This is a genomic window from Enterobacter cloacae complex sp. ESBL7, from assembly GCF_041679625.1.
In the GTDB taxonomy this organism is placed as follows: domain Bacteria; phylum Pseudomonadota; class Gammaproteobacteria; order Enterobacterales; family Enterobacteriaceae; genus Enterobacter; species Enterobacter asburiae_B.
This window is the reverse complement of record NZ_JBGORN010000001.1, coordinates 1819309-2049994: the sequence shown is the minus strand read 5'-3', so window position 1 is coordinate 2049994 and position 230686 is coordinate 1819309. Positions and strand designations below refer to the sequence as shown.

Annotated in this window: 210 protein-coding genes, 2 tRNA genes, 1 other RNA gene and 3 pseudogenes (2 of these 216 running past the window's edge); 135 read left to right on the top strand and 81 right to left on the bottom strand. The window is 56.0% G+C overall.

The features are described from left to right. The 3 genes in view from ACERY3_RS09995 to cheZ are tightly spaced (at most 17 nt apart) and all read left to right on the top strand, a layout consistent with a single transcriptional unit that may run on beyond the window. Positions 1 to 908, top strand: partial view of a chemotaxis response regulator protein-glutamate methylesterase gene (locus ACERY3_RS09995; RefSeq protein ID WP_029741783.1) — the 3' portion only. 142 nt of this gene lie to the left of the window's left edge; only the last 908 of its 1050 coding nucleotides appear in the window; its start codon lies beyond the left edge, outside the window; its stop codon occupies positions 906 to 908. Between the two features lie 17 nt (positions 909 to 925). After that, the gene (cheY, locus tag ACERY3_RS09990; protein ID WP_008500431.1) at positions 926 to 1315 is read left to right on the top strand and encodes a chemotaxis response regulator CheY; all 390 of its coding nucleotides are present in this window, start codon (positions 926 to 928) and stop codon (positions 1313 to 1315) included. 10 nt (positions 1316 to 1325) lie between these two features. Then, entirely contained in the window at positions 1326 to 1970 is a 645-nt protein-coding gene (gene cheZ / locus ACERY3_RS09985) for a protein phosphatase CheZ (protein ID WP_023312251.1), read from the top strand. Between the two features lie 48 nt (positions 1971 to 2018). Here cheZ and ACERY3_RS09980 read toward each other — a convergent pair whose 3' ends face one another. The 4 genes from ACERY3_RS09980 to ACERY3_RS09965 all read right to left on the bottom strand — a co-directional run bounded on the left by ACERY3_RS09980 (position 2019) and on the right by ACERY3_RS09965 (position 7176). Continuing rightward, positions 2019 to 3182 (bottom strand): fimbrial protein, encoded by a 1164-nt coding sequence (locus tag ACERY3_RS09980; protein ID WP_373225530.1) that lies wholly within the window; start codon positions 3180 to 3182, stop codon positions 2019 to 2021. 4 nt (positions 3183 to 3186) lie between these two features. After that, a complete protein-coding gene (locus ACERY3_RS09975; protein WP_373225529.1) occupies positions 3187 to 5727 on the bottom strand; it encodes a fimbria/pilus outer membrane usher protein in 2541 nt (846 codons plus the stop codon). 9 nt (positions 5728 to 5736) lie between these two features. Continuing rightward, a complete protein-coding gene (locus tag ACERY3_RS09970) occupies positions 5737 to 6429 on the bottom strand; it encodes a molecular chaperone (protein WP_319876260.1) in 693 nt (230 codons plus the stop codon). 129 nt (positions 6430 to 6558) lie between these two features. After that, a complete protein-coding gene (locus ACERY3_RS09965; protein WP_310590834.1) occupies positions 6559 to 7176 on the bottom strand; it encodes a fimbrial protein in 618 nt (205 codons plus the stop codon). Between the two features lie 463 nt (positions 7177 to 7639). Here ACERY3_RS09965 and flhB point away from each other — a divergent pair, with 463 nt between their 5' ends. The 5 genes from flhB (at position 7640) to ACERY3_RS09940 (ending at position 14240) form a co-directional block, all read left to right on the top strand. Beyond that, the gene (flhB, locus tag ACERY3_RS09960) at positions 7640 to 8788 is read left to right on the top strand and encodes a flagellar biosynthesis protein FlhB (protein ID WP_033145863.1); all 1149 of its coding nucleotides are present in this window, start codon (positions 7640 to 7642) and stop codon (positions 8786 to 8788) included. Next, entirely contained in the window at positions 8781 to 10859 is a 2079-nt protein-coding gene (gene flhA, locus ACERY3_RS09955; RefSeq protein ID WP_033145862.1) for a flagellar biosynthesis protein FlhA, read from the top strand. Before flhB ends, flhA begins: the two co-directional genes overlap by 8 nt. Beyond that, positions 10859 to 11251 carry a flagellar protein FlhE gene (locus tag ACERY3_RS09950; RefSeq protein ID WP_033145861.1) on the top strand — a complete coding sequence of 131 codons (393 nt, stop codon included), beginning with the start codon at positions 10859 to 10861 and terminating at the stop codon, positions 11249 to 11251. Before flhA ends, ACERY3_RS09950 begins: the two co-directional genes overlap by 1 nt. A gap of 261 nt (positions 11252 to 11512) precedes the next feature. Then, on the top strand, positions 11513 to 13096 hold the full coding sequence (locus ACERY3_RS09945; protein ID WP_373225528.1) for an MFS transporter: 1584 nt from the start codon (positions 11513 to 11515) through the stop codon (positions 13094 to 13096). A 4-nt stretch (positions 13097 to 13100) separates the two neighbouring features. After that, complete coding sequence (locus ACERY3_RS09940) at positions 13101 to 14240, top strand: glycoside hydrolase family 105 protein (RefSeq protein WP_373225563.1); 1140 nt, start codon at positions 13101 to 13103, stop codon at positions 14238 to 14240. A 77-nt stretch (positions 14241 to 14317) separates the two neighbouring features. On the opposite strand, the gene argS is transcribed toward ACERY3_RS09940, so the two are convergent. After that, positions 14318 to 16051, bottom strand: a complete 1734-nt coding sequence (gene argS, locus ACERY3_RS09935) for an arginine--tRNA ligase (protein WP_373225527.1) — start codon at positions 16049 to 16051, stop codon at positions 14318 to 14320. A 239-nt stretch (positions 16052 to 16290) separates the two neighbouring features. Between argS and ACERY3_RS09930 the strand changes: the two genes are divergently transcribed. Continuing rightward, positions 16291 to 16851 (top strand): VOC family protein, encoded by a 561-nt coding sequence (locus tag ACERY3_RS09930; RefSeq protein ID WP_047061097.1) that lies wholly within the window; start codon positions 16291 to 16293, stop codon positions 16849 to 16851. A gap of 78 nt (positions 16852 to 16929) precedes the next feature. After that, positions 16930 to 17673 carry a copper homeostasis protein CutC gene (cutC, locus tag ACERY3_RS09925; RefSeq protein ID WP_058841399.1) on the top strand — a complete coding sequence of 248 codons (744 nt, stop codon included), beginning with the start codon at positions 16930 to 16932 and terminating at the stop codon, positions 17671 to 17673. Between the two features lie 144 nt (positions 17674 to 17817). On the opposite strand, the gene cmoB is transcribed toward cutC, so the two are convergent. From cmoB to ACERY3_RS09900, 5 genes are read right to left on the bottom strand one after another with little or no spacing between them, the layout of a single operon-like run. Continuing rightward, positions 17818 to 18789 carry a tRNA 5-methoxyuridine(34)/uridine 5-oxyacetic acid(34) synthase CmoB gene (gene cmoB, locus ACERY3_RS09920; protein ID WP_039263658.1) on the bottom strand — a complete coding sequence of 324 codons (972 nt, stop codon included), beginning with the start codon at positions 18787 to 18789 and terminating at the stop codon, positions 17818 to 17820. Further along, positions 18786 to 19529: a carboxy-S-adenosyl-L-methionine synthase CmoA gene (cmoA, locus tag ACERY3_RS09915; protein ID WP_029741772.1), complete on the bottom strand. Its 744-nt coding sequence runs from the start codon at positions 19527 to 19529 to the stop codon at positions 18786 to 18788. Before cmoA ends, cmoB begins: the two co-directional genes overlap by 4 nt. 40 nt (positions 19530 to 19569) lie before the next feature. Beyond that, entirely contained in the window at positions 19570 to 19965 is a 396-nt protein-coding gene (locus ACERY3_RS09910) for an MAPEG family protein (RefSeq protein ID WP_021240443.1), read from the bottom strand. 51 nt (positions 19966 to 20016) lie between these two features. After that, entirely contained in the window at positions 20017 to 20835 is an 819-nt protein-coding gene (locus ACERY3_RS09905) for a DUF72 domain-containing protein (protein WP_373225526.1), read from the bottom strand. After that, the gene (locus ACERY3_RS09900) at positions 20832 to 21398 is read right to left on the bottom strand and encodes a hydrolase (RefSeq protein WP_048979930.1); all 567 of its coding nucleotides are present in this window, start codon (positions 21396 to 21398) and stop codon (positions 20832 to 20834) included. The genes ACERY3_RS09905 and ACERY3_RS09900 overlap by 4 nt, the downstream gene beginning before the upstream one ends. 263 nt (positions 21399 to 21661) lie before the next feature. Here ACERY3_RS09900 and aspS point away from each other — a divergent pair, with 263 nt between their 5' ends. From aspS to ruvB, 6 genes are all read left to right on the top strand, one after another. Then, entirely contained in the window at positions 21662 to 23434 is a 1773-nt protein-coding gene (gene aspS, locus ACERY3_RS09895) for an aspartate--tRNA ligase (RefSeq protein WP_023312238.1), read from the top strand. Between the two features lies 1 nt (position 23435). After that, complete coding sequence (gene nudB / locus ACERY3_RS09890; RefSeq protein ID WP_033145850.1) at positions 23436 to 23879, top strand: dihydroneopterin triphosphate diphosphatase; 444 nt, start codon at positions 23436 to 23438, stop codon at positions 23877 to 23879. Positions 23880 to 23906: 27 nt separating this feature from the next. Then, positions 23907 to 24647: a YebC/PmpR family DNA-binding transcriptional regulator gene (locus ACERY3_RS09885; protein ID WP_008500447.1), complete on the top strand. Its 741-nt coding sequence runs from the start codon at positions 23907 to 23909 to the stop codon at positions 24645 to 24647. Between the two features lie 34 nt (positions 24648 to 24681). After that, positions 24682 to 25203, top strand: a complete 522-nt coding sequence (gene ruvC, locus ACERY3_RS09880) for a crossover junction endodeoxyribonuclease RuvC (protein ID WP_003859749.1) — start codon at positions 24682 to 24684, stop codon at positions 25201 to 25203. A gap of 80 nt (positions 25204 to 25283) precedes the next feature. Then, entirely contained in the window at positions 25284 to 25898 is a 615-nt protein-coding gene (gene ruvA, locus ACERY3_RS09875; RefSeq protein WP_023312236.1) for a Holliday junction branch migration protein RuvA, read from the top strand. 8 nt (positions 25899 to 25906) lie between these two features. Beyond that, positions 25907 to 26917, top strand: coding sequence for a Holliday junction branch migration DNA helicase RuvB (gene ruvB, locus ACERY3_RS09870; protein ID WP_023312235.1), 1011 nt, complete (start codon positions 25907 to 25909; stop codon positions 26915 to 26917). 59 nt (positions 26918 to 26976) lie between these two features. Here the strand turns inward: ruvB and znuB are convergent, their stop codons facing one another. Together znuB and znuC are read right to left on the bottom strand one after the other, a co-directional pair. After that, positions 26977 to 27762 carry a zinc ABC transporter permease subunit ZnuB gene (znuB, locus tag ACERY3_RS09865; protein WP_029741768.1) on the bottom strand — a complete coding sequence of 262 codons (786 nt, stop codon included), beginning with the start codon at positions 27760 to 27762 and terminating at the stop codon, positions 26977 to 26979. Next, positions 27759 to 28514 carry a zinc ABC transporter ATP-binding protein ZnuC gene (znuC, locus tag ACERY3_RS09860; protein ID WP_373225525.1) on the bottom strand — a complete coding sequence of 252 codons (756 nt, stop codon included), beginning with the start codon at positions 28512 to 28514 and terminating at the stop codon, positions 27759 to 27761. Before znuC ends, znuB begins: the two co-directional genes overlap by 4 nt. A gap of 77 nt (positions 28515 to 28591) precedes the next feature. On the opposite strand from znuC, the gene znuA reads away from it, so the two are divergent. The 3 genes from znuA to lpxM all read left to right on the top strand — a co-directional run bounded on the left by znuA (position 28592) and on the right by lpxM (position 31964). Continuing rightward, complete coding sequence (gene znuA, locus ACERY3_RS09855) at positions 28592 to 29536, top strand: zinc ABC transporter substrate-binding protein ZnuA (protein WP_058841590.1); 945 nt, start codon at positions 28592 to 28594, stop codon at positions 29534 to 29536. Positions 29537 to 29551: 15 nt separating this feature from the next. Then, positions 29552 to 30871: a murein DD-endopeptidase MepM gene (gene mepM / locus ACERY3_RS09850; protein ID WP_024909694.1), complete on the top strand. Its 1320-nt coding sequence runs from the start codon at positions 29552 to 29554 to the stop codon at positions 30869 to 30871. 121 nt (positions 30872 to 30992) lie between these two features. Then, the gene (lpxM, locus tag ACERY3_RS09845) at positions 30993 to 31964 is read left to right on the top strand and encodes a lauroyl-Kdo(2)-lipid IV(A) myristoyltransferase (RefSeq protein ID WP_029741765.1); all 972 of its coding nucleotides are present in this window, start codon (positions 30993 to 30995) and stop codon (positions 31962 to 31964) included. A 45-nt stretch (positions 31965 to 32009) separates the two neighbouring features. On the opposite strand, the gene pyk is transcribed toward lpxM, so the two are convergent. Then, positions 32010 to 33452: a pyruvate kinase gene (gene pyk, locus ACERY3_RS09840; RefSeq protein WP_008500455.1), complete on the bottom strand. Its 1443-nt coding sequence runs from the start codon at positions 33450 to 33452 to the stop codon at positions 32010 to 32012. Positions 33453 to 33592: 140 nt separating this feature from the next. Next, positions 33593 to 34462, bottom strand: coding sequence for a MurR/RpiR family transcriptional regulator (locus ACERY3_RS09835; RefSeq protein WP_023312229.1), 870 nt, complete (start codon positions 34460 to 34462; stop codon positions 33593 to 33595). A 356-nt stretch (positions 34463 to 34818) separates the two neighbouring features. On the opposite strand from ACERY3_RS09835, the gene zwf reads away from it, so the two are divergent. The 3 genes from zwf to kdgA all read left to right on the top strand — a co-directional run bounded on the left by zwf (position 34819) and on the right by kdgA (position 39020). Then, the gene (zwf, locus tag ACERY3_RS09830; RefSeq protein ID WP_023312228.1) at positions 34819 to 36294 is read left to right on the top strand and encodes a glucose-6-phosphate dehydrogenase; all 1476 of its coding nucleotides are present in this window, start codon (positions 34819 to 34821) and stop codon (positions 36292 to 36294) included. Between the two features lie 233 nt (positions 36295 to 36527). Next, the gene (gene edd / locus ACERY3_RS09825; protein ID WP_045404461.1) at positions 36528 to 38339 is read left to right on the top strand and encodes a phosphogluconate dehydratase; all 1812 of its coding nucleotides are present in this window, start codon (positions 36528 to 36530) and stop codon (positions 38337 to 38339) included. A 39-nt stretch (positions 38340 to 38378) separates the two neighbouring features. Then, complete coding sequence (kdgA, locus tag ACERY3_RS09820; RefSeq protein ID WP_014884307.1) at positions 38379 to 39020, top strand: bifunctional 4-hydroxy-2-oxoglutarate aldolase/2-dehydro-3-deoxy-phosphogluconate aldolase; 642 nt, start codon at positions 38379 to 38381, stop codon at positions 39018 to 39020. 41 nt (positions 39021 to 39061) lie between these two features. Here kdgA and purT read toward each other — a convergent pair whose 3' ends face one another. Continuing rightward, entirely contained in the window at positions 39062 to 40240 is a 1179-nt protein-coding gene (gene purT, locus ACERY3_RS09815) for a formate-dependent phosphoribosylglycinamide formyltransferase (protein ID WP_045888028.1), read from the bottom strand. Positions 40241 to 40410: 170 nt separating this feature from the next. Here purT and ACERY3_RS09810 point away from each other — a divergent pair, with 170 nt between their 5' ends. Both ACERY3_RS09810 and ptrB read left to right on the top strand, forming a co-directional pair. Further along, positions 40411 to 41058: a tellurite resistance TerB family protein gene (locus tag ACERY3_RS09810; RefSeq protein ID WP_058841396.1), complete on the top strand. Its 648-nt coding sequence runs from the start codon at positions 40411 to 40413 to the stop codon at positions 41056 to 41058. 85 nt (positions 41059 to 41143) lie between these two features. Continuing rightward, positions 41144 to 43204: an oligopeptidase B gene (gene ptrB / locus ACERY3_RS09805; protein ID WP_058841395.1), complete on the top strand. Its 2061-nt coding sequence runs from the start codon at positions 41144 to 41146 to the stop codon at positions 43202 to 43204. Here the strand turns inward: ptrB and exoX are convergent. The 3 genes from exoX to ACERY3_RS09790 all read right to left on the bottom strand — a co-directional run bounded on the left by exoX (position 43201) and on the right by ACERY3_RS09790 (position 44879). Next, the gene (gene exoX / locus ACERY3_RS09800; protein ID WP_373225524.1) at positions 43201 to 43863 is read right to left on the bottom strand and encodes an exodeoxyribonuclease X; all 663 of its coding nucleotides are present in this window, start codon (positions 43861 to 43863) and stop codon (positions 43201 to 43203) included. The two genes, ptrB and exoX, sit on opposite strands and share 4 nt — an antisense overlap. Before the next feature lie 24 nt (positions 43864 to 43887). After that, positions 43888 to 44538 carry a carbon-nitrogen hydrolase family protein gene (locus tag ACERY3_RS09795; protein WP_058841394.1) on the bottom strand — a complete coding sequence of 217 codons (651 nt, stop codon included), beginning with the start codon at positions 44536 to 44538 and terminating at the stop codon, positions 43888 to 43890. Between the two features lie 110 nt (positions 44539 to 44648). Next, positions 44649 to 44879, bottom strand: a complete 231-nt coding sequence (locus tag ACERY3_RS09790; protein WP_013096102.1) for a DNA polymerase III subunit theta — start codon at positions 44877 to 44879, stop codon at positions 44649 to 44651. 136 nt (positions 44880 to 45015) lie between these two features. On the opposite strand from ACERY3_RS09790, the gene yobA reads away from it, so the two are divergent. From yobA to ACERY3_RS09775, 3 genes are read left to right on the top strand one after another with little or no spacing between them, the layout of a single operon-like run. After that, positions 45016 to 45387, top strand: a complete 372-nt coding sequence (gene yobA / locus ACERY3_RS09785) for a CopC domain-containing protein YobA (protein WP_058841393.1) — start codon at positions 45016 to 45018, stop codon at positions 45385 to 45387. A gap of 1 nt (position 45388) precedes the next feature. Continuing rightward, positions 45389 to 46258, top strand: coding sequence for a copper homeostasis membrane protein CopD (gene copD / locus ACERY3_RS09780; RefSeq protein WP_058841392.1), 870 nt, complete (start codon positions 45389 to 45391; stop codon positions 46256 to 46258). A gap of 16 nt (positions 46259 to 46274) precedes the next feature. Next, the gene (locus ACERY3_RS09775) at positions 46275 to 46613 is read left to right on the top strand and encodes a YebY family protein (protein ID WP_048977623.1); all 339 of its coding nucleotides are present in this window, start codon (positions 46275 to 46277) and stop codon (positions 46611 to 46613) included. Between the two features lie 439 nt (positions 46614 to 47052). Here ACERY3_RS09775 and ACERY3_RS09770 read toward each other — a convergent pair whose 3' ends face one another. Beyond that, entirely contained in the window at positions 47053 to 47949 is an 897-nt protein-coding gene (locus ACERY3_RS09770) for a benzoate transporter (protein ID WP_039263645.1), read from the bottom strand. 173 nt (positions 47950 to 48122) lie between these two features. Continuing rightward, positions 48123 to 49064 (bottom strand): VirK/YbjX family protein, encoded by a 942-nt coding sequence (locus ACERY3_RS09765; protein ID WP_033145838.1) that lies wholly within the window; start codon positions 49062 to 49064, stop codon positions 48123 to 48125. 166 nt (positions 49065 to 49230) lie between these two features. Here ACERY3_RS09765 and pphA point away from each other — a divergent pair, with 166 nt between their 5' ends. Further along, positions 49231 to 49875, top strand: a complete 645-nt coding sequence (gene pphA, locus ACERY3_RS09760; protein ID WP_033145837.1) for a protein-serine/threonine phosphatase — start codon at positions 49231 to 49233, stop codon at positions 49873 to 49875. A gap of 34 nt (positions 49876 to 49909) precedes the next feature. Here pphA and ACERY3_RS09755 read toward each other — a convergent pair whose 3' ends face one another. The 4 genes from ACERY3_RS09755 to yebS form a co-directional block, all read right to left on the bottom strand. Further along, positions 49910 to 50149 (bottom strand): YebV family protein, encoded by a 240-nt coding sequence (locus tag ACERY3_RS09755; RefSeq protein ID WP_008500472.1) that lies wholly within the window; start codon positions 50147 to 50149, stop codon positions 49910 to 49912. Positions 50150 to 50255: 106 nt separating this feature from the next. Further along, positions 50256 to 51698, bottom strand: coding sequence for a 16S rRNA (cytosine(1407)-C(5))-methyltransferase RsmF (gene rsmF / locus ACERY3_RS09750; protein WP_058841391.1), 1443 nt, complete (start codon positions 51696 to 51698; stop codon positions 50256 to 50258). A 77-nt stretch (positions 51699 to 51775) separates the two neighbouring features. Then, positions 51776 to 54409, bottom strand: a complete 2634-nt coding sequence (locus tag ACERY3_RS09745) for a PqiB family protein (protein WP_039263642.1) — start codon at positions 54407 to 54409, stop codon at positions 51776 to 51778. Beyond that, entirely contained in the window at positions 54378 to 55661 is a 1284-nt protein-coding gene (gene yebS / locus ACERY3_RS09740; RefSeq protein ID WP_023312213.1) for a membrane integrity lipid transport subunit YebS, read from the bottom strand. Before yebS ends, ACERY3_RS09745 begins: the two co-directional genes overlap by 32 nt. Before the next feature lie 132 nt (positions 55662 to 55793). Here yebS and ACERY3_RS09735 point away from each other — a divergent pair, with 132 nt between their 5' ends. The 4 genes from ACERY3_RS09735 to htpX all read left to right on the top strand — a co-directional run bounded on the left by ACERY3_RS09735 (position 55794) and on the right by htpX (position 60217). Further along, entirely contained in the window at positions 55794 to 56291 is a 498-nt protein-coding gene (locus tag ACERY3_RS09735) for a GAF domain-containing protein (RefSeq protein ID WP_008500476.1), read from the top strand. A 96-nt stretch (positions 56292 to 56387) separates the two neighbouring features. Further along, positions 56388 to 57074 carry an RNA chaperone ProQ gene (gene proQ / locus ACERY3_RS09730; RefSeq protein WP_014884292.1) on the top strand — a complete coding sequence of 229 codons (687 nt, stop codon included), beginning with the start codon at positions 56388 to 56390 and terminating at the stop codon, positions 57072 to 57074. Positions 57075 to 57093: 19 nt separating this feature from the next. Next, positions 57094 to 59142 carry a carboxy terminal-processing peptidase gene (prc, locus tag ACERY3_RS09725; protein ID WP_029741991.1) on the top strand — a complete coding sequence of 683 codons (2049 nt, stop codon included), beginning with the start codon at positions 57094 to 57096 and terminating at the stop codon, positions 59140 to 59142. 193 nt (positions 59143 to 59335) lie between these two features. Continuing rightward, positions 59336 to 60217 (top strand): protease HtpX, encoded by an 882-nt coding sequence (gene htpX / locus ACERY3_RS09720; RefSeq protein ID WP_014884290.1) that lies wholly within the window; start codon positions 59336 to 59338, stop codon positions 60215 to 60217. Between the two features lie 50 nt (positions 60218 to 60267). On the opposite strand, the gene ACERY3_RS09715 is transcribed toward htpX, so the two are convergent. After that, on the bottom strand, positions 60268 to 61641 hold the full coding sequence (locus ACERY3_RS09715) for an MFS transporter (protein WP_373225523.1): 1374 nt from the start codon (positions 61639 to 61641) through the stop codon (positions 60268 to 60270). A gap of 179 nt (positions 61642 to 61820) precedes the next feature. On the opposite strand from ACERY3_RS09715, the gene kdgR reads away from it, so the two are divergent. Further along, positions 61821 to 62612: a DNA-binding transcriptional regulator KdgR gene (kdgR, locus tag ACERY3_RS09710; RefSeq protein ID WP_023312208.1), complete on the top strand. Its 792-nt coding sequence runs from the start codon at positions 61821 to 61823 to the stop codon at positions 62610 to 62612. A 68-nt stretch (positions 62613 to 62680) separates the two neighbouring features. On the opposite strand, the gene ACERY3_RS09705 is transcribed toward kdgR, so the two are convergent. Then, positions 62681 to 62920, bottom strand: coding sequence for a YobH family protein (locus tag ACERY3_RS09705; protein ID WP_033145832.1), 240 nt, complete (start codon positions 62918 to 62920; stop codon positions 62681 to 62683). 162 nt (positions 62921 to 63082) lie between these two features. On the opposite strand from ACERY3_RS09705, the gene mgrB reads away from it, so the two are divergent. The 7 genes and pseudogenes from mgrB to rlmA all read left to right on the top strand — a co-directional run bounded on the left by mgrB (position 63083) and on the right by rlmA (position 68314). Then, positions 63083 to 63226 carry a PhoP/PhoQ regulator MgrB gene (gene mgrB / locus ACERY3_RS09700; RefSeq protein ID WP_006175995.1) on the top strand — a complete coding sequence of 48 codons (144 nt, stop codon included), beginning with the start codon at positions 63083 to 63085 and terminating at the stop codon, positions 63224 to 63226. Between the two features lie 74 nt (positions 63227 to 63300). Next, on the top strand, positions 63301 to 63591 hold the full coding sequence (locus ACERY3_RS09695; protein ID WP_008500484.1) for a YebO family protein: 291 nt from the start codon (positions 63301 to 63303) through the stop codon (positions 63589 to 63591). A gap of 21 nt (positions 63592 to 63612) precedes the next feature. Beyond that, positions 63613 to 64602, top strand: a complete 990-nt coding sequence (locus ACERY3_RS09690; protein ID WP_039263639.1) for an MBL fold metallo-hydrolase — start codon at positions 63613 to 63615, stop codon at positions 64600 to 64602. A gap of 525 nt (positions 64603 to 65127) precedes the next feature. Further along, a pseudogene (locus ACERY3_RS09685) lies at positions 65128 to 65272 on the top strand (DUF2627 domain-containing protein). A gap of 13 nt (positions 65273 to 65285) precedes the next feature. After that, positions 65286 to 65495: a transcription antiterminator/RNA stability regulator CspE gene (gene cspE, locus ACERY3_RS09680; RefSeq protein ID WP_001062678.1), complete on the top strand. Its 210-nt coding sequence runs from the start codon at positions 65286 to 65288 to the stop codon at positions 65493 to 65495. Between the two features lie 219 nt (positions 65496 to 65714). Beyond that, complete coding sequence (gene ftsI, locus ACERY3_RS09675; RefSeq protein ID WP_373225522.1) at positions 65715 to 67433, top strand: peptidoglycan glycosyltransferase FtsI; 1719 nt, start codon at positions 65715 to 65717, stop codon at positions 67431 to 67433. A gap of 65 nt (positions 67434 to 67498) precedes the next feature. After that, positions 67499 to 68314, top strand: a complete 816-nt coding sequence (rlmA, locus tag ACERY3_RS09670) for a 23S rRNA (guanine(745)-N(1))-methyltransferase (RefSeq protein WP_373225521.1) — start codon at positions 67499 to 67501, stop codon at positions 68312 to 68314. Here the strand turns inward: rlmA and mntP are convergent. The 5 genes from mntP to manX form a co-directional block, all read right to left on the bottom strand. After that, positions 68311 to 68877, bottom strand: coding sequence for a manganese efflux pump MntP (mntP, locus tag ACERY3_RS09665; protein WP_029741998.1), 567 nt, complete (start codon positions 68875 to 68877; stop codon positions 68311 to 68313). The genes rlmA and mntP overlap by 4 nt on opposite strands. A 398-nt stretch (positions 68878 to 69275) precedes the next feature. Next, complete coding sequence (locus ACERY3_RS09660) at positions 69276 to 69734, bottom strand: DUF986 family protein (protein WP_111964794.1); 459 nt, start codon at positions 69732 to 69734, stop codon at positions 69276 to 69278. Between the two features lie 54 nt (positions 69735 to 69788). Beyond that, positions 69789 to 70640, bottom strand: a complete 852-nt coding sequence (locus ACERY3_RS09655) for a PTS mannose transporter subunit IID (protein WP_006810994.1) — start codon at positions 70638 to 70640, stop codon at positions 69789 to 69791. Positions 70641 to 70652: 12 nt separating this feature from the next. Continuing rightward, positions 70653 to 71453, bottom strand: coding sequence for a PTS mannose transporter subunit IIC (manY, locus tag ACERY3_RS09650; protein ID WP_008500490.1), 801 nt, complete (start codon positions 71451 to 71453; stop codon positions 70653 to 70655). A 46-nt stretch (positions 71454 to 71499) separates the two neighbouring features. Further along, positions 71500 to 72465 (bottom strand): PTS mannose transporter subunit IIAB, encoded by a 966-nt coding sequence (gene manX, locus ACERY3_RS09645; protein WP_032658500.1) that lies wholly within the window; start codon positions 72463 to 72465, stop codon positions 71500 to 71502. Positions 72466 to 72731: 266 nt separating this feature from the next. Between manX and ACERY3_RS09640 the strand changes: the two genes are divergently transcribed. Further along, positions 72732 to 72941 carry a hypothetical protein gene (locus ACERY3_RS09640; protein ID WP_072210823.1) on the top strand — a complete coding sequence of 70 codons (210 nt, stop codon included), beginning with the start codon at positions 72732 to 72734 and terminating at the stop codon, positions 72939 to 72941. Next, positions 72929 to 74488: a CNNM family cation transport protein YoaE gene (gene yoaE, locus ACERY3_RS09635; protein ID WP_033145827.1), complete on the top strand. Its 1560-nt coding sequence runs from the start codon at positions 72929 to 72931 to the stop codon at positions 74486 to 74488. The genes ACERY3_RS09640 and yoaE overlap by 13 nt, the downstream gene beginning before the upstream one ends. Before the next feature lie 6 nt (positions 74489 to 74494). Here yoaE and ACERY3_RS09630 read toward each other — a convergent pair whose 3' ends face one another. From ACERY3_RS09630 to pabB, 4 genes are all read right to left on the bottom strand, one after another. After that, complete coding sequence (locus ACERY3_RS09630) at positions 74495 to 76093, bottom strand: EAL domain-containing protein (RefSeq protein ID WP_373225520.1); 1599 nt, start codon at positions 76091 to 76093, stop codon at positions 74495 to 74497. 130 nt (positions 76094 to 76223) lie between these two features. Continuing rightward, on the bottom strand, positions 76224 to 77588 hold the full coding sequence (gene sdaA, locus ACERY3_RS09625; RefSeq protein WP_039263633.1) for an L-serine ammonia-lyase: 1365 nt from the start codon (positions 77586 to 77588) through the stop codon (positions 76224 to 76226). Positions 77589 to 77772: 184 nt separating this feature from the next. Further along, complete coding sequence (locus tag ACERY3_RS09620) at positions 77773 to 78351, bottom strand: CoA pyrophosphatase (protein ID WP_373225519.1); 579 nt, start codon at positions 78349 to 78351, stop codon at positions 77773 to 77775. A 6-nt stretch (positions 78352 to 78357) separates the two neighbouring features. Continuing rightward, the gene (pabB, locus tag ACERY3_RS09615; RefSeq protein ID WP_373225562.1) at positions 78358 to 79683 is read right to left on the bottom strand and encodes an aminodeoxychorismate synthase component 1; all 1326 of its coding nucleotides are present in this window, start codon (positions 79681 to 79683) and stop codon (positions 78358 to 78360) included. A gap of 61 nt (positions 79684 to 79744) precedes the next feature. On the opposite strand from pabB, the gene ACERY3_RS09610 reads away from it, so the two are divergent. Continuing rightward, positions 79745 to 79936, top strand: coding sequence for a YoaH family protein (locus ACERY3_RS09610; RefSeq protein WP_033145823.1), 192 nt, complete (start codon positions 79745 to 79747; stop codon positions 79934 to 79936). A 6-nt stretch (positions 79937 to 79942) separates the two neighbouring features. Here ACERY3_RS09610 and ACERY3_RS09605 read toward each other — a convergent pair whose 3' ends face one another. Further along, positions 79943 to 80287, bottom strand: a complete 345-nt coding sequence (locus ACERY3_RS09605; protein ID WP_023312193.1) for a RidA family protein — start codon at positions 80285 to 80287, stop codon at positions 79943 to 79945. A 133-nt stretch (positions 80288 to 80420) separates the two neighbouring features. Between ACERY3_RS09605 and ACERY3_RS09600 the strand changes: the two genes are divergently transcribed. The 5 genes from ACERY3_RS09600 to rnd all read left to right on the top strand — a co-directional run bounded on the left by ACERY3_RS09600 (position 80421) and on the right by rnd (position 86800). Further along, on the top strand, positions 80421 to 82331 hold the full coding sequence (locus tag ACERY3_RS09600) for an ATP-dependent DNA helicase (protein ID WP_202773231.1): 1911 nt from the start codon (positions 80421 to 80423) through the stop codon (positions 82329 to 82331). 66 nt (positions 82332 to 82397) lie between these two features. After that, positions 82398 to 83093 (top strand): tRNA (adenosine(37)-N6)-threonylcarbamoyltransferase complex dimerization subunit type 1 TsaB, encoded by a 696-nt coding sequence (gene tsaB / locus ACERY3_RS09595; RefSeq protein ID WP_373225518.1) that lies wholly within the window; start codon positions 82398 to 82400, stop codon positions 83091 to 83093. Positions 83094 to 83130: 37 nt separating this feature from the next. Further along, positions 83131 to 83712, top strand: coding sequence for a Slp family lipoprotein (locus ACERY3_RS09590; RefSeq protein WP_033145820.1), 582 nt, complete (start codon positions 83131 to 83133; stop codon positions 83710 to 83712). A 203-nt stretch (positions 83713 to 83915) separates the two neighbouring features. After that, positions 83916 to 85601: a long-chain-fatty-acid--CoA ligase FadD gene (gene fadD, locus ACERY3_RS09585; protein ID WP_373225517.1), complete on the top strand. Its 1686-nt coding sequence runs from the start codon at positions 83916 to 83918 to the stop codon at positions 85599 to 85601. Positions 85602 to 85672: 71 nt separating this feature from the next. After that, positions 85673 to 86800 (top strand): ribonuclease D, encoded by a 1128-nt coding sequence (gene rnd, locus ACERY3_RS09580; protein ID WP_115504063.1) that lies wholly within the window; start codon positions 85673 to 85675, stop codon positions 86798 to 86800. Between the two features lie 75 nt (positions 86801 to 86875). Here rnd and minE read toward each other — a convergent pair whose 3' ends face one another. Genes minE through minC form a run of 3 tightly spaced genes read right to left on the bottom strand, consistent with a single transcriptional unit; the run spans position 86876 to position 88692 of the window. After that, positions 86876 to 87145: a cell division topological specificity factor MinE gene (gene minE, locus ACERY3_RS09575; protein WP_008500504.1), complete on the bottom strand. Its 270-nt coding sequence runs from the start codon at positions 87143 to 87145 to the stop codon at positions 86876 to 86878. A 3-nt stretch (positions 87146 to 87148) separates the two neighbouring features. After that, entirely contained in the window at positions 87149 to 87961 is an 813-nt protein-coding gene (gene minD / locus ACERY3_RS09570; protein WP_029742160.1) for a septum site-determining protein MinD, read from the bottom strand. Positions 87962 to 87984: 23 nt separating this feature from the next. Then, positions 87985 to 88692, bottom strand: coding sequence for a septum site-determining protein MinC (minC, locus tag ACERY3_RS09565; RefSeq protein WP_023312186.1), 708 nt, complete (start codon positions 88690 to 88692; stop codon positions 87985 to 87987). Between the two features lie 123 nt (positions 88693 to 88815). Between minC and ACERY3_RS09560 the strand changes: the two genes are divergently transcribed. The 3 genes from ACERY3_RS09560 (at position 88816) to ACERY3_RS09550 (ending at position 90332) form a co-directional block, all read left to right on the top strand. Then, positions 88816 to 89091, top strand: coding sequence for a YcgL domain-containing protein (locus tag ACERY3_RS09560; protein ID WP_029742143.1), 276 nt, complete (start codon positions 88816 to 88818; stop codon positions 89089 to 89091). Positions 89092 to 89138: 47 nt separating this feature from the next. Beyond that, positions 89139 to 89798 carry a fumarylacetoacetate hydrolase family protein gene (locus ACERY3_RS09555; RefSeq protein ID WP_039263627.1) on the top strand — a complete coding sequence of 220 codons (660 nt, stop codon included), beginning with the start codon at positions 89139 to 89141 and terminating at the stop codon, positions 89796 to 89798. A 93-nt stretch (positions 89799 to 89891) separates the two neighbouring features. Further along, positions 89892 to 90332 (top strand): YcgN family cysteine cluster protein, encoded by a 441-nt coding sequence (locus ACERY3_RS09550; RefSeq protein ID WP_033145818.1) that lies wholly within the window; start codon positions 89892 to 89894, stop codon positions 90330 to 90332. A 123-nt stretch (positions 90333 to 90455) separates the two neighbouring features. Here the strand turns inward: ACERY3_RS09550 and dsbB are convergent, their stop codons facing one another. Together dsbB and nhaB are read right to left on the bottom strand one after the other, a co-directional pair. Further along, complete coding sequence (gene dsbB / locus ACERY3_RS09545; protein ID WP_087822769.1) at positions 90456 to 90986, bottom strand: disulfide bond formation protein DsbB; 531 nt, start codon at positions 90984 to 90986, stop codon at positions 90456 to 90458. 143 nt (positions 90987 to 91129) lie between these two features. Then, positions 91130 to 92668 carry a Na(+)/H(+) antiporter NhaB gene (nhaB, locus tag ACERY3_RS09540; protein WP_373225516.1) on the bottom strand — a complete coding sequence of 513 codons (1539 nt, stop codon included), beginning with the start codon at positions 92666 to 92668 and terminating at the stop codon, positions 91130 to 91132. Positions 92669 to 92868: 200 nt separating this feature from the next. Here nhaB and fadR point away from each other — a divergent pair, with 200 nt between their 5' ends. Next, entirely contained in the window at positions 92869 to 93588 is a 720-nt protein-coding gene (gene fadR, locus ACERY3_RS09535; RefSeq protein ID WP_023336056.1) for a fatty acid metabolism transcriptional regulator FadR, read from the top strand. Positions 93589 to 93659: 71 nt separating this feature from the next. Here the strand turns inward: fadR and ACERY3_RS09530 are convergent, their stop codons facing one another. Continuing rightward, positions 93660 to 95192: a SpoVR family protein gene (locus ACERY3_RS09530; RefSeq protein ID WP_023293929.1), complete on the bottom strand. Its 1533-nt coding sequence runs from the start codon at positions 95190 to 95192 to the stop codon at positions 93660 to 93662. 321 nt (positions 95193 to 95513) lie between these two features. On the opposite strand from ACERY3_RS09530, the gene ACERY3_RS09525 reads away from it, so the two are divergent. Beyond that, positions 95514 to 96812 (top strand): D-amino acid dehydrogenase, encoded by a 1299-nt coding sequence (locus tag ACERY3_RS09525; protein ID WP_032658462.1) that lies wholly within the window; start codon positions 95514 to 95516, stop codon positions 96810 to 96812. Positions 96813 to 96821: 9 nt separating this feature from the next. Next, positions 96822 to 97892: a catabolic alanine racemase DadX gene (gene dadX / locus ACERY3_RS09520; protein ID WP_373225515.1), complete on the top strand. Its 1071-nt coding sequence runs from the start codon at positions 96822 to 96824 to the stop codon at positions 97890 to 97892. Positions 97893 to 97989: 97 nt separating this feature from the next. On the opposite strand, the gene ACERY3_RS09515 is transcribed toward dadX, so the two are convergent. Then, complete coding sequence (locus ACERY3_RS09515; RefSeq protein ID WP_045887993.1) at positions 97990 to 99723, bottom strand: potassium/proton antiporter; 1734 nt, start codon at positions 99721 to 99723, stop codon at positions 97990 to 97992. Between the two features lie 97 nt (positions 99724 to 99820). After that, a complete protein-coding gene (gene ldcA / locus ACERY3_RS09510) occupies positions 99821 to 100735 on the bottom strand; it encodes a muramoyltetrapeptide carboxypeptidase (RefSeq protein WP_373225514.1) in 915 nt (304 codons plus the stop codon). A gap of 107 nt (positions 100736 to 100842) precedes the next feature. On the opposite strand from ldcA, the gene emtA reads away from it, so the two are divergent. Further along, complete coding sequence (emtA, locus tag ACERY3_RS09505; protein WP_023312175.1) at positions 100843 to 101454, top strand: membrane-bound lytic murein transglycosylase EmtA; 612 nt, start codon at positions 100843 to 100845, stop codon at positions 101452 to 101454. A 37-nt stretch (positions 101455 to 101491) separates the two neighbouring features. Here the strand turns inward: emtA and ACERY3_RS09500 are convergent, their stop codons facing one another. Next, positions 101492 to 102223, bottom strand: coding sequence for a flagellar brake protein (locus ACERY3_RS09500; RefSeq protein WP_023312174.1), 732 nt, complete (start codon positions 102221 to 102223; stop codon positions 101492 to 101494). A gap of 208 nt (positions 102224 to 102431) precedes the next feature. Between ACERY3_RS09500 and ACERY3_RS09495 the strand changes: the two genes are divergently transcribed. Together ACERY3_RS09495 and ACERY3_RS09490 are read left to right on the top strand one after the other, a co-directional pair. Beyond that, the gene (locus tag ACERY3_RS09495) at positions 102432 to 102686 is read left to right on the top strand and encodes a GlsB/YeaQ/YmgE family stress response membrane protein (RefSeq protein WP_008502662.1); all 255 of its coding nucleotides are present in this window, start codon (positions 102432 to 102434) and stop codon (positions 102684 to 102686) included. Between the two features lie 113 nt (positions 102687 to 102799). Further along, a complete protein-coding gene (locus ACERY3_RS09490; protein WP_373225513.1) occupies positions 102800 to 104902 on the top strand; it encodes a TonB-dependent siderophore receptor in 2103 nt (700 codons plus the stop codon). A 496-nt stretch (positions 104903 to 105398) separates the two neighbouring features. On the opposite strand, the gene ACERY3_RS09485 is transcribed toward ACERY3_RS09490, so the two are convergent. After that, the gene (locus ACERY3_RS09485) at positions 105399 to 107084 is read right to left on the bottom strand and encodes an alpha,alpha-trehalase (protein WP_373225512.1); all 1686 of its coding nucleotides are present in this window, start codon (positions 107082 to 107084) and stop codon (positions 105399 to 105401) included. A 102-nt stretch (positions 107085 to 107186) separates the two neighbouring features. Further along, positions 107187 to 108143, bottom strand: a complete 957-nt coding sequence (locus ACERY3_RS09480; RefSeq protein ID WP_087822764.1) for an AraC family transcriptional regulator — start codon at positions 108141 to 108143, stop codon at positions 107187 to 107189. Between the two features lie 115 nt (positions 108144 to 108258). Between ACERY3_RS09480 and ACERY3_RS09475 the strand changes: the two genes are divergently transcribed. After that, complete coding sequence (locus tag ACERY3_RS09475) at positions 108259 to 109446, top strand: MFS transporter (protein WP_373225511.1); 1188 nt, start codon at positions 108259 to 108261, stop codon at positions 109444 to 109446. A 47-nt stretch (positions 109447 to 109493) separates the two neighbouring features. Here ACERY3_RS09475 and gap read toward each other — a convergent pair whose 3' ends face one another. Together gap and ACERY3_RS09465 are read right to left on the bottom strand one after the other, a co-directional pair. Beyond that, positions 109494 to 110504: a type I glyceraldehyde-3-phosphate dehydrogenase gene (gap, locus tag ACERY3_RS09470; RefSeq protein ID WP_063408587.1), complete on the bottom strand. Its 1011-nt coding sequence runs from the start codon at positions 110502 to 110504 to the stop codon at positions 109494 to 109496. A gap of 78 nt (positions 110505 to 110582) precedes the next feature. Then, positions 110583 to 111563, bottom strand: a complete 981-nt coding sequence (locus tag ACERY3_RS09465) for a GlxA family transcriptional regulator (RefSeq protein WP_373225510.1) — start codon at positions 111561 to 111563, stop codon at positions 110583 to 110585. Positions 111564 to 111712: 149 nt separating this feature from the next. On the opposite strand from ACERY3_RS09465, the gene ACERY3_RS09460 reads away from it, so the two are divergent. Together ACERY3_RS09460 and ACERY3_RS09455 are read left to right on the top strand one after the other, a co-directional pair. Further along, a complete protein-coding gene (locus ACERY3_RS09460; protein ID WP_373225509.1) occupies positions 111713 to 112684 on the top strand; it encodes a fatty acid desaturase in 972 nt (323 codons plus the stop codon). Beyond that, positions 112677 to 113435 carry a phosphate/phosphite/phosphonate ABC transporter substrate-binding protein gene (locus ACERY3_RS09455; RefSeq protein ID WP_373225508.1) on the top strand — a complete coding sequence of 253 codons (759 nt, stop codon included), beginning with the start codon at positions 112677 to 112679 and terminating at the stop codon, positions 113433 to 113435. The genes ACERY3_RS09460 and ACERY3_RS09455 overlap by 8 nt, the downstream gene beginning before the upstream one ends. On the opposite strand, the gene ACERY3_RS09450 is transcribed toward ACERY3_RS09455, so the two are convergent. Both ACERY3_RS09450 and ACERY3_RS09445 read right to left on the bottom strand, forming a co-directional pair. After that, a complete protein-coding gene (locus tag ACERY3_RS09450; protein ID WP_373225561.1) occupies positions 113414 to 114310 on the bottom strand; it encodes a LysR family transcriptional regulator in 897 nt (298 codons plus the stop codon). The genes ACERY3_RS09455 and ACERY3_RS09450 overlap by 22 nt on opposite strands. Before the next feature lie 22 nt (positions 114311 to 114332). Continuing rightward, positions 114333 to 116621 (bottom strand): FdhF/YdeP family oxidoreductase, encoded by a 2289-nt coding sequence (locus tag ACERY3_RS09445; RefSeq protein WP_373225507.1) that lies wholly within the window; start codon positions 116619 to 116621, stop codon positions 114333 to 114335. A 1001-nt stretch (positions 116622 to 117622) separates the two neighbouring features. Between ACERY3_RS09445 and ACERY3_RS09440 the strand changes: the two genes are divergently transcribed. The 36 genes and pseudogenes from ACERY3_RS09440 to comJ all read left to right on the top strand — a co-directional run bounded on the left by ACERY3_RS09440 (position 117623) and on the right by comJ (position 159471). Next, entirely contained in the window at positions 117623 to 118117 is a 495-nt protein-coding gene (locus ACERY3_RS09440; RefSeq protein ID WP_033145802.1) for a hypothetical protein, read from the top strand. 23 nt (positions 118118 to 118140) lie between these two features. Further along, positions 118141 to 118644, top strand: a complete 504-nt coding sequence (tssJ, locus tag ACERY3_RS09435) for a type VI secretion system lipoprotein TssJ (protein ID WP_373225506.1) — start codon at positions 118141 to 118143, stop codon at positions 118642 to 118644. 28 nt (positions 118645 to 118672) lie between these two features. Then, positions 118673 to 120016: a type VI secretion system baseplate subunit TssK gene (gene tssK / locus ACERY3_RS09430; RefSeq protein ID WP_024909829.1), complete on the top strand. Its 1344-nt coding sequence runs from the start codon at positions 118673 to 118675 to the stop codon at positions 120014 to 120016. A 17-nt stretch (positions 120017 to 120033) separates the two neighbouring features. Further along, the gene (locus ACERY3_RS09425) at positions 120034 to 121272 is read left to right on the top strand and encodes a DotU family type VI secretion system protein (RefSeq protein WP_029740100.1); all 1239 of its coding nucleotides are present in this window, start codon (positions 120034 to 120036) and stop codon (positions 121270 to 121272) included. A gap of 2 nt (positions 121273 to 121274) precedes the next feature. Beyond that, entirely contained in the window at positions 121275 to 124895 is a 3621-nt protein-coding gene (gene tssM, locus ACERY3_RS09420; protein WP_373225505.1) for a type VI secretion system membrane subunit TssM, read from the top strand. A 16-nt stretch (positions 124896 to 124911) separates the two neighbouring features. Then, on the top strand, positions 124912 to 125628 hold the full coding sequence (gene tagF, locus ACERY3_RS09415; protein ID WP_033145799.1) for a type VI secretion system-associated protein TagF: 717 nt from the start codon (positions 124912 to 124914) through the stop codon (positions 125626 to 125628). 11 nt (positions 125629 to 125639) lie between these two features. Further along, on the top strand, positions 125640 to 126656 hold the full coding sequence (gene tssA / locus ACERY3_RS09410) for a type VI secretion system protein TssA (protein WP_058841366.1): 1017 nt from the start codon (positions 125640 to 125642) through the stop codon (positions 126654 to 126656). A gap of 75 nt (positions 126657 to 126731) precedes the next feature. Beyond that, positions 126732 to 127256, top strand: a complete 525-nt coding sequence (gene tssB, locus ACERY3_RS09405) for a type VI secretion system contractile sheath small subunit (protein WP_008502644.1) — start codon at positions 126732 to 126734, stop codon at positions 127254 to 127256. Between the two features lie 3 nt (positions 127257 to 127259). Further along, a complete protein-coding gene (tssC, locus tag ACERY3_RS09400; RefSeq protein WP_014884232.1) occupies positions 127260 to 128759 on the top strand; it encodes a type VI secretion system contractile sheath large subunit in 1500 nt (499 codons plus the stop codon). A 367-nt stretch (positions 128760 to 129126) separates the two neighbouring features. After that, positions 129127 to 129516, top strand: a complete 390-nt coding sequence (locus ACERY3_RS09395; RefSeq protein ID WP_048980953.1) for a T6SS amidase immunity protein Tai4 family protein — start codon at positions 129127 to 129129, stop codon at positions 129514 to 129516. Positions 129517 to 129696: 180 nt separating this feature from the next. Continuing rightward, positions 129697 to 130179: a type VI secretion system tube protein Hcp gene (locus ACERY3_RS09390; protein ID WP_008502640.1), complete on the top strand. Its 483-nt coding sequence runs from the start codon at positions 129697 to 129699 to the stop codon at positions 130177 to 130179. Between the two features lie 593 nt (positions 130180 to 130772). Then, the gene (locus ACERY3_RS09385; protein ID WP_058841364.1) at positions 130773 to 131762 is read left to right on the top strand and encodes a hypothetical protein; all 990 of its coding nucleotides are present in this window, start codon (positions 130773 to 130775) and stop codon (positions 131760 to 131762) included. Then, a complete protein-coding gene (locus ACERY3_RS09380) occupies positions 131756 to 132172 on the top strand; it encodes a hypothetical protein (RefSeq protein ID WP_080352855.1) in 417 nt (138 codons plus the stop codon). Before ACERY3_RS09385 ends, ACERY3_RS09380 begins: the two co-directional genes overlap by 7 nt. A gap of 87 nt (positions 132173 to 132259) precedes the next feature. Continuing rightward, a complete protein-coding gene (tagH, locus tag ACERY3_RS09375) occupies positions 132260 to 134017 on the top strand; it encodes a type VI secretion system-associated FHA domain protein TagH (protein WP_058841363.1) in 1758 nt (585 codons plus the stop codon). Next, a complete protein-coding gene (locus tag ACERY3_RS09370) occupies positions 134014 to 134811 on the top strand; it encodes a PP2C family serine/threonine-protein phosphatase (protein ID WP_014884226.1) in 798 nt (265 codons plus the stop codon). Before tagH ends, ACERY3_RS09370 begins: the two co-directional genes overlap by 4 nt. Before the next feature lie 16 nt (positions 134812 to 134827). Continuing rightward, positions 134828 to 135826: a hypothetical protein gene (locus tag ACERY3_RS09365; RefSeq protein ID WP_033145791.1), complete on the top strand. Its 999-nt coding sequence runs from the start codon at positions 134828 to 134830 to the stop codon at positions 135824 to 135826. Positions 135827 to 135835: 9 nt separating this feature from the next. Beyond that, positions 135836 to 136648: a type VI secretion system accessory protein TagJ gene (locus tag ACERY3_RS09360; RefSeq protein ID WP_058841362.1), complete on the top strand. Its 813-nt coding sequence runs from the start codon at positions 135836 to 135838 to the stop codon at positions 136646 to 136648. Further along, positions 136641 to 137204, top strand: coding sequence for a type VI secretion system baseplate subunit TssE (gene tssE / locus ACERY3_RS09355; RefSeq protein ID WP_033145789.1), 564 nt, complete (start codon positions 136641 to 136643; stop codon positions 137202 to 137204). Before ACERY3_RS09360 ends, tssE begins: the two co-directional genes overlap by 8 nt. A 2-nt stretch (positions 137205 to 137206) precedes the next feature. Next, positions 137207 to 139078, top strand: coding sequence for a type VI secretion system baseplate subunit TssF (gene tssF, locus ACERY3_RS09350; RefSeq protein WP_063440441.1), 1872 nt, complete (start codon positions 137207 to 137209; stop codon positions 139076 to 139078). Beyond that, positions 139075 to 140118 (top strand): type VI secretion system baseplate subunit TssG, encoded by a 1044-nt coding sequence (gene tssG, locus ACERY3_RS09345; protein ID WP_048980921.1) that lies wholly within the window; start codon positions 139075 to 139077, stop codon positions 140116 to 140118. The genes tssF and tssG overlap by 4 nt, the downstream gene beginning before the upstream one ends. A 38-nt stretch (positions 140119 to 140156) precedes the next feature. Next, positions 140157 to 142772, top strand: coding sequence for a type VI secretion system ATPase TssH (tssH, locus tag ACERY3_RS09340; RefSeq protein ID WP_058841360.1), 2616 nt, complete (start codon positions 140157 to 140159; stop codon positions 142770 to 142772). 24 nt (positions 142773 to 142796) lie between these two features. Further along, positions 142797 to 144215, top strand: a complete 1419-nt coding sequence (locus tag ACERY3_RS09335) for a serine/threonine-protein kinase (RefSeq protein WP_058841359.1) — start codon at positions 142797 to 142799, stop codon at positions 144213 to 144215. A 65-nt stretch (positions 144216 to 144280) separates the two neighbouring features. Continuing rightward, positions 144281 to 146986: a type VI secretion system tip protein TssI/VgrG gene (gene tssI / locus ACERY3_RS09330; RefSeq protein WP_373225504.1), complete on the top strand. Its 2706-nt coding sequence runs from the start codon at positions 144281 to 144283 to the stop codon at positions 146984 to 146986. 11 nt (positions 146987 to 146997) lie between these two features. Further along, positions 146998 to 147573, top strand: a complete 576-nt coding sequence (locus ACERY3_RS09325; RefSeq protein ID WP_319876225.1) for a hypothetical protein — start codon at positions 146998 to 147000, stop codon at positions 147571 to 147573. A gap of 3 nt (positions 147574 to 147576) precedes the next feature. Then, positions 147577 to 148653 carry a hypothetical protein gene (locus ACERY3_RS09320; protein WP_373225503.1) on the top strand — a complete coding sequence of 359 codons (1077 nt, stop codon included), beginning with the start codon at positions 147577 to 147579 and terminating at the stop codon, positions 148651 to 148653. A gap of 75 nt (positions 148654 to 148728) precedes the next feature. Next, positions 148729 to 149169 carry a DcrB-related protein gene (locus tag ACERY3_RS09315; protein ID WP_319876223.1) on the top strand — a complete coding sequence of 147 codons (441 nt, stop codon included), beginning with the start codon at positions 148729 to 148731 and terminating at the stop codon, positions 149167 to 149169. Between the two features lie 3 nt (positions 149170 to 149172). Then, entirely contained in the window at positions 149173 to 153546 is a 4374-nt protein-coding gene (locus ACERY3_RS09310; protein ID WP_373225502.1) for an RHS repeat-associated core domain-containing protein, read from the top strand. Continuing rightward, positions 153531 to 154001 (top strand): Imm26 family immunity protein, encoded by a 471-nt coding sequence (locus tag ACERY3_RS09305; protein ID WP_319876221.1) that lies wholly within the window; start codon positions 153531 to 153533, stop codon positions 153999 to 154001. Before ACERY3_RS09310 ends, ACERY3_RS09305 begins: the two co-directional genes overlap by 16 nt. Positions 154002 to 154187: 186 nt before the next feature. Next, a complete protein-coding gene (locus ACERY3_RS09300) occupies positions 154188 to 154316 on the top strand; it encodes a DUF6386 family protein (RefSeq protein ID WP_373225501.1) in 129 nt (42 codons plus the stop codon). Positions 154317 to 154468: 152 nt separating this feature from the next. Beyond that, a complete protein-coding gene (locus ACERY3_RS09295) occupies positions 154469 to 155035 on the top strand; it encodes a hypothetical protein (protein ID WP_233423511.1) in 567 nt (188 codons plus the stop codon). Positions 155036 to 155130: 95 nt separating this feature from the next. Then, positions 155131 to 155574, top strand: coding sequence for a hypothetical protein (locus ACERY3_RS09290; protein WP_233423232.1), 444 nt, complete (start codon positions 155131 to 155133; stop codon positions 155572 to 155574). Between the two features lie 89 nt (positions 155575 to 155663). After that, on the top strand, positions 155664 to 156146 hold the full coding sequence (locus ACERY3_RS09285; RefSeq protein ID WP_319876220.1) for an SMI1/KNR4 family protein: 483 nt from the start codon (positions 155664 to 155666) through the stop codon (positions 156144 to 156146). A gap of 172 nt (positions 156147 to 156318) precedes the next feature. After that, the gene (locus ACERY3_RS09280; RefSeq protein WP_058841352.1) at positions 156319 to 156789 is read left to right on the top strand and encodes a hypothetical protein; all 471 of its coding nucleotides are present in this window, start codon (positions 156319 to 156321) and stop codon (positions 156787 to 156789) included. A 211-nt stretch (positions 156790 to 157000) separates the two neighbouring features. Next, positions 157001 to 157994, top strand: a pseudogene (locus tag ACERY3_RS09275) (RHS repeat domain-containing protein); the annotation flags it as partial. 419 nt (positions 157995 to 158413) lie between these two features. Continuing rightward, the gene (locus ACERY3_RS09270; RefSeq protein ID WP_319876219.1) at positions 158414 to 158845 is read left to right on the top strand and encodes an immunity 26/phosphotriesterase HocA family protein; all 432 of its coding nucleotides are present in this window, start codon (positions 158414 to 158416) and stop codon (positions 158843 to 158845) included. A gap of 143 nt (positions 158846 to 158988) precedes the next feature. Further along, positions 158989 to 159471 carry a competence protein ComJ gene (comJ, locus tag ACERY3_RS09265; RefSeq protein ID WP_373225500.1) on the top strand — a complete coding sequence of 161 codons (483 nt, stop codon included), beginning with the start codon at positions 158989 to 158991 and terminating at the stop codon, positions 159469 to 159471. A gap of 76 nt (positions 159472 to 159547) precedes the next feature. Here the strand turns inward: comJ and ychF are convergent, their stop codons facing one another. After that, positions 159548 to 160642, bottom strand: a complete 1095-nt coding sequence (gene ychF / locus ACERY3_RS09260; RefSeq protein ID WP_010432886.1) for a redox-regulated ATPase YchF — start codon at positions 160640 to 160642, stop codon at positions 159548 to 159550. A 126-nt stretch (positions 160643 to 160768) separates the two neighbouring features. Further along, positions 160769 to 161353, bottom strand: a complete 585-nt coding sequence (gene pth, locus ACERY3_RS09255) for an aminoacyl-tRNA hydrolase (protein WP_023336005.1) — start codon at positions 161351 to 161353, stop codon at positions 160769 to 160771. Positions 161354 to 161627: 274 nt separating this feature from the next. Between pth and ychH the strand changes: the two genes are divergently transcribed. Together ychH and ACERY3_RS09245 are read left to right on the top strand one after the other, a co-directional pair. Then, a complete protein-coding gene (gene ychH / locus ACERY3_RS09250; protein ID WP_039263594.1) occupies positions 161628 to 161903 on the top strand; it encodes a stress-induced protein YchH in 276 nt (91 codons plus the stop codon). Between the two features lie 122 nt (positions 161904 to 162025). After that, positions 162026 to 163084, top strand: a complete 1059-nt coding sequence (locus ACERY3_RS09245; RefSeq protein WP_373225499.1) for a MerR family transcriptional regulator — start codon at positions 162026 to 162028, stop codon at positions 163082 to 163084. Here ACERY3_RS09245 and dauA read toward each other — a convergent pair. From dauA to lolB, 4 genes are all read right to left on the bottom strand, one after another. After that, complete coding sequence (gene dauA, locus ACERY3_RS09240) at positions 163070 to 164749, bottom strand: C4-dicarboxylic acid transporter DauA (RefSeq protein WP_373225498.1); 1680 nt, start codon at positions 164747 to 164749, stop codon at positions 163070 to 163072. The genes ACERY3_RS09245 and dauA overlap by 15 nt on opposite strands. Positions 164750 to 164873: 124 nt before the next feature. Beyond that, entirely contained in the window at positions 164874 to 165821 is a 948-nt protein-coding gene (gene prs / locus ACERY3_RS09235) for a ribose-phosphate diphosphokinase (RefSeq protein WP_003856663.1), read from the bottom strand. A 125-nt stretch (positions 165822 to 165946) separates the two neighbouring features. Then, the gene (ispE, locus tag ACERY3_RS09230; RefSeq protein ID WP_373225497.1) at positions 165947 to 166816 is read right to left on the bottom strand and encodes a 4-(cytidine 5'-diphospho)-2-C-methyl-D-erythritol kinase; all 870 of its coding nucleotides are present in this window, start codon (positions 166814 to 166816) and stop codon (positions 165947 to 165949) included. After that, positions 166813 to 167424: a lipoprotein insertase outer membrane protein LolB gene (gene lolB / locus ACERY3_RS09225; protein ID WP_023312128.1), complete on the bottom strand. Its 612-nt coding sequence runs from the start codon at positions 167422 to 167424 to the stop codon at positions 166813 to 166815. Before lolB ends, ispE begins: the two co-directional genes overlap by 4 nt. A 201-nt stretch (positions 167425 to 167625) precedes the next feature. Here lolB and hemA point away from each other — a divergent pair, with 201 nt between their 5' ends. Genes hemA through kdsA form a run of 6 tightly spaced genes read left to right on the top strand, consistent with a single transcriptional unit; the run spans position 167626 to position 172929 of the window. Next, complete coding sequence (gene hemA / locus ACERY3_RS09220) at positions 167626 to 168882, top strand: glutamyl-tRNA reductase (RefSeq protein ID WP_023335999.1); 1257 nt, start codon at positions 167626 to 167628, stop codon at positions 168880 to 168882. Positions 168883 to 168923: 41 nt separating this feature from the next. Then, positions 168924 to 170006: a peptide chain release factor 1 gene (gene prfA / locus ACERY3_RS09215; protein ID WP_021240360.1), complete on the top strand. Its 1083-nt coding sequence runs from the start codon at positions 168924 to 168926 to the stop codon at positions 170004 to 170006. Continuing rightward, entirely contained in the window at positions 170006 to 170836 is an 831-nt protein-coding gene (gene prmC, locus ACERY3_RS09210) for a peptide chain release factor N(5)-glutamine methyltransferase (RefSeq protein ID WP_373225496.1), read from the top strand. The genes prfA and prmC overlap by 1 nt, the downstream gene beginning before the upstream one ends. Beyond that, positions 170833 to 171225: an invasion regulator SirB2 gene (gene sirB2, locus ACERY3_RS09205; RefSeq protein WP_058841347.1), complete on the top strand. Its 393-nt coding sequence runs from the start codon at positions 170833 to 170835 to the stop codon at positions 171223 to 171225. Before prmC ends, sirB2 begins: the two co-directional genes overlap by 4 nt. Before the next feature lie 3 nt (positions 171226 to 171228). Beyond that, complete coding sequence (sirB1, locus tag ACERY3_RS09200) at positions 171229 to 172038, top strand: invasion regulator SirB1 (protein ID WP_023312124.1); 810 nt, start codon at positions 171229 to 171231, stop codon at positions 172036 to 172038. Between the two features lie 36 nt (positions 172039 to 172074). Beyond that, positions 172075 to 172929, top strand: a complete 855-nt coding sequence (gene kdsA / locus ACERY3_RS09195; protein ID WP_023335996.1) for a 3-deoxy-8-phosphooctulonate synthase — start codon at positions 172075 to 172077, stop codon at positions 172927 to 172929. 88 nt (positions 172930 to 173017) lie between these two features. Here kdsA and chaA read toward each other — a convergent pair whose 3' ends face one another. Beyond that, the gene (chaA, locus tag ACERY3_RS09190) at positions 173018 to 174118 is read right to left on the bottom strand and encodes a sodium-potassium/proton antiporter ChaA (protein ID WP_023312122.1); all 1101 of its coding nucleotides are present in this window, start codon (positions 174116 to 174118) and stop codon (positions 173018 to 173020) included. Positions 174119 to 174388: 270 nt separating this feature from the next. Here chaA and chaB point away from each other — a divergent pair, with 270 nt between their 5' ends. Beyond that, the gene (gene chaB / locus ACERY3_RS09185) at positions 174389 to 174619 is read left to right on the top strand and encodes a putative cation transport regulator ChaB (protein ID WP_023312121.1); all 231 of its coding nucleotides are present in this window, start codon (positions 174389 to 174391) and stop codon (positions 174617 to 174619) included. A gap of 177 nt (positions 174620 to 174796) precedes the next feature. Beyond that, positions 174797 to 175492: a gamma-glutamylcyclotransferase gene (locus ACERY3_RS09180; protein ID WP_047061041.1), complete on the top strand. Its 696-nt coding sequence runs from the start codon at positions 174797 to 174799 to the stop codon at positions 175490 to 175492. A gap of 30 nt (positions 175493 to 175522) precedes the next feature. Here ACERY3_RS09180 and ACERY3_RS09175 read toward each other — a convergent pair whose 3' ends face one another. The 3 genes from ACERY3_RS09175 to ACERY3_RS09165 all read right to left on the bottom strand — a co-directional run bounded on the left by ACERY3_RS09175 (position 175523) and on the right by ACERY3_RS09165 (position 178218). Continuing rightward, entirely contained in the window at positions 175523 to 175762 is a 240-nt protein-coding gene (locus ACERY3_RS09175) for a DUF1883 domain-containing protein (RefSeq protein ID WP_010432930.1), read from the bottom strand. A 211-nt stretch (positions 175763 to 175973) separates the two neighbouring features. Further along, positions 175974 to 177758 carry a methyl-accepting chemotaxis protein gene (locus tag ACERY3_RS09170; protein ID WP_224979066.1) on the bottom strand — a complete coding sequence of 595 codons (1785 nt, stop codon included), beginning with the start codon at positions 177756 to 177758 and terminating at the stop codon, positions 175974 to 175976. A gap of 106 nt (positions 177759 to 177864) precedes the next feature. Beyond that, a complete protein-coding gene (locus ACERY3_RS09165) occupies positions 177865 to 178218 on the bottom strand; it encodes a DsrE/DsrF/TusD sulfur relay family protein (RefSeq protein WP_008499522.1) in 354 nt (117 codons plus the stop codon). A gap of 72 nt (positions 178219 to 178290) precedes the next feature. Between ACERY3_RS09165 and nasR the strand changes: the two genes are divergently transcribed. The 7 genes from nasR to ACERY3_RS09130 all read left to right on the top strand — a co-directional run bounded on the left by nasR (position 178291) and on the right by ACERY3_RS09130 (position 190609). Next, complete coding sequence (gene nasR, locus ACERY3_RS09160; protein WP_058841345.1) at positions 178291 to 179475, top strand: nitrate regulatory protein NasR; 1185 nt, start codon at positions 178291 to 178293, stop codon at positions 179473 to 179475. A gap of 231 nt (positions 179476 to 179706) precedes the next feature. After that, positions 179707 to 180954 (top strand): CmpA/NrtA family ABC transporter substrate-binding protein, encoded by a 1248-nt coding sequence (locus ACERY3_RS09155; protein ID WP_058841344.1) that lies wholly within the window; start codon positions 179707 to 179709, stop codon positions 180952 to 180954. Positions 180955 to 180956: 2 nt separating this feature from the next. Beyond that, positions 180957 to 181835 carry a nitrate ABC transporter permease gene (gene ntrB, locus ACERY3_RS09150; RefSeq protein ID WP_033145770.1) on the top strand — a complete coding sequence of 293 codons (879 nt, stop codon included), beginning with the start codon at positions 180957 to 180959 and terminating at the stop codon, positions 181833 to 181835. 9 nt (positions 181836 to 181844) lie between these two features. Next, the gene (locus ACERY3_RS09145; RefSeq protein WP_033145769.1) at positions 181845 to 182633 is read left to right on the top strand and encodes an ABC transporter ATP-binding protein; all 789 of its coding nucleotides are present in this window, start codon (positions 181845 to 181847) and stop codon (positions 182631 to 182633) included. Positions 182634 to 182646: 13 nt separating this feature from the next. Then, a complete protein-coding gene (nirB, locus tag ACERY3_RS09140) occupies positions 182647 to 186633 on the top strand; it encodes a nitrite reductase large subunit NirB (protein WP_373225495.1) in 3987 nt (1328 codons plus the stop codon). Further along, a complete protein-coding gene (locus ACERY3_RS09135; protein WP_373225494.1) occupies positions 186630 to 189155 on the top strand; it encodes a molybdopterin-dependent oxidoreductase in 2526 nt (841 codons plus the stop codon). The genes nirB and ACERY3_RS09135 overlap by 4 nt, the downstream gene beginning before the upstream one ends. A 47-nt stretch (positions 189156 to 189202) precedes the next feature. Further along, complete coding sequence (locus ACERY3_RS09130) at positions 189203 to 190609, top strand: YchO/YchP family invasin (RefSeq protein ID WP_373225493.1); 1407 nt, start codon at positions 189203 to 189205, stop codon at positions 190607 to 190609. 3 nt (positions 190610 to 190612) lie between these two features. Here ACERY3_RS09130 and narL read toward each other — a convergent pair whose 3' ends face one another. Both narL and narX read right to left on the bottom strand, forming a co-directional pair. Continuing rightward, positions 190613 to 191263: a two-component system response regulator NarL gene (gene narL / locus ACERY3_RS09125; protein WP_008499531.1), complete on the bottom strand. Its 651-nt coding sequence runs from the start codon at positions 191261 to 191263 to the stop codon at positions 190613 to 190615. After that, on the bottom strand, positions 191256 to 193052 hold the full coding sequence (gene narX, locus ACERY3_RS09120; RefSeq protein WP_033145766.1) for a nitrate/nitrite two-component system sensor histidine kinase NarX: 1797 nt from the start codon (positions 193050 to 193052) through the stop codon (positions 191256 to 191258). The genes narL and narX overlap by 8 nt, the downstream gene beginning before the upstream one ends. A 309-nt stretch (positions 193053 to 193361) precedes the next feature. On the opposite strand from narX, the gene ACERY3_RS09115 reads away from it, so the two are divergent. The 5 genes from ACERY3_RS09115 to narI all read left to right on the top strand — a co-directional run bounded on the left by ACERY3_RS09115 (position 193362) and on the right by narI (position 201799). Next, a complete protein-coding gene (locus ACERY3_RS09115) occupies positions 193362 to 194759 on the top strand; it encodes a NarK family nitrate/nitrite MFS transporter (protein WP_033145765.1) in 1398 nt (465 codons plus the stop codon). Between the two features lie 380 nt (positions 194760 to 195139). Further along, positions 195140 to 198883 carry a nitrate reductase subunit alpha gene (locus ACERY3_RS09110; RefSeq protein WP_058841341.1) on the top strand — a complete coding sequence of 1248 codons (3744 nt, stop codon included), beginning with the start codon at positions 195140 to 195142 and terminating at the stop codon, positions 198881 to 198883. Further along, entirely contained in the window at positions 198880 to 200415 is a 1536-nt protein-coding gene (narH, locus tag ACERY3_RS09105; RefSeq protein WP_039263580.1) for a nitrate reductase subunit beta, read from the top strand. The genes ACERY3_RS09110 and narH overlap by 4 nt, the downstream gene beginning before the upstream one ends. Further along, complete coding sequence (narJ, locus tag ACERY3_RS09100) at positions 200412 to 201122, top strand: nitrate reductase molybdenum cofactor assembly chaperone (protein ID WP_047741766.1); 711 nt, start codon at positions 200412 to 200414, stop codon at positions 201120 to 201122. Before narH ends, narJ begins: the two co-directional genes overlap by 4 nt. Beyond that, complete coding sequence (narI, locus tag ACERY3_RS09095) at positions 201122 to 201799, top strand: respiratory nitrate reductase subunit gamma (protein WP_023312107.1); 678 nt, start codon at positions 201122 to 201124, stop codon at positions 201797 to 201799. Before narJ ends, narI begins: the two co-directional genes overlap by 1 nt. Here narI and ACERY3_RS09090 read toward each other — a convergent pair. Next, a pseudogene (locus tag ACERY3_RS09090) lies at positions 201796 to 202691 on the bottom strand (DMT family transporter). The gene narI and the pseudogene ACERY3_RS09090 sit on opposite strands and share 4 nt — an antisense overlap. Positions 202692 to 202799: 108 nt before the next feature. Here ACERY3_RS09090 and ACERY3_RS09085 point away from each other — a divergent pair. Next, a complete protein-coding gene (locus tag ACERY3_RS09085) occupies positions 202800 to 203243 on the top strand; it encodes an Lrp/AsnC family transcriptional regulator (protein ID WP_029740417.1) in 444 nt (147 codons plus the stop codon). Positions 203244 to 203358: 115 nt separating this feature from the next. On the opposite strand, the gene ACERY3_RS09080 is transcribed toward ACERY3_RS09085, so the two are convergent. From ACERY3_RS09080 to ACERY3_RS09060, 5 genes are all read right to left on the bottom strand, one after another. Next, positions 203359 to 203489, bottom strand: a non-coding RNA gene (locus ACERY3_RS09080) — RtT sRNA. A 45-nt stretch (positions 203490 to 203534) separates the two neighbouring features. Continuing rightward, a tRNA-Tyr gene (locus ACERY3_RS09075) sits at positions 203535 to 203619 on the bottom strand. Positions 203620 to 203654: 35 nt separating this feature from the next. Further along, positions 203655 to 203739, bottom strand: a tRNA-Tyr gene (locus tag ACERY3_RS09070). A 158-nt stretch (positions 203740 to 203897) separates the two neighbouring features. Next, positions 203898 to 204740: a formyltetrahydrofolate deformylase gene (purU, locus tag ACERY3_RS09065; RefSeq protein ID WP_023312104.1), complete on the bottom strand. Its 843-nt coding sequence runs from the start codon at positions 204738 to 204740 to the stop codon at positions 203898 to 203900. A gap of 46 nt (positions 204741 to 204786) precedes the next feature. After that, a complete protein-coding gene (locus tag ACERY3_RS09060) occupies positions 204787 to 205245 on the bottom strand; it encodes a YchJ family protein (protein WP_045888025.1) in 459 nt (152 codons plus the stop codon). Between the two features lie 114 nt (positions 205246 to 205359). On the opposite strand from ACERY3_RS09060, the gene rssA reads away from it, so the two are divergent. The 3 genes from rssA to galU all read left to right on the top strand — a co-directional run bounded on the left by rssA (position 205360) and on the right by galU (position 208476). After that, the gene (gene rssA / locus ACERY3_RS09055) at positions 205360 to 206262 is read left to right on the top strand and encodes a patatin-like phospholipase RssA (RefSeq protein WP_023312102.1); all 903 of its coding nucleotides are present in this window, start codon (positions 205360 to 205362) and stop codon (positions 206260 to 206262) included. A gap of 91 nt (positions 206263 to 206353) precedes the next feature. Next, positions 206354 to 207367, top strand: a complete 1014-nt coding sequence (gene rssB, locus ACERY3_RS09050) for a two-component system response regulator RssB (RefSeq protein WP_033145760.1) — start codon at positions 206354 to 206356, stop codon at positions 207365 to 207367. 200 nt (positions 207368 to 207567) lie between these two features. Next, complete coding sequence (galU, locus tag ACERY3_RS09045) at positions 207568 to 208476, top strand: UTP--glucose-1-phosphate uridylyltransferase GalU (protein ID WP_008502780.1); 909 nt, start codon at positions 207568 to 207570, stop codon at positions 208474 to 208476. Positions 208477 to 208677: 201 nt separating this feature from the next. On the opposite strand, the gene hns is transcribed toward galU, so the two are convergent. Next, positions 208678 to 209091, bottom strand: coding sequence for a histone-like nucleoid-structuring protein H-NS (hns, locus tag ACERY3_RS09040; protein WP_008502781.1), 414 nt, complete (start codon positions 209089 to 209091; stop codon positions 208678 to 208680). Between the two features lie 549 nt (positions 209092 to 209640). On the opposite strand from hns, the gene tdk reads away from it, so the two are divergent. After that, the gene (tdk, locus tag ACERY3_RS09035) at positions 209641 to 210255 is read left to right on the top strand and encodes a thymidine kinase (RefSeq protein ID WP_058841338.1); all 615 of its coding nucleotides are present in this window, start codon (positions 209641 to 209643) and stop codon (positions 210253 to 210255) included. 65 nt (positions 210256 to 210320) lie between these two features. Here the strand turns inward: tdk and adhE are convergent, their stop codons facing one another. Continuing rightward, entirely contained in the window at positions 210321 to 212999 is a 2679-nt protein-coding gene (gene adhE, locus ACERY3_RS09030) for a bifunctional acetaldehyde-CoA/alcohol dehydrogenase (RefSeq protein ID WP_023312099.1), read from the bottom strand. A gap of 478 nt (positions 213000 to 213477) precedes the next feature. Between adhE and ACERY3_RS09025 the strand changes: the two genes are divergently transcribed. From ACERY3_RS09025 to ACERY3_RS08995, 7 genes are all read left to right on the top strand, one after another. Further along, the gene (locus ACERY3_RS09025) at positions 213478 to 214125 is read left to right on the top strand and encodes a YchE family NAAT transporter (RefSeq protein ID WP_023312098.1); all 648 of its coding nucleotides are present in this window, start codon (positions 213478 to 213480) and stop codon (positions 214123 to 214125) included. Positions 214126 to 214895: 770 nt separating this feature from the next. Then, positions 214896 to 216527: an oligopeptide ABC transporter substrate-binding protein OppA gene (oppA, locus tag ACERY3_RS09020; RefSeq protein ID WP_033145757.1), complete on the top strand. Its 1632-nt coding sequence runs from the start codon at positions 214896 to 214898 to the stop codon at positions 216525 to 216527. Positions 216528 to 216611: 84 nt separating this feature from the next. After that, positions 216612 to 217532, top strand: a complete 921-nt coding sequence (gene oppB / locus ACERY3_RS09015; RefSeq protein WP_008502786.1) for an oligopeptide ABC transporter permease OppB — start codon at positions 216612 to 216614, stop codon at positions 217530 to 217532. Between the two features lie 14 nt (positions 217533 to 217546). Continuing rightward, positions 217547 to 218455 carry an oligopeptide ABC transporter permease OppC gene (gene oppC, locus ACERY3_RS09010; RefSeq protein ID WP_023312096.1) on the top strand — a complete coding sequence of 303 codons (909 nt, stop codon included), beginning with the start codon at positions 217547 to 217549 and terminating at the stop codon, positions 218453 to 218455. Between the two features lie 11 nt (positions 218456 to 218466). Then, entirely contained in the window at positions 218467 to 219480 is a 1014-nt protein-coding gene (locus ACERY3_RS09005) for an ABC transporter ATP-binding protein (RefSeq protein WP_058841337.1), read from the top strand. Further along, positions 219477 to 220481, top strand: a complete 1005-nt coding sequence (gene oppF, locus ACERY3_RS09000; RefSeq protein ID WP_023312094.1) for a murein tripeptide/oligopeptide ABC transporter ATP-binding protein OppF — start codon at positions 219477 to 219479, stop codon at positions 220479 to 220481. The genes ACERY3_RS09005 and oppF overlap by 4 nt, the downstream gene beginning before the upstream one ends. Before the next feature lie 14 nt (positions 220482 to 220495). After that, positions 220496 to 221365: an ion transporter gene (locus ACERY3_RS08995; RefSeq protein ID WP_058841336.1), complete on the top strand. Its 870-nt coding sequence runs from the start codon at positions 220496 to 220498 to the stop codon at positions 221363 to 221365. Positions 221366 to 221396: 31 nt separating this feature from the next. Here the strand turns inward: ACERY3_RS08995 and ACERY3_RS08990 are convergent, their stop codons facing one another. Together ACERY3_RS08990 and cls are read right to left on the bottom strand one after the other, a co-directional pair. Then, the gene (locus ACERY3_RS08990) at positions 221397 to 221726 is read right to left on the bottom strand and encodes an HI1450 family dsDNA-mimic protein (RefSeq protein ID WP_006810881.1); all 330 of its coding nucleotides are present in this window, start codon (positions 221724 to 221726) and stop codon (positions 221397 to 221399) included. Positions 221727 to 221759: 33 nt separating this feature from the next. Further along, a complete protein-coding gene (gene cls / locus ACERY3_RS08985) occupies positions 221760 to 223220 on the bottom strand; it encodes a cardiolipin synthase (RefSeq protein ID WP_029741729.1) in 1461 nt (486 codons plus the stop codon). A 144-nt stretch (positions 223221 to 223364) separates the two neighbouring features. On the opposite strand from cls, the gene ACERY3_RS08980 reads away from it, so the two are divergent. The 3 genes from ACERY3_RS08980 to ACERY3_RS08970 all read left to right on the top strand — a co-directional run bounded on the left by ACERY3_RS08980 (position 223365) and on the right by ACERY3_RS08970 (position 225331). Further along, on the top strand, positions 223365 to 223538 hold the full coding sequence (locus tag ACERY3_RS08980) for a YciY family protein (RefSeq protein WP_086379783.1): 174 nt from the start codon (positions 223365 to 223367) through the stop codon (positions 223536 to 223538). 109 nt (positions 223539 to 223647) lie between these two features. Next, on the top strand, positions 223648 to 224283 hold the full coding sequence (leuE, locus tag ACERY3_RS08975) for a leucine efflux protein LeuE (RefSeq protein WP_023312092.1): 636 nt from the start codon (positions 223648 to 223650) through the stop codon (positions 224281 to 224283). 94 nt (positions 224284 to 224377) lie between these two features. Next, positions 224378 to 225331, top strand: a complete 954-nt coding sequence (locus tag ACERY3_RS08970) for a helix-turn-helix domain-containing GNAT family N-acetyltransferase (protein ID WP_058841308.1) — start codon at positions 224378 to 224380, stop codon at positions 225329 to 225331. 41 nt (positions 225332 to 225372) lie between these two features. Here ACERY3_RS08970 and ACERY3_RS08965 read toward each other — a convergent pair whose 3' ends face one another. Then, a complete protein-coding gene (locus tag ACERY3_RS08965) occupies positions 225373 to 225669 on the bottom strand; it encodes a YciI family protein (RefSeq protein WP_029741731.1) in 297 nt (98 codons plus the stop codon). A gap of 220 nt (positions 225670 to 225889) precedes the next feature. Between ACERY3_RS08965 and tonB the strand changes: the two genes are divergently transcribed. After that, positions 225890 to 226612, top strand: coding sequence for a TonB system transport protein TonB (tonB, locus tag ACERY3_RS08960; protein ID WP_058841307.1), 723 nt, complete (start codon positions 225890 to 225892; stop codon positions 226610 to 226612). 39 nt (positions 226613 to 226651) lie between these two features. Here the strand turns inward: tonB and yciA are convergent, their stop codons facing one another. From yciA to ACERY3_RS08940, 4 genes are all read right to left on the bottom strand, one after another. Continuing rightward, positions 226652 to 227047 (bottom strand): acyl-CoA thioester hydrolase YciA, encoded by a 396-nt coding sequence (gene yciA / locus ACERY3_RS08955; protein ID WP_008502796.1) that lies wholly within the window; start codon positions 227045 to 227047, stop codon positions 226652 to 226654. A 104-nt stretch (positions 227048 to 227151) separates the two neighbouring features. Next, positions 227152 to 227691, bottom strand: a complete 540-nt coding sequence (locus ACERY3_RS08950) for a septation protein A (protein ID WP_025756566.1) — start codon at positions 227689 to 227691, stop codon at positions 227152 to 227154. Positions 227692 to 227747: 56 nt separating this feature from the next. Next, entirely contained in the window at positions 227748 to 228491 is a 744-nt protein-coding gene (locus tag ACERY3_RS08945; RefSeq protein ID WP_058841306.1) for a YciC family protein, read from the bottom strand. 25 nt (positions 228492 to 228516) lie between these two features. Next, positions 228517 to 228921, bottom strand: coding sequence for a YkgJ family cysteine cluster protein (locus ACERY3_RS08940; RefSeq protein ID WP_058841305.1), 405 nt, complete (start codon positions 228919 to 228921; stop codon positions 228517 to 228519). A 282-nt stretch (positions 228922 to 229203) separates the two neighbouring features. On the opposite strand from ACERY3_RS08940, the gene ompW reads away from it, so the two are divergent. After that, positions 229204 to 229836 (top strand): outer membrane protein OmpW, encoded by a 633-nt coding sequence (ompW, locus tag ACERY3_RS08935; protein ID WP_058841304.1) that lies wholly within the window; start codon positions 229204 to 229206, stop codon positions 229834 to 229836. 46 nt (positions 229837 to 229882) lie between these two features. Here the strand turns inward: ompW and ACERY3_RS08930 are convergent, their stop codons facing one another. The 3 genes from ACERY3_RS08930 to yedE all read right to left on the bottom strand — a co-directional run. Next, the gene (locus ACERY3_RS08930; RefSeq protein ID WP_058841303.1) at positions 229883 to 230221 is read right to left on the bottom strand and encodes a hypothetical protein; all 339 of its coding nucleotides are present in this window, start codon (positions 230219 to 230221) and stop codon (positions 229883 to 229885) included. 126 nt (positions 230222 to 230347) lie between these two features. Beyond that, a complete protein-coding gene (gene yedF, locus ACERY3_RS08925; protein WP_003856774.1) occupies positions 230348 to 230581 on the bottom strand; it encodes a sulfurtransferase-like selenium metabolism protein YedF in 234 nt (77 codons plus the stop codon). Then, positions 230578 to 230686, bottom strand: the 3' portion of a protein-coding gene (gene yedE, locus ACERY3_RS08920; protein WP_058841302.1) for a selenium metabolism membrane protein YedE/FdhT. 1103 nt of this gene lie beyond the right edge of the window; only the last 109 of its 1212 coding nucleotides appear in the window; the start codon falls outside the window, past its right edge; the stop codon is at positions 230578 to 230580. Before yedE ends, yedF begins: the two co-directional genes overlap by 4 nt.

The window sequence follows — 230686 nt, the reverse complement described above, 5'->3', positions numbered from 1 at the left end:
ATAACCCCGACGTGCTAACGCTGGATGTCGAGATGCCGCGCATGGATGGCATTGATTTCCTCGAAAAATTAATGCGGCTTCGGCCCATGCCGGTGGTGATGGTCTCCTCCCTGACCGGAAAAGGATCGGAAATCACCCTGCGCGCGCTGGAGCTGGGGGCGGTGGATTTTGTCACCAAACCGCAGCTCGGCATTCGCGAAGGGATGCTGGCCTACAGCGAAATGATCGCGGAGAAGATCCGCACCGCGTCGCGGGCGAAGCTTGCTGCCCATACGCCATTGGCCGCGCCTGCGACCCTGAAGGCCGGTCCCTTACTCAGCTCGGAAAAACTGCTGGTTATTGGGGCGTCAACCGGAGGAACAGAGGCAATTCGTCATGTACTCCAGCCATTGCCGCTTTCAAGTCCGGGTATTCTGATCACTCAGCATATGCCGCCAGGCTTTACCCGTTCGTTCGCCGAACGCCTGAACAAGCTGTGCCAGATCAGCGTGAAGGAGGCGGAAGACGGCGAGCGCGTGCTCCCGGGCCATGCCTATATCGCCCCGGGCGACAAGCATATGGAGCTGTCGCGCAGCGGTGCTAACTATCAAATCAAAATTCATGACGGACCGCCGGTCAACCGGCACCGTCCGTCGGTGGATGTGCTGTTTCATTCGGTGGCGAAACATGCGGGGCGCAACGCCGTTGGGGTGATCCTGACGGGGATGGGCAACGATGGTGCCGCCGGAATGCTTGCAATGCACCAGGCTGGCGCCTGGACGATTGCGCAGAATGAAGCAAGTTGTGTGGTGTTCGGCATGCCGCGCGAGGCCATCAATATGGGTGGCGTGAGCGAAGTGGTCGATCTTAGCCAGGTAAGCCAGCAGATGCTGGCGAAAATCAGTGCCGGACAGGCAATACGTATTTGACTCAGGAGTATTATTTTATGGCGGATAAAGAGCTTAAGTTTTTGGTTGTGGATGACTTTTCCACCATGCGTCGCATCGTGCGCAACCTGCTGAAAGAGCTGGGCTTCAACAACGTTGAAGAAGCAGAAGACGGCGTTGATGCGCTGAACAAACTGCAGGCTGGCGGGTTTGGTTTTGTTATCTCCGACTGGAACATGCCAAACATGGACGGTCTGGAACTGCTGAAAACCATTCGTGCCGATGCCGGAATGGCGTCTATGCCGGTTCTGATGGTTACTGCAGAAGCGAAAAAAGAGAACATCATTGCCGCTGCACAGGCGGGCGCAAGCGGCTATGTGGTGAAGCCATTCACCGCGGCAACCCTGGAAGAGAAGCTCGGTAAGATCTTCGAGAAACTCGGCATGTGAGGTGATGGAAATGTTGCAACCTGCTATGAAACCCGTTGAAGAACACTCGCCGAGCGATATCATCGTCCGCATCGGCAGCCTGACGCGCATGCTGCGTGACAGCCTGCGCGAGCTGGGTCTGGATCAGGCGATTGCCGAAGCGGCGGAAGCCATTCCTGATGCCCGCGATCGTCTGGACTATGTTGTGCAGATGACCGCTCAGGCCGCGGAACGTGCGCTGAACAGCGTTGAAGCGTCACAGCCGCACCAGGATGCGATGGAAAAGGGGGCGAAAGCGCTGAGCAAACGCTGGGACGAGTGGTTTGAGAACCCTATCGAGCTGGCGGATGCCCGCGAGCTGGTGACGGATACCCGTCAGTACCTGGGTGATGTGCCGGGCCACACCAGCTTCACCAACGCCCAGCTGCTGGACATCATGATGGCGCAGGATTTCCAGGACCTGACCGGTCAGGTGATCAAGCGCATGATGGATGTTATTCAGGAGATTGAGCGTCAGCTGCTGATGGTTCTGCTGGAGAACATCCCGGAACCGGCGGCCCGTCCAAAACGCGAGAACGAAAGCCTGCTCAATGGTCCACAGCTCGACGCCAGCAAGGCGGGCGTTGTGGCAAGCCAGGATCAGGTAGACGATCTGCTCGACAGCCTCGGCTTCTGATTGTTCTGATTACCCTCAGGCTGCGGCCTCAACCTGAGGGTAGTTCGGTTAGCGAAGATCCATCTTCACCGTCACGTTACCTTCAAAGCGGCCCGGGGCCGGAGAGGCATTGGTCGTGCTGACCGGTACAGCCTGAATTTTGACCACACCGTTTCCCTGCGCGTCCATCGTCACCGGAAACTCATAGGTCCCGTCCAGCGCGACGTTCTGACTGTTTTCATCATATACACGCACCCCGAGGTCGTCCCTGTCCAGAAGTTTTGCAATGTACGGCGTACTGCTGTCTGCGACCCCCTGATCTGCGGTCAGCGTGAGCTTTATCCGGTCCGTGTTTCCCACCGCGTTATCATCACAGTGGTAGGCAATATCAACGTTTTTGATGGCATAACGTTTTGGCGGTTGCCCCTTGATGACGAATTGCTTGCTGACGATGCTGCCGAACTCAACCTCAATGGTGCTGCCTTCGTTGATAACGCAGCTTAGCGGCGCAGAAAGCGTGCCGCTAAACCAGATATCAGAGACCTGATCTGCCTGCCCGGAATCGCAGCTTCCCCCCGAGCCGAAATAAAGACAGGCATAGTTTTGCGCGACGATCGTCGAAGGGATCATCTCTTGACCCAGGATGGGTTTTTTAATGTGAAGAAGGATCGCAACGACGTTCCAGCGGAAATTACGCTTTACTGTAGCGGCGTTGCTCGGCTGGGTGCCACTACTGCAAACGTTGGCATCTCCCTCCGTTTTGGCGAGTGCATTCTCGGTCGTGTTACGCATATTAGCTCTGGATGTCGGGTATTCATTGACAGCTATCGGGGTCAAAGAAGTGCCGTCCGGAGAGTTAATTGCATCAGCGTAGGCGGTGATATCGGCATCGATCTTTTCGGTCAAATAGCCGTATCCGCTTGTTCCCGGTTTCAACGGGCTTCCGGCGAAGGTTTTTTCATAAACCATGCTCGAAGAAAATATATTTCCGGGACAGCTGCAGTTGGCCACTATCACCGGGCCATTGCCGACCAGATGATTTGGCACATCATAGTCATGATTGGCGATATTTTCGCTGGACGAAAACTCATGATCGAACGTCGTGGTGTAGGCTTGTGGCGCACCGAAGCAGTCATGAAGTAAAGTCGCGGCCCTGCTCGGGCTGGTTGCGGTCAGGCTCAGTGCCGAGGCCAATGAAGCCCAGACGGCCCGTTTCTTGAATATAGTTGTCATGTGCTTATTCCTGCTGACAAAGCTCGCTAACCGAGCGAATACCGTTAGGGCTTTCGGTTTGGTTGGCTGACTGTTGCGTAATGCTGGCGCGGCACTGTTGGCCCATGCCGTTGCCCCATTTCACGGTGAGCTGCGCGGTCTCTCCAATGCCTGCCAGATAGACGGTGCCGGTTTCATCGACAATGCCGCTCATCACCGGGTCGCTACTGGTCGCGATGGCGCCGAACGGAACGGGGAGACCGTTTGGACGCTTCAGGGTGATCAGCATCCGGTAGCCTGTGTGGGCGTCAAATCTGGCCAACACTGCCGCGTTGCGCGAGGGAATGACGGTGATGGCGGTATCGCTGCTGTCCACATTTTCCGGCAGGCTCGAGGTATCAATACGAATATTGTTCTCCTGGTACGGAGTGAGCGATGGAATGACTGCGTTACCCTGCCAGTCGGTCTGAATACCCCGCTGGTTCAGGAAACGGACGCCGGAAGCGTCGTTGGCGTTGACGATAGCAAACTGGCTTCCTAAAGGTTGAGCCAGCGTGATGCCCTGAGGATGGGCAACAATACCGCCGCTAATGCCGTAGTTAAGCTGCTGAGAGTGATCGGTGGAAGCGTAATAGCCTGCGGTCAGATTGGCGTACTGCGAGCGGTAGCTGCCATAGACGCTGCTGATATCTTCCCCGTCGTGGTTGGAGTGGCTCTGCTGCAACGAGTAGCTCAGACGCTCATCCTCCAGAAGCGTGCCGCTGAGGCCCACGTTGTGCCGCGTATAGCCATTTTTAGTGTTGCTGATGTTATAGCTACTCCAGGCGCGTGGCAGCCATCTGGCGAGAGGAATGCTAAATCCCAAAGAGACCATCCTGTCAGACTCGTCGCCGTTGGTTTTGCTGTACGTATAGGCAATGTGATAGCTCGTGCCGGCAACAACGGTATTGAATCCCAGAGACAGGCTGCGCTCTTTTTTAGAGGTGCCCCAGTAATCCTGCTGATAACCGTTAAGATACAGACTCACCCCAGCAACGGTTTGGCTAACGCTGGCCTGAATGCGGTTGCGTTTATTGTAACGAAACTGCAGATCGTCTTCGTGGCCGTCATGCTTTTGGTTGGCGTCGGCAAAGCTGTAATACCCGCGGCTGGAGTATCGGTAGCTGCCGAGGCTGAAGTTGGTATCGGTCGAATCCAGCTTACCGGTATAAAGCAAACGCCATGACTGGCCGGTATGCTGGCTGTTATCGTCTAGCCGGGTGTCGGCCATGGTAACGTCAGCGGACAGCGAGCCCAGCGGCCCGAGCGCCAGACCGGCACCGGTATTGGCTGCGTTATAGTCTTTCGAGAGCGTCAGCCCTCCAAACCAGGTGAGAAGGTTATTTAAACCGTAAATCATGCTGCCCTGGAAAAAATCGGGTTCCTTTTGGTCGCTCCCGCTTTCAGCACGATAACGGCCTGCTGTCATTTCGTACTTCATACGCCCAGGCCGCAGCATAACCGCGATACTGGAGTAGGGCTGCGTAAAGCGATGCTCGGTGCCGTCAGCCTCTTTCACCGTAACGTCCAGATCGCCGCTGTTGGTCGTGGAGTAGAGATCGTCGATTTCGAACGCGCCCGGCGCGACATTTTGCTGATAGATGAGGTAGCCATTCTGGCGCACCGAGACTTCCGCATTTGAACTGGCGATGCCGCGTATGACAGGGGCATAGCCGCGTTGGCTGTAGGGAAGCATCTCTTCATCCGACGCAAGGTTAACGCCCCGGTACTGTAAGCTATCAAATACCTCGCCCCGCGTGTTGCTTTCTCCCGCCGTGAACTGTGCCTTGAGGGCGTCAACGTCATGCTGGAGGAAGGTATTGATGTTTTCCCACAGGTTTTCATTCTCTGAATTGCTCCACGTTGAATAGTTGCGCACTCGCCAGCCACCCAGGTTGGCGCCGGTGCGCAAATTCAGATACTGACTGGTGGCGCTGTTGTCGCCGCTCTCCTTATTTTTTGATCCTGAGAAAGCGTAGTCACTGAACAACACGGGAACACCGTCGTCCCAGCGCGAGGGATCGATGTAATCGCGACCGGTACTTCTTAACGCGGCCTGAGGAATACTCAACGCTAATGTCATGGTTGAAAAATCAAGCCGCGCGGAGGCCTGGGGGATATAGTTGCTGATATCTTTGGGTAAAGCCTTATTGCCTGGTAACGCAAGCAAGGCGGGATACTGGTCGATAGCAACCCCCCATGCCCGCAGCATATCCGGTGTGAGCTGCGGTATCAGTGACCCTTCCGGAGAGCTGACGTAAGCGATGTTGGTGGTGCTCAGACGGTGTTCGTTCACCTGCACTCGTGAAGAATAGGTGCCGGGTAGCTGAGCATTCGACTTTGAAAAGAGTGAAAGGTCGATCTCCTGCTGGGCCAGCATGTCTCCTTCAAGCGATGAGGGAGAGAAACGATACTCACGGGCCAGCGTCGAGAAGCTCGCGATGAGCAAGACACCGCCAAGGCAGCGAAGAAGCGGATTCGGTCTAAAGAGCCGCTCGTATGACATATCATTACGTCCTGTCATCATCGCGGTTTTTTAATCCTGCGCCAGGGAGGCGGTGTATTTTTCGGAAGCATTGCCGTAATCGGTTATGCAGCGCCAGGTGACGCTCGTTCCCTGAGCATTGTCAGGGAGAGGAATGTCAGCGCGGGATTTAGGGGCAACCATGTCGGCTTTCTCCACTTTGTGCGCTCCCAGCGCAAGTGAATCAAAGACGCTGTAGAACGCCCCCTCGTTGATGACAGTGAGCTGCTGACCATGACGCGCGAAGCGCAGGTTTTTGCAGGATTTAGAGGGCGTACCGCTCAGTCCGACAGGGCGCCAGAACAGTTTCAGACGCGTTTTATAGATTAACCGCAGGACGTTTTTGTCTCCCTCATCCGTAGCCGTGGCAGGAACGGTTCGTACGTTCATATAGAACAGAGACTCTTTATCGCCTGCTAAGGTTGTCCCGTTCCAGGTAATACGTAGGCTTTGCTCTTTTTGCGGATCGAGCCGAAAGAGAGGCGGTGTCACGATAAACGGTCCGTGCGTTTTACCATCACCTGTATCCGTCCATGACTGTATTAACCATGGAAGCTCTTTATCATTATTTTGTAAGGGCAGGGCAACTTCCTTTTTCGCGGCATCGTAGATTATGCGTGTGCGACCGATCTGAATACCTGCTGCGTGACAAAAGGTGCTCGCAATAACAGGAATGCATAATAAGACCCGGAGTAAAATGCGCATAGTGAAACCTTTAATAAAGGAGGTTGAAGGGAAATGATAATAGTCCGAGTCCGGACTATTATCAGATCATGACTCCTTAAACGTCATGACGCCTAAATATATATATTATGAATATCAGTAATACGATTATTAACGGTAAAGAATATTTACCGTCATATCAGCATCTGCCGGACCGGCGGTAACCGCATCTGCAAATGATTTATAGCGGGCATTAAAATCAGCTTTAATCGTATCTTCGGATTTTGTCGCCAGTTCGATATAGATCTGCCCTTCAGCGCCATCCATCGTGATGAGCTTATCATCTTTACCCGCCGGGCTGACGGCAATGCCGATACCGGTGGCCGCGGTTTCGCCCGTGGTGGTAATTTTACTGACGTCCAGCAGCGTCTTGGTCTTGGTCAGGGTCGTTGGGCCGTTAAAGGTCAGCTGAACAGCCGGAAGCCCAGCGCTTGTTAACGGGCAGTTCGCCAGCGTAATGGAGAACTCCGTAAGTGCGGTCTCCTTCCCAACGGTATTAAACAATGATGTAGGATAGGTACCCAGTGGGATAGTACTGTCTGTACCGTCGTCACCCTGAATGGTACAGCTTGATTCGATAATTTCACCCGTAAAGTGAATAGTGCCGGCATTCATTTCTGCGGCGAAACCATTCATCGACAGTGTTGCAAGGGCTAAGCCCGCAATAATATTCTTTTTGAAATCCATATTAAATGTCCCTTTAAGTAAAAAGAAATATCTGGCATACATTTTGCTTTCTGGTGAAAAGTAAATTATGTCGCGTGAAATTATAACATTTAATTTTGTGTGGGTAAGGGAGTCTCAGGATTAATGTTATGCAGATTCATCCTTTTTAGGATTGTGCGGGGTAATGATTTATATGGTATCGATTGCTCTGAATTATTGAATTTACATGGTTATATCATTCCTGCAATACCGTCTGGTTAAAATCGACGATTATGTTAATTTTCTTTCGGGATATTTTAGAGTAAATGTTCTTTAAAACTGCGCTTAATTCATTTTGTAATATGAAACACATCACAAAAGCTGGAGAATGTTCGTTCGAACATTTCTTGCCCTCTTTTCACTCACCCGAATTGCAGGGGGGGGGGCTTAAACTGGATAAAAAGACCCGGTTATAGGGGTTTTTCAGCCCATTGATCAAAGGCGGTGCTGGCATGATACCCGTGACGTAATGGGCTGAGCATGCACTGTGGCAGAAGAGAACGACGACAAAACGGAAGCCCCCACACCCCACCGACTAGAAAAAGCGCGTGAGGAAGGGCAGATCCCCCGATCCCGAGAATTGACCTCCCTGCTGATCCTTATCGTAGGGGTGTGCATTATCTGGTGGGGCGGGGAGTCGCTCGCCCGCAAGCTGGCGGGAATGTTGTCCACCGGCTTACGTTTTGACCACAGCATGGTCAACGATCCGAATCTGATCCTCAGCCAGATTATTCAGCTTATTAAGGGGGCCATGGTCGCGCTGCTGCCCCTGATAACCGGGGTCGTGCTGGTCGCGCTGGTCTCTCCGGTGATGCTCGGCGGTCTGGTTTTCAGTGCCAAATCGCTGCAACCGAAATTTTCCAAACTGAACCCGCTGCCGGGTATTGCGAAAATGTTCTCTGCGCAGACCGGGGCTGAGCTGCTCAAAGCCGTTCTCAAATCGGTGCTGATGGGCAGTTCCGCAGGCTTTTACCTCTGGTACCACTGGCCGGAAATGATGCGTCTTATCAGCGAATCGCCGCTCACCGCGATGAGCAACGCGCTGAATCTGGTTGGGCTTTGCGCGCTGCTGGTGGTGCTCAGCATTATCCCGATGGTGGGTTTTGACGTGATCTTCCAGCTTTATACCCACTTCAAAAAGCTGCGCATGTCGCGTCAGGATATCCGTGACGAATATAAGCAGATGGAAGGTGACCCGCACGTGAAAGGGCGCATCCGCCAGATGCAGCGTGCCGCCGCCCGTCGCCGGATGATGGACGATGTGCCGAAGGCCGACGTCATCGTCACCAACCCGACACACTATTCCGTTGCGCTGCGCTATGACGAAAACAAAATGAGCGCGCCGAAAGTCGTTGCGAAAGGGGCGGGGCTGATCGCACTGCGTATCCGGGAAATTGGCACGGAAAACCGCGTACCGATCCTGGAAGCCCCTCCGCTGGCGCGTGCCCTGTACCGCCATGCGGATATCGGACAACAGATCCCGGGACAACTCTACGCCGCCGTGGCGGAAGTGCTGGCCTGGGTGTGGCAGTTGAAGCGCTGGCGTCTGGCTGGCGGTCAGCGGCCTGTGAAACCTGAAAACCTTCCGGTGCCTGCCGCGCTGGATTTTATGAACGAGAAGGACACTGATGGCTAATCTGGTGGCAATGTTGCGCCTGCCCGGCAACCTGAAATCGACCCAATGGCAAATCCTTGCCGGGCCGATTCTGATCCTGCTAATTCTGTCGATGATGGTACTGCCGCTCCCGGCGTTCATCCTCGATCTGCTATTCACTTTCAATATTGCGCTGTCCATCATGGTGCTGCTGGTGGCGATGTTCACCCAGCGTACCCTGGAGTTCGCCGCATTCCCGACCATTCTGCTGTTTACCACCTTGCTCCGACTGGCGCTGAACGTGGCGTCCACGCGTATCATCCTGATGGAAGGCCACACCGGTGCGGCAGCGGCAGGTAAAGTGGTGGAGGCGTTCGGCCACTTCCTGGTAGGCGGCAATTTCGCTATCGGTATCGTGGTGTTCGTTATCCTCGTTATCATCAACTTTATGGTTATCACCAAAGGTGCAGGGCGTATCGCGGAAGTGGGCGCGCGTTTTGTGCTGGACGGGATGCCGGGCAAGCAGATGGCGATCGACGCCGACCTGAACGCCGGCCTTATCGCCGAAGATGAAGCCAAAAAACGCCGTTCGGAAGTGACGCAGGAGGCGGACTTCTACGGCTCCATGGACGGTGCGAGCAAGTTTGTGCGCGGTGACGCCATCGCGGGCATTCTGATCATGGTGATTAACGTGGTTGGCGGCCTGCTGGTGGGGGTATTGCAGCACGGGATGGACATGGGCCACGCGGCGGAAAGCTATACGCTGCTGACCATTGGTGACGGTCTGGTTGCGCAGATCCCGGCGCTGGTTATCTCTACTGCGGCGGGTGTGATTGTGACCCGCGTAAGTACCGATCAGGACGTTGGCGAGCAGATGGTGGGCCAGCTCTTCAGCAATCCGCGCGTTATGCTGCTGGCCGCTGCCGTTCTGGGTTTGCTCGGCCTGGTGCCGGGGATGCCAAACCTGGTGTTCCTGCTGTTTACGGCGGGTCTGCTGGGGCTTGCCTGGTGGATGCGTGGCCGTGAAATCAAACCGGCAGCGGAACCTGTTCAGGTAAAAATGCCGGAGAACACCCAGGCCGTCGAAGCGACCTGGAACGACGTTCAACTGGAAGATTCTCTGGGAATGGAAGTAGGCTATCGCCTGATTCCGATGGTCGATTTCCAGCAGGATGGCGAGCTGCTTGGCCGTATCCGCAGTATCCGTAAAAAATTCGCCCAGGATATGGGCTTCCTGCCGCCGGTTGTACACATCCGCGACAATATGGACCTGCCGCCCGCGCGCTATCGCATTCTGATGAAAGGGGTCGAAATTGGCAGCGGTGATGCCTATCCGGGCCGCTGGCTGGCGATTAACCCCGGTACCGCCGCGGGCACGCTGCCGGGCGAGCAAACCATCGATCCAGCTTTTGGCCTGGCCGCTATCTGGATTGAAAGTGCCCTGAAAGAGCAGGCGCAAATCCAGGGATATACGGTTGTTGAAGCCAGTACCGTGGTGGCGACCCATCTTAATCACCTGATCGGGCAATTCTCGGCAGAGCTGTTTGGCCGTCAGGAAGCGCAGCAGCTGCTTGACCGCGTCACGCAGGAGATGCCGAAGCTGACGGAAGATCTGGTCCCGGGCGTGGTGACCTTAACCACGCTGCACAAGGTGCTGCAAAACCTGCTCGAAGAGAAAGTGCCGATCCGCGATATGCGCACTATTCTGGAAACCCTTGCCGAGCATGCGCCGATACAAAGCGATCCGCACGAGCTGACGGCGGTGGTACGCGTGGCGCTGGGTCGTGCGATCACCCAGCAGTGGTTCCCGGGAACCGGAGAAGTGCAGGTCATTGGCCTCGATACGCCGCTTGAACGTCTGCTGCTGCAGGCCCTGCAGGGCGGGGGCGGCCTGGAGCCGGGCCTGGCGGACCGTCTGCTGGCGCAAACGCAGGAGGCGCTGGCGCGCCAGGAGATGCTGGGCGCGCCGCCGGTGCTGCTGGTGAACCATGCGCTGCGTCCGCTGCTGTCGCGCTTCCTGCGTCGTAGCCTGAACCAGCTGGTCGTGCTGTCGAATATGGAGCTGTCGGATAACCGTCACATCCGCATGACCGCGACGATCGGAGGAAAATAATGCGTAAATGGCTCTGGATTTTGTTCTTCCCGCTGGCGGCGCACGCTGCCGGGGAAGGCACCTGGCAGGCAAGCAGCATGGGAGTGACCCTCAGCAACCGGGGCGTTGCTATGTCATCTAACCCGCTGTCGCCTTCTGAAGGCGTTTCCGGTCAGATGGGCCTTGTGGTCTGGAATTACCGGCTGATTGGCCCAACGCCCGCAGGGCTGCGGGTGCGCCTCTGTTCTCAGACGCGCTGCACGGAAATCGATGGCGAAAATGGCACGACACAGGCGTTCAACGGCGTACCGGCCATTGAACCTTTGCGTTTCATCTGGGAAGTGCCGGGCGGGGGACGTTTAATCCCGGCGCTGAAAGTACAGAGTAATTCTGTCATCGTGAACTACCGCTAACACCCTGCCTTTTCACCAGCCATCAGCAATTTTGATGGCTGGCTCTCAAAACTGACCTCACCTTTTGTTCAAATAGAAACGCTGTTTTATAAATCAGTGACGCGTGTGACGGTACTCTTTGCATTATTGCCATTGACCCTCTTAGTGATGGCAGAAACAGAAAGGTATCAACCGGTCGATGCATTTACTGTAGCCGTCTAAAAGCTCCCGGAAGACGCTTGCTTGCAGGGAGTCTCCCAAAACTGATTAGGGGTGACGGCAATGAGAACACGTAAAATTGGGCTCGCAAATTATCTCGCTTACGGGTCAGGCGATTTCCTCGGGGCGGGTACCACCGCCCTGACGGCGGCCTGGCTTTTATATTTTTATACCACCTTCTGCGGGCTCTCACCGATCGAAGCAACGTTTATCTTTGCCGCTGCAAGGGTGCTGGATGCCGTCGTTAGCCCGTTAATGGGCTTTTTAACCGATAACTTTGGGACAACCTGGCTCGGTAAGCGCTTCGGCCGTCGTAAGTTTTTTATCCTGCTGGGGATTCCGTGCGTGTTCAGCTACTCGCTGATGTGGGTTGGGGACATGAGCTTCTGGTACTACCTGCTGACCTATCTGGTGTTTGATATTGTCTACACCATGATTCTGGTGCCGTACGAAACGCTGGTACCGGAAATGACCGATGACTTTAAACAGAAAACCAAGTTCTCCGGGGCGCGTATCTCAATGGCGCAGATGTCCGCCATTCTGGCCTCCTTCCTGCCGGGGATCCTGTTAACCCACTTCGGGAAAGAAAACGCCATCTCCTTCTTCTACGCAAGCCTGGTCTTCTCCTTGCTCTGCGCGCTGATGCTAACTTTCGTCTGGTTCTTTACCTGGGAACGCCCGCGCGAAGAGTGGTCAGAAGCGGCGCTGCGTGCTGAAGAAGAGAAGAAGAAGCTGACGCTGGGGCAGAGCCTCAACCGCCTGATCGTTGAGTTAAGCTCCACGCTGCGCATCAAGATTTTCCGTCAGCATCTGGGCATGTACCTTGGCGGCTATATCGCGCAGGACGTGTTTAATGCGGTATTCACCTACTACGTGGTGTTCGTGCTGATGCAGGAAGTGTCAATGGCGTCCAATCTGCTGGGCACGATGGCTATTTTCCAGTTCTTTGCGGTTATCGCCATGATCCCGCTGTGCATCCGTTTCGGGCCTGCACCGTCCTACCGCATGGTGGTGGTGCTGTTTGGTCTAGCGTCTCTCTCTTACGCCATGCTCTATTACGCGGGCCTGAGCGACGTCTACGCTCTGCTGTTGCTGATCTCAGCGGTTGCCGGTCTCGGTCGCGGCGGTATCAACTACGTGCCGTGGAACACCTATACCTACATTGCTGACGTGGATGAAGCGATCACCGGCCAGCGCCGCGAAGGGATCTTCGCGGGCATCATGACCCTGACCCGTAAGGCGTCACAGGCCGGTGCGGTGATGCTGGTGGGTATCGTGATGCAGATGTCCGGCTTTGTCAGCGGTCAGAAAGTACAGCCTGCGGAAGTGAGCCACACCATTTTGACGATCCTGAGCGTGGGCACCATCCTGGTGCTGTTCTGCGGCTTCCTCGTTTCCCTGCGCTTCAGGCTCAATTTGCAGACCCACAGCACGCTGCGCGAGGAGACCGCGAAAATGCGTGAGTGTGGTCATGCGATGCCTGAGTCAGCGACGCCACACGCCCGCGCCACCGTCGAGATGCTGGCCGGTATGCCTTATGAGTCACTGTGGGGCAATAACAACATCGGTTATCTGAATCGCAATAAGCCAGCGGCACCCTCGCTGAAGGATCGCGCGGTACTGAATTCGACATACAACAGAGGTTAAGATGATGAAAGTTTGGCCTGTCAAACATAGCCCGTTATTACGTCAGCCAGAGCGCTTTATCGCCCGGGACGAACTGAAATCGCTGATTCAAAAGGTGACGCATAGCCTGGTCAATATCCACGACAAAACGGGTGAATTTTTGCTGCGGCTGGACGACGGGCGCGTGATCGACACTAAAGGCTGGGCCGGATGGGAGTGGACGCACGGCGTTGGCCTGTACGGTATCTGGCAATATTACTGCCAGACCGGCGACGAAGGTATGCGAGACATCATCGACAGATGGTTTGCCGACCGCTTTGCGCAAGGCGCGACCACCAAAAACGTAAATACCATGTCGCCGTTCCTGACGCTGGCTTATCGCTACGAAGAGACCAAAAATCAGGCCTGGCGGCCGTGGCTGGAAAGCTGGGCGGAATGGGCGATGGCCGAGATGCCGCGCACGGAACACGGCGGGATGCAGCACATCACTCTGGCGGAAGAAAACCATCAACAGATGTGGGATGACACGCTGATGATGACGGTGCTGCCGCTGGCGAAAATCGGCAAGCTGCTCAACAAACCGGAATACGTTGAAGAGGCGGTGTATCAGTTCCTGCTGCACGTGCAGAACCTGATGGACCGGGAGACCGGGCTGTGGTTCCACGGCTGGAGCTACGACGGCAACCATAACTTCGCCCGTGCCCGCTGGGCGCGGGGCAACAGCTGGCTCACCATCGCGATCCCGGACTTCCTTGAGCTTGTGGATCTGCCGGAAAACAGCGCCGTGCGCCGCTACCTGGTGCAGATATTGAATGCGCAGATTGCCGCGCTGGCGAAATATCAGGACGACAGCGGGCTATGGCATACGCTGCTCGACGATCCACATTCTTATCTTGAGGCGTCCGCCACGGCAGGGTTTGCCTACGGCATTCTGAAAGCCGTGCGCAAGCGCTACGTTGGCGCGGAGTATGCCGAAGTGGCAGAAAAAGCGATTCGCGGTATCGTCAAAAATATTTCGCCGGAAGGCGAGCTGTTGCAAACGTCGTTCGGCACGGGCATGGGCAGCGATCTTGAGTTTTATCGCCAGATCCCGCTGACGTCGATGCCGTACGGACAGGCGATGGCGATACTGTGTCTGACGGAGTATTTGCGGAAATACTTTTGAACCTGCGGATATCCCCGGTGGCGCTGCGCTTACCGGGGCTACAAAATAAAACCCGGCTTGCGCCGGGTTTTTTTGTATTACATGCGTTCTACGGTTTCGATACCCAGGGTATCCAGACCCAGCTTCAGGGTCTTCGCCGTGAGCTGCGCCAGCTTCAGGCGGCTGTTGCGGACCGATTCGTTTTCCGCTGACAGAATAGGGCAGTGTTCGTAGAAGCCGGAGAACAGACCCGCCAGATCGTACAGGTAAGCACACATCACGTGCGGCGTGCCGTCACGCGCGACAACCGTCAGCGTCTCTTCAAACTGCAGCAGGCGCGCCGCCAGCTGCGCTTCACGATCTTCCGTGATGGTCACTGCCGCATTAGCCAGTACGCTTTCATCAATGTTCGCCTTACGGAACACCGAGAGCACGCGAGTGTAGGCATACTGCATGTAAGGCGCCGTGTTGCCTTCAAACGCCAGCATGTTATCCCAGTCGAAGATATAGTCGGTGGTACGGTTCTTGGAGAGATCCGCGTATTTCACCGCACCGATACCCACGGCGTTGGCCAGTTTTTCCAGCTCATCGGCAGACATGTCCGGGTTCTTCTCGGCCACCAGACGGCGGGCGCGTTCCAGCGCTTCGTCCAGCAGGTCGGACAGCTTCACGGTACCGCCCGCACGGGTTTTGAACGGCTTGCCGTCTTTGCCCAGCATCATGCCGAACATGTGGTGTTCCAGCGGCACGCAATCCGGCACGTAACCGGCTTTACGCACGATGGTCCACGCCTGCATCAGGTGCTGGTGCTGACGGGAGTCGATGTAGTACAGCACGCGGTCAGCATGCAGCGTCTCGTAACGGTATTTCGCACAGGCGATGTCAGTGGTGGTGTAGAGGTAGCCGCCATCCTTTTTCTGGATGATTACGCCCATCGGTTCGCCTTCCTTGTTTTTATACTCATCAAGGAACACCACCGTTGCGCCTTCGCTCTCTACCGCCAGGTTTTTGGCTTTCAGGTCAGCCACAATGCCGGGTAGCATTGGGTTATAGAGGCTTTCACCCATCACGTCGTCACGGGTCAGGGTGACGTTCAGACGGTTATAGGTCAGCTGGTTCTGAGACATGGTAATGTCGACAAGCTTGCGCCACATCTCGAGGAAGTATTGGTCGCCACCCTGCAGTTTAACCACGTAGCTGCGCGCGCGCTCGGCAAAGGCTTCGTCTTCGTCGTAGTGTTTTTTGGCTTCGCGGTAGAACCCTTCCAGGTCCGCCAGCGCCATTTCACCCGCGTTTTCCTGCTGCTGTTTTTCCAGGTAAGCAATCAGCATGCCGAACTGGGTACCCCAGTCGCCCACGTGGTTCGCGCGGATCACCTTGTGACCGAGGAACTCGAGCGTGCGCACCGCGGCGTCACCGATGATAGTGGAGCGAAGGTGGCCAACGTGCATCTCTTTCGCCACGTTCGGGGCAGAGTAGTCGATCACGACGGTCTGCGCCTCCGGCTGGGAAACGCCCAGACGGTCAGATTTCAGCGCCGCGTCAACGTGGCTTGCCAGGAATGCAGGCTCAAGGAAGATGTTGATAAAGCCCGGACCGGCGATTTCGGTTTTGCTGGCAATGCCGGAAAGATCCAGATGCGTCAGTACCTGCTCAGCGAGCTGTCGCGGCGGCATGCCCAGTTTTTTAGCCACTGCCATCACGCCATTAGCCTGATAGTCGCCAAACTGTACTTTTGCTGACTGACGAACCTGCGGTTCGCAATTCGCAGGCGCGCCTGCGGCAATCAGTGCCTGACTGACTTTTTCGGAGAGAAGAGCCTGAATATTCACCTGGATACCTTACGTTTTTGATGCGGGCTTACAGCCGCCCGCGCCAGTTAAAGAATTTAGGGCGGGAGTATACTGCAAATGCCTTCTGGCGTCAGCATTGCGGGGCCTGAAGATTGCTCAGAATCCAGGCGGTGAAGGTGTGCATAATCATGCAGTCATAAAAAGCCAGATTCTGCGGTTGGTCAAAACAGGGCAACAGAGTAAATTAGCGGCTTTGCGACATGAAAAGAGAGTGACTTATGGCGAACTGGCAATCCATTGACGAACTGCATGATATTTCCGCAGATTTACCGCGCTTCACCCAGGCGTTCACAGAACTTGCCACCCGTCTTGGTCTGGATATCGCGCCGCTTGAGGCCGATCACATCTCTTTGCGCTGTCATCAGAATGCCACGGCCGAGCGCTGGCGTCGCGGGTTCGAACGGTGCGGCGAGTTGCTCTCCGAGAACATCATCAATGGCCGCCCCATTTGCCTGTTCAAACTGTATGAACCGGTGAACGTGGCGCACTGGCAATTCACCGTGGTTGAACTGCCGTGGCCGGGCGAGAAACGCTATCCGCACGAAGGCTGGGAGCATATCGAAATTGTCCTGCCGGGTGAGCCGGAAACGTTGAACGCACGCGCGCTGGCCCTCCTTTCTGACGAAGGCTTAAGCAAGCCGGGAATTTTTGTGAAGACGAGTTCACCCAAAGGCGAGCGCGAGCGGTTACCAAACCCGACGCTGGCCGTTACGGACGGACAGGTCACGGTGAAGTTTCATCCGTGGACCATTGAGCAGATCGTTGCCAGCGAAGCGTAAGAGATGTGAGTTCACGCCGGGACTGAAAACGGACGGCGTGGCATGATGTTTCGTTTAGTGGAATTTCAGGAGGATTAAATGGCGCTGCTGGAGATTTGTTGTTACAGCGTGGAGTGTGCCGTGACCGCGCAAAAGCACGGGGCTGACCGCATTGAACTGTGCGCGGCACCCAAAGAGGGCGGGCTGACGCCGTCTTACGGCGTGTTGAAGTCTGCCCGTCAGGCCGTCACCATTCCCGTACACCCGATTATTCGTCCGCGCGGCGGTGATTTTTGTTACACGGCGGGCGAGTTCAGTGCCATGCTTGATGATATCGCACTCGTTCGGGACCTGGGGTTTCCGGGGCTGGTGACCGGCCTGCTGAATGAAGACGGCAACATCGATATACCGCGCATGCGTCAGATTATGAGCGCCGCGCAGGGGCTGGCCGTCACTTTTCATCGCGCATTTGATATGTGTAAAGATCCGCTTCAGGCCTTTGAAACGCTTGGTGAACTTGGCGTGGCGCGCGTCCTGACATCGGGTCAGCAGGCGTCAGCTGAAAAAGGACTGCAATTAATTACGGAACTAAAAGCACATTCCGGTGTTCCAATAATAATGGCGGGTGCGGGAGTCCGCGCCAGCAATCTGGAACGGTTTTTAAACGCAGGGGTAGAAGAGCTGCACAGCTCCGCGGGTAAATGGATACCTTCGCCCATGCGTTATCGCAATACAGGATTGTCAATGTCGACGGATGCTGAAGCGGATGAGTATTCACGCTATGGCGTAGAGGGAGAGTCGGTTGCGGAAATGAAGTCGCTGATTGAGCGCCATCACGTGTAGCAACGTACCGATTTTTACCGCGCATCATGTCGCCCAATATGATGCTTGCTTGTACCAGGCCCCTGCAATTTCAACAGGGGCCTTTTTTTATCCCCTCACCCTAACCCTCTCCCCATAGGGGAGAGGGCCGGGGTGAGGGGAAAACTACGGCTTAGTCGCAATCAACACCGCACGCATCGGGGCCGGATAGCCTTCGATGGTTTTGCTGTGGTCGGCCGGGTCGAGGAACTGCTCCAGCGATTCGGTGATCATCCAGTCGGTGCGGCGCTGTTCCTCAATTGAGGTCACGCTGACGTCGGCAATCCGCACATCCACAAACCCGCACTTCTCCAGCCAGTTCTTCAGCGCCAGCGCGGAAGGGATGAAGTAAACGTTGCGCATCTGCGCGTAGCGATCGCCCGGCACCAGAACGGCATGTTCATCGCCTTCAATCACCAGCGTTTCCAGCACCAGCTCGCCGCCGCTGACCAGCTGATCCTTCAGTTGCCACAGGTGTTCCAGCGGGGAACGACGGTGGTACAGCACGCCCATGGAGAAGACGGTATCAAAGGCTTTCAGGGCAGGGAGTTGTTCAATGCCCAGCGGCAGCAGGTGCGCGCGCTGGTCGTTACCCAGCAGCTTGCGCACCGCTTCAAACTGGCACAGGAACAGCTGCATCGGGTCAATACCTACCGCCAGATGCGCCCCCGCGCCAATCATGCGCCACATGTGATAACCGCTGCCGCAGCCTACGTCCAGAATGGTACGTCCGGTCAGGTCGGAAAGGTGGGGCAGCACGCGATCCCATTTCCAGTCCGAGCGCCATTCGGTATTGATGTTCACGCCGTAAAGTGAAAACGGCCCTTTGCGCCACGGCATCAGGTTACGCATCAGCGTTTCGATGCGGTTGATCTGCCCGGCCGGGAGCGGCTCTTCACTCTCGGCGGTTACGCTGTGCAGAAGATCCAGACGATGCGGGGTCAGTTCGGGCAGATACTCCACCGCGTTTGACCACTGCTTTAACAGGCCGTGCTGCTGATCGCGCTGCCAGGCGGCAATCTGCGCGGGCAAGGTTTCCAGCCAGTGGGAGAGCTGGTTTTTGGCAATCAGCTGATAGAAGTTGCTGAATTCGATCATGCGGATTCTCCCGCTTTCAGCGCCACCAGAGAGCCAAAGTTAAAGCACTGGAACCACAGTTCGCTGTGCTCAAACCCGGCTTTGCTAAGACGCGCTTTGTGGGTTTCTACGGAATCCGTCAGCATCACGTTTTCGAGCATGCTGCGCTTCTGGCTGATCTCCAGCTCGCTGTAGCCGTTCGCCCGTTTGAAATCGTGGTGCATATTGAACAGCAGTTCGCCAACCTCGGCATCTTCGAAGCTGAATTTCTCCGAGAGCACCAGCGCGCCGCCGGGATTCAGCCCCTGATAAATTTTGTCCAGCAGCAGCTGGCGGTCTTCAGGCACCAGGAACTGCAGGGTGAAATTCAGCACCACCATCGAGGCGTTATTGATCTCAATCTCGCGGATATCGCCTTCCACCACGTCTACCGGAACAGGGGCTTTGTACGCGTCGATATGGCGACGGCAGCGCTCAACCATGGCCGGGGAGTTATCGACGGCAATGATTCGGCAGCCTTCGTGGTGAACGTTACGACGAACCGACAGCGTTGCCGCGCCGAGCGAGCAGCCCAGGTCATAGACCTGCGTGCCGGGTTGAACGAAGCGCTCAGCCAGCATGCCGATCATAGAGATAATATTGGAATAACCGGGAACAGAGCGCTGGATCATATCCGGGAAGACTTCGGCTACCCGTTCATCGAAGGTCCAGTCGCCCAGGCTGGCGATAGGCGCGGAAAAAAGCGTGTCGCGATCTGACATAACGTAAAAATCCGGGAAAAATAAAGTGGCGTATTGTGCGCTAATGGAGGGAGAAAACCAACTCCCACGGCATATACCACAGGTTAGCCAGCACCATCAGCAAAAGCGAACACCAGGTCGCGCTCATGCCGGAACGACGCCAGCGGATTAAGCGGTGGTGAAAACCGTAATAGTGCATCAGGCGGCCAGCAATAAGAAGCAGGCCACAGATGTGCACCATCCAGGTTTCTGCGCCATTCATCTCCATAAAAAGCAGCAGGATTAAGGCTGCGGGGATGTATTCGACCGCATTGCCGTGAATGCGGATAGCGCTTTGTAGCTCGGAAAATCCGCCGTCACCGTAAGAGACGCGGTACAGCGTTCTGAGGCGCACAACATCAAATGAAAACTTAATCAGCAGTAATGCACCTAACACCGCATACAGCGCGCTGACCATACAAACTCCCTGTTTTTGGCAGATGGCACTTCACTATGATAGGGGGTGATATCATAAAAGAGAAGATTGTTGTGGGATGGAAGGGGCGCTGCCCACGGACGGCACCGCAGCCTGCAAGGCCTGCCACAGAGCATCGACCAGTTCGGGCGCCTGGGCGATATCTGGCGTGTGCAAAAAGAGATACGGCGTGGTGGTGTGTTCCCACTTCGCTAACGTTTGCAGCCAGACGGCGAACATCGCCTGATTTTGCTGCATGTTATCGCTGCCGATATACCTGACCATTGGGTTATGCGCGGTCACGATGGCATGGACCGGCACTTTCGGTTTTTTACGCTGAGCTTCAACGATGGCTTCGCTATGGGGGACAGCGCTGTGCACCGGCCGGCTATCGAGGATCACCCGGTTAACGGAACGCTCAAGCAGGCCGCGATTGAGCGCTTTTTCTGCTTCGCCCTTCGCAAAAAATTCAGGATGCCTGACTTCAACGCCGTAGGCGAATTCACGGGGCAGGGCATCCAGGAACTGCCAGAGCGCAGGTAAATCGCGCGGGCCAAACGTGGCGGGCAGCTGGATCCAGTACTGACCGATGCGGTTCGCCAGCGGCGACATGCGCGTAAAAAACTCTTCGGTCAAATCCCCGCAGTTGCGCAGCGCGGCCTGATGGGAAATGGTGGCCGGAAACTTAAAGCAGAAGCGGAAGTCGTCGGTCGTTTGTTCCCGCCAGCGCGTAACAATCTCGGCTTTGGGGAGCGCATACAGGGTGGTGTTACCCTCGACGCAGTTGAAGTGCCGGGCATATTCCTCAAGGCTGGTGATGCCAAGGCGCACCCATTTCGGGTGCGACCACTGGGGCAGGCCCACGTACATCATAGCGCGCTGACAATCTCATCCGTGCTGCGCACGCGGCCGATGCGCGGGAATATATGGGTCATGCTGCCCTGGTGCTGTTCCGCGGAGGCCGCGCTGCAGGCATCTTCGGCGATCACCAGGTTAAAGCCCAGCTCCCACGCGTTGCGGGCGGTAGACTCCACGCCGATGTTGGTGGAAATGCCGCACAGGATGATGGTGTCGATGCCGCGACGGCGGAGCTGCAGCTCGAGATCGGTACCGTAAAATGCGCCCCACTGGCGTTTGGTCACTTCGATGTCGCTGTCGCGTTTGCCGAGTGCGGCCGGGTACGTCCACCAGTTTTCAGGCAGGGCGCGTGCGGAAGCCTTTGCATCAACGGGCTGTTTTAACGCTTCGGCGTAATCCGCAGACCAGCCGACGCGCACCATGACAACAGGCGCACCGCTGGCACGACATGTTTCCGCCAGGCGAGCTGCGCGGCTGACCACATCATCCGCGGTATGCGGGCCACCGGCGAAGGGCAGAATGCCTTCCTGTAAATCAATCACGACAAGTGCGGTTTTACTGGCATCAAGTGTTAACATCGTTACTCCCGTTAAATGAATCACTTCCGGACACCATACGACGTCATGGCCTGTTCCTGGGCGGATAATTTTGTTAATTTTTGTGAGAATGCGCAATAAGAGTGCACCAAACGACCGCCTGGCCGTGGTTCGCTCTTATCGTCCGGCGGAATTTCCAGTATAATAGCCGCCTTTTTTCATCCAGTTGTGACATACAGAAAGCTGCGACATAGTAGCCTGCATACCAGGCGACATTTAGCCTGCGGCTAATTAAGGGATATCTCATGCGTACAGAATATTGCGGGCAGCTGCGTCAGTCCCACGTCGGACAGCAGGTCACCCTGTGTGGTTGGGTCAATCGTCGTCGTGATCTTGGTAGCCTTATCTTCATCGATATGCGCGACCGCGAAGGTATCGTTCAGGTGTTCTTCGATCCGGATCGCGCAGATGCGTTGAAGCTGGCCTCTGAGCTGCGTAATGAGTTCTGCATTCAGGTTACCGGCACCGTGCGTGCGCGTGACGAGAAAAACGTCAACGCCGACATGGCGACGGGTGCCATCGAAGTGCTTGCGTCCGATCTGGTGATTATCAACCGTGCAGAAGCGCTGCCGCTGGACTCCAACCACGTCAACACTGAAGAAGCGCGTCTGAAATACCGCTACCTGGATCTGCGTCGTCCGGAAATGGCTCAGCGCCTGAAAACCCGTGCGAAAATCACCAGCCTGGTGCGTCGCTTTATGGATGACCACGGTTTCCTCGACATCGAAACCCCGATGCTGACCAAAGCCACGCCGGAAGGCGCGCGCGATTACCTGGTCCCATCCCGCGTTCATAAAGGCAAATTCTACGCGCTGCCGCAGTCTCCGCAGCTGTTCAAACAGCTGCTGATGATGTCCGGCTTCGATCGCTATTATCAGATCGTGAAATGCTTCCGCGACGAAGACCTGCGCGCTGACCGCCAGCCAGAATTTACCCAGATCGACGTGGAAACCTCCTTCATGACTGCCGAGCAGGTGCGTGAAGTGATGGAAGCTCTGGTGCGTAGCCTGTGGAACGACGTGAAAGGCGTTGAGCTGGGCGATTTCCCTATTATGACCTTCGCTGAAGCCGAGCGTCGTTACGGCTCCGACAAACCCGACCTGCGTAACCCTATGGAGCTGGTGGACGTAGCAGACCTGGTGAAAGGCGTTGAGTTTGCCGTCTTCGCTGGCCCGGCTAACGATCCTAAAGGCCGCGTAGCAGCGCTGCGTGTACCGGGCGGTGCGGCACTGAGCCGCAAGCAGATCGACGACTACGGCAACTTCATCAAGATCTACGGCGCGAAAGGTCTGGCCTATATTAAAGTGACCGAGCGTGCGAAAGGTCTGGAAGGCATCACCAGCCCGGTAGCGAAATTCCTGAACGCGGACATCGTGGAAGCGATCCTTGAGCGCACCGGCGCGCAGGACGGCGACATGATCTTCTTCGGCGCAGACAACAAGAAAGTCGTGGCGGATGCGATGGGCGCGTTGCGTCTGAAGCTTGGCAAAGACCTGAGCCTGACCGACGAAAACAAATGGGCGCCGCTGTGGGTTATCGACTTCCCAATGTTTGAAGACGACGGTGAAGGCGGCCTGACCGCAATGCACCACCCGTTCACCTCGCCAAAAGACATGACGGCGGCAGAGCTGAAAGCGGCACCGGAAGATGCGGTCGCGAACGCTTATGACATGGTGATCAACGGCTACGAAGTGGGCGGCGGTTCCGTGCGTATTCACAGCGGCGAAATGCAGCAGACCGTGTTCGGCATTCTGGGCATCAACGAGCAGGAGCAGCGCGAGAAGTTTGGCTTCCTGCTGGACGCCCTGAAATACGGTACGCCGCCGCACGCGGGCCTGGCCTTCGGTCTTGACCGACTGACCATGCTGCTGACCGGCACCGATAACATTCGTGATGTTATTGCCTTCCCGAAAACCACTGCCGCAGCGTGTCTGATGACCGAAGCGCCAAGCTTTGCCAACCCGGCCTCTCTGGCCGAGCTGGGCATTGAAGTGGTGAAGAAGGAAGAGAAAAACTGATATGGCATATAAGCTTCCCGTTTCGGTCCTGGTGGTCATTTATGCAGAAGACACGAAGCGGGTGCTGATGTTGCAGCGGCGCGATGACCCTGATTTCTGGCAGTCGGTTACCGGCAGTCTGGAAGAGGGGGAAACCGCGTCGCAGGCCGCCGCGCGCGAAGTAAAGGAAGAGGTCACCATTGACGTTGCCCGCGAGCAACTGACCCTGAAGGACTGCCAGCGCACGGTGGAGTTTGAAATTTTTAGCCATTTACGTCATCGCTACGCGCCGGGTACCGAGCGCAATACGGAGTCGTGGTTCTGTCTCGCGCTCCCCCATGAACGGGAGATCGTGTTTACCGAACACCTGACCTACCGCTGGGTGAATGCGGCGGATGCCGCCGCACTGACCAAGTCGTGGAGCAACCGGCAGGCGATTGAAGAATTTGTAATTAACGCAGCCTGAGAAGGCGCGATTTTTGGAGAACTTTTTATGGCAGGTCATAGTAAGTGGGCCAACACCAAACACCGCAAAGCGGCACAGGATGCCAAGCGCGGTAAGATCTTTACCAAAATCATTCGCGAGCTGGTGACAGCAGCGCGTCTGGGCGGCGGCGACCCGGCATCTAACCCGCGTCTGCGCGCGGCGGTAGATAAAGCGCTGTCAAACAACATGACGCGTGACACCCTGAACCGTGCAATCGCACGTGGCGTGGGCGGTGACGAAGACGCGAACATGGAAACCATCATTTATGAAGGTTACGGCCCTGGCGGTACTGCGGTGATGGTTGAGTGTCTGTCCGACAACCGTAACCGTACCGTTGCGGAAGTGCGCCACGCGTTCACCAAAACCGGTGGCAACCTAGGCACTGACGGTTCCGTTGCTTACCTGTTCAGCAAAAAAGGCGTCATCTCCTTCGAGAAAGGCGACGAAGATGCAATCATGGAAGCGGCGCTCGAAGCCGGTGCGGAAGACGTGGTGACCTTCGATGACGGCGCTATCGACGTTTATACCGCGTGGGAAGAGATGGGTGCCGTGCGCGATGCGCTGGAAGCGGCTGGCCTGAAAGCGGACAACGCTGAAGTGTCCATGATCCCGTCCACCAAAGCGGACATGGATGCGGAAACTGCACCGAAACTGCTGCGTCTGATCGACATGCTCGAAGACTGCGACGACGTTCAGGAAGTGTACCACAACGGTGAAATCTCTGATGAGGTTGCAGCGACTCTCTGATGAGAGCCTGTAAACCGTTTACGGGAGACGCGTGATGTCGATTATTCTCGGGATTGACCCAGGCTCACGCGTCACCGGTTATGGCGTTATCCGTCAGGTGGGACGCCAGTTAACCTACCTGGGCAGCGGCTGTATTCGCACCAAAGTGGACGATCTTCCTTCGCGCCTGAAGCTCATTTATGCGGGCGTGTCGGAAATCATCACCCAGTTTCAGCCGGACTATTTCGCCATCGAGCAGGTCTTTATGGCGAAAAACGCCGATTCAGCGCTAAAGCTCGGTCAGGCGCGCGGTGTCGCCATCGTCGCTGCCGTGAACCAGGATTTGCCGGTATTCGAATATGCGGCACGTCAGGTCAAGCAGACGGTGGTGGGCATTGGGAGCGCGGAGAAAAGCCAGGTGCAGCATATGGTGCGTACCCTGCTGAAGCTTCCCGCGAACCCGCAGGCCGACGCCGCCGATGCGCTGGCGATTGCGATTACCCACTGTCACGTCAGCCAGAACGCGATGCAAATGAGCGAGTCGCGGCTCAATCTGGCGCGAGGCAGGTTACGATAATCAGAAATCAGGCTGGATAAACATCCAGCCTTTTTTTATTATGTCGGCAGTTAATTTCTCCCAGAACGCAGGAGCGTCACGTGATAGGCAGACTCAGAGGCATCATCATTGAAAAACAACCCCCGTTAGTGCTGCTGGAAGTAGGTGGCGTGGGCTATGAAGTCCATATGCCGATGACCTGCTTCTACGAGCTGCCGGACGCGGGCAAAGAGGCGATTGTCTTTACCCAGTTTGTGGTGCGTGAAGATGCCCAACTGCTGTACGGATTCAATAACAAGCAGGAACGCACCCTGTTCCGCGAGCTGATTAAAACCAACGGCGTCGGTCCGAAGCTGGCGCTGGCGATTTTGTCCGGCATGTCGGCACCACAGTTCGTGAATGCCGTTGAGCGCGAAGATCCTGCGGCGCTGATTAAGCTCCCGGGCATTGGTAAGAAAACCGCCGAGCGCCTGATTGTCGAAATGAAAGACCGCTTTAAAGGTCTGCATGGCGATCTGTTCACTCCGGCTGCCGATTTGGTACTGACCTCTCCCGGTGGCCCTGCGACGGATGATGATGCCGAGCAGGAAGCGGTTGCCGCGCTGGTGGCGCTGGGCTATAAACCTCAGGAGGCCAGCCGAATGGTGAGCAAAATTGCCAAACCGGACGCCAGCAGTGAAACCCTGATTCGTGAAGCGCTGCGCGCTGCATTGTGAGGTAAAGGATGATTGAAGCAGACCGCCTGGTGTCGGCAGGCACTATTCAGGCAGATGACGTGGTGGATCGCGCGATCCGCCCAAAACTGCTTGATGAGTATATCGGCCAGCCGCAGGTTCGTTCCCAGATGGAGATTTTCATCCAGGCGGCAAAGCTGCGCGGCGATGCGCTCGATCACCTGCTCATTTTTGGCCCTCCGGGTTTAGGCAAAACCACGCTGGCGAATATCGTTGCCAATGAAATGGGCGTTAACCTGCGCACCACTTCCGGCCCTGTGCTGGAGAAGGCGGGCGATCTCGCGGCGATGCTGACCAACCTCGAACCGCATGACGTGCTGTTTATCGATGAGATCCACCGCCTGTCACCGGTGGTGGAGGAAGTGCTCTATCCGGCGATGGAAGATTACCAGCTGGATATCATGATCGGTGAAGGCCCGGCCGCGCGCTCCATCAAAATCGATCTGCCGCCGTTTACCCTGATTGGCGCCACCACCCGCGCCGGGTCGTTGACCTCTCCGCTGCGCGACCGTTTCGGCATCGTGCAGCGTCTCGAGTTTTACCAGGTGGCGGACCTCCAGCACATCGTTGGCCGTAGCGCCCGCTATATGGGGCTCGAAATGAGCGAAGAGGGCGCGTTTGAAGTGGCGAAGCGTTCCCGCGGTACGCCGCGTATCGCCAACCGCCTGTTGCGCCGGGTGCGTGACTTTGCCGAGGTGAAGCACGATGGCTCGATTTCCGCGGAGATCGCCGCTCAGGCGCTGGATATGCTTAACGTCGATGCCGAAGGCTTTGACTATATGGACCGTAAACTGCTGCTGGCGGTGCTGGACAAGTTCTTTGGCGGCCCTGTCGGGCTGGATAACCTGGCTGCGGCTATTGGGGAAGAGCGTGAGACGATTGAAGATGTGCTGGAGCCGTATCTGATCCAGCAGGGCTTCCTGCAACGCACCCCGCGTGGACGTATGGCAACGGTGCGGGCGTGGAATCATTTCGGCATTACGCCACCGGCAATGCCGTAATGTTGTGTTCCCTCTCCCTGAGGGAGAGGGGCAGGGTGAGGGCCTCAGCGCCCTCCATGTTAGTTCGCGGTCTTTTTCATCATACTGAAGATAAACAGCACCGCCGCACTGAGCACCACTGACGGCCCCGCTGGCGTGTCATAGAACGCCGAGAAGGTTAATCCCCCCGTTACCGCAATCATTCCGATAATCACGGCTACGCCGGCCATCTGCTCCGGCGTACGGGCAAAACGACGCGCCGTGGCGGCAGGGATGATCAGCAGCGACGTAATAATCAGCGCGCCGACAAACTTCATTGCGACACCAATCGTTAACGCCGTCACGAGCATCAGTAGCAGTTTTACGCGCTGCAGCTTCACGCCGTCGACAAATGCCAGATCCGGACTGACGGTCATGGCCAGTAAATTCCGCCACTGCCAGAGCAGAATAGCGAGCACTACCACCACGCCAACGGCGATAGCGATGAGATCTTCCGGCGTCACGGCCAGCAGGTCGCCGAAGAGGTAGGCCATCAGATCCACGCGGATGTTCGACATCAGGCTGACCACCACCAAGCCCAGAGACAGGGCACTGTGCGCCATAATGCCAAGCAGCGTATCAATGGCGAGGTGAGGGCGTTTTTCGAGCCAGACCAGACCGGCGGCCAGCAGCAGCGTGACCACAATCACCGCGTAGAAGGGGTTCACATCCAGCAGCAGACCAAAGGCAACGCCCAGCAGAGACGCATGCGCCAGGGTATCGCCAAAATAGGACATTCTGCGCCAGACAACAAACGAGCCGAGCGGGCCCGCGGCGCAGGCAAGCATAATCCCGGCCAGCCAGCCGGGCAGTAACAGTTCAATCATGAGTGTCCATTTCCCCGACGCAGTAAGATTCGTCCCTGTAAATCATGGCGATGATTATGATGATGACGGTAAATACCCAGCTGTTCAGCGCCGCGTGGGCCGAACATGGAGATAAACTCCGGGTGCATTGACACCACTTCAGGCGTACCGGAGCAGCAGATATGGTGGTTGAGGCACAGCACTTCGTCGGTTTTTGCCATCACCAGATGCAGGTCGTGCGACACCATCAGCACGGCGCAATCAAGCTCCCGACGGAGCTGGTCGATCAAATCATAAAGCGCAACCTGACCATTCACATCCACACCCTGAGTTGGTTCATCCAGTACCAGCAGCTGCGGGCTGCTCAGCAGCGCGCGGGCAAGCAAAACACGCTGAGTTTCACCGCCGGACAGTTTTTGCAGCGGCGCATCGACAAGATGGCCCGCCTGCACGCGTTTCAGCGCCGGGAGAATATCGGCTTTACGGGTGCCGGGGCGCAGACGCAGGAAACGGCTGACCGTCAGCGGCAGCGTGGCGTCGAGATGAAGTTTTTGCGGCACATAACCAATACGCAATTTTTCCTCGCGCTTAATCACGCCTTCATCGGGTGCGACCAGACCCAGCACCACGCGCACCAGGGTGGATTTGCCTGCGCCATTGGGGCCGAGCAGCGTCAGAATTTTGCCGGGCTTCAGATCGAGCGACACGTCAGAGAGGACGCGGCGCTGCCCGAATGAGACCGAAATATTTTCAAGAGAAACCAATGTCGTCATGTCATTTTAAGCTTGAAGAAGTCAACGAATGTTATAATATCACATTCCACGCATTCACTACGATGATTAGTCGCATTATGTTACATAAAAATACGCTTCTTTTCGCAGCATTATCCGCTGCCCTTTGGGGTACAACCGCACAAGATGTTAACGCGGCGGTTGTCGCTTCGCTTAAACCACTCGGATTCATCGCGTCGGCCATTGCCGACGGGGTAACGGAAACCCAGGTTCTGCTCCCTGATGGTGCATCTGAGCATGACTATTCCCTGCGCCCGTCAGATGTAAAACGCTTACAAAACGCGGACTTAGTCGTCTGGATTGGTCCTGAAATGGAAGCGTTTATGCAAAAGTCAGCAAAACAGGTCGCTGGCGAAAAACAGGTCGCGATTGCCGAACTCTCCGGCGTGAAACCGTTGCTCATGAAAGGGGCGGATGACGACGGCGACGGACATGACCATCATGCCGCAGACGGCGAAAAAGGTGATGGAGATCACCATCACGGCGAGTACAATATGCATCTTTGGTTATCCCCAGACATAGCGCGGCTTTCAGCGGTTGCAATCCACGACAAATTAGTGGAACTTATGCCGCAAAGTCGAGCCAAACTAGACGCCAACCTGAAGGATTTTGAGGCACAATTAGCCGCAACCGATAAGCAGGTTGGTAATGAGCTCGCACCGTTGAAAGGTAAAGGGTATTTCGTTTTTCATGACGCCTACGGCTATTACGAAAAACACTACGGTTTGACCCCACTGGGCCACTTCACCGTCAACCCTGAAATTCAGCCTGGTGCGCAGCGTTTACATGAAATCAGAACACAGTTGGTTGAGCAGAAAGCGACATGCGTTTTTGCTGAGCCACAGTTCAGGCCAGCGGTCGTAGAAGCCGTGGCCAGGGGAACATCCGTGCGCATGGGAACCCTTGACCCGCTAGGTACGAATATCCAGTTGAGCAAAGCGAGCTATTCGCAGTTCCTCAGCCAACTGGCGAACCAGTATGCGAGCTGCCTGAAAGGAGATTAACGAGGAAGTGAATACGTGCAACAGATAGCCCGCTCTGTCGCCCTGGCATTTAACAATCTGCCACGACCCCACCGCGTTATGCTGGGGTCGCTTACAGTACTCACCTTAGCGGTCGCCGTCTGGCGGCCCTATGTTTACCACCCGAGTTCTGCCCCTATCATAAAAACCATTGAGCTTGAAAAGAGCGAAATCCGTTCTTTGCTGCCTGAAGCCAGTGAGCCTATCGACCAGGCGGCTCAGGAAGATGAAGCCATCCCGCAGGATGAGCTGGACGATAAAACCGAGAACGAGGCGGGTATCCACGAATATGTTGTCTCTACCGGGGATACGCTGAGCAGCGTGCTGAACCAGTACGGCATCGACATGGGCAATATCAGCCAGCTGGCGGCTGCGGATAAAGATCTTCGTAACCTGAAAATCGGACAACAGCTCTCCTGGACTTTAACGGCGGATGGCGATCTCCAGCGTCTGACCTGGGAAATGTCCCGCCGCGAAACCCGCACCTACGATCGCACTGCAAACGGTTTCAAAATGACCAGCGAAATGCAGAAGGGCGACTGGGTTAACAGCGTTCTGAAAGGTACCGTGGGCGCGAGCTTTGTCTCCAGCGCGCGAGATGCAGGCCTGACCAGCGCTGAAATCAGCTCGGTGATCAAAGCCATGCAGTGGCAGATGGATTTTCGCAAGCTGAAGAAGGGCGATGAGTTCTCCGTCCTGATGTCCCGCGAAATGCTGGACGGCAAGCGCGAGCAAAGCCAGCTGTTGGGCGTACGTCTGCGCTCCGAAGGCAAAGATTACTACGCAATTCGTGCCGAAGACGGTAAGTTCTATGACCGCAGCGGTACGGGCCTTGCAAAAGGTTTCCTGCGCTTCCCGACGGCAAAACAGTTCCGCGTCTCCTCTAACTTTAACCCGCGTCGTCTGAACCCGGTAACCGGGCGCGTCGCGCCGCACCGTGGCGTTGACTTTGCCATGCCGCAGGGCACGCCGGTACTGGCGGTTGGAGATGGCGAAGTGGTGGTGGCCAAGCGTAGCGGTGCCGCCGGATATTATGTCGCGGTACGTCATGGTCGTACTTATACGACCCGCTACATGCACCTGCGTAAGCTGCTGGTGAAGCCGGGCCAGAAGGTGAAGCGTGGTGACCGTATCGCGATCTCCGGCAATACCGGACGCTCTACCGGCCCGCACCTGCACTATGAAGTGTGGATCAACCAGCAGGCCGTGAACCCGCTGACGGCGAAACTGCCGCGCACCGAAGGCCTGACAGGTAAAGATCGTACTGATTATCTGGCGCAGGTGAAAGAGGTGATGCCGCAGCTGAGCTTAAACTAAGCCCTCTGTTTTTGTTAAAAAAGCCGGCGCACACTGACGCCGGCTTTTTCTTTTGTGCGTGGACGACTGCCTCGCTACACTATCTGAATAAAATTTTGCGTCATCAGACCCTGGATCCAGCATGGAAACCAAAAAAAACAATATTGAATACATTCCTGAGTTTGAAAAATCCTTCCGCCATCCGCGCAACTGGGGCGCCTGGCTTGGTGTCTACGCCTTTGCGGGGATGGCGTTGCTGCCGGCTTCCGTCCGCGATCCCGTTCTGGGGAAAATTGGCCGTCTGGCCGGGCGTTTAGGCAAGAGCGCCCGCCGCCGCGCGCAGATCAACCTCTACTACTGTTTTCCTGAGAAAAGCGACGCCGAGCGCGAGGCAATCATTGATGAGATGTATACCACCGCGCCGCAGGCAATGGCGATGATGGCTGAACTGGCGCTGAAAGGGCCGGATAAAATCGTCGATCGCGTTGACTGGAAAGGGCTGGACATCATCGAGGAGATGCGCCGCAATGACGAGAAAGTCATTTTCCTCGTCCCCCACGGCTGGGGCGTTGATATTCCGGCGATGCTGATGGCGTCTCAGGGCCAGAAAATGGCGGCGATGTTCCATAACCAGGGAAATAAAATCTACGATTTTGTCTGGAATACGGTGCGTCGTCGTTTTGGCGGACGTTTGCATGCGCGTAACGATGGCATTAAGCCCTTCATTCAGTCGGTGCGTCAGGGGTACTGGGGCTACTATCTGCCGGATCAGGACCACGGCCCAGAGCACAGCGAGTTTGTCGATTTCTTTGCGACCTATAAAGCGACGCTCCCCGCGATTGGTCGCCTGATGAAAGTCTGTCGTGCCCGCGTGATCCCGCTGTTCCCGGTCTATGACGGCAAAACGCATCGCCTGAGTATTGAGGTCCGTCCGCCGATGGATGATCTGCTGACCGCGGACGACCACACCATTGCGCGTCGAATGAACGAAGAGGTGGAAATCCTGGTGGGGCCGCATGCCGAACAGTACACGTGGATCCTGAAGCTGCTTAAAACGCGTAAGCCGGGTGAAACTGAGCCCTATAAACGCAAAGAGCTTTATCCGCGGAAATAATAAAAGCCCTCTCCATCTGGAGAGGGCTTTTTAACACAGACATTATTACTCGACGGTCATAACGCGCGTGGTGTTGGTTGAGCCGATGGTGCTCATCACGTCGCCCTGGGTCACAATGACGATATCACCGGACACCAGATAGCCTTTGTCGCGCAGCAGGTTTACGGCATCGTGCGCCGCAGCTACGCCGTCATTGGTGCTGTCGAAGTGAACTGGCGTCACGCCGCGGTACAGCGCCGTCAGGTTCAGGGTACGTTCGTGACGGGACATGGCGAAGATCGGCAGACCAGAGCTGATACGAGAGGTCATCAGCGCGGTGCGGCCAGATTCGGTCATGGTGATGATCGCGGTAACGCCCTTCAGATGGTTTGCCGCATACATCGCAGACATCGCAATCGCTTCTTCCACGTTGTCAAACTGCACGTCCAGACGGTGTTTAGAAACGTTGATGCTTGGGATCTTTTCAGCGCCCAGGCAGACGCGCGCCATAGCGGCCACGGTTTCTGCCGGATACTGGCCCGCAGCGGTTTCCGCAGAGAGCATCACCGCATCGGTACCGTCCAGCACGGCGTTAGCCACGTCCATGACTTCTGCGCGGGTTGGCATTGGGTTGGTGATCATCGATTCCATCATCTGAGTGGCGGTGATCACCGCGCGGTTCAGCTGACGTGCGCGACGAATCAGCGCTTTCTGGATCCCTACCAGCTCAGGGTCGCCAATTTCCACGCCCAGGTCACCACGCGCAACCATTACCACGTCGGACGCGAGGATCACATCGTCCATGGCATCCTGATCGCAAACGGCTTCCGCGCGTTCAACTTTCGCGACGATTTTAGCATCGCAGCCTGCATCACGCGCCAGACGACGCGCATAGTTCAGATCTTCACCGCAGCGCGGGAAGGAGACCGCCAGGTAGTCAACGCCGATCAGCGCAGCCGTCACGATGTCCGCTTTGTCTTTATCGGTAAGCGCTTCTGCAGAGAGGCCGCCGCCCAGTTTGTTGATGCCTTTATTGTTGGAGAGCGGGCCGCCGACGGTGACTTCGGTGAACACTTTCATGCCCTGAACTTCCAGCACCTTCAGCTGTACGCGACCGTCGTCGAGCAGCAGGATATCGCCCGGCACCACGTCAGCCGGCAGGCCTTTATAGTCGATACCGACTTTCTCTTTATCGCCTTCGCCTTTGCCCAGGTTGGCATCAAGCAGGAATTTGTCGCCGATATTGAGGAAAACCTTACCCTCTTTAAAGGTCGATACACGAATTTTTGGACCCTGCAAATCGCCGAGGATAGCAACGTGGCGGCCCAGTTTGGCTGCGATTTCACGCACTTTATCGGCACGTAACTTATGGTCTTCTGGCGTACCGTGAGAGAAGTTCATACGCACCACGTTGGCGCCGGCGGCGATAATTTTCTCAAGATTATTATCGCGATCGGTGGCCGGGCCTAAGGTGGTTACGATCTTGGTTCTGCGAAGCCTTCTGGACATGTAATACTCCGTTGACTGAAACAACTTTGGTGTTGCGTGAACATTGAATCGGCCTTCATCTGCTGCAAGGCAGCGGAGAGGGGACCGAATGCCGTAAATCGTTACATCGTAATTATTGGTTACGTCTTCGTTATCAACTATCAGGGAACATCGCTCTTTATAAGCAATTCTTTATCAAAACGCGATTCCTTCAGCGCTTCCTTGACCCGCTTCAAGTTATCCCGGAATTTTGCGCCCCGACGTAAGGTAAAACCGGTTGCCAGCACGTCAATCACGGTGAGCTGCGCCAGTCGGGAAACCATCGGCATATAAATGTCGGTGTCTTCCGGCACGTCGAGGGTGATCGCCAGCGTCGCTTCACGCGCCAGCGGCGTGCCTGCCGTGGTGAGGGCAATCACCATGGCATCGTTTTCACGGGCCAGCTGCGCCAGCTCTACCTGACTCTTGGTGCGCCCGGTGTGCGAAATCAGTACCACGACGTCATCTTCACTGCAGTTCATACAGCTCATGCGTTGCAGCACAATGTCATCGGAATAAATAACCGGGACGTTAAAGCGGAAAAATTTGTTCATGGCGTCATGCGCCACGGCCGCCGACGACCCGAGACCAAAGAATGCAATCCGCTTGGCCTGGGTGAGCAAATCCACCGCGCGATTCACGGAACTCATGTCCAGCGACTGGCGCACGTGGTCAAGCGAAGCCATAGCCGATTCAAAAATTTTCGCGGTATAGGCATCAACGCTGTCGTCTTCATCCACATTACGATTAACATATGGGGTGCCGTTAGCCAGACTTTGTGCCAGATGCAGTTTAAAATCAGGAAAGCCGCGCGTTTCGAGGCTGCGGCAAAAGCGATTGACCGTCGGTTCGCTAACACCCGCTTCCTGTGCCAGAGCGGCGATGCTCGAATGAATCGCCTGAGCGGGGGAGGCGAGAATGACCTCGGCCACTTTTCGCTCGGATTTGCTAAGGTGTTCCAGTTGAAACTGGATTTTTTCCAGCATGTTCATGTTAACAGGAGGCTCATGGGTGTAAACGATTTCATAAATTGATGAAATCGTGATTCGATTTAGCCGATATTACCCTTGTGGCTTCCATTAAGGGTAACAATCGACAAGATAATGTTGTTGTTTTTTTTCATTACTTGATCGGTGTCGGGTTTTGCTGTGACCCTGTTGCGCAAAGAAACGGCGGTTGTTGCGTCATTGCGCCGTCGTAATCCTCCAGAGAGGGAAAAATCGCGTTATCGCACGCGACGATAAGCGCTAATGGTTTCGGGAATGACGTAAAAGCAGTACAGTGCATTGTAATAAAATTACAACGATACCTGGCAGAAGTACCAGGTGATCCAACTGAGGAGAATGACATGGCGGTAACGCAAACAGCCCAGGCATGTGACCTGGTCATTTTCGGCGCGAAAGGCGACCTTGCACGCCGAAAATTGCTGCCTTCCCTGTATCAACTGGAGAAAGCGGGCCAAATTCATCCGGATACCCGTATCCTGGGTGTCGGGCGCGCCGACTGGGATAAGGACGCTTATACCAAAGTCGTCCGCGAGGCGCTCGAAACTTTCATGAAGGAAAAAATTGATGAAAGTTTGTGGGATACCCTGAGTGGACGCCTCGATTTCTGCAACCTGGACGTCAACGACGTCAGCGCGTTTACCCGCTTAGGCGCGATGCTGGATCAGAAAAACCGTGTCACCATTAACTATTTCGCCATGCCGCCAAGCACCTTCGGCGCCATCTGCAAAGGTCTGGGTGAAGCCAAACTGAACGCCAAACCGGCGCGCGTCGTGATGGAAAAGCCGCTGGGTACGTCGCTGGCAACCTCGCGTGAAATCAACGACCAGGTGGGCGAGTTCTTTGAAGAGTGCCAGGTCTACCGTATCGACCACTACCTCGGTAAAGAGACGGTACTGAACCTGCTGGCGCTGCGTTTCGCTAACTCCCTGTTTGTGAATAACTGGGACAACCGCACTATCGACCACGTGGAAATCACCGTGGCGGAAGAGGTGGGGATTGAAGGTCGCTGGGGTTACTTTGACCAGGCCGGTCAGATGCGCGACATGATCCAGAACCACCTGCTGCAAATTCTGTGCATGATTGCCATGTCTCCACCGTCTGACCTGACGGCTGACAGCATCCGTGACGCAAAAGTGAAAGTGCTGAAGTCATTGCGCCGCATCGATCGCTCCAACGTGCGTGAGAAGACCGTCCGCGGCCAGTACACCGCCGGGTTTGCGCAAGGCAAAAAAGTGCCGGGCTACCTGGAAGAAGAGGGCGCGAACAAGTCCAGCAACACCGAGACGTTCGTGGCGATCCGCGTGGATATCGACGACTGGCGTTGGGCGGGCGTTCCGTTCTACCTGCGCACCGGTAAACGTCTGCCGGCCAAATGTTCCGAAGTGGTGGTTTACTTCAAAAACCCGGAACTGAACCTGTTCAAAGAGTCCTGGCAGGAACTGCCGCAGAACAAACTGACTATTCGTCTGCAGCCGGACGAGGGCGTGGATATCCAGATCCTGAACAAAGTGCCGGGGCTGGATCATAAACACAACCTGCAGACCACCAAGCTGGATCTGAGCTACTCCGAAACCTTTAACCAGACGCACCTGGCCGATGCTTACGAGCGTCTGCTGCTGGAAACCATGCGCGGTATCCAGGCGCTGTTCGTGCGCCGCGACGAAGTGGAAGAGGCGTGGAAATGGGTCGACTCCATCACCGAAGCCTGGGCGGCCGATCAGGATGCGCCAAAACCGTATCAGGCGGGTACCTGGGGACCTGTCGCGTCGGTGGCGATGATCACCCGCGATGGCCGCTCCTGGAACGAGTTTGAGTAAGATAATCCTCTAGCTCGAAAGTGTTATTTTACCGGTAACATGATCTAACACAGCTAGTGGCACAATTTTCAACTTTTAAGCTCCGCGTGGATTCACCCGCGGAGCTTTTTTTATTACACTGCCGGAAGTGATTTTGCCCCTGAGCTCCGGACAGCAAGCGTTTCAGCGTTGTTAACAACTGCCAGCGACTTTGTAAACTCCCGAGCCCGGACAGATAATTTAGAGGAGCTTTTATGAATCCGACATTGTTACGCGTAACACAGCGCATTATCGAGCGCTCGAAAGAGACCCGTTCGGCCTACCTCGCCCGGATTGAACAGGCAAAGAGCAGCACCGTCCACCGATCTCAGCTGGCCTGCGGGAACCTGGCGCACGGCTTCGCCGCCTGCCAGCCTGATGATAAAGCGTCGCTGAAAAGCATGTTGCGTAACAATATCGCCATCATTACCTCCTATAACGATATGCTTTCCGCCCACCAGCCGTATGAGGTTTATCCCACTATCATCCGTAACGCGCTGCACAGCGTGAATGCGGTGGGCCAGGTGGCGGGCGGCGTACCTGCCATGTGCGACGGCGTGACGCAGGGGCAGGACGGTATGGAGCTGTCCCTGCTGAGCCGCGAAGTGATTGCGATGTCTGCCGCGGTGGGCCTGTCACACAACATGTTCGATGGCGCGCTGTACCTCGGCGTGTGCGACAAGATTGTCCCGGGCCTGGTGATGGCGGCGCTGTCGTTTGGGCATCTGCCTGCGATTTTCGTCCCGTCCGGCCCAATGGCGAGCGGTCTGCCGAACAAAGAAAAAGTGCGTATCCGCCAGCTGTACGCGGAAGGGAAAGCGGACCGTCAGGCGCTGCTGGAGGCGGAAGCCGCGTCCTATCATGCGCCGGGGACCTGTACGTTCTACGGTACGGCTAACACTAACCAGATGGTCGTGGAATTTATGGGGATGCAGCTTCCGGGCTCGTCCTTTATCCAGCCGGATGCGCCGCTGCGCAAGGCGCTGACCGAGGCCGCGGCCCGTCAGGTCACGCGTCTGACCGGCAACGGCAACGAATGGATGCCGATGGGCAAAATGGTCGACGAAAAAGTCATCGTCAACGGGATTGTCGCGCTGCTGGCAACCGGGGGGTCAACCAACCACACCATGCACCTGGTGGCCATGGCGCGAGCGGCGGGCATTCTGATTAACTGGGATGACTTCTCCGAGATCTCTTCCGTGGTGCCGCTGATGGCGCGCCTGTACCCGAACGGTCCGGCGGATATCAACCACTTCCAGGCCGCAGGCGGCGTACCGCTGCTGATGCGCGAGCTGCTGAAAGGCGGACTGCTGCATGAAGACGTGAATACCGTGGCGGGCTTTGGCCTTCAGCGCTACACCCAGGAGCCGTGGCTGAACAACGGCGAGCTGGACTGGCGTGAAGGGGCGAGCGCGTCTCTTGATGCGCAGGTGATTGCCACGATCGACAAACCGTTTTCTCCTCATGGCGGCACCAAAGTGCTGAGCGGCAACCTCGGTCGTGCGGTAATGAAGACCTCTGCCGTACCGGAAGAGAACCAGGTTATCGAAGCGCCGGCGGTGGTGTTTGAAAGCCAGCACGACGTGTTACCCGCCTTTGACGCCGGTCTGCTTGATAAAGACTGCGTGGTGGTGGTGCGTCACCAGGGGCCTAAAGCCAACGGGATGCCAGAATTACATAAACTTATGCCACCACTTGGTGTATTATTGGACCGCCGTTTCAAAATTGCGCTAGTCACCGATGGACGCCTCTCCGGGGCATCCGGTAAAGTGCCTTCAGCCATCCACGTGACGCCGGAAGCCTACGACGGTGGTCTGCTGGCGAAAGTACGCGACGGTGACATGATCCGCGTGAACGGTCAGACGGGCGAGTTAACCCTGCTGGTGGATGACGCCGAGCTGGCGGCACGTCAGCCCCATATTCCTGACCTGAGCGCATCGCGCGTGGGGACCGGACGCGAAATGTTCAGCGCGCTGCGTGAGAAACTCTCCGGTGCGGAGCAGGGCGCAACCTGTATTACGTTTTAAGACGACTTGATTTTAACGATCTGGCGAGAGAAAACTCTGATGAAAAACTGGAAAACAAGTGCAGAAGCAATCCTGACCACTGGCCCTGTCGTGCCGGTTATCGTGGTAAACAAGCTGGAGCACGCTGTACCGATGGCGAAAGCGCTGGTTGCGGGCGGCGTTCGCGTTCTGGAAGTGACCCTGCGCACCGCCTGTGCGATGGATGCTATCCGCGCTATCGCCAAAGAAGTGCCGGACGCCATCATCGGTGCGGGCACCGTTCTCAACGCGCAGCAGCTGGCGGAAGTGACCGAAGCGGGCGCGCAGTTCGCCATCAGCCCTGGCCTGACCGAGCCGCTGCTGAAAGCTGCCACCGAAGGTACCATTCCGCTGATCCCAGGCATCAGCACCGTCTCTGAACTGATGCTGGGCATGGACTACGGTCTGAAAGAGTTCAAATTCTTCCCGGCTGAAGCGAACGGCGGCACCAAAGCGCTGCAGGCGATTGCGGGTCCCTTCTCTCAGGTACGCTTCTGCCCGACGGGCGGTATCTCTCCTGCCAACTACCGTGACTACCTGGCGCTGAAAAGCGTGCTTTGCATCGGCGGTTCATGGCTGGTTCCGGCGGATGCGCTGGAAGCGGGCGACTGGGATCGCATCACCAAACTGGCTCGCGAAGCGGTTGAAGGCGCGAAGCAGTAAGCCATTCGCCATATGAAAAACGGGCCTTCTGGCCCGTTTTTTTATCCTGCAACCTTAACGCTCGCAGCGGCCGCTTTCGCTCTCGCCACGGCGTCGTCAACGTTATCCCCGGTGGCTAAGGCCACGCCAAGACGGCGAGTTCCGTCGATCTCCGGCTTGCCGAACAGACGTACCTGCAATCCTGCGCCCACCGCCCCGTCGACGTTATCAAACGTGACGTTCTGGCTGGTTAACTGCGGCAGGATCACCGCCGAGGCGGCAGGGCCATACTGACGAACACCGCCGACGGGCAGGCCGAGGAAGGCGCGCACGTGCAGGGCGAACTCGGAGAGATCCTGCGAAATCAGCGTGACCATGCCGGTGTCATGCGGGCGAGGGGAGACTTCGCTGAAAATCACCTCATCACCGCATACAAACAGCTCCACGCCGAACAGGCCATACCCGCCCAGCGCCAGGACGGTTTTACGGGCGATCTCCTGAGCACGCTCCAGCGCCAGGGCGCTCATCTGCTGCGGCTGCCAGGATTCGCGGTAATCGCCATCTTCCTGACGGTGACCAATCGGGTCGCAGAAATGGACGCCGTCAACGGCGCTGACGGTCAGCAGGGTGATTTCGAAATCAAACTTCACGACGCCTTCGACGATTACGCGACCGGCTCCGGCACGGCCACCCTGCTGGGCATAATCCCACGCGTTATCCAGGGTACCGCTGTCGCGAATAAAGCTCTGTCCTTTTCCGGAGGAGCTCATCACCGGCTTAACGATGCACGGGTAGCCAATTTCCTCGACGGCCTGCAGGAACGCGGCCTTATCGCCAGCAAAACGGTAGCTCGAGGTGGGCAATCCCAGCTCTTCCGCCGCCAGGCGACGAATGCCTTCGCGGTTCATGGTCAGCTTTGCGGCTTTCGCACAGGGCACCACGCGCTGGCCTTCCTGCTCCAGGGCGATCAGCGTATCGGTGGCAATGGCCTCAATTTCCGGCACGACAAAATCGGGTTTTTCGCGCGTAATCAGCTCGCGAAGGGCATCGCCATCCAGCATGTTAATCACATAAGAACGATGGGCGACGTGCATGGCGGGTGCGTCGGCGTAACGGTCTACGGCAATGACTTCCACACCTAAACGCTGGCACTCAATGGCGACCTCTTTCCCCAGCTCGCCCGATCCCAACAGCATCACTCGCGTCGCCGCAGGTCGCAGCGCAGTTCCTAAACGAATCATAACAATCCCCCTCAAAAAGTTGCGCGCAGTATAAACGAAAACGTTTGCGTCTGTCTCGTGCACGGCTAAGCGAGGGGACAGAAATTTGCGCTTCTTTAGCCCGACCAGACATTTCCTGACGCCCGCTCGCTTACGCTGTGAAACATGTTCACCGTTAAGTGAGAGAAATCATGTCTGGCTGGTTAAATCAATTGCAATCCCTGTTAGGGCAGAAAACATCGTCTGGCGAACGGGACCTCAGCAAACTGCTGGTACCCGGAGCGCTCGGCGGGCTGGCAGGCCTGCTGGTCGCGAATAAATCCTCACGCAAGCTGCTGGCAAAGTATGGTACAGGCGCGCTGCTGGCCGGCGGCGGCGCCATCGCGGGCACCGTGCTGTGGAATAAATACAAGGACAGAATACGGACCGCGCACAGCGATGAACCGCATTACGGCGAGCACACCTCGCCGCTGGATCTGCGTACCGAACGGCTCATTCTTGCGCTGGTTTTTGCCGCGAAAAGCGACGGGCATATTGACGATAAGGAACGATCGGCCATCGAGCAGCAGCTGCGCGAGGCCGGTGTTGAAGAGAAGGGAAGAGTGCTGGTGGCGCAGGCGATTGAACAGCCGCTCGATCCGCAGCGTCTTGCGCAAAGTGTGAAAAATGAGGAAGAGGCGCTGGAGCTCTATTTCCTCAGCTGTGCCGCCATCGATATCGATCATTTTATGGAGCGGAGCTACCTTAACGCCCTGGGCGATGCGTTAAAGATCCCTCAGGACGTGCGCGAGGGCATTGAGCGGGATATCCGGGAACAAAAACAGGCGTTACAGGGATAGCCGTCGCCGTCGCGACGCTGTTTCGCTTGCATCATGCGTGGGTTTTGCCAACCTTATAGGGTGTAAAACTTAAAAGAATGATGACATGCCACCGAAAGCCCGACGTACTCCTTATGCGATCACCACGCATGGCGATACGCGTATAGATAACTATTACTGGCTGCGGGACGATTCGCGCTCCCGGCCAGAGGTACTCGACTACCTGCACGAGGAAAACGACTATGGCCGCAAGGTCATGTCCAGCCAGCAGACGCTTCAGGACCAGCTCCTGAATGAAATGGTGCAGCGTATTCCCCAGCGCGATATCTCCGCGCCCTGGACCAAAAACGGCTATCGCTATCGCCATATTTACGAGCCCGGCAATGAGTATCCCATCTACCAGCGTCAGTCGGTGTTAAGCGCCGAATGGGATGAGTGGGATATTCTGCTGGATGCCAACCAGCGCGCCGCCCACAGCGAGTTTTATACCCTGGGCGGCATGTCCATTTCCCCTGACAACGCGGTGATGGCGCTGGCGGAGGATTATCTCTCCCGCCGCCAGTACGGCCTGCGGTTTCGTAATCTGGAGACCGGCAACTGGTATCCGGAAATGCTGGAAAACGTCTCCCCGGATTTTGTCTGGGCGAATGATTCCGAGACGGTTTACTACGTCAAAAAGCACGCGTCGACGCTGCTGCCTTACCAGGTGTGGCGACATGCCGTGGGAACGGACTCCGCTGACGACGAACTGGTTTATGAAGAGAAAGACGAAACGTTCTATGTCAGCCTGCATAAAACCTCCTCACGCCACTATGTGATTATCTTCCTTGCCAGCGCGACGACGTCGGAAGTCCTGCTGCTGGATGCCGAACTGCCGGACGCCCAGCCGCTCTGTTTCCTGCCGCGCCGCAAGGATCACGAGTACAGCCTGGATCACTTCCAGCACAGCTTTTATTTGCGCTCCAATCGCGAGGGCAAAAACTTTGGTCTCTATAAAACCAAAGTGCGCGATGAGCGAAAGTGGGAGGTGCTTATCCCCGCGCGGGATCAGGTGATGCTGGAAGGGTTCACCCTCTTTACCGACTGGCTGGTGGTGGAAGAGCGTCAGCGCGGGCTGACCAGTATCCGGCAAATCAACCGAAAAACCCGGGAAGTGGTGGGGATTGCGTTCGATGACCCGGCCTACGTGACGTGGATTGGGTTCAACCCTGAACCCGAATCGTCGCGGTTGCGCTACGGCTACTCCTCCATGACCACGCCGGACACCCTGTTTGAGCTGGATATGGATACCGGGCAGCGCCAGGTGATTAAACAGACCGAGGTAAAAGGGTTTGAGTCCGAAAACTACCGCAGCGAGCACCTGTGGGTCACCGCCCGTGATGGCGTGGAGGTGCCGGTCTCTCTCGTTTACCATCGGGCTCATTTCCAGAAAGGCAAAAACCCGATCCTGGTGTACGGGTACGGCTCGTATGGCTCAAGCATGGACGCTGATTTCAGCAGCAGCCGGCTAAGCCTGCTCGATCGCGGTTTTGTTTTCGCCATCGCCCATATTCGCGGCGGCGGTGAGCTGGGCCAGCACTGGTATGAAGACGGGAAATTCCTGAAGAAGAAAAACACCTTCAATGACTACCTCGACGTCTGCGATGCGCTGATTGAGCAGGGATACGGCGATCCGCAGCTCTGCTTTGGGATGGGGGGCAGCGCGGGCGGCATGCTGATGGGGGCGGCAATCAACCAGCGTCCCGACCGTTTTAAGGGGATTGTCGCGCAGGTTCCCTTTGTCGATGTGGTCACGACCATGCTCGATGAATCCATTCCCCTTACTACCGGGGAATTTGAGGAGTGGGGGAATCCGCAGGATGAGATGTACTACCGCTATATGAAAGAGTACAGCCCGTACGATAACGTGGAGGCGAAAGCCTACCCGCATATGCTGGTCACCACCGGTTTGCATGATTCTCAGGTGCAATACTGGGAGCCGGCAAAATGGGTGGCAAAACTGCGTGAGCTGAAAACCGATGACAATCTGCTGCTGCTGTGTACCGATATGGATTCCGGACACGGAGGGAAATCGGGGCGATTTAAATCGTACGAAGGGGTTGCGCTGGAATATGCCTTTTTAATAGGCCTGGCGCAGGACACGCTGCCAGGCCGTGCGGAGCGTTAAGCGTCGCCCAGATAATGTTTTAGTGTTAAGCGCAGCTCCGGGCTCATTCTGTCGAGGTTGTTATACAGCCAGCGCAAATAGCCCGGGTCTTTATCCGCCACCTCGGACACCGGCTTCCCGCGATATTTACCAAAGGTAAACGTGGTCAGCAGCGCGGGACGTCCGGTGATCGTCGCCATGTCATCCGGCGTCCAGCCAGAGATATTCATAATATCCATCAGCAGCGCGGCGGTGATATAGCAGTCATACAGGGCGCGGTGATGGTGAAGCCCCTCAGGGGTACGAACGCTGAGCTTGCGGGACTTGTACAGCGCCATATTGCTGTATTTAATCCCCGGCCACAGACGACGCGCCAGCTTCATGGTGCAAATCCATTCCCCCGGCATTTCAGGCAACACCCGGCGGTCAAAGCTGGCGTTATGCGCGACGTACCACGGGCTACCGTAGTAGTGCGGAATAATCTCTTCGATCCACGGCTTATCCGCCACCATCGATTCGGTAATGCGATGGATAGCCATCGCCTGTGGGCTGATGGGGCGATCGGGACGCACCAGATGGCTCATGGGGTTGACGATTTTACCATCAACCACGTCGACAGAGGCCACTTCCACTATTCCGCCCTGAAGATCGCAAGTTTCGGTATCGATGACGCGCAGCATTGAAAACTCCTGAGCTTAAAACGCCTAGCCTAAAGGAATGATATCGCCTTGCCAACCCTCTCCGCCGAGCGTGCCGGTCACCAGAAGCTCGCCCTTATCCGCGCGCACGATCAGCTGGCCTTTTTCATCCCACAGCGCGCTGCCGCCGCAGGCGTTCGCCATCAGCACCGCAATGGCATATTTATGCGCGAAGCGCTGCAGGTTACTGATGGACTGCCGCCAGCGATTATCCCCCACCGACTGGCAGCTGGTAACAAGCGTTGCCCGGGGATCGAGATTGGGCGAATCGGGATGTGCATCAAGGATGGTAAGGTGTTTATCCCCCGGCACGAGGCTGGCACCGCGCCCTTGCGGATAGCGCAAAATGCGATGGCGAGCGGGCGATAACAGCACAAGGCCTTTCTGGCGCTGGCCATTCTGCTCCAGGGGGAGCCCGGCAATAACGGTGATCTGGTGTTGATGTGCCGCGTTGAGCAGCGGCTCCAGCTGCGCGTCATCGGGCGGGGGAGGTAACGTCGGCGAGCCAGAGCCCGTTAATGAGAGCTCAGGGAAAACCAGCAGATCGCACCGCTGCCGTGCTGCTTCGGCGATGAAGCGCAGGTGGTGCTTAACATGGTCATCTACAGTCTGATGCAGCCCGCCATACTGGGCTGCCGCTATATTCCAATGTGACATCGTGACTTCCTTATACACTGAGTCGCAGAGATTTAAGAATACACCTAAAATAATCAGGGTTTTCTTATCCTGCCAGATTCAGCGTAAGGAAGTGTAACGACTCGTTAAGCTTATTTAACTTTAGGCTCGTACGGTAAACGGGAGAGGTTGACCGAGGCGAGGCGGTGGGCGATGAGTCTTTCGCGAAACCAGTCGCGCAGATGGGCGGGCTGTTCCCGTTCCACGACTTCTGCCACGATGGGCATGTTGTAACGCTCTTTGAACGCGACGCCAGCGGCAGCGAGATCGACATTCACTTTATCCATCTCGTCCTGCGGAAGGGCGGCCAGATTGATCTTCATTACCTTCTCCTTTTTATGCGGCGGCAACGTTACCGCGATTGCACGAAGATGACAAGCTGAGGCAGGATGATCCTCGACTCGTTTATTATACAGCGTTATTCTTTAGCACACAGACATAACAAAAAGGAATGATAGGATGGGTTTCTCCGCTTCCCGCGCGGTCTGCGCACTGGTTTTTGTGGCCTCGACAATGATGACGCCTTCCGTGCTGGCACATGCGCATCTTAAACAGCAGATCCCGGCAGCAGACAGCGTGGTGACCGCACCGCAGACACTTACGCTGAATTTTTCGGAAGGTATCGAACCTGGATTTAGCGGTGTAGTGGTAACGGATGCGCAAAAGCAGGTCATCAAAACGGGAACCGCTACGCGCGACGAAAAGAACAAGGCTCAGCTCACCGTGCCGCTGGAACAAACGCTGGCGTCAGGGACTTACCAGGTGGACTGGCATGTGGTCTCCGTGGACGGCCATAAAACCAAAGGCAGCTATCACTTTAGCGTGAAATAGAATGCTGGCGCTGTGTTATATCGGGCTACGCTTTATCCATTTCGGGGCGCTGATGCTGGTGTTTGGCAATGCGCTTTACAGCGTCTGGTTTGCGCCTTCGTCTCTCCACCGTCTGCTGTCCCGGCGTTTTCAGTCGCAGCAGAAAGTGGCGGCCTTAGTGAGCCTGGCGGCTGCGGTCCTGATGTTTGTGCTGCAGGGTGGATTGATGGGCAACGGCTGGGGAGATGTGTTTGCGCCACAGGTCTGGTTCAGCGTGATGGGTACCCGGTTTGGCGGCGTCTGGCTGTGGCAAATAATTCTCGCTGCGCTGACGGTCAGTGCGGCATGGCTCGCGCCGCTGAAAGGTTCGCGTCTGCTGCTGCTCGCAATGGGCCAGCTTATCCTGCTGGCTGGGGTAGGGCATGCGGCGATGAACGACGGTCCGATGGGGGCGCTGCAGCGTCTTAATTATGCTTTTCACCTGATATGTGCCGCCACCTGGCTTGGCGGATTACTGCCCCTGCTGTTCTGCATGCGTCTGGCGAAAGGGCGCTGGCAGAATGCCGCCATCTTTACCATGATGCGCTTCTCGCGCGTGGGGCATTACGCCGTTGCGGGCGTCCTGCTCTCCGGGGTGATAAATGCGCTCATGATACTGGGCCTCGATATTCCCTGGCAGGCTGGCTACGTGCGGTTTTTGTTGTTCAAATGTGCGCTGGTGGCGTTGATGGTGGTAATTGCGCTGGCAAATCGGTATTTTCTGGTGCCACGGTTTCGTCCGGAGAGCGGGCGAGCACAACAGATTTTTATCAGGATGACACAGGCAGAAGTGGTGCTGGGAGCGCTGGTGCTGGCAACGGTCAGTCTGTTCGCCACCTGGGAACCCTTCTGACAAGGTTAAATATCATATGAAAAAGACAGTATTTTCTCTCTTATTGCTGGCCTGTACGGGGAGCGCGCTTGCCGCACCGCAGGTCATCACCGTGAGTCGTTTTGAAGTGGGTAAGGACAAATGGGCGTTCAATCGCGAAGAGGTAATGCTGACCTGCCGTCCAGGCCATGCGCTGTATGCGATCAACCCGAGCACGCTGGTGCAATACCCGCTGAATGATACCGCAGAGCAGCAGGTAGCCAGCGGCAAGAGCAGCGGCCAGCCGATTAGCATTATTCAAATCGATGACCCGGCGCATCCGGGGCAAAAAATGAGTCTGGCACCGTTTATCGAGCGCGCCGACAAGCTCTGCTAACGTTCGGGTTTCCAATAAAAAACCGCAGATGCTTGCGAAAGCACTGCGGTTTTTCACTTTTAATGATGCTCTGGCGCTTTTTTTCCGACCGCTTTTGCTGTGGACTGGAAAACCTGGCGTCGTCATCTATTCTTAAAAGGCAAGGCGACTTAGCCTGCATTAATGCCAACTTTTAGCGCACGGCTCTCTCCCAAGAGCCATTTCCCTGGACCGAATACAGGAATCGTATTCGGTCTCTTTTTATCTGTATGTTTTTCAAAGCGTTGTTCGGTGTTGATTCTAAATCACCCGAAACTTTCTCGAACATTCCATATCCTGTCTAAACCATAACATACTCAGGACCGCGTGCGTCCAGGGTTTTTTGGGATCTATGTTAAAATTTTGTGGCCGAGCGACCGCTGAGCAAACGCCCTCTGGCGAGCAAAAGGGCATCCCTAAGCTAAATAATGAACGCGCTGAATTTGTCTTTGTGGCGGACAATGTACTCCGGGAAGTTTTCAACCGTTAGCTCTTGCTTGATTAACGTCCTGTCCCGCCCCCAGATATCTTCCGCATTTTTAATGACCTTCATGATGTGTTCCGGGTTGTTAAACTCAGGAAGATCGTATTCAGTATGGGATATGGTCGACATTTTTTCTGAGATGCGCTCGGGTGTCATTACCCACGAGAAGTGCCAGCCACCATTGTCAATAATGCTGTTGTTAATCTTGAACCAGTTCCACTTTAGCCAGGACCAGTTTTTAACGCTTCGGGTGCGTTTAAGATTCCTGAATGATTCAGGTTCGCCGCCAAAGAAACTAACGAGATTTTTATATTGTGTGGCTCTCGGTAATTTACATTTTCTTGGCGTGTTGTCAGTATTAAAAACCTGCAGGTTGAACTGATAATTATAGAAATTCTGATAAATAGTGGTGCAGAGCTTTTTGGGATTTATCGATGCTACCACCTGTGGTGAAAATATCTCATCGACATCGGAAACTAAAATCAAATCATCATCGTTGGCATGCGTCAAACCCTGCATGATGGCATTCCTCTGCGCGGCTTCATTTGCCCACGCATCCACCACCATTCCCTCTGGCAGACCCGGAATCACCTCCCGAGCAGGGTGTGATTCTTCAGCGGCTTTCGTAATCGGTTCTTTATCATGAACAACGTAGATAATTTTATCTTTAAACTGGCTGTATTTATTAATGTCAAAATGCAGCGGCCTCTTTTTACCGGTAAAGGTATGCGTTGACTCAACGATAACGAAGCGATCGACAACGTCCGCGAGCGTGTTTAGCCTGATTTCGAGAAGCATATCTTCATCGTAATATAAGAAGCAGTCATAGATCATTACCGAAGTCCCTCATTTTTGCGCCCACATTGCGCTCTTCCCAACGCATTCGCCGGTTTCATTTCGCGCAATGCTAACTGAGCGCCCTCGCCCTGTGCAATAGTGGGCTGCTTTATCATTCTTTTTTAAACGGAATGCATCCGCTATGCAGTGAGCGAAGACGCTGGCCAGGCTTAAAAGTGGGACTTAACGGATGCCTCTATTTCATCGAGTAGCTCAAAGCGACGGCGGTATTCGGCGCGTTTTTTACTGGCAATTTCTTCAAGGGATTTACGCTCCATCTGCAGCGGCAGTTGCCAGCAGAAGCTTGAAAGTTTTTTACCGTCCAGAGACGCCCAAAATTCATCGTAGCTGGCGTGGAAATGGCGGCCTTTGCTCAGGCGATATCGCAACGCGCGGAAAACGTGCCCTTCATCGCTGACGGCAAAAATCGCCCGGACAGATGACTGTGCAGCCAGCTGAAAAAGAACTTCCATTAACACGCGCTTAGGGAACAGGCCGTGACAGGCGCGGGTGGCCTGCTTAATGACGTCTCGCGATACGCTGCGGCGGGGCCCCTGAAGCCCGCCGATGACCATGACTTGCTGACCGTTACTGCGCGCGACGCTAAAGGTCAGGCTGGCCAGCAGCGTATCCTCGTTGTCGCGTAGCCACAGCGTGCTTTCGCCTTCGCGCTCGGCTTTCCCCGCAGAGGAGGCATTGACCGTATAGGTTACGCCGTCTTTGGCGTGGAACTGCACAACGGTTTGCTCCTGCGGGCTGCTCAGGGCCTGAGCGAGACCGCTCTCTCTCAGGCTATCAATCCAATAGTAATGGTTGACGATAGCGTCGGCGCGATCGTTAGCCGTCAGGCCGCGCATCAGATACTGTCGGTGGGTCTTGCTGGGCAACGTAATTTGAGAGGCCAGCAGCCTGTCGAAATCGTCGCGACCCGAAAGGGCTTCCAGCATGCGATGGGTAGAAGACCAGAACAGAAGCGAGCGTAAAAGGAACTTCAGGCGATATTCGCGTTTACGCCAGATTGGACCCGGCACGCGTTTGCCGTTCACCAGCTCGGAAATAATATTTGTGCGATGCGGATAGAAAACATCGTTATGCAGGTGCGTATTAGACACGTGAAGACCCCTCTTTTTTTATACCCTTATTCTAAAGAGCCAATAAAAAGGGATTAATAGCGCGAGGATCTTTATTTCTGTTTGGTTTACCGTTTGTTTCACTTCGTGACGACCGCGCCGGTCTGTCGCCTTTTCTGCGGCGGCTATTCTGTTTAAAGGAGGTTCTATGTATCAGCGAATTGAAGGTGGGATGTGGCGTCACGTCTGGGTTGTCAGCGATATACACGGTTGTTACCAGTGGCTTATGGATGAGCTTAAACGCCGTCACTTTAACCCGTATGAGGATTTACTTATTTCGGTCGGGGATGTGATCGATCGTGGCCCTGATAGCGTTAAATGCCTGCAGTTAATTCATGAAAAATGGTTTCGTGCCGTGCGGGGAAACCATGAGCAAATGGCTCTCGACAGTCTGGATAATAACGATTTTTCACTCTGGACGATGAATGGCGGAATATGGTTTTCGCATCTTGAACGCGACCAGCAACAGCTGGCCCTGTCGTTGCTCGACGCCTGTCGCGATTTACCGCATATCATCGAGATAACCTGTGCGAACGGTCTGAATGTGATTGCCCATGCGGATTATCCAGCCGCGGAATACCGGTGGCAAAAACCGGTTAGCGCCCAGCGCGTCTTATGGAACCGCGACAGGCTGATGGGATTTATGGTGGGCAAAGGAGAGGGCATCAGCGGCGCGGATCATTTCTGGTTTGGGCATACGCCTCTCGACAGAAGATACGATTTTAATAATCTTCACTACATTGATACGGGGGCTGTTTTCGACGGTTACTTCACGCTGGCGCAGCTGCAGTAATAAATAACCCGCCTTCGGGCGGGTTCTCTTTAGGTCAGGCAAGACGCATGACCCAGGCATCGGTTTTACTATCGTAATGCTCGCGGTAAAGGACAGAATGTTCGCCATCAAGTATTGCCGGGACGCTGGTGTCTGCATCCCATGCATCAAGCTGCATGCACAAATCCGGGTCGGATTTGCAGGGAATACTTAACGTTCGATCGCCTTGTGCTTCGCCGCGCAGCTCTGCGTCGTCGATCTCAAAAGCGCCAATACGCACGCTGGTTTTCGTCATAGTGCTCTCCGGGTCGGTTGTCAAAATCTGGTATGACCAGTGCGATCACCCATTTTTGATCGTAGACAAGGAGAGCAAAATCGCCAGTAAAAAAATGCGCTTTTTTTCAGGCTGTGCGATCGTTACCGGTAAACAGACGGCCGTCCCGAACCAGCTCGCGCGGATAGCTGTTTTTCAGCCTTGAGCCGACCTTTTTTGCCAGCCCCAGCGGATATCCCTGATACGTCACTATCACTTCATCGCCTGATGGCGTGCTGTCCGGATAGACATCGCGGCCACGGTACCACTCTTCGGCTTCCTGATGCGTCAGGGCAAAGGTATTCTCGCGTCCGGCAAGGGCGATAACGGCCTCATGCTGCCAGCGATACCCTTTATTATGCACTTCCGCCAGGCGGATCCCGATTCGCGAAAAACGGACCTTTCCGATGAGCGGCTCGATCTGTGCCGGGAACAGCCATATCTCTTTATCACGCATCCAGGGGCGCAGGCTCTCATCCCAGACCAGCCCAACCTTTTTGGCGGCGGCTTCAAGCTGTGCTGCATCGCGGCCTTTAAGAGGGGAAAACGGGAAGTTGCCGACCTTGAATTTAGGTGTGGGCAGGGGAGCAACTGCCTGCGTTTTACGCAAACGCGCCACAAAAAAACCTTCGCAGTCGTAAATCTGCGGGAACACGTGAAGGAAACCCTCCGGCGTGACCGCCTCCTGTGCCGAGGCGAACAGGCCGTTAAGCGGCAGGAACTCAACTGCCTCCGGGTAGTTCGCTTTCAGCCACAGGCAGACGTCTTCGTTTTCATCGCGGTTTAAGGTGCACGTTGAATAGACCAGCGTGCCGCCAGGGCGCAACGCGTGAAATGCGCTGTCGATCAGCTCGCGCTGCGTGGCGGCGATCTCAAGGTTGCTCTCAACTGACCAGTTTTTTAACGCGTCGGGATCTTTACGCACCACCCCTTCGCCGGAGCAGGGGGCGTCCAGCAGAATGGCATCGAAGGCTTCCGGTAAAGCGGCGCCAAACACGCGTCCGTCGAAGTGCGTCAGGGCAACATTATGAATACCGCAGCGGCTGATGTTGGCATGCAGCACCTTCACGCGGCTGGCGGAAAACTCGTTGGCGAGGATCGCCCCGTGGTTACCCATTCGGGCGGCAATTTGCGTGGTTTTTGAGCCGGGCGCCGCGGCAACATCCATCACGCGTTCAGGCGCATTGCCATCGGCGAACAGGGCGACCACCGGCAGCATCGAGCTGGCTTCCTGAATATAGAACAGACCGCTCAGATGTTCAGCGGTACTGCCCAGCGGCAGCGAGGCTTCGTCATCGCGTTCGATCCAGAACCCCTCGGCGCACCACGGGACCGGCGTAAGCTGCCAGCCGTACGGCGAGACCAGCGCCAGAAAATCCTCGACGCTGATTTTCAGCGTGTTGACGCGAATACTTCGGCGTAACGGACGCTGGCAGGCGGCGATAAAATCGTCTAACGACAGGTGAGAAGGAAGCGCCTCGCGCATCTGCGCCAGGAATTGTTCAGGAAGAAATACGGAGTTTTGAGCCACGGGCACACCACAGGGAAAAGTTCAGGTGCGCAGTGTAACATAAAGGCTCCGGTGCGTTGACACCGGAGCCTGTCAGATTAACGCGGCAGGGCGGTTCCCCATTCGCGCCACTCTTTCGGTTCGCTTTCGAGCAGCAGGAAGTGTTTACCCGGCTGCGCTTTCGGCGCCAGCGGCGTGCCCGGCGGCGTGGCAAACGCGATACCGCCGCGAATGAACTGGTTGAAGGTGCCGGTTTTCACCACGCCTCCCGTCAGGCCAAAGTCCAGCGAATAGCCTGATGCCAGCCAGAATACCGAGTTATTACGGACCAGGTGCTGGTAGCGTTCGCTGATGCGTAACGCCACCATCACGCGGTCGGAGAGCGTACCGAGCGTCAGGCCCGTGACCGTACCCACTTCAATGCCGCGGAACAGTACCGGGGTGCCGATGCTCAGCGAGCCCGCTTCCGGCACTTCCACCACGATGCTCAGGCCGCCAAGATAGCGCGAGTCGGTGATCGTGGCTTCCTGCAGCTCGAAATCACGACGGGCATTGCCCTGGCCCGGCTCAACGTTGATGTACGGCTGCAGGATGGTGTCGAGATGCTCAACGCCTGCGGCCGAGATCTGCGGCGTCACCACCGAGAAGCGCGAACCCGTCCGGGCGAAGGTCTGCACATATTCCGGGTACAGCACGGCGGTGGCCTGCACCTCGTTGCGCGAGGTAATCAGCGTCAGCTTCTGGATCTGTCCGATATCAATGCCCAGATAGCGGATTGGCATGCCTTCCGCCAGTTTGCCGGCATCAAACGCGTGCAGGGTAATCTGTCCACCCACGGCACGCGCGGCGGTTTCGGACGGGAAGAGAATACGCTTATCGCCTTTGCGCAGATTCGCGCCCGCGCCGCTAAGATTATCGAAGCTAATTGCCCCGCGCAGCGCGCGAGAGAGCGGTGAGGCCTGCACGGTCAGCCCGTTGCCGTTAAGCTGGACTTTCGCGCCGCCTTCGGCCCAGAAGACGCTGTTTGGCGTCAGCAGCTTGCGGTACTCCGGCTTGATATGCAGTTCGATATCAAACGCGTCCGCACGCGGGCGAACGGCGATCACTTCCCCAACTTCAAACTTGCGATACAGCACCACGGATCCTGCCTGTACGTCCGGCAGCGTCTCGGCGCTTAATGTCAGCGTGGTGGTAGGGAGATCGCTCAGGCTGTTTTCAACCGCTTTCTCCAGGTTGGCATACAGCGGATAGCTGTCGCGAACGGGGCCTTTATCACCGGGCAGAATGCGGATGCCGCCGTTAACCCATTCGCTGGCGCTGGCGCCGAGGAATTCCACGCCGTCCAGTCCCACCTTCACATCGACGCGACTGTTCACCACGAATTTGCTGTCACCGTGCACCAGGTCGCTGTACTGCGGATCGATGGCGACCGAGAAGGTCACGCCATTCGCGGAGAGCTTACGCTCCAGCACCTGGCCGACCTGCACGCCGTGTAAAATTAACGGCTGGCCGGCTTCGATTCCGTAACTTTCTGGCGCATTCAGCGTGACGGTCACTACGCCCGGCTTTTGCAGCAGGGATTTATCCGCCGGGGCAATCACGAAGCTATTGCTGGGCTCACCTTCGCCGGGGATGAGTTCAAACGTATTGCCGGTCAACAGCGTGCTGAGGCTGGCATCGTTCAGGGAGAGCTTTGGACTGCGCATTTCGATACGCGTTTTCTCGCGCAGGAGGTCGACCACGCTCGGGTCGACAGTCATTTCTCCTGTGACCGAGCCGCCCGGGTTGAGCGTCATTTTGGTGAGCTGACCAACCTGCAACCCCTGATACATCAGCGGCGTTGAACCTGCTTTTAGCCCCTTAGCATCGGGCAGAGCGAGTTTGACGATCACGCCGCGCTGGCTGTGCGCCAGGTCAGCGTACAACCCAAATGAGTCATCCGCGGTGGCAGGGCTTGAGTTTTCCGGGGAGTCAAAGGCAATGGCACCATTCACCAGCGCGGCCAGACTCTCCAGCTTCACTTTCGCACCGCTAAGGCTGAGGTCCGCATCCACGCCGGAGACGTTCCAGAAGCGGCTGCCTTTTTTCACCAGATTGGTGAAGCGACGCTCGATCAGCACGTCGATGGTGACGCCCTGTTTATTCGGGTTGATCGCGTAATCGTACACGCGGCCAACCGGGATTTTGCGGAAATAGACCAGCGAACCGCTGTTCAGAGAACCGAGATCCGGCGCCTGCAGATGAATCATTAAATCGCCGTTGTTGAGGCGGTACTTGGGCTGTGTATCCAGGGCCACAAAGTGATCCTGCGGCTCTCCTTTACCCGGCATCATGCCTATATAGTTACCGCCCACGAGCGCATCCAGCCCTGACACGCCCGCCAGAGACGCTTTTGGCGTGACCAGCCAGAACTGCGTTTCGCTGCGCAGGGCATCCTGCATGTCAGATTTAATACTGACCCGCACCTGAATCTTGTTCAGCCCTTTTCCAAGGGAGATGTCCTGAACCGTACCCACTTCAACCCCCTGGAAGCGAACGGGCGTTCGCCCGGCGACGATGCCGTCGGCGGTCTGGAAATCAATGGTGACGGTACTCCCGCGATCTTCATAGCTCGTCCAGATCAGCCAGCCTGCAATCATCAGGGCGATGACGGGCAGCAACCAGAATGGCGAAATGCGGCGTTTTGTTTTAATTCTCGCTTCAGTCGGCGAAGCGGGGGTTTCCTGACTCATGTGCATCCCAAAGTAAGCGGCTATCCAGCCATTCCACAGCAAGAATAGTCAATATCACCGCAGAGCCGAAATAAAAAGCCGCGGGTCCCATTGTAAAAGCAAGTAGCTGGTCGCGATTGATGAGCGACATCATCAGCGAAATCACGAACAGATCTAACATTGACCAGCGGCCAATCCAGGTGACGAACCGCAGCAGCAGAATGCGGGTCCGTAAGCCTTGTTCACACTTAAAGTGAATGCTGATGAGCAGGGTAAACATCACCACCACTTTGGTAAAGGGAACCAGGATACTGGCAATAAAGACGATCGCCGCCACCCCGACGTTGCTGTGCGCAAGGGAGATAATCCCGGAGAGGATAGTATCCTCCTGACGCCCGCCATTCACGTAAATGATGGAAATCGGCAGCATATTGGCTGGGATCAGAAACACCAGGGAGGCGATCAGCGCGGCCCAGCATTTTTGCAGGCTGTTGTTGCGACGCAGTCTCAACGGAATGTGACACCGCGGGCAGCGCCCACGCGCGTCGGGCAAGCCGGTATAGTGGCATCCCAGACAGACGCGCAGATTTTCATCAGGACGCGTGGCGGGGCGCTGAGGGTAAAATCGCTCCCAGAGCTGTTCAACGTTCAGGTGGATCAGCGTCAGGATGCTCAGCAATACCAGGCTGATGAAAGCAAAGAGTCCGATGCCGGGCTGCAAAAAGGCGTAGTCCTGCACCTTTATTGACGCAACGCCCACGCCGACCAGATAAATATCCAGCATCACCCACTCTTTGAGCTTATCCAGCATCAGCAGCACCGGGCGAAGGTTCATGCCGAGAATATTGCCAAACCACAGATAGGCAATGGCGGCGACCAGCACCAGCGGCGCGCCAACGGTGCAGAACAGCACCATGGCAGCGGTGATGGGATCCCCCTGACGGGTCATCTGCCAGATACCCTGCAGCACGTTGGCGTCAATGCGTACGCCAAGCAGGTAGAGTTTCAGCAGCGGTTCGCTCCAGGCGAAGGGCATCAGCAGCAGCATGGTGACGGCCATGGCGGCGAGGCGGGTGAGCGACCAGTCGCGGCCATCGCGAATTTTGGCGTCGCAGCGGGGACAAAAGGCACTTTGGTGCGATTTCATCTTCGGCAACATAAAAAGCGTATCGCACTGGGGGCAACGCTGATAATGTGCACGTGGCAAAGCTTCGCTTACCGTATGGACAGTTATCTTTCTTGTCGGCGTAATTTTGGTTGTTTTTAAGGCCATCAGCTGCGCACAAATAAGTATTGTTGAAAGTTATAATAACTCATGAACGGATTCATCTTGAGCATGAGCGCATTTAATGCTTATTTTAATAGGCTATGCGGTAAATTTGTAAGACAACTAAGTGATTGAATAATGAACAAAACAGAATTCTACGCGGATCTGAACCGCGATTTTAAGGCATTGATGGCGGGTGAGACCAGCTTCTTAGCCACTCTGGCAAATACTAGCGCATTGCTGTTTGAACGTCTCTCTGACGTGAACTGGGCCGGCTTTTACCTCCTGGAAGGTGAAACGCTGGTGCTCGGCCCGTTCCAGGGCAAACTGGCCTGCGTGCGTATTCCGGTAGGGCGTGGCGTATGCGGCACGGCGGTGGCCGAAAATCAGGTCCAGCGTGTGGAAGACGTTCATGCGTTTGACGGGCACATTGCCTGTGATGCCGCCAGTAATTCTGAAATCGTTCTGCCGCTGGTGGTCAAAAATCAGATTATTGGCGTTCTGGATATCGACAGTACGGTCTTCAGTCGCTTTACAACCGAGGACGAACAGGGGCTGCGCGAGCTGGTGGCGAATCTGGAAAACGTACTCGCTGCAACCGATTATCAAAAATTCTTTGCGAGCGTCGCAGGATAATCAACGGATAACGTAGCATTTACTGATAGCGTCATTATAATGACGCCTGTTCATGCCTGCGCTTGTTGGCAACGTCCGTTGTAATCAGGAAATTTCATGGAAAATCAACCTAAGTTGAATAGCAGTAAAGAAGTTATCGCATTTCTGGCCGAGCGTTTCCCGCAGTGCTTCAGCGCGGAAGGTGAAGCTCGTCCCCTGAAAGTCGGTATTTTTCAGGATCTGGTGGCGCGTGTTGAAGGGGAAATGAACCTCAGCAAAACTCAGCTGCGTTCCGCCTTACGTCTTTATACTTCGAGCTGGCGCTACCTGTACGGTATCAAACCTGGCGCGACCCGCGTGGATCTCGACGGCAACCCGTGTGGTGAGCTGGACGAGCAGCACGTTGAGCACGCGCGCAAGCAGCTTGAAGAAGCCAAAGCACGCGTTCAGGCACAACGTGCAGAACAGCAGGCGAAAAAACGCGAAGCCGCAGCGGCAAACGGCCAGGAAGAAGCGCCTCGTCGTGAGCGTAAACCACGCCCTGCGCCGCGCCGTCACGATAATAACGATCGCAAACCGCGTGCAGACAAACCAGCAGCAAAAGCCCCGCGTGCCCCTCGTGAAGAGCCGCGCCATACGCCGGTTTCTGACATTAACGCCCTGAGCGTAGGTCAGGCGCTGAAGGTAAAAGCGGGTAACAATGCTATGGACGCCACCGTACTGGAAATCACCAAAGATGGCGTTCGTGTACAGCTGACTTCTGGTATGTCAATGATTGTACGCGCAGAACACTTGTTGTTCTGAAACGGAGGCCAAGCCTGGCATGAACACTTTTTTTAAGCTCACCGCGCTGGCGGGCCTGTTTGCCATAACAGGTCACGCTTTTGCAGTGGACGATATCACGCGTGTTGATCAAATTCCGGTTCTCAAGGAAGAGACGCAGCACGCGACGGTGAGCGAGCGCGTGACCTCACGTTTTACCCGCTCGCACTATCGTCAGTTCGATCTCGATCAGGCCTTTTCGGCCAAAATCTTTGACCGCTATCTGAACTTGCTGGATTACAGCCATAACGTTTTGCTCGCCAGCGATGTCGAGCAGTTCGCTAAGCGCAAATCCGAGGTGGGTGACGAGTTGCGTTCTGGCAAGCTGGATCTGTTCTACGATCTCTACAACCTGTCGCAAAAGCGCCGCTTTGAACGCTATCAGTACGCGCTGAAAGTGCTGGAACGTCCGATGGACTTCACCGGTACTGACACCTTTAATCTGGATCGCAGTAAAGCACCCTGGCCGAAAGATGAAGCCGAGTTGAATGCGCTGTGGGACGGTAAAGTTAAATACGACGAACTGAGTCTTAAGCTGACCGGCAAAGACGAAAAAGAGATCCGTGACACGCTGACGCGTCGTTACAAATTCGCCATTCGTCGTCTGGCGCAGACCAACAGTGAGGATGTTTTCTCACTCGCGATGACCGCCTTTGCGCACGAAATCGATCCGCACACCAACTATCTCTCTCCACGCAACACCGAACAGTTCAATACCGAGATGAGCCTGTCTCTGGAAGGTATCGGCGCGGTGCTGCAGATGGATGATGATTACACGGTGATCAATTCCATGGTCGCGGGTGGCCCGGCATCCAAAAGCAAAGCGATTAGCGTAGGCGATCGCATTGTGGGTGTAGGACAAACAGGCCAGAACATGGTCGACGTGATCGGCTGGCGTCTCGATGACGTGGTTGCGCTGATCAAAGGTCCGAAAGGCAGCAAGGTTCGTCTGGAAATTCTGCCTGCCGGTAAAGGCACCAAAACCCGTATCGTTACCCTGACCCGCGAGCGTATCCGTCTGGAAGACCGCGCGGTGAAAATGTCGGTGAAAACCGTGGGTAAAGAGAAGGTGGGTGTTCTGGATATTCCTGGCTTCTACGTGGGCCTGACTGACGATGTGAAGGTTCAGCTGCAGAAGCTTGAAAAGCAGAACGTCAGCAGCATTATCATCGACCTGCGCAGTAATGGCGGCGGGGCGCTGACGGAAGCGGTTTCACTCTCCGGTCTGTTCATTCCATCTGGTCCGGTGGTTCAGGTGCGCGATAACAACGGTAAAGTGCGTGAAGATGCCGACAACGACGGTGTGGTCTACTACAAAGGCCCGCTGGTGGTCCTGGTTGACCGCTTCAGTGCTTCCGCGTCTGAAATCTTTGCCGCTGCAATGCAGGACTATGGCCGCGCGCTGATCGTCGGTGAGCCAACCTTCGGGAAAGGCACCGTTCAGCAGTATCGCTCTCTGAATCGTATTTACGATCAGATGCTGCGTCCGGAATGGCCTGCGCTGGGCTCGGTTCAGTACACCATTCAGAAATTCTACCGCGTGAACGGCGGCAGTACGCAGCGTAAGGGCGTAACGCCGGACATCATGATGCCGACAGGCACGGAAGAGACCGAAACCGGCGAGAAGTTTGAAGATAACGCCTTGCCGTGGGACAGCATCAATGCCGCGACCTACGTGAAAGCGGGTGATATGACGCAATTTGGCCCTGAACTGCTGAAAGCGCATAACGACCGCATCGCGAAAGATCCGGAGTTCCAGTACATCATGAAGGACATTGCACGATTCAATGCCCTGAAAGATAAGCGGAATATCGTTTCTCTGAACTACGCACAGCGTGAGAAAGAGAATAACGAAGACGATGCAACCCGCCTGGCGCGTATCAACGATCGCTTCAAGCGCGAAGGTAAGCCTCTGCTCAAAAAACTGGACGATCTGCCAAAAGATTACCAGGAGCCGGATCCGTATCTGGACGAGACGGTGCATATCGCTCTCGACCTGGCGAATCAGGAAAAAGAGAAACCTGCCGTACAGCCCGCTCCGGCAAAATAATCACCCAACAGGCACAAGGAATTGTGCCTGTTTCTTTTTGTTCTTCATCCTTCCGTCAGCCAGATTTCCAATTGTGTAAAGTTGTGTCTTTCTGGTGACTTACGCCCGCCGGATGCTTGAAAATAGCCGCAATACCCATACGATGTGGGTAATCGCATAGTGCGTTTTGTTAAACTGAGGTAAAAAGAAAATTATGATGCGAATCGCGCTCTTCCTGCTCACCAACCTGGCGGTCATGGTGGTTTTCGGGCTCGTGCTAAGCCTGACAGGAATTCAGTCGAGCAGCGTTCAGGGTCTGTTGATTATGGCGCTGCTGTTTGGTTTTGGTGGCTCGTTCATCTCCCTGCTGATGTCGAAGTGGATGGCACTGAAATCGGTGGGTGGTGAGGTTATTGAACAGCCGCGTAACGATATGGAACAGTGGCTGATGAATACGGTGGCTCAGCAATCCCGTCAGGCCGGGATCGCCATGCCGCAGGTGGCGATTTACCATGCCCCGGACATCAACGCTTTCGCGACGGGCGCCCGTCGCGATGCGTCACTGGTTGCCGTCAGCACCGGATTGCTGCAGAACATGAGCCGTGACGAAGCCGAAGCGGTTATTGCCCACGAAATCAGCCATATCGCCAACGGTGACATGGTGACCATGACCCTGATTCAGGGCGTGGTGAACACCTTCGTGATCTTCATCTCCCGTATTCTGGCGCAGATCGCGGCAGGCTTTATGGGCGGCAACCGTGACGAAGGTGAAGAGAGCAACGGCAACCCGCTGATCTACTTCGCCGTTTCGATGGTTCTGGAACTGGTATTCGGTATTCTGGCCAGCATCATCACCATGTGGTTCTCCCGCCACCGTGAATTCCACGCGGATGCCGGCTCGGCGAAGCTTGTTGGTCGTGAGAAGATGATTGCCGCGCTGCAGCGTCTGAAAACCAGCTACGAGCCGCAGGAAGCGAACAGCATGATGGCCTTCTGCATTAACGGTAAATCCAAATCGCTGAGCGAGCTGTTTATGTCTCACCCGCCGCTGGATAAACGTATCGAAGCGCTGCGCAGTGGGGAATACCTGAAGTAACGCTAAGAACCCTAATAAGCCGGGCAGGAGAACACTCCGCCCGGTTTTTTTTATGCCTGAACTTTGGGCTGGGTCACCCGCAGGCCGCTGATGACCGCCGCGAGGGAAGCAAGGGCTCCCGCGGTGAGAAGCGCAACGTGGTTGCCGTTTTGTCCGGCGAGGTTAAACATCAGGGCAACCAGTGCCGCACCTGTGCTTTGCCCCAGAAGGCGCGCGGTCCCCAGCATGCCGCTGGCACCACCGCTGCGATGGCGCGGCGCGGAGGTGATAATGGTGTGATTGTTAGGAGACTGGAACAGGCCAAACCCTGCGCCGCACAGGATCATGCGCCAGATGATGTCCAGATCGGTTGGCGATGACGGTAGCAGAGCCAGCGCGAACAGGCCTGTCGCCATCACCGCCAGCCCCAACGCTCCCAATAAACCGGCATGGACGCGTTCAATTAAGTAACCTGCCAGCGGAGCCATCACCATGGTCGCCAGCGGCCAGGGGGTTAACAGCAGGCCGGTCTCCACTTCTGAACGGCCGATCGCGCTCTGCAGAAAGAAGGGCAGAGAAACCAGAGCCAGCATCTGGGCGCAGAACGAGCAGACGGACGTGCAAATGGAGAGGGAAAAGAGGGGAATACGCAGCAGATCGACCGGCAGCAAAGGCACGGGGAGAGTGAGCTGGCGGCGAACAAAGAAGAAGCCGATCGCCAGCAGGGCGATGAGCTCCGCGGCGGTAAGCATCAGAGACTGCCCCTGCGCAAAGCCGCTCAGCGCCGTAATCAGCAGGCCAAAGGTCAGGGCATTCATCACTGCACTCGCCACATCGAAGCGCGGCATGGTGCTTTTGGGACCGTTAGCGGGAAGAAAGCGCAGGGCAAAGAATATAGCGACAATGCCCAGCGGCACGTTAATAGCAAACAGCCATTGCCATGACGCAACGGAAAGGATCGCCGCCGCTATGGTTGGCCCGGCGGCGGAAGAGACGGCCACGATGAACGAGTTAATCCCCATGCCGCGCCCCAGATGACGCTGCGGATAAATTAAGCGGATCAACGCCGTGTTTACGCTCATGAGCGCCGCGCCGCCAAAACCCTGCGCAATGCGGGCAAGCGTCAGGGTATGCAGTGAATCTGAAAGGGCGCATAACAACGACGTGAAGGTGAAAACCACCAGACCGCATTGATACACCCGACGGTAACCGAACATATCGCCCAGGAAAGAGAACGAGAGCAGGGAAACCACAATCGCAATCTGATAGGCGTTAACGATCCATATCGAACTGGCGGGAGAGGCATGCAGGTCGCTGGCGATGGTTGGCAGGGCAACGTTCGCGATTGCGCCGTCAAGGACGGCCATTGAGATACCAATAATGATGGTCGCTATAGCGCCATACCGCTGGGGTAAAGGCAGGCCATCGGAAAGGGTCTTTTCCATTAGGATTAAAAAAGCTCAGCGTGAAATTATTCTCAGGGTAACTATTTTAGCATTGTTACAGCCGCGATATGTCGCAGATTTGTAACGAAGTAAACGCGGATTGATTGCAGGTGACATGACGGGAACTTATAATAAAAACCGGTTCTGATTTTTATAAAACACTCTCTATGAGGTGGTAAATGGCTATTGCGGATTTGGATAAACAGCCAGATTCTGTTTCTTCCGTGCTGAAGGTGTTTGGCATCTTACAGGCGCTGGGGGAAGAGCGTGAAATAGGTATTACAGAGTTGTCGCAGCGCGTGATGATGTCTAAAAGCACCGTATATCGCTTTTTGCAAACCATGAAGTCGCTGGGCTACGTAGCCCAGGAAGGCGAATCTGAAAAATACTCTCTGACGCTGAAGCTGTTTGAGCTGGGCGCCCGTGCGCTACAAAATGTTGACCTGATCCGCAGCGCTGATATTCAGATGCGTGAAATCTCTCGCCTGACCAAAGAGACAATCCATCTCGGCGCGTTGGATGAAGACAGCATTGTGTACATCCATAAAATCGACTCCATGTACAATCTGCGCATGTATTCGCGCATTGGTCGTCGCAACCCGCTCTACAGTACCGCGATTGGTAAGGTTCTGCTGGCGTGGCGCGATCGTGAAGAAGTGAAGCAGATCCTCGAAGGCGTGGAATACAAGCAAAGTACTTCCCGAACCATTACCAGCACGGACGCGCTGTTAACGGTGCTCGATCGCGTACGCGAACAGGGGTATGGCGAAGATAACGAGGAGCAGGAAGAAGGGCTGCGCTGCATCGGCGTTCCGGTATTTGACCGCTTTGGGGTTGTGATCGCGGGCTTGAGTATCTCCTTCCCGACCTTACGCTTCTCCGAAGAGCGCCTGCATGAATATGTGGCTATTCTGCACACTGCCGCACGTAAGATTTCTGAACAGATGGGTTACCACGACTACCCGTTTTAACCTCTGCTCGTATAAAAAAACGCCGCATCTGTTGCGGCGTTTTTTTTGCCAGTCATTTCACCGGCCGATTAGCCATTATCAATCACGACGGATGTCTTACGCAGGACCGGACAGTGGGTCAAGCCAACGATCCCGCTGTCAGTATGCAAATATTGCGCAGTGCTCACGCCCTGTGCTGTTAAATATTTACATTGAATCCCTAACCCGGCTGCGTTCTCGGTGCTTCCCACGAGCACACCGTAACCCGTGAGCAGAAGGCCAATCCAGACGATGGCCAGCGCAATAATTGTTCGAATGATGAAGCGCATCATTAACCTCTTTTGTCGTTGTTATCATAAAGCTAGCGTAAACGGTTTACACGATGAAACAAGTGCAGGATTCTGAAAAAAAGCGCGATGGCGGTACAGTTAGTCCTTGTTTAAGATAAGCGTGATAACCTCGTTACATCAGGTTTTTAGACGGAGTGTGGAGTGAAAAAAATACGCTGGGTAATTCTGATTATCGTGCTGATAGCGTGCGTGGTGTTATGGACGCAGACGATCAACGTGATGTGCGATCAGGATGTACAGTTTTTTAGCGGCGTTTGCGCAATCAATAAGTTTATTCCGTGGTAATACGCATTTTTTCTCAAGGTGATTTCCTTCCTTCGCGCCAGTGGTAAAATAGACGTTTTTATTGAGGTGGTGAAATGGGTGAGTTACTGAATTCAGGGCTGCTGAATATGGCATCCCTGATGATTTCTTTGGTTGTTCTGCTTGTGGGCCTGGTCATCTGGTTTTTCGTGAACCGCGCCAGTTCCCGTACTAACGAGCAGATTGAACTGCTGGAAGCGCTTCTCGATCAGCAAAAACGTCAGAATGCGCTGCTGCGCCGTCTGTGTGAGGCTAACGAACCGGAAGAGAAAGACGCGCCGAAAGACGCGGTCGCTGAAGATAACAAAGACGAAGACGACTTTATCCGCCTGGTGGCTGAGCGTTAATCTTTTGTCCGGGAGGTGGCTGTGGTCTGGAAAAATCCCTGGTATGACCCCTCCCTGAAACATCACACTCCGAATGGTTTTCGTAATACCGATCCTGTTGGACATCAACCCGGCGACCTTGACCGTTGGCGCAAAGCCCGTAAAGAGGCCGGTTTACCGAAGCCACCCGCGCTGGGTTATGAAGACTTTATCCAACAGTGGTGGCAACCGGTTGAGCTTACGCAACCTCATGAAGATGGGGTATGGTGGCTGGGACACGCCAGCGTGATGCTGCAGCTGGACGGCAATATCATCCTTACCGATCCGGTTTTTTCACGGCGCGCTTCTCCACTCCCTTTCCTGGGACCACAGCGCAAAACGCCCCCCGCGCTGTCAGTCGATCAACTCCATCAGCTTGATGCGGTCGTCATCTCCCATAATCATTACGATCATCTTGATGACGCGACCATTCGCCGTATTCTCAAACGCTTCCCCGAGGTCAGTTTTTTTGTTCCGCTGGGCCTGGCCGGCTGGTTTCGCCGCCGGGGGGCAAAACGCGTGGTTGAGCTCGACTGGTGGCAGAGCTTCACCTGGCAGGGGATGACGCTAACCGCCGTACCGGCACAGCACTGGAGTATGCGCACGCCATGGAACCGCAATCGCTCATTATGGTGCGGCTGGGTTATGGAAGGTCGACATCATCGTTTCTGGTTCAGCGGAGATACGGGGTATTCGCCAGAGCTGCTGTTGATACCTGAACGTCTGGGCCATATAGATGCTGCCGCGTTACCGATTGGAGCCTATGCCCCACGCTGGTTCATGGCTGTCCATCATATGGATCCGCAATCTGCGGTGGCATTGTGGCAGCAGCTGGGCTGCCCTCTGGCGTTTCCCATTCACTGGGGCGTGTTTGAACTGGCAGATGAATCCCTGGATGAACCTGTGCGGGAGTTAACTGACGCGCTAGATAATTTAGCACCGGTTAATCATTCTTTCAGGATACTGAAAGTTGGTGAATATTTATCCTTATAAACGAAGCGATAACGTAGTGCATATATTCTGTCTGTAAACGCGTTCAGGAATGTTTTATTTTTATCGAAACGTTTTGCTTGCCTTCTTTTGATGCAGAGTCATAAAAATTTCATTATTTTGGTGCATAACACTGTTTATTAGTTGGTGCATTTTAATACAGGTCGGCGCGGGTTATTAACAGTGTTTTTTGTCTGAAACAATTTGGTCGCGTTACAATGATTTAAGCATAAGTTTTCACAAATTGTTCTAACTCAATCAGGACGTAAGATTTCTTTTCCCGGTTGCTGGACGCTTCGTAATGATTGAGCTATGTTAAAAAAGTCTTAGATTACAGCGCTTGTGAAAGCAACGCTGGGTCTTTGTTACGCAGCAGAGATGTCTGTAAGTGATGCGCATAATTGTGCAAAACCTGACAGGCACTGTTCGAATTTGTGCGGCGGATCGAGACATGTTTAAAAATGGCTTGCCATATTAAACATAGTGTGTGATAACACGTTTTGGGTCAAACGAGGTACAGTTCTGTTTATGTGTGGCATTTTCAGTAAAGAAGTCCTGAGTAAACACGTTGTCGTTGAATACCGCTTCTCTGCCGAACCTTATATTAGTGCCTCATGCAGTAATGTCTCAGTTTTATCTCAGTTAATGCCTGCGGGCTAAGAAAACACTCTAAGGAATTTTGCAAAATGGCAAAGATTAAAGGTCAAGTTAAGTGGTTCAACGAGTCTAAAGGTTTTGGTTTCATTACTCCTGCTGACGGCAGCAAAGACGTGTTCGTACACTTCTCTGCAATCCAGGGTAACGGCTTCAAAACTCTGGCTGAAGGCCAGAACGTTGAGTTCGAAATTCAGGACGGCCAGAAAGGCCCAGCTGCAGTTAACGTAACTGCTATCTGATCGAACCGCTGCTGACTGAAGCGCTTAGCACTTCAATCTCAGACATAAAGCCTCGCATAACGCGGGGCTTTTTTATGTCCTTTATCTTTCAAAATATTACCATTTGCGGTCTTGTTAGTAACTTGTTGCAAAGCTGCGAGGTTAGTAGCACTGTTTTGCCACCTTAACCCCATCTTTTCCCGTTAAATCAGGGCGTTGTTTAACAGTCCTGGGGTTCAGGTGAAGAAGAAATTGATAACGACCGCTGGCAATTTCACGCCGGCGCGTTTTGTGCTGCTCTGTTTAGCTATTTTTTGTAGTCTGGCTTTTTTGCTGGGCCGCGTTGCCTGGCTGCAAATCATCAAGCCTGACAATCTGGTGAAGCAGGAAGATATGCGATCCCTCCGCCAGCTGGCGATTGATGCGCCGAGGGGCATGATAATGGATCGCGAAGGTCGCCCCCTGGCGGTGAGCGTGCCCGTCCGGGCCGTCTGGGCCGATCCTAAAACGGTGCTGGCAAAAGGGGGCGTTGGCGTTGATGAACGCTGGCAGGCGTTGGCAAATGCGCTGCATCTCTCCCTGGGCACACTTTCGGCGCGAATCAACGCCAACCCGCAGGGGTGTTTTATTTATCTTGCCCGTCAGGTCGATCCCGCACAGGCGAAGTGGATCGATAAGCTGAATCTGCCCGGCATCAATTTACGCGACGAGTCCCGCCGTTTTTATCCTGCCGGCCATGTGGCAGCGAACCTGATTGGCTTCACCAATATTGACGGGCAGGGCATTGAAGGCGTGGAAAAAAGCTTTAACGCTCAGCTGACCGGCAAGCCGGGTGTGCGGCAGGTAAGGGAAGACCGCTACGGTCGCGTGGTTGAAAACCTGACGGAAGTGGCGCCTGCACCGGCGCATAACATCCAGTTAAGTATTGACGAGCGGCTGCAAACCATCACCGAAGATGCGCTCGATAATGCCGTGGCCTGGAACAAGGCCGAGTCTGGGGCATCGGTGCTAATTAATATTCCAACCGGGGAAATACTCGCCATGGCGAGCTATCCGGATTTCAACCCCAATAATCGGGAAGGCGCGACGATAAACGATTTCCGCAATCGCGCCATCAGCGATACGTTCGAGCCCGGTTCGACGGTCAAGCCGCTGGTGCTGATGACGGCCCTGCAGCAGGGCCTGGTCCAGCCAGACAGCGTGATTGACACTCACCCGTATACCCTTGACGGGCATCGTATCCGCGACGTGGGCTATTATCCTGAACTGACGATGACCGGGATCCTGCAAAAATCGAGCGACACCGGCGTGTCCCGACTGTCCCTGGCAATGCCTGTCCAGCATCTTATTGATACCTATCGAAACTTTGGGTTTGGCACGAATACGGGGCTTGGCTTAACGGGCGAAAGCGCGGGGCTGTTGCCAAATCGTAAATACTGGAGCCAGCTCGATCGCGCGACCTTTGCTTTCGGCTATGGGCTGATGGTGACGCCGCTCCAGCTGGCGCACGTCTACGCCACGATCGGCGGCTTCGGGCTTGAGCGACCTCTCTCGATTACGCGTATCGATCCACCCGTTATCGGGCACCGCGTCATGCCGGAAGTGATCGCGCACGAGGTGGAACACATGATGGAGAGCGTTGCGCTGCCCGGCGGCGGGGGCGTTAAGGCCGCCGTTCGTGATTACCGGGTGGCGGTGAAAACCGGTACGGCGAAGAAAATTGACGACAGCGGAAAGTACGTCGATAAATACGTTGCCTATACGGCCGGCGTTGCGCCCGCCAGCGATCCGCGCTTTGCCCTGGTGGTGGTGATTAACGATCCGCAAAATGGTGCCTATTACGGCGGTGCCGTTTCCGCACCTGTCTTCAGCGAGATTATGGGCAACGTGCTGCGTCTGGAGAATGTGAAACCTGACGGGTTACCGGCGGGTTCCGATCGCCTGATCGTTATGCGTTAACCGGGCGTTTATAACCAGGGCGAATAGCGGTACACTTCGCCCTTTGATTATGCTCCGGAGTCACCATGTCCTTCAGCTGTCCTCTTTGCCACGCCCCCCTGACGCATTCAGATAAAAGCTATACCTGTCCGCAGGGGCATCAGTTTGATATGGCAAAAGAAGGCTACGTGAATCTTCTGCCCGTGCAGCATAAGCGCTCCCGCGATCCAGGCGACAGTGCAGAGATGATGCAGGCGCGTCGTGCGTTTTTGGATGCCGGGCACTATCTGCCGCTGCGGGAGACCGTCGCGCAGATGCTGAATGACATCCTGCCGGGTTCAGCCACCGCCATGCTCGATATCGGCTGCGGGGAAGGGTACTACACCGCACGGTTTGCCCAGATCGCCCGTGAGAAGGGCGCGTTGACATTCGGTCTGGACGTGTCGAAAGTGGCCATTCGCGCGGCGGCAAAGCGTTACGCTGACGTGACGTTCTGCGTGGCATCCAGCCACCGGCTGCCGTTTGACGATGCCAGCATGGATGCGGTTATCCGCATTTACGCGCCCTGCAAGGCGGAAGAGCTGGCTCGCGTGGTGAAGCCGGGCGGATGGGTAGTCACCGTAACGCCGGGCCCGCGTCATCTGATGGAGCTGAAAGGGCTGATCTACGACGAAGTGCGTCTGCATGCACCTCATTCTGAACAGCTGTCCGGTTTTACCCTTAAGCAGGAGCAAACCGTGGCTTATGAAATGACGCTGAAAGGCGAAGAGGCCACCGCGCTGCTGCAGATGACGCCGTTCGCATGGCGGGCAAAACCGGAAGTATGGGAAGCGCTAGCTACACACTCTACATTTGACTGCCAGACGGATTTCAGTATCCACGTCTGGCAGCGCGAAGATTAACCGGCGAAGTGTGCCCAGAGGATCTGGGCACCAATGCCAATCAGCACAATTCCACCCAGGATCTCGGCGCGTTTACCCAGCAGCGGGCCGATAAACCGTCCAACCATCATGCCCAGCGTGGACATAATCAGCGTTGCGCAGCCGATGGCCAGCGCGGTGGCGATAATATTGACCTGCAGGAATGCCAGACCGACGCCGACGGCCATCGCATCAAGGCTGGTGGCAATCGCCGTGGTGACTAGCAGCCAGAACCCGTGACGGTGCTGCGGCTCTTCGTCTTCATCATCACCGCCGCGAAAACCTTCAATCACCATTCGGCCACCGAGAAACACCAGCAGTACGAAGGCAATCCAGTGGTTCCACTCCAGCACGAACTGGCTGGCAAGCATGCCAAGTCCCCAGCCGATAAGCGGCGTCAGCGTTTCGATAGCGCCAAAAATAAGGCCGGTACGCAGGGCTTCTGAAAACTTAGGTTTGTGGAGCGTGGCGCCTTTTCCGATGGAAGCCGCAAAAGCGTCCATGGACATGCCAAAAGCGAGGAGGATCGTAGCGGAGATATTCATAACAGCGTCCAGACCGGGGATATCCATATGACACATCACTGCCCCCAGTAAACAGCAGTTGATGTATCTATGGTCTCGCCTGATCGCGCTGCACATAAGATGTGCTGTCAGCGATCCGTACGCGCCACGTTTTTCAACGAGTATGTTGACACGTACATTTCCTGCGAGCAGGAAATCGGCTACTCCCCAACGACGGGCGCAACCTTAACATATTTTGAGAATATAAAACAACAATGGATAAGCATTATTTAAAATGCTTGTTGATAACGATTTTCATTTGTCTTTAAGCGTGAAATTATCGTTAAAAAATAGAGAGCAAATTAACGAAAAGGATATAGCTTAGGCTATATTTCTTGCGCAAGATAAACACAGAGTATAGCCATTGCTATATATTTAACTCATTGAGTTTTAAGAAGTAAATTGTATATTTTTTCCAGATCGTCAATATTCTTCACCCGAATAAGCAGGCGGCGTTGTTCTAATTGCATCACCAGCACACCGTCTTCGGATAAATTCATCTCTTTAATACGGTTATATTCTATCCACACATTGGCGAAGAAAAATCCGCGGGATTTAAAAATGATTTTCGGCGTGCGGATCCAGAACAGATAAACCGCCATTAATGCCAGCGCACATAATAACCATGTGGTTAATATTGCACCATGACTGGTGACGTTATTGTAAATAAGGATAACGATGAGACCCGCGAAGATAAACGCATCCACGCGCCCGCGTCGCAGAAGGGGAAGGGAGAGCAGCGTCTCGCCGTGACGGCGGGGCATGATGAACTCGTCATAGATCGCATAAGCCAGAAGGGCAGCAATAAATAAAACCAGTACGATGTCCGTGACAGTCATTCATCCTCCAGATAAAAAAACCGGGGGCAAGCCCCCGGCCTATAGCATTAAAACTTACAGACCCAGCAGGCCGACAGCGTAGCCCGCGATACCGATGACGAAGAAGCCAACGATAATCCACAGCGGGTTCACTTTCTTACGCAGCAGCCACATGCAGGCGAAGGTCAACAGCAGCGGCACCAGGCCCGGCATCAGCTGGTCCAGAATCGTCTGCACGGTGGTGACGCGGGTTTGACCATCCTGACCGGTGATGGTCGATACCACCAGCGGGATGTTCACGTGCGTCCACTTGTTAACCAGCGCCCCCATAACAAACAGGCCGAGGATTGACGCCCCCTCAGTCAGTTTCTGCAGGAAGCCGCCGCCCATGTCCTTAACGATGTCCACCCCTTTACGGTATCCGTAGGCCACACCGTAGTAACGGGTCAGCAGGCGCACGGCGTTGAACAGGATGAAGAACAGCAGCGGGCCAAGCAGGCTGCCGCTCATCGCGATACCGGCACCCAGCGCTGCGAAGACCGGACGCACGGTACCCCAGAAGATTGGGTCACCGACACCGGCCAGCGGACCCATCAGGCCGACTTTGATACCGTTGATGGCACCGTCGTCAATCTCTGCGCCGTTCGCACGCTGTTCTTCCATCGCCAGCGTTACGCCCAGAACCGGAGCGGCTACGTAAGGATGGGTGTTAAAGAATTCCAGGTGACGCTTGATCGCCTGACGGCGCGCTTCGTTATTTTCCGGGTACAGGCGCTTGATCGCCGGCACCATGGAGAAGCAGAAGCCCAGCGCCTGCATACGTTCGAAGTTCCATGAACCCTGAAACAGGTTAGAACGGATGAACACGCCACGAATATCACCCGGAGTGAGTTTTTTCTCGGTGGTAGTTTTTGTCATATCAACCATTTCGCTCACCTGTTAGTCCAGTTCGTTATCGAGATCGTTGTTACCAGCAGCCTGCGCTGGGGCACCCGCGACGCGGTTATATTTCGGGCTGAGCTGGATGTAGAGAATCGCCATTACCGCACCAATCACACCCAGTGCAACCAGGTTGAAGTTGGTGAAGGCAGCGGTCACGAAGCCGAGGTAGAAGAACGGCATCAGATAGCCTGCGCGCATCATGTTGATGACCATCGCATAACCGACGACCACGATCATGCCGCCCGCGATGTTCAGACCGCCGGTGACCACTTCTGGAATGGCGTTCAGCATGCTCTGCACTTCACTGGTACCAACAGAGATCGCCACGATAACCGCCGGGATCGCGATACGCATCGCCTGCAGGAACAGGGATGAAACGTGGATCCACGACAGTGCCGTGAGGTTGCCGTTTTCGGCCGCCTTATCCGCCGCGTGCTGGAAGGCAACGGTGATAGTACGAACGATGATGGTCAGAACCTGGCCAGCTGCAGCCAGCGGGATCGCCAGAGCGATACCGGCACCAATACTCTGGTGACCGGCAATAACCAGAACGGTCGAAATGATAGAGGCCAGCGCGGCATCGGGCGCAACCGCCGCGCCGATGTTCATCCAGCCCAGGGCGATCATTTCCAGGGTACCACCGATGATGATACCGGTTTTCATGTCACCCAGAACGGCCCCAATCAGCGTACAGGCCACCAGAGGGCGGTGGAACTGAAATTCATCAAGTACGGATTCCATACCCGCAATACATGCGACGACGAACACCAGCACAATCTGAAGAGTGGTAATCTCCATTGCACTTCTCCTATTACATAAACTTTATATGAGAACCGGCGCGGGCTTATTTCCCAACTTTGCCGATCAAATCCATCATTTTCAGTTTTTGATCCGTAGAAACCTTACGGGCTTCCAGTTCAATACCGCGCGCATTCAGCTTGTTGAATGCCTCGATATCTTTCGCATCGACTGAAATGGCGTTGTTGACCTGCGTTTTGCCCTGACGGAATGCCATACCACCGATGTTCACGGAGGTGATTTTCACGCCGCCTTCAACAATGCGCTCAACGTCTGTCGGGTTAGTGAACAGGAGCATTACGCGTTCACCCGCGTATTTCGGGTTGTTGTAAACGCGGATCATCTTGGCGACATCCACGACGTGCGCGGTAACGCCAGGAGGAGCAACCTGAGTCAGAAGGGTTTTACGAACGGTATCGGCGGCAACTTCGTCGCTGACCACGATAATGCGTCGAACGTTGGTCTCTTTGGTCCAGCGCGTGGCGACCTGGCCGTGGATTAAGCGGTCATCAATACGCGCAAGGCCGATGACCATGTAATCGTTCGGGCCCATCGGTTTTGCCGGTGCAGCCGCTTTTGGTGCCGCTGCGGGAGCAGGGGCAGGTTTTTCAACCGGCTGCGCCTTCAGGGCTTTTACCCCTTCGCGACCGGTTTCAACGGCCAGCGCCACCAGCTCATCGAACGCCGGATTGTCGTCGCGCGCCATGAAGGTTTCCACCAGCATGGGAATATTAACCCCGGCGACAACTTCATAGTGCTCTTTATCGACGACAATGCGGCTGGCGGCATTGAACGGGCTGCCGCCCCATGTATCAACGAGAAACAGCACGCCTTTGCTGGTATCCAGCTTCGCGAGTTGAGCGTTGTACTTCTCTATCAGCGTCTCGGCGTTTTCACCGGGAACGAAATCGATCCAGCCGACGTTTTCCTGCTCGCCCAACAGCATCTCTGCCGTTTTGAGTAGCTGCTCAGCAGCCCAACCATGTGTGCCTATGACAATAGCAATGGTCACTTGCTACCTCCTTTTATTATCATTAATACGTCTGCCAGGCAGTCGTACTGAGAATCGTATTGGCGAACCGAATCGATTCAGATAAGGGTTAGAGTTCAAAAAAACTAAGACTTCCGCGATTTATTTTAGATAGTGAAAAAATAATTTATGTGATGAAGATCCGTAATTTAGCCACGCGTTACAGATTTATCTGTAGCGTAAAGCCGCTGTGTTACAGAACTTTGCAAAGGAACGTAAATCTTTGCTAAAAACACAGTGTCTCTGATATGTTTAGCCTCCGTTTAATAGTTCAGGAGTATAGGGCTAAAGCCCACTATATGGACCGTCACCGACGTCAGTCATCAACCAGGCCATTTCGCGCCTTATTCACCGGCGAACCTCGCCACGTATCGACTCTGTTTGCCTCTGTTTTGCCCACGTTGAGTGGGGCACCGTTTCGTCATTCCTTTAGCAGGAGCTTGTCATGGAATTCTTAATGGACCCGTCAATCTGGGTGGGATTGCTCACGCTGGTGGTGCTGGAGATTGTTCTCGGCATTGATAACCTGGTGTTTATCGCCATCCTTGCGGACAAGCTGCCGCCAAAACAGCGTGATAAAGCGCGTCTGATTGGTCTCTCGCTGGCGCTGGTTATGCGACTGGGGCTGCTCTCCGTCATCTCCTGGATGGTCACGCTGACCAAACCGCTGTTCTCCGTCATGGATTACACCTTCTCCGGGCGTGATTTAATCATGCTGATCGGGGGGATATTCCTGCTTTTCAAAGCGACGACGGAGCTACACGAGCGGCTGGAAAACCGTCAGCACGATGATGGGCACGGTAAAGGCTATGCCAGCTTCTGGGTGGTGGTGCTGCAGATTGTGGTGCTTGATGCAGTCTTCTCGCTGGATGCGGTGATCACGGCGGTCGGCATGGTGAATCATCTGCCGGTAATGATGGCGGCTGTTGTCATTGCGATGGCGGTCATGCTGCTGGCCTCGAAGCCGCTGACGCGCTTCGTCAACCAGCATCCGACGGTGGTCGTGCTGTGTCTGAGCTTCCTGCTGATGATTGGTCTGAGCCTGGTGGCGGAAGGTTTTGGCTTCCATATTCCGAAAGGCTACCTGTACGCCGCGATTGGCTTCTCGATTCTGATCGAGCTGTTCAACCAGATTGCGCGCCGTAACTTTATTAAGCAGCAGTCGAATCAGCCGCTGCGCGCCCGTACCGCAGACGCGATTCTGCGCCTGATGGGCGGCCGTCGTCAGGTGAACGTCCAGTCTGATTCCGAAAACCATAACCCGGTTCCGGTCCCGGAAGGGGCGTTTGTGGAACAAGAGCGCTACATGATTAACGGCGTGCTCTCCCTGGCCTCCCGTTCGCTGCGCGGCATCATGACGCCGCGCGGGGAGATCAGCTGGGTTGATGCTAACCTGAGCGTCGATGAAATTCGCCAGCAGCTGCTCTCTTCTCCGCACAGCCTGTTCCCGGTGTGTCGCGGAGAGCTGGATGAGATCATCGGCGTCGTGCGGGCAAAAGAGATGCTGGTGGCCCTGGAAGAGGGCGTGAACGTGGAAGCCGTTGCTGCTGCGTCGCCTGCGATTGTCGTGCCGGAAACGCTGGATCCTATCAACCTGCTCGGGGTGCTGCGCCGCGCTCGCGGTAGCTTTGTTATCGTCACCAACGAGTTTGGCGTGGTGCAGGGGCTGGTCACGCCGCTGGACGTGCTGGAAGCGATTGCCGGTGAATTCCCGGATGCCGACGAAACGCCTGAGATCGTTGCCGACGGTGAAGGCTGGCTGGTTAAAGGTACCACCGACTTGCACGCGCTCTCGCACACGCTGGGGCTGGAAAACGTGATCAACGATGAAGAAGACATCGCGACCGTTGCCGGTCTGGTTATCGCCGTTAACGGGCAAATCCCGCGCGTCGGCGATGTGATCGAGCTGGCGCCGCTGCACATTACGATCGTTGAAGCCAACGACTATCGCGTTGATATGGTTCGTATTGTTAAAGAACAATCAGCCCACGACGAAGATGAGTAAGCCGGCTTAGCGCAGCGGCATTAAGGGCACGATGTGCCCGTTATGATGCGCTGGCGGGGACGCGCTTCCCGCCAGCCACTTCGGAAAATCCCGTAGCGGCATGGGCCGCGCATAGAAAAACCCCTGCAGGACAGGTACGCCATGGCGGCGCAAGTAGCGCGCCTGCTCCTCCGTCTCGACTCCTTCAGCAACCAGTTCGATATTCAGCCGCTGTCCCAGCGCAATAATCATATCCGTCACCGTCGAGTTCACGGCGTCGGTGCCGATGGCGGTGGTAAACGACTGGTCGATTTTCAGCACGTCCGGGTGAAGCTTTTCAAGCCAGGAGAGGGAGCTGTTCCCGGTACCAAAATCGTCGATGGCGAGCTTCACCCCTTTGCGATGCAGTTCGCGCACGATGCGATAATCCGCATCCAGCAGCGCATCCCGTTCCGTGAGTTCAATCACCAGCTGCTGGCGCGGACCGGCGCTGAACCAGAGGCGGTTAAGGTCCTGTATCAATGCCGCGTGACGAAAATGGCTGGCGGCGACGTTAATACCAATGTGAAAACCGGCGCTGGAAGGGAAGTAGCCTATCTGGCGCACCGTTTCGGCGATGACATAGCGGGTCAGGGGGACAATCTGGTTATGTTCTTCTGCCAGCGGGATAAACACCTCCGGGGTGATCCAACCCTGACGGGGGTTATTCCAGCGCAGCAGGATCTCCACGCCGGTGCACGCCTGGGTACGGGCATTCACCAGCGGCTGGCAGAAAAGCTCAAATTCCCGCGCCGCAATGCCCATATCGATCTCCCACGTAAAGCTCATCCGGTTTGCCGTTGCCAGCCAGGCGAGATAGCCCAGCAGCAGGCTGAGCATCAGCCCCAGCGGCAGCTGGGCTGGCAGGCTTTTTAAGGCTAATTCTCCAGGGCCTGGCCCGCTGACCGTAATGGTAAAAGGATTTCGGGTTGATGATTGCTGGAAAAGAGAGCCCTCTTCATCAAACGTCAGGCTGTCGCTGACGCGTTGTCCGTAGCGCAAAAAGCGATCGCCTACGGTCAGCGCCACGTCATTGATGAGCGGGCGCTGGGGCTCGAGGATCATTTTGGCGATCAGGTCGATATTGATGATTTCGATTACGCCAGCTTCACCGTCCTGTGAGACGGGATACCACTGGATCAATATCGGGCTACCCTTAAGCAGCCACAGATCGCTCGATAAAATCAGCTTCGCCGTGCTGGCGGGTAATTCTTTCAGGAAGTCGCGAACGGGCACATTGCGGCTCCCGAAAATACTTGAGCAATACAGGATACCCTCGTTAATCAGGGCGATGGAGCGTACCGTCTGCAAAATGGCGGCCTGCTTTCGCAGCGCCAGGTGCGCCTGCGGGCAGGGCTGCCCTACCAGGGGCTGCAGCACGCTGCGGCGGTTCTCTAAAGAAAGCAGGACGTTATCAAGGGCGCGAACGGTGTGGCTGGTAAAATCGAGGATTCGCTGTTGGTTAACATTGCGCTGTGAAATGAAGCGAATGCCTAACGTCAGGATGAGCGTGAGGAGCGCAACCGTCACACAGACGATAACGCGTTTTCGGCGATAGTTTTTAATGATCGTTTGTGCAGTTTGCATGAACGGTCGCCTGATAAGCCACCAGCCACAAAAGCCGGACGCAACAGTAAAAGTGTAGTGGGGAAAGCAGAAGGAGACGAGAAAGAAGAGGGAAATTCGCCCATCCGTTGCAGATGGGCGAAAGGTAGTATTAGTCGCACTGCACCTTAATGGCCAGGCCACCGCGGGACGTCTCGCGGTATTTCGCGTTCATGTCCTTGCCGGTTTCGTACATGGTTTCAATCACCTTATCCAGCGATACGCGAGGTTCGCTGGTACGGCGCATCGCCATACGTGAGGCGTTGATGGCTTTCACAGAGGCAATCGCGTTACGCTCGATGCACGGCACCTGCACCTGGCCCGCGACCGGGTCACAGGTCAGACCGAGGTTATGTTCCATACCGATTTCCGCCGCCACGCAGACCTGCTCAGGGCTTGCGCCCAGCAGCTCTGCCAGACCTGCCGCCGCCATGGAGCAGGCAACGCCCACTTCACCCTGACAGCCCACTTCCGCACCGGAGATGGAGGCGTTCATTTTGTACAGCGCACCGATGGCCCCTGCCGCCAGGAAATAGCGGATATAGATGTCCGGCGTCACGGGCTCAATAAAGTGATCGTAATACGCCAGCACTGCCGGAACGATACCGCAGGCGCCGTTGGTTGGCGCCGTCACGACGCGTCCACCTGCGGCGTTCTCTTCATTAACCGCCAGGGCAAACATGTTTACCCAGTCGACCACGTTCATCGGGTCGTTGGAGAACTTGTCCGTGGTCACCAGCATACGGCGCAGGGCAGAGGCACGACGCGGTACGCGCAGTGGACCCGGCAGAACGCCTTCGGTGTTCATCCCGCGGTCGATACAGGCGCGCATGGTTTGCCAGACGTTCGCAAAATAGTCTTCAATCTCTTTTTTGCTGTGCAGGGCCAGTTCGTTCTGCATCACCATGCCGGACAGTGAAAGACCGGTCTCTTTGCAGTAGCCCAGCATTTCTGTAGCCGATTTGAACGGGTAAGGTACGCTGACGTCGCCGACGCTGTCTTTGCCAAAATGCTCTTCATCCACGATGAAGCCACCGCCGATGGAGTAGTACGTTTTGCTGTAAATCTCTTTTTCACTGCTGTAAGCGTGAATGGTCATGCCGTTTTCATGCAGCGGCAGGTTGTCGCTACGGAAACGCATGCCGTCATCCTGCGGGAAATCGACTTCCTGCTGGCCGTTTGCCAGCAGCAGGCGGCCGCGTGTTTCCACGTCGCGGATGAATGCCGGGATGGCATCAATATCTACGGTATCCGGCATATTGCCTGCCAGACCCATAATAATGGCGATATCGGTGTGGTGGCCTTTACCCGTTAATGACAGCGAGCCGTAAACATCCACGGCGACACGGGTAACGCTTTCCAGTAATCCTTTTTCGACCAGATCATCGACGAACTGTTTACCGGCCTTCATCGGGCCAACAGTATGGGAAGACGAAGGGCCAATTCCCACTTTGAACATGTCGAATATACTAATCACTTTCACACTCCTGACAGGGTTACCGGGGTTCCAGTAACGATGTTATAACTGCGCATAGTGTAAGAGGGAACACCGACCTCGGCTTAACTATTCACATGAATTAAACTAATGGTTAACGATGGGTTTTGCTAATAGCGCGACGCGGATCGCAAACCTGCGAAAAAGGGTGGAATGTAAAGTATAGTCAAGGTTTCAGGCCGATTTGCAGCGCCAGTTCACGAATGATGCCCGCCGTCATGCCCCAGACAAAATAATGCTGATACCAGGACAACCAGACCCGATGGTCATGCCCCCGTCGATGGATATCGAGCGGATGATAGCGGCTGAGCCGGAGCGCCTCTTCGAGCGGCATTTCAAACACCGCTGAAACTTCATCGACGCTGGCGTGATACTGCAGACCGGGCGGGATAATGCCCACCACCGGCGTGACCTGAAAACCGGTGACGCTGTCGACGGGCGGCAGCACGCCGATAACCTCCACCGCCTCCGGCGGAATGGCCACCTCTTCCTGCGCTTCCCGCAGCGCGGCGGCAATCAGCGAGGCGTCGGAGCTGTCAACCGCGCCACCCGGAAAGGCGACCTGACCCGCGTGCTTGCGTAAATGGTGAGAACGCTGGGTGAGCAGCAGGCCCGGCTGCGCGCGACGCACGACCGGGATCAGCACGGCCGCCTGACGCTGATTGAGCGCTTCGCGGTTGACCTGCGGTCGTAATAGCTGAAATCGAGATAAAAAATCGTCCAGCGTCAGGTTCTCTTTTTCCACCCGTGATTACTCCAGTTGTTTCAGGATACGGTTAACTTTATCAAAGGTTTCCTGATATTCCGCATCGACCTGGCTATCGGCAACAATGCCGCCCCCGGCCGAGCAGTAAAGGTTTCCGTCGCAGGCCGTCAGCGTGCGTATGGTAATGCTGGTATCCATGGTGCCGCACAGGCTGATATAGCCGATGCTGCCGCACCAGGCGTTGCGGCGGTGCGGCTCCAGCTCATCAATGATCTCCATCGCCCGTACCTTTGGCGCGCCGGTGATGGAGCCGCCCGGAAACGCGGCGCGGAGCAGATCGCAGGCGGTGCGAGAGGTGGGTAGACGCGCGGTAATGGTGCTGACCAGATGATGCACCGCCGGGAAAGGCTCGACGACAAACAGTTCCGGCACGCGCACGCTGCCCGGTTCGGCGACGCGGCCAATGTCGTTACGCATCAGGTCGACAATCATCAGGTTCTCGGCGCGGTCTTTCGACGAGGCGGCGAGCTTTTCCGCCTGCTGGCGATCGGCATCGGGATCCGCAAGACGCGGTAACGTGCCTTTAATCGGACGGGTTTGAATCGTACCCTCGGCCAGATGGATAAAGCGCTCGGGTGACAGGCTAAGAATTACACCCTGTTCCAGACGGACAAACGCGCTGAACGGCGCCTTATTGCTGGCGTTAAGACGGGTAAACGCCTGCCACTCATCTCCCCGGTATGTCGACTGGAAGCGCTGGGCGAGGTTAACCTGGTAGCAGTCACCGCTTTGCAGATACGCCTGAACGCGCGCGAATTTTTCGGCATACTCCGCTGCGGTCATGTTCGAGCGCCAGCCAGAGGTAAGGGTAAACGTCTCTGCCGGTGCAGGCCGTTGCGCCTCGAGCCACGCAAGACGCGCCTGCACGTCATGATGGCTCAGCAGGGAAACCGTTTTTTTCTGGTGATCGACTATTAACGCCCAGTCATACAGCCCCACGGCCATGTCTGGCAGGGAAATATCAGCCTGCGCATGCTCCGGCAGCGTTTCGAAACGGCGACCCAGATCGTACCCAAACAGGCCCAGCGCGCCGCCCTGGAAAGGCAGCTCTGGGTTAGGGGTTGCGGTTAAGCCCAGCGCGTTAATGGCCTGCTGCAGCTGCTTCAGGGGATCGTCCGTTAACGACAGGTCATCGGTTGTCAGCGTCTTTAGCGGATCGGCCACCAGAATATCGAAGCGGCTATAGGGATGGTCCGCATGGCCGGAATGCAGCAGCATCGCAAACGGAAGATGGCTCAGGCGGGCAAACCAGAATTCAGCGGCGTCTGCACGCCAGGGCAAGGTAATAACAGTGGGGAAGCGCATGTTCATGTGTGGCATACTACCGGGCAGCGTGAAATAATTAGCGCGAATAATTTAGCAGGAGTTGACGATGTTTGCAGGTTTACCTTCTCTGAGCCATGAACAGCAGCAGAAAGCGGTTGAGCGAATTCAGGAACTGATGTCCCAGGGGATGAGCAGCGGACAGGCGATTACCGTTGTCGCCGAGGAGATTCGCGCCAGTCATTCCGGCGAGCGGATCGTGGCGCGTTTCGAAGATGAAGATGAAGATCCAGAAGAATAATCGGGCTTACACCGCCGCGATAATCTTAATCTCTACCTTATATTCCGGCTTCATCAGCGTGGCCTGTACGGTACAGCGTACAGGCGCGTGACCCGCCACCACCCATGCATCCCAGGCTTTGTTCATCGCCGCGAAATCCTCTTTGTTTGCCAGGAAAATCGTCGCATCCAGAATGCGGGATTTGTCGCTGCCCTGTTTTTCCAGCACCGCGTCAATCTGCGCCAGGGTGTTAGCCGTCTGCTCGAACGCATCCGCGTCCAGGTTAGCCGGTACGCCGGTGTAGTAGAGCGTCTGGTTATGGATCACCACATCAGACCAGCGGGCTTCGGCATCAATGCGCACAATTGTCATAAACGTTTCCTCGTTATTTTTCGTCGTCAGGCGGCAAGACTGCCATATTGTTCTCCTGTCGTCACTATTTGGGGTGGCACAGGAGAGGATGGGCTGACATAATCCCTGTGCAAAAATACAGTGAGAGAGCACCGTGGCAGACGATTTTTCCCCTGAAGGTCAATTAGCGCAGGCTATTCCCGGCTTCAAGCCCCGTGAGCCTCAGCGCCAGATGGCGCACGCCGTTGCACGCGCCATCGATAAGGCTCAGCCGCTGGTGGTCGAAGCCGGAACCGGCACGGGTAAAACGTATGCTTACCTTGCTCCGGCGCTGCGCGCGAAAAAGAAAGTGATTATTTCCACCGGTTCGAAGGCGCTGCAGGATCAGCTCTATAGCCGCGATTTGCCCACGGTGGCGAAAGCGCTTAAATACAAAGGTCGTCTGGCCCTGCTGAAGGGGCGCTCTAACTATCTCTGCCTGGAACGTCTTGAGCAGCAGGCGCTGGCGGGCGGTGACCTGCCGGTGCAAACCCTCAGCGACGTTATTATCCTTCGCGCCTGGGCGAACCAGACCGAAGAGGGTGATATCAGCACCTGCGCGAGCGTACCGGAAGACTCGCCTGCCTGGCCGCTGGTGACCAGCACCAACGACAACTGCCTCGGCAGCGACTGTCCGCTGTATAAAGACTGCTTTGTGGTGAAAGCGCGCAAAACGGCGATGGATGCGGATGTGGTGGTGGTGAACCACCATCTGTTCCTCGCGGATATGGTCGTCAAGGACAGCGGTTTCGGCGAGCTGATCCCGGAGGCGGACGTGATGATCTTCGACGAAGCCCACCAGCTTCCGGACATCGCCAGCCAGTACTTCGGCCAGTCGCTTTCCAGCCGCCAGCTGCAGGATCTGGCGAAAGATTTCACCATCGCTTACCGGACCGAACTCAAAGATACCCAGCAGCTGCAGAAGTGCGCCGACCGTCTGGCCCAAAGCGCGCAGGATTTCCGCTTACAGCTCGGCGAGCCGGGCTATCGCGGTAACCTGCGCGAGCTTCTGGCGGATAAAAACATCCAGCGCGCGCTGCTGCTGCTCGATGATGCTCTCGAACTCTGCTACGACGTGGCAAAACTGTCGCTTGGCCGCTCCGCGCTGCTGGACGCGGCCTTCGAACGCGCCACGCTCTATCGCGGGCGGCTCAAACGGCTGAAAGAGATTAACCAGCCGGGGTTCAGCTACTGGTATGAGTGCACCTCGCGGCATTTCACGCTGGCGCTCACGCCGCTGACGGTGGCGGATAAGTTTAAAGAGGTGATGGCGCAAAAACCGGGAAGCTGGATCTTCACCTCGGCAACCCTGTCGGTGAATGACGATCTGCATCACTTCACGGAACGTCTCGGCATTGAGGCGGCGGAATCCCTGCTGCTGCCCAGCCCGTTCGATTACGAAAAACAGGCGCTGCTCTGCGTGCCTCGTAATCTGCCGCTGCCGAACCAGCCGGGCGCGGCGCGCCACCTGGCCGCGATGTTAAAACCGATGATCGAGGCCAACAACGGCCGCTGCTTTATGCTCTGCACCTCTCACGCCATGATGCGTGATCTCGCCGAGCAGTTCCGCGCCACCATGACGCTGCCGGTGCTGCTGCAGGGTGAAACCAGTAAAGGTCAGCTGCTACAGCAGTTTGTCAGCGCCGGGAATGCCCTGCTGGTAGCAACCAGCAGCTTCTGGGAAGGGGTGGACGTGCGGGGCGATACGCTCTCGCTGGTAATTATTGATAAGCTGCCGTTTACCTCTCCGGACGACCCGCTGCTGAAGGCGCGCATGGAAGACTGCCGTCTGCGCGGGGGCGATCCGTTTGACGAGGTACAGCTGCCGGATGCGGTGATTACCCTCAAGCAGGGGGTAGGGCGATTGATCCGCGACGTTACCGATCGCGGGGTGCTGGTCATTTGCGATAATCGGCTGGTGATGCGCCCTTACGGGGCGACCTTCCTCGCCAGCCTGCCGCCCGCGCCGCGGACGCGGGACATAAAACGCGCGGTGCGTTTCCTGGCAAACCCAACGGCGGAGTAATTTACTCCGGAGTGTGCTAAGATGCGCGCCATTTTGTGACTGACCCTTGCGAGAGCGCGACGACTGATGCGAATTCTGGCTATTGATACCGCGACAGAGGCTTGCTCTGTCGCTCTGTTGAACGACGGTGCTGTTTCTGCTCATTTCGAAGAGTGCCCACGGGAACACACCCAACGCATTCTGCCCCTGGTAAAAGCCATTTTAACCCAGGGCAACACCTCCTTAACCGACCTCGACGCGCTGGCCTTTGGCCGTGGCCCCGGCAGCTTTACGGGCGTACGTATCGGGATTGGTATTGCGCAGGGGCTGGCGCTGGGCGCCGAACTGCCGATGATCGGCGTCTCTACCCTCGCCACTATGGCCCAGGGCGCATGGCGCATGACCGGGGCAACGCGCGTGCTGGCCGCGATTGATGCCCGCATGGGCGAAGTTTACTGGGCCGAATACACCCGCGACGAGCAGGGCGTGTGGCGCGGCGAAGAGACGGAAGCCGTGCTCAAGCCGGAAGCGGTCACTGAGCGGCTGCAGCAGCTCTCCGGCGAGTGGGCAACCGTCGGCACCGGCTGGCCGGCGTGGCCTGACATGGCAAACGACACCGGGGTGACGCTGGTGGACGGCAACATGCTGCTGCCGGCTGCGGAAGACATGCTTCCGATTGCCTGCCAGCTGCTCGCGGCAGGAAAAACCGTTGCCGTTGAACACGCGGAGCCGGTTTATTTGCGAAACACCGTTGCGTGGAAGAAACTTCCGGGCCGCGAGTGAATCTCAGTAACAGGAACTGAGAAAAAGGAGTCGCATCATGGCGGTTCGAACTAAAGTAGTACGCCTTATTATGGCAGGCGCAGTTGCCATAGCACTGAGCGGATGCGTTTCCGTTCCTGATGCGATTAAGGGCAGCAGCCCGACGCCACAGCAGGATCTGGTTCGGGTGATGAATGCGCCTGAGCTTTACGTCGGCCAGGAAGCGCGCTTTGGCGGTAAGGTCATCGACGTACAAAACCAGCAGGGGAAAACCCGTCTGGAGATCGCGACCGTTCCGCTGGACAGCGGCGCGCGGCCGGTACTGGGTGAGGCCTCTCGCGGGCGTATCTATGCGGACGTCAGCGGTTTCCTCGATCCGGTCGATTTTCGCGGGCAGCTGGTGACCGTCGTCGGGCCGATTACCGGCGCCGTGCAGGGCAAAATCGGCAGCACGCCGTATAAATTTATGACCATGCAGGTCAACGGTTATAAACGCTGGCGGCTGGCACAGCAGGTGATCATGCCGCCTCAGCCGATGGATCCGTGGATGTGGGGTCCACATCCTTATCGTTACGGCTACCCGGGCTGGGGCTGGTATAACCCGGGTCCTGCACAGGTTCAGACGATCGTTACTGAGTAACTTACTGTTATTGTTAGAAAAGAGACAGTGGCTCAGCCGCTGTCTCTGTTTTTTTACGGATAAAACGAAAAAAAAGAGTGACGCGCTTCGCAACCTTAAATGTGAACAATTAATAAACTGGTACGCTGAGTTAATATAATGTTAACAAACTGTTTATTATCGGGGTTGTGATGACGACGAACACTCATTTCAGAGGTGATGCATTGAAGAAGGTTTGGCTTAACCGTTATCCCGCAGATGTTCCTGCTGAGATCAATCCTGACCGTTATCAATCCCTGGTGGAATTATTTGAGCACTCGGTAAGGCGCTACGCGGACCAGCCCGCATTCGTGAATATGGGCGAGGTCATGACGTTCCGTAAGCTTGAGGAGCGTAGCCGGGCGTTTGCGGCGTATCTTCAGGAAGGGCTGGGGCTGCAAAAAGGGGACCGCGTCGCGCTGATGATGCCGAACCTGCTGCAATACCCGGTGGCGTTGTTCGGTATACTGCGAGCCGGGATGATTGTCGTCAATGTCAACCCGCTGTATACCCCGCGCGAGCTGGAGCATCAGCTGAACGACAGCGGCGCGGCCGCGATTGTCATTGTGTCCAACTTCGCCCATACCCTGGAAAAAGTGGTCGACAAAACCCAGGTTAAACACGTTATCCTGACGCGCATGGGGGATCAACTCTCCACTGCCAAAGGCACGCTGGTTAACTTTGTCGTTAAATACGTCAAGCGCCTGGTGCCAAAATACCACCTGCCGGACGCCATCTCCTTCCGCCGCGCGCTGCATGCGGGCTACCGTATGCAGTATGTGAAACCCGAAGTGGTGGCGGAAGATCTTGCGTTTCTGCAATACACGGGCGGGACCACCGGCGTCGCCAAAGGGGCCATGCTTACCCACCGCAATATGCTGGCAAACCTTGAACAGGTGAACGCCACCTACGGGCCGCTTCTGCATCCGGGCAAAGAGGTGGTGATCACCGCGCTTCCGCTGTATCACATCTTTGCGCTGACCATGAACTGCCTGCTGTTTATTGAACTGGGTGGTCAGAACATCCTCATCACCAACCCGCGCGATATCCCGGGCCTGGTGAAAGAGCTGGCGAAATACCCGTTCACCGCCATGACCGGGGTTAATACGCTGTTTAACGCGCTGCTTAATAACAAAGAGTTCCAGCAGCTGGATTTCTCCACGCTGCATCTCTCTGCGGGCGGCGGCATGCCGGTTCAGCAGGCGGTCGCCGAGCGCTGGGTGAAGCTCACCGGTCAGTATTTGCTGGAAGGCTATGGGCTGACGGAATGTGCTCCGCTGGTCAGCGTGAATCCACACGATATCGACTATCACAGTGGAAGCATTGGTCTGCCGGTTCCTTCCACCGAGGCCAAACTGGTCGATGATAACGATAAAGAAGTCGCGCCGGGCGAGCCGGGTGAGCTTTGCGTCAGAGGTCCGCAGGTGATGCTGGGTTACTGGCAGCGTCCCGATGCGACCGACGAAATCATCAAAGACGGCTGGCTGCACACCGGTGATATTGCGGTAATGGATGACGAGGGCTTCCTGCGCATCGTCGATCGCAAGAAAGATATGATCCTGGTCTCCGGCTTCAACGTCTATCCGAATGAGATCGAAGACGTGGTTATGCAGCACAGCGGCGTACTTGAAGTGGCGGCTGTCGGCGTCCCTTCCGGCAGCAGCGGTGAAGCGGTTAAAATATTTGTGGTCAAGAAAGATCCTTCCCTGACGGAGGAGGCGCTGGTAACGTTTTGCCGTCGTCAGCTGACGGGCTACAAGGTGCCGAAGCTGGTTGAATTCCGCGATGAGCTGCCGAAATCCAACGTCGGAAAGATATTACGACGAGAATTACGTGACGAAGCCCGTGGCAAAGTAGACAATAAGGCCTGAGCTTCACGCTAATCGCCCAGACGCCGGTTAAGCCGGCGTTTTTTATGGGCGCAAACAAAAGAGAACCCGTTTTGAATTACCAGATGATCACGACCAACGACGAGCTGGCTTCGCTGTGCGAAGTGACGCGCGACTTTCCTGCTATTGCCCTGGATACCGAGTTTGTCCGTACCCGGACCTATTATCCGCAGCTGGGTTTGATTCAGATGTACGACGGTAAACACGTGTCGCTGATTGACCCTCTCGGCATTACCGACTGGACGCCGATGCGTGACCTGCTGCTCGATACCGCCGTGACGAAATACCTGCACGCAGGCAGTGAGGATCTGGAAGTCTTTCTGAACACCTTTGGCATCATGCCCCAGCCGCTGATTGACACGCAGATCCTCGCGGCATTCAGCAATCGTCCGCTCTCATGGGGCTTTGCTGCCATGGTGGAGGAGTATACGGGCCTGACGCTGGATAAAAGCGAATCCCGTACCGACTGGCTGGCACGCCCGCTTACCGAGCGTCAGCTGGAATATGCGGCGGCAGACGTGTTTTACCTGTTGCCGATTGCCGGACAGCTGATGAAAGAGGCAGAAGCCTCCGGCTGGCTCGCTGCTGCGCTGGACGAGTGCCGTATGACCCAGCAGCGTCGTCAGGAAGTGGTTGACCCGAAAGAGGCCTGGCGCGATATCAGCAACGCCTGGCAGCTGCGTACGCGTCAGCTGGCATGCCTGCAGCTGCTGGCAGACTGGCGCTTGCGTAAAGCGCGCGAGCGCGATCTGGCCGTTAACTTTGTGGTTCGCGAAGAGCATCTCTGGGCAGTCGCGCGCTATATGCCGGGCAGCCTGGGCGAGCTGGACAGCATTGGTCTTTCGGGCAGCGAGATCCGCTTCCACGGTAAAACCCTGCTGGCGCTGGTCGCCAAAGCGCAGGAGCTGCCGGAAGATGCGCTGCCGGAACCGCTGCTGAACCTGATGGACATGCCGGGCTATCGCAAAGCGTTTAAGGATATCAAAGCGCTGGTGCAGGCAGTTGCAACGGAAAGCAAGCTGAGCGCGGAACTGCTCGCCTCACGTCGTCAGATTAACCAGCTGCTGAACTGGCACTGGAAGCTGAAGCCGCAGAATGGCGTGCCGGAGATGATGGCGGGATGGCGCGGGGAATTGATGGCCGATCGCCTGAATACGCTGCTGGACGGTTACCCGCGATAAAAAAATATGCCGGGCGATATACCCGGCATATTTCCCCGGTGGCGCTGCGCTTACCGGGGCGGCGAAAACACAAACCTACGGACGCGACTCTTCCGCTTCCGGGAGCGTAACGTTCAGCTCCAGAATCGAAATATCCCCGTCTTTTTGTTCCAGCTGCACTGTGACCATCTCCGGGTCAATCTGCACATACTTACAGATCACTTCCAGGATGTCCTTACGCAGCTGCGGCAGGTAGTGAGGCTCGGCGTCGCTACGACGACGCTCCGCAACGATAATTTGCAGACGTTCTTTTGCGATGTTGGCGGTGTTCTTTTTCCGCGAGAGAAAAAAGTCCAGTAATGCCATAACTTATCCTCCGAACAGGCGTTTGAGGAAACCTTTCTTCTCTTCTTCAATGAAGCGGAAAGGACGTTCTTCTCCCAGCAGACGGTCAACGGTATCGGCGTAAGCTTTACCTGCATCTGCCAATGTATCAAGGATCACTGGCTCGCCCTGGTTAGAGGCGCGTAACACGGACTGATCTTCCGGGATAACGCCCACCAGCTTAATGCGCAGGATCTCCAGCACGTCTTCCATGCTCAGCATGTCACCTTTGTTCACGCGGCCCGGATTGTAGCGGGTGAGCAGCAGGTGTTCTTTAATCGGGTCTTCGCCATTTTCCGCACGACGGGATTTAGAAGCGAGGATGCCCAGAATGCGGTCTGAGTCACGCACGGATGAAACTTCAGGGTTGGTGGTGATGATCGCTTCATCAGCGAAGTAGAGCGCCATCAGGGCACCGGTTTCGATGCCCGCAGGGGAGTCGCAGACAATGAAGTCGAAATCCATTTTTTTCAGATCGTCGAGCACCTTTTCCACGCCTTCACGGGTCAGGGCGTCTTTGTCACGCGTCTGAGAAGCCGGGAGAATGTAGAGGTTCTCGGTGCGCTTGTCTTTGATCATCGCCTGGTTAAGCGTGGCATCGCCCTGAATGACGTTTACGAAGTCATACACGACGCGACGCTCACATCCCATGATGAGGTCGAGGTTACGCAGACCGATATCGAAGTCGATAACGATGGTTTTCTTTCCCTTCTGGGCCAAACCAGTAGCGATGGCCGCGCTGGAGGTGGTCTTGCCAACGCCTCCTTTACCCGAAGTAACAACAATAATGCGTGCCATAGAAATTCCTTGTTAAAAAGGGATCAATTCAACGGTTGAACGGTCAACGCGTCGTCTGCCAGAAGCAGGCGAGCCGCTTTGCCATAAAATTCGGCTGGGATCTTGTCGCTCAGCCAATATTCACCTGCGATGGACACCAGTTCCGCCGTCAGGTGAGTACAAAATATTTGCGCATCTCGATCGCCACTTGCACCTGCGAGCGCACGTCCACGCATCATACCGTATACGTGAATATTGCCATCTGCAATCAGCTCAGCGCCAGCACTGACGTGGCTTGTAACAATCAGATCACAGTTTGGTGCATAAATGCGCTGACCGGAACGAACCGGCACATCAATCATTCGCGTTTTTGTGACGGTAGTAACGTTTTGCACCGCAGGAGGGGGCGTTTGCACGGCAACGGGTGCCGCACGCGAGGCTTTTTCTTTGCCCTCATTCAGAAGAGGCAGCCCCGCACGCTCAATTTCCGCTTTCAGCTCAGTATCTTTGCAGCCGCTGATGCCCACGATACGCAGTCCGGTCGAGGAGACGGCCTGCTGGAGAAGTTTCCAGTTAACCGGAGCCTCAAGACCGCTGACGTTGATAACAACAGGGGCGTGCTTCAGAAAGGCGGGAGCCTGGGCGATTTTGTCTTCTAACGCCTGACGAATAACCTCGGGTTTTGCATCATGCAAATGTACCACTGATAAGGTGAAGCTACTGCCTTTAAGCTCGATGGGCGTGTTTGACATCCTGGCCTTACTCAATTTGCTATTAACCGCAACCACTCGCTGCGATATTCCGAAGAGTATCAGGCATGTTATAGTCAGGAGTATATTGAGGCAAGCAACCACCCATTAATTCAGAGTAAAAACATGTTTTGTGTGATCTACAGAAGTACAAGCCGTGACCAGACCTATCTTTATGTCGAAAAGAAAGACGATTTTTCACGCGTGCCTGAAGAATTAATGAAGAACTTTGGCCGACCACAGCTGGCGATGCTGCTGCCGCTCGATGGTCGTAAGAAACTGATTAATGCCGATCTGGATAAAGTGAAAACGGCCTTAGCCGAGCAAGGCTATTATTTACAGCTTCCACCGCCACCCGAGAATTTATTAAAACAGCATCTTGAGGCGAACGGTAAAAAATAGTCTCAACTGTTTTTGGGCACAACACATCAACCGTTTAGGGGTCGACCATGTATCAACATCATAACTGGCAAGGTGCATTACTGGATTATCCCGTCAGCAAAGTGGTTTGCGTGGGCAGTAACTACGCAAAACATATTCAGGAGATGGGCAGCGCGACGCCAGAAGAGCCGGTCCTGTTTATTAAGCCTGAAACGGCGCTGTGCGATATCCGCCAGCCGCTGGCGCTGCCCCAGGGGCTGGGTTCGGTGCATCACGAAGTTGAACTTGCCGTACTGATCGGCGCGACGCTGCGCCAGGCCTCAGAAGAACATGTTAAAAAAGCGATTGCCGGATACGGCGTGGCGCTGGATCTGACCCTGCGTGACGTTCAAGGCAAAATGAAGAAAGCAGGGCAGCCGTGGGAAAAAGCCAAAGGGTTTGATAATTCCTGCCCGATTTCGGCGTTTGTGCCGGTGAGCGAATTTACCGGCGATCCGCAGGACACGCCGCTCAGCCTCAAGGTTAACGGCGAGGTCCGCCAGCAGGGCACCACGGCAGACATGATCCATAAGATTGTGCCGCTGATCGCCTACATGAGCCGCTTCTTTACCCTTAAACCAGGCGATGTGATCCTGACCGGAACCCCAGAAGGCGTTGGCCCGCTACTCAGCGGTGACGAGCTTGAGGTCGGTTTCAACGGCCTGTCGCTGAAAACCCGCGTGCTGTAACCCCATCTTGCCGCCTGAAGAGGGCGGCAAAACTTGCAACAACGTGCCAGACTCGTTATAAGGTGCGCTTTCTTTTGACGTGTGGACATCCTGATGAACGACATCCCTTTCTGGCAAAGCAAAACTCTCGACGACATGACTGACGCGGAATGGGAATCATTGTGCGACGGCTGCGGGCAGTGCTGCCTGCACAAGCTGATGGATGAAGATACGGACGAAATCTACTTCACCAACGTTGCCTGCAAGCAGTTAAACATTAAAACCTGCCAGTGCCGCAACTATGAGCGCCGGTTTGAATTTGAGCCTGACTGCATCAAGTTAACCCGGGATAATCTGCCGACGTTTGAATGGCTGCCACATACCTGCGCGTATCGCCTGCTGGCGGAAGGGAAAGGTCTGCCTGACTGGCATCCGCTGTTAACCGGTTCAAAAGCGGCGATGCACGGTGAACGTATTTCTGTGCGCCACATTGCGGTGAAAGAGTCCGAGGTGCAGGACTGGGAAGATCACATCATGAACCACCCGACCCGTTGAGATTAAAAAACCCGCCGAGGCGGGTTTTTTTGTGCTTGTGCGGCCTGATGCCCTCACCTCAACCCTCTCCCATGGGTGAGGGCGCAAACGCTAAAAACGGCAACCTTGGTTGCCGTTTTGCGTTTACCTTCCGAACAAATCGCGTTTCTTCGGTTTGAACGGCTGGGCAATCAGCACCAGCAGCGCCACGACGAAGTAGGCGGCAAAAATGCCCACCAGCCACTGCGGCATCTCCAGCGTCAGGAATTCCCACTGGCGAACGGAGCAGTCACCGGATGCGACAAACACCTGCGGCAGCCATTTGTCCAGCGGCAGCCAGCTCGGGAAGCGGGCGGCAAAATCACAGGTCATAAACGGTGACGGATGCAATTGCATCATGGTGTGCTGCCAGGAGAGTTCAATTCCTTTCCAGGCGCTGTAGAGCCAGATGGCAATACCGGCATAGCGAAGCGGCGATTTTGGGGCAATCGCACCCACCAGGCCCGCACCCATAATGCCGAACAGCGCGCTGCGTTCGTAAATACACAGTACGCAAGGTTTCAGTCCCATTACATGCTGGAACCACAGCGCGACCATTTCCAGCGCAAAGGCGGTCAGGGCCATTAACAACCACGCTCCGCGACCGCGGGAGCACTGGTTTAAAAATCTCAACATAATCATTTCCCTGGAACATGCTTAGAAAGCGCAGTGTAAACGAATTCGTTTTTCGCGCCACCTGTACCTGGCGAAATAAAACGTAATTGGATGTTTATCGTGCGAAAAGGCAAACGGGCAGCGAACTGCCCGAGATGCATAGTTTACTGCGCCGCAAGTATACCCGCTTGTATCAGCCATTGCGTACAGGGAATGAGGGTAATTTTGACGCAAAGCAATCCGACGATCGTGAGCACCAGCGTATAGGGCAGCGCCATCCATACCATCCTGCCATAAGAAAGACGTATGAGCGGCGCGAGGGCGGAGGTCAGCAGGAACAGGAAGGCGGCCTGGCCATTTGGCGTCGCTACCGACGGCAGGTTGGTGCCGGTGTTGATCGCCACGGCCAGCAGCTCAAACTGTCCGGCGCTGATAACGCCTTGCTCCATGGCCGCTTTAGCCTCGTTGATGTAGACCGTCCCGACGAAGACGTTATCTGAGATCGACGAGAGCAGGCCGTTAAACAGGTAAAACAGCGAGAGCTGAGCATCCGGTGACGCCTGTAATACAAAGGCAATAATCGGCGCGAACAGGTGCTGGTCGATAATCACCGCCACGACGGCAAAGAACACCGCCAGCAGGGCGGTAAACGGCAGGGCTTCGGTAAACGCCTTGCCGATGGCATGTTCGTCCGTCACGCCGGTAAAGGTGGTGGCGAGAATAATGACTGACAGGCCAATCAGCCCCACTTCGGCAAGATGGAACGCCAGCGCCGCGATAAGCCAGACGCCGATGATCCCCTGAGCAATCAGTCGTACCGTCTCCTGGCGCGTCCGCTGGCTTCGGCTCTGCACATCGAATTTATGCAGCTCCTGACGAACCGGCTCCGGGAGCTGCGCCCCGTACCCAAAGAGGCGAAACTTCTCCACCAGCAGACAGGTCGCCAGCCCGCAGATCAGCACCGGTACGCTCACCGGGGCCATTCTCAGGAAGAAATCACCGAAGTGCCAGCCCGCCGCTTTGGCAATGATCAGGTTTTGCGGCTCGCCGACCATGGTCATCACGCCGCCCAGCGCGGTACCCACGCCGGCATGCATCATCAGGCTGCGCAGAAACGCGCGGAATTGTTCCAGCACGTCACGGTTATGCGCCTCAACGTGGCTGTCATCCTGCAGGTCCTCATTTGGGCGAGAGGAGGCCACGCGGTGATAAATTCCGTAAAACCCAACCGCGACGCTGATCACTACCGCAACGACCGTCAGCGCATCCAGGAACGCCGACAGGAAGGCGGCGGCAAGGCAAAACGCCAGCGAGAGGAACATTTTCGACGGAATGCTGAGCAGCAGGCGCGTGAAGATGAACAGCAGCAGCTGTTTCATAAAGTAGATGCCGGCCACCATAAAGATCAGCAGCAGAAGCACTTCGAGATTAGACGCCAGCTCTGCTTTGACATGCTCGGCGCTGGTCATACCGACGACGACGGCTTCAAACGCCAGCAATCCGCCCGGCAGAAGGGGATAACATTTCAGCGCCATGGCCAGGGTGAAGATAAACTCCGCCACCAGCAGCCAGCCGGCGAGAAAGGGATTCACGCTAAAAATGATGGGATTAACGACCAGGAAAACCAACAATATCAGTTTATACCAGTCAGGAGACTGACCTAAAAAATTGCGCCATAGCGCGCGCCCAAAAGAAATTTCCACAACAGACGTCCTTCCCGTCAAGTAAGACAAAACATCAGTATACGCAAAAATCGCGGCCTGGAGGCGGGTAAGGCTGCATTGTAAATTTCACAAAAATGAAACGGCGATCCCTCTTTTCTCTCTTTGCCGCGCTACCTGCCACTGCGTGCCTCTGGTATGATGAGTCCAATTTGCTAAAGCTGTGTAATGGAAATCTCACTATGGTCATTAAGGCGCAGAGCCCGGCGGGTTTCGCGGAAGAGTACATCATTGAAAGCATCTGGAATAATCGTTTCCCTGCGGGGTCCATTCTTCCGGCTGAACGCGAACTCTCTGAACTGATTGGCGTCACTCGCACCACGCTGCGTGAAGTGCTTCAGCGGCTGGCGCGCGATGGCTGGTTGACGATCCAGCACGGTAAGCCTACGAAAGTGAACAACTTCTGGGAAACGTCCGGGCTGAACATTCTTGAAACGCTGGCGCGTCTTGACCATGAAAGCGTGCCGCAGCTCATTGATAATCTCCTCTCCGTTCGCACCAACATCGCGACGATCTTTATTCGTACCGCTTTCCGTCAGCATCCGGAAGACGCCCTTGCGGTGCTGGCCAGCGCGAACGAGGTGGAAGATCACGCCGATGCTTTTGCCACCCTCGATTACAACGTGTTCCGCGGCCTGGCGTTTGCCTCCGGCAACCCGGTGTATGGCCTGATCCTCAACGGTATGAAAGGGCTTTACACCCGCATTGGCCGCCACTACTTTGCCAATCCGGAAGCGCGTAGCCTGGCGCTGGGCTTCTACCACAAGCTGAGCAAGCTCTGTACCGAAGGTCTGCACGATCAGGTTTATGAGACGGTGCGCCGCTACGGTCACGATTCCGGTGAAATCTGGCACCGTATGCAGAAAACGCTGCCGGGTGATTTAGCGATTCAGACCCGCTAAAAGAAAAAACCTCTCATACGAGAGGTTTTTTTTTCGCCCGGTAAGCGTAGCGCCACCGAGCAAAAGCGTCACTACAGCGTATTCAACCGCGCCGGGCAACGTTCCAGCAGCTCGACGCTCCCGTCTTCATTCTGCTGCTCCAGCTGCACGTCAAAGCCCCACAGGCGATGCACGTGCTTCAGCACCTCTTTGCGCCCTTTATCCAGCGGCGCGCGATTGTGGGGGATATAGCGCAGCGTCAGAGAGCGGTCTCCGCGCAAATCGACGTTCCATACCTGAATATTCGGCTCAAGATTGCTCAGGTTGTACTGGGAAGAGAGTCGAGAGCGGATCTCACGGTATCCCTCTTCGTTGTGGATTGCGGAGATCTCCAGATAGTTGTTGCGGTCATCGTCCAGCACGGTGAAGAAGCGGAAATCACGCATGATCTTCGGCGACATAAACTGGCTGATGAAGCTCTCGTCCTTAAAGTCGCGCATCGCAAAGTGCAGCGTTTCCAGCCAGTCAGAACCGGCGATATCCGGGAACCAGTACTTGTCTTCTTCCGTCGGCGACTGGCAGATGCGCTTAATGTCCTGGAACATGGCGAAGCCAAGCGCATACGGGTTAATCCCACTGTACCACGGGCTGTTGTAGGGCGGCTGGAACACCACGTTGGTATGGCTGTGGAGGAATTCCATCATGAACCGCTCGGTCACTTTTCCCTCGTCGTACAGATGGTTAAGAATGGTGTAGTGCCAGAAGGTCGCCCAGCCTTCGTTCATCACCTGCGTCTGCTTTTGCGGGTAAAAATACTGGCTCACCTTTCGCACGATGCGCAGGATCTCACGCTGCCACGGCTCCAGCAGCGGGGCGTTCTTCTCCATAAAATAGAGCAGGTTTTCCTGCGGCTCGGACGGATAGCGACGCGCTTCGGCAATCGTTTTTTCCTCCTCACGCTTCGGCAGGGTTCGCCACAGCATGTTCACCTGGCTTTGCAGGTACTCTTCGCGGCTCTTCTGCCGGGCTTTCTCCTCCTGCAGGGAGATTTTCTGCGGGCGTTTGTAGCGGTCCACGCCGTAGTTCATCAGCGCGTGGCAGGAGTCGAGCAGTTTTTCCACTTCGTCCACGCCGTAGCGCTCTTCGCAGTCGGTAATGTATTTACGGGCGAAGATCAGGTAATCGACGATGGAGCTGGCATCCGTCCAGCTGCGGAACAGGTAGTTATTCTTGAAAAAGGAGTTGTGCCCGTAGCAGGCGTGCGCCATCACCAGCGCCTGCATGGTAATGGTGTTCTCTTCCATTAAATAGGCGATACACGGATTGGAGTTAATCACAATCTCATACGCCAGCCCCTGCTGGCCGTGCTTATACAGCCGTTCCGTTTCAATAAATTTTTTACCAAACGACCAGTGCGGATAGTTAATCGGCATCCCGACGCTGGAGTAGGCGTCCATCATCTGTTCGGACGTAATGACTTCAATCTGATGGGGATAGGTATCCAGGCGATATAGCTTTGCGACCCGGTCGATTTCGGCGAGGTAAACATCCAGCAGCTCGAAGGTCCAGTCGGGTCCATCGCTCAGACGTGTGTTGTCCTTGTTCAGGGAATCAATAGTAGCCATTAGCGCGCCCTCGTTGTGGGTGCTCTCTCTGTCTGGAGAGCCTCCTTTCAAGCATAGATCAACGTGTTAAAAAGCGTGCTGGGGCAGAAATTTTTTCTTTGCGATTTCGCGTTTTTGATACGGCAAAAAAACGGTATGTCTCAGCAGATTATGCTGGTTAAAAATAACGCGCAGCAGGAGATCCCAAATTAGCACTATCCCCTGATGCTGGGGGATGTGTGAGGTAAGTCACCATAAAAAAGTCGTATGTTGAATAATATTTTCAACTAGGTTATCAATCTGTAATTAGAAGATTGTTCTTTTGCACATAATGGAGTGGCTATGCGTGTTGTCATACTGGGAAGTGGTGTCGTTGGGGTAACCAGCGCCTGGTATTTAAGTCAGGCGGGACATGACGTAACCGTTATCGATCGTGAATCCGGTCCCGCGCTTGAAACCAGCGCGGCGAACGCCGGGCAAATCTCTCCGGGGTATGCGGCGCCGTGGGCTGCGCCGGGCGTTCCGCTGAAAGCGATTAAATGGATGTTCCAGCGCCATGCGCCGCTGGCCATCAGCCTTGATGGCACGCAGTTCCAGCTGAAGTGGATGTGGCAGATGCTGCGCAACTGCGACACCCGCCACTACATGGAGAACAAAGGGCGCATGGTGCGCCTGGCGGAATACAGCCGCGACTGTCTGAAAGCGCTGCGCGCGTCGACGGGGATTGAGTACGAAGGCCGCCAGGGCGGGACGCTGCAGCTGTTCCGCACCGAGCAACAGTACGAGAATGCCACTCGCGATATCGCCGTGCTGGAAGATGCCGGCGTACCGTACCAGCTGCTGGAAGCCAGCCAGCTTGGTCAGGTTGAACCGGCGCTGGCGGAAGTGGCGCATAAGCTGACCGGCGGCCTGCGCCTGCCGAATGACGAAACCGGCGACTGCCAGCTCTTTACGCAACGTCTGGCGCAAATGTGCGAGCAGGCGGGGGTGAAGTTCCGCTTCAACACCTCCGTCGACAAGCTGCTGTCGGAAGGGGAAAAAATTTACGGCGTGAAGTGCGGCGACGAGGTGATCAAAGCCGATGCCTACGTGATGGCGTTTGGTTCGTACTCCACCGCCATGCTGAAAGGCATTCTCGACATTCCGGTTTATCCGCTGAAGGGCTACTCGCTGACCATCCCGGTGAAAGAAGAGAGCGGCGCCCCGGTGTCGACCATTCTGGACGAAACCTACAAAATCGCCATTACCCGCTTCGACAACCGCATTCGCGTAGGCGGCATGGCGGAGATTGTCGGCTTCAACACCGAACTGCTGCAGCCGCGTCGTGAAACGCTGGAGATGGTGGTGGGCGATCTCTTCCCGCGCGGAGGTTTTGTTGAGCAGGCGACGTTCTGGACCGGCCTGCGTCCGATGACCCCTGACGGCACGCCGATCGTAGGGCGCACGCCGTTTAAAAACCTGTGGACCAATACCGGACACGGCACGCTCGGCTGGACAATGGCCTGCGGATCGGGCCAGCTGCTGAGCGACCTGATTTCCGGGCGCACGCCGGCAATTCCGTTTGACGATTTAAGCGCCGCGCGCTATCAATCGGGGTTTACGCCTTCGCGTCCACAGCACCTGCACGGCGCGCATAGCTAAGGAGTTGTCATGTCCCGTCCTGTTCTGGCCCAGCTGAACCTGCAGGCCCTGAAGGATAATCTGCAAATTGTTCGTCGGGCGGCTCCGGGGTCGCGCGTCTGGTCGGTGGTGAAAGCGAATGCCTACGGCCACGGTATCGATCGTATCTGGAGCGCGTTGAGCGCGACCGACGGTTTTGCGCTACTGAATCTGGAAGAGGCCATTCTGCTGCGCGAGCGCGGCTGGAAAGGGCCGATTCTACTGCTGGAAGGGTTCTTCCATGCGGACGATCTGCCGCTGCTGGATAAGTACCGGCTGACCACCAGCGTTCACAGCAACTGGCAGATTAAGGCGATCCAGGATGCGAAGCTCCATGCTCCGCTGGATATCTATCTCAAGGTGAACAGCGGCATGAACCGCCTGGGCTTCCAGCCTGAGCGGGTGCATACGGTCTGGCAGCAGCTGCGCGCCATGAAAAACGTGGGCGAAATGACGCTGATGGCGCATTTTGCCGACGCGGAAAAACCCGACGGTATTGCCGATGCCATGGTCCGCATTGAGCAGGCGGCAGAAGGGCTGGATTGCCCGCGCTCGCTGTCGAACTCGGCGGCAACGCTGTGGCATCCCGAGGCGCACTATAACTGGGTGCGTCCGGGGGTCGTTCTGTACGGTGCGTCTCCCTCAGGCCAGTGGCAGGATATCGCCAACAGCGGCCTGAAGCCGGTCATGACCCTGCGCAGTGAAATCATTGGCGTGCAGACGCTGAAGGCAGGGGACACGGTGGGCTACGGCAGCCGCTACCGGGCAAAGGGCGAGCAGCGGATTGGCATCGTGGCGGGCGGTTATGCCGACGGCTACCCGCGCATCGCGCCAACCGGCACGCCGGTCTGGGTCGATGGGGTTCGCACGGGAACGGTGGGCACCGTATCTATGGATATGCTGGCCGTTGATCTGACGCCATGCCCGCAGGCGGGCATTGGCTCACCCGTCGAGCTGTGGGGTAACGAAGTTAAGATTGATGATGTGGCTGCCGCGGCGGGCACGGTGGGGTATGAATTGATGTGCGCGCTGGCCCCTCGAGTGCCGGTTGTGACGGTGTAACATATATTTATGTCGGGTGGCGGCTTCGCCTTACCCGACCTACAAAACCCTCGAACGTAGGCCGGGTAAGCGTTAGCGCCACCCGGCAAAAAAACAACTACTCGGTTTCCTCTTCCATCGGCCTGACGCCGACTTTTCTGACCGCGTTATCTTCTTTCTCCGCAACCGTCCAGATCATCCCGGCGAACTCTACCTGGTCGCCGACGACGGGGGCCGCTCCCAGCAGTTGCTGAATGATTTCCCCTAACGTTTGCTGCTTGTCGCGGTACTCCAGCCCTTCATCCAGACCATAAATCAGCGCCACATCCGCAAATTTGGCGCTGGCTTCCAGAATAAAATCGCCGAAGAAGCGTTGGTCCAGCGCCACCGGAGGCGACTGGCTGAATAGCTTGCCCAGCGCGGGCAGGTCGCGCTCGCGACCAATCACGCAGAGAATATCTCCCTCGCGCAGGCGGGTGCTGCCGGTAGGGTGCAGCAGGACATTATCGCGGAACAGGGCGGCAATGCGCGTTTCGGTCGGCATGTGCAAATCGCGCAGCGAGGCTCCCACGCACCATTTGTCGGCGCTCAGCTGATAGACAAACTGTTCCCACGGGTTCTCCGGATGAATATCGAGCCCCACGCGGGAGACCGGCCAGCCCACGGGCGGGACCACCACTTTGGCTTTTTTCGCCGCCCACCCGAGCGAGGTTCCCTGGAACAGCAGGGAAATCAGCACCACGAAGAACGCCACGTTAAAGAACAGCCGCGCGTTATCCAGACCGGCCATCATCGGGAACACCGCAAGGATAATCGGCACCGCGCCGCGCAGCCCCACCCAGCTGATAAAGACCCGCTCGCGCAGGTTGAAGCCGCGAAACGGCAGCAGGCCTGCAAATACCGACAGCGGACGGGCGAAGAAGATCATCCACGCGGACAGCAGCAGCGCCGGAACGGCGATCGGCAGCAGATCCGATGGCGTAACCAGCAGGCCGAGCACCAGGAACATGCCGATTTGCGCCAGCCACGCCAGGCCGTCAAAGTTCTGCAAGATGGCATGGCGGTTGCGAATAGGGCGGTTGCCCATCAGGAACCCGCAGAGATAGACCGCGAGAATACCGCTGCCGTCCACTGCGGTGGTGACGGCAAAAATAAGAATGCCGCCGCTCAGCGCCAGCAGAGGGTAAAGCCCCGCGGGCAGCGAGATGCGGTTGATCGTCTGCTGTAGCAGATAGCCCCCAGCCAGGCCGATGACAATCCCCAGACCGAACTGCTGCAGGATATGTAACGCAAACATCCAGCTCAGCCCGCTTTCATGCTGCTGAATCATCTCGATAAGCGTAATGGTGAGAAACACCGCCATCGGATCGTTACTGCCGGATTCAATCTCAAGCGTGGAGCCAACGCGTTCGTTAAGGCCTTTTCCGCCGAGCAGGGAAAACACCGCTGCCGCATCGGTTGAGCCCACGATGGCGCCAATCAGTAAACCTTCCATGATATTGAGATGGAAAAGCCACGCGGCCATCATTCCGGTGAGGCCAGAAGTAATCAACACGCCGACCGTGGCGAGCGACAGCGCAGGCCCTAAGGCCACGCGGAAGGAGCTCGCCTGGGTGCGCATCCCGCCGTCCAGCAGGATCACCGCCAGCGCGAGGTTACTCACCATATAGGCGAAGGGGTAGTTATCGAATGGGATACCGCCAATGCCATCAATGCCGGCCAGCATGCCGATGGCGAGGAAAATGACAAGAATAGGTATGCCGAGACGCGATGAAAATGAACTTAATAAAATACTGCTGGTTACAAGGACGGAACCCAAAATGAAAAGGCTGATTATCGCTGCGGCATCCAATGTTCTCTTACTCCCACCTCAATGTTAACGCTGTTACTAAAACCCTAACATATTAACAACGGCAACAGCGTTTTATTAAGGGGGTATAACGGCTTTTTTATGCCTTTATGACAGGATGACCGCTGATGGTCAGCCGGCTGCCGGAATCATTGTGGAGCAGGGTGGCGTGCGCCCCCAGCGCCAGGGTCACGGTTTGCTGCTCGTGGCCGAAATCGAGACCGGTGATGACCGGAATATCCAGCCGCGAGCGAACGAAGTCGACCATGGTCTCCAGGGAGTAACCCGCGTCATAGTCATTCGGAGCAGAGCCGCTGAAGCTGCCCAGCACAATCGCGGACTGGCGTTCAAGAATACCGGCATGATAAAGCTGCAATAGCATGCGCTCGACGCGGAACGGATGTTCATTGATATCTTCCAGCACCAGAATGCCGTCCTCGATTTGCGGCATCCACGGCGTGCCGATGAGCGAGACCAGCATCGCCAGATTGCCGCCCCAGAGCTGGCCTTCACATTCCCAGTGCGGTCCATTGCCTTGCCACTCCACGCTGTAGGTGGAATTGCGCAGCGCGCGCCAGAAATGTTCCACGGTAAACGCATCCAGCTCCGGTGCGCCGAAGTTACCGGCCAGCATCGGACCGCTGAAGGTGATGACGTTATGCAGGGCCAGCAGCCCAAGCTGGATGACGGTGAAATCGCTGTGGCCGCAGATCAGCAGCGGATCCTGCTGCTGGCGCAGCGCCAGCCCCTGCCAGTCAATGCTCTCCAGCAGCCGGCTCGCGCCATATCCGCCGCGCACTGCAAGCACAATCCGGTTTGCGCCCGTCAGGTTCACCAGGCTATTGATATCATTCAGCCTCTGCGCTTCGGTACCGGCAAAACGCTGCTGGCGGCGGGGGATAATCGTCTGATTTTCTACCTGATGACCAGATTCCAGCAAACGCTGAACGCCCCGCTGCGCCGCGTCCTGGTTAATGCAGTAGCCCGACGGCGCGATGAGATGAAACTGAGACATGGCAATTCCTTGCTGAATGAGAAACTAATTGTCTATATCATGCCGCTTATACGCTGCCTGCTTCAAGAGGCGGCGCACCGCGATGACCGGCTATAAGGATAGATGACGTGAAATTGAGATGGTTTGCTTTTTTGATTGTGTTGCTTGCTGGCTGTAGTTCAAAACATGATTATCAAAACCCGCCCTGGAACCCGGAAGTGCCGGTGAAACGGGCCATGCAGTGGATGCCGATCAGTGAGCAAGCCGGGAAGGCCTGGGGCGTCAGCCCGCGTCTCATCACGGCGATTATTGCGGTGGAGTCAGGCGGTAATCCCACGCTTGTCAGCAAATCAAACGCGGTGGGGCTGATGCAGCTTAAAGCGTCAACGGCGGGGAGAGAGGTTTATCGCTACATGGGCTGGAGCGGCCAGCCGTCGACCAGCGAGCTGAAGAACCCGGAACGCAACATTTCAATGGGCACGGCCTATCTGAGCATCATGGAGCATGGCGTGCTGAAGGGGATTAAGGATCCAGAGGTGATGCAGTACGCGCTGGTGGTGTCTTACGTTAACGGTGCCGGCGCGTTGCTCAGAACCTTCTCCTCTGACCGCAAAGAGGCGATAGAAGAGATTAACGACATGGACAAAGACGAATTCTTTGAACATGTGGCGAAAAATCACCCGGCACCACAGGCGCCTCGTTATATCTGGAAAGTACAGAAAGCGATGGATGCCATGTAATGCCGCAGACGGGCGGCGGTCACGCTGCCCGATTTCTTCACAGGACCTTATTTGCGCGTTCCCGCGCCTCTCGCTCCAGGGAATAGATAATGCGCTGAAGCTCACGTTCTGCTCCAGGCCCGACGTTGAGGAAACGGAAGCTCAGACGCGGCGTGGTGATAGTTTCATTCTTGCTGTCCACGACGGTGCGGTCGCTGATGGCAATCAGCTGCGCATCGAAATAAAAGCGACCCCAGCCCCCCATATCCAGTTCGATTTGCGTAAACCGCATGCCCTCTACCAGCCCGTCCGGTTTCGGCGTATCCATCAGCGCGCCCATGCCGCCCAGCGACAGATCGAAGAGGCGGAAGCGGATCTCTTTTTTGTCCGGCATTTTGGCCTTACAAAAATAGGCGGGATGGAGCGGGGCGCTGATGCGGAAATATTCACGACGCTGAACAAACCAGAGATTGGTCGGAAGCGGGGTAACAAAAGCCGGCAGCCCCTGGTATTCGCTCAGTTCCAGCCGCGACAGGACAAATTCTACTTTGGCGCCCTGCGTTTCTGCCATCACCGCGATATTCTCTGCTTTCAGCGCCGCGCGGTTTTCATACTCCTGACTGCCTAAATCAATCACCAGCCGATCCTGCGAGGCGTCAAGGATCTTGCTGATGAACTGATTATTCGACCAGCTGATGCGCAGCGGCACTTCACCTTTTTGCAGGTCGCGTAATACCCCTAATACAGCCAGCGGATTTTGCTTGAGGAACTGCTCACTGTAATGACTCACGCCGGATGGCTCCTTGATTGATGACAGACTGTCTTAGCGTTATCGGCAATCTGCAATGAAACTTAATACAAACCGGTGAGTTTTTTTTGCCTGTTTAACCAAAGATAAGTCGGTGAGATGAAAATGATTTTCCGGCGATGACCTATACTTAAGTTAGCTGTGCAGAAGGTTTTCTGCGCACGCGTTAAACCTGCAAGAGGGCATCGCTATGGGTATCATCGCCTGGATTATCTTTGGTCTTATTGCTGGCGCTATCGCTAAACTGATCATGCCGGGAAACGATGGCGGCGGCTTTATTTTGACCTGTGTACTCGGGGTCGTTGGTGCGGTTGTGGGCGGCTGGCTGGCGACGATGTTTGGCTTTGGAGGCAACATAAGTGGTTTCGACCTGCACAGTTTTCTGGTCGCTGTCGTGGGTGCCATTGTGGTGCTGGGCATATTCAGGTTACTGCGACGAGCATAAATTGACGTAAACGGCTCTCTGCGGAGGGCCGTTTTTTTTGCCTGAGTATTGATTTGTTAATCTAAATGATAATAATTGTCGTTCCGTATTGCATCTAACAACAAGACGACATTATGAATACCTCACGTTTTACGCTTTGCGCTCTGGCAGGGGCCGTCACGCTGGCATTGCAGGTCCCGGCGTTTGCCGAAGAATCCACCATCGTCGTCACGGGCTCAGAGCAGGGCAGCGCGCTGCCGGCCTGGACGAACAGCGCCACGAAATCGGCCGTTGCCGAAAGTAAAACGCCGCAGGTCATCACGACCCTCTCTGCGCCGGAAATTGAAAAGCGTCACGCGAATTCGGTGAATGAAATCCTGCGCTATGCCCCGGGCGTCTCAACCGAGGTGCGGGGGAATACCTCCTACATGAGCGAATATAAAATTCGTGGCTTTACCGTCGACCAGGAGTTCTACAACGGGCTGCAGCTGCCCTATAACGTTACCGGCAATACCAAAGCGCGCATCGATCCGCTGCTGATCGACAGCGTTGATATCCTGAAAGGCCCCTCATCGGTCCTTTACGGCGGCGGTTCGCCGGGCGGGCTGGTGAATATTCAAAGTAAAAAACCGCAGCGGGAAGCCCGGACCGAAATCGGCGTTAACACCGGAAACCGTAATCTGAAAGAGGGATACCTCGATTCAACCGGGCAGATTGCCGACAGCGACTGGAACTACCGTCTGCTGGGCAAAGCGACGGAAAACGACGATCAGCCGCACACCACCCGGTATGAAAACTACCTGGTTGCTCCGTCCGTCACCTGGCAGCCCGACAGCAAAACCCGCCTCACCCTGGACGCGCTGGCGCAAAACACCCCGAGCCTGACGCCGTCTAACCCGCTGCCGCTCGCCTACCTGCACTCGAAATATGCGGGCAAGCGCGATTATGCCGGAGACGAATGGAGCGGGTTTAAGCAGCGTCAGTGGATGCTGGGCTACAGCTTTGACCATGAGTTTGACAGCGGCTGGGGCTTTAATCAGAAAGCGCGCTATTTCGACGTCGATACCCACCAGCGCAGCGTCTACGCGACAGGGACGGGAAGCGAGGCGTATCAGCTCAACCGCTTTGCCTACACCACCGATGAAGACCTTAAGAGCTTCAACATCGACAACCAGGTGACCAAAACCGTTGCCCTTGGCGACTGGAAACACCACCTGCTGGCCGGGTTTGACTATCAGAAGCTGAACTCCCATTTCCATTATCGCTACGCGTCGGCGACGCCGGGCATCGATATGCGTCATCCAGACTATTCGCAGGTCCAGGAAAGCGCGCTGGGGCTCTATACCGCCCAGAAAAACCGTCTCAGCTACCAGCAAAACGGCTATTACTTACAGGATCAGGTAGAGTTTGGCGGCCTCAACCTGCTGGGCAGCCTGCGCTACGACGATTACCGCTCCGTTACCACCAACTACCTGCAAAACGGTGATAAAGCCTGGGTATCGCAGGATCGCGTCACCAAACGCCTGGGCGCGCTTTACGCCTTCGATAACGGGATTTCGCCGTTTATCAGCTATTCAGAAGGTTTCGCGCCGGTGTCACCGCAGGGTACGCTCGTGGCGAAAGACGTCAAACCGACTACCAGCAAGCAGGTGGAAGGCGGGGTGAAATATCTGCTGGCCGACTACGCCACCACCTTTACCGCCTCGGTGTTTAACATCCGGCAGAAAAATGTCGTCACCTCCGATCCGGGCTTCCTGAACTATCGTCAGACCGGGGAAGTGGAATCCAAAGGGGCAGAGCTCTCCGCCATCAGCCGTCCGACGGACAACCTGACGCTGATTGCCAACTATGCGTACACCCACGCGATCAACCGGGAAGATGACAAATACAAAGGCAAACGTCCAACGCAGGTACCGGAAAATGCCTTCAACCTCTGGGGGGATTACACCTTTGACAACACGCCGCTGAAAGGACTGATGCTGGGAGCGGGCGCACGCTACACCGGGCCGATGGAAATCTCTCCGGCAAACGATGCGGGTAAACTGGGCGGCACTACGCAGTACGATCTGGCGGCTTCCTACCGGATGGGTGAAATCCTGCCCTCGCTGGCAGGGCTAACGCTTAAAGCCAGCGCGCAGAATATCACTAATAAAGAGACGCTGACCTGCTACGACGCGACCAACTGCTGGATTGGGCGTGACAGGACGTATCAGTTAGGGGCGAGTTATAGCTTCTGACGATCGTTTCCCTTTCCCGGTGCTGGGGGATCTCCAGTTAATTTTTAACCAGTAGCGATTCTGGTTTTTAAAGTGAAACGATTTATTCGCAGCGATGCCATGGTCCGGCTGTAAATCGCTGAGGCGTTTCCTGAAGGCCGGGGCGAGGCGCATGGATGCGCCGAGAGGGCGGGCTTTACAGGGACGTTACCTCCGCCCGTCCCCGATAAGCCGGAAGGAATAAGACGAGGGCACCGCGAAGCGGCGATTTACCGCCGGGAGCCCGGGTCGCCAGGGTGGTGGCGATTGAGCCACCCTGGCACGTTCACAGGCCATGTCGTTACAGAATAGCAAGGAACATAAAGTGAACGGAATGACCACCGCAGCCGTATGTTCCCCTCACCCTAACCCTCTCCCCAAAGGGGCGAGGGGATTGTTCGCTACTCGCATTAATTTGTGAGGATTAGAGCCAGCACGCGTAGGCCGGGTAAGGCGTAGCCGCCACCCGGCAATACCCTTACTGCGCCGCAGCTTTCACCGGCGCAGCCTCCTCATTCGCCGCAGGCTGATTCTCCGGCACGCTGTCGCACGGTTTTGCTTTCGGACAGACCCGATCCAGCATTTTCAGCGTCACGCCGTTACTCCAGCCGAAGCCGTCCTGCAGCGGATACTCACCGCCGCCGCCACCCGTACCGGTTGTCGACACGTCATACTTCTCGACCAGTTTCTTTTCGCGGTCGTAAGTATGCTGAACGTTCTTCAGGAAGCGCCAGGTCACGTCCATCGAGACCTTCTCCTGTCCGTAATTCTGCAGCCCTTCCGCGGCCACCCACTGCAGCGGGGCCCAGCCGTTTGGCGCATCCCACTGCTGGCCGCTATTGACGGTGGTGGTCGCAATACCGCCCGGCTTCAACAGGCGCGACGAGGTTGCCGCGGCGACTTTATCGGCCCGGTCCTGCGCCGCCGCCTTCACGTAAAGCGGGAACAGGGCTGCCGCCGTGAGCTGATTGCGTACCTTCTTGCTCTTGAGATCGTAATCCGCGTACCAGCCCTCTTTATCATTCCACAGGTGGCTCTCGATGGCTTTCTGACGCGCCGTTGCCAGCGCCTCGTATTTACTTGCGCTGGCGGCGTCGCCACTCTCCTGGCTTGCCCGCGCCAGCAGTTTTTCCATCTTGAACATCAGGGCGTTCAGGTCCACGGGGACAATGCTGGTGGTTCGGATGGTGCCGAGCTTTTGCGGATCGTCCATCCAGCGGGAGCTAAAGTCCCAGCCCGAGGCCGCAGCGGAACGCAAATCACGGTAGATCTCGGTCGCAGGCCGGTTAGGGTTACTTTTGGCGGTATTCACGTCGTCAAGCCAGGACTCCGGGCGCGGGGTATCGCGGTCGTCCCAGTAGCGGTTGAGGATAGCGCCGTCGTCCAGCTTCACCACGCGTTTGTTAGCCTGCCCCGGCTGAAGGGCGTCGACGCCGTCCATCCAGTAGGCATACTCTTTCTCCATCTGCGGACGGTACTTCTTCAGCGCATCGCTGTCGTGGGTCGCCAGCAGTTCAACCATCATTGAGAAAAACGGCGGCTGGGAGCGGCTCAGGTAATAGCTGCGGTTGCCGTTGGGAATATGGCCGAAGGTGTCAATCTCATACGCAAAGTTATCCACCATGTCGCTGATTTTGTCCCAGTGTTCGCTCTCCGCCAGGCCCAGCATGGTGAAATAGCTGTCCCAGTAGTAGACCTCGCGGAAACGGCCGCCGGGCACAACGTAAGGTTTGGGTAACGGCAGAAGGGAATCCCATTTGTTGCTGGCTTTATCCGTGGTGCGCGTCAGTACGGGCCAGAGATCGTCGATGTGCTCACGTAAACTTTGTCCAGCAGGCGGAACATATTTTTCCCCTTCCGCAGGGAGCGTAAAGTTCATCTCGACAAAGTGGCGTAAGTCAAAGCTGGACTGCGCGTGCTGCATCCGGTAATCCGCCAGAATCATCAGCGGGTCGCTTTTGGGGACGGCATCCGCGAAGGTTTTCTGATCGGGAAACAGTTTGGCGCTTTGCACATCGTTAAACAGAGGGCCCAGCAAAATATCGGGTGAGGTTGTCTGGGCTGCGGGGCTATCGTCGGCATAACCGCAAGTCGTGACGCCGAGCAGCGCGCCTCCTAACGCAAGGGGTAAGAGCGCGGGGCGTAGTGTACGAGGTCTTATCATCAGTTCGTCTCCTGTCTTCACTAAACAGCGTGACCGCTGTTGTCAATCACCTGAAAACCTTAGACGAATATTGCCCGCTTCGCGTTAAATATTGCTGGTCAGTCAGACCTCTTCCGGGGTCTGGCTGGCTTCCCGCAGCGTGCCCGGCGCATGTCCAATGATGCGCTTAAATGCCCGGCTAAACGCCGCCAGAGAGCCGTACCCCAGCCGCAGCGCGACGGTTTCAATCGGCTGATTTTCGTGGCGAATGTACTGGATGGCCAGCCGCATCCTCAGCTCGCTGAGATATTTTGCCGGGGTGGTTCCCGTCGCGGCCAGAAACCGTTCGGCGAACACGGAACGGGACGTGCCCGCTTCTTTTGCCAGATCCGCCACGCTCCAGTTCAGACCGGGCTGCTGGTGCATGGCGTAAATGGCACGGCTCAGGCGCGGGTCGCGCAGAACCTGCACCCAGCCGGTGGCTTTACCACACCCGCCTTCAACCCAGCCGCGCACGATTAACGCCGCCACCACGTCGGCCAGACGCGCAAGGATCCCGGCGTACCCGGCCTGACGCGAAACGGATTCCCGCTCCATCGCCGCCAGCAGCGGGTGGATCTCCGGCCAGGTGGACATCAGCCGGCTGACCATCATCACTTCCGGCATCGCCTTGATCAGCGGTTGCATCCCACCCAGCTCAAAATCCATGCACCCGCTAAAGATGATGGTGTTCTCGCTTTCCGGGCAGGGTTCGCAGGTGATGGCACACACCGAGCTGCAGATGGGCTCGCTGGGAAAGGCATTGACGGGCGTAATGGTTGCCCGCTCGTCAGAGAGCAGGGCATGAGAATTACCGCAAGGAATAAAGAGGGCATCGCCGCTGCTCAGTTCGAACGTCGCACCGCTTTCCATTCGCAGCAGGGCGCTACCGTGGCTCACAAAATGAAACTGCGCCCTACCGGGCGCCTGATGGAAGGCGACGCCAAACGGCGCGCTGGCCTGGATCCGCCGGTATTTCACACCTGACAGACGCATGCCGCGTAAAAGTTCGCTGATCAGATCGGGTGACTGTACGGTCATGGCGCAACTCCGGACGAATAATCAATAAGTGGAGATTATATGTCATAGATCGTCCAGGGTGAACCTTCTATGCTTTTGCGACAGTTGTCACATTTTTATAACGGGAGAAAAACAGATGAATTCATGTGTCGCGGCGAGCGAGGCGGTAGCGCCTGCAAAACCCGTCTGGCGGGCCGTCTATTCACTGGGGCTGGGGGTGTTTGGTTTGATTACGGCAGAATTTCTGCCCGCCAGTCTGTTAACGCCGATGGCCGCGAGCCTGGGCGTAAGTGAGGGAATGGCCGGACAGGCCGTCACCGCCACCGCGCTGGTGGCGCTGGTGACCGGACTGCTGATTACGCCGGCGACCAAAAGCATCGACCGCCGCTGGGTGCTGATGTTTTTCTCGGTCCTGCAAATTATCTCCAGCCTGCTGGTGGCCTTTGCGCCGACGCTGCACGTGTTGCTGATGGGACGCCTGCTGCTGGGTATCGCCATCGGCGGATTCTGGGCGATGTCGACGGCGACCACGATGCGCCTGGTTCCGGCGGATAAAGTACCGAAGGCGCTGGCGGTAATCTTCTCCAGCGTATCGATTGCCACGGTGGTCGCGGCGCCGCTCGGCAGCTATCTGGGCAGCCTGATCGGCTGGCGCAACGTCTTTGTGCTGTGCATTCTGCCGAGCATGCTGGCGCTGCTGTGGCAGCTCTGGGTCCTGCCGTCCATGAAGCCGGAGAGCAGCGGCAGCCTGAGTACGCTGTTCCGCGTGCTGCGTCGTCCGGGGATGATTGGCGGCATGCTGGCGACCATCCTGATTTTCAGCGGCCATTTCGCCTTCTTTACCTACCTGCGCCCGTTCCTGGAAACGGTGGGGCAGGCGAGCGTTGAGACCATTTCGCTCATCCTGCTGGGCTTTGGGCTGGCCAACTTTGTCGGCACCTCGGTTGCCGGGCATCTGCTGGCACGAAATCTGCGCCTGACGCTGGCGCTGGTGCCGTTCGCGATGGGCGTTCTCGCGCTCACGATGGTGGCGTTTGGTCATCTGGCGATGCTGGACGGGTTCCTGGTCGCGCTGTGGGGCTTTGCATTTGGTCTGGTTCCGGTGGGCTGGTCAACCTGGCTTGCCACTACCGTTCCGGATGAAGCCGAAAGTGCAGGCGGGCTGCTGGTGGCCTCAATTCAGCTGGCGATAAGTGCCGGTGCGGCCGGGGGCGGCGCGGTATTTGACCTCAACGGCGCCAGCGGCGTATTCGCCGGAAGCGGGCTTCTGCTGGTAACGGCGATGGTAATTGTGTTTATGGGAGTAAAAGTGAAGGCGGAGTGAATTATTTGCCGGGTAAGCGCAAGCGCCACCCGGCATCACGGTAAGACTTACAGCCCTTTCTTATCCATCCACACCGCCAGATCCACCAGACGGTTTGAGAAGCCCCACTCGTTGTCATACCACGCCAGGATCTTCACCATGTTCCCGCCAATCACCAGCGTGGAAAGCCCGTCGATAATTGAGGAGCGTGGGTCGCCCTGGTAATCGCTGGAGACCAGCGGTTCATCGCTATAGCCCAGAATGCCTTTCAGAGGCCCGCTGGCGGCCGCGTTGCGGAACGCCTCATTCACCTCTTCGGCGGTCACGTTTCGGCTCAGCGTTACCGTTAAATCCACAATCGACACCACCGGCACCGGCACGCGCAGGGAGTACCCGGTCAGTTTGCCGTCCAGAGAAGGGATCACTTTCCCCAGCGCTTTTGCCGCGCCGCTGGAGTAAGGCACAATCGACAGCGCCGCCGCGCGCGCGCCGCGCAGATCTTTCTCCGGCTGATCGTGCAGCGCCTGGCTGTTGGTGTAGGCATGCGTGGTATTCATCAGGCCATGCTCAATCCCGAACTGCTGATGCAGCACCTGAGCGGCCGGCGCCAGACCGTTCGTGGTGCAGCTCCCGTTACTCACCACCGCGTGACGGGCAGGATCGTACTGCTCGTGATTAACCCCCATCACAATCGTCAGGTCGTCGTTCTTCCCGGGGGCGGAAATGATGACGCGCTTAGCGCCGCCGTGGGTGATATGCACCGCCGCTTTTTCCCGCTCGGTAAAGAAGCCGGTGGCCTCAATCACCACGTCAACGCCGACGTCACGCCACGGGATATTCGCCGGATCGCGTTCGCTAAATACGGCGATCCGCTGCCCGTCTACCTGCAGCGCGCCGTCTGCCGCTTCAACCGGGGCGGGAAGCTTGCCCAGAAGGGAATCATGTTTCAGCAGGTGGGCGAGGGTTTTACTGTCCGTCAGATCGTTAATGGCCACAATCTGCAGATCCGGGTTACCCAGCGCCGCGCGCAGGAAATTACGTCCGATACGGCCGAAACCGTTAATACCGACCTTAACCATGGTGCACTCCTTATCTCTGTTGTCTGGAGTCACTGTAGGCGTCGGGCCGGTTGGCGTAAATGACAAAAAAGGATCAGATTACGCCATCTTGCGGCAGTGAAAGCGCTGGCGGTACTCGCCGGGCGTGAGGTGGAGCTGTTTCTCAAAGATGCGGCGCAGGTTAATGCTGGTGCCAAACCCGCTTTGCTCGGCAACGCGCTCAAGGGAGTCATGGGTCTGCTCAAGCAGCTGGCGGGCCGCGGCCAGACGCGCTTCGGTCACGTAGCGGGCCGGAGAAACTCCCGCGTCGCGGGTAAACACGCGGGTGAAATTACGCGGGCTCATCGCCGCTTTCTCGGCCAGATTTTCCACGCACAGGTCGGCGGTGAGGTTCTGCAGGATCCAGGTTTGCAGTTCGCTTATCGGGCCCGATGTGCCGGGCTGCTGCAGGCTGTAACGGCTGAACTGCAGCTGGCCGCCGGGGCGGCGCAGATACATCACCATATCCTGCGCCACGTCGCGGGCGAGGGTAAATCCGTAGTCGTCTTCCACCAGCGCCAGGGTCAGATCGAACCCGGAACTCACGCCGCCGGAGGTCCAGATGGGGCCATCCTGAATATACAGCGGACCGCCTTCGACGTGGATAGCGGGATACTGGGCTTGCATCGTCTCCAGTAGCCGCCAGTGGGTGGTCGCGCGGCGACCGTCCAGCAGGCCGGTCTGGGCCAGCAGCATCGCGCCGCCGCAGATGGAGGCTACCCGCCGGGCGTGCGGCGCAGCGAGGTGCAGCCAGTCCACCACCGCCGTGCTCTCCTGCTCGTTCATGCCGCGTCCGGTGATGATAATGGTGTCCAGCGGTTCACGCGGGTCCAGCTCCGGCAGGCGATAGTCCGCCAGCAGATTCAGGCCGGACTGGCCGTGGATCACCTGGTGAGGCTGCGTGGTGGCGATGATAATCCGGTAGCGGGGCTTCGCAAGCCCTTCCGGATGCAGCCGGTTGGCCTGCATCAGAATGTCGGCGATACCGGCGGCTTCAAACAGCATGCCGCCGTCGGGAACAATAATCAGGATCTTCTTCATGTCCTGAAAAGTACCTTTATCACAGAATAAGTCAAGCGACGCGTGCGCCCCACGTTTCTGGCAAAGCAAAGCGATTTAAGTTCTTTGTTATTTCAGTCGTTATCCCCGATCGTCAAAGAATTATCTCTGGCGAAACGGCGTCTGAAGGAATGAGTCAACGAAGCTCCCTCTATTTACATCCGCAACAACGCGAACAAATCCGCCACCTTGCATCGGGTTTTTTATGGCGCAGCGAACTGCCCACGTGGCTGTTGATTATCACGATTTATGCAGGCTGGTTTGCCACGCTGGCGTTCTGGCAAACGCTCGGCCTGCTGCCCGCCACGCTGCTGCTCATCGGGTTTACCGCCTGGTATATGTCCCTGCAGCATGAGCTGATCCACGGGCACCCCACGCGTTTCGCCTGGCTCAATCAGCTGTTTGGCACGCTCCCGCTGGCGGTCTGGTATCCGTATGGCCTGTACCGGGACTCCCATCTCGCCCATCATCGGCACCATAGCCTGACCCATCCGGTGGATGACCCGGAGTCGTACTATTTTACCGACGAGAGCTGGGCGCGCTTTTCCCCCTGGCAGAAACGTATGATTCGGGCGCGGAATACCTTCGCCGGGCGGCTGGTGCTGGCCCCGCTGCTGGATATCCTGCAGGCGCTGGGCAGCGCTGCGGCGGCGTTTCGTCACCTTCAGCTGCGGGCAATGTCAATGTGGCTGATTCACGTTTTGCTGCTGGTGGCGCTCTTCGCCTGGATGACGCATACCGGTTTTTCACCCGTCTGGTTCGTGCTGGCCGTCAGCTATCCGGCGCTGGCGCTGACCAAGGTCAGATCGTTTTTCGAACATCGCGCGGCGGACGACCCGCTGGCGCGCTCCGTCATTAACGAGGCCGGGTTATTCTGGCGGGTACTGTTTTTGAATCTCAACTACCATTCAGTGCATCACGATCTGCCGGGCGTTCCCTGGTACGGGCTGAAGGCCATCTACCAGCAAAACCGGGAGGCGTACCAGCAGCGAAACCACGGTTTTCTCGTCAGGGGCTATGGTGAATGGCTGCGTCAGTTCTGGGTGAGACCCGTCGACGTCACCGTTCATCCCGCAAAACAACAGGGGGAAGGGTATGAGTAACCTGCTGGCGTTTCCCATGTATGCCGTGGATCGCGCCGATATCCGCGCGCTCTGGCTGGCGGTAAAGGGGCTGCTGGCCGCGCGCGGTGTGTCCGTCGATCGTGACCCCGGCTGGCCGGAGTCCGATCTGCTGAGGCACTGGCAACAGCCTGCGCTTATCCTCAGCCAGACCTGCGGTTATCCGCTGGTCACGCAGCTCCCGGACGTGCAGGTGGTCGGCTGTTTTCACTACGCGGCATCGGGCTGCGAAGGGATCCAGTACCGCAGCTTTCTGGCGGTGCGCGAGGAGGAGCGGCACCTCACGCTGGCGGATTTTCGCGGACGTCGGGCGGTCTGTAACTCCCCGGATTCTCAATCCGGCTACAATGCGCTGCGAAAAATAGTGGCTCCCCTGGCGAGCGGCGGTCCCTTTTTCGCGCAAACGTCCTTCAGCGGCAGCCATCGGCAGTCGCTGACTGATGTGAAACGCGGGGCGGGGGATATCGCGGCCATCGACTGCGTGACCTGGGCACTGCTGCAGCGCCATGAGCCGGAACGGCTTGCGGGGCTGGCGGTCATTGACCGCACCCCGCTGACGCCGGGACTGCCCCTGATCACCTCGCCTAACACCTCGCCTGAAACGCTTAACGCCATTCGCGATGCGCTCCGCGAGCTGGTGGATGCGCCGGAATTCCGGGAGGTGCGCGACGCGGTGCTGATCGGCGGTTTTAGCGAGGTGACGCGCGAGGCCTACGCCTCATTGTCCGCGTGATAAATCTCCTGCGCGTCGGTAAAACAGCGCAGCGCCAGCGAGGAGACGGGCTTCTGCCTGCGCATAATCAGGCCGACGGGAGCCTCAATGTTCGCGTCGGCGATGGGGATAATCCTGAAGTTGCTGTTCAGTGCCTCCAGCCCGTTGTTCAGCGGCATCACGGCGCAGCACACGCCGCTCTGAACCGCCTGAATGATCTGGAACGTCGAGTCGCTTTCGAAAACGGACGTCGGTTCGATGCCTGCAGATTTAAAGCTGGCCTCCATATGCGCCCGGTAGTGCATCCCTTTAGTCAGGAACCCCAGCGGAAAATCCGTCAGGTCGTGCCACGTCAGCGCTGCCTGGCCGAGCTGGAAATGGCGAGTGTCGTGCAGCAGGCCCATCTTCGTTTTTGGCAGCTGGATAACGTCAAACAGGCTGGTGTCGATGCTGTTGAGGTAGCAAATTCCCAGCTCAAGCTGATTGCGGCTGACGCCGTCGGCGATCTGCGCTGAGGACATGGAATAGAGGCTGTAGGTCAGCTCCGGGTATTTTTGCGTTAGCTGGCGAATAAAGATCATCGGATCCACGCTCGCCAGCGGCACCATCCCCAGACGTAATTCGCCCACCACCTGGCCTTTGCACAGCGCGGCTTCCGCCTGTAACCCGTCGTGTGCGGCAAGCAGGGCGCGGGCCCACGCGAGGATGCGTTCCCCCTCCGGCGTAAACCCTTCAAAGCGCTGCCCGCGCACGATCAGCACCAGCCCCAGCTCCTCTTCCAGGCTGCGGATGCGCATGGAGAGGGTCGGCTGGGTGACGTTGCACTGCGAGGCCGCTTTACCAAAGTGCCGGGTCTCGTCGAGTGCGATTAAATATTTTAACTGTTTAATATCCATCATTATCTCTGCGCGAGCAGCCTTACAGCATGCGGATCTCTTTCGAGCGCAGGGTGATGCGAACCGGAACGGATTTATACGACGGCGTACCGCTGTCCTTATCCAGATAATCAAGCGGTACCAGCACGTTGGCCTCCGGGTAATAGGCGCCGACGGTGCCCGGCGCGATGCTGTACGCCACCACGGTAATGTCCTTCAAACGCTGGACGCTGCCGGGGAGGGCGGTTTCGATATCCACGCGGTCGCCGTGTTCCAGGCCTGACTGCGCCATATCGTCTTCGTTCATAAACAGCACGTCGCGGCGGCCAAACACGCCGCGGTAGCGGTCGTCCAGCGCGTAAATGGTGGTGTTGTACTGGTCGTGGCTGCGCAGCGTGATTAACCGCAGAACGTGCTCACCTTCGCCGCTGGCGTTCTCGTGAACGCCGTCGAACACCGAGAACATCGCTTTTCCCGTCGCCGTTGGCCAGATGCGTTGCGTCGGCGGCAGCGGCATACGGAAGCCGCCGGGAACGCGGATCCGCGCGTTGTAGTTCTCAAAGCCCGGAATGGTCTGCTCGATCAGAACGCGGATCCGGTCGTAATCTTCTACCAGCGTCAGCCAGTCAACGCGGGTTTCCGGCAGCGTGGCTTTCGCCATGCCGGCGACGATAGCGGGTTCCGAACGGAGCAACGGCGAGGCGGGCTTCAGCTTGCCGGACGAGGCATGCACCATCGACATGGAGTCTTCGACGGTAATGGACTGACGGCCGGTGGCCTGGAGATCCAGCTCGGTGCGGCCGAGGCACGGAAAGATAAAGGTCTCTTTGCCCACCAGCAGATGGGTACGGTTGAGCTTGGTCCCGACGTGCACGCTCAAATCCAGGTTACCCATCGCCGGAAAACCCCGCTCGTGATCGGGCATCGCGACGGCAAAATTACCCCCGAGGCAGATGAGCGCCTTCGCGCGGCCGTCGATCATCGCCTGCGTGGCCTGCACCGCATCGTGTCCGTGGTGAGACGGCGGCTCAAAGCCGAAAACGTCCTTCAGACGGTTCAGGAAGGCCGGGGTAGGTTTCTCGCTGATCCCGACGGTGCGGTTACCCTGAACGTTAGAGTGGCCGCGCAGGGGGCAGATTCCCGCGCCGGGCTTGCCGATGTTTCCGCGCAGCAGCAGCAGGTCAGCGATCAGGCGGACGTTCGCCGTACCTTTATTGTGCTGGGTAATACCCATCCCGTAGGTAATGATGGTGGCATTTGATTTCGCATAGGCGTCGGCGACCTTTTTGAGCGCCGCCTGGCTCAGGCCCGACTCGCGCTCGATCTCGTCCCAGCGGGTTTGCGCGATATCGGCGGCGAAGTCCTCAATGCCCTGGGTGTGTTCGGCAATAAACGCGTGGTCGAGCACGTCACCGCGTTCGGCCTCCATTTCCAGCAGATGTTTGGCAATGCCTTTCAGCGCGGCGGCATCGCCCCCGGCCTTCACCTGGAAATAGGTCGAGGCGATATCCGTTGAGCCGTAGGTCGCCATTTCAATCACGCTTTGCGGATCGGCGAAGCGTTCGAGGGCGCGCTCGCGCAGCGGGTTAAAGACGATAATCGGCACGTTGCGACGGGCCAGCTCGTGGAGCATCCCCATCATTCGCGGATGGTTGGTGCCGGGGTTGTGGCCGATGGAGATCACCAGCTCGGTCTTATCGAAGTCGTCCAGCGAGACGGTGCCTTTCCCGATGCCAATCGAACGCGGCAAACCGACGCTGGTGGCCTCGTGGCACATATTCGAGCAGTCGGGGAAGTTATTGGTGCCGTATTCGCGAGCGAACAGCTGGAACAGATACGCCGCTTCGTTAGAGGCGCGTCCGGAGGTATAGAACTCGACCTGGTCCGGTTCGAGCCCGCGCAATACTGCGCCGATGCGGTGAAACGCCTCTTCCCAGTCGACGGGCCGGAAGGTATCGCTTGCCCGGTCATAGCGCAGGGGATGCGTCAGTCGACCGTAGCCTTCCAGTTCAAAGTCCGATTTTGCCAGCAGCGAGGAGACGCTGTTTTCGGCCAGAAACGCGGGGGTAACGCGTTTGCTGGTCGCTTCCCAGGTCACGGCTTTGGCGCCGTTCTCGCAGAACTGGAACGTCGACTTGTGTTCTTTATCCGGCCACGCGCAGCCCGGGCAGTCGAAACCGTCAGGCTGGTTGGTGCGCAGCAGCGTGGCGGGAGCGTCCAGGGTATCCATTTGGGTACGTACCGCGATGGCCGTCGCTTTTAACGCGCCCCAGCCTCCGGCAGGACCGTCATAGTGTCTGATACCCGGCACCGAGCGTCTTTTCTTATTCATACCCACTCCTGATTTCTTCGGTCACACAACGTCTGAACCCATAAAAACGCTGCAAAGGACAATAAGTGAAAGCAATGACGGCCGGATGGCTATGCGCATGCGGTGTAGAAAAATGCTTTATCTTAAATTCGTTTTATTACAGCGATTTATCAGATCTGATGTTTAAATATTTAAAGAAATTATAACGAAATTTTATCATTTTAATAATAAATCTTATCTATCACACGGTAGGCAAGATAGATGGGGCGAGCAGGAGAGGATGTAGCAGCAATAAAATTTCGAATGAAGGCTGTGGGCGGCAGCAATAAACACGGGGCGCTGCTGGCGGGCTATTGCGAGCATTTTTGGCTGCGATAATGTCAGGATGGTTAACTGAGGCTTAATGATTAAAGGATAAAATTCAGGCCTGGCCGGGTCATTGTCGCAACGCGAAATATAAAGTTATTTTGAGGCGTAAAATTAACTTCGCGCAACATAAGTGAAATAGTCACATTCACGTTAACGCGTGCATTCAATATTAAAGTTACCCTGATAGTGCAACAAATAATTCATCTTTCATATATTCTGCTGACCTCACCAATACGCGAATTCTACTAATTATGGTAGTGGCGATAATAGCCGTATTGCGTTAATGAAAGTGGTTCTCTTTTGTGTTTTTTGTATATAAAACAAATGATTGCAATGTTGTGTGGCTAAGAAATAAAAGGGCGTAGGTCATATCGGGTTTTTTCATAGGATTAATCCTATAATTTTCCGACTGCTTCATTTACCAACAGTTACGTACCGGTAAATATTGAATTGAGACGAAGCTCATGTAAACTTGTTTACCGTTTGTCAAAATATGTCAGGAAGACACTGGGCCTTATTCTGAAGGGCTCGTGCGGTAGCTATGCCCTTAAAATAGTAACACCCCGAAAATATCCTGGCTATTTTAACAATAGCACCTAAGTCAAACTTCACTCCCTTATCTTCATCATCGAAATATCGCTACGGAAAAGCATATGAAAATGCGCGTACTGTTTTCACTTCTGTTTGTAATGGCGGTGGCGGGCTGTAAAGCGCCGCAGAAACCTGTGATCAACGACGATACGATCGAGACCAGCCAGGTCAACGGCGTGACCTTAACCCACCGTCACGCTGTGACGCCGCCGGCGGAGTTCAACCCGGTCAACGAACCGTATCGCGCCATGTATCCGGCCTCCCTGATGAGCCGTCCTGACTTCGGCGGCAAAGTTATCCGCACTCTCGACACCGGAAAAACCTACGTGGTGCTGGGTCAGGTTGAACACTACTGGATGGCGCTTGCCGATGAAGGTAACGATCAGCTGATTGGTTACGTCCCGATGCGCGCGGTGATCAAGGCCGACCTGTACGACGCCGCCGTGCGTAAACAGGCCATTCGTCCGAAGGCGCGTAAAAAAGCGACCTGTGTCGACGTCGATGGCAACAGCAAAGCCTGCAAAGACAGCGCTAACGGTACCTGGATCCTGAACTAAACGGCTTTCATGAGCGCATTTTTATGAATAATAAAAATTTTCATAAGCTGTGGTTATTCTTTTACGCGGTGATTTTCGCCCTGGTCAGTGGTTGTACGTCGTCTTCACACAGCGACCCCTCCCGCTACAATCTGCAGTTTCAGGCTCATCCACAAATCAACGAATCTGCGCCGCTTAAGGTCCGGGTGCTGCTGCTGAAATCCGATGCGGATTTCATGTCCAGCGACTTCTACTCCCTGCAGAACAACGCGTCAGCCACGCTTGGCGCGAATCTGCTGAACAGCGACGTGTTCTTCCTGATGCCGGGACAGCTGTCCAAAACTCTCAGCGGGCAAAGCTCTCCGGAGGCCCGCTACATCGGCGTGATGGCGGAGTATCAGGTGCTGGATGGCAAAAAATGGCGCGTTTCACTCCCTCTGCCTGTGCCTGGCGAAAATCATATCTACCAGTTCTGGAAATGGTCCGCAGATGAACTTCAGGCCAAGGTTTTTCTCGACGTGAACGGCATTCGGGTCATCAGCCAGTAACGCGCTTCAACACAGGAAACACATCATCATGACGAAAGCAGAAAAGGTCGTCTGGACCGAAGGCATGTTCCTGCGTCCACACCATTTTCAGCGGACTGAAAGCTATCTGCTCAACCATGTTCGTGAATGGGGCGCGCTACAGCGGTCATATCTCTGGGGCTTTCTTGACGTGGAACTGGATGAAGCGATGCTTCGTCAGGGATGCATTGCCCTGAGCTACTGCAGCGGCTTGCTGCCGGACGGCACCTTTTTCCAGGTGCGTAACGGGCGCAACGGTCCTGCACCGCTGAAAATTCCTGACAATCTCACCAACGAAAAGGTGGTGCTCGCGCTGCCGGTTCGTCGCGGCGAGAGAGAAGAGGTGATTTTTAGCGAAGAGCCGGCCTCGCTGGCGCGCTTCATCGCTTTCGAGCAAGAGGTGGAAGACGACAACGCCATGTCGGTGGGCGATGCCACCGTCCAGTTTGGCCGCCTGCGTCTGACCCTGATGCTGGAAAAAGACCTCACGGCGGAATGGACCGCCATCGGCGTGGCGTTTGTGACGGAGAAACGTAACGACAACCACGTGCGGCTCGATAACAGCTACATCCCGCCGATGCTCAACGCCAACAACAGCCCGCAGATCTACAGCATGATCAACGATCTGCACGGTCTGCTGGTCCAGCGCAGCCAGCAAATTGGTGGTCGTCTGCGCCAGCCTGGCCGCTTTAACACCTCCGAACTGATTGAGTTCACGCTGCTGTCGCTGGTTAACCGTCATCTGGGCGAGGTTTCGCATTTAAAAACCCTCCCGCTGCTGCATCCGGAAACGCTCTGGCGCAGCTGGCTGCCCTTTGCGACCGAGCTCGCCACCTGGACGTCGCAGCGTACCGCCGAAAGCGTGCTGCCGATTTACGATCATGACGATCTGGCTAACTGCTTCAGCAAACTGATGCTGATGCTGCGTCAGGGGCTGTCGCTGGTGATGGAAGACCACGCGATTCAGCTGCCGCTTAACGAACGCTCTCACGGCCTGAACATCGCCACGGTGCCTGAAACCAGCATGGTGCGCGAGTTCGGCTTCGTGCTGGCGGTTAAAGCCAACGTGCCGGGCGAACACCTGCAAACCCATTTCCCGGCGCAGATGAAGGTCGCGCCGGTGTCGAAAATCCGCGATCTGGTTCAGCTTCAGCTGCCGGGCATTATGCTGCGCGCCATGCCGGTCGCGCCGCCGCAGATCCCGTGGCATGCCGGCTACAGCTACTTTGAACTGGAGAAGGGCAGCGAGCTGTGGCACGAGATGGATAAGTCCGGCGCATTCGCCCTGCATCTTGCAGGGGAATTCCCGGGGCTGGATATGGAGTTTTGGGCCATCCGTAGCCCGACAGAATAATAAAGCGAGCGCTTAATATGCAGGAACGACAGGACACCGGCAGTGATGCCGGGTTTACCGGAGCCAGTAGCAACAACCAGCTGGTGGCGGCCGCCAATCCGCTGCTCAACGCGATTCCGCAGATCCGTCATTCGGTCTCCCATGACGATCAGGTGGCGTTACGCCAGCGTCTGATCGATGAGATTCGCCGTTTCGAAGTCCGCTGCCAGCAGGCGGGGCTGCCCTACGAAGTGATCGTCGGGGCGCGTTACTGCCTGTGTACGGCGCTCGATGAGGCCGCCGCGCTCACCCCCTGGGGCAGCAGCGGCGTCTGGTCAAGCAACGGTCTGCTGGTGACCTTCCATAACGAAACCTGGGGCGGCGAGAAGTTCTTCCAGCTGCTGGCGCGCCTGTCGCAGAACCCGCGCGAGCATATCCTGCTGCTGGAGATGATCAACTACTGCCTGCTGCTGGGCTTCGAAGGACGCTATCGGGTGCTGGATAATGGCCGCACGCAGCTTGAAACCATCAAGCAGCGGCTGTGGCAGATGATCCGCGGCGTGCGCGGCAGCTATCCGCCGCCGCTTTCTCCCCATCCGGAAGATCGTCCGGTGCTGCGCAAGCTCTGGCGGCCGATGGTTCCCCTGTGGGCCTGCGTGGCGCTGGCCGGGTTTATCGCCTGCCTGTTTTATATCGTGCTTAACTGGCGCCTTGGCGATAACACCAACCCGGTGCTGGCGAAGATTTACCAGTCCCAGCTGCCGGAAACCACTATTCAGCAACCGGCCCGTCAGCTTCCGGCGGTGCTGAACCTGCGCGGCTTCCTGAAGCCTGAAATCGAGGCTGGCCTGGTCGCGGTGAAAGACGAAGCGGATCGCAGCGTCGTTATCCTGAAGGGCGACGGGCTGTTTGCCTCCGCCTCTACCGTCGTGCGTGACCGCTATGAACCGGTCATCAACCGCATTGCGCAGGCGATGAATAACGTCAGCGGCAAAATTCTGGTGGTGGGCTACAGCGACAACGTGCCGATCCGCAGCGCGCGCTTTGCCTCGAACTATGAACTCTCTCTGGAACGCGCCCGCTCGGTACAGAAAATGCTGCAGGGAAGCCTCTCTCAGCCTGGCCGCGTGAAAGCGGAAGGGCGGGGCGAGATTAACCCGGTGGCGCCGAACACGACGCCTGAAAACCGCGCCCGTAACCGCCGTGTGGAAATTACTCTGCTGGTGTCGCCTGAAAACACTCAGGCTGAGCTGAACGGATTGCCGCAAGGAAACTAAGGATGCTGACTACACTTCTTTCCATCTTGACCAACCGCATTCTGTGGAGCTTCCTCGGCGTAACGGCGCTTGCGGCGGTGATCTGGATGATTGGTCCCCTGCTGTCCATCGTGGACACCCGACCGCTCGAGTCTGAACAGAACCGCATTATCAGCATTGCCGTGGTCTATCTGCTCTGGGCGCAGGGCCACATTCTGCCGCGCCTGTACAACGCCTGGCTGAACCGCAAGCTGATGGACAAGCTCAAAGAGAACACCGCCAGCCCGGAAGCGGCGGATCCGCAGAAGCGGCTGAACAGCGAGGAGCAGATCCTCGCCAGCCGCTTTGATGAAGCCGCGCAGATGCTGAAAAAAGCGCACTTCAGCAAAGCGGGCCAGGGCGCCCAGTGGACGCAGCGCTTCAGCACGCAATATCTCTATCAGCTGCCGTGGTACGTCATTATCGGCGCGCCGGGTTCCGGTAAAACCACGGCGCTGGTTAACTCGGGGCTGCAGTTCCCGCTGGCCGATCGCTTTGGTAAGACCGCGCTGCGGGGCATTGGCGGCACGCGTAACTGCGACTGGTGGTTTACCAATGAGGCGGTACTGCTGGACACGGCGGGCCGCTACACCACTCAGGAGAGCGAGCAGGTGCAGGACGCCGGCGAATGGCTGGAGTTCATGGGGTTACTGCGCAAGTATCGCCGCCGCCAGCCGATCAACGGCGTTATCATCACCATCAGCATTTCTGACCTGCTCACCCAGTCCGCCGAAGCGTCCCGCCAGCAGGCGGTGAACCTGCGCCAGCGTCTGTCCGAGCTGCATGAACAGCTGGGTATACGCTTCCCGGTGTACGTGATGGTGACCAAGGCCGACCTGCTTAAAGGCTTCCGCGCCTGGTTTGCTGACTACGACAAAGCGCAGCGCGACCAGATCTGGGGCTTTACGCTGCCGTGGGAGCAAACCAAACACGCCGATTACGACCTGATGGGCAACTTCCAGCAGGAGTTTTCTCTGCTGCAGCAGCGCCTCGATGCCGGGCTGCCGGAAACCATGCTGAAAGAGCATGACGCGAAAACCCGCGCTGAAGCGTATCTCTTCCCGCAGGAGTTCGCCGCGCTGCGTCCGCTGCTGGCGGACTACCTGAGCACGGTCTTCGCCCGCTCCAACTTCGAAACCGAGTTCTCCCCGCGCGGGATCTACTTCGCCAGCGGGACGCAGGAAGGCATGCCGTTCGACCGCGTGATGGGCGAACTGAACCGCGCGCTGTCGCTGCCGGAAGGGGGAGAGGCGGATAACTGGGATTCGGTCAGCAAAGAAGCGCCGATCCCGGGGGCAAAAGGTCAGAGTTTCTTCATTAAGAACCTGCTGCAAAACGTCATCTTCCAGGAAGCCGGGATCGCGGGCGAAAACCGCTGGTGGGAGCTGCGCAACCGGGCGGTGATCTGGTCTGGCTACGCGGCGCTGCTGGCCCTGTTGGTCATCCTCGGCGGTCTGTGGCTGACCAGCTATGCCAAAAACAAGGCCTATCTGGAAGAGGTGGATGCGAAGGTGCCGCTGCTGGACCAGCAGAGCAAAGCGCTGCAGAACCAGACCCAGCGTGACCTGTTCGATCTGCTGCCGCTGCTGAACGGTCTGGTTGACCTGCCGAAAAGCGACGCGTTTGATGTAAACGATCCACCCCTATCCCGCCGTATGGGGCTCTACCGCGGAGATGACGTCAGCGATGCCTCGCAGTCGCTGTACCAGAAAGCGCTGGATCAGATGCTGTTGCCTGCCGTCGCTATGCACATCACCACCTGGCTGCGCAACGACAACGGCAGCGACGTGGAATACAGCTATGAAGCCCTGAAAGCCTATCAGATGCTGTATCAGCCGAAGCACTACGACGGCAAATTCCTGCATTCGTGGGTGATGCTCAACCTGCAGCGAAATCTGCCGCAGAACGTCACGAAGGCGCAGCTGCAGCAGCTTGAATGGCACCTGACGCAGCTGCTGGAACCGAAAATCCAGGCCTCGCCGTACGCGCAGGATGAATCTCTGGTGGCCCGCGAAAGAGCGATGATCAATCAGCAGCCGCTCTCCACGCGCGTATACGGCCGCCTCAAACGCCTGCTGGAGCATGATGACAACCTCAAGCCGGTCTCCCTTTCCGACCTGGGCGGACCGCAGAGCGAGCTGGTGTTTTCACGCAAAAGCGGCAAGCCGGTGAGCGAAGGCGTGCCGGGTCTGTATACGCCGGACGGCTACTGGAAAAGCTTTAACGGCCAGATTGACAGCGTAACCACCGCCCTGCACGAGGACGACGCCTGGGTGCTGGGGGCCGCGACGGCGCAGGAGGATAAACAGCAGATCGATAACGCCGTGCGCCAGCTCTACATGCGCGATTTTATCGCGAACTGGGATCGCTTCCTCGCCGACATCCAGCTCAATAACAGCGCCGATCTTTCCCAGCGCATCAACACCGCGCGCCTGCTCTCGGGCGCAAACTCGCCGCTGCGCCGCCTGGTGCAGAACCTGAGCCAGGTCCTGACGCTGTCACGCAATGCGCCAGCGCCGGAAGATGCGGATAAAGCGCAGGCGCAGAGCAACCGCGCCACCCGCACGCTGGAAGCGCTGTTCAGCAACAATGACGCTGCGCCGACTCAGGCCGCCGTGGTTACCCAGGCGCCGGAACAGCTGGTCACCGACCACTACGCGCCGATGATTGAGCTGGCGCAGCCGCTGGAGAAGGGCGGGAAGACCATCGTGTTTGATGATTTTCTCAAGCAGGTAGATGAGCTTTACCGCTACCTGACCGCCGTCCAGGACGCGGCCAACAGCGGCATGCCGGCACCGGGCGGAGAGGCGATCAGCCGCCTGCAGGCCAGCGCCGGTCGTCTGCCGGGCGGGCTGCAAACTATGTTCAGCAATATGGCGGTGGGTGCCAGTAGTGATACCCAGCGCCGCGACCTCGAAAACGTGCGGAAGCGAATTAACGTTGAGGTGGGCGGATTCTGCCGTCAGGCGATCGCCGGTCGCTACCCGCTGGTGCGCAGCGCCAGCACCGAGGTCACCCCTGACGATCTCGCGCGCATGTTTGCGCCGGGAACCGGGCTGATGGACGCTTTCTTCCGCGACAATCTGACCAATAAAGTGGATACCACGCAGGCAAACTGGCGCTTTATGCCGGGCATCGACGGTAAAACGCTGCCGGGGAGCGAAGGGCTGCTGAGACCGTTCCAGCAGGCCCAGTCGATTCGCGACGCCTTCTTTGCTAATGGCGCAACAACGCCGTCCTTCAAGGTGACGGTTCGCACCGTGCGAATGGATAACACCATTCTGAACCTGACGCTCGACGTCGACGGCCAGCTGCTGCGCTACAGCCACGGTCCGCAGGCCGTGCAGATCATGAACTGGCCGGGGCCGGGCGGCACCAACCAGGTACGCATGCAGCTGGGGCTGGCTAACGGCAGCACGGCGACGCTGGTCACCAACGGCGCCTGGGCGCTCAACCGCTTCTTCGATAAAGCGAGCACCCGCCCGGGCGCGGGTAGCCTGAGCCGTCAGGCCACCTTCAGCGTCGACGGACATCAGGTCACGCTGGAGTTTGCGCCAAACAGCATTCGTAACCCGTTCCAGCTTCCCCGTTTCTCATGCCCATAACCGCAAGGACAGCCGTATGACGAATACCCCTGCGATGAACCGCTACAGCTGGTATGGCAAGTTACCCAGCGCCGGAGATTTTTTGCAGCGTCGCTTTCCTGACACTTTACAGCGCCAGTGGTCACACTGGTTCCAGGTCGGCCTGCTGGCCTGGCAGCAGGAAGAGCAGCGCAGCGGCGAGCGCCAGTTTAACAAAGCGCCAGTCTGGAATTTTGTGGTGCCGCCCATGCTTGGCAGCCAGATGATCCAGATGGGCTGTCTGCTGCCCGGCCGCGACAGCGTTGGCCGCCAGTACCCGGTTTGCCTGCAGCTGAGCTTCGCCCCGTCAGAGTGGTCGACCAGCCTGCTCAGCCAGGCCGAAAGCTGGTACCAGCAGATTGGGCGCCTGGGGCTGCATGCGGTGCGCAACAGTTTTTCCGCCTCGCAGCTGGATGAGATGCTGATGACCATCCCGGCGCCGCAGCCCGTCGAGCCGCAAAAGCGTTCCGACATCCTTGATGTGATTGGCTATGACGAGGACGGCCAGAGCACGCTGGGCTGGCCTCAGGCGGCCGAGTGCTTTGATCCGCTGCGTCAGACCAGCTACTGGTGGACCAACCGCTGCGACGGCTACCCGCTGTACACCCACGTGCACAGCGGTAACTTTACCGGGCAGCTTTTCACCCTGCTGTTCGACCCGGCAGGGGGCGCCCGTCCGGGGCGTCACGGTCTTTATCCGCCCATGTTTGAATAAGCAGGGATCTCATGAATATCGAAGAATTTCTCGCGCCAATAAGCCCCGAAAAACCCTGCGGCGAAAACCTGGAGTACGACGCCGACTTCCAGATCATGAATCAGGCCAGTCAGGGCAAAGCGGAACAGCAGTTTGGCGACACCATTATCCCGGCAGAGCCCGCTGACTGGAACACGGTGGAAAAATACGCCACCAGCCTGCTGACCCGCACCAAAGATCTTCGCGTACTGCTGGCGTTAACCCATGCCTGGACGCGCCGCCGCGGGCTTGCGGGCTACGCGGACGGATTATTGCTGGTGCAGGAGGCGATCGCCCGTTACTGGGAGACGCTCTATCCGCTGCTGGAAGAGTATGGCGAAACCGATCCGTTCTACCGCATTAACGCCCTGGCAGGGTTGAGCGATAAATCCGACCTCACCGTCGCCGTGCGAAACGCCTCGCTTCTGCGTTCAAACGGCGATGAAATTTCGCTCCGGGATGCCCAGGCCCTGCTGGACGGCAGCAAGACGGAATGCCCGGACTATCCCGGCGGCCGTCCACGGCTGATTGACGAACTGGCCCGCGGCGACCAGCCCGGCACCGCCGCGGTTATCGTCATTAACGAACGTTTGCTGGCGATTCGCGAGCTGCTCTCCGGGCATCTCGGTGAAAGCGGCGTGCCCGAGATGGAACAGCTGCTGAAAACCGTCGGGCTGGTGGCCAGCGCGTGTCAGGTAACCGACATCAGCAAGCTGCTGCCGAGCCGTGAGGCGCAGGCAGAACCCCAGGCCGAGCAGCAGTCGACGGCAGCGCAGCCCGTTCAGCCGGTGACCGACTGGCGCAGCGTGCAGATCACCAGCCGCGCCGACGCGCAGCTGATGCTGGAAAAAGCGAAGCAGTATTTTTCGCAGTACGAACCGAGCCACCCCGCACCGCTGATGATTGAACGGGTGCAGCGGCTGTCAGAACTTAACTTTATGGACATTATTCGCGACCTGGCGCCAGACGGCGTTAACCAACTTGAAAACATCTTTGGGCGCCGCGAATAACGCGTCCAGGCATTATGACGACAGGCATGGAGCCTGCCGTTTCACCTTCACCGCGCATCTTTGATGGAGAACATCATGGCAATGAGTAACAGTGGGCAGAAATTCATCGCACGTAACCGTGCCCCCCGCGTGCAGATCGAGTACGACGTAGAGATCTACGGTGCAGAACGTAAAATTCAGCTGCCGTTTGTGATGGGCGTCATGGCCGATCTGGTCGGCAAACCGGTGGAAAATCTGCCGGCCGTCGACGAGCGTAAATTCCTCGAAATCGACATCGACAACTTTGACGAACGCATGAAGGCGCTGAAGCCGCGCGTGGCGTTCCAGGTGGATAACACCCTGACCGGCGAAGGTAAGCTCAACGTGGATCTGACCTTCGACAGCATGGACGACTTCCTGCCGGATGCGGTGGCCCGCAAGGTCGAGCCGCTGAACAAGCTGCTGGAAGCGCGTACCCAGCTCTCCAACCTGCTGACCTATATGGACGGCAAAAACGGTGCGGAAGAGCTGATCGCTAAAATTCTGCAGGATCCGACGCTGCTCAAATCCCTGAGCCAGTTGCCGAAAAATGACGAAAGCGCGAAAGGTAGCGAGGAATAATCGATGAGCAACCAGACTCAACAACATGAGCAGCAGGCGGGTCAGGCGTTCAGCCAGGATGAGTTCAGCGCGCTGCTGAACAAAGAGTTCCGCCCGAAAACCGATCAGGCCCGTTCAGCCGTCGAAAGCGCGGTCAAAACGCTGGCGCAGCAGGCGCTGGAAAATACCGTCACTTTCTCCAACGACACCTACCGCACCATTCAGAACCTGATCGCCGGTATCGATGAGCAGCTGTCGCAGCAGGTAAACCAGATCATTCACCACGAAGAGTTTCAGAAGCTGGAGAGCGCCTGGCGCGGTCTGAGCTACCTGGTGAACAACACTGAAACTGACGAGATGCTGAAGATCCGCTTTATGAGCATCTCCAAGCAGGAGCTGGGCCGCACCCTGAAGCGCTTCAAGGGCGTGGGCTGGGACCAGAGCCCGATCTTCAAGAAAATCTACGAGCAGGAGTACGGTCAGTTCGGCGGCGAGCCGTTTGGCTGCATCGTGGGCGACTACTACTTCGACCACAGCCCTCAGGACGTTGAGCTGCTGGGCGAAATGGCGCGCATCGGCTCTGCGGCGCACTGTCCGTTTATCACCGGTACCGCACCGGGCGTGATGCAGATGGAGTCCTGGCAGGAGCTGGCCAACCCGCGCGACCTGACCAAGATCTTCCAGAACACCGAATACGCCGCCTGGCGTTCGCTGCGTGAATCCGAAGATGCCCGCTATCTGGGTCTGGTGATGCCGCGCTTCCTGTCGCGCCTGCCGTACGGTATTCGCACCAACCCGGTCGACAGCTTTGACTTTGAAGAGCAGACCGACGGCGCGAACCACAACAGCTACTCCTGGGCGAACGCCGCCTATGCGATGGCCGCCAACATCAACCGCTCCTTCAAAGAGTACGGCTGGTGCACCTCGATTCGCGGCGTGGAGTCCGGCGGGGCGGTGGAAAACCTGCCATGCCACACCTTCCCGAGCGATGACGGCGGCGTGGACATGAAGTGCCCGACCGAGATCGCCATCAGCGATCGTCGTGAAGCTGAGCTGGCGAAAAACGGCTTTATGCCGCTGGTTCACCGCAAAAACTCCGACTTTGCCGCCTTCATCGGCGCGCAGTCGCTGCAGAAACCGGCCGAGTACCACGACCCGGATGCCACCGCCAACGCGCGTCTGGCCTCTCGTCTGCCGTACCTGTTCGCCTGCTGCCGCTTTGCGCACTACCTGAAGTGCATCGTGCGCGACAAAATCGGCTCCTTCCGCGAGCGCGAAGAGATGGAGCGCTGGCTGAACGACTGGGTCATGAACTACGTCGACGGTGACCCGGCGAACTCCTCTCAGGAGACCAAGTCCCGTAAACCGCTGGCCGCAGCGGAAGTGCAGGTGCAGGAGATTGAAGATAACCCGGGCTACTACGCCGCGAAGTTCTTCCTGCGTCCACACTACCAGCTGGAAGGTCTGACCGTTTCCCTGCGTCTGGTATCTAAACTGCCGTCGCTGAAGACGAAAGACGCGTGATGAGTGTAGCCGGCCCATTGGGCCGGCTACTTTTCGGTCAATACGAGATAGCTAATGAATTTGACAGTGAAAGCGTTGATACGAAAATTCATCAGCTATTTAGCCATTTATACGTTGCTAATAATTTCATTCATGCTGTTTGTGACGGTATCCGGCTACTATCTGTTTATCTTTGACTGGCCGGCAGAAGTCCCGCGAATTGCAATGCATGGATTCTTATGCACTGGACTTAATGCATTAGCGATAGGGATATACGTTGTCGCAGAAAAATGGAAAGAGAAAAGTTAGTATTTTACGCGGACTGATGCGCTGTGGGTCTTATGGCAAAGGATATAAGGTGAAACGTTTATGTTTTTTCCTCGTGTTTATGACTTTTTATGTGTATTCCGGAAATAACTATCCTGATTTTTATCAGCAGCAAACATACCGGCAGGTTTTAAAAGATTTTGTTCTGGCGCGCTGCCTGGCGCAGGTAGCAGATAAAGGCAGCCAGTTTTCTGCTGATGCTGCCCGCAGTGCGAGTGCATTCATTGAGTGGATTCCTTTTGATGCTGAAAATGGCACTGAGAAAATGGATGCGCTCATTGGAAAATACAAAGATCACATTAACGGCTTTCATGCCGAACGAAAGCCCGATGTAAAAGGCGTTACGTTAAATTGCCTGCGTCTTTATCATAGTGACGAACTTAACAAGCTGGTACCTCAATTAATTATCGGAAATCCTGATCGCACCTGGATTCAGGATAACCCGCAGTAGTAAAAGACTTCACATTCTTTCCGTTCATTCAGGGGGAATGTAAGACTGTCAAATGACACGGGTCATTTGATATGAGGCAGAGGTAAAATATGGACGGTTTTATTCAGCCCCATGCTTTCCTGTTTGCCATATAAGTGCTTTTTCGAAAGCAATATTGTTCATCCACGAAGAGTAGATATTATGGCTATTGATATGTTTCTGAAGGTCGAGGGTGTTACGGGCGAATCTAAAGATTCTAACCACACCGGCTGGACTGATATTACCTCCTTCTCCTGGGGCGCTTCCCAGCCAGGTAATATGAGCGTTGGCGGTGGCGGCGGTGCCGGTAAAGTTAACTTCAACGACCTGCACGTTAACGCGCTGATCGACAAATCCACCACCGCTATCCTGAAACACTGCGCCAGCGGCAAACACCTGACCAAAGTTGAGCTGTCCGTCTGTAAAGCCGGCGGCCAGCAGGTGGAATACTCCCGCATCACGCTGGAAGATGTGCTGGTCACCTCTGTTCAGTACACCGGTGCTGACAACGGCGATACCGTTGGTGTGACCTATGCATTCCAGGCTGCGAAAGTGAAACAGCAGTACTGGGAGCAGACCACGTCTGGTGGTAAAGGTGCTGAAAGCAGCGCTGGCTGGAACATCAAAGAAAACAAAGAAGCGTAATTGCGTATGTGGCCGGGGAGTTTTCCCCGGTCATTATGATTGCTTCACTATTCGGCGCGTATTTGCGATGGAAAGAGCGTTAACGGTTATACCCATTGTATTATCATGTAGCGCCTGCATATCCCACCCTGCTCAGTTTCAGAGTTTAACTGTTAAGGTGGAAAAAAATGCACCCTGTTTTGGCGTTTCGAATGACACTAAACCAGGTGAGGTTGTGCTAGTTTATGAACCCTCGATATCTCGACGTGCAGGTAACGAATGGGAAAGCATCTTCTCTCCAGGAGCATTTCCTTCCAGCCGCTTTTTGAAATCTGAAGAGTGCCTACGCTGGGATAAAGTAGACTGGCAGTCAGGGGAGTATGATGTGGTATTAGAATCGAGAAATCATAATACTATTGTTCGATATGCTACTCGCTTTATTCTCAGTATAAATTCCAGAGGCGAATTATCGCTGGTTAGAATAGAATAGGAGCGTTTTCAAATGTTGATGTTTTTAAGAAAGTGTCAACCTTTGGATATTAATTCAACTCCGTTTTTATTTAAATGGGTATGCTTATTTGTGAGCGTTTTTGTAAAAATCAAAGGGAATGAATATGGCTAGCCAATCATTAGTTAATCCGGGATATTGTATTGTTCAGCAACCCGGAACCCTGGATTTCCAGACAAGGCTTTTATTCAACGATCCAAATAGTGATGCTGCACGTTATTTCATGCAGGTTAATAGTGATGTGCAGTGGTCAAAACCTGGGCAGATGTTGATTCTTGGTGCACCGGGAAGTAATAATTCTGTGCAGCTTAAGCAATTACAGCTCGCTAAAAAGAAAGTCAACGGTGCTCTGGCCGATCTTAATTCTGGTGAGGCGAATTTCTTTAATCAACATTTTAGTACCATAGCTGCAGTTACTAATTTTATGGATAAGTCCCTTGGTGTCGTTGCTGATGCAGGTGAAAAATATTTTAGTGAAATAGAAAAAAAACTTAAATCCATTGAATTGGCTTACCAGAATCAGTACAGAGCACAAGGGACATTGATAAGCCAACAGTTTTTTGTTGAACGTCAGCGCCTCTTTTCTGAGTTGGATGGTTTATTAAACAAATTGTCCCGACTGACCTTAAAGATGAAGCCCTATAACGAATTGAAGCATGCCTTAGGCTTGTCAAGCAGATCCATTGTACATGAATGGAGTACAGCCGGGGTCGCCTCTATTCGTGGTTATTCAACTTATATCGATAATGCCTCTAAGGCCGCTCGTTTTCTTAAAGCGGGAGGGTGGCTTGCAATAGGTTTTGCAGGTGCAAATACCACTAATGAAGTTTACAATGCCTGCACCGTAGGACGAGAGCAGAGTTGTTCTAAAGTCGCTGTGAAAAAATACAGCAGCTTTGGTGCAAGCCTGGCAGGGGGTATTTACGGTGGTAAATACGGAGCAATGGCAGGTGCTGGTGTATGCGTTGCGCTTGGTGTTGCGACGGGGGGCGTAGGACTGCTCGCCTGCTCCATTGTCGGGGCTGCTGCAGGAGGATACGTTGGTGGCGAGATAGCGGGCGGAGCGACTGAGTATATGATGGATAAAATATGGTGAATATAGAGAATTTATCATTATTTCTTATCGTGGTTTTATTGCTGGTTGTTGTAATTATGGATTTATTCAGTTCTCGTTATTTCAAAAAACACGAGGCTGATTATAATCAGTTACTTTCAGACTATCGGCGCAAGGGATATGATCTGGATCTCGTAACCGACTATGCTTCTTTTTTTGGTTCGCTGGCCAATTATCAAAAAATAATCTGGTTTGTTCGCCTTTATAAAGGCGTTAAAATGAAATTTACGCGTGAAAGGCTTGTTCAGGAAGATGCTTATAAATATGTGCAGTCGTTACCTGAAGAAAGAATTGGTTGGATGCTAAAGTTACATCGCCGTTATAAGTTACAGGCGTTAATATTCACTCTATGGCTCATTGTTGGATTATATTTTATCATCTTCATTAAATAGTTTTTGATATTCAATTTCTCAAACGCCGCCGTTCTCGCCCCGAGAGCGGCAGCGTTTGAGCGCTAATCATACCAGCAGGAATACGCCATGCGATTCACGATTATTTCTACGAAACCCGGTCATCAGCCGCCGCAAAGCAGCTGTGATTTTTACGCCCCGGGCGGCACCATTGGGCGCGGTACGGATAACAATCTGGTGTTGCCGGATAATGACCGCACCATCTCTCGGCTGCAGGCCATTGTTCACGTTGACGCCCAGGGCGAATGCCGCGTGACCAACCGTGGCAGCGTCACCCGCGTGGTATTAAATGACATTCCGCTGGAGCGAGGGCGTCAGGTTGAGCTGCAGGATGGCGACATTCTCGGTATTGATGACTACCGTATCGAAGTGACCGAACTGATCCACGATACGCAACCCGTAAGCCGTATGGCGGCCAGTATGCATCAGCAGGCGCGTCCGGCAGCCGCACCCGCGCCCGCTCCGAAGCCGGCGAGCGCCGCACCGCGCGGGAAAGCCGAACCGACCGCCGTGCCAACGGAAATCTGGGATAGCCTGATGCAGGAGTTCTCCATCTCCGACAGCATCTCCAGCAACCGTACAAAACCGCAGCCTGCTGCATCGCACGATCCGTTCTCCCAGCCTGCGGCTCCGGAGCGTAACGCTGAAGATCCGCTGGCGATGTTCAACGACAGCGATCCAAAGCTTGAGCGTAAGAACGTTGACCCGGACACGCTGTTCAGCGACGAAGCGTTGTTCAAAAAAGAGAGTATTTTTGACGACGTCACCCCGTCAACGCTGGTGCCGCCGGGCGAGACGACCCCCGCTAAGCCAGAAGATGAGGCGACGGACGAGCTCGATCCGCTGGCCCTGTTTGGCGGTAAGGCCAGCGCGCCAGCCGCGCGTAATGACGACCCGCTCGGGCTGATGGGCGGCGCACCGTTAACCCATCCGGATGACATTCTTGCCGAAAAGCCTGCGCCAGTGCCGGAACCCGAGCAGGAAGAGGACGTGCTCGCCGATTCTCCACTGTTCGCCCCTGAGCCTCAGGAAGAACCGCGTGCTGAAGAAGAGCCTGCGCGACCGGATTACGCAGGCTTCACCATGCCAACGCCGCAGGCCGTTGCGCGCAGCAGCGCTCAGGCGCCGAAAGGCCGTCTGCGCATTGACCCGGTCAATAACGCCGCCGCCCCAAGCGCTACGGCAAACAGCGGTGAGAAGGGCGAAGTGCTGCAGGGCGAGCTGCTGGAGGCGCTGTTGGAGGGGATGGGGCTGAGCGAAATGCAGCCCGTCCCGCAGTTTGATCGTGAAAATATGCGTCAGCTCGGGCAGATCCTCGGCATGTTCTCTCAGGGAACCGTGGCGCTGCTCTCCTCGCGCTCCATCCTCAAGCGGGGCGTGAAGGCCGATATGACCATGGTGCTGGACGATGCCAACAACCCGTTCAAGCTGCTGCCGACCGGCAAAACCGTGCTGATCCAGATGTTCGGCACTCCGATGCCGGGCTTTATGCCGCCGACCAAATCCGTGCGCGACGCGCTGATCGACCTGCAGGCGCACCAGCTGGGCATGATCTCCGGTATCCGCGCCATCATTGCCGCGATGCTGCAGTCCTTTAACCCGGAACAGCTGGAAGAGCAGGCGAAGCAGAACGGGATGACCTCGCGTCTGGCGCTGCCGGGCAGCCGCAAAGCCGCCCTGTGGGACTATTTTGTGCGCAGCTATGGCGAAACGGCTGGCGAGATTGAGGATGACTTCCACACCCTGTTCGGCGAGGCTTTCCTTCATGCGTACGACATGGAGGTGAATCAGTACAAAGACTCACAGAGCGGATCGGAAGACAAATGAATATCGCAACGGCTTCTCTCTCCCGCCAGGGGACGCGCGCCAGCAACCAGGATCAGACGGGAGAAACCATAGGGGAACGTTCAGCCTGCTTTGTCGTCTGCGACGGCATCGCGGGCCTGCCGGGCGGTGAGGTGGCTGCAGAGCTGGCCCGCAACAGCATTATCTCCCGCTTCGATGGCGACAAACATCTTAATGCGCAGCATATCCGCGACTACGTGCAGACGGCTAACCGCACCATCCTCAGCGAACAGCAGGCCGTTCAGGACTATCGCCGGATGGGCACGACGCTGGTCAGCCTGTTCATTGACCGTGATTACGGCCTGGCCTACTGGGCGCACGCCGGAGACAGCCGCCTGTACCTGTTTCGCCGGGGATGGCTGTGGCATGTGACCACCGACCACAGCCTGGTGCAGCAGATGAAAGACGCCGGGCACCAGACCGACAACCTGAACAGCAATTTGCTCTATCTGGCGCTGGGAATTGAAAACGGCGGGCCGGAAGCGAGCTACAGCGACGTGGTGCAGGTTGAAGACGGCGATGCATTCTTACTCTGCACCGACGGGTTCTGGCACGGCGTTAGCGAAGAGCAAATGAAGCAGTCGCTGCATATGGTCAATACGCCGCAGGAGTGGCTGACCTTAATGAACCAAATCATTCAAAAGAATGGCGAACAGGAGGGGAATGCTCAGGATAACTATACTGCCCTGGCGGTATGGATGGGCAACCCTCAGGACACCACTTTGCTGCACACCCTCTCTGACGCAGCACAATTTCTTCCCTGCGGAACTGATTAGACACACAAGGAACGATATGAAACTTTGGCTATCGGGTTTGGCACTTCTGGCGGTCACCTCCACCGCGCAGGCTGAGAATTTCCGCATCGTGCAGTCGCCTGCGCAGAAGCTGGATATCTGGATCGACAACATTAAAGACAACACGCCGCAGAGCTGGTGTAAGCCTGAGGTGGCGCTGCGCATTGTGGCGAACGGCAAGAAGGACGTCTCCGTGCTGGAGAACTTTGTGCCGCGTCTTGGCTCCCTGCTGGAACACCAGTGCAGCAAAGTGAATAAGCTTAGCTGGACGCTCAACGATCCGGCGGGTACCACGCTGGCGCAGGGTACGGCAGGCAAAGCGCAGGACTGGGCGCTGGTGGTGAAACAGGACCAGGCCGCGCCTGCTGCGACCGTCACCGCAACCCCAACCAGCGGCGCGCTGCTGCCGCCGGACCAGAACGTGGCTTCCCGCACCGTCGCGGCTGACCGTACGCCGTGGCAGGAATTCACCCTGCAGGACGGCTGCCACCTGCGCACCTTCTGGGAAGGTGGCGCTTCCGCTCCGGCGCTCTTTATTCCGGATTCTGACACCACCCGCTGCGGTAACGGCAGCTGGCTGAGTGGTCACACCGTGGTTTCGCAGTCCCGCAACGGCGGACAGAAAGAGATGGCGGTGACCTACATCCACGGCTTCCCGGTGACGGGTCTGAATCAAAGCGCCGATCCTGAAAACGCGCTGATCACCTCCGTCAACAAAGAGCGCATGGTGTTCAGCACCCCAAACAGCGACCAGAGCTGGATGATCCTGCCTTACGATAGCGCCCTGAACAGCTGGAAAAGCAACGGCACCGTAGCGGTGGAGATTTCCCGTGAAATCGCCAGCGACGATGCAAAACTGCAGGCGCGTATTGCGGCGGTGAAAAAAACCTGGAGCGCCTGGGTTGCACCCGGCACTCCGCTCAATATCGTCCTGATTGACACCCTGCGTCCTCAGCTGCGCGATCCGGCCGTCGGCGCATGGCGCGCGGCGAATTAAGGAATGGCTATGAATACGCTCTATCAACACCTGGCGGGCGAGTCGCTCAGCGACGCGCTGGCGCGCCTTGAAGCTGAAATCAAAGCCCGTCCGGCGGATGCCGACCTCCGCGCCGCGTTCGTGCAGTTTTTAACCCTCAGCGGCAACTGGACGCGCGCGCTGACCCAGCTGAAAAGCTGGCTGGCGCTGAAGCCTCAGGCGAAGCCCACCGTCACGCTGCTGGAGCAATCCATTCAGGGCGAGCTGCAGCGCGCGCAGGTGATGGCGGGACAGGCGCGTCCGGCCATGCCGGAAACCCAGTGGCCGTGGCTGACGACCCTGGCCGCGGCGCTGAGCGAGGAGGGCGAGCGCGCCCGGGCGCTGCGTCTGGACGCCCTCGATCGGGCTGAGGCCACCTCCGGCCAGATTATCCTCGAAAACGAGGAGACGCAGGCGTTTGACTGGCTGATGGACGGCGATGCCCGTCTCGGCCCGGTCTGCGAAACCATCGTGAACGGCCGTTATTTCTGGCTGCCGTTCAGCGCCATCGCGGAGATCCGTTTCCAGGCGCCCGCCAGCGTGACCGATCTGGTCTGGCGTCACGCGCTGGTGCGCCTGACCGACGGTACGGAGCAGGTGTGTCAGATCCCGGCGCGTTACCCGTTTGCTGCCGATGCCACTGATGCGGTCAGGCTGGGCCGCACCACCGAATGGCAGCCGCTCGACGAAGACGGCACCCTTTACGAAGGCAGGGGCCAGAAGGCCTGGCTGAGCGAGCAAAGCGAATACCCGCTGCTGTCCTTAAGCCTCGTGACGTTTGCGACGGATGGAGCCGATGAGTAATCCCGCTGGCGAAGGCGATCTGCTGCGCAGCGGCTGGCAAGCCCGCAGCAAGCAGGAGAAGGTGGGGGCGCGCGACAAAATGCAGCCCTCGCTGCTGGATCGTCTCACCGATAATGAGCCGGAAAAAAAGCGCGAGTCGGCCAACAGCAATCTGATCACCCACGCCGCCCTGCGCCGCAACGTCCTGCGCGATCTGCAGTGGCTGTTTAACACCATCAACCACGATGCCTCCGGCGATTTGAGCGCCTTGCCGCACGTGAAGCGCTCGGTGGTCAACTTCGGCGTCGCGCCGCTGGCCGGGAAAAGAATGTCGGATATCGAATGGCACGACATTCAGCGCAAGCTCACCGAGGCCATCATCAATTTTGAACCGCGCATTTTACCGCAGGGGCTGCAGGTCCGCTGCGTGTCGGATACCTCCTCGCTGGATCTGCACAACGTGCTCTCCATCGAGATCAAAGGGCGTTTATGGTGTGTGCCGTACCCGCTGGAGTTTCTGTTTCGTACCGATGTCGATCTGGAAAACGGCCATTTTGAACTGAAAGATGCGGGGTAATCATGGAAAGTAAACTGCTCGAATATTACAACCGCGAGCTGGCCTACCTGCGCGAAATGGGGGCCGAGTTTGCCGAACGCTACCCAAAAGTCGCCGGACGGCTGGGCATGCGCGGCATCGAAGTGGCGGACCCGTATACCGAACGTCTGATGGAGGGCTTCGCCTTCCTGACCTCACGCGTGCAGATGAAAATGGACGCGGAGTTTCCGCGCTTCTCCCAGCGTCTGCTGGAGATGATTGCGCCTAACTATCTCGCGCCCACGCCGTCGATGGCGATTGCGGAGATTGAGCCCGACAGCAGCCGGGGCGACCTGAGCAAGGGCTTCATTGTGCCGCGCGGTACCATGATGGACAGCCTGGCGCTGAAAAAAACCGGCGTGACCTGCAGCTATACCACGGCGCACGAGGTCAACCTGCTGCCGCTGAAAATCGACAAGGTCGAGCTGGGCGGCGTGCCCGCCGATCTGCCGCTCGCGCAGCTGGGGCTGAGCCAGCGGGGGATCGGCAGCGCCTTAAGGATCCGCATCGCCTGCGACGGCCCGCAAAACCTCGGGCACCTGGATTTCGACCGTCTGGAATTTTTCCTCGGCGGTCCGGACATTGAAGCGCTGAAGCTGCTGGAGCTGGTGATGGAGCACCACGCCGGGATCGTCTGCCAGACGGTCAGCCCGCAGCCGCAGCGGCAGCTGCTGGCGTCGGACGCGCTGCGCCAGGAGGGCTTTGAGCCTGACCAGGCCCTTCTTCCGGACGATCTGCGCAACTTTGACGGCTATCGCCTGCTGCAGGAGTATTTCGCCTTTCCGGCCCGCTTCCGCTTCATTAGCCTGAGCGGTCTGGGCAAGCTTATCGAGCGCTGTGAAGGCGAAAAAGCCTTCGACATCTTCATTCTGCTGGATAAGTCGGATGAACAGCTGGAGCGCGTGGTCGATGCCAGCCATCTGGCGCTGCACTGTACCCCGGTCATCAACCTGTTCCCAAAGGTCGCGGCGCGTCAGAAGCTGAATGAAGGCCAGCATGAATACCATCTGGTGGTGGATAACATTCGTCCGCTGGATTATGAAATTTACGCGGTCAAAAAAATCTATGGCAGCGCGGACGGCCAGCGCGATGACCAGACGTTTCGTCCATTCTGGAGCACCTGGAGCGGCGATGCGGGCAACTACGGGGCCTATTTTTCCCTGCGCCGCGAACAGCGCGTGCTGTCCGAGCACGCCCTGCGCTACGGCACCCGCACCGGCTATATCGGCTCGGAGGTGTTTGTTTCGCTGGTGGATGAACAGCACGCCCCGTGGCAGGACAACCTGCGCTATATCTCTGCCGAGGTGCTCTGCACCAGCCGCGATCTGCCGCTGATGCTGCAGCAGGAGCTCGGGCAGTTCATTATGGCCGACTCCATGCCGGTGAAATCCCTCACCCTGCGCAAAGGCCCGACGCCGCCGCGTCCGGCGCTGGCGGAAGGGTTCAGCACCTGGCGGCTCATCAGCCAGCTGCAGATGAACTACCTCAGCCTGATGGACAGCGAAAACGAAGACGGCGCGGCCGCGCTGCGCCAGCTGTTAGGGCTGTACGCCAACCTGGCAGAAACGCCCGTTGCGCGTCAGGTGGAAGGGGTACGCCACTGCGTGCTGGAGCCGGTTCACCGCCGCGTGCCTGAACCCGGCCCGGTCGTTTTCGCCCGCGGGATCGGCATCACCCTGACGGTCGATGAGCGTGCCTTTTCCGGCGCCAGCCCGTGGCTCTTTGGCAGCGTGATGGAACGTCTCTTTGCCCGCCTGGTGTCCATCAACAGCTTTACGGAGTTCACCCTGAAAAGCCAGCAGCGCGGCGAGATTGGCTACTGGGCGCCGCGCATGGGTAAAAGGGCGCTGATATGAGTGACGCTGCCACTGCACCGCTGCGCGTGCATCGCCTGACCCGGCTGCCGGACGCGTTCTGGCAAGGGGTTCGCGAGACGCCCTGGCGCTACGACCTGTTTCAGCTGTTAAGGCGCATTGATGCCCAGGGCGGCGAACGCTACCCGCTGGGACGCGCGCCGCTGCCGAAATTTGAGCCGCTGCGCATCGGCCAGCAGCCGTCGATGAGTTTTGCGCCGTCGACGCTGGCTCAGGTCCGCCAGCGGGAGGAAAGCGGGCTGCACGAGGTGTCTATCCTCAGTTTCGGCCTGTTTGGCCCGAACGGCCCGCTGCCGGTCCATATGACCGAATACGCCCGCGAGCGAATTTATCATCATCAGGACACCAGCCTCAGCGCGTTTGCCGACCTGTTCCATCATCGCCTGGCGCTGCTGTTTTACCGCGCCTGGGCGGATGCGCAACCCACCGTCTCCCTCGATCGCGCTGATAACAGGCGCTTTGAGGGCTACCTGGCGTCGCTGATTGGCATGGGCCAGCCGGGACAGATGAACAAAGGCAGCCTGAGCTCGCATGCTCGCTTTACCCACGCCGGGCACCTGACCCGTCACGGACGGGATCCGGAGGGGCTGGAGAAGATCCTGCGCAGCTATTTTAACGCGCCGGTTAAGCTGGTCAGCAACGTGCCGCAGTGGATGCCGCTTTCCACGCGCGAGCAGGCGCAGCTGGGAGCAGGGCGCCGCATGCCGCGCATGGGGGAATCCGCCTTTCTCGGCGTTGCCGTCCGCGACGTGCAGCATAAGTTTCGCATCGAAATTGGCCCGCTGAGCGCGGAGGAGTACAACCGTTTTCTGCCGGGTGAAGCGTGGGTCACAGAGCTGCGCGACTGGGTGCGTCAGTACGCCGGGGTGGAGTTTGAATGGGAAACGCGGGTGATCCTGCGTGAAGACGCGGTGCAGGGCACCACGCTCGGCAGCAATGGGCGATTAGGCTATAACACCTGGCTGGGCCTTCAGCCGCAGCCTGTCCCGCGTGGCGATCTGGTGTATCGCGCAGAGCGGTAATCCTTCCGTATACCGAATCATTGTTAATGGAAACTAACATGTCAGAAATTAGCCGTGCCGTGCTTTTCGGCAAACTGGATACGCTGTTATTTACCTCTCTGGAAAGCGCCACTGCGTTCTGCAAGCTGCGCGGCAACCCGTACGTTGAGCTGGTGCACTGGCTGCATCAGCTGATGCAGCAGCAGGATGGCGATCTGCAGCAGGTCATCCGCCACTTTGCCCTCGATGAACAGCAGCTGACCCGCGATATCGTGGCCGCGCTGGATGTCCTTCCGCGTGGCGCCAGTTCCGTTTCCGATCTCTCCGAGCATATCGACAGCGCCGTGGAGCGCGCCTGGGTGTTTGGATCGCTGAAGTTTGGCGTCAGCCGTATTCGCGGCGGCCATTTGCTGATCGGCATGCTGAAAACCTGGAACCTGGCCAACGTGCTGAAAAGCATCTCGTCGCAGTTCACCCGCCTTAACGTCGAGGTGCTGATTGAGCAGTTCGACGCGATTTGCGCCAACAGCAAAGAGACGCAGCAGGCCGCTGCCGCCGCAGACGCACCGGCGGGTACGGTACCGGCGGCGCAGGGGACGCTGGCCCAGTACGGCCAGGACCTGACCGCCCGCGCCCGCGACGGGAAGATTGACCCGGTTGTCGGGCGCGACGAAGAGATCCGCCAGATGGTGGATATCCTGATGCGTCGCCGCCAGAACAACCCGCTGCTGACCGGGGAAGCCGGGGTCGGGAAAACGGCGGTGGTGGAAGGGCTGGCGCTGCGTATTGCCGACGGCGACGTCCCGGAGCCGCTGCAAAACATTCAGCTGTGGCTGCTGGATATCGGCATGCTGCAGGCTGGGGCAGGCATGAAAGGCGAGTTTGAAGCCCGGCTGCAGGCGCTCATTAACGAAGTCCAGTCCAGCGCCACGCCAATCATTCTGTTTATCGATGAGATCCACACCCTGATTGGCGCAGGCGGCCAGCAGGGGACAGGCGATGCGGCGAACCTGCTGAAGCCCGCGCTGGCGCGCGGTCAGCTGCGCACCATCGGCGCCACCACCTGGGCGGAATACAAAAAATACATCGAGAAAGACCCGGCGCTGACCCGCCGTTTCCAGACGGTGCAGGTCCACGAGCCGGACGAAGCGAAAGCCATTCTGATGCTGCGCAGCACCGTGTCGCCGCTGGAGACGCACCACCAGGTGCTGCTGCTCGACGAAGCGGTCAGCGCGGCGGTGAAGCTGTCGCATCGTTACATCCCGGCGCGTCAGCTGCCGGATAAAGCCGTTGCGCTGCTCGACACCGCCTGCGCCCGCGTCGCGGTCAGCCAGAGCGCGCCGCCCGCGCAGCTGGAAGACTGCCTGCGCCACCTTGCCGCGCTGGACGTGGAGATTGAGATTGCTGAACGCGAAGCGCGCGTGGGAGCTGGTGACGCCGATCGCGTGACCGCTTTACTCGCCGAACGCGACGCGTATGAGACAAAACGCCAAGCCCTGGCCCGGCGCTGGGAAGAAGAGCGCGGCCTGGTGCAGGAGATTATCCGCCTGCGCGCGGCGCTGTTCGCGGCGGGCGATGACGATAGCGCCGAGCTGCGCGGCCAGCTGGCGGAACAGCAGCAGGCGCTGAACGCCCTGCAGGGCGATGAGCCGCTGCTGTTTGCGGCGGTGGATGAAAACGTGGTTGCCGCGGTGGTCTCTGACTGGACCGGGATCCCGCTGGGCCGGATGGTGAAAAACGAGATCGACGCGGTGCTGAACCTCGCCGACACGCTCAACCAGCGCGTTATCGGCCAGCGTCACGGTCTGGATCTCATTGCCCGCCGCGTGAAAACCTCGCGGGCGAAGCTGGACGATCCCAACAAACCGGTGGGCGTCTTTATGCTGTGCGGCCCGTCCGGGGTCGGTAAAACCGAAACCGCGCTGGCGCTTGCGGAATCCCTGTACGGCGGCGAGCAGAACGTTATCACCATCAACATGAGTGAGTTCCAGGAAGCGCACACCGTTTCCACCTTAAAAGGTGCGCCTCCGGGGTACGTAGGGTATGGTGAAGGCGGCGTGTTAACCGAGGCCGTGCGCCGCCGTCCGTACAGCGTGGTGCTGCTGGACGAAATTGAAAAAGCGCACCCGGACGTCCACGAGATCTTCTTCCAGGTCTTTGATAAAGGCTGGATGGAGGACGGCGAGGGGCGCCACATCGATTTCCGTAACACCATCATTATTCTGACGTCTAACGTCGGCACCGACCTGATTAGCGCCATGTGCGCCGATCCGGAGCTGATGCCGGAGCCTGACGCGTTAAGCGGCGCCCTGCGCCAGCCGCTGCTGGAGGTCTTCCCACCGGCGCTGCTGGGCCGCCTGCTGGTGGTGCCGTATTACCCGCTCAGCGACGAGATGCTGGGGCAGATTGTTCGCCTGCAGCTCAAGCGCATTCAGCGTCGTCTGGAAGAGAATCACAGCATTATTTCTGAGTTTGACGACAGCGTGGTGGAACAGATTGTCCAGCGCTGTACCGAGGTGGAGTCCGGTGGCCGCATGGTGGATGCTATTCTGACCAACACCTTGCTGCCTCAGATGAGCCAGATCTTACTTACCGCCAGCCGCAGCGACGAGCAGTACCGACGTCTGCACGTCACCTGCGAGCAGGGCGAGTTTCACTGTCAGTTTGCCGCGTAATAATCATCAAGAGAACTGTAAAAGATGACGGATAATGATAACAATCGGACTGTCCCAAACGCGCTCCCGGTCGGGTACCGCTTCAACGAGTTTGAAATCAAAGCGGTGATCGGCGGCGGCGGTTTTGGCATCGTCTATCGCGCGTGGGATCACCAGCTCGAACGCACTATCGCTATCAAAGAATTTATGCCTTCCTCGCTCGCCGTGCGCGGCGACGACATGACCCTTGTGCTGCGCAGCGAGCGTTTTGGCAAAGCGTTTTCCGCAGGCCTGAACAGCTTTATTCAGGAGGCGCGTCTGCTGGCGCGCTTTAACCACCCGAACCTGCTGCACGTCCTGCGTTTCTGGGTGCAAAACGACACGGCCTACATGGGGACGCTGTTTTACAGCGGGACCACGCTTTCGCGCCTGCGCGAGGAAAAGCCGGAGCTGATCAACGAGGCCTGGATCCGCCGCACGCTGCCGATGCTGTTCGGTGCGATCAAGACCATCCACGACGAAGGCTACCTGCACCGCGACATCTCTCTGGATAACATTCAGATCCAGGATAACGGCCTGCCGGTGCTGCTCGATTTCGGCTCCGCGCGACGCACCATCGGTAATCTCTCCGACGAAACGGAAACCATGCTGCGTCCGGGCTTTGCGCCGATTGAGCAGTACACCGACGACAACGAAAGCGAGCAGGGCCCGTGGACGGATATTTACGCCCTCGGCGCGGTGCTGCGTACCCTGATTGTGGGTTCTCCGCCGCCGGTCAGCGTGGTGCGCTCGATTCAGGATACCTGCAAACCGCTGGTGGAAATTATGCCGCAGGGCTATTCCATTCCGCTGCTGCAGGCCATCGACCGCGCGCTGGCGCTGCACATGGAGGACCGTCCGCAGTCAATCGACGAGTTCGCCGCGCTGATTGAGATGCCGGTCGCAGGGATCAACGACGTGCTGACGGCGAAAAAGCCCGGCACGATGCTGGTTCCGGTCGAAGACGAAAAACCGGCTTCGCTGCTCGACTGGCGCCGCTACAAGATCCCGGGCATGGTTGCCGCAGGCGTGCTGGTGGGTATTGTCGCCGGGGCGATGCTGTTCAGCGGCAGTAACGATGCTCCCGAGCAGGCTGCACAGGCACCGGCAGAGACGCGTCCGACTGAGACCGCCGCAAACGCGCCGGACGTGAAGCCGGAAACGGCGAAGGTTAACGAGCAGGCGACGGCCCAGCAGACTCCGCCGCCTGTGGAGAGCCCGGTTGCGCTGGTCTATATCCGCATCCTCGACGGCGAAACGCTGAAAGTGAACGGCGAGCCAAAAGCGCTGCGTCCGGCGACCAACGGCTATGCCTCGCTCAAGCTGCCGGCCGGTGAGGTGAAGATTGAACTCCAGGGCAACGGAAGAACGCGCGGCCAGACGCTGGATATCACCAAGCCGGGCACCTGGCTGGTGAACCCTTAGAATTACGCTCAGTCACAGATGCGAACCTCTTTTCTGAATCGCATAAGCTAGATGGAATAAAGATTATGCTCAACCGAATTACCGTTCAGCTCCCGGTGGAGGGGCTTCTGTTCTGGAAACTGACGGGCCGCGAGGCGATGTCCGAGTCGTTCGCGCTGACGCTGACCGTGCTCGGCACGGACGCGCGCATTGACCGCAGCAAGCTGCTGGGCCAGCCGGTCACGGTGACCATTCCGACGCAGAACCTGCTGACGTCCCGCTATGTTAACGGCAAAATTACCCGCGTGGCGGTCAGCGCCGTCGAGCTGACGGGCACCCGCTATGCGGTGTACCAGCTGACGGTTGAGCCGGACCTGTGGCCGATGAAGCGCGATCGTAACCTGCGTATCTTCCAGGGGCAGACGGTGCCGCAGATTGTCAAAACCCTGTTTGGCGAGCATCAGGTCAACGTTGAGGATAAGCTCACCGGCAGCTACCGGGTGTGGGACTACTGCGTGCAGTATCAGGAGTCGAGCCTGGACTTCATCAGCCGCCTGATGGAGCTGGAGGGGATTGCCTATCACTTCAGCCACGAGGCGGACAAACACACCCTGGTGCTCACCGACGCCGCCACGCAGCATCAGCCGTTCAGCGGCTATGAGGTCATTCCTTACCACCAGACGCCGTCCGGCGGCAGTACGGACGAAGAGGGCATCAGCCAGTGGGCGCTGGAGGACAGCGTGACGCCGGGGATTTACAGCCTTGACGACTATGACTTCCGCAAGCCGAACGCGTGGCTGTTCCAGGCCCAGCAGAACCCGGCGTCGCCGAAGCCGGGCAGCATCGACGTGTACGACTGGCCGGGTCGCTTTGTGGACAAAGGGCACGGGGAGTTCTATGCCCGCATCCGCCAGGAGCGCTGGCAGGTGGAGCATCAGCAGATTCAGGCCACCGCCACGGCGGCGGGGATTGCTCCCGGGCACACCTTCACCTTAACCAACGCGCCGTTCTTCAGCGACAACGGCGAGTATCTGGTGACGGCGGCGGGCTATCACTTCGAAGAGAACCGCTACGCGAGCGGCGAGGGTGAAACCATTCACCGTACCGATTTCACGGTGATTCCGTCGGCGGTGGTGTACCGTCCGGCGCAGAGCACGGCGTGGCCGCGCACCTACGGCCCGCAGACCGCGAAAGTGGTGGGGCCGAAGGGCGAGAGTATCTGGACGGACAAATACGGCCGCGTGAAGGTGAAGTTTCACTGGGACCGCCTGGCGAAGGGCGATGACACCAGCTCCTGCTGGGTGCGCGTGTCGAGCGCGTGGGCGGGCCAGGGCTACGGCGGGGTGCAGATCCCGCGCGTCGGCGATGAGGTGGTGGTGGACTTTATCAACGGCGATCCGGACCGTCCGATTATTACCGGTCGCGTGTACAACGACGCGAGCATGCCGCCGTGGGCGCTGCCTGCCGCCGCGACGCAGATGGGCTTTATGAGCCGCACGAAAGACGGTTCCGTCGACAATGCCAACGCCCTGCGGTTTGAGGATAAAGCGGGCGCAGAGCAGGTGTGGATCCAGGCCGAGCGCAACATGGACACCAGCGTTAAAAACGATGAAACGCACAGCGTCGGCGGGGCGCGCAGCCATTACGTGAAGAAAAATGAACTGCATCGCGTGGAAGCGAACCAGACTCAGGCCGTGAAAGGTGGAACCGAGATCCTGACGGGGAAAGGCAAGCTGGATGCGGCGGTGGAGCAGTATGTGATTGCTTCCGGGACGAAGCTGCGGCTGGTCTCAGGTGAAAGCGCCATTGAGCTGAATGCCAACGGCAAGATTAACCTGATCGGCAAAGAGTTTAACTTCTTCGTGGAAGGGGATGGGTATATCACCACGGGCGGTAAGCTGCATCTGAATACTTCTGGCACCAAGCCGGGCACAACGGCACCGGGGGCGGGGCATAAAGGGGATATTGATGCGGCGGTGCAGGCGTATTTCTCTCCGGATCAGGCTAAAAAATCTGCCGGTGCGGGATTTGCCGGAGGATCGGGTAAAGCGGCACCTGCGCAAAACAATTCTGCTGCTACAACGGGCACAGACAAAACCAGTGAATATAATTATTCGTTGCAGGACATGGTGGATAAGCAAAAGAATTTAAAGGCTAAACCTCAAAAGTGGACGCGACGCGGTTTTGTTAACGCCTCTGAAGATGATATTAAGAAATATGCAAACCCGGATAATTACAATACTGGAACTGATAAATATCAGTTCCTTGATCTCTCATCTTCATCAGGTGTTTCTGAAACTGATATGGCTTCCTTCCTGAAAGGTAAAGGCGTACTTGAAGGTCAAGAAAAAACATATCTTGATGCAGCAAAGAAATACAATGTCAGTGAGGTTTACCTGGCCTCACATTCTGCTCTCGAAACAGGTAACGGAGCGAGTGAACTGGCGAAAGGTGTCGAGGTCAATGGTGTAAAAGTTTATAATATGTACGGTATTGGCGCTTTAGATGGCAATGCTGTTAAAACAGGATCCAATTACGCATATAAAATGGGATGGACTTCTCCAGAGAAAGCGATAGATGGTGGTGCGAAATGGATTTCCGAAAAATACATCAATAATGCGGATTATGCCCAAAACAATCTTTATAAGATGCGATGGAACCCAGCTTCGCCAGGAACACATCAGTATGCAACTGATGTTAACTGGGCTGTAGCCCAAACATCAAACATGAAGAAAATGTTTGATAATTTCCCTGGGGCAAACCTATCATATGATATTCCAAAGTTTAAGTAATGGATCAACTTATGAGTAAGAAAATTCTGAGTGTTTTATGTTCGGTTCTGGTGCTCTGCAGCTTGAACAGTAATGCCACGACTGCTCAAATCAATAAAAAACTTGAAAATTCATCCCATAATCTTTTAGCAAACCCCGACTTTTCTGTACAAATAAACAAACAGTCTGTCGCATTGGGCGACAGGTGGACTAATGACGTTGCACGTAAATTTGAGTTGCCGATTGACGGCCATTTTGTCGGAGAAGTTCCTTTTGACGGAATAAATTATAAATTCTTCCAGCATCAAAAGTCTGGGTTAGAAATATTCACTTCCAATCTTTGGTGGGATAAAGCCGAGAGAAGTGTTGATGATTATATTGTGTCGCAGATTACGCTAACTGCTGCGGATGGCAAAACAGCCCGAGGGATCCATATTGGTTCAACAATAAATGAACTGAATAACACTTATGGTAGTGGCCAGGTTGAAAATGATTCCGGGGAACAGTGGATTTCCTATGAATTGGGTAAGAAATTGCTCTCTTTTGAGGTTAAAGACAGTAAGGTTGTGAAAATAACCATGAATTACGAAAATGGTTCTTCAGAGTGATTTATGACCAAAAAATATCTGGCAGCCGTATTGTGCACAGCTTTATTGGCTGGCGTCGTTGAAGCGTCATCGGCGCTTGAATTATCGCAATACAATAAGCTCGAAACGGTTAGCCGCATCGTTAACGACAGAGAAGTAACAGACAGTCTCAGAACGTTGCTGGGAAATCATTACCAGACCTTTATTGATAACTTTGATGTCTTCGGTGAACCGCATACCACCACAGGTGGCGGATTGTTTGTTGAAGGCTGGCTAAAAGATCTCTATCTGGAGAACGCGTCAGCGCTGGTTATCGATCCTGACGGCAAAATCTTTGCGGCCTGGGTGGTTCCGGAGTCGGACGTTATTCATTACCAGTCTTCAGATAATAGCCCGGTTATTAATGCCGATATTCAGCAGTGGGCTGCCAGATTCAATGCGATGCATTTTGCAACGAACAGCCAGTCAGATCTTGCGTTTGACGGGGAGTGGTCTGGCGAATTCGGGGACGACTCGACGTTAACCCTGCGGTTAGCTGAATCAGGCAACCGTATCACCGGGTCTTATTGCTATATATCCCAGAAAGGAAACCGCATAGATTGCCCGGAAGATGATGAGCGTAATCTTACCGGTACGATCGCTGGCAATCGTGCCAATATTGAATTCAACTCATCGTTTGGCGGCCCAGAGGGCCGTGCTGTTCTGGAAATAAAGGGGAGTGAAATGGAATGGCGTTTAGCTACTCCTCCTCAAAATGGAAATTATTATGCTCCGCAGCGTTATATGTTACATAAAGCCGCTTCGGTTCATAACGCTGAAACCAGAAAACTGGATACCGAAAAATTCGCTATTTCTCTGATTAACAGGTGCGGCCATTTTGATAGCAAATGTGACCAGATGGTTTACCTTGGCGTGCGCAAAAGTGATAACAGTACGATCTCCTTAAAGGGAAAAACGTTGCACGACTCCGCAGGTAGAATAATCGGCTCAACGTACGAGAATGGCGATATCGCTTACACCGTGACGTATGCACCCGCGAAATTGGTTGTCAGCAAAGGCGGCCATGTTTTAGTCGAACAGTCAGCTCAATGGCGTAAATAATAAAACAGCCAGCCAGAGGGCCAGCATGGATTGGCCTTTTTGTTTCTCACAATATTAATCATCCCGAGTTCACTTATGAAATACACCCTCCAGGAAGGTTCGTTTTCCCTTTTTCCTGCTGCCTGGCAGGATAACAGCATGAACATTATTCGCGATGACGAAAGCGGGCTGTCCGTGGTGGTCAGCCGCGGCGTTATCCCCGATGGCAGCAACTATGAACAAGAGTTCCACCGCCAGTGGGATGTGCTGCGTCCTCAGATGGGCGAAATTGCCCAGAGCGAATTCCGGAACGTAAAAGCCGGGCCTGACGGAAAAATTAACGGGCTGGAAGTTGAGACCACCTTTGACCGTAACGGGCAGCGCCTGTGGCAAAAACAGCTGGCCGTGCAGACGCCGGGTAAACCGGTATTGATGATTTTTACCCTCTCGGCACTCAGGGCATTCACCGAAGAGGACGAGGTGCGCTGGAGCGCGCTTAAGCAGAGTCTGACGCTAAACGACAACCGGAATGTGTAAGGCATGAGCGATAACAACGCGGCCCGTAAGGGCGACGAGATTATTCACTCCAGCATTTTTGCTGACATCACCAGCATTGTGGCGGAAGGTGCCGCCTATGCGGTGATCGGCGCGGCGGTAGGCGCAGCTGCAACCGTAGCGGCGCCATTGCTGGGCGCAGGGGCGGCCGCAGCGGGCGTGGCGGCAATAGGATCCAGCTGTCTGTTAAGCGGGATTATCGGTGGCGTGCTGGCGAACGTGGCGGGGATCACCGACGATATCAGCAACGCCGCGGAAGGATTAGGTAATGCGCTTTTCCCGCCTTCGCCCGCGGGTAAAATCACTACCGGTTCCAGTAACGTTCTCACCAACGCAATCCCCGCCGCGCGCGCGGCAGGCACGCTGACGCCCGCCGATACGCCGTCTCCTGAGCCGCAGTCGCCGGGCAGCTTTGCCGATTACGCGGGCATGCTGCTTTCAGCCGCCGGACAGTTTGGCAGCGAAATGTGGCAGCCGAGCGTGGCCTCTGCCGCCGCGGGAACCTCACCGCTGGAAGAGGACAAGGTGGCGTGCGAAAAGCACTCCGGGCCGCAGTATCTGGCGGAAGGCTCTAAAAGCGTCTTCATCAACGGGCAGCCCGCGGTGCGCGCGAAAGATCGCACCACATGCGAAGGCACCGTTTCCGACGACGTCTCCCCGAACGTGATCATCGGCGGGGACACGCTCACGGTTCGCGATATCAAAAGCGGTAAAACGCCGGGTCTGGCGCTGGGGATGATTGCGCTCTCCCTGCTGCGCGGGCGTCCGGGCAAGATCCTGAAAAACATGCCATGCGCGCTGGCGGCGGCTGGCGGCGGGATGCTGGCCGATATGGCGGTAAATGCCGTGTTTGGCTCCTCGCACCCGGTTCACGCCGCCACCGGCGTGAAGGTGCTGAATGACGACGACGAGCTCGATTTCTCGCTGCCGGGGCGCTTTCCGCTTCGCTGGCAGCGCAGCTACAACAGCCTGACCACCCGGGAAGGGCTGTTCGGTCTGGGCTGGGCAACCACCTTTGACAGCTATCTGGCGCTGGAAGACAACAACGCCACCTGGTTCGACGAAACCGGGCGCGAGCTGAGCTTCGAGCTGCCGCCTGTCGACCGCGCGTTTTACAGCATCAGCGAAGGCATCATTATCCGCCGCAATGAGAGCGGCGACGTGGCGATTGCCGATGATGACGGCGCGGTGTGGCGTCTGTATAAACCGACCCGGGCGAATCCATCTATCCTGCGTCTCGCCTCCCTCAGCGACGAATACGGCAACGCGCTGCTGACGGAGTGGGACGAGCACGGCAGGCTGGTCGGCCTTCACGACGAGCCGCGGGCGATAGACGTCACCCTGCGCTACGAAGATGAACGTTTCCCGCAGCGCGTTACCGCAGCCAGCCATTTCGACGGCAGCCAGTCATGGCCGCTGATGCAGTGGGGCTACGACGCGCGCGGCCAGCTGGCGAGCGCGACGGATGCCTCCGGCGTGGTGACGCGTGAATACCGCTATAACGAGCACGGGCTGATGGTCTGGCACCGGATGCCGGGCGGTCTGGAGAGCGAATACCGCTGGAAAAAATTCGACCACTGGCGCGTGGTGGAAAACCGCACCAGCACCGGCGACGGGTGCCGCTTTAACTACGATTTAGCCGCCGGGCTGACGACCGTCGAGCACTACGACGGCCAGACGCGCCGCCACTACTGGAACGCGCAGAATCTGATCGTCCGCTACGTTGACGAGCGCGGTGAAAACTGGCGCTACGAGTGGAACGAGAACGAGCTTCTGACGCGCCGCATCGATCCGCTCGGCAATGCCGTTACCTTCGTCTACGACGACATGGGCAACCGGGTTCAGGAGATCGACGCCGACGGCAATACCCGCACCACCGCCTGGCTGGAGCACCGCGCGCTTCCCGCGGCCATTATCGAAGCCGACGGCAGCGCCACCCGGTTCTGGTACGACGAACATCACGGGCTGAAACGCGTGGTGGACCCGATGGGGCAGACCACGCAGCTGCGCCGGGACGAGTTCGGCCAGGTCGTTGAAGAGGTCGATGCCGCCGGAAACAGCCGCTACCAGGAGTACAACGAGGCCGGGCAGATCGTTCGTTCGACGGACTGTTCCGGGCGTATTACCCGCTACCGCTATCACCCGCTGGGCTGGCTGGTGGCCGAGACTGGCGCCGACGGGGAAGAGACGCGATATCGCTACGACGCCGCAGGGCGTCCGGTGCAGCTCGATCGCCCGGAAGGCTGGACGGAATCGCTCAAATGGAACGAACGCGGCCTGCCGGTGAAGCATGCGGGCGCCGACGGTAAGGAAAGTGAGTTCAGATACGATGAGGCAGGGCGATTAACCGCGACGCGTAATACCCAGGGTGAAGAGGTCCGTCGCCGCTGGGACAGCCGCGGGCGTCTGATTGCCCTGGAAAATGAAAACGGCGAAGCGTATCAGTTCCGCTGGGGCGCGGACTCGCTGCTGCTGGAAGAGGTGGGGCTCGATGGCGTAGCCTCGCAGTATCGCTATGACGCCTGCGGACGCACGATAGCACGCACGTTTGCCGCCGGTCATCCTGAGGCCATCACCCATGCCTTCGCCTGGAGCGCGAGCGGCCAGCTGGTCGCCCGTACCACGCCGGAAGGGCAGACACGCTACCACTACACTCCCTCCGGGCTGTTAAGCCGGATAGGGCTTCATCCTGCGCTTTCAGCCGACGCGTGGACCACCGCGGCAGAGCAGGAGCTGGCCTTTGAGTATGACGCGCTTGGTCGCGTGACGCGCGAGGCGGGCGAGCACGGCGAGCTGGCGTGGGAGTATGACGCGCTGGGCAACCGCACCTCTATCACGCTTCCCGATGGCCGCGAGCTCAAGCAGTTTTACTACGGCAGCGGGCATCTGCTCAGCATTGCTCTCGATAAGCTGTCGGTCTCCGACTTTACCCGCGACGAACTCCACCGGGAGACCAGCCGCACTCAGGGGCTGCTGACCACCCGCAGCGAATACGATCGTCTTGGCCGACTGCATCGCCGGGACGTCTTTACCGGCAATGCCCAGCGCCCGTCGCCGCGCCGCTGGTCCCGCCGCTGGGATTACGACTACCGCAATAACCTGGTGCGGGAAGAGCGGGACGATAACCCGTTCAGCTGGTACCGCTGGCAGTACGACAGCGCCGGGCGCCTGCTCGTTCAGGACGGCACGCTGCCCGGACAGGAGCAGTGGCGCTGGGACGCTGCCGGTAACCCGCTCGAAGGTTCCGCTGAGAAGGTCACGCACAACCGCCTGACGCAGCTGAACGGCATTCGCTGGCGTTATGACATCCACGGCCGCACCGTGGAAAAAGATAACGGCCAGACCCGCTGGCACTACCGCTACGACGGTGAGCATCGCCTGACGGAGGTCATCAGCCAGCCGCGGGACCGCAACAAGCCGCAGACGCAGGTCAGCTTCCGCTACGATCCGCTCGGGCGACGCATCAGCAAAACGCGACGCCAGATACTGGGCGGACAGCCAACCGGCAAGCCGGTGACCACCCGGTTTGTCTGGGAAGGGTTCCGTCTGCTGCAGGAGGTGCACGGGGATGTGCCGCTGACCTACGTCTACAGCGATCAGGACAGCTACGATCCTCTGGCGCGTATTGATGGAGTTGATTCCCCGGAGATCTTCTGGTTCCACTGCCAGCCCAACGGCACGCCGGAGCGGATGACGGATATCGAAGGGCAGGTGCGCTGGGAAGGGGTGAACAGCGCCTGGGGCAAACTGCTGCGGGAAAGCGAGACGCAGGTATCAGGATATTCTCAGAACCTGCGCATGCAGGGGCAATACCTGGACCGTGAGACAGGGCTGCACTACAATCTGTTCCGGTATTATGACCCGGACTGCGGGCGGTTTACGCAGCAGGACCCGATAGGGCTGGCGGGGGGGATAAACCTTTACCAGTATGCGCCAAATGCGCTGGGGTGGGTGGATCCTATAGGTTTAACCGCTTGCAAAAATGGGAGTCCTAAACGGTCAGTGAGAAACATGTCTTTTGCTGACTGGATTAAAAGAAAGGCAAAAGGTGGGAATAACACCCATGTTTATTTAGGATATAGAGACGGTAAACCTGTCTATGTAGGTATCAGTAAGGATGTAGATATCCGTGCTGTGCAGCATGGTGAAAGGTTCGACAAATTAGTTAGAATTACTGAAGAACCGTTAAATCGCGGTCATGCGCGGAGCATAGAACAAGCAGTTATTCACAACAACCCTCATTTTGAGAACTCTATAAATAGCATAAGTCCGACAAGGAAGTTATACTCAGATGCTGTTTCGTGGGGCGAAAATTGGCTTAAAAATAATGGGATTAATGTAAAATGGCCGACAGATTAACAGTAGTGTCAGGAAATGAAAGGCAAAAAAAATGGCCTAAACAAGGTGATTTTTTTTACTTTCAGTTAAATGATGGTCGATTAGGCTATGGTATGGTCTCCTTGGGTAAAATAGATGTCGGTCCATTCAAAAATGCTATAGTTATATATATATATGACTATTTTACATCTTCGCTTCAAGAAGATGCTGTATTGGCAAAAGATAATTTGCTATTGCCGCCAATCATTACTGATAATTCATGCTGGAAAAACGGTTACTTCGTAACATTTAAAACTATCGAAACGAGCGAAGTGGATATCTTACCACAACATTATTTTAAAAACCCTGTCAGAAATAAAATATATGATGAGCATGGCGTAACAATTGACTCACCAACTGAGAATATACCAATCGGTGAAGAGTCGATTCAATTCTATAAAAGCGTTATAAAATCTATAGAAAGTATAGTTAACTAATATATTTACTAGGCCGGGAGGTGTTTTCTGGCCTTTTATTTTTTCTGACTGTGAGGGTCGATGTTATTTATTTTATCGTAACGTGTTATGATTGGCTTGTCAAAAGTCGAATTTTAAAAAGACCGGGCGCGGGATGGTGGTTTCACTTTACCGATTATTAAAATTAACACTCTCTTTTATTATGTAATGAGAAGGATTATAAACATACAAACAGATACTGCTACATTAGTTATTTATGATTTGATGTCATTAAATCATAGAATTAATGATGTTGCAGATTGGTGGAGTCTTTCAGAAGATGAGAAAGGGCAATAAGTTTCCTCAATAATGGATGGCGTCGTGCCATTATTGATTCTTTATTTTCTTTTTTAAATGGTGCGAAGAAATTCCTTGGGTTATGGGGTGTTTTTTCAACTATCAAACACAGTGATTTAAAAGTAATCAATAATATTAACTGTGAAAGAGGAATGATGCGTATAAAAAGTATTGTTCAAAACTTTGTTTTCAAATTCAAAATGAATGATTTAAATATGGGAGAGATTGACTATACAGACGATGAAAATGAAACTTCTTTTCCAGTGAATTTAAATGGCGAAATTCGGTTTTTCTATAGCCATTTGATTTTAAATGACCACCCAACATTTGATGGTACTTTCTTTATACAGATTGTTGAGTCCCAAGAGCTTAATGAAATGTTATCAGGCTGGCGAGTTCAAAATGACACGACCTGGCGCGATGAATATATAATCTTTGCTGAAAGAAATGGAGATGTTCTTTTTTGTGATACCCAAAATATTACATCTCCTGTTTATGGTAGTATTCAAAAAAGAAATTTCATTATTTCCAATTCGTTAGCTGACTTTTTGGATGCTTTTTGTTCTGCCATTGAGATAGAACAAAGTAAATATGATGGTGATGCTACAGATGATGATTTTAATTTCAGAGAGGACTTTCTGGAAGATATCGATTTAATGCTGAAAAGCAAGCTTAAGGATGTTGAGGTAGAAGCTTTTAAATATTTCTTTTTTGGTTAGTTAATAATAAAACTTACTCTTTTAGAGACCTCCATGCTTCTGAAGGCATTTATCGCTTATATCCCTTTTATATAGGCAAGGAGGTCTCTTTTCGAATGATAATGAATAAATATATGAAAAACGTATGCTATAAATTCGATGAAAAAAGAGTTACATCTTTTGTAGAAAAAGGAAACGAGTTTCACGACAACCAAAAATACGCCGAAGCTTTAGAACAATACCAAAAAGCCTGGCAAGCTCTTCCTGAGCCAAAGTTTGAATCGGAATTTGCTAACTGGATCGCTGCGTGCATGTACAGCGCTTACTTTGATCTTGAGGATTACGATGAGGCGAAGAAATGGGGAGAGACGACGTTGCGCACACGTGGATCGAATATAGACACTGCACCATCAATCGACCTCGGCATTGTCTGTTACGAGTTGAATCAATTCGATGAAGCGTATAAATATTTCAACGATGCTTATAACTACGGCAAAGAGCGTGCTTTTAAGCATAGACATAAAAAATATCTTGAATTTTATTTATGTAAAAGAGCGTGAAGACCTGGCTTTTTTACGTTACTTAAACAGTTAGAGTAAGCGTGTTCCACATAATTGCATAAGAAGAATTATTATTAAGACATATACGCATGAATAATATCAGTAACTGTGAAAAAAATATCGGACTTGCAGATATTGCTAAAACGGAAGAGAAATTATCTATTACTCTTCCGGATGATTTCGTTTCACATTATCTGCAATTTAATGGTGGCACTCCAGAGAAAAGTTGGTGGGACGGTGATGAAGATTTTGAGCCAGTAGAGGTGGCTGCGTTTAAGCCGTTTTTTCATAATGGTCAGACAAATGATGACCCTGGATCTTTAATTGACGGTTGCTATATCAGCATGGTAGATAGGGAAGTGATTCCTAAAAACCTGCTTCCTTTCGCAAATGATTGGGGAGGGAATTTCTTCTGCCTGGATTTAGATAATTACTCAATTATATATTTTGCTACGGATTCTTTTGATGAGAATTTGACTATGCAAGAGAATCACAGAAAACTTCAAAGATATCTGACAAATTCATTTGCCAATTTTGTTAACGGATTAGTAGCAGAAGAGGATCTTTCTTAAAGAATTTTTAAAAAATCAATCGATTTATTTAATTCGATTGCTGTTATTTCGGTATTCATATTTTTAATAAATCTCTGTGACGCAAACCATAGGGTTTTATTATAAAGCAGCATGACAGGCTTGGTGGTATGAAAGTACCTAGGAGCCCATGTAGAATAATTCAGGTTAAAGCATGAAGATATCCCAGTTAGCAATACATAGGTTAAATAATATTAATTGGTTTGTTAGTCTTGGTGTGGCAACGACACTCCCTGGTGTTATTCAGGCTCAGTGCCTTAGTTTGTTTATAAAAGAATTGAATAGCGATGAATGGGAAAGTACCACCTTGGCGGTTGGTAATGAAATAACGGATTATCTCGCAAAAAAAACTAACAAATATCAGTGCTGGAATTCTTTAGTTAAAGAAGCTAAGAATGTTGTGGAGAATGATATTATCCCAAAAATAACCTTCCCGGAGTATGAGAAAGGCTCAATGACTGAGAACTTAAAATGGGACCTTGTGAATTACTTGCTTGAAGATGCGTATAGCACTTTTCTTCAAGAGCCATTCTTTTTTGACGGATTAATTAATGTTTATGAAGCTGGGCATATGCCCTGTGGATGGTCAGGTATTTGGCCAGTGGGCAAACTCGTTATCTATTGATAGATCACGCACAAAAAAAACTACGCCAAGGCGCGGATTTTTTTTCATTCAAAACAAATCAAACGTTAAACAAGAAGTTCATCACATCGCTATCTTTAACGATTTAATCTTTCCCTTCCGCACGTATCTTGCTTGCTTTTTTGCACCTTGCTTACCCTTAGCGGTCGTTATATTCGCGACGAACATCCCCACCCTGAGAATAGCCCCGTGGCTGCTGACCACCCGCAGCGAATACGATCGTCTTGGCCGACTGCATCGCCTGGACGTCTTTACCGGCAGCGCCCGTCGCCGCGCCGCTGGTCCCGCCGCTTGGATTACGACTACCGCAATAACCAGGTGCGGGAAGAGCGGGACGATAACCCGTTCAGCTGGTACCGCTGGCAGTACGACAGCACCGGGCGTCTGCTGGTTCAGGACGGCACGCTGCCCGGACAGGAGCAGTGGCGCTGGGATGCAGCCGGTAACCCGCTGGAGGGGCTGCTGAGAAGGTCACGCACAACCGCCTGACGCAGCTGAACGGCATTCGCTGGCGCTATGACATCCACGGCCGCACCGTGGAAAAAGATAACGGCCAGACCCGCTGGCACTACCGCTACGACGGTGAGCATCGCCTGACGGAGGTCATCAGCCAGCCGCGGGACCGCAACAAGCCGCAGACGCAGGTCAGCTTCCGCTACGATCCGCTCGGGCGACGCATCAGCAAAACGCGACGCCAGATTCTGGGCGGACAGCCAACCGGCAAGCCGGTCACCACCCGGTTTGTCTGGGAAGGGTTCCGCCTGCTGCAGGAGGTGCACGGGGATGTGCCGCTCACCTACGTCTACAGCGATCAGGACAGCTACGATCCGCTGGCGCGTATTGATGGCATTAATGCTCCGGAGATCTTCTGGTTCCACTGCCAGCCCAACGGCACACCGGAGCGGATGACGGATATCGAAGGGCAGGTGCGCTGGGAAGGGGTGAACAGCGCCTGGGGCAAGCTGCTGCGGGAAATCGAGACGCAGGTATCAGGATATTCTCAGAACCTGCGCATGCAGGGGCAATACCTGGACCGTGAGACAGGGCTGCACTACAATCTGTTCCGTTATTATGACCCGGACTGCGGGCGGTTTACGCAGCAGGACCCGATAGGGTTAAATGGCGGGTTAAATCTTTACAGCTATGCTCCTAATCCTATAATCTGGACAGATCCTTTAGGTCTAACACCTTGTAAGGGTTTACCTTCTACACGTAGGGCTGGGGGGACAGGCAAAAATTATGATCCTGTAAATGGACAAGGGTTGTATGTGCTACACGATGGAAAAAATATTATCTATGTTGGACGTGGGGATGCACCAACACGTTTGAATAGCCATGCGAATACACCGGGTAAATCGCATTTGGAACAGCTGACCATATTTGATAATAATTTGACCAAAGCTGAAGCTAAATACTTGGAACAAAGAATTATGGATCTTAATGGTGGAGCTAAGTCAACGAATTCCTTAACAAATCTCCTCAATAAAATCAGATCGTATAGTCCTAATAACCCAAATGCTAGCACATATGATATTGCGGGTCATAGCAGTGATTGGGGTGGAAAAGTATTGAACGATGCGTTATCAATTCTGAAAGGTAATGGCTTATGAAAGTAAAATACAAAGAGGGTGACATCTTTGTCATTCCATTGAGCAATGGGAAATATGCGATTTGTCATATTGTTTTTGCTCCAAGTAAAAAATTTAAGCAAGCAATAGGGTTCTGCATATTATCAATACAGCAGACTGAAGAACTTATTGATAGCGGTTCATTAGCACCGCTAAGTTTTGAAAAGTTTGGTAAAGAGACAAAAATTATCTTTACAGGTAACCAAAATATCAGCAAAGGCGTCTGGAAAATTATTGGTCACACTGATCTTACAGAAGAAAAAAAACAATTGAAAATATTTAATTATGCTGGTGGTTTGTATAATGGAGAGGACGAAATCAGGCGGTTATCTGTTGCCGAATACCCTAATTATACAACAATGGGGGTTTCAGGGTTTGAGCTTGTCGATAATATCCTGACCAATATTTGAGCATCAAGGGGAAGGATGCTTCCCCTGTCAGATTTCGTATTACAGCCACTCATTAACACCTTCAAAAATATCACAGGCATTTTGTTTTTGATGGCCTGGCCTCACATTATCGGTAGAACGATAATAAAAATCGAGGTAATGTTATGAATGATAAAAAAATACAAATAGTTGATCTACTGATTTCACATAGTCAAATAGTGTTACGATCCCGAGAGTATGACGAAAAGCTGAGTCAGTGGGGAAAAGGCAATGTTTCTCAAGGTGCTGTTCTACACAAGGATTATGTTATATTCGATCCATTACCAGAGGACGCGTTTGGAGCAAACGTCAATATCAAAATAGAGAATGCTTTCAAATCGGATGAAAATGCTCAGCGCTGTATTGTTGTGCCATTTTTCATTACGGATAAAGATAAGCTGCAAATCGCTTCTGCAACTGAGAAATTCGATTTAAATATAGATGTGAACGATGAAGTTTATTCACTCTTTTATGAGATTTGTGAAGGAGATGAAATTTATTATAATTTCACTCTTGTGCCGGCAAAAGAAGCTATTGCTGCTAAGTTTTTGCTAAATGACCCTTGGGGAGGAATAAAAGATCATCCTCTCAAAGAAGGGATTTTTTAAATTTAGTATTAACCGGGGAATTTATCTCGGAATAAAAATCCACGCCAAAGCGTGGATTTTTTTCATTCAAAACCAATCAAACGTTAAACAGGAAGTTCATCACATCGCCATCTTTAACGATGTAGTCTTTCCCTTCCGCACGCATCTTGCCTGCTTCTTTCGCACCTTGCTCACCCTTGTAGGTGATGAAGTCTTCAAACGCGATAGTCTGCGCACGAATGAAGCCTTTCTCGAAGTCGGTGTGGATCTTACCGGCCGCCTGAGGAGCTGTCGCACCCACAGGGATCGTCCACGCACGCACTTCTTTTACACCAGCGGTGAAGTAGGTCTGCAGGTTCAGCAGCTCATAGCCCGCGCGGATCACGCGGTTCAGGCCAGGCTCTTCCAGACCCAGCTCGGCCATGAACTCTTCACGGTCGGCGTCGTCCAGCTCAGCGATGTCGGATTCAACGGCAGCGCAAACCGCCACAACCACAGAACCTTCAGCCGCCGCGATTTCACGCACTTTGTCGAGGTACGGGTTGTTCTCAAAACCGTCTTCGTTAACGTTGGCGATGTACATGGTTGGCTTCAGGGTCAGGAAGCTCAGGTATTTGATCGCCGCCTTGTCTTCTTCAGTCAGGTTTTTCAGCGCGCGCAGCATGCCCGCATTTTCAAGCTGTGGCAGACATTTTTCCAGCGCAGCCAGTTCCGCTTTCGCGTCCTTGTCGCCGCCTTTGGCTTTCTTCTGCACGCGGTGAATAGCGCGTTCGCAGGTGTCGAGGTCAGAGAGCGCCAGCTCGGTGTTGATGACGTCGATGTCGTCAGCCGGATCCACTTTGTTGTTAACGTGGATGATGTTGTCGTTCTCGAAGCAGCGCACAACGTGGCCGATCGCTTCGGTTTCACGAATGTTGGTCAGGAACTGGTTACCCAGGCCTTCACCTTTGGATGCGCCTTTTACCAGGCCCGCGATGTCCACGAATTCCATGGTGGTTGGCAGAATGCGCTGCGGCTTAACGATTTCCGCGAGCTGGTCCAGACGCGGGTCCGGCATTGGCACAACGCCGGTGTTAGGTTCGATGGTACAGAACGGGAAGTTCGCCGCTTCGATACCCGCTTTGGTAAGCGCGTTAAACAGGGTGGATTTGCCCACGTTTGGCAGACCGACGATACCGCATTTGAATCCCATTTCTAAATCACCTTAATATCTTGATAATCAATCCGTTAACGATAACCGATTGATGAAAAGTAAATAACTACGCCTATTATACACGTAACCCGCATGACGCGCGGTAAAAAAGCCGAATCGGGCGGATTATTGCGCTTTGAAAGCGTGTAAGCGGTTTGTCGCTTTGGTTAACCCATCTTTCAGCCAGATTTCAGTGCAGCGCGCCGCTTCGTCTACCGCCTCGTCAATCAGTTTCTGCTCAGAAACCGGGGGCTTACCGAGTACGAAACCGACAACTTTGTTTTTATCGCCCGGATGGCCGATTCCAACGCGCAAACGGTGGAAATTCGGGTTATTGCCCAGCTTGCTGATGATGTCTTTGAGGCCGTTGTGGCCGCCGTGCCCGCCGCCCAGCTTGAATTTTGCCACGCCGGGCGGGAGATCCAGCTCATCGTGTGCGACCAGGATTTCATCCGGATTGATGCGATAAAACGTTGCCATTGCCGCCACCGCTTTACCACTCAGGTTCATAAAGGTGGTGGGCACCAGTAAACGAACATCCGCGCCAGCAAGGTTGATACGTGAGGTATACCCGAAGAATTTAGGTTCTTCACGCAGGGGAGCACGTAACCGCTCGGCCAGCAGATCGACGTACCATGCCCCGGCGTTGTGGCGGGTGGCCGCATACTCTGCGCCGGGGTTGGCGAGGCCGACAATCAGTTTAATCGTCACGATTCAATTCCTAATGGGTTCCAGATCTGGCGCGTAGTTTACTGTCTGGCGCGCCGCTTGACAAAATTCTGCGATCTTCCCAGCGAAATACGAATAATTTCTGATTTGAACCATTAGAATTTCAAGCTGTTCAAAGCCTTATTTGTAAACTTTTGTTTGGGACTTATCTGTAATTGTGATCATTAACGCAACTCATAAAAGGGGCGTTGTCTATACTTTACACACAAGGATTAGGGGCTTTTCCCCTGACAACCCAAAGTTCCGGAGGTGACACATGAAACGCAAAAACGCTTCGTTACTCGGTAACGTACTGATGGGATTGGGGCTGTTCGTGATGGTAGGCGGCGTGGGTTATTCCATTTTAAACCAGTTACCTCAGATTGACCTCCCGCAATACTTCGCGCACGGCGCGATATTGAGCATCTTCGTTGGTGCGGTATTGTGGCTTGCAGGGGCGCGCGTGAGCGGCCATGAGGAAGTCTGCGATAAATACTGGTGGGTGCGCCACTACGACAAACGCTGTCGTCGCGACCAGCATAAGCACAGCTAGTGCTACGATAAAGAACGCCGAAACGGCTCCCGAGGGAGTCGTTTTTTTTTTGCATCAAGGGTTGACCCTCACGTAACGTAAGGCTCCAGAGTGGCGTCACTGGCAAAGAAAAAGGAGCAGTTATGTTGATTCAGGTGGGTGAACTGGCGAAACGCGCCGGGATCACCGTGCGGACATTGCACCACTATGAGCAAACAGGGTTGTTGCTGCCTTCTGCCAGAAGCGCGGCAGGTTACCGGCTTTACAACCTGGCGGATGTCCAGCGTCTGCATATGATCCAGGCGCTGGCAAAAGCGGGGCTGGAACTTGCTGAAATCAGGGATTTCCTGGAACAGGAGTCGCTGTCGTTAACCGAGTTACTCGATGCGCAAATCACGCTGCTGGATAAACAGCTGCGCAGCATACATACGCTGCGCGACAGGCTGGTGGAGCTGCGAACCGGGCTTCTCGACGATGCGACGCCGGATCTGGAATCCTGGCTACAGACTCTGGAGTTAATGAATATGTACGATCGCTGGTTTAGCAAAGAAGAGTTACAGCAGCTGCCGTTTGCGGTGCAGAAGGATGCGCTGGCGGCTATCTGGTCAGGGCTGGTTGCAGAGGCCAACACGCTGCTGGAGCACCATATACCCGCTACTGACGCCCGGGCGATGGATCTGGCGACGCGCTGGATGGAGCGCCTTGAGCAGGACACGGCGGGCAAGCCGGAGTTTCTCACCCGGCTGAACGAGATGCACAGCGTTGAACCGCAGATGCAGGCGCAGACCGGCATCACGCCGGAGATGACGGATTACATCACGCGCGCGTTTGCTGAGTCTAAGCTCTGCATATGGGAGAAGTATCTCACTGCCGAAGAGATGGCCTTTACCCGGGCACACTACTTTGACCGCATGATGGAGTGGCCGCCGCTGGTGGCGAAACTGCATCAGGCGCAGCGGGATAATATCGATCCTGCCTCGGAGGAGGCGCAAAAGCTGGCTGAAAACTGGCTGGCATTGTTCCAGTCTTACGCGGGCAAGAACCCGGAAACTCAGCAAAAGTTTCGTACTGCCATGCAGCAGGAGCCGCACCTGATGAAAGGAACCTGGATGACGCCTGCCGTGCTTGCGTGGCTCCAGCAGGCGATCGGGGTGATGATGCAGAGACGTTTCTCTGCATCAGGTCACTCACAGATCCGCTAACGCGGCTTCACGGTTAGGGTAGAAGGAGAGTCGGCCAGGGATCGGCTGTACACCCGCGCGCGCCATGGTGCGCAGCGGCTGAAACTCCAGGTTACTCACCCGCAGCTCGCAGCCTTCCGGCAGACGTTTCACAAAGCGCTGGAAGGCATCCAGGCCGCCTGCATCCAGTACCGGTACGGCATCCCATTTCAGCACCACAATCCGTTTGCCCGCGATGCGGGACTCCAGATCGCTAAACAGACCTTCCGCCGCCGCGAAGAACAGTGGGCCAATCACGCGCAGCACCAGCACATCGTCAGGCACCTCGACGTTAACAGGGGAAAGGCGCGTCATCTGCGCGATACGGCGCATAAACAGCAGGGAAGCAAGCACGATCCCGACGCTGATGGCGATAACCATATCGAACAGCACGGTCAGCGACATGCATATCAGCATCACGATGATGTCGTCTTTCGGCGCGCGACGCAGCAGGTTCACCACCTTGTGCGCCTCGCTCATGTTCCAGGCCACCATCAGCAGCAGGGCGGCCATGGCGGAAAGCGGTAGCCAGGAGAGCAGCGGGGCGAGGATCAGCAGGGCGAGGATCACCAGCACGGAGTGGATAACCGCCGAAACTGGTGAGGTTGCACCCGCGCGCACGTTGGCCGCAGAACGGGCGATGGCTGCCGTTGCGGTAATACCGCCGAAGAACGGCGCGACGAGGTTGCCTAATCCCTGACCGACCAGTTCGCTGTTGGCTTTGTGCTTGGTGCCGGTCATGCCGTCCAGAACGACGGCGCAGAGCAGGGATTCAATTGCCCCCAGCATTGCCATAGAGAACGCGGCGGGAAGCAGGGCGCGCAGGGAATCCCAGCTTAGGGTAAAGCTAGAGCCGGGCATGTCCCACGGCAGCACCAGCTGCGGTAGCAGTTGCGGAATGCCGCTACCCTGTGAACCGTCCGCCAGAACATAGTGGAACTGCGAGCCGATAGTCGCGACGTGACCACCGAACATATTGACGATGGCCATTACCGCGCAGCCCAGCAGCAGCGCGGGCAGATGGCCCGGCAGACGAATACCGAGGCGAGGCCAGACGATCAGCGTGCCCAACGTCACAATCCCGATTGCGGCGTCGCCCAGGTTGGCTGTCGGCAGCGCCATAAACAGCGCCCCCACTTTTTGCAGGTAGTGCTCCGGTACGTGGGGCATCTGCAGGCCGAGGAAATCCTTGATCTGCATGGTTCCGATGGTAATACCAATCCCCGAGGTGAACCCCAGCGTCACGGAAAGGGGAATATATTCAATCAGGCGCCCAAAGCGGGCCAGACCAAACAGAATCAAAAAGACGCCGGACATCAGGGTGGCGACCAGCAGGCCTGCCAGACCAAACTGCTGCGAAACCGGGTAGAGGATCACCACGAAGGCGGCGGTAGGGCCGGAAACGCTGAAGCGCGAGCCGCCCGTCAGGGCAATGACAATCCCGGCAACGGCCGAGGTGTACAGACCGTACTGCGGCGCAACGCCGCTGCCAATTGCCAGCGCCATCGCCAGCGGGATGGCGATAATGCCGACGGTGATCCCGGCAATCAGGTCACGGACAAAGCGTGACGAGGTGTACTTCTCTTTCCAGCAGGCGTCGATGAGGGCGCGAAAGGGCAGAACATGTGAGGAGGCTACGTTTTTCACAATTATCTATCATCCGTATGCGCATCATCTGTCATGTGAATGGCAGTTGAAGGAGGCATTAATCATACAAATAAAACCCGGAGACAAAAAAACCCGCCGCAGCGGGTTTTTCGGCCGTGTTCGATTAGTGTTCGAACATTGCTGAGATGGATTCTTCGTTGCTGATACGACGAATCGCTTCGGCCAGCATCCCGGACAGGGTCAACGTGCGCACGTTTGGCAGTGCTTTGATCTCGTCGCTCAGTGGGATGGTATCGCATACCACAACTTCGTCAATGACGGAGTTGCGCAGGTTGTTTACCGCGTTACCAGAGAAGATCGGGTGAGTCGCGTAAGCGAATACGCGCTTGGCACCACGCTCTTTCAGCGCTTCAGCTGCTTTACACAGCGTGCCGCCGGTATCGATCATGTCGTCAACCAGCACGCAGTCACGGCCAGCAACGTCACCGATGATGTGCATCACCTGAGAAACGTTAGCGCGCGGACGGCGTTTGTCGATGATCGCCATGTCGGTATCGTTCAGCAGCTTAGCGATAGCGCGGGCACGTACCACGCCGCCGATGTCCGGGGAAACCACGATTGGGTTATCCAGGTTCAGCTGCAGCATGTCTTCCAGCAGGATTGGGCTGCCGAATACGTTATCAACCGGAACGTCGAAGAAGCCCTGGATCTGCTCTGCGTGCAGATCAACGGTCAGAACGCGGTCAACGCCGACGCTGGACAGGAAGTCAGCAACAACTTTAGCGGTGATTGGTACACGCGCGGAACGGACGCGACGGTCCTGACGGGCATAGCCGAAGTAAGGGATTACAGCAGTGATACGGCCTGCTGAAGCGCGACGCAGGGCGTCGACCATAACAACCAGTTCCATCAGGTTGTCGTTCGTTGGAGCACAGGTGGACTGGATGATGAAAATATCACCACCGCGTACATTTTCGTTAATTTGTACGCTGACTTCGCCGTCGCTAAAGCGACCTACGGCGGCGTCGCCGAGGGAAGTGTACAGGCGGTTGGCAATACGTTGTGCTAGTTCCGGGGTGGCGTTACCAGCAAAAAGCTTCATATCAGGCACGAGAAGAACCTCAGGCATGCGTCCAGTGGTGGATAGCGTTCGCCGCAAACTGTGCGGGCCAGGCGAAGGCTATCCAGGCGGTGTATTAAAGAGCGCGATGCAACGTCTGGAACAGGGTGACGTTGTCACCGAAACTCAGTCTGCGCCAGAATGGTCTGCTGTAGGGGGGAGGTGTTCATCCCGCGTGCTACAAAACCATGCAGCCAAACCGGCGCTTGCTCAAGCACCTGACGAGCGGCGGATTCGGTGTCAAATTCAGCAAAGACACAGGCTCCTGTACCAGTCAGGCGCGACGGCGCGTATTCTAACAGCCAGGAAAGCACCGCATCAACCTCGCGAAAACGTTTTCTTGCGATATCCTCGCAATCGTTGCTGAATTCACAATTTAATAACGTTTCTATTGACCGAACCGGGGTATTCCTTTTCAGGTCAGGATCTTTAAAGATGACCGGGGTCGGAATGCTCACGCCAGGATGGGCAACCAGATACCACTTCTCCGGCGGTTCAGCCGGGGAGAGGATCTCACCCACACCTTCAGCAAAGGCCGCATGACCGCGCACAAACACCGGGACATCCGCCCCCAGCGTCAGGCCCAGGGCTGCCAGTTCGTCCTTCGACAGCCCGCAGCTCCAGAGGTGGTTCAGCGCAACCAGCACGGTGGCGGCGTTGGATGATCCACCGCCCAGACCGCCGCCCATCGGCAGGCGTTTCTCGATACGGATATCCGCACCGCTTCCCGCGGGCAGACGACCCGATTCCGCCGCAGCTTTCATCAGCAGACGCGCGGCGCGCACGATCAGGTTGTCCTCATGCGCCACGCCTTCGACCGGCGTTAGCAGGCAAATCTGCCCGTCCTGGCGCAGTTCAATGGAGATCGTGTCGCCATAGTCAATAAACTGAAACAGCGTCTGCAGGGTGTGATAACCGTCAGCACGCTGGCCGGTGATGTATAAAAACAGGTTCAGCTTTGCCGGAGAGGGCCAGTGGGTCATCATTTAACGATCCAGTTGTCCATTTTCAGCTTGATACGCTGGCTGCCCTGGGTCAGCTCCATGTTTGATGGCAGCGACGGTTTACTCTTGCTGTCATAGGCGCTGTACACCACTTTCCAGGTTTTGCCGTTCTGCGTGTAGTTCACCTGGCTCAGACGGTACTGGTCGTCAAGGGTGTAGTCAGTTGCCTCACCCGGCAGGCCAAGGATCCACTGGCGCAGGCTGTTGAGCGGGATAGGCATCCCGGTCAGCTTGCCAATCATCTCTTCGGCATCGGTCGCGGTATAGTGCTGGCCTTTGTTATCGGTGATCTGCGCTTCGCCAGGCTTGGCGATAAGCTCCAGTTCGGTGCTGCCCAGTGGGTTCAGCAGCAGCAGGCGGTAGTTGTCCTGCCCCGTCTGCTGCCAGAAGAAGCGGGCATAAACCTTTTGTTCGTCAGAGAGATAAGCGAAAGCGCCGCGTGTCTGGTACTGGTTCAAATTACGGACGTCCTGCTGGTGCTGACGCCACTGCGGTGAATCAGGGCTTTTGCCCGGGCCTTTTGGTTGGGTGACGGTACACGCGGTCAGAACCAGTGCTGCCAGCGGCAGCAGGCGAATCAGTCGGGTCATAATGAGGACAAATCCTTGAGATACGTTGCAGTTATAACTGTTAATGCTAGCGTCGAAGGGGGCTACCGTCTACGTTCAAATTATCTCAAAGGGTTGTGTAACCTATTACTCCGAAAGGAGGCAGTCCCTTTTATTGATCTCGCGCATCCTGTATGATGCGTTCTGCTAACCTTATTAACGCTGGTACTACTCCCGCTCAACATGACCCTATTAGCACTCGGCATCAACCACAAAACGGCTCCGGTTTCGCTGCGAGAACGCGTGACGTTTTCGCCGGATACGCTTGACCTGGCGCTGGACAGCCTGCTTGCACAGCCTATGGTGCAGGGTGGCGTGGTGCTCTCGACGTGCAACCGTACCGAGCTGTATTTAAGCGTGGAAGAGCAGGACAACCTGCACGAAGCGCTGATCCGCTGGCTATGTGACTACCACAACCTCAATGAAGACGAGCTGCGCAACAGCCTGTACTGGCATCAGGACAACGATGCCGTCAGCCATCTGATGCGCGTCGCCAGCGGGCTGGATTCGCTGGTGCTGGGCGAGCCGCAAATTCTGGGTCAGGTGAAAAAAGCGTTTGCGGATTCGCAAAAAGGGCATCTGAAGGCTAGCGAGCTGGAGCGCATGTTCCAGAAGTCGTTCTCCGTGGCGAAGCGTGTGCGAACCGAAACCGACATTGGCGCCAGTGCGGTTTCTGTTGCTTTCGCGGCCTGCACCCTTGCACGCCAAATCTTTGAATCCCTTTCTACCGTCACCGTGATGCTGGTGGGGGCGGGCGAAACCATCGAACTTGTGGCGCGCCATCTGCGCGAGCATAAAGTGAAAAAGATGATTATCGCTAACCGCACCCGCGAACGCGCGCAGGTGCTGGCGGATGAAGTGGGTGCAGAGGTGGTTGCCCTGAGCGACATCGATGAACGCCTGAAAGAGGCTGACATTATTATCAGCTCAACCGCCAGCCCGCTGCCGATTATCGGAAAAGGGATGGTGGAGCGTGCGCTGAAGTCCCGCCGTAATCAGCCGATGCTGCTGGTGGATATCGCCGTCCCGCGCGATGTTGAGCCGGAAGTGGGAAAGCTGCCTAATGCCTATCTCTACAGCGTGGATGACCTGCAAAGCATCATTTCGCACAACCTTGCCCAGCGTAAAGCGGCGGCGGTTCAGGCGGAAACCATCGTTGAGCAGGAAACCAGTGAGTTTATGGCCTGGCTGCGCGCGCAAAGCGTCAGCGAGACCATCCGCGAGTACCGCGGGCAGGCGGAGCAGGTGCGTGATGACCTGACTGCCAAAGCGTTAGCAGCCCTTGAACAGGGCGGCGACGCAAATGCGATTATGCAGGATCTGGCGTGGAAACTGACCAACCGCCTGATCCATGCACCAACCAAATCTCTTCAGCAGGCTGCCCGTGACGGGGATGATGAACGCCTGACTATTCTGCGCAACAGCCTCGGGCTGGAATAGCGCCCTATACCCATTTTCTAAGACAAGGTGCACTTACGCCTATGAAGCCTTCTATCGTCGCTAAACTGGAAGCTCTGCACGAGCGCCATGAAGAAGTACAGGCGCTGCTCGGGGATGCCGGGACCATTGCGGACCAGGAACGTTTTCGCGCGCTCTCGCGTGAATACGCGCAGTTAAGTGATGTTTCTAAATGCTTTACCGACTGGCGACAGGTTCAGGAAGATATCGAAACCGCGCAGATGATGCTCGACGATCCTGAAATGCGCGAGATGGCGCAGGAAGAGTTGCAGGATGCGAAAGCGCGTTCTGAAGAGATGGAGCAGCAGCTTCAGGTGCTTCTGCTGCCGAAAGATCCGGACGACGAGCGTAACGCGTTTGTGGAAGTGCGTGCCGGTACCGGCGGTGACGAAGCGGCGCTGTTTGCCGGGGATCTGTTCCGCATGTACAGCCGCTACGCCGAATCGCGTCGCTGGCGCGTGGAGATCATGAGCGCCAACGAAGGCGAACATGGTGGCTACAAAGAGGTTATCGCCAAGATCAGCGGCGACGGCGTGTACGGTCGTCTCAAGTTTGAATCCGGCGGTCACCGCGTGCAGCGCGTGCCGGCCACCGAATCTCAGGGCCGCATTCACACCTCCGCCTGTACGGTTGCGGTGATGCCGGAGCTGCCGGAAGCTGAACTGCCCGACATCAATCCGGCGGACCTGCGTATTGATACGTTCCGCTCCTCTGGCGCGGGCGGTCAGCACGTTAACACCACCGATTCCGCTATCCGTATTACCCACCTGCCGACCGGCATCGTCGTCGAATGTCAGGACGAGCGTTCGCAGCACAAAAACAAAGCCAAGGCGTTGTCCGTGCTGGGCGCGCGTATCCACGCAGCTGAAATGGCGAAACGCCAGCAGGCGGAAGCGTCTACGCGCCGTAACCTGCTGGGCAGCGGCGATCGCAGCGACCGTAACCGCACCTACAACTTCCCGCAGGGGCGCGTAACCGATCACCGCATCAACCTGACGCTGTACCGTCTGGACGAGGTGATGGAAGGGAAGCTGGATATGCTGATCGAGCCTATCGTGCAGGAATACCAGGCCGACCAGCTGGCGGCGCTGTCCGAGCAGGAATAATGGATTTTCAGCGCTGGTTACGCGAGGCGGCCGGAGAGCTTTCAGAAAGCGAAAGCCCGAAACGCGATGCCGAAATTTTGCTTGAGCACGTGACGGGTAAAGCCCGCACGTATCTGCTGGCTTTTGGCGAAACCGAACTGACCGCGGAACAGGAAGCGCAGCTCGCCGCGCTGCTTGCCCGCCGTAAAACCGGCGAGCCGGTGGCGCACCTTGTCGGTGAGCGTGAGTTCTGGTCGTTACCGCTGTACGTCTCGGCGGCGACGCTGATCCCGCGTTCGGACACCGAGTGTCTGGTGGAGCAGGCGCTGGCGCGTTTACCGGCGGCGGCCTGCAGCATTCTCGATCTCGGTACCGGGACAGGAGCTATCGCGCTGGCGCTCGCTACCGAGCGGCCCGACTGCACGGTGACGGCGGTGGACGTAATGCCCGATGCGGTGGCGCTGGCGCAGCATAACGTGGAACGTCTCGGGCTTCGCAACGTGACGGTGCTGCAAAGCAGCTGGTTTACCGCGCTGGAGAATCGCTCATTTGCGATGGTTGTCAGCAATCCTCCCTACATCGACGAACATGACCCGCACCTTGGGCAGGGAGACGTGCGCTTCGAACCGCTGACGGCGCTCGTGGCCGCCAACGCGGGATTAGCCGATCTCGAACACATTGTGACAACGTCACGGGAACATTTACTTCCCGGCGGCTGGCTGCTCGTGGAGCATGGCTGGACGCAGGGAGAAGCCGTTCGGGCACTGTTTACGCAAGCTGGCTACGCCGCTGTCGAAACCTGCCGCGACTATGGCGGCAACGAACGCCTGACGCTGGGGCAGTGGCTATGAGCCTGTTTACCGTGCTCATTACCGTCCACCTCATTTCCGTTGCGCTGACAGTCAGCTTTTTCATCGTCCGTTACTGGTGGCGCTACAGCAACAATCCACTGACGGATGCCCGCTGGGTGCGTATCGCGCCGCACTGCATCGACACGCTATTGCTCCTTTCCGGTGCCGGGCTCATGTGGAAGACCGGCTATCTGCCATTTACTGATAAAGGTGCATGGCTGACTGAAAAGCTGTTTGGCGTTATCATCTACATCGTTTTGGGTTTTATCGCGCTTGGGCGTCGTCGTCCGCGCAGCCAGCAGGTCGGGTTTATCGCCTTTCTGCTGGGTCTGGTGGTGCTGTACATCATCATTAAACTCGCCACCACAAGAATACCGTTACTGGGGTAAGTCATGAGGTCCTTAGCCGATTTCGAATTTAATAAAGTGCCGCTTTGCGATGGCATGATCCTGATTTCCGAGATGATTCGCGACGATTTTACGTCGCAGTTTGTCTACGATGAGCTGGAGAATCTGGTCAGCCTGGCGCGTGAAGAGATTAATCAGGCTCGCCCGCAAGACTGGCAATTAGAGAAGCTGCTGGAGCTTTTCTACGGCGAATGGGGTTTCTGCGACACGCGGGGCGTGTATCGCCTGTCTGACGCGTTATGGCTGGACCAGGTCTTAAAAAATCGTCAGGGCAGCGCCGTGGCGCTGGGCTCTATTTTGCTGTGGGTCGCGCACCGTCTGGATATTCCGCTGGTCCCGGTCATTTTCCCGACGCAGATGATCCTGCGCGCGGAGTGGCTGGACGGCGAAATGTGGCTCATTAATCCCTTCAACGGCGACACGCTGGATGAACATACGCTGGACGTGTGGCTGAAAGGCAATATCAGCCCGGTGGCTGAGCTCTTCAACGAAGATCTCGACGAGGCGGATAACGCCGAGGTCATTCGCAAGCTGCTGGATACGCTGAAGTCCGCGTTGATGGAAGAGCGTCAGATGGAGCTGGCGTTGCGCGCCAGCGAAGTGCTGCTGCAGTTCAACCCGGAAGACCCGTACGAAATTCGCGATCGTGGGCTGATCTACGCGCAGCTCGACTGTGAACACGTGGCGCTGAATGATTTGAATTATTTCGTTGAGCAGTGTCCGGAAGATCCCATTAGCGAAATGATTCGTGCGCAGATCAACGCGATCTCGCACAAACAAATTACACTGCATTAATCTTAATTCCGATTCACACCTGAATAAGGCGATCCTATGAAACAAAAAGTGGTTAGCATTGGTGATATCAAGGTAGCAAACGACCTGCCGTTCGTACTGTTTGGCGGCATGAACGTGCTGGAATCCCGCGATCTCGCCATGCGTATCTGCGAACACTACGTGACCGTGACCCAGAAGCTGGGCATCCCGTACGTGTTTAAGGCCTCTTTTGACAAAGCCAACCGCTCCTCCATCAACTCTTACCGTGGCCCGGGCCTGGAAGAGGGAATGAAAATTTTCCAGGAGCTGAAGCAGACCTTTGGCGTGAAAGTGATCACCGATGTGCATGAAGCCTCACAGGCGCAGCCGGTGGCAGACGTGGTGGACGTGATTCAGCTTCCGGCGTTCCTCGCTCGCCAGACTGACCTGGTTGCGGCGATGGCGAAAACCGGCGCCGTTATCAACGTGAAGAAACCACAGTTCGTCAGCCCTGGTCAGATGGGTAATATCGTCGATAAGTTCATCGAAGGCGGCAACGATCAGGTGATCCTGTGCGACCGCGGCGCAAACTTCGGCTACGACAACCTGGTTGTGGATATGCTGGGCTTCAGCGTAATGAAGAACGTCTCCGGTCAGTCTCCGGTGATTTTCGACGTGACGCACGCTCTGCAGTGCCGCGACCCGTTTGGCGCCGCGTCCGGCGGCCGTCGTGCCCAGGTGACCGAGCTGGCGCGCGCCGGTATGGCGACCGGCCTGGCCGGCCTGTTCATTGAAGCGCACCCGGATCCGGCTAACGCGAAATGCGACGGCCCATCAGCGCTGCCGCTGGACAAGCTGGAGCCGTTCCTGAAACAGATCAAAGCGATTGACGATCTGGTGAAGAGCTTCGACGAGCTGGATACCAGCAACTAATAAAAAAACCCGCTTCGGCGGGTTTTTTGTTCTCCCTCTTCCTGTGGGAGAGGGTTGGGATGAGGGCATCAGCCCGCGCCGCATAAAATTACGCAAATATCGTCATCAGATACGCAATAAACAAGGCCATATGCGCCGCGCCGTTCAGCACGTTGGTGCGCCCGGTTGAGAACGAAATCTGGCACAGCAGCAACGAGGCGACCATCACAATCATCTCCGGCGCGCCCAGCGCAAACTGCAGCTCGTTGCCCGTCATAAAGGCAATCAGCGTCACCACCGGTACGGTAAGTGAAATCGTCGCCAGTACGGAGCCGAAGAACAGGTTCATTGCGCGCTGTACCTGATTATTCAACACCGCTTTCAGCGCGCCCAGCCCTTCAGGGGACAGGATCAGCAGCGCCACCAGGAAGCCGGTAAACGCCACCGGCGCGTTCAGCTCGGTTAACAGCGTCTCCAGCGGGTTAGCGTTCATCTTGGTGACGGCAATCACCGCAATCAGATGCACGATCAGCCAAACCGTATGCCACGCGCTGCTGTGGGCCGACGGCTTGCCGTGGTGCGGGTCATCATCGTCGCCGTCATCTTCATGCTCGTACACAAACAGGCTCTGGTGCGTTTTGGTCTGAATCAACAGAAACACGCCGTACATGGCGGCGGAAATCAGTGCGACCAGCAGCGCCTGCCCGGTGGAAAAGTTTGCACCCGGCAGCGCCATCGGGAAGACCAGCACGATAATCGCCAGCGGGAAGAGGGCGATAAGATACTGTTTAATGCCGAACAGGTTCATATACTGGGTCGCAAATTTGCGCCCGCCCAGCAGCAGAGAGAAGCCCACCAGGCCGCCCGTTACAATCATAATGATCGAATAGAGCGTGTCGCGCATCAGCGTCGGCGCGGCATCGCCGGTCGCCATAAGCGCGGAAATCAGGCTGACTTCGAGAATAACAACGGAAAGGCTGAGAATTAACGATCCGTACGGCTCGCCCAGACGGTGGGCCAGGACGTCCGCATGGCGAACAACGCTAAATGCGCTGGTTAAGATGCCGACCAGGGCAAGAATATTGATACCAACCACCACTGGCAGTGACTGACTGCTTCCCCAGAAGAGCAGCACAGCCAGTGCCAGAACCGGGAAAATGAGTGACGTCTCCTTGTGGCGGGTCTTTACCGCCTCGTGTGTTGCTGTCATGTGCTTCTCCATCAATGCAGGTGCTTGTAATTATAGATAGATTTTTGAGGTCATTAAACTAACAGATCTCTGTTAAATACCCTTTATTTTTTACTTAATTTTACCCTTTGCCATTATTTTCATTGATGATGGGTATAATGCAGATTCTTTGTTGATTACTCATTAAATAACAATAAATTAAAAATGTAATGTACTCATAAATTATTGCCGTGTGGCACGATGGCGTATCGTCGTCCACACTTATCTTTTTAACCAAAAGAGAGGTTAGTGATGCCCTATAAAGCGAAACGCGAATTACCGGATAACGTACAAAACGTGCTGCCCGCTCACGCGCAGGATATCTACAAAGAGGCGTTTAACAGCGCCTGGGATCAGTACAAAGACAAGGACGATCGCCGGGATGATGCCAGCCGTGAAGAGACGGCCCACAAAGTCGCCTGGGCCGCAGTAAAACATGAATATGAGAAAGGAGACGACGATAAATGGCATAAAAAGAAATAGCCGTGAAATGATTCGCTGCCTTCATTTTGACTTTTCAGGCGGTTGAACTTCCGTTGTATTGCAACTGGTCCGCTAATTGCTTATCGTTATTTAACTGCTGGCAAAATGACCAGCATAAAATGCCGGGAAGGCGAATTACAGATGTCGCAAGGAAGCATGCAGTGGCGGAGGTGGAAAGTGTTAACGCGTGATTTCTTAATGAAGGCAGATTGTAAGACGGCATTTGGTGCTATTGAGGAATCGCTTCTCTGGTCAGCTGAACAACGTGCGGCGTCACTCGCTGCTACGCTTGCCTGCCGCCCGGATGATGGCCCGGTATGGATTTTTGGCTACGGCTCCCTGATGTGGAACCCGGCTCTGGAATTTGTCGAATCGGCAACGGGAACGCTGCCTGGCTGGCATCGCGCATTTTGCCTGCGCCTGACGGCCGGACGCGGCAGCGCGTGCCAGCCCGGGCGCATGCTTGCACTGAAAGAGGGCGGACGCACCACGGGCGTGGCGTATCGCCTGCCGGATGCCACGCTGGAAGAGGAGCTCACGCTGCTCTGGAAGCGCGAGATGATCACCGGCTGCTATATGCCGAGCTGGTGCAAGCTGGAACTGGACGACGGACGCACCGTCAATGCGCTGGTGTTTATTATGGACCCGCGCCATCCGCTGTATGAAGCGGATACCCGCACGCAGGTGATTGCCCCGTTGATTGCCGCTGCCAGCGGGCCTCTGGGCACCAACGCGCAGTATCTGTTCTCTCTCGATCAGGAGCTGACCCGCCTCGGCATGAAGGACGATTGTCTGAATGAGCTGGTGGTGAAGGTGAAGGCGCTGCTGGAAGGGAACCCGCTCAACAGCGCGCTGCGACCGGGTTTTGCCTGACAATACGCCCGGCTTGCCGGGCGTTTAAACTTATGCTGCCACGTAGCTGACGGAATGCTCCAGCGACTGGCTGTGGCTATCGATCAGCACATCCCACGTGCCGGTATACGGCACGGTAAGCCAGGCCTTATCGTCCTGTACGGTGAGAATATCCGCCTGGGACTGTTTTTGTGCTTTCGAACTCATCAGATGAATACGACAGCGTTCTGAGCAACGCACCACTACCGTATCCCCGCCAAACAGTTTCAAACTTGTTTTTACCAGTGCCATTTTTTACCCCGTAGTCTTAAACAACGCTCTCCCTGCTGCCATATCCGAGCGTGATGTTGTTCACAATTCACTCATGGCATAACACCAAAGGGGAGGGGGCGGGATGCTGATTTTGATCAAAAAATGGCATAACGATTAAACAAAAATGACAAAATTCCTCAAAATTTAGACTGGCGCGCGTTTTACCCGCTAAACGCGCGCCGGAAGAAGATTAAATGCGGAAATGCCCGGCTGTTTCAGCAAGGTCGCCCGCCTGGCTCTGCAGGGCACCCGCGGCAGCGGCGGATTCCACCACCAGCTCGGCGTTCTGCTGAACCATTCTGTCGAGATGGGTCACCGCGTGGTTGATCTCATGAATCCCTTTCATCTGCTCGCTGGTGGCGATGGAGATTTCGCGCATGATGCCAGAGACGCTGCCGATGCTGGAGCGGATCTCATCCATGCTTTCCCCCGCCAGATGCACGTAGCGGGAGCCGGTTGCCACGCTGTCGGTAGTGGAGTCAATCAGCGATTTGATCTCTTTCGCCGCCTGAGCGCTACGGCTCGCCAGGTTACGCACTTCACCTGCTACGACGGCAAACCCGCGCCCCTGCTCACCCGCACGCGCCGCCTCGACGGAGGCGTTCAGCGCCAGAATGTTGGTCTGGAAAGCAATGCCGTCAATCACGCTGGTGATATCGCCAATTTTTGCCGACGCGACTTCAATGGACTGCATGGTGCTGATCGCCTGCGATACCACCTCGCCGCCGCGCGCCGCGGCCGCTGAGGCCTTGCTCGCCTGATCGTTCGCTTCTGCCGCCGATTCATTCGACTGCGTCACGGAGGCGGTGATCTGCTCCACGGCGCTGGCCGTCTCGCGCAGGCTGGATGCCGCCTGCTCGGTACGTCCGGAAAGATCCTGGTTACCTGCGGCAATCTCCTGCGCGGCGTTTTTCACCGATTCGCTGGCGTCACGGAGCTGCACCATCACCACCGACAGCTTATCGCTGAAGGCGTTAAAGGCCTGGGCAATCTGCGCGACCTCATCCTCGCCGTTATCCGGCAGGCGCTGGGACAGATCGTTAGTGCCGTTAGCAATGTTGTGCATCGCGTCGCGAATGTCGGACAAACGCTTGAGCAGGCGGGCAATCAGGAAATGCACAATCGCCGCGCTCAGGAGTGCGAGGATCACCAGCGAAATCCCCGAGGCTTTAAGCAGGGAACGCATGCCGGAGGTGGCGTCACCGCTGTCGAGCGCGACGACTAACAGCCAGTTTGTGCCCGGCACGGCTGTCGCCACGAAGGTTTTTTCCGCGTCGTTCAGCGTTCCGTCGACGGGGTTACCGCTTTTCAGCGCAGCAAAATCAATGCCCTTGATCGTCTCACCAAACGGTTTCAGCGTCAGAGCCGGATCGTTAGCGGCAATCACGCTGCCGTCGCTGTTCAGAAGCAACCCGCTGCTGGCCGGGGTGGGATGGATCCCGCGCACGTTAGCCACCACGCTGTCCATCGCCACATCGCCCGCCACCACCGCTTTGAGCGTGCCATTTTCTTTCACCGGCACGGCGAAGGTTACCACCAGTTTACCGGTCCCCGCGTCAACGTAGGGCGCGGTGACAACCGGACCGTCCGTGCTGACCACCTGCTGATACCACGGGCGAATAGTGGGGTCATAGTCCGCCGGAACGCCCGCCGGTTCAGAGAATTTCGCCGTTTTGCTGGCGTAGCCAACATAGACGTTGGTGAATCCACCCGCCTGCGCAAGCTGTTTAAACACCGGAACCGGGTCGTCATTCAGCGCAACGGTCTGCGCGGAGGCAATCACCGTCATCTTGCTTTTGACCCAGTCGGCAATCGCCATGTTATGGCTGGCGCTGGTGCTGGTCAGGATATCGCGCTGGGACTGCTGGTTATCCTGGCGCGTGACCTGGAAGTTGATAACGGTGTTAAGGAGAAGGGCGACGACCAGACAGCCTGCCGTCGCCACGATGATGCGTGCACGAATCGATCTGAACATAAGTGAAATACCTGCTGTGTTGTTTCCATGCCTATCGGCAACCCCGCAGGTAAACTTGATGCTGAAACCGCGTCCATAAGAAAATAATATTTTTACGGGTTTATTATTAAAAAGTTAATACTTTATCGGCGGACAGCGTCCACTCGGCCAGCTCAACCAGCGTACCAATCTCTACGCCATCAATCAGCGGCAGACCGGTAATGCCGCGGCCGTCGGTGCAGGTCTTGCACAGCTTCACCGGCACGTTTTGCGCGGTGAGGATCTCCAGCATCTGCTGAATGTTATAGCCTTCTGCCGGTTTTTGACCCTTCAGCCCCGCGGTGACCGCGTCCGACATTAAAAAGAGTCGTAACGCCAGGTCGCTCTCTTTTTCACGCAGCGCAATCGCCAGGCGCAGGCTGTTAAAAAGGGATTCGCTGCCGTAAGCCGCACCGTTGGCGACGATCACAATCTTCTGCATGTTGACTCCTGTTCTTATAAAGGCACGAATATTGCTTAGCTTTCCCGAGTTTCGCTGTTCTGGAGAGTAAGCATGACATTAATGGCTGGCATTTCGCCAGGCGCTGGCGAATGGCTCGAGCGCGCAAAGATGATGCGCCGGGAGCAGCTCAGCAAGCTGGCACAGCTTGGCGTGCTTGTGCACGGCATTAGCCAACTGGTGCATATGTTACAGTGCGAGCGTGGGGCGTCCAACGTCTGGCTCTGCTCACAGGGTAAGCTCTACGCCCCCGAATGCAAAGCCAGCCGGGCGCTGGTGGATGAAAACCTCGCTGCACTTTATGACATTCTTGAAAAACAGTCGCCGATCCCGGGAAGTACCGTCTGTGAACGTATCGGCGGCGCGCTTCAGTGCCTTGATATGCTTCCCGCGCTGCGCGACGGTGTTATTCAGCAAACGGTAACGGCGCCGCAGGCGATGGAACACTACTCCCGCATGCTCCGCCATCTGCTCAGTATCGTGCCGCAGCTCAATGACAGCATTGACGATCCGCAAATCGCCGGGCGTTTTGTTGCCCTTTATAGCCTGATGCAGGGGAAAGAGCTGGCGGGACAGGAACGGGCCCTGGGGGCGATTGGCTTCACGCAGGGCTTTTTCGATGATGTGACTCGCCAGAGGCTGGTTGACCGCATCGACGGGCAGCAGGCCTGCTTTGAAATTTTTCTCTCGCACAGCTCCGCTGACGTCCAGACCACCTTTTCTCTGCACTGCCAGCCCGATCGTGAAACGGAGCAACTCCGGCGCGTAGCCTGTACCCGCCAGCCTGCCGCGGATGATGGCCTTACCGCTCTGGCCTGGTTTGCTCTGCAAACCGCGCGCCTTGAGCATCTGCGCACGCTGGAGGAGACGCTCATCGCCGATCTGATGACGGCGGTGGACGAGCGTATTTACCGTAACGATGAGTACGTGCCTCCCGCCGATGAGCAGGACGACCCGCTGATACAGTATCCGGAAAAACCGTTGCTCACCCTGGTGCGCCAGCAGGCACGCGAGATAGAACAGCTCTCGCGCCAGCTTGCATCGCTGCGCGATACGCTTGAAGAGCGCAAAGTCATTGATAAAGCGAAAAGCGTGCTGATGACCCACCAGAATATGAGTGAGGAACAGGCCTGGACGGCGCTGCGCAAAATGGCGATGGACAAGAACCAAAGGATGGTGGATATCGCCCGCGCGCTGCTGATGGTGAAGAATTTATGGCAGGTAACACCAAAGGAGTAGCTGCACGGTCAGCGGGCATTTTGTGCCTGATTAAGGTGCGTGCAGGCGAGGGGAGTTCGGTTAGCGCCCCGGAAACTGCGGGTTAAAACCTGGCATTCACTTTGCATTATCGGATTAACCATTTTTGACGATGCGCCAACGGCGGCGCATGCGTCTTCGGGATAAAGGCGTCCACTGGTGCTTCGGCATCGTGGGCGCTTTTTTTTGGTTTTTTTTCAGGAGTGGTTGGTCATGGCGGATTTGTCGAGACGGCGTTTTTTGCAGGCCAGCGTGCTGGCGAGTGGCGCAATGCTGTTACCGGGTATCATGCAGGCCGCATGGGCGGCAGGCTCGGATAAACCGGAGCAGGAAACGGTGCGCATCGGGTTTATCCCGCTGACCGACTGCGCCCCGGTGGTTATCGCGGCGCTGAAAGGCTTTGATAAAAAATACGGTATTACCATCGTGCCCACCAAAGAGGCGAGCTGGGCGGCGGTGCGCGACAAGCTGGTGGCTGGCGAGCTCGACGCCGCGCACATTCTCTACGGCCTGCTGTACGGCCTGGAGCTGGGCATCGCCGGCAAGCCGCAGCAGATGGCGAACCTGATGACGCTCAATCAGAACGGCCAGGCAATTACGCTTTCCAGCGATCTGGCGGAGAAGGGAGTACGAGACCTTGACGGGCTGAAAAAGCTCATTGGGCAGCAGGCGCCCGGCACCTACACCTTCGCGCACACCTTCCCGACCGGGACGCACGCCATGTGGCTGTACTACTGGCTGGCCAGCGCGGGCATTAACCCCTTTGACGACGTGCGTACGGTGGTGGTGCCGCCGCCGCAGATGGTGATGAACATGCGCATTGGCAACATGGTCGGCTTTTGCGTCGGCGAGCCGTGGAACGCCCGGGCCATCAACGACCGCATCGGTTTTACCGCCGCCACGTCGCAGTCTATCTGGGCCGATCATCCGGAAAAAATCCTCGGTACGCGCCGCGACTGGGTGGAGAAAAACCCGCACACCGCGCGGGCGCTGGTGAGCGCGGTACTGGAGGCGGCGCGCTGGATCGAAGCCTCCCCGGAAAACAAACGCGAGACCGCGCAGATCCTCTCCCGCCGGGCGTGGCTCAACTGCAAAGAACAGTATCTCACCGGACGCATGCTCGGCGAGTACGACAACGGCCTGGGCCAGCGCTGGCAGGACGCGCACCCGATCCGCTTCTTCAACGAGGGGGCCGTCAGCTACCCGTATCTCTCCGACGGCATGTGGTTCTTAACCCAGTTCCGCCGCTGGGGCTTGCTCAAATCCGCGCCGGACTACGCGGGCATCGCGCAGCGCATTAACCAGACCGCGGTCTGGCAGGATGCCGCCACGGCGGTGGGGGGCATCAGCACACCGACTTCACCATTACGCAGCAGCACATTGATGGACGGCACCGTCTGGAACGGTACCGACCCGGAAGGATACGCCAGCCGTTTCGCCATTCACCGTAAAGGGGCCTGATTATGCAGCATCTGCAAAAGACGAATTCACACGAGACGCCGGAGAGTGGGGAGGTGATTGTCCTGCCTCCGGTGCAGGTTCGCCGCCGTACGCCGACGTTTGCGCGTCGGATTAACGCGATCCTTCAGCGCATCATCCCGGCGTTTCTCGGTCTGGGACTGCTGGTGGTGCTCTGGCAGCTGGCGGCGATTAACAGCAAAGGTTTCCCGACGCCGCTCAGCACGCTCGATTCCGCCATCACCCTGTTTGCCGATCCGTTTTATCGTGACGGGCCTAACGATATGGGCATCGGCTGGAACGTGCTCGCCTCATTACAGCGCGTGGCGGTGGGCTTTGGCCTGGCCGCGCTCGCCGGGATCCCGCTCGGCTTCCTGATTGGTCGCTTCACCTTTTTCTCTCGCATGTTCGGCCCGCTGATCGCGCTGTTACGCCCGGTTAGCCCGCTGGCCTGGCTGCCCATCGGCCTGCTGCTATTCCAGAAAGCGGAGCCCGCGTCGAGCTGGACCATTTTCATCTGCTCCATCTGGCCGATGGTGATCAACACCGCCGAAGGCGTACGCCGCATTCCGCAGGACTACCTCAACGTGGCCCGGGTGCTGCAGCTTTCCGAGTGGACCATCATGCGCCGCATTCTCTTCCCGGCGGTACTGCCCGCGGTGCTGACCGGGGTGCGTCTCTCCATCGGCATCGCCTGGCTGGTGATCGTCGCCGCCGAGATGCTCACCGGAGGTTTAGGGATCGGCTTCTGGATCTGGAACGAGTGGAACAACCTCAACGTTGAAAACATTCTCATCGCCATCGTCATCATTGGCGTGGTCGGGCTGCTGCTGGAGCAGGGGCTGATGCTGATCGCCCGTCGCTTTAGCTGGCAGGAAAAATAAGGAGCGAACATGAAACCATTAATTCAGGTCCAGGCCGTGAGCCAGCGTTTTTCCACCGCCAGCGGCGAGTTTCTGGCGCTGCAAAACGTCTCGTTTGATATCCACGAGGGCGAAACCGTGAGCCTGATTGGGCACTCCGGCTGCGGCAAATCGACGCTGCTGAACCTCATCGCCGGTATTACCCTGCCGACGGAAGGCGGGCTGATTTGCGACAACCGCGAAATCGCCGGGCCGGGTCCGGAACGTGCGGTGGTCTTCCAGAACCATTCGCTGCTGCCGTGGCTCACCTGCTTCGACAACGTGGCCCTGGCGGTCGATCACGTGTTTCGCCACAGCATGAGCAAGGCGGAGCGCAGGGAGTGGATCGAGCACAACCTCGACCGCGTGCAGATGGGGCACGCCCTGCACAAGCGACCGGGGGAGATCTCCGGCGGCATGAAGCAGCGCGTCGGTATTGCCCGCGCGCTGGCGATGAAGCCGAAAGTCCTGCTGATGGATGAACCCTTCGGCGCCCTCGATGCGCTGACGCGCGCGCATCTGCAGGACTCGGTGATGCAGATCCAGCAGGCGCTGAACACCACCATCGTGCTCATTACCCACGACGTGGACGAGGCGGTGCTGCTCTCCGATCGCGTGCTGATGATGACCAACGGCCCGGCGGCCACCGTCGGGGAGATCCTGCGCGTGGACCTGCCGCGCCCGCGCAACCGGGTGCAGCTGGCCGACGACAGCCGCTATCACCACATGCGCCAGCAGATCCTCCATTTCCTCTATGAAAAGCAGCCGAAAGCGGCGTAACGAGGGGGCTTTGATGCGACTGGTCATTATCGGAAATGGCATGGCGGCCACGCGGCTGATTGCCGCGCTCACCGGGCGTGCTGCCGGTCGTTTCGCTATCACCGTCATCGGTGACGAGCCGGAGCATGCCTATAACCGCATCCAGCTTTCGCCGGTCCTGGGCGGTGAAAAGCAGGCTGCAGACATCTGTCTGCAGGATGACGACTGGTACCAGTCGCGCGGCGTGACGGTGCTGCGGGGTGAAAAGGCGATCGCCGTGAACGTGGACGCGCGGGAAGTGCAAACCACCGCCCGCACGCTGGGCTGGGACGCGCTGGTGTTTGCCACCGGATCAACGCCCTTTATTCCGCCAATCCCCGGCTGCGATGCGCCGCATGTGTTCACGTTCCGCACCCTGGAGGATACCCGTGCCATTCGGACGATCGCCGGTCCGGCGGTGGTGCTGGGCGGCGGCGTGCTCGGGGTTGAGACGGCGGCAGCGCTGGCGCGCTCAGGTGACAACGTCACGTTGGTTCATCGCGGTCCGTGGCTGATGGAGCAGCAGCTGGATCGGCAGGCGGGAATGCTGCTGGAAGAGACGCTGGCGGCGCGGGGCGTGCGCTGTGAGCTCGCCTCGGGCATCGCAGCGGTGAGCGGGAATAGCGTGACGCTGCTCAACGGGCGCCGCGTCGTCGCCGCTCGCGTGGTGCTGGCGACCGGCGTGCAGCCCAGCGTCGCGCTGGCGCAGGCCAGCGGCATTCGCTGCGCGCGCGGCATCGTGGTGGATCACCAGATGCAAACCTCCGAACCGAACGTCTACGCCATCGGCGAGTGCTGCGAAATTGACGGGAAGACGTTTGGCCTGGTCGCCCCCTGCCTGGGGCAGGCGGAAATCCTGGCCGCGCGGCTGGCCGGGGACGCCACCGCGCCGTTTACCCTGACCGACAGCGGGATGCGCCTCAAGGTCACCGGCGTGGAGCTGTTCAGCCTCGGCCGTGCGGCGGAGCAGGAGGGCGACGTGGTCTGGAGCGCATGGGATCCGCTGACCCGTCACTATCGTCGTTTATTGATCCATCAGGGGGCGCTGGCTGGCGCGCTGCTGATGGGCGACTGCCGCAGCGCGGCAACGTTTACCGATTTACTGGCAACGGCTGCGCCCGCCCACGCGGACTGGCTGTTCGATCGTTTCACTACGCAACCGCAGGTTGCAGGACAGAATGCTATGACAAAACCTACTCTGGTGGTGGTTGGGCACGGTATGGTCGGCCATCATTTCCTCGAAGACTGCGTTAAGCGCAATCTGCATCAGCAGTATCAGATCGTCGTCTTTGGCGAGGAGCGCTATGCCGCCTACGACCGCGTGCATTTGTCGGAATATTTTGGCGGCCGCAGCGCGGCGTCGCTCTCGCTGGTGGAGGGGGATTTCTTTGCCGACAGCGGCATTGAGCTGCGCCTGTCGCAGCAGATCGTCGGCATCGACCGCGACGCGCGCGTGGTGCGTACCGCCAGCGGGCATGAGACCCACTGGGACAAGCTGGTGCTGGCGACCGGCTCATACCCGTTCGTTCCGCCCGTGCCGGGCAACGATTTGCCGGGCTGTTTTGTCTACCGCACCCTTGACGACCTGGACAACATTGCTGCACATGCGGCTGGCTCGCGCCGCGGCGTGGTGATTGGCGGCGGCCTGCTCGGACTGGAGGCGGCGAATGCCCTGAAGCAGCTCGGGCTGGAAACCCACGTGGTGGAGTTTGCGCCCAACCTGATGGCGGTCCAGCTCGACAACGACGGCGCGGCGATGCTGCGCAAGAAAATCGAGGCGCTGGGCGTCGGCGTTCACACCAGTAAAGCCACGACGGAGATCGCCACCGCGGACGGCGGGCTGGTGCTGCGCTTTGCCGATGGCGAACAGCTGGAAACGGACATGGTGGTCTTTTCGGCGGGCATCCGTCCGCAGGACGCGCTGGCGCGCAGCAGCGGGCTGGCTATCGGCGAACGCGGCGGGATCTGCATTGACGACGGCTGCCAGACCTCCGATCCGGACGTGCTGGCCATCGGCGAATGCGCCCTGTGGGAGGGGAAAATCTTCGGTCTGGTCGCGCCCGGCTATCAGATGGCGCGCGTGGCCGCCGCCGCGCTGGCGGGAGAGGATAAAACCTTCACCGGCGCGGATATGAGCACTAAGCTCAAGCTGCTCGGCGTGGACGTGGCCTCGTTCGGCGACGCCCACGGGCGCACCCCGGGGGCGCTGAGCTACCAGTGGACGCACGGCCCGCAGCAAATCTACAAGAAAATCGTGGTCAGCCACGACGGCAAAACGCTGCTCGGCGGCGTGCTGGTGGGCGATGCCAGCGAATACGCCACGCTGGTGCAGATGATGCTTAACGGCATCAGCCTGCCGAAAGAGCCGGAAACGCTCATTTTACCCGCGTCGTCAGGCAGCGCGCCAAAAGCGCTCGGCGTGGCGGCGCTGCCGGAAAGCGCGCAGATCTGTTCGTGTCATAACGTCAGTAAAGGCGATATTTGCCGGGCGGTGAGCGCGGGCGCGGCGGATATCGGCGCCGTTAAGCAGTGCACCAAAGCGGCGACCGGCTGCGGCGGATGTAGTGCACTGGTGAAGCAGGTGATGGAGTTCCAGCTGGCGGAGCAGGGCGTGGAGGTGAAAAAGGACATCTGCGAGCACTTCCCGTACTCGCGCCAGGAGATTTACCACCTCGTGCGCGTCAACCATATCCGCACCTTTGACCAGCTTATCAGCCGCTACGGACAGGGGCACGGATGCGAGATCTGCAAGCCGCTGGTGGGATCGGTGCTCGCCTCCTGCTGGAACGAGTATCTGCTGAAACCGGCGCACCTGCCGCTGCAGGATACCAACGACCGCTACTTCGCCAACATCCAGAAGGACGGCACATACTCCATCGTGCCGCGCATGCCCGCAGGGGAAGTGACTGCCGACGGGCTGATTGCCATCGGGCAGATTGCGAAACGCTACAGCCTGTACAGCAAAATTACCGGCGGGCAGCGTATCGATCTTTTCGGCGCCACCCTGGAACAGCTGCCGGCAATCTGGCAGGCGCTGGTGGAGGCCGGGTTTGAAACCGGACACGCCTACGGGAAATCCCTGCGCACGGTGAAATCCTGCGTCGGCTCGACCTGGTGCCGCTACGGCGTGCAGGACTCCACCGGCCTCGCGGTCCGGCTGGAGCACCGCTACAAGGGCCTGCGCGCGCCGCACAAAATCAAAATGGCGGTCTCAGGCTGCACCCGCGAGTGCGCGGAGGCGCAGAGCAAAGACGTGGGGGTGATTGCCACCGATAAGGGCTGGAACCTCTATCTGTGCGGCAACGGCGGGATGAAGCCGCGCCACGCGGATCTCTTCGCCAGCGATCTGGACGACGAAACGCTGATCCGCACCGTCGACCGTTTCCTGATGTTTTACATCCGCACGGCGGATCGCCTGCAGCGCACCAGCACCTGGATGGACAACCTGGAAGGCGGCCTCGACTATCTGCGGGAGGTGATCCTCAACGACAGCCTCGGCATCGCCCACGAGCTGGAGCAGGAGATGGCCCGGGTGGTGGAAACCTACCAGTGCGAATGGCAAACCACGCTCAGCGATCCCAGCCGCCTGGCGCTGTTCCGCACGACGGTGAACCAGACCGCGCCGGATGAAAGCAAGCGCTGGCAGGAAATTTGCGGCATCGACGATATCCCCGAGCAGGCGGGCATCGGCGCGCGGCTTGGACGTAAGCCGATTGCGCTGTTCCGCTTTGGCAAAACCGTTTACGCCCTCGACGATCGGGAGCCGGGCGGCGATGCGAACGTGCTTTCACGAGGCATTCTTGGCGATGCGGCGGGCGAGCCTGTGGTAATTTCACCGCTCTACAAGCAGCGCATTCGCCTGCGCGACGGCTGTCAGGTAGAGAACGGCGAACCCGCGGTGCGCGCCTGGCCGGTGAAAATTGAAAACGGCAAGGTGTGGGTTGGCAGCGACGCCCTGGTAATGCGTGCGGAGGCCTCATGACGGAAACCCGGACAACGTGCCCCTACTGCGGGGTGGGCTGCGGCGTGATCGTCCGCGTGCAAGGTGAAGCGGTCAGCGTTCGGGGAGATGAAACCCATCCTGCGAACCTGGGTCGCCTGTGCGTGAAAGGATCGGCTCTGGGGGAGACCACGGGCTTACAGGGGCGGCTTTTGCGCCCGGTCGTTGACGGCCTTGAGGTGGACTGGGCGCAGGCGCTGAGCGCGGCAGGAGAGCGCCTGCGGGAGATTATCGATAAATGGGGGCCGCAGGCGGTGGCGTTTTACGCCTCCGGCCAGCTGTTGACCGAGGATTACTATGCCGCCAACAAGCTGATGAAAGGGTTTATCGGCGCGGCAAACATCGATACCAACTCCCGGCTCTGTATGTCCTCGGCGGTGGTGGGCTACAAGCGCGCCTTTGGCGAAGACGTGGTGCCGTGCGGCTACGAGGATATGGAAAACAGCGATCTGGTGGTGCTGGCTGGTTCGAACGCGGCCTGGACGCATCCGGTGCTCTACCAGCGGCTGGTGCAGGCGAAGCACGACAACCCGCAGATGAAGGTGGTGGTAATCGATCCCCGCAGAACCGCCACCTGTGATATTGCCGATCTGCATCTGGCGCTCGCCCCCGGCAGCGACGCCGGGCTGTTTGTCGGTCTGCTTAATGTGATTCAGGGAACGGATGAGTGGCCCGTTGAGCGCGTGGCGGCGTTTTGCGGCCTCTCGCCGCAGGATATAGGCACCTTTTATGACTGGTTTATGACGGCGCCCCGGGCCATCACGCTCTACACCATGGGGATAAACCAGTCCACCTGCGGCAGCGACAAGTGTAACGCCATCATTAACGTTCATCTTGCCAGCGGGAAGTTCAACCGTCCGGGCTGCGGCCCTTTTTCGCTGACCGGACAGCCAAACGCGATGGGGGGAAGGGAAGTGGGCGGGCTGGCGAACCAGCTGGCGGCGCACATGAACTTTGAGCCGGACGATCTCTCGCGGGTGGCGCGTTTCTGGGGAACGGAACGGCTGGCGCAGACGCCGGGCCTGATGGCGGTGGAGCTGTTTGACGCCATTGCCCGCGGCGAGGTGAAGGCGGTGTGGATCATGGGCACTAACCCTGCCGTGTCGCTGCCCGACAGCCACGCGGTGTGTCAGGCGCTGGCGAGCTGCCCGCTGGTGATGGTTTCTGAGGTGATGAAGGATACCGATACCAGCCGGTTCGCCCATATCCGTTTTCCGGCGCTGGGCTGGGGGGAGAAGGACGGGACGGTGACAAACTCGGAACGCCGCATTTCGCGCCAGCGCGCGTTTCTGCCCGCGCCGGGCGAAGCGAAGCCGGACTGGTGGATCGTCGCGCAGATGGCGAAACGGCTGGGCTACGGCGAGGCCTTTGCCTGGCAACATCCGCACGAGATTTTTTGCGAACATGCGGCGCTGACGGCCTTTGAAAATGACGGCGCGCGGGCATTGAATCTTCATGAACTGGCTGCGCTAACCCGTGAGGAGTGGGATCAGCTTGAGCCTTATCAGTGGCCGACAGGGAGTTTTCCGCGCCGAAACATCGTTCCCGTTAACCCTCTGTCGCACGGCGCGACGGTCAGCGCGTTATACCTGCTGATTCTCAACTCGGGGCGCATCCGCGATCAGTGGCATACCATGACCCGAACGGGATACGTGGCGAGGCTGATGCAGCATATCGCCGAACCGTTTGTTGAGGTTGGCCCGGCAGACGCCGTTCGTTTTTCCCTGTGCGACGGCCAGCTGGCGCGCATCAGCTCGCCGCGCGGCGTGATGGTGGCAAGAGTGCGAATCAGCGACGGGATACGGGAAGGCGAGGCGTTTGCCCCGATGCACTGGAACGCCGGGTTTGCCCGCCAGGGAAAGGTGAATGCGCTGGTGGAAGGGCGCTGCGATCCGGTTTCGGGCCAGCCGGAGAGTAAACAAACCGCCGTCAGGATCCTGCCCTGGCAGCCCGCCTGGCAGGGGGAACTCTATGCCCGGGAATGGCCGGAAATGCCCTCTTCGGCTTACTGGTGGCGTAAAGCCTCACGCCTGACGGTGGCGGGCGATCAACCGCTACTGCCGTGGGTAATGGAATACGCCAGCGACCGGGGCTGGCAGCTGCAGGTTGCGCAAACCGGCGAACGCAGCAGCGTGCTGGCCTGGCATGAAGGCCAGCTGATGCTGGGCTTCTGGGAGGGTACCGCGTTACCGGCGCTGGCGCATGCGGTGATTGAAGCCGCTTTTCAATCCCCACCCGTGCTTCTCGCAGAACGCCACGCCTTGTTGAACGGGCAGAGCGTCGGGGAGGCGGCGGATCCGGGACGCATCATCTGCAGCTGTTTCAGCGTCGGGGAGAATGCGATACGGGAGGCGATCGTCGGCGGGTGTGATTCCGTCACCGCGCTGGGGGCGACGCTGCGCTGCGGTACGAACTGTGGCTCCTGCGTGCCGGAGCTGAAAGGGCTGTTTCAGGATAATCCTGAAATGTCCGCCAGGACTGCATTTCAAGGCTTATCGCGTTAACATAATAAGAGTTTATTCATTAACACAGGTTCTTATTTACGACGTTGATGGCTGTATCGTCCCGCATTCGTTTGCTGTTATTACTCTCCCTTGTTACGGTCGGAGCCGTTCACGGTGCGCCGAATTCCTTTATCCAGCAGGCGCAAAATCCCTTTGATAATAACGGGGATAGTTTGCCCGACCTCGGCATGGCGGCACCAACGGGCGAGGGGGAAAAACACCTGGCCGAAATGGCGAAAGCCTTCGGTGAAGCCAGCATGACCGACAACGGCCTGACAACGGGCGAGCAGGCGCGTCAGTTTGCGTTTGGCCAGGTGCGCGACGCGGTGAGCGGCGAAGTGAACCAGCAGATTGAGTCCTGGCTTTCGCCCTGGGGGTACGCCAGCGTGAACCTACTGGTGGATAACGATGGCAAATTTAACGGCAGCAGCGGGAGCTGGTTTATCCCCTGGAACGATAACAACCGTTATCTGAGCTGGAGCCAGCTTGGCCTGACCCAGCAGACGGATGGCCTGGTCAGTAACGCAGGAATCGGTCAGCGCTGGATCGCCGGGAAATGGCTGCTGGGTTACAACACATTTTACGATAACCTGCTGGATGAAAACCTGCAGCGTGCCGGGCTGGGCGCGGAAGCGTGGGGGGAAAATCTGCGCCTGTCAGCCAACTATTATCAGCCCTTTGCCGGCTGGCGCGATCGCTCCGACGTCCAGGAGCAGCGCATGGCGCGCGGCTATGACGTCACCGCTAAAGCCTGGCTGCCGTGGTTCCATCATCTCAATACCAGCGTCAGCTTCGAGCAATACTTCGGCGATAACGTCGACCTCTTCAACAGCGGAACCGGCTATCACAATCCCGTAGCGGTGAATCTGGGGCTTAACTATACCCCCGTGCCGCTGGTCACCCTGACCGCCGCGCACAAGCAGGGCGAAAGCGGCGAGAGCCAGAATAACCTCGGGCTGAAGCTCAACTATCGCTTTGGCGTGCCGCTGGTAAAGCAGCTTTCCGCCGGTGAAGTCGCCGCCACGCGCTCCCTGCGCGGAAGCCGCTACGACTCGCCGGAGCGCAATAGCCTGCCGGTGATGGAGTTCCGCCAGCGTAAAACGCTGTCCGTGTGGCTGGCAACGCCGCCGTGGGATCTCAAAGGGGGCGAGACCGTTATGCTGAAGCTTCAGGTTCGCAGCGCGCACGGCATTCGTGAGATCCACTGGCAGGGGGATACGCAGGCGCTGAGCCTGACGTCGCCGTCCAAAAGCAACAGCAGCGACGGCTGGAGTGTAATTATGCCTGCCTGGGATGACAGTGAAGGGGCGACAAACCGCTGGCACCTGTCGGCGGTGGTGGAAGATGAGAAAGGCCAGCGCGTCTCGTCCAATGAGATCGTGCTGACCGTCGTGCAGCCGCTGGTCGCATTGCCGGACAACGACCCGCGCTGGAAGCTTCTGCCGGAGGAGTAATCCTTAAAAAATGCGTTCCTGATGCACCCACACCGCGGCTTCAACGCGGGATTTGAGCTTCATTTTCTTCAGCATATGCTTCACGTGCACTTTGACCGTGCTTTCGGTGATGTCCAGGCGGCGGGCGATCATCTTGTTCGGCAGCCCCTGGGCAATAAGTTTGAGAATATCGCGCTCGCGCGGGGTTAACTGGCTGACGTCGCGGTCAGAGGTGGCGCGATTGGCGCGGAGGCTGGCGGCGAGAACCGGCGTTAAGGCTTCGCTGAGAACCATCTCGCCCGCCGCGGCCTGCTGCAGCGCCTTAAGCAAGTCTTCCGGCTCCATATCCTTGAGCAGATAACCATCCGCCCCGCGCTTCAGCGCCGTGACCACATCCTCTTCATGGTTCGATACGCTAAAGACGACGATGCGCCCGGAAAGTGATTTTTCCCGCAGCTTGTCGAGGGTTTCCAGACCGTTCATGCCGGGCATATTCAGATCGAGCAGGATCAGATCGGGATCGAGGGATTCGGCAAGCTCAATGCCCTGTTCCCCGTTGCTGGCTTCGCCAACCACGGTGATATCGGGCGCCATGCTGACCAGCTGTTTCACGCCAGTACGCAGCATCGGATGGTCGTCGATCAACAGGATGGATGCCGGTTCCTGATTAGTCATGGGTTTCTCCTTGAGCAGTTGTAAGCGGTTTCTCGGGAATAAAGGTGACCACGACTTCCGTGCCACCCGTCTCTCTCCGGCGAACCTGGCAATCACCGCGCAGGCTTTGGGCGCGGTCTCGCATAATAATTAAACCATAGTGGTTAGTGCGTTCGGCATTTTCCGGCACGCCGCGGCCGTTGTCGTGAACCGTGAGCTTCACCTGATTGCTGTGCTGGCTGACGGTGACCGTTACCGCCGTCGCGCCGGAATGCTTAAGCACGTTGCTCAGCGCTTCACGGGCGATCTGCAGTACATGTATGGCCTGGTGGGAGGGGACAAACCGCGGCGGCAGCTGGTAGTCCAGCTTCACCGGGAACCCCAGCCGGGCGCTAAATTCGTGACAGCTGGCCTCCAGCGCCGGACGCAGGCCCGGCTCGGTCAGCTGCAGACGGAAGGTGGTCAGCAGCTCGCGAAGCTGTATCCAGGAGGTGTTCAGCTCGTTGCGGATCTGGCTGAGCAGCTGCTTGTTGCTTTCGGGCATCTCCGCATCCTGCATCTGCAGGCAGCTCACCTGCATTTTCATACAGGAGAGCGACTGGGCGATCGAGTCGTGAAGCTCGCGGGCGATGGTCGCGCGCTCTTCCATGACGATCAGCTGCTGCTGCTTTTCCTGATGTCTGTCGAGCGCCAGCGTGGCCGTTAGCTGTTCGACCAGCGTATCGACCAGCTGCTGCTGGTCGTGGCTCAGGTGACGCCCGGCTGGCAGCGTTGCCAGCAGAATACCGTACTGGGTGTGGCTGTCGGTCAGGCGCCACTTCAGGGTAGTGCCGCCGGACGTCAGCGGCGGCAGGCCGCGAGGGCAAAGATGGCAGCCTTTGTCATCGCAGGACATATCCGACTGGCAGGTAAATTCCTGATGGTTATCTTCGTCTTCCACGTCGTAGACGCGCAGCTCAAGGTCGTGAAGCAGGGTCAGATTTTGCAGGCCGTTCAGCACCGGAGAGAGGCGTTCGCATAGCGGCACCTGCATGTGCAGACGCCGGTTGGCCTGCCACAGGAAGGAGAGGATCTCGTTTTTCTGCTCCAGTCCGGCCGTTTTTTCCTGAACGCGCTGTTCCAGCACCGCGTAGCTCTCGGAGAGCTCTGCAGACATAGTGTTGAGCGCCTGGCCGAGCATGGCCATCTCGTTGCGCCCGCTGATGTGCGTGCGCTGGGTAAAATCACGTGCGGTCACCGCGCGGGCCATTGCCAGCAGCTGTTTCCACGGGTTCAGCAGCCGCGCACGAAGCCAGACGATGGTGAAGATCAGCAGCAGCCCCATAAACAGCGCCATCGCGCGGTGCACCATCACCACCCGATCGATGCGGAGTTCGGTGGTTTGGTCGAAAGAGGAGACCAGCGCATCGATGCGTGAGACGAACCCCGCCACGTCCTGCGCAACGGTTTCCGTGCTGCGCGCCTGTTTCAGCCCGGGCTCCAGCTGGGTGTGCCAGTAGCCCTGAAGGGCTTTAAGCTGATATTGCTGACCGGCGCGGATAGCGGCGTTTTCCAGTTCGGGGCTGAAGACCGTGCGCTCCATTTCATCAATCAGGGGCCGATCGTCCTGCGTCAGGGGAACCGACGCCAGCAGGCGATAACTCTGCATGCGTAGCGAGCCTGCCTCGTTGATGGCATGCGCATTACCCTGTACTCCCTGTACCAGCCAGCCGGAGATCGCCATGCCGGTCACGCCGATGGCGGTGGACAGCAAAACGATAAGGGCTAGCTGATTCACGAGCGTCAGCGGAGATAAACATCTTTTTAACATAGAGGTGGCGTGCTCCTGACGTGGCCTGCTTGCAGGAATGGCGCTATTCTGGTGCATACCCTGGAGTATACCCATACCAATAAAGGATTACCCCTAAATTGCCAACGGAGTAGAGGGAAGGAGGTGGGGGTAGCCAGGAACCCTCAGTGCCGTGAAAAACCACGTCTTTTTTACCGAATTAGCCTACTCACTAAGGGTGAGGCCTTATTTTGCGCCGCAAAACCTCCCACTTTTCCTTTGATTTATATCAACTTACCGCCGCCCTAAAACCCTAATGTTTGCAGCATCATTCGAGAATCAGAGGTGTCTATGAGTCACTCATCCGCTCCCGAAAGGGAAAATGGTGCCGTTATTACAGACTGGCGTCCAGAGGATCCGGCGTTCTGGCAACAGCGCGGCCATCGTGTAGCCAGCCGGAATCTGTGGATTTCCGTGCCGTGTTTGTTATTAGCGTTTTGCGTATGGATGTTGTTTAGCGCGGTGGCGGTCAACCTGCCCAAAGTCGGGTTTACGTTTACGACCGATCAGCTGTTTATGCTGACCGCGCTGCCGTCGCTGTCAGGCGCGCTGCTGCGTGTACCTTACGCGTTTATGGTGCCGGTGTTTGGTGGTCGTCGCTGGACGGCGTTCAGTACGGGCATCATGATCGTCCCCTGCGTCTGGCTCGGCTTCGCGGTGCAGGATACCTCTACGCCGTTCAGCGTGTTCGTGATTATCTCCCTGCTGTGCGGTTTTGCGGGTGCGAACTTCGCCTCCAGCATGGCGAACATCAGCTTCTTCTTCCCGAAAGCGAAGCAGGGCGGCGCGCTGGGCATTAACGGCGGCCTGGGGAACATGGGCGTCAGCGTGATGCAGCTCATTGCCCCGCTGGCGATCTCGGTCTCCATTTTTGCGGCCTTTGGCGGCGGTGGCGTTGAGCAGGCGGATGGTTCTTCCCTCTATCTGCAAAACGCCGCCTGGATCTGGGTGCCTTTCCTGGTGGTCTTCACCCTGGCAGCCTGGTTCTTTATGAATGACCTGTCCGCGTCGAAGGCTTCGCTGAGCGAACAGCTGCCGGTGCTGAAGCGTGGACACCTCTGGGTGATGGCGCTGCTGTATCTGGCCACCTTCGGTTCGTTTATCGGCTTCTCTGCGGGCTTCGCGATGCTGTCGAAAACGCAGTTCCCGGAGATTCAGATCCTGCACTTTGCCTTCTTCGGACCGTTTATCGGTGCCCTGGCGCGTTCGCTGGGCGGCATGGTTTCTGACCGTCTCGGCGGTACCCGCGTGACGCTGGTGAACTTCGTCGTGATGGCGGTCTTCTGCGCGCTGCTGTTCCTCACTCTGCCCGTCGACGGGCAGGGCGGTAACTTCATCGCCTTCTTCGGCGTGTTTATGGTGCTGTTCCTGACGGCCGGTCTGGGGAGTGCCTCTACCTTCCAGATGATCTCCGTGATCTTCCGTAAGCTGACGATGGATCGCGTGAAGGCGCAGGGCGGGAGCGAAGAGCAGGCCATGCGCGAAGCGGCGACGGATACGGCTGCGGCGCTGGGCTTTATCTCTGCCATCGGCGCGATTGGCGGCTTCTTTATCCCGAAAGCGTTCGGTATCTCTCTGGACCTGACCGGCTCACCGGCCGGTGCCATGAAAGTCTTTCTCGTCTTCTATATCGCCTGCGTTGTGATTACGTGGCTGGTATATGGCCGAAATACCAAGAAAAATAAGTAAGTGTGATTATCCGTTTACGCGGCCTTCGGGCCGCGTTTTTTTTGCCAGCATAATAGTTACAACATACTTACGGCTTTTACGGCAGACGCCTGCGGCGGCACTGCGATCGCCATCGCTTTGCAGGTGGCTCTACCCCTTAATACCTGAGATGTTAAATGTTGACTGACTTTTTGTACGATAAAATAAAAATAACTCTATATTTCATGATGATATGAAATTTTTGAAGATACCGCTTTGGTGGTATTTGGTGTAACCCCTCCCCTGAAAGTCCCTCCTCGTCTTGATCGTTATCAATTCTCCCCCTCTTTCAGGGCGTTACCTTCGCTGCAAATCAGCAATGTCGATTTAGAGAGCCACAGGCTCCACACAGGAGATACCCGATGAGCAAATTTTTGGACCGGTTTCGCTACTTCAAACAGAAGGGTGAAACTTTTGCCGATGGGCACGGCCAGGTTCTGGATACCAACCGGGACTGGGAAGACGGTTACCGCCAGCGCTGGCAGCATGACAAAGTCGTCCGTTCGACCCACGGCGTGAACTGTACCGGCTCATGCAGCTGGAAGATTTTCGTTAAAAACGGTCTGGTGACCTGGGAAATGCAGCAGACCGACTATCCGCGCACCCGCCCGGATATGCCAAACCACGAACCGCGCGGTTGCCCGCGCGGTGCCAGCTACTCCTGGTATCTCTACAGCGCCAACCGTCTGAAATACCCGCTGATGCGCAAGCGCCTGATGAAAATGTGGCGTGAGGCGAAAGTGCAGCACAGCGATCCGGTGGATGCCTGGGCGTCCATCATCGAAGACGCTGACAAAGCAAAAAGCTTCAAGCAGGCTCGCGGTCGCGGTGGTTTCGTTCGCTCCTCGTGGAAAGAGGTAAACGAGCTGATTGCCGCCTCCAACGTCTACACCGTCAAAACCTACGGTCCTGACCGCGTGGCGGGCTTCTCGCCTATCCCGGCGATGTCGATGGTCTCTTACGCCTCCGGGGCGCGCTATCTTTCGCTGATCGGCGGTACCTGCCTGAGCTTCTACGACTGGTACTGCGACCTGCCGCCTGCGTCTCCGCAGACCTGGGGCGAGCAGACCGACGTGCCGGAATCCGCGGACTGGTATAACTCCAGCTACATCATCGCCTGGGGCTCTAACGTTCCTCAGACGCGTACGCCGGACGCGCACTTCTTTACCGAAGTCCGTTACAAAGGCACCAAAACCGTGGCGGTGACCCCTGACTACGCGGAAATCGCCAAGCTTTGCGATCTGTGGCTGGCGCCGAAACAGGGTACCGACGCGGCGATGGCGATGGCGATGGGCCACGTCATGCTGCGTGAATTCCATCTTGATAAGCCAAGCCAGTACTTCACCGACTACGTTCGCCGCTACACCGACATGCCGATGCTGGTCATGCTGGAAGAGCGTGAGGGCTACTATGCCGCGGGCCGCACGCTGCGCGCAGCCGATCTGGTGGATTCGCTGGGCCAGGAAAACAACCCTGAGTGGAAAACCGTTGCGTATAACAGCAACGGCGAGCTGGTGGCGCCAAACGGCTCTATCGGCTTCCGCTGGGGCGAGAAGGGCAAATGGAACCTTGAGCAACGCAACGGCACCACCGGCGAAGAGACGGAGCTGCGCCTGAGCATGCTGGGTAGCCAGGACGAGATCGCTGAAGTCGGGTTCCCGTACTTCGGTGGTGAAGGTTCAGAGCACTTCAACAAGGTTGAACTGAAAAACATTCTGATGCACAAACTGCCGGTTAAGCGCCTGCAGCTGGCCGACGGTTCTACCGCGCTGGTCACCACCGTTTATGACCTGACCATGGCGAACTACGGTCTGGAGCGCGGTCTGGGCGATGAAAACTGCGCAACCGGCTATGACGACGTGAAGGCCTACACCCCGGCCTGGGCGGAACAGATTACCGGCGTGCCTCGCGCGCACATTACCCGTATCGCACGTGAGTTCGCTGAAAACGCGGACAAAACGCACGGCCGTTCGATGATCATCGTCGGCGCGGGTCTGAACCACTGGTATCACCTCGATATGAACTATCGCGGTCTGATCAACATGCTGATCTTCTGCGGCTGCGTCGGTCAGAGCGGCGGCGGCTGGGCACACTACGTCGGCCAGGAAAAACTGCGTCCGCAGACCGGCTGGCAGCCGCTGGCGTTTGCCCTCGACTGGCAGCGTCCGGCACGCCATATGAACAGCACCTCCTACTTCTATAACCACTCCAGCCAGTGGCGCTACGAAACGGTCACCGCGCAGGAGCTGCTGTCGCCGATGGCGGATAAATCCCGCTACAGCGGCCACCTGATTGACTTCAACGTGCGTGCTGAACGCATGGGCTGGCTGCCGTCGGCGCCGCAGCTGGGCACTAACCCGCTGCGCATTGCGGAAGCGGCGAAGCAGGCGGGCATGTCACCGGTGGATTACACCGTGAAATCCCTGAAGGATGGCTCAATCCGCTTCGCGGCTGAACAGCCGGAGAACGGTAAAAACCATCCGCGTAACCTGTTCATCTGGCGCTCCAACCTGCTGGGCTCGTCCGGTAAAGGCCACGAGTACATGCTGAAATACCTGCTCGGTACCGAAAACGGTATCCAGGGGAAAGATCTCGGCAAGCAGGGCGGCGTGAAGCCGGAAGAGGTGGAATGGAAAGATAACGGCCTCGACGGCAAGTTGGATCTGGTGGTGACGCTCGACTTCCGTCTGTCCAGCACCTGCCTGTACTCCGACATCGTGCTGCCAACCGCGACCTGGTACGAAAAAGACGACATGAATACCTCGGATATGCATCCGTTTATTCATCCGCTGTCTGCGGCCGTTGACCCGGCGTGGGAATCGAAAAGCGACTGGGATATCTACAAAGACATCGCGAAGAAATTCTCCGAAGTCTGCGTAGGGCACCTCGGCAAAGAGACCGACGTGGTGACGCTGCCAATCCAGCACGACTCCGCCGCCGAACTGGCGCAGCCGCTGGACGTGAAGGACTGGAAAAAAGGCGAATGCGACCTGATCCCGGGCGTAACCGCGCCGCACATTATTCCGGTTGAACGCGACTATCCGGCAACCTACGAGCGCTTTACCTCTATCGGCCCGCTGATGGAGAAAATCGGTAACGGTGGGAAGGGGATCGCCTGGAACACCCAGAGCGAAATGGATCTGCTGCGCAAGCTCAACTACACCAAAGCGGACGGCCCGGCGAAAGGCCAGCCGATGCTAAACACGGCGATTGATGCGGCAGAGATGATCCTGACCCTGGCCCCGGAAACCAACGGCCACGTTGCGGTGAAAGCCTGGGCGGCGCTGAGCGAGTTCACCGGCCGCGACCATACGCACCTGGCGACGAATAAAGAGGAAGAGAAAATCCGCTTCCGCGATATTCAGGCGCAGCCGCGCAAGATTATCTCCAGCCCGACCTGGTCTGGCCTGGAAGATGAGCACGTGTCCTATAACGCGGGCTACACCAACGTTCACGAGCTGATCCCATGGCGCACCCTGTCAGGCCGTCAGTCGCTGTATCAGGATCACCAGTGGATGCGCGACTTCGGTGAAAGCCTGCTGGTCTACCGTCCGCCAATCGACACCCGCTCCGTGAAAGCGGTGATGGGTGCGAAATCGAACGGTAACCCAGAGAAGGCGCTGAACTTCCTGACGCCGCACCAGAAGTGGGGCATTCACTCCACCTACAGCGACAACCTGCTGATGCTGACCCTGTCGCGCGGCGGTCCGATTGTCTGGATGAGCGAAACGGACGCCAAAGATCTGGGTATCGAAGATAACGACTGGATCGAAGTGTTCAACAGCAACGGTGCCCTGACGGCGCGTGCGGTCGTGAGCCAGCGCGTACCGGCCGGGATGACCATGATGTACCACGCGCAGGAACGTATCGTTAACCTGCCGGGGTCAGAAATTACCGAGCAGCGCGGCGGGATCCACAACTCCGTGACCCGCATTACGCCGAAGCCGACCCACATGATCGGTGGCTATGCGCAGCTGGCCTACGGCTTTAACTACTACGGCACCGTAGGATCGAACCGCGATGAGTTCGTGGTGGTACGTAAGATGAAGAATATTAACTGGTTAGACGGCGAAGGTAATGACCAGGTACAGGAGAGCGTAAAATGAAAATTCGTTCACAAGTCGGCATGGTGCTGAATCTGGATAAATGCATCGGCTGTCATACCTGCTCGGTCACCTGTAAAAACGTCTGGACCAGCCGCGAAGGTATGGAATATGCCTGGTTCAACAACGTCGAAAGCAAGCCGGGCACCGGCTTCCCGACCGACTGGGAAAACCAGGAGAAGTGGAAGGGCGGCTGGATCCGTAAAATCAACGGCAAGCTGCAGCCGCGCATGGGTAACCGCGCGATGCTGCTGGGTAAAATCTTCGCTAACCCGCACCTGCCGGGCATCGACGATTACTACGAGCCGTTTGACTACGACTACCAGAACCTGCACAACGCGCCGGAAAGCAAACACCAGCCGATCGCCCGTCCGCGCTCGCTGATCACCGGTCAGCGCATGGACAAGATCACCAGCGGTCCAAACTGGGAAGAGATTCTGGGCGGCGAGTTCGAGAAGCGCGCCAAAGACCAGAACTTCGAGAACATGCAGAAGGCGATGTACGGTCAGTTTGAAAACACCTTCATGATGTATCTGCCGCGCCTGTGCGAGCACTGCCTCAACCCGGCGTGCGTGGCGACCTGCCCGAGCGGCGCCATCTACAAGCGTGAAGAAGATGGCATCGTGCTGATCGACCAGGACAAGTGCCGCGGCTGGCGTATGTGCATCACCGGCTGCCCGTACAAAAAAATCTACTTCAACTGGAAGAGCGGCAAGTCTGAGAAGTGCATCTTCTGCTATCCGCGTATCGAAGCCGGAATGCCGACCGTCTGCTCAGAAAGCTGCGTAGGCCGTATTCGCTACCTCGGCGTGCTGCTGTATGACGCGGACGCGATTGAAAATGCCGCGAGCACCGAGCACGAGAAAGATCTGTATCAGCGTCAGCTGGACGTGTTCCTCGATCCGAACGATCCGAAGGTGATTGAGCAGGCGCTGAAAGACGGCGTGCCGCAGAGCGTGATTGACGCGGCGCAGCAGTCACCGGTGTACAAAATGGCGATGGACTGGAAGCTTGCGCTGCCGCTGCACCCGGAATACCGCACCCTGCCGATGGTCTGGTACGTGCCGCCGCTGTCGCCGATTCAGTCCGCGGCTGACGCGGGCGAACTGGGCAGCAACGGCATCCTGCCGGACGTGGAAAGCCTGCGTATTCCGGTTCAGTACCTGGCGAACCTGTTGACCGCAGGGGATACCCAGCCGGTACTGCTCGCGCTGAAGCGTATGCTGGCGATGCGTCACTTCAAACGCGCGGAAACCGTAGACGGCGTGATCGATACCCGCGCGCTGGAAGAGGTTGGTCTGACCGAAGCGCAGGCGCAGGAGATGTACCGCTATCTGGCGATTGCCAACTACGAAGACCGTTTCGTGGTGCCGAGCAGCCACCGCGAGCTGGCGCGTGAAGCCTTCCCGGAAAAAAATGGCTGTGGCTTTACCTTTGGCGACGGTTGCCACGGGTCAGACAGCAAATTCAACCTGTTCAACAGCCGCCGCATCGATGCCATGGATGTGACCAGCAAAACGGAGCCGCACCAATGATTGAACTCGTCATTGTTTCGCGTCTGCTCGAGTACCCGGATGCTGCGCTTGCGCAGCATCAGCAGGAACTCTTTGATGCACTCGCGTCATCTGAAAACCTGGATAAAGACGATGCCCAGCGGCTTGGCGTTTTCCTCCGCGATCTGTTAGCGCGCGATCTCCTGGACGCGCAGGCGGACTACAGCCAGCTGTTTGACCGCGGGCGTGCTACGTCGCTGCTGCTGTTTGAACACGTGCACGGCGAGTCCCGTGACCGCGGTCAGGCGATGGTGGACCTGATGGCCCAGTATGAACAGCACGGCCTGCAGCTCGACAGCCGCGAGCTGCCGGATCATCTGCCGCTGTATCTGGAGTACCTGGCGCAGCTGCCGAAAGAAGAGGCGCTGGGCGGTCTGCAGGATATCGCGCCGATCCTGGCGCTGCTCGGCGCGCGTCTTCAGCAGCGCGAGAGCCGCTATGCTGTTCTGTTCGATCTGCTGGTGAAGCTGGCCAACGCCTCGGTCGACAGTGAAAAAGTGGCGGAGAAAATTGCGGATGAAGCCCGCGACGATACCCCACAGGCGCTCGATGCGGTCTGGGAAGAAGAGCAGGTGAAATTCTTTGCTGACCAGAACTGCGGCGAGTCTGAAATCTCCGCTCACCAGCGTCGTTTTGCCGGCGCGGTTGCCCCGCAATATTTGAATATCTCTAACGGAGGACGGCACTAATGCACTTCCTGAATATGTTCTTCTTTGACATTTACCCGTATATCGCGGGCACCGTGTTCCTGGTGGGAAGCTGGCTGCGTTACGACTACGGCCAGTACACCTGGCGTGCCGCCTCCAGCCAGATGCTGGATCGCAAAGGGATGCATGTGGGCTCTAACCTGTTCCACATCGGTATTCTGGGGATTTTTGCCGGTCACTTCCTGGGGATGCTGACGCCGCACTGGATGTATGAAGCGTGGCTACCGATCGAGGTGAAGCAGAAGATGGCGATGATCGCCGGCGGTGCCTGCGGCGTGATGACTCTGGTGGGGGGCCTGCTGCTGCTGAAACGTCGTCTGTTCAGCCCGCGCGTGCGTGCGACCACGACCGCAGCGGATATTCTGATCCTCTCCCTGCTGATGGTGCAGTGCGCGCTGGGCCTGCTGACCATTCCGTTCTCGGCGCAGCATATGGACGGGAGCGAAATGATGAAGCTCGTCGGCTGGGCGCAGTCCGTGGTGACCTTCCACGGTGGAGCCTCCGCGCACCTGGACGGCGTAGCGTTTATCTTCCGCGTTCACCTGGTGCTGGGGATGACGCTGTTTGTGCTGTTCCCGTTCTCTCGTCTGGTGCATATCTGGAGCGCGCCGGTGGAGTACCTGACGCGCAAATACCAGATTGTGCGCGCCCGTCGCTAATTCGCCGTTTTGATACCAACCCCGCACTCGCGGGGTTTTTTTCGCCCCAGCCAAGGTTATTGCCCGCGGCAGCAAACAGGATCAGAGCGCCGCCCGCCAGCTGCGTCAGGTTCAGCGAGTGTCCAAACACCAGATTATCGACAACGATCGCCACCACCGGATAGATAAACGACAGGGAGCCGGTAATGGGCGTAGGCAGCTTCTGGATCGCGCTGTAGAGCAGCTGGTACATAATGCCTGTATGGACGATGCCCAGCGTCAGCAGGATCGGCCAGGGAAAATCACCGGAAAATGACGGCATGCTGGCAAACGGCAAAAGCATCACGACGCCCGTCAGCACCTGGATAAAGGCAATATGCTGCGGCGCAACGGATCTGAGCTTGCGGGCAATAATGGCCGTGACCGCATAGAAGAAAGCCGCGGCCATCGCCAGGCCGATTCCGGCGAGCCATTCACTGCCGTGCGCGCCGGTCAGCTCGCTGGAGAGCAAGATCACCACGCCGCCGAAGGCGAGGAACAGCCAGCCCCATTTCACCAGGCTAACGCGTTCACCTAAAAACATCCCCATCAGGACCAGCATAAACGGCTGGGTGTTATAGACCACGGTAGAAAGACCAATCGAGATCCGTTCATAGGCCGCGAAGAGCAGCAGCCAGTTCACCACGAGCGCTACGCCGCCGAGAATGGCCAGCAGCAGCGTGGTGCGGGTGAGGGGACTGAAGGGCTTTTGACTTGCCCGGATAAAAATAAAAAGCGCTATTGCCCCGATAAGACAGCGCCAGAACACCACTTCCGTCACCGGCAGACCGCTGAGTAATACAAACGCACCGATAGAGCCGGAAATTAACATCGCCAGGCTCATTTGCCAGACGCCTTTATGGAAATCACGCATCATCCACCTCCTGATTGTATAACGCTATTGTCGAAAATCGCTGTCGGGTTTTACAGGGATGAGATAAGGTGAAATGCAATGATGGCTTTTTAAAATTAGGTGAAAACGATGGAATACCTTCTCGATGATATCGACCGTCAAATTTTAGCCTGTCTGGTCGAAGATGCGCGCATGTCTTTGAAGGTGCTCAGCGGACGCATCGGTCTGACTTCCCCCAGCACGGCAGAACGCCTGAAGAGGCTGGAAGAGCGCGGTGTGATTCAGGGGTATGGCGCACGGGTGAATCTGGCGGCGCTGGGGTATACGCTGCAGGCGCTGGTGCGCGTGCGGCCTTTGCCGGGGTTGTTGCATAAGGTGGATAAATACATTCAGGCGATGCCGGAGTGTATCGAGAGCGACAAAGTCACCGGGGAGGATTGCTTTGTGATTAGGCTGGTGGTGCGATCGATAGAGCAGCTGGATGTGCTGCTGGACGGCCTGGCGGAGCATGCCCAGTGCAATACGTCGATTGTGAAGAGTTCGCCGGTGAAGCGTCGTTTGCCGCCGATGTAGGCTTCTGTCTTCTGTCTTCTGTCTTCTGTCGCCGGGTGGCGGCTGCGCCTTACCCGGCCTACAAAGGCGGATTCGGTTCAGTTTTATAATGATTTTTTGGATTATTTGAAAGTGATGGTGGTGGGGGAAGGATTACTCGGCGCGTTGCGCCTCGCCCTTCGGGTCGTTGCCTGCGGCAACGCTTTCTCGCTACGCTCGAATCGAACCTTAGTCGAAGCTTCTCATCCTTCCCCGTTACGGAAATACATGATGCCTGGTGCAAAAAGGAGGTTTGGAGTTATTTGAAAGTGATGGTGGTGGGGGAAGGATTCGAACCTTCGAAGTCGATGACGGCAGATTTACAGTCTGCTCCCTTTGGCCGCTCGGGAACCCCACCAGGGGTAATTCAAATTTTGATGTCGTGCTGAGAGATGGTGGTGGGGGAAGGATTCGAACCTTCGAAGTCGATGACGGCAGATTTACAGTCTGCTCCCTTTGGCCGCTCGGGAACCCCACCACGGGGTAATGCTTTTTGACTTACCTGCTTCCTGCTGGAAGCGGGGCGCATCATATCAAATGAGGCGCCCCTGTAAAGCATTCCTTTAGGTAAATGAAGCTGTTTGCCTGCTTTTTATCCGTAAAGGCGCAAAGCTAATCAATTCATTTTCCGAAAGATTAAAGAATGATGGTTCTGTTGCCGTAGACAAAGACACGCTGCGCCAGCACCTGATACAGCGCACGACTGAGCACGTTCTTCTCAACGTCACGCCCTGCACGCATCATGTCCTCGGCCGTGTAGGTGTGGTCCACGTGAATCACGTCCTGCATGATGATTGGGCCTTCGTCCAGGTTGTCATTCACATAGTGCGCGGTCGCACCGATGATCTTCACGCCGCGCTCGTAGGCCTGGTGGTAGGGACGCGCGCCAATAAAGGCCGGCAGGAACGAGTGGTGAATGTTGATGATCTTGTTCGGGAAACGCGCCACGAAGGATGGCGTTAACACGCGCATGTATTTCGCCAGCACCACGTAGTCCGGGTTATGCGCTTCAATGGCCTGCGCCATCAGATCGTCGTGTTCTTCACGGGTATGGCCTTCGTGGCTCACCAGCTCGAATGGAATATCAAAACGCTCGACCAGCGTGCGCAGCGTCTCATGGTTGCCAATAACGGCAGCTATTTCCACGTCCAGACCGCCGTAGTTTGCTTTCATCAGCAGGTCGCCCAGACAGTGTGCTTCTTTGGTTACCAGGATCACGATGCGGCGTCGACCGGCTGGGGTCAACTCGCGCACGGAACCTTCCGGAAGCGCGCTGTCGAGATCGGCAAGCAGGGTGGTGTCGTTGAAAATACCTTCGAGTTCGGTACGCATAAAGAAGCGGCCGGTACGGTGGTCAACGAACTCGTTGTTCTGCACGATATTCAGTTCATGTTTGTAGCAAATGTTGGTAATTCGTGCGATCAGTCCTTTTTGATCGGGACAGATGGTGCGCAGAACTTTACGTTGTAATGATTGCATCGCCGGGAAATCCTGTTTGTATTTGCGAAGTCTGGGTTGTCAGGCATTACTGCCCGCAACACTTTTTAAATTTTTTACCTGAACCACACGGGCAGGGATCGTTACGACCAAACTGTGGGCGCGTTCCGTCAATATAATACCACTGCCCGCTTTCCTTTAAGAACCGGGAACGCTCGATAATGGCACCAGGTTTATTATTCTCGGTAAAACGAGCGACAAAGCTGACGTAACCTTCATCCACATGACTGCCCGTTGAGGATTCATAGACGGTAAGGCCGAGCCACTGCGTGTTCGCGAAGCCGGCTTCGATGTCCTGTCTGAATTCGGCAGCGTGGCAGGAGGGATGCCAGGTTTTAATCAGGTAGTCTGCGTCTTTGATCACAAAAGCGGTGTAACGTGAACGCATGAGGTGTGACGGGTCTGGTGCAACCTGATCGCCAGACAGATATCGCTGGCAACATAGGCTATACTCCAGAGCGCTACCACAAGGGCAGAGTTGAGACACGATTCTCTTCCTGGAACAAATAATAAAGGCGTAAAACGCTTCGGGTAGCACTATGTTAACTGAGCTGTTGCGTTGACGCTATGTCAGGAATCCAGGGGAAGTAAAACAGGGCTAATGAGAAAGGTTAAAATTGGACTGGCGCTGGGCTCAGGTGCAGCCCGGGGATGGTCACACATCGGCGTGATTAATGCCTTAAACAAGATGGGCATTAACGTAGATATTGTCGCAGGTTGTTCAATAGGATCGCTTGTCGGCTCCGCCTACGCGTGCGGGAAGCTTCCGGAACTCGAGACCTGGGTGCGTTCCTTCAGTTACTGGGACGTCCTGCGTCTGATGGACCTCTCGTGGCAGCGTGGTGGGCTGTTGCGCGGCGAACGCGTCTTTAACCAGTTCCGCCAGGTTATGCCTCTCGAAGACTTCACTGATTGTCAGATGCCCTTTGGCGCCGTCGCGACGAACCTCAGCACGGGACGCGAACTCTGGCTAACCGAAGGGGATATCCATCTTGCCGTGCGCGCCTCCTGCAGCATGCCGGGGCTTATGGCGCCTGTCCCACACAACGGTTACTGGCTTGTCGACGGTGGCGTTGTAAACCCGGTTCCCATCTCTCTGACCCGTGCAATGGGGGCGGATATCGTAATTGCCGTCGACCTGCAGCACGACGCCCACCTGATGCAACAGGACCTCATGCCGGTCAATCTCCAGAGCGAAGATGCCGAGGGCGAGAAACTGGCCTGGCATGAGCGCCTGCGCGGTAGAATCGGGCGTATGGCCGCGCGACGCTCGGTTGCCGCGCCGACGGCGATAGAAATCATGACCACGTCAATCCAGGTACTGGAGAATCGCCTTAAGCGCAATCGTATGGCAGGCGATCCGCCAGATATTCTTATTCAGCCTTACTGTCCGCAAATCTCTACTCTTGATTTCCATCGGGCTGAGGCCGCCATCGCAGCGGGCTCGTTAGCCGTCGAAAAGAAAATGGACGAATTGTTGCCTTTTGTGCAAACAGCACGTTAAGCACCTTTTTTTGACTACTTCAGCAAAATCTGACAGGCGATAGTGCCGATCGCATGCCACTATTTAGTTACTGTCAGCCAGGGGAGGAACCATGACGCAGCCATTGGCCGGAAAACACATTTTGATTGTTGAAGACGAGCCCGTTTTCCGATCGCTACTGGATTCGTGGTTATCCTCGCTGGGAGCAATCACTTCACTGGCTGAAGATGGTATCGACGCCCTGGAAAAAATGATCAGCATTACGCCCGATTTAATGATTTGCGACATTGAGATGCCGCGCATGAATGGGCTGAAGCTGGTTGAACATCTGCGTAACGAAGGCAACCAGACGCCGATTCTGGTGATCTCTGCCACAGAGAATATGGCGGATATCGCCAAAGCATTGCGACTCGGTGTCCAGGATATTCTGCTTAAACCGGTCAAGGATCTGAACCGGCTGCGAGAAACGGTCTTAGCGTGCCTGTATCCGAATATGTTTAATTCCCGGGTAGAGGAAGAGGAGCGTCTTTTCCAGGACTGGGATGCCCTGGTGAGTGACCCTCCTGCTGCGGCGAAGCTGTTGCAAGAACTTCAGCCACCCGTACAGCAAACTATTTCACACTGCCGCGTAAATTATCGTCAGCTGGTAGCGGCTGACCAGCCGGGACTGGTACTGGATATCGCACCTTTATCTGATTCCGACCTTGCGTTTTATTCTCTGGATGTCACCCGGGCAGGGGATAATGGCGTATTAGCCGCGTTACTTCTTCGCGCGCTTTTTAATGGTTTGCTGCAGGAACAGTTATCGCATCAGGGACAACGGCTGCCGGAGTTAGGCAGTTTGCTCAAACAGGTAAACCAGCTTTTTCGCCAGGCTAATTTGCCCGGACAGTTCCCGCTGCTGGTCGGCTATTACCACAGCGGTTTAAAGAATCTGATCCTCGTTTCAGCAGGTCTCAACGCTTCACTGAATACCGGTGAACATCATATTCAGGTGAGTAACGGTGTTCCGCTTGGGACATTGGGTACGGCGTATCTTAATCAAATTAGCCACCGCTGTTCCTCCTGGCAGTGCCAAATTTGGGGCGCCGGGGGACGGCTACGCTTAATGTTGTCCACGGAATAAGCAATTGGATCTTAATTTTAAGATTGCTTTACCTGTGTTTTACGGGGAGTGCTACTATCGCTGCCCAGATTCATGCGTATTTGTCCTAATTGATCGGCAACGCGTTCTTTTCAGACCCGGACTGCGGGGTGAGGCTGATATACTCAACGCGTTATTTATTGCATAAAAGTTCAAAACTTGAACAGCTCAGGAGAATTTGAATGGCTGCCCTAAATTCGAAAGTCAGAAAGGCCGTCATCCCGGTAGCGGGATTGGGGACCAGGATGTTACCAGCAACTAAGGCAATTCCTAAAGAGATGCTGCCTCTGGTTGATAAGCCATTAATCCAGTATGTCGTTAATGAATGTATCGCAGCCGGCATCACTGAAATTGTGCTGGTTACGCATTCATCAAAAAACTCTATCGAAAACCATTTCGATACAAGCTTTGAACTTGAAGCCATGCTGGAAAAACGTGTTAAGCGTCAGCTGTTAGAAGAAGTTCAGTCTATTTGCCCGCCACACGTTACCATTATGCAGGTTCGTCAGGGCCTGGCTAAAGGTCTGGGCCACGCTGTGATGTGTGCACATCCTGTTGTAGGTGATGAGCCTGTAGCGGTAATTCTGCCTGACGTAATTCTGGACGAATACGAATCCGATCTTTCTCAGGATAACCTGGCAGAGATGATCAAACGTTTCGACGAAACCGGTAGCAGCCAGATTATGGTTGAGCCTGTTGAAGACGTGACGGCATACGGTGTGGTTGACTGCAAAGGCGTTAACCTTGAGCCGGGCGAAAGCGTGCCAATGGTTGGCGTGGTAGAGAAGCCTAAAGCCGACGTAGCGCCTTCAAACCTGGCTGTTGTAGGTCGCTATGTTCTGAGCGCTGAAATCTGGCCTCTGCTGGCGAAAACGCCTCCAGGAGCGGGTGATGAGATTCAGCTGACGGATGCCATTGATATGCTGATCGAGAAAGAGACCGTTGAGGCTTACCATATGAAAGGTAAGAGCCATGACTGCGGTAATAAGCTTGGTTATATGCAGGCGTTCGTTGAATATGGTATTCGTCACAATACTCTTGGTGAAGAATTTAAAACCTGGCTCAAAGAGAGCGTAGGTATTAAGAAATAAGCCACGGTTAGATATGTCCGAAACCGGTGAGGCGCTGCCCACCGGTTTTTTTATGCCCTAAACACTTCCAAAACCTGTCTCAAAGTACAGTTATTAAAATTGCCAAATAATGCTTTATGACAGAGTGTAAGGGGATGTTTGCGACAAATTTAGGTTAAAAAAAATCCCGCATTACGCGGGATTTTTCTGAATACGGCTGGATTAATCCTTGATCAGGAAGTCGTCCAGCTGTTTACCTTGTTCGTCCATGGCTTTCTTGATAACAGCAGGAGTGCGGCCCTGGCCAGTCCAGGTTTTAGTTTCGCCGTTCTCGTCAACGTAGCTATATTTAGCAGGACGAGCAGCACGCTTGGCTTTAGTACCGGTTTTAGCTGCAGCCATGCTGTTCAGCAATTCATTTGGATCGATACCATCAGCAATCAGCATTTCACGATATTGCTGCAGTTTACGAGTACGTTCTTCGATTTCAGCGGCAGCTGCGCTTTCTTCTTCACGACGTTCATTAACTACAACTTCTAATTTTTCCAGCATTTCTTCAAGCGTTTCGAGGGTGCATTCTCTTGCCTGCGCACGAAGAGTACGGATGTTGTTCAGAATTTTAAGTGCTTCGCTCATTGTAGTAATCTCAAACTTATAATGGGGGGTGGTTTGTTGACCTAATAATAGAGCCATAAATTCAGTTGTGCAATAGCCAGGAATGTAAGGAATTCAAAAAATACTAAATAATGCCGCTATTATTAATTACGCTAACTTAAATTTCATCACCCAACAGTCTCGTTTGTTATCAGCTAACCCTGCTGGACCCGGTCGATTGCCTCTTTTTTTTGTGACATTTACCGCAGGAATTATAGTTGCGGCGGAGAAATATCAGCCTTTTGTATTAGTTCCCCACCGTGATGTTAAGACTGAAATAGTTAATAAATAGTGAATTTTAATGAACAGCGATTCCACTATAAAAAGCAGTGTTATGTTTGGCTAAACATATAACATATTGGCCAGGCTGAAGGCGTTTACTTCATGTTTTAGCGGGTTATTTTCATGAAAAGAAGGTTGTGAACTCCGCGCTGAAACGCTTCCTCTGTGTGCTACATCGCTGATGACCAGACAAATTATGGTACAATGAATCATCGGGAATATTACACATTGATTGGGGTTTTACGGCCAATGGCACAACTTTATTTCTACTATTCGGCAATGAATGCCGGGAAATCCACCGCGTTGCTGCAATCCTCGTACAATTACCAGGAGCGCGGGATGCGTAGCGTTGTTTATACGGCTGAAATTGACGATCGCTTTGGCGCAGGGAAGGTGAGCTCCAGAATAGGGCTCTCGTCGCCTGCCAGACTGTTTAACCCGAAAACCGATCTGTTTGAGGACATTCGTACAGAACATGCTTTGCAGCCCATTCACTGTGTTCTGGTAGATGAGAGCCAGTTTCTGACGCGTGAACAGGTTCATGCCCTTTCAGAGGTGGTTGATGAGCTCGATATTCCCGTGCTGTGTTACGGCCTGCGTACGGATTTCCGCGGTGAGCTCTTTGCTGGTAGCCAGTATTTGCTCGCCTGGTCGGATAAGCTTGTTGAATTGAAAACAATCTGCTTCTGCGGTCGCAAAGCCAGCATGGTGCTTCGTCTCGACCAGGCCGGGAAACCTTATGCAGATGGCGAGCAGGTGGTTATAGGCGGTAATGAACGCTATGTTTCAGTCTGTCGTAAGCATTATAAAGAAGCGTTGTCTGTAGGCTCGCTGACGGCGCTTCAGCACGACAACAGGAAATAACGCCGGCCTTGTTATACAGACATAAAAAAACCCGCCATAAAGGCGGGTTTTTCATCTGCTGCTAATTAAGCGCTTTTCTTCGCTTTCTTATCAGCTTTGATGACAGGAACTTCTGTTTTCACAGCGGCAACGTCACCTTCTTTGAACTCACGACCGTAGAAGGTATCCAGCAGAATCTGTTTCAGCTCGGAGATCAGTGGGTAGCGCGGGTTAGCACCAGTACACTGGTCATCGAATGCATCTTCAGACAGCTTATCTACATGAGCGAGGAAGTCAGCTTCCTGAACGCCTGCTTCACGGATAGATTTAGGAATACCCAGCTCAGCTTTCAGGCTTTCCAGCCATGCCAGCAGTTTCTCAATCTTCGCAGCTGTGCGGTCACCCGGTGCGCTCAGACCAAGGTGGTCTGCGATTTCAGCGTAACGACGACGCGCTTGCGGACGGTCATACTGGCTGAAAGCAGTCTGCTTGGTTGGGTTGTCGTTAGCGTTATAACGGATAACGTTGCTGATCAACAGGGCGTTCGCCAGACCGTGAGGAATGTGGAACTGAGAACCCAGCTTGTGCGCCATAGAGTGGCAAACACCCAGGAAGGCGTTCGCAAACGCGATACCGGCGATGGTAGCTGCACTGTGAACGCGTTCACGTGCTACCGGGTTTTTAGACCCTTCGTTGTAGGACGCTGGCAGGTTTTCCTTCAGCAGTTTCAGAGCCTGCAGAGCCTGACCGTCAGAGAACTCAGATGCCAGCACAGAAACGTAAGCTTCCAGGGCGTGAGTTACCGCATCCAGACCACCGAACGCACACAGTGATTTCGGCATCTCCATGACCAGGTTCGCATCAACGATAGCCATGTCTGGGGTCAGTGCATAGTCAGCCAGTGGGTATTTCTGACCTGTTGCATCGTCCGTTACTACTGCGAATGGCGTAACTTCTGAACCGGTACCGGAAGTGGTGGTTACCGCGATCATTTTCGCTTTTACGCCCATTTTCGGGAACTTGTAGATACGTTTACGGATGTCCATAAAGCGCAGCGCCAGTTCTTCGAAGTGGGTTTCAGGATGCTCGTACATGACCCACATGATTTTCGCGGCGTCCATTGGGGAACCGCCGCCCAGAGCGATAATCACATCTGGTTTGAAGGAGTTAGCCAGCTCAGCACCTTTACGCACCACGCTCAGGGTAGGGTCAGCTTCAACTTCAAAGAACACTTCAGTTTCAACGCCAGCCGCTTTCAGTACAGAGGTGATCTGGTCAGCGTAGCCGTTGTTGAACAGGAAACGGTCAGTCACGATGAGCGCACGTTTGTGGCCATCAGTAATCACTTCATCCAGCGCGATTGGCAGAGAGCCACGGCGGAAGTAGATAGATTTCGGAAGTTTGTGCCACAACATGTTTTCAGCTCGCTTAGCAACGGTTTTCTTGTTGATCAGGTGTTTTGGACCAACGTTTTCAGAGATGGAGTTACCACCCCAGGAACCACAACCCAGAGTCAGGGAAGGTGCGAGTTTAAAGTTGTACAGGTCACCGATACCACCCTGAGAAGCAGGGGTGTTAATCAGGATACGTGCAGTTTTCATCATCTGACCGAAGTGGGCAACGCGTTCTGGCTGGTTGTCCTGGTCGGTGTACAGACAAGACGTGTGACCGATACCGCCCATGGCAACCAGTTTCTCGGCTTTCTCTACCGCGTCTTCGAAATCTTTCGCACGGTACATGGCAAGCGTTGGAGACAGTTTTTCATGTGCAAACGGCTCGCTTTCGTCAACAACTTTCACTTCACCGATCAGGATTTTGGTTGTTGCCGGAACGGTAAAGCCTGCGAGTTCAGCAATTTTGTAAGCCGGCTGACCCACGATAGCAGCGTTCAACGCGCCATTTTTCAGAATAATGTCCTGAACTGCTTTCAGCTCTTTGCCCTGCAGCAGGTAGCCGCCGTGGCTGGCGAAACGTTCACGAACAGCGTCGTACACGGAATCAACAACAACAACAGACTGTTCAGATGCACAGATCACGCCGTTATCGAAGGTTTTAGACATCAGTACAGACGCAACGGCACGTTTGATGTCAGCAGTTTCGTCGATAACAACAGGGGTGTTACCGGCGCCCACACCGATCGCTGGTTTACCGGAGCTGTATGCGGCTTTAACCATGCCAGGACCACCGGTCGCCAGGATCAGGTTAATGTCCGGGTGATGCATCAGCGCATTGGAGAGCTCAACAGAAGGTTGGTCGATCCAGCCGATCAGATCTTTTGGTGCGCCAGCAGCGATCGCCGCCTGCAGGACGATATCCGCAGCTTTGTTGGTCGCGTCTTTCGCACGTGGGTGTGGAGAGAAGATGATTGCGTTACGGGTCTTCAGGCTAATCAGTGATTTGAAGATAGCCGTAGACGTTGGGTTAGTTGTCGGAACAATACCGCAGATGATGCCGATAGGTTCAGCGATGGTGATGGTACCGAAGGTGTCGTCTTCGGACAGCACGCCACAGGTTTTCTCATCTTTATAGGCGTTGTAGATATACTCGGAAGCAAAGTGGTTTTTGATCACTTTATCTTCCACGATACCCATGCCGGATTCGGCAACGGCCATTTTAGCGAGAGGGATTCGAGCATCTGCAGCAGCCAGTGCGGCCGCGCGGAAGATTTTATCAACCTGTTCTTGGGTGAAATTGGCATATTCACGCTGGGCTTTTTTAACGCGCTCGACGAGGGCGTTCAGTTCAGCGATATTAGTAACAGCCATAATGCTCTCCTGATAATGTTTAAACTCTTTTAGTAAACCAGCGCTCGATACGTCACACAGTATAGACAGAGCCGATACGACTTGCGTAACGCAAAGTAAAACAAAGAGTTACTTTCTGCGTCAGCACACTAATTTACTAAAAGAGCCTTACCTTAGCATCATCCCTTTTTGTCAGGTGATCTCCCTGGGGGCGTAACCAAGATTACTCACTTCTGAGTACGGAAATCATGATCTGCGTCAATTCTCCCCCAAGCTGATACCTTTCAGCAGGGTTATTTCGTTGAGATTTTTCAAGTGTTAAATAATTACGTAAGTAATGGAAGCGACGCTATCATTGATTATACATATGTTTAACATCCTGAAATGATAACGTTTTGCCACAGATTTCGAGTGAAGTATGCTAATAAAAAGGGTATCTTCAGCGCGATTTCTCATGACAAAGTGTCAGTCCCGGGCAAGTGTATAAGCGGAGCAAAACGTGATCCAAACGCTCTTTGATTTTCCAACGTATTTTAAATTTTTTATTGGTTTGTTTGCCCTGGTCAACCCGGTGGGGATCATTCCTGTCTTTATTAGTATGACGAGTTACCAGACGGCGGCGGCGAGGAATAAGACCAACCTCACCGCTAACCTGTCAGTGGCTATCATATTGCTCACCTCCCTTTTTCTTGGGGACGCCATTCTCCAGCTCTTCGGTATTTCAATTGACTCTTTCCGCATAGCGGGTGGGATTCTGGTCGTGACCATCGCCATGTCCATGATCAGCGGTAAGCTGGGCGAGGATAAACAGAATAAGCAGGAGAAGTCAGAAACCGCCATCCGCGAGAGTATTGGCGTGGTGCCGCTGGCCTTACCGCTCATGGCTGGCCCAGGCGCCATCAGTTCAACCATTGTCTGGGGCACGCGTTACCATAGCCTGATGCACCTGATTGGCTTTTCCGTTGCCATTGCGCTTTTCGCACTCTGCTGTTGGGGAGTATTCCGCATGGCGCCCTGGCTGGTGCGCCTGCTGGGGCAGACGGGCATTAACGTCATAACGCGTATTATGGGGCTGCTGTTGATGGCGTTAGGGATAGAATTCATCGTTACAGGAATTAAAAGCATTTTCCCCGGTTTGCTGCACTGATATTTCGTATGAAAGAACGGAGCCACGGCTCCGTTTTTTTACGTCATTATCAGTAAATCCTATAACTAAAGTTGAAATGCTCACATATCATAATAAATTCTACTAATAATGTTCATTGCTTGTATTTCAATGAGTTATTAATTCCCGCCAAACCCGCCTGCGCAGAAAACCTTCGATCGATCTGTTATTTTACTCACATGATACTCTGGGGCTTGCTGAGAGATAACCGAAATGATATTAGTAAATTCAACATTCCCCTAGATGAATGTGCTAAATAATAACCAGTTGTTAAATTTTTGTACAAAATCACTCGATGATAGCGCAGCGACGCGCGTGTAGAGAGAATTTTCTCTATCTTATTGAATATCATAATTTTTAAGTGGTATTCGATGTCCGGCAGGGCTGCCCTCAACGATGCGGTACTCACCGTAAAAGAGAATTGCTTAACAAATTTGCAAAATGTATTGGCGCGCGTTTACGCCATTTGATACTTTCCGGCCTAATATTTTGCAGCATAAAACAAGCAGATGAGAATTATTTTCATATGGTTCTCTTCTCAGATATCCAGTGCAGGTCTCAAACAGGGGAGGCCTGTAAAGAATCGACGCAAGACGGCCATACGAGCGGTCAGTAATAAAAAAGTCGGTGATAGCAAGCAGTAAAAGAAGAACCTGACAGCAGCAAAAAAAACTCCTGCGCTGTACAGGCCCCAAAAGGGGATTACACAGCTGGCGAAGGCCAGTCATTATAATGAGTGGAGTACCAACACAATGTCCATCATCACAAAAAAAAATCTGGTAGCAGCGGGGATTTTAACTGCGCTAATCGCGGGCAACGCTGCAATGGCTGCGGACGTTCCTGCAGGTGTTCAACTGGCGGAGAAACAGACGCTGGTGCGTAACAACGGTGCGGAAGTTCAGTCTCTTGACCCGCACAAAATTGAAGGTGTTCCTGAGTCTAACGTTAACCGCGACCTGTTCGAAGGCCTGCTGGTGACAGACGTAGACGGCCACCCGGCGCCGGGTGTTGCAGAAAAATGGGAAAACAAAGATTTCAAAGTCTGGACCTTCCATCTGCGTAAAGATGCGAAATGGTCCGACGGTACACCGGTCACGGCCGAAGATTTCGTTTATAGCTGGCAGCGTCTGGCGAATCCAACCACCGCCTCTCCGTATGCGAGCTACCTGCAATATGGCCACATCGCCAATATTGATGACATCATCGCGGGCAAAAAACCTGTTACCGACCTGGGCGTAAAAGCGATCGATGCCAATACCTTTGAAGTGACGTTGAGCGAACCTGTTCCGTACTTCTATAAGCTGCTGGTTCACCCGTCCGTCTCCCCGGTACCAAAATCCGCCGTGGAAAAATTTGGTGAGAAATGGACGCAGCCTGCCAATATCGTGACCAACGGTGCCTATAAGCTGAAAGACTGGGTGGTCAACGAACGTATGGTGCTTGACCGTAACCCGCAGTATTGGGATAACGCGAAAACCGTTATTGACCAGGTGACCTACCTGCCAATTTCGTCCGAAGTGACTGACGTTAACCGCTATCGCAGCGGTGAAATCGACATGACCTATAACAACATGCCGATTGAACTGTTCCAGAAACTGAAAAAAGAGATCCCTAAAGAAGTTCACGTCGATCCGTACCTGTGCACCTATTACTATGAAATCAACAACCAGAAAGCACCGTTTACCGACGTACGTGTTCGTACCGCGCTGAAGCTGGCACTGGATCGCGATATCATCGTGAACAAAGTGAAAAACCAGGGCGATCTGCCGGCGTACAGCTATACCCCTCCATACACCGATGGCGCAAAACTGACCGAGCCAGAGTGGTTTAAACAGACTCAGGAACAGCGTAACGCAGAAGCGAAGAAACTGCTGGCCGAAGCGGGCTACACCGCAGATAAGCCGCTGACCTTCAGCCTGTTGTACAACACTTCCGATCTCCACAAAAAACTGGCTATCGCCGTTGCCTCAATCTGGAAAAAGAACCTGGGCGCGAACGTGAAGCTGGAAAACCAGGAGTGGAAAACCTTCCTCGACAGCCGTCATCAGGGCACCTTTGATGTGGCACGAGCTGGCTGGTGTGCGGACTATAACGAACCGACCTCCTTCCTGAACACCATGCTGAGCGACAGCTCGAACAACACCGCGCACTATAAGAGCCCGGCGTTCGACAAGCTGATTGGCGACACGCTGAAAACCACTGACGAAGCGCAGCGTACAGAACTGTACTCTAAAGCCGAGCAGCAGCTGGATAAAGATTCCGCGATCGTTCCGGTTTACTACTACGTTAACGCCCGTCTGGTGAAACCGTGGGTAGGTGGATATACCGGTAAAGACCCGATGGATAATATCTACGTTAAAAACTTGTATATTATCAAGCATTAATGGCAATGAGTGGGGCGGGCATGCTCGCCCCACGGTGTCTAACCAACGTCACATAATATAGGCACACGCCAGAAGGTACGGGCAATGTTGAAATTTATCCTACGTCGCTGTCTTGAAGCGATTCCAACGCTATTTATTCTCATCACGATTTCCTTCTTCATGATGCGTCTTGCGCCGGGCAGTCCATTTACCGGTGAGCGTACGCTACCGCCTGAAGTTATGGCGAATATCGAAGCGAAATACCACTTGAACGATCCTATCTCCACCCAGTACTTCAATTACCTGAAGCAGCTGGCCCACGGCGATTTTGGACCGTCATTTAAATATAAAGACTATTCCGTTAACGACCTGGTCGCGTCCAGCTTCCCGGTTTCGGCTAAGTTGGGTGCTGCGGCATTTATTCTGGCCATCGTTTTCGGGGTCACCGCGGGTGTCATCGCCGCGCTCAGACAAAATACCAAATGGGATTATGCCGTAATGGGGGTGGCAATGACCGGGGTAGTGATACCCAGCTTCGTTGTCGCGCCATTACTGGTGATGATATTTGCCATCACGCTGAAGTGGCTGCCTGGCGGCGGCTGGAACGGCGGGGCATTGAAGTTCATGATTTTGCCAATGGTGGCATTATCGCTGGCGTACATCGCCAGTATCGCGCGTATCACCCGTGGTTCAATGATCGAAGTGCTGCACTCGAACTTCATTCGTACCGCGCGCGCTAAAGGGCTGCCGATGCGTCGGATTATCTTCCGCCACGCGCTCAAACCGGCGCTGTTGCCCGTGCTTTCCTACATGGGACCGGCATTCGTCGGGATCATCACTGGCTCTATGGTTATCGAAACAATCTACGGTCTGCCTGGCATTGGTCAGCTGTTCGTTAACGGCGCGCTCAACCGCGACTATTCGCTGGTGCTGAGCCTGACCATTCTCGTCGGTGCGCTGACCATTCTCTTTAACGCTATCGTCGATGTGCTGTATGCCGTCATCGATCCGAAAATTCGTTACTAACGCTGGAGCACGCCATGATGTTGAGTAAGAAAAACAGCGAGGCGCTGGAAAACTTCAGTGAAAAACTGGAAGTAGAAGGTCGTAGCCTCTGGCAGGACGCGCGCCGTCGCTTTATGCACAACCGTGCAGCGGTTGCCAGTCTGGTTGTTCTGGTGATCATCGCGCTGTTTGTGACCCTGGCGCCGATGCTGTCGCAATTTACCTATTTCGACACCGACTGGGGCATGATGTCCAGCGCGCCGGATATGGAATCAGGCCACTATTTTGGCACGGACTCCTCGGGACGCGATCTGCTGGTGCGTGTCGCTATCGGTGGCCGTATCTCGCTGATGGTCGGTATTGCTGCCGCGCTGGTGGCGGTGATCGTGGGTACGCTCTACGGTTCACTTTCCGGCTACCTCGGCGGCAAAATAGACTCGGTAATGATGCGTCTGCTGGAAATCCTGAACTCCTTCCCGTTTATGTTCTTCGTCATCCTGCTGGTGACCTTCTTCGGCCAGAATATCCTGCTGATCTTCGTGGCCATCGGGATGGTTTCCTGGCTGGATATGGCGCGTATTGTTCGCGGCCAGACGCTGAGCCTCAAACGCAAAGAGTTTATCGAAGCCGCGCAGGTAGGCGGTGTGTCCACCGGGAATATCGTGGTTCGCCATATCGTTCCTAACGTGCTGGGCGTGGTGGTGGTTTATGCCTCACTGCTGGTACCAAGCATGATCCTGTTCGAATCTTTCCTGAGCTTCCTGGGTCTGGGTACACAAGAGCCACTGAGCAGCTGGGGCGCGCTGCTGAGCGATGGCGCAAACTCGATGGAAGTTTCACCGTGGCTGCTGCTTTATCCGGCGGGTTTCCTGGTCGTCACCCTGTTTTGTTTTAACTTTATCGGCGATGGCCTGCGTGATGCCCTCGACCCGAAAGACCGTTAAGGAGCGCCGTCATGACAATTATTGAAACGGCCACTGCGCCACAGGTGCAACAGCAGAATAATCTTCTGCTGGATGTGAAAGACCTCCGCGTGACCTTTAAAACGCCGGACGGGGATGTTACCGCCGTCAACGATCTCAACTTCAACCTGCGCGCGGGTGAAACGCTGGGGATCGTGGGGGAATCTGGTTCCGGAAAATCCCAGACCGCTTTTGCGCTGATGGGCCTGCTGGCTGCTAACGGCGTGATTGACGGCTCCGCTAAATTCAACGGTCGCGAAATCCTCAACCTGCCGGAACACGAGCTGAACAAGCTGCGCGCTGAGCAGATCTCGATGATTTTCCAGGATCCTATGACCTCGCTGAACCCGTATATGCGCGTAGGCGAGCAGCTGATGGAAGTCCTGATGCTGCACAAAGGCCTGGGCAAAGCGGAGGCCTTTGAAGAGTCGGTCAAAATGCTGGATGCGGTGAAAATGCCGGAAGCGCGCAAGCGTATGCGCATGTTCCCGCACGAGTTTTCTGGCGGTATGCGTCAGCGCGTGATGATTGCGATGGCGCTGCTGTGCCGGCCAAAGCTGCTGATTGCCGATGAACCTACCACCGCGCTGGACGTTACCGTTCAGGCGCAGATCATGACCCTGTTGAACGAGCTGAAGCGCGAGTTCAACACGGCGATTATCATGATCACTCACGACCTGGGCGTGGTGGCGGGCATCTGTGACAAAGTGCTGGTGATGTACGCCGGTCGAACCATGGAATACGGCAAAGCGCGCGATGTCTTCTATCAGCCTGCGCACCCGTATTCGATTGGTCTGCTGAACGCGGTGCCGCGTCTTGATGCGGAAGGGGAATCCCTGCTTACCATTCCGGGCAACCCGCCAAACCTGCTGCGTCTGCCGAAAGGCTGTCCGTTCCAGCCGCGCTGCCCGCACGCGATGGAAATCTGCAACAGCGCTCCGCCGCTGGAAGAGTTTGCACCAGGCCGTCTGCGCGCCTGCTTTAAGCCGCAGGAGGAGCTGGTATGAACGCATTAGATGAAAAACGCAACGTGCTGCTCGAAATCGCCGATCTTAAAGTGCATTTCGACATCAAAGACGGCAAACAGTGGTTCTGGCAGCCGCCGAAGACCCTGAAAGCGGTGGACGGCGTCACGCTGCGCCTGTACGAAGGGGAAACCCTGGGCGTGGTGGGAGAGTCCGGCTGCGGTAAATCGACCTTTGCGCGAGCCATTATCGGTCTGGTCAAAGCCACCGACGGTAAAGTGGCCTGGCTGGGTAAAGATCTGCTGGGCATGAAGCCCGACGAGTGGCGTGAGGTGCGCAGCGATATCCAGATGATTTTCCAGGATCCGCTGGCATCATTAAACCCGCGTATGACCATCGGCGAGATTATTGCCGAGCCGCTGCGGACCTATCATCCAAAGATGTCTCGTCAGGAAGTGCGCGACCGCGTGAAGGCGATGATGATGAAAGTCGGCCTGTTGCCAAACCTCATCAACCGCTATCCGCATGAGTTCTCCGGCGGTCAGTGCCAGCGTATTGGTATTGCCCGTGCGCTGATCCTCGAACCGAAGCTGATTATCTGCGATGAGCCGGTTTCCGCGCTGGACGTCTCCATTCAGGCGCAGGTGGTTAACCTGCTGCAGAAGCTGCAGCGCGAAATGGGGCTGTCGCTGATCTTCATCGCGCATGACCTGGCCGTGGTGAAACACATTTCTGACCGCGTGCTGGTGATGTATCTGGGGCATGCCGTGGAGCTGGGCACCTATGACGAGGTGTACCACAATCCATTGCACCCTTACACCAGAGCGCTAATGTCCGCGGTGCCGATCCCCGATCCCGATTTGGAGAAAAATAAAACCATCCAGCTTCTGGAAGGGGAATTACCCTCGCCGATTAACCCACCGTCAGGCTGCGTCTTCCGCACGCGCTGCCCGATGGCCGGGCCGGAATGTGCTAAAACGAGACCGGTTCTGGAAGGCAGTTTCCGACATGCGGTTTCCTGCCTGAAAGTAGACCCGTTATAATCGCAAGGGCTGACATGATGTCAGCCCTTATTTTTTGCGAGGTAACTGTGTCGCGTATATTCACGTCAGCCCGTCGGCGGCTATATCATTTTTTATTCGACCCTGAAACGGTTTCAGGGCGACGCTTTGAAGGTCTGTGCGGTTTATTTGCGCTCCTCAGCGTGGTAGTCATCTTTATTGAATCGGGTGCCGGGACGCAATACCACCTGACGTTTGACGAATGGCATATCTTTGTCTGGCTTGAGCTGGCGATTACCCTGGTTTTTACCGCTGAATATCTCCTCCGGGTAATAGCCTGGCCCAACCCGGCCAGATATGTTTTCAGCTTCTGGGGATTTATCGATTTAGCCACCATCCTGCCGCTCTATGTCATGTGGCTTTGGCCGGAGATTAGCCTGAGCTATGTCTTTGCCTGGCGCGCGATGCGCGTGATTCGGGTATTACGTATTCTGAAATTGCTGCGTTTTATGCCGTCATTACGCGTGTTCTGGAGTGCGATCGTCAGCGCCCGCCATCAGCTTATTTTGTTCTACTCGTTTATTGCCATCGTCATGATTGTTTTTGGCGCGCTGATGTATTTAATAGAAGGGCCCAAATATGGCTTTACGACGCTCAATGCGTCCGTCTACTGGGCCATTGTGACCGTCACCACCGTGGGCTACGGAGATATTACGCCCCATACGCCACTGGGGCGCATCGTGGCGTCCGTGCTGATTTTGATTGGCTATTCGGTAATTGCGATCCCGACGGGACTGATTACCACACACATGAGCAGCGCGTTTCAGAGCCGCAAGCAGCAGCGCAAGTGTCCTCATTGCCAGCAGGGCGAACATGAACACGACGCGCGGTTTTGTCACCGCTGCGGCAGTGAATTGCCGGAGTAAATAAAAAAGGCTGCAATCGCAGCCTTTTTTATTATTCGCGCCAGAGAATATGGCACAGCTTGTGGTCTTTCTCGCGACAGAGCAGGACGCGAGCGAATATATCGTTAATTTCGCCGCCGTCTTCATCGGCCAGCCCAATCACCACTTCGGCAAAGAAGTCAGGATTCAGGTCGAAATCCACATGCTCAGCCCAGTCTTCTGAAGGGTCGAACAATTCAGCGCCGCCGCGCTCTTCGAACTGCAGATTGAAGAGGATCACGTCTGCGGGATCGAGATTATCAACCGCCAGTTCGAGAAAAATGTCATAGGCCTGCTCGAGCGTTTCGTCTTCGGTCAGGCGATTGTTCAGATCCATTTCCATGATGACTACCTGTTTAACATCGTTGGGCACGTTTTACAGCAACGGACTAAAGAAGTAAAACAGTCGTTCGGCAATTCTCTGCCACATCGGACGTTTTACCCACAGTCTGGCATCCAGCAGCCGCGAGCGGGAGATATAATCATCCTGCACCGCTGCAAGGTCGCCGCCAAAGCCGGCATCATCAATGACCAGCGTGATTTCAAAGTTTAGCCACAGGCTGCGCATATCCAGGTTGACCGTTCCCACCAGGCTCAGCTCACCGTCGACGAGAACGCTCTTGGTGTGGAGCAATCCGCCTTCAAACTGGTAAATTTTTACCCCTGCGGCCAGCAGTTCGCTAAAGAATGCCCGGCTGGCCCAGCCCACCAGTAGGGAGTCATTTTTGCGTGGCAAAATGATGCTCACATCGACACCGCGCTGCGCGGCGGTACAGATCGCGTGCAGGAGGTCGTCGCTGGGGACAAAGTAGGGCGTCGTCATGATCAGATATTCACGCGCCGAGTAGGTTGCTGTCAGCAGCGCCTGATGGATTAAGTCCTCCGGGAAGCCCGGCCCGGAAGCAATGGTATGAATGGTGTGACCGCTGGCCTCTTCAAACGGCATAATATTGCCGTCCGGCGGTGGCGGCAGGATACGCTTGCCGGTTTCTATTTCCCAGTCGCAGGAATAAACGATGCCCATCGAGGTGGCAATCGGCCCCTCCATTCGCGCCATCAAATCAACCCATTGACCTACGCCCGAGTCCTGTTTGAAGAAGCGCGGGTCAACCATATTCATGCTGCCGGTGTAGGCAATATAGTTATCGATCATGATCATTTTGCGATGCTGACGGAGATCCATCCTGCGCAGAAACACGCGCAGGAGATTCACCTTAAGCGCTTCAACCACTTCGATCCCGGCATTACGCATCATGCCCGCCCAGGGGCTACGGAAAAATGCCACGCTACCCGCGGAGTCAAGCATCAGGCGGCAGTGAATGCCCCGCCGTGCGGCGGCCATCAGCGACTCAGCGACCTGGTCAGCCATCCCGCCGGGCTGCCAGATATAAAAAACCATCTCGATATTATGACGGGCCAGCTGAATATCGCGGATTAACGCCTGCATGACGTCGTCGGATGAGGTCAGCAGCTGCAGTTGATTGCCCTTAACGCCGCCAATCCCCTGACGGCGCTCGCACAGCTTAAACAGTGAGGAGGCGACGCTGCTGTTCTCCTCGGCAAAGATATGTTTGCAGGCTTTAAGGTCGTTCAGCCACTTCGCGGTGGAGGGCCACATAGCGCGGGCCCGCTCGGCGCGGCGTTTACCCAGATGAAGCTCACCGAAAGAGAGATAGGCAATAATTCCCACCAGCGGGAGGATATAAATGATCAGAAGCCAGGCCATGGCAGAGGGTACGGCTCTGCGCTTCATCAGGATGCGTAATGTCACACCCGCGATTAACAGCCAGTATCCCAAAATGACCAGCCAACTCACCACGGTGTAGAAGGTTGTCATAGGTAAAAAAATCCTTTTGAAAGCGTATTGTTATGAGTGTACGCATCAGGATTCATCTGGCAAATAAAAACGCCAGGTAAAAGCGCTGGTTTGCTGCCGGGTTGGGTTTATAATGGCGACTCTGTAAGTTAAAGAGTTGTAGACATGAAGCGCAGTAGAACAGAAGTAGGGCGCTGGCGCATGTTGCGACAGGTGAGTCGTCGCAAGGCTCGTTGGCTGGAAGCACAATCCCGCCGCAATATGCGTATTCACGCCATCAGAAAATGTGGATTGACCAGGCACCGCAATGCGTTGCTGTTCGCAGTCCAGGATATCTGAAACCATGAGGGCACCGTAACGGGTGCCCGCTGATTTTATAGCGTCTGATTTTTTAGGAATAGCGTATTTGCAGAGATATTCCTGTTGTGTTTAGCAAAAGGAGGGAGAAGTGTTTGCGGAGTTTGGCGTACTGAATTTCTGGACGTATGTTGTCGGCGCATTTTTTATCGTGCTGGTGCCAGGGCCGAATACCCTGTTTGTGCTAAAAACCGGGATCGGTCACGGCGTTAAAAAAGGGTATCTTGCCGCCACGGGCGTATTTATCGGCGATGCGGTGCTGATGTTTCTGGCCTGGGCGGGCGTCGCGGCATTAATCCAGACCACGCCGGTACTGTTTAATATCGTGCGCTATCTTGGGGCTTTCTATCTGCTCTGGCTGGGGGGCAAAATGCTCTGGTCAGTGGTGAACCGCCAGAAAAACGCGCATGAGAGCGGCCCCGAACCGGCCAGTATGATCATGAAACGTTCGCTGGTGTTAAGCCTGACTAACCCCAAAGCGATTCTGTTCTACGTATCGTTCTTCGTTCAGTTCATTGACGTGAATGCGCAGAGCACCGGAACTTCTTTCCTGATCCTCGCGACGACGCTGGAATTAATAAGCTTTATGTATATGAGCTTCCTGATCTTCTCAGGCGCGTTTGTCACGCGTTATCTGAAAACGAAAAAGAAACTGGCAAAGCTGGGGAACGGGCTGATAGGGCTGCTGTTTGTCGGGTTTGCGGCGAGGTTGGCGTCGCTGCATTGATGGTTTGAAAGGCTCCTGAGGGAGCCTTTTTTATTATGTTTGACAACCCCTCATTGGTTAGTTGTATAGTGCAACTAAATGATGAGGGCACAACATGCACAGCGAAACCCCGGTAGTCAGTGTTATTCGACGTTCCTCGCGCCTGATGGTGCGGGAGTTAGGCTTTATGTCCTCGACCCTGGCCTCAACGAATTACTCACCTTCGGCCGTCCATTCCCTGGTCGAAATAGCCCTACGCAAAGAGATGACGGCGAGTCAGCTGGTGCAGCTGCTGGGCCTGGATAAATCCAGCGTCAGCCGGATGCTGGCTCGCCTGATTGCCGCGGGCGAACTCGAGGAAGTTACTTCACCTGAAGATGCGAGAGCGAAGAGTCTCAGGCTGACCGCGAAAGGTCATGAGACGGTCAGTAAAATTAATACCTTTAGCAATGAGCGCGTGGTCTCAGCAATAAAGAGTCTGGCTCCTGCGCAGCAGCAGACCATTTCTCAGGGACTTTCCCTTTATGCCAACGCGCTGCTGGCGTGCCGTGAGACAGGCAGCGACACGCGCCCCGACGAGCTCACGATAGTGCAGGGATATATTCCCGGCATGATTGGCCGTGTCGCGGAGATGCACGGGGTCTATTACGCGCGCGAGCACCATTTTGGCCGTTTTTTTGAGGCCAAAGTGGCCGCAGGGGTTGCAGAATTTAGTGACCGCCTGGATAAGCCATGCAACCAGATCTGGCTGGCGGTGATGAACAGCAGGATAGTGGGGTCAGTGGCGATAGATGGCGAGGATTTAGCCCCGGGTGAAGCCCATCTGCGCTGGTTTATTCTCGACGATGGCTGCCGGGGACACGGGGTGGGGAAAAAACTGCTGACCGAAGCGATGCGCTTTTGCGACAGCGTAGGTTTCTCTGCCGTGCATCTCTGGACATTCAATAAGCTGACCGCCGCACGACGTTTATACGAATCGTTTGGATTTACGCTCGTTAAAGAGTGGGAGGGCGATCAGTGGGGAACCCTTATAACGGAGCAGCAGTTTACCCGGCGCAGAGACGCGTAACTTCCACCATAAAAAAGGCTCCTTTCGGAGCCGCTTTGGTTTCAGAACACTTTCTTATACGGTCGAACCGTCACTTTCGCATACACACCTGCGGCAACATACGGATCTGCGTCAGCCCAAGCCTGAGCGCTTTCCTGAGATTCAAACTCAGCAATCACTGTGGAACCGGCAAAACCGGCGGCGCCCGGATCGTTGCTGTCTACTGCAGGCATTGGGCCGGCGGTCAGTAAACGGCCTTCATCCTGGAGCAGCTGCAAACGTGCCAGATGCGCAGGGCGCACAGCCTGGCGTTTTTCGAGCGAATCAGCAACATCTTCAGAGTAAATCACGTAAAACACGGCGAAGCTCCTTAACCGGTAAAAGTGTCAGTTACGTTATGTGAAAGGGCAAACGACTGCAATGTAAAATAAAAACAATGTTAATACCCTGATCTGAATGCGCCTTTTTTGGCCTCACATGCGCTAAAGTTGCGCCAGAACAAAGTGTCTTATTGAATATGATTGCTATTTGCATTTAAAATCAGTGTTCGGTTTTTTAACGTTGATGATTATGACTTCGATGACCCTTGATTTACCTCGCCGCTTCCCCTGGCCGACGCTGCTTTCTGTCGTGATTCACGGTGCTGTTGTGGCGGGTTTGCTGTATACCTCGGTTCATCAGGTTATTGAAATGCCCGCGCCCGCGCAGCCGATTTCGGTGACGATGGTATCGCCAGCGGATCTCGAACCGCCGCAGGCTGCACCTCCGCCACCGCAGCCGGTGGCTGAACCTGAGCCAGAGCCCGAGCCTGTTCCGCCGCCACCGAAGGAAGCGCCGGTGGTGATCCACAAGCCTGAACCGAAGCCAAAACCTAAGCCGAAGCCAAAACCGGTGAAGAAGGTCGAGGAGCGTCCGAAACGCGAGGAACGTCCGGTTGAACCACGTGCGACCCAGACGGTCGAGAATGCGGCGCCTTCGCGTCCGGTGATGAATAACACCGCAACCGCGCCTAAGCCGACAGTCAGTGCCCCTGCGGGCCCGCGCGCGCTGAGTCGCAACCAGCCTCAGTATCCGGCGCGAGCGCAGGCCTTACGTATTGAAGGCCGCGTACGGGTTAAATTTGACGTCACTGCCGATGGCCGCGTGGATAACGTGGAAATCTTGTCCGCTCAGCCTTCCAATATGTTTGAGCGCGAAGTGAAATCGGCGATGCGCAGATGGCGCTATGAAGCCGGAAAACCGGGCAGCGGACTGATTGTGAATATTGTTTTCCGCCTGAACGGCGGGGCGCAGATGGAATAAAAAAAGCCTCCTGATGGAGGCTTTTTTTTTGCCTGTCAATCAGGCCTGCGGAAGTTGACGAGGTTTTCCCTCGCTATCCACTGCAACATAAATAAACAGCGCTTCAGTGGCCTTATAACGCTGCCCAATGGGTTCAGAAGAGACTTTCTTAACCCACACTTCGATGTTGATTGAAATAGAGGTATTGCCGCGTTTGACGCAGCGCGCGTAGCAGCAAACCACATCTCCCACCGCAACCGGGCGCAGGAAGGTCATGCCGTCCACTCGCACAGTCACCACGCGCCCGTGGGCAATCTCTTTTGCCAGAATTGCGCCGCCCATATCCATCTGCGACATCAGCCAGCCGCCAAAAATATCGCCATTGGCATTGGTGTCAGCGGGCATTGCCAGTGTGCGTAAAACCAGTTCGCCCTGCGGGGCGTTAGTTGTTGTCATTGTTTTAACTCGTAACGGAAGACTTCAGGCGGGATGCTACTATGATTTCACAGCGGAGAGAATAGACCAGAACGCCTGTCATAGACGTTCTGGTCAGTCATTAATCAGTGCTTGTCGTCCTGCGGCATGTGGCGATAGATGTATACGCCGCTTAACAGCGTGAAGATAAGCGTCAGCGCGGTCAGGCCGAAGACCTTGAAGTTGACCCAGATATTCTGCGGCAGCCAGAAGGCAATATAGATATTGGCAAGACCACAGAGAATAAAGAAGACCGCCCAGGCGATATTCAGACGGGACCAGACTTCCTGAGGCAGCGTCAGCTCTTTGCCCAGCATGCGCTGGATCAGCGGCTTTTTCATCACCCACTGGCTAATTAACAATGCGCCCGCAAACAGCGCGTAAATAACGGTCACTTTCCACTTAATAAATTCATCGTTATGGAAGAACAGCGTCAGCCCGCCGAATACGGCGACCAGGACGAAGGTAACCAGCGCCATTTTTTCGACTTTACGATAGCGAACCCAGCTGTAGATCAGAACAACAGCCGTTGCAACGATCAGCGCAGTGGTCGCGGCATAAATATCGTACAGCTTATAAAAAGCAAAAAAGACCACGAGCGGTAAAAAATCAAGAAACTGCTTCATTCTGTGATTCCATCTTCTGAGCGGGGCGGGAGGCAGCGATGCCACCCGCCTCAGGATTACTGACGAATTAACATATACAGGCGGAACTGATAGACCAGCAGTACCGCTGAAATCAGATTGCTCAGCGTATTCGCCACTACCGCGCCAACGTTCGGCGTTAATACCGCAAAATTCGGTGCAAACAACAGCAGGAGCGTTTTGGCGAGCAGCCAGCCGATCACGGCGGGAGCCACCAGACGCATATTAGCCCATGCCAGTCTGATGCTGCTGCGCATCGCGGTAAAAATCCCCATTTTATCCTGCACCACCATCACAGGCGCAAATGAGAGCACGATAGCCAGTAATACGCCCGGCACCACGACCAGCATAATCCCCATTTGCACCAGCATGGTGGTTAAAAAGATCAGAATAAACAGCTTAGGTAAGACTGGCGCACTCGCACCAATCGCCCGTAAGGCGCTGACCCGGTGACCCGCCGAGACCAGCTGAATCATCAGCAAAACGCCGCCCGCCAGAACCGCATTACCGATCAGGCCCGAGAACGTGGATGCGGCAGACGCCCGCAGCAGAATTTGCTGCTGCTCCGGCGTCATGTTTTGCACCAGTTCAAACAGCCCCACGCTTCCGGCAAGATGGTCGCCCTGGCTCAGGCTGGCAATCTGTTCTTCACTCGGTGAGAAGGCATGGCCCAGCACCACCGTGATAAAGGCACATAGCAACGCGATCAGTAAAAAGGTTATGAACTGATTGCGGAAAAAGTTTCCCGTGTCACGGTAGACAGACTTCGCCGTGATAGACATGCACTCTCCTTGAGTATTGCAGGTGTTAATTAGCCGGCAATTGTACACCGGATGCACCTGCTGTGGCAGCATCAAGGCTTGTATGGAAAAGCATATCTTTGTAAAGCGGCGGTAATCCAACGCGCGCCCGGGCGCGATTACAGGCTTCGTTGACCTGCCCATCTTCCCCCGACATGGCAAATTCCCGGCACGGGCTGGGCCGATCCTCATAGATAGAACATCGGGTAGAGACCCCGGGCTCACCCTGTAGCGCGACGCAGCGCACCTGCTTTTGGTTTGTGCCGCTCATGCAGCGCAGAAAGGGCGTTAACGGCTCAGTAAGATGAACCGGAACGGTACCGCCGCCATCGCTGGCTTCGGCCCAGTAGAAAGAGACTCGAAAATACGCACAACAGGCTCCGCACGTCATGCACGGGTTGATATCACTCATGGCACACCTGCAAAAGAAGAACGCATCAAATCAACTTGTGAGAGCGATAAATTATCCAGCCGTCAGAGGAAGAGCAAGAGGGGAAAAAGGGAAAATTTTGTAACCGTGAAATGCCAAAAATTGACATGGAAACAACTTATCGCTTTTGGATGCGTAACAAAAAATTAATCCAGATCAATGAATGTTAAGTTACTGGTTTTAATGTGATCTGTAGCAGATCACTTATTACTCATTTGTGAGTATATTCTCATCCGCGATTAAAACCACAACGATGGAGCGGATATGAAAAAATTAGCGGTGGCAGCCCTTGTATTAAGCAGTCTCTCTGGCGGCGCGTATGCGCATGAAGCAGGCGAATTCTTTATTCGTGCCGGTTCGGCTACGGTTCGCCCGACTGAAGGATCGGATAACGTGCTGGGTATGGGCGGTTTTAACGTCAGTAATAATACCCAGTTAGGGTTAACGTTCACCTATATGGCGACGGAAAACGTTGGTGTTGAGCTTCTGGCTGCAACGCCGTTCCGTCATCGCGTGGGCCTGGGCGCAACCGGTGATATCGCTACGGTTCACCATTTACCGCCAACGCTGATGGCGCAATGGTACTTTGGCGATGCCAGCAGCAAGGTGCGTCCTTATATTGGCGCCGGTGTGAACTACACCACCTTCTTTGACGAGAAGTTTAACGATACCGGTAAAGAGGCCGGTCTGACTGACCTCAGCCTGAAAGATTCATGGGGTATGGCGGGACAGGTCGGTCTGGACTATCTGATTAACCGCGACTGGCTGATTAACGCCTCGGTCTGGTACATGGATATTGATACGGACGTACGCTTCAAGGCGGGCGGTCAGCAGCAAAGTATCGATACTCGCCTGGATCCGTGGGTGTTTATGTTCTCTGCGGGTTATCGTTTCTGATCGCCCGTCAAACTGGCCACAGGGTGGCCAGTTTGCTTTGCTCACTTCAAAACGACGGATAAACCGGCCGCTCATCAAGCTTTACGCAGTGCCTCAGGATATTTTCCCCATCATATAAATAGCTGAAAGCGTCGCTGGACAGGGAATGGAAAAGAATATCGCCGTTGGCAAACGGGATAATTTCGGTATCTCCCGCACGTTTATGTCCCGCACCGGTTTCAAAATGACCTTGCCATCTTTCCTGGGTATGGTCATAAACGTGCAGAATGATCTCGACAAGTCCTCTTTGCGGACAATTAAGGCGCAGGAAGGTTGAAGAGAAATTCAGGGACAGCGCATGGAAGGGAATCAATAAGGCGAAAATCAGTAAAGCTCGTAAATACATCAAACCGCGAAAACCTCCTTCAAAAGGGAAGTGAGATTTTACTTAAGTCAAAAATCGCGTTTTTGCCGTGGATCAAGATGTCTTATAATTCAATGCGATAAAGGCCCCTCGCGAGGCCCTTAGCGATCATTTTTGAATCAAATAGCGAATGGTCGGGCCATCCTGCTGGATATCCAGCACCGTGTAGCCGTGGTTTTTCGCATCCAGCGGAATGTTGTTGATGGACTGCGGACAGTCGCTGACCACTTCCAGAATTTCCCCTTTTTTGAGCTGCGGTAGGGCTTCAAGCGTGGCAACAGCCGGATAAGGGCAGGGTTCACCGACCATATCCAGACGGTAATCGGGCACGATCTCTTTCATGCAGCATTCTCCTGGGTTTCTGTTTTAACACTCGCGCGACGGAAGAAGCGTTTCTCCTGCGCGATAACCAGTAAAAAAGCGACCAGCAGTAGGGCATAGGTGACC

Excerpts from the sequence above, each read along its gene's own strand:
- ACERY3_RS09940 (WP_373225563.1), top strand. The coding sequence starts at position 13,101 with ATGAAAGTTTGGCCTGTCAAACATAGCCCGTTATTACGTCAGCCAGAG.
- ompW (WP_058841304.1), top strand. The coding sequence starts at position 229,204 with ATGAAAAAATTAGCGGTGGCAGCCCTTGTATTAAGCAGTCTCTCTGGC.
- ychH (WP_039263594.1), top strand. The coding sequence starts at position 161,628 with ATGAAACGCAAAAACGCTTCGTTACTCGGTAACGTACTGATGGGATTG.
- minD (WP_029742160.1), bottom strand. The coding sequence starts at position 87,961 with ATGGCACGCATTATTGTTGTTACTTCGGGTAAAGGAGGCGTTGGCAAG.
- znuA (WP_058841590.1), top strand. The coding sequence starts at position 28,592 with ATGTTACATAAAAATACGCTTCTTTTCGCAGCATTATCCGCTGCCCTT.
- ACERY3_RS09450 (WP_373225561.1), bottom strand. The coding sequence starts at position 114,310 with ATGGATATTAAACAGTTAAAATATTTAATCGCACTCGACGAGACCCGG.
- htpX (WP_014884290.1), top strand. The coding sequence starts at position 59,336 with ATGATGCGAATCGCGCTCTTCCTGCTCACCAACCTGGCGGTCATGGTG.
- ACERY3_RS09305 (WP_319876221.1), top strand. The coding sequence starts at position 153,531 with ATGGCCGACAGATTAACAGTAGTGTCAGGAAATGAAAGGCAAAAAAAA.
- ACERY3_RS09550 (WP_033145818.1), top strand. The coding sequence starts at position 89,892 with ATGAACGACATCCCTTTCTGGCAAAGCAAAACTCTCGACGACATGACT.
- rlmA (WP_373225521.1), top strand. The coding sequence starts at position 67,499 with ATGTCCTTCAGCTGTCCTCTTTGCCACGCCCCCCTGACGCATTCAGAT.
- ACERY3_RS08930 (WP_058841303.1), bottom strand. The coding sequence starts at position 230,221 with ATGTATTTACGAGCTTTACTGATTTTCGCCTTATTGATTCCCTTCCAT.
- ACERY3_RS09145 (WP_033145769.1), top strand. The coding sequence starts at position 181,845 with ATGAAACCATTAATTCAGGTCCAGGCCGTGAGCCAGCGTTTTTCCACC.
- ACERY3_RS09485 (WP_373225512.1), bottom strand. The coding sequence starts at position 107,084 with ATGATAAGACCTCGTACACTACGCCCCGCGCTCTTACCCCTTGCGTTA.
- ACERY3_RS09640 (WP_072210823.1), top strand. The coding sequence starts at position 72,732 with ATGTTTAGCCTCCGTTTAATAGTTCAGGAGTATAGGGCTAAAGCCCAC.
- ACERY3_RS09445 (WP_373225507.1), bottom strand. The coding sequence starts at position 116,621 with ATGAATAAGAAAAGACGCTCGGTGCCGGGTATCAGACACTATGACGGT.
- ntrB (WP_033145770.1), top strand. The coding sequence starts at position 180,957 with ATGCAGCATCTGCAAAAGACGAATTCACACGAGACGCCGGAGAGTGGG.
- prmC (WP_373225496.1), top strand. The coding sequence starts at position 170,006 with ATGGATTTTCAGCGCTGGTTACGCGAGGCGGCCGGAGAGCTTTCAGAA.
- ruvC (WP_003859749.1), top strand. The coding sequence starts at position 24,682 with ATGTCGATTATTCTCGGGATTGACCCAGGCTCACGCGTCACCGGTTAT.
- ACERY3_RS09945 (WP_373225528.1), top strand. The coding sequence starts at position 11,513 with ATGAGAACACGTAAAATTGGGCTCGCAAATTATCTCGCTTACGGGTCA.
- kdsA (WP_023335996.1), top strand. The coding sequence starts at position 172,075 with ATGAAACAAAAAGTGGTTAGCATTGGTGATATCAAGGTAGCAAACGAC.
- nudB (WP_033145850.1), top strand. The coding sequence starts at position 23,436 with ATGGCATATAAGCTTCCCGTTTCGGTCCTGGTGGTCATTTATGCAGAA.
- tssA (WP_058841366.1), top strand. The coding sequence starts at position 125,640 with ATGAATATCGAAGAATTTCTCGCGCCAATAAGCCCCGAAAAACCCTGC.
- ACERY3_RS09705 (WP_033145832.1), bottom strand. The coding sequence starts at position 62,920 with ATGCGCTTCATCATTCGAACAATTATTGCGCTGGCCATCGTCTGGATT.
- ychF (WP_010432886.1), bottom strand. The coding sequence starts at position 160,642 with ATGGGATTCAAATGCGGTATCGTCGGTCTGCCAAACGTGGGCAAATCC.
- purU (WP_023312104.1), bottom strand. The coding sequence starts at position 204,740 with ATGCAATCATTACAACGTAAAGTTCTGCGCACCATCTGTCCCGATCAA.
- ACERY3_RS09695 (WP_008500484.1), top strand. The coding sequence starts at position 63,301 with ATGGGTGAGTTACTGAATTCAGGGCTGCTGAATATGGCATCCCTGATG.
- ACERY3_RS09790 (WP_013096102.1), bottom strand. The coding sequence starts at position 44,879 with ATGAAGATCAATCTGGCCGCCCTTCCGCAGGACGAGATGGATAAAGTG.
- ACERY3_RS09005 (WP_058841337.1), top strand. The coding sequence starts at position 218,467 with ATGACAATTATTGAAACGGCCACTGCGCCACAGGTGCAACAGCAGAAT.
- dsbB (WP_087822769.1), bottom strand. The coding sequence starts at position 90,986 with ATGTTGAGATTTTTAAACCAGTGCTCCCGCGGTCGCGGAGCGTGGTTG.
- purT (WP_045888028.1), bottom strand. The coding sequence starts at position 40,240 with ATGATTCGTTTAGGAACTGCGCTGCGACCTGCGGCGACGCGAGTGATG.
- ACERY3_RS09835 (WP_023312229.1), bottom strand. The coding sequence starts at position 34,462 with ATGAACATGCTGGAAAAAATCCAGTTTCAACTGGAACACCTTAGCAAA.
- ACERY3_RS09110 (WP_058841341.1), top strand. The coding sequence starts at position 195,140 with ATGAGCAAATTTTTGGACCGGTTTCGCTACTTCAAACAGAAGGGTGAA.
- ACERY3_RS09735 (WP_008500476.1), top strand. The coding sequence starts at position 55,794 with ATGAACAAAACAGAATTCTACGCGGATCTGAACCGCGATTTTAAGGCA.
- ACERY3_RS09900 (WP_048979930.1), bottom strand. The coding sequence starts at position 21,398 with ATGTTAACACTTGATGCCAGTAAAACCGCACTTGTCGTGATTGATTTA.
- chaA (WP_023312122.1), bottom strand. The coding sequence starts at position 174,118 with ATGACAGCAACACACGAGGCGGTAAAGACCCGCCACAAGGAGACGTCA.
- ACERY3_RS09605 (WP_023312193.1), bottom strand. The coding sequence starts at position 80,287 with ATGACAATTGTGCGCATTGATGCCGAAGCCCGCTGGTCTGATGTGGTG.
- ACERY3_RS09175 (WP_010432930.1), bottom strand. The coding sequence starts at position 175,762 with ATGGCACTGGTAAAAACAAGTTTGAAACTGTTTGGCGGGGATACGGTA.
- tssB (WP_008502644.1), top strand. The coding sequence starts at position 126,732 with ATGGCAATGAGTAACAGTGGGCAGAAATTCATCGCACGTAACCGTGCC.
- ACERY3_RS08980 (WP_086379783.1), top strand. The coding sequence starts at position 223,365 with ATGAAGCGCAGTAGAACAGAAGTAGGGCGCTGGCGCATGTTGCGACAG.
- sirB2 (WP_058841347.1), top strand. The coding sequence starts at position 170,833 with ATGAGCCTGTTTACCGTGCTCATTACCGTCCACCTCATTTCCGTTGCG.
- znuC (WP_373225525.1), bottom strand. The coding sequence starts at position 28,514 with ATGACGACATTGGTTTCTCTTGAAAATATTTCGGTCTCATTCGGGCAG.
- tdk (WP_058841338.1), top strand. The coding sequence starts at position 209,641 with ATGGCACAACTTTATTTCTACTATTCGGCAATGAATGCCGGGAAATCC.
- ACERY3_RS09295 (WP_233423511.1), top strand. The coding sequence starts at position 154,469 with ATGATGCGTATAAAAAGTATTGTTCAAAACTTTGTTTTCAAATTCAAA.
- ACERY3_RS09810 (WP_058841396.1), top strand. The coding sequence starts at position 40,411 with ATGTCTGGCTGGTTAAATCAATTGCAATCCCTGTTAGGGCAGAAAACA.
- rssB (WP_033145760.1), top strand. The coding sequence starts at position 206,354 with ATGACGCAGCCATTGGCCGGAAAACACATTTTGATTGTTGAAGACGAG.
- lolB (WP_023312128.1), bottom strand. The coding sequence starts at position 167,424 with ATGACCCGACTGATTCGCCTGCTGCCGCTGGCAGCACTGGTTCTGACC.
- ACERY3_RS09525 (WP_032658462.1), top strand. The coding sequence starts at position 95,514 with ATGCGTGTTGTCATACTGGGAAGTGGTGTCGTTGGGGTAACCAGCGCC.
- ACERY3_RS09480 (WP_087822764.1), bottom strand. The coding sequence starts at position 108,143 with ATGACCGTACAGTCACCCGATCTGATCAGCGAACTTTTACGCGGCATG.
- oppB (WP_008502786.1), top strand. The coding sequence starts at position 216,612 with ATGTTGAAATTTATCCTACGTCGCTGTCTTGAAGCGATTCCAACGCTA.
- nasR (WP_058841345.1), top strand. The coding sequence starts at position 178,291 with ATGACATTAATGGCTGGCATTTCGCCAGGCGCTGGCGAATGGCTCGAG.
- ACERY3_RS09285 (WP_319876220.1), top strand. The coding sequence starts at position 155,664 with ATGAATAATATCAGTAACTGTGAAAAAAATATCGGACTTGCAGATATT.
- adhE (WP_023312099.1), bottom strand. The coding sequence starts at position 212,999 with ATGGCTGTTACTAATATCGCTGAACTGAACGCCCTCGTCGAGCGCGTT.
- ACERY3_RS09290 (WP_233423232.1), top strand. The coding sequence starts at position 155,131 with ATGATAATGAATAAATATATGAAAAACGTATGCTATAAATTCGATGAA.
- ACERY3_RS09630 (WP_373225520.1), bottom strand. The coding sequence starts at position 76,093 with ATGCAAACTGCACAAACGATCATTAAAAACTATCGCCGAAAACGCGTT.
- ACERY3_RS09320 (WP_373225503.1), top strand. The coding sequence starts at position 147,577 with ATGACCAAAAAATATCTGGCAGCCGTATTGTGCACAGCTTTATTGGCT.
- narJ (WP_047741766.1), top strand. The coding sequence starts at position 200,412 with ATGATTGAACTCGTCATTGTTTCGCGTCTGCTCGAGTACCCGGATGCT.
- narL (WP_008499531.1), bottom strand. The coding sequence starts at position 191,263 with ATGACTAATCAGGAACCGGCATCCATCCTGTTGATCGACGACCATCCG.
- narI (WP_023312107.1), top strand. The coding sequence starts at position 201,122 with ATGCACTTCCTGAATATGTTCTTCTTTGACATTTACCCGTATATCGCG.
- chaB (WP_023312121.1), top strand. The coding sequence starts at position 174,389 with ATGCCCTATAAAGCGAAACGCGAATTACCGGATAACGTACAAAACGTG.
- ACERY3_RS09170 (WP_224979066.1), bottom strand. The coding sequence starts at position 177,758 with ATGTTCAGATCGATTCGTGCACGCATCATCGTGGCGACGGCAGGCTGT.
- ACERY3_RS09270 (WP_319876219.1), top strand. The coding sequence starts at position 158,414 with ATGAAAGTAAAATACAAAGAGGGTGACATCTTTGTCATTCCATTGAGC.
- hemA (WP_023335999.1), top strand. The coding sequence starts at position 167,626 with ATGACCCTATTAGCACTCGGCATCAACCACAAAACGGCTCCGGTTTCG.
- ACERY3_RS09395 (WP_048980953.1), top strand. The coding sequence starts at position 129,127 with ATGACTTTTTATGTGTATTCCGGAAATAACTATCCTGATTTTTATCAG.
- ACERY3_RS09530 (WP_023293929.1), bottom strand. The coding sequence starts at position 95,192 with ATGGCTACTATTGATTCCCTGAACAAGGACAACACACGTCTGAGCGAT.
- ACERY3_RS09495 (WP_008502662.1), top strand. The coding sequence starts at position 102,432 with ATGGGTATCATCGCCTGGATTATCTTTGGTCTTATTGCTGGCGCTATC.
- dadX (WP_373225515.1), top strand. The coding sequence starts at position 96,822 with ATGTCCCGTCCTGTTCTGGCCCAGCTGAACCTGCAGGCCCTGAAGGAT.
- yciA (WP_008502796.1), bottom strand. The coding sequence starts at position 227,047 with ATGACAACAACTAACGCCCCGCAGGGCGAACTGGTTTTACGCACACTG.
- ACERY3_RS08945 (WP_058841306.1), bottom strand. The coding sequence starts at position 228,491 with ATGTCTATCACGGCGAAGTCTGTCTACCGTGACACGGGAAACTTTTTC.
- ACERY3_RS09980 (WP_373225530.1), bottom strand. The coding sequence starts at position 3,182 with ATGACAACTATATTCAAGAAACGGGCCGTCTGGGCTTCATTGGCCTCG.
- cheY (WP_008500431.1), top strand. The coding sequence starts at position 926 with ATGGCGGATAAAGAGCTTAAGTTTTTGGTTGTGGATGACTTTTCCACC.
- aspS (WP_023312238.1), top strand. The coding sequence starts at position 21,662 with ATGCGTACAGAATATTGCGGGCAGCTGCGTCAGTCCCACGTCGGACAG.
- narH (WP_039263580.1), top strand. The coding sequence starts at position 198,880 with ATGAAAATTCGTTCACAAGTCGGCATGGTGCTGAATCTGGATAAATGC.
- edd (WP_045404461.1), top strand. The coding sequence starts at position 36,528 with ATGAATCCGACATTGTTACGCGTAACACAGCGCATTATCGAGCGCTCG.
- ACERY3_RS09950 (WP_033145861.1), top strand. The coding sequence starts at position 10,859 with ATGCGTAAATGGCTCTGGATTTTGTTCTTCCCGCTGGCGGCGCACGCT.
- tssG (WP_048980921.1), top strand. The coding sequence starts at position 139,075 with ATGAGTGACGCTGCCACTGCACCGCTGCGCGTGCATCGCCTGACCCGG.
- hns (WP_008502781.1), bottom strand. The coding sequence starts at position 209,091 with ATGAGCGAAGCACTTAAAATTCTGAACAACATCCGTACTCTTCGTGCG.
- ACERY3_RS09385 (WP_058841364.1), top strand. The coding sequence starts at position 130,773 with ATGGCTAGCCAATCATTAGTTAATCCGGGATATTGTATTGTTCAGCAA.
- oppA (WP_033145757.1), top strand. The coding sequence starts at position 214,896 with ATGTCCATCATCACAAAAAAAAATCTGGTAGCAGCGGGGATTTTAACT.
- tssE (WP_033145789.1), top strand. The coding sequence starts at position 136,641 with ATGAGTAATCCCGCTGGCGAAGGCGATCTGCTGCGCAGCGGCTGGCAA.
- ACERY3_RS09165 (WP_008499522.1), bottom strand. The coding sequence starts at position 178,218 with ATGCAGAAGATTGTGATCGTCGCCAACGGTGCGGCTTACGGCAGCGAA.
- cutC (WP_058841399.1), top strand. The coding sequence starts at position 16,930 with ATGGCGCTGCTGGAGATTTGTTGTTACAGCGTGGAGTGTGCCGTGACC.
- gap (WP_063408587.1), bottom strand. The coding sequence starts at position 110,504 with ATGGTTAAGGTCGGTATTAACGGTTTCGGCCGTATCGGACGTAATTTC.
- yedF (WP_003856774.1), bottom strand. The coding sequence starts at position 230,581 with ATGAAAGAGATCGTGCCCGATTACCGTCTGGATATGGTCGGTGAACCC.
- lpxM (WP_029741765.1), top strand. The coding sequence starts at position 30,993 with ATGGAAACCAAAAAAAACAATATTGAATACATTCCTGAGTTTGAAAAA.
- sirB1 (WP_023312124.1), top strand. The coding sequence starts at position 171,229 with ATGAGGTCCTTAGCCGATTTCGAATTTAATAAAGTGCCGCTTTGCGAT.
- ptrB (WP_058841395.1), top strand. The coding sequence starts at position 41,144 with ATGCCACCGAAAGCCCGACGTACTCCTTATGCGATCACCACGCATGGC.
- ACERY3_RS09715 (WP_373225523.1), bottom strand. The coding sequence starts at position 61,641 with ATGGAAAAGACCCTTTCCGATGGCCTGCCTTTACCCCAGCGGTATGGC.
- minC (WP_023312186.1), bottom strand. The coding sequence starts at position 88,692 with ATGTCAAACACGCCCATCGAGCTTAAAGGCAGTAGCTTCACCTTATCA.
- ACERY3_RS09885 (WP_008500447.1), top strand. The coding sequence starts at position 23,907 with ATGGCAGGTCATAGTAAGTGGGCCAACACCAAACACCGCAAAGCGGCA.
- tssM (WP_373225505.1), top strand. The coding sequence starts at position 121,275 with ATGCTGACTACACTTCTTTCCATCTTGACCAACCGCATTCTGTGGAGC.
- cheZ (WP_023312251.1), top strand. The coding sequence starts at position 1,326 with ATGTTGCAACCTGCTATGAAACCCGTTGAAGAACACTCGCCGAGCGAT.
- ACERY3_RS09300 (WP_373225501.1), top strand. The coding sequence starts at position 154,188 with ATGAGAAGGATTATAAACATACAAACAGATACTGCTACATTAGTTATT.
- kdgR (WP_023312208.1), top strand. The coding sequence starts at position 61,821 with ATGGCTATTGCGGATTTGGATAAACAGCCAGATTCTGTTTCTTCCGTG.
- cmoB (WP_039263658.1), bottom strand. The coding sequence starts at position 18,789 with ATGATCGAATTCAGCAACTTCTATCAGCTGATTGCCAAAAACCAGCTC.
- copD (WP_058841392.1), top strand. The coding sequence starts at position 45,389 with ATGCTGGCGCTGTGTTATATCGGGCTACGCTTTATCCATTTCGGGGCG.
- flhA (WP_033145862.1), top strand. The coding sequence starts at position 8,781 with ATGGCTAATCTGGTGGCAATGTTGCGCCTGCCCGGCAACCTGAAATCG.
- proQ (WP_014884292.1), top strand. The coding sequence starts at position 56,388 with ATGGAAAATCAACCTAAGTTGAATAGCAGTAAAGAAGTTATCGCATTT.
- ACERY3_RS09460 (WP_373225509.1), top strand. The coding sequence starts at position 111,713 with ATGAGTCAACGAAGCTCCCTCTATTTACATCCGCAACAACGCGAACAA.
- prfA (WP_021240360.1), top strand. The coding sequence starts at position 168,924 with ATGAAGCCTTCTATCGTCGCTAAACTGGAAGCTCTGCACGAGCGCCAT.
- tssI (WP_373225504.1), top strand. The coding sequence starts at position 144,281 with ATGCTCAACCGAATTACCGTTCAGCTCCCGGTGGAGGGGCTTCTGTTC.
- yoaE (WP_033145827.1), top strand. The coding sequence starts at position 72,929 with ATGGAATTCTTAATGGACCCGTCAATCTGGGTGGGATTGCTCACGCTG.
- ACERY3_RS09660 (WP_111964794.1), bottom strand. The coding sequence starts at position 69,734 with ATGACTGTCACGGACATCGTACTGGTTTTATTTATTGCTGCCCTTCTG.
- tssF (WP_063440441.1), top strand. The coding sequence starts at position 137,207 with ATGGAAAGTAAACTGCTCGAATATTACAACCGCGAGCTGGCCTACCTG.
- ACERY3_RS09610 (WP_033145823.1), top strand. The coding sequence starts at position 79,745 with ATGTTTGCAGGTTTACCTTCTCTGAGCCATGAACAGCAGCAGAAAGCG.
- ACERY3_RS09755 (WP_008500472.1), bottom strand. The coding sequence starts at position 50,149 with ATGACGAAAACCAGCGTGCGTATTGGCGCTTTTGAGATCGACGACGCA.
- ACERY3_RS09555 (WP_039263627.1), top strand. The coding sequence starts at position 89,139 with ATGTATCAACATCATAACTGGCAAGGTGCATTACTGGATTATCCCGTC.
- ACERY3_RS09280 (WP_058841352.1), top strand. The coding sequence starts at position 156,319 with ATGAAGATATCCCAGTTAGCAATACATAGGTTAAATAATATTAATTGG.
- yobA (WP_058841393.1), top strand. The coding sequence starts at position 45,016 with ATGGGTTTCTCCGCTTCCCGCGCGGTCTGCGCACTGGTTTTTGTGGCC.
- mntP (WP_029741998.1), bottom strand. The coding sequence starts at position 68,877 with ATGAATATCTCCGCTACGATCCTCCTCGCTTTTGGCATGTCCATGGAC.
- fadR (WP_023336056.1), top strand. The coding sequence starts at position 92,869 with ATGGTCATTAAGGCGCAGAGCCCGGCGGGTTTCGCGGAAGAGTACATC.
- tsaB (WP_373225518.1), top strand. The coding sequence starts at position 82,398 with ATGCGAATTCTGGCTATTGATACCGCGACAGAGGCTTGCTCTGTCGCT.
- exoX (WP_373225524.1), bottom strand. The coding sequence starts at position 43,863 with ATGCTGCGCGTCATCGATACCGAAACTTGCGATCTTCAGGGCGGAATA.
- cls (WP_029741729.1), bottom strand. The coding sequence starts at position 223,220 with ATGACAACCTTCTACACCGTGGTGAGTTGGCTGGTCATTTTGGGATAC.
- oppF (WP_023312094.1), top strand. The coding sequence starts at position 219,477 with ATGAACGCATTAGATGAAAAACGCAACGTGCTGCTCGAAATCGCCGAT.
- ACERY3_RS09465 (WP_373225510.1), bottom strand. The coding sequence starts at position 111,563 with ATGAAGAAGATCCTGATTATTGTTCCCGACGGCGGCATGCTGTTTGAA.
- ACERY3_RS09115 (WP_033145765.1), top strand. The coding sequence starts at position 193,362 with ATGAGTCACTCATCCGCTCCCGAAAGGGAAAATGGTGCCGTTATTACA.
- ldcA (WP_373225514.1), bottom strand. The coding sequence starts at position 100,735 with ATGTCTCAGTTTCATCTCATCGCGCCGTCGGGCTACTGCATTAACCAG.
- ACERY3_RS09475 (WP_373225511.1), top strand. The coding sequence starts at position 108,259 with ATGAATTCATGTGTCGCGGCGAGCGAGGCGGTAGCGCCTGCAAAACCC.
- nirB (WP_373225495.1), top strand. The coding sequence starts at position 182,647 with ATGCGACTGGTCATTATCGGAAATGGCATGGCGGCCACGCGGCTGATT.
- ACERY3_RS08990 (WP_006810881.1), bottom strand. The coding sequence starts at position 221,726 with ATGGAAATGGATCTGAACAATCGCCTGACCGAAGACGAAACGCTCGAG.
- oppC (WP_023312096.1), top strand. The coding sequence starts at position 217,547 with ATGATGTTGAGTAAGAAAAACAGCGAGGCGCTGGAAAACTTCAGTGAA.
- ACERY3_RS09795 (WP_058841394.1), bottom strand. The coding sequence starts at position 44,538 with ATGTCACATTGGAATATAGCGGCAGCCCAGTATGGCGGGCTGCATCAG.
- ruvB (WP_023312235.1), top strand. The coding sequence starts at position 25,907 with ATGATTGAAGCAGACCGCCTGGTGTCGGCAGGCACTATTCAGGCAGAT.
- ACERY3_RS09775 (WP_048977623.1), top strand. The coding sequence starts at position 46,275 with ATGAAAAAGACAGTATTTTCTCTCTTATTGCTGGCCTGTACGGGGAGC.
- ACERY3_RS09965 (WP_310590834.1), bottom strand. The coding sequence starts at position 7,176 with ATGTATGCCAGATATTTCTTTTTACTTAAAGGGACATTTAATATGGAT.
- ACERY3_RS09745 (WP_039263642.1), bottom strand. The coding sequence starts at position 54,409 with ATGAGTCAGGAAACCCCCGCTTCGCCGACTGAAGCGAGAATTAAAACA.
- ACERY3_RS09930 (WP_047061097.1), top strand. The coding sequence starts at position 16,291 with ATGGCGAACTGGCAATCCATTGACGAACTGCATGATATTTCCGCAGAT.
- ACERY3_RS09970 (WP_319876260.1), bottom strand. The coding sequence starts at position 6,429 with ATGCGCATTTTACTCCGGGTCTTATTATGCATTCCTGTTATTGCGAGC.
- ACERY3_RS09335 (WP_058841359.1), top strand. The coding sequence starts at position 142,797 with ATGACGGATAATGATAACAATCGGACTGTCCCAAACGCGCTCCCGGTC.
- ACERY3_RS09130 (WP_373225493.1), top strand. The coding sequence starts at position 189,203 with ATGGCTGTATCGTCCCGCATTCGTTTGCTGTTATTACTCTCCCTTGTT.
- tagH (WP_058841363.1), top strand. The coding sequence starts at position 132,260 with ATGCGATTCACGATTATTTCTACGAAACCCGGTCATCAGCCGCCGCAA.
- cmoA (WP_029741772.1), bottom strand. The coding sequence starts at position 19,529 with ATGTCAGATCGCGACACGCTTTTTTCCGCGCCTATCGCCAGCCTGGGC.
- ACERY3_RS09590 (WP_033145820.1), top strand. The coding sequence starts at position 83,131 with ATGGCGGTTCGAACTAAAGTAGTACGCCTTATTATGGCAGGCGCAGTT.
- ACERY3_RS09155 (WP_058841344.1), top strand. The coding sequence starts at position 179,707 with ATGGCGGATTTGTCGAGACGGCGTTTTTTGCAGGCCAGCGTGCTGGCG.
- comJ (WP_373225500.1), top strand. The coding sequence starts at position 158,989 with ATGAATGATAAAAAAATACAAATAGTTGATCTACTGATTTCACATAGT.
- ACERY3_RS09370 (WP_014884226.1), top strand. The coding sequence starts at position 134,014 with ATGAATATCGCAACGGCTTCTCTCTCCCGCCAGGGGACGCGCGCCAGC.
- tagF (WP_033145799.1), top strand. The coding sequence starts at position 124,912 with ATGACGAATACCCCTGCGATGAACCGCTACAGCTGGTATGGCAAGTTA.
- ACERY3_RS08995 (WP_058841336.1), top strand. The coding sequence starts at position 220,496 with ATGATGTCAGCCCTTATTTTTTGCGAGGTAACTGTGTCGCGTATATTC.
- ACERY3_RS09365 (WP_033145791.1), top strand. The coding sequence starts at position 134,828 with ATGAAACTTTGGCTATCGGGTTTGGCACTTCTGGCGGTCACCTCCACC.
- tssJ (WP_373225506.1), top strand. The coding sequence starts at position 118,141 with ATGAATAATAAAAATTTTCATAAGCTGTGGTTATTCTTTTACGCGGTG.
- tssH (WP_058841360.1), top strand. The coding sequence starts at position 140,157 with ATGTCAGAAATTAGCCGTGCCGTGCTTTTCGGCAAACTGGATACGCTG.
- ACERY3_RS09905 (WP_373225526.1), bottom strand. The coding sequence starts at position 20,835 with ATGATGTACGTGGGCCTGCCCCAGTGGTCGCACCCGAAATGGGTGCGC.
- ACERY3_RS09085 (WP_029740417.1), top strand. The coding sequence starts at position 202,800 with ATGGAATACCTTCTCGATGATATCGACCGTCAAATTTTAGCCTGTCTG.
- prc (WP_029741991.1), top strand. The coding sequence starts at position 57,094 with ATGAACACTTTTTTTAAGCTCACCGCGCTGGCGGGCCTGTTTGCCATA.
- tonB (WP_058841307.1), top strand. The coding sequence starts at position 225,890 with ATGACCCTTGATTTACCTCGCCGCTTCCCCTGGCCGACGCTGCTTTCT.
- zwf (WP_023312228.1), top strand. The coding sequence starts at position 34,819 with ATGGCGGTAACGCAAACAGCCCAGGCATGTGACCTGGTCATTTTCGGC.
- ispE (WP_373225497.1), bottom strand. The coding sequence starts at position 166,816 with ATGATGACCCACTGGCCCTCTCCGGCAAAGCTGAACCTGTTTTTATAC.
- ACERY3_RS09310 (WP_373225502.1), top strand. The coding sequence starts at position 149,173 with ATGAGCGATAACAACGCGGCCCGTAAGGGCGACGAGATTATTCACTCC.
- ACERY3_RS09910 (WP_021240443.1), bottom strand. The coding sequence starts at position 19,965 with ATGGTCAGCGCGCTGTATGCGGTGTTAGGTGCATTACTGCTGATTAAG.
- kdgA (WP_014884307.1), top strand. The coding sequence starts at position 38,379 with ATGAAAAACTGGAAAACAAGTGCAGAAGCAATCCTGACCACTGGCCCT.
- ACERY3_RS09245 (WP_373225499.1), top strand. The coding sequence starts at position 162,026 with ATGTTGATTCAGGTGGGTGAACTGGCGAAACGCGCCGGGATCACCGTG.
- ACERY3_RS09770 (WP_039263645.1), bottom strand. The coding sequence starts at position 47,949 with ATGATCTATGACTGCTTCTTATATTACGATGAAGATATGCTTCTCGAA.
- ACERY3_RS09325 (WP_319876225.1), top strand. The coding sequence starts at position 146,998 with ATGAGTAAGAAAATTCTGAGTGTTTTATGTTCGGTTCTGGTGCTCTGC.
- ACERY3_RS09135 (WP_373225494.1), top strand. The coding sequence starts at position 186,630 with ATGACGGAAACCCGGACAACGTGCCCCTACTGCGGGGTGGGCTGCGGC.
- pphA (WP_033145837.1), top strand. The coding sequence starts at position 49,231 with ATGTATCAGCGAATTGAAGGTGGGATGTGGCGTCACGTCTGGGTTGTC.
- minE (WP_008500504.1), bottom strand. The coding sequence starts at position 87,145 with ATGGCATTACTGGACTTTTTTCTCTCGCGGAAAAAGAACACCGCCAAC.
- pabB (WP_373225562.1), bottom strand. The coding sequence starts at position 79,683 with ATGAACATGCGCTTCCCCACTGTTATTACCTTGCCCTGGCGTGCAGAC.
- cspE (WP_001062678.1), top strand. The coding sequence starts at position 65,286 with ATGGCAAAGATTAAAGGTCAAGTTAAGTGGTTCAACGAGTCTAAAGGT.
- ACERY3_RS09560 (WP_029742143.1), top strand. The coding sequence starts at position 88,816 with ATGTTTTGTGTGATCTACAGAAGTACAAGCCGTGACCAGACCTATCTT.
- ACERY3_RS09975 (WP_373225529.1), bottom strand. The coding sequence starts at position 5,727 with ATGATGACAGGACGTAATGATATGTCATACGAGCGGCTCTTTAGACCG.
- galU (WP_008502780.1), top strand. The coding sequence starts at position 207,568 with ATGGCTGCCCTAAATTCGAAAGTCAGAAAGGCCGTCATCCCGGTAGCG.
- ACERY3_RS09655 (WP_006810994.1), bottom strand. The coding sequence starts at position 70,640 with ATGGTTGATATGACAAAAACTACCACCGAGAAAAAACTCACTCCGGGT.
- ACERY3_RS09455 (WP_373225508.1), top strand. The coding sequence starts at position 112,677 with ATGAGTAACCTGCTGGCGTTTCCCATGTATGCCGTGGATCGCGCCGAT.
- znuB (WP_029741768.1), bottom strand. The coding sequence starts at position 27,762 with ATGATTGAACTGTTACTGCCCGGCTGGCTGGCCGGGATTATGCTTGCC.
- ACERY3_RS09315 (WP_319876223.1), top strand. The coding sequence starts at position 148,729 with ATGAAATACACCCTCCAGGAAGGTTCGTTTTCCCTTTTTCCTGCTGCC.
- yebS (WP_023312213.1), bottom strand. The coding sequence starts at position 55,661 with ATGGCCTTAAAAACAACCAAAATTACGCCGACAAGAAAGATAACTGTC.
- narX (WP_033145766.1), bottom strand. The coding sequence starts at position 193,052 with ATGTTAAAAAGATGTTTATCTCCGCTGACGCTCGTGAATCAGCTAGCC.
- ACERY3_RS08940 (WP_058841305.1), bottom strand. The coding sequence starts at position 228,921 with ATGAGTGATATCAACCCGTGCATGACGTGCGGAGCCTGTTGTGCGTAT.
- ACERY3_RS09425 (WP_029740100.1), top strand. The coding sequence starts at position 120,034 with ATGCAGGAACGACAGGACACCGGCAGTGATGCCGGGTTTACCGGAGCC.
- ACERY3_RS09490 (WP_373225513.1), top strand. The coding sequence starts at position 102,800 with ATGAATACCTCACGTTTTACGCTTTGCGCTCTGGCAGGGGCCGTCACG.
- ACERY3_RS09360 (WP_058841362.1), top strand. The coding sequence starts at position 135,836 with ATGAATACGCTCTATCAACACCTGGCGGGCGAGTCGCTCAGCGACGCG.
- tssC (WP_014884232.1), top strand. The coding sequence starts at position 127,260 with ATGAGCAACCAGACTCAACAACATGAGCAGCAGGCGGGTCAGGCGTTC.
- rssA (WP_023312102.1), top strand. The coding sequence starts at position 205,360 with ATGAGAAAGGTTAAAATTGGACTGGCGCTGGGCTCAGGTGCAGCCCGG.
- manY (WP_008500490.1), bottom strand. The coding sequence starts at position 71,453 with ATGGAGATTACCACTCTTCAGATTGTGCTGGTGTTCGTCGTCGCATGT.
- ACERY3_RS08950 (WP_025756566.1), bottom strand. The coding sequence starts at position 227,691 with ATGAAGCAGTTTCTTGATTTTTTACCGCTCGTGGTCTTTTTTGCTTTT.
- pyk (WP_008500455.1), bottom strand. The coding sequence starts at position 33,452 with ATGTCCAGAAGGCTTCGCAGAACCAAGATCGTAACCACCTTAGGCCCG.
- ACERY3_RS09440 (WP_033145802.1), top strand. The coding sequence starts at position 117,623 with ATGAAAATGCGCGTACTGTTTTCACTTCTGTTTGTAATGGCGGTGGCG.
- ACERY3_RS09380 (WP_080352855.1), top strand. The coding sequence starts at position 131,756 with ATGGTGAATATAGAGAATTTATCATTATTTCTTATCGTGGTTTTATTG.
- ACERY3_RS08970 (WP_058841308.1), top strand. The coding sequence starts at position 224,378 with ATGCACAGCGAAACCCCGGTAGTCAGTGTTATTCGACGTTCCTCGCGC.
- ACERY3_RS09390 (WP_008502640.1), top strand. The coding sequence starts at position 129,697 with ATGGCTATTGATATGTTTCTGAAGGTCGAGGGTGTTACGGGCGAATCT.
- tssK (WP_024909829.1), top strand. The coding sequence starts at position 118,673 with ATGACGAAAGCAGAAAAGGTCGTCTGGACCGAAGGCATGTTCCTGCGT.